This window comes from Escherichia sp. WS1118, assembly GCF_046487695.1.
Lineage (GTDB): Bacteria > Pseudomonadota > Gammaproteobacteria > Enterobacterales > Enterobacteriaceae > Escherichia > Escherichia coli.
This window is the reverse complement of the sequence record NZ_JBJQIZ010000010.1, coordinates 1-227,802: the sequence shown is the minus strand read 5'-3', so window position 1 is coordinate 227,802 and position 227,802 is coordinate 1. Positions and strand designations below refer to the sequence as shown.

At 51.1% G+C, this 227,802-nt stretch carries 226 protein-coding genes, 8 tRNA genes, 3 pseudogenes, 2 CRISPR repeat arrays and 1 riboswitch (1 of these 240 only partly in view); of the genes and pseudogenes, 147 read left to right on the top strand and 90 right to left on the bottom strand.

Translation table 11 applies throughout. The annotated features are described in order from the left end of the window. From ybgE to pnuC, 17 genes are all read left to right on the top strand, one after another. Nucleotides 1–213, top strand: the 3' portion of a protein-coding gene (ybgE, locus tag ACJHYO_RS18140; RefSeq protein WP_000034602.1) for a cyd operon protein YbgE. It extends 81 nt beyond the left edge of the window; 213 of the gene's 294 nt are visible here — the last part of the coding sequence; its start codon lies off the left edge, out of view; the stop codon is at nt 211–213. A gap of 149 nt (nt 214–362) precedes the next feature. Further along, nucleotides 363–767: a tol-pal system-associated acyl-CoA thioesterase gene (gene ybgC / locus ACJHYO_RS18135; RefSeq protein WP_001098384.1), complete on the top strand. Its 405-nt coding sequence runs from the start codon at nt 363–365 to the stop codon at nt 765–767. After that, nucleotides 764–1,456, top strand: a complete 693-nt coding sequence (tolQ, locus tag ACJHYO_RS18130; RefSeq protein WP_000131310.1) for a Tol-Pal system protein TolQ — start codon at nt 764–766, stop codon at nt 1,454–1,456. The genes ybgC and tolQ overlap by 4 nt, the downstream gene beginning before the upstream one ends. A 3-nt stretch (nt 1,457–1,459) precedes the next feature. Continuing rightward, a complete protein-coding gene (tolR, locus tag ACJHYO_RS18125; protein ID WP_000090097.1) occupies nt 1,460–1,888 on the top strand; it encodes a colicin uptake protein TolR in 429 nt (142 codons plus the stop codon). Nucleotides 1,889–1,952: 64 nt separating this feature from the next. Next, the gene (tolA, locus tag ACJHYO_RS18120; RefSeq protein WP_000030657.1) at nt 1,953–3,218 is read left to right on the top strand and encodes a cell envelope integrity protein TolA; all 1,266 of its coding nucleotides are present in this window, start codon (nt 1,953–1,955) and stop codon (nt 3,216–3,218) included. A 132-nt stretch (nt 3,219–3,350) separates the two neighbouring features. Further along, on the top strand, nt 3,351–4,643 hold the full coding sequence (gene tolB / locus ACJHYO_RS18115; protein ID WP_001295307.1) for a Tol-Pal system beta propeller repeat protein TolB: 1,293 nt from the start codon (nt 3,351–3,353) through the stop codon (nt 4,641–4,643). Between the two features lie 34 nt (nt 4,644–4,677). After that, nucleotides 4,678–5,199 (top strand): peptidoglycan-associated lipoprotein Pal, encoded by a 522-nt coding sequence (gene pal, locus ACJHYO_RS18110; protein ID WP_001295883.1) that lies wholly within the window; start codon nt 4,678–4,680, stop codon nt 5,197–5,199. A gap of 9 nt (nt 5,200–5,208) precedes the next feature. After that, nucleotides 5,209–6,000: a cell division protein CpoB gene (gene cpoB / locus ACJHYO_RS18105; RefSeq protein ID WP_000097574.1), complete on the top strand. Its 792-nt coding sequence runs from the start codon at nt 5,209–5,211 to the stop codon at nt 5,998–6,000. 164 nt (nt 6,001–6,164) lie between these two features. After that, nucleotides 6,165–6,240 (top strand) — tRNA-Lys (locus ACJHYO_RS18100). 35 nt (nt 6,241–6,275) lie between these two features. Then, nucleotides 6,276–6,351 (top strand) — tRNA-Val (locus ACJHYO_RS18095). Between the two features lie 2 nt (nt 6,352–6,353). Further along, a tRNA-Lys gene (locus ACJHYO_RS18090) sits at nt 6,354–6,429 on the top strand. Nucleotides 6,430–6,480: 51 nt separating this feature from the next. Beyond that, nucleotides 6,481–6,556, top strand: a tRNA-Val gene (locus ACJHYO_RS18085). A gap of 3 nt (nt 6,557–6,559) precedes the next feature. Then, a tRNA-Lys gene (locus tag ACJHYO_RS18080) sits at nt 6,560–6,635 on the top strand. A 48-nt stretch (nt 6,636–6,683) separates the two neighbouring features. Then, a tRNA-Lys gene (locus ACJHYO_RS18075) sits at nt 6,684–6,759 on the top strand. 33 nt (nt 6,760–6,792) lie between these two features. After that, nucleotides 6,793–6,868 (top strand) — tRNA-Lys (locus ACJHYO_RS18070). A gap of 277 nt (nt 6,869–7,145) precedes the next feature. After that, nucleotides 7,146–8,189 carry a quinolinate synthase NadA gene (gene nadA, locus ACJHYO_RS18065; RefSeq protein ID WP_000115284.1) on the top strand — a complete coding sequence of 348 codons (1,044 nt, stop codon included), beginning with the start codon at nt 7,146–7,148 and terminating at the stop codon, nt 8,187–8,189. Nucleotides 8,190–8,226: 37 nt separating this feature from the next. After that, nucleotides 8,227–8,946, top strand: coding sequence for a nicotinamide riboside transporter PnuC (pnuC, locus tag ACJHYO_RS18060; protein ID WP_000345406.1), 720 nt, complete (start codon nt 8,227–8,229; stop codon nt 8,944–8,946). Here the strand turns inward: pnuC and zitB are convergent. Together zitB and ACJHYO_RS18050 are read right to left on the bottom strand one after the other, a co-directional pair. After that, nucleotides 8,943–9,884, bottom strand: coding sequence for a CDF family zinc transporter ZitB (gene zitB / locus ACJHYO_RS18055; protein WP_085455239.1), 942 nt, complete (start codon nt 9,882–9,884; stop codon nt 8,943–8,945). The genes pnuC and zitB overlap by 4 nt on opposite strands. A 113-nt stretch (nt 9,885–9,997) precedes the next feature. Then, nucleotides 9,998–10,378: a YbgS-like family protein gene (locus tag ACJHYO_RS18050; RefSeq protein ID WP_000784341.1), complete on the bottom strand. Its 381-nt coding sequence runs from the start codon at nt 10,376–10,378 to the stop codon at nt 9,998–10,000. Nucleotides 10,379–10,693: 315 nt separating this feature from the next. On the opposite strand from ACJHYO_RS18050, the gene aroG reads away from it, so the two are divergent. Then, nucleotides 10,694–11,746 (top strand): 3-deoxy-7-phosphoheptulonate synthase AroG, encoded by a 1,053-nt coding sequence (gene aroG, locus ACJHYO_RS18045; protein WP_410232532.1) that lies wholly within the window; start codon nt 10,694–10,696, stop codon nt 11,744–11,746. 166 nt (nt 11,747–11,912) lie between these two features. Here aroG and gpmA read toward each other — a convergent pair whose 3' ends face one another. From gpmA to modE, 7 genes are all read right to left on the bottom strand, one after another. After that, a complete protein-coding gene (gene gpmA, locus ACJHYO_RS18040; RefSeq protein ID WP_001295305.1) occupies nt 11,913–12,665 on the bottom strand; it encodes a 2,3-diphosphoglycerate-dependent phosphoglycerate mutase in 753 nt (250 codons plus the stop codon). A 202-nt stretch (nt 12,666–12,867) separates the two neighbouring features. After that, nucleotides 12,868–13,908 (bottom strand): galactose-1-epimerase, encoded by a 1,041-nt coding sequence (gene galM, locus ACJHYO_RS18035; protein WP_085455240.1) that lies wholly within the window; start codon nt 13,906–13,908, stop codon nt 12,868–12,870. Continuing rightward, nucleotides 13,902–15,050: a galactokinase gene (gene galK, locus ACJHYO_RS18030; RefSeq protein ID WP_085455241.1), complete on the bottom strand. Its 1,149-nt coding sequence runs from the start codon at nt 15,048–15,050 to the stop codon at nt 13,902–13,904. The genes galM and galK overlap by 7 nt, the downstream gene beginning before the upstream one ends. A 3-nt stretch (nt 15,051–15,053) precedes the next feature. Next, on the bottom strand, nt 15,054–16,100 hold the full coding sequence (galT, locus tag ACJHYO_RS18025; protein WP_000191508.1) for a galactose-1-phosphate uridylyltransferase: 1,047 nt from the start codon (nt 16,098–16,100) through the stop codon (nt 15,054–15,056). Between the two features lie 9 nt (nt 16,101–16,109). After that, nucleotides 16,110–17,126, bottom strand: a complete 1,017-nt coding sequence (gene galE, locus ACJHYO_RS18020) for a UDP-glucose 4-epimerase GalE (protein ID WP_001265443.1) — start codon at nt 17,124–17,126, stop codon at nt 16,110–16,112. 261 nt (nt 17,127–17,387) lie between these two features. After that, entirely contained in the window at nt 17,388–18,860 is a 1,473-nt protein-coding gene (gene modF / locus ACJHYO_RS18015) for a molybdate ABC transporter ATP-binding protein ModF (RefSeq protein ID WP_085455242.1), read from the bottom strand. Nucleotides 18,861–18,927: 67 nt separating this feature from the next. After that, nucleotides 18,928–19,716: a molybdenum-dependent transcriptional regulator gene (modE, locus tag ACJHYO_RS18010; RefSeq protein ID WP_001147439.1), complete on the bottom strand. Its 789-nt coding sequence runs from the start codon at nt 19,714–19,716 to the stop codon at nt 18,928–18,930. Nucleotides 19,717–19,844: 128 nt separating this feature from the next. On the opposite strand from modE, the gene acrZ reads away from it, so the two are divergent. From acrZ to modC, 4 genes are all read left to right on the top strand, one after another. Continuing rightward, nucleotides 19,845–19,994, top strand: a complete 150-nt coding sequence (gene acrZ / locus ACJHYO_RS18005) for a multidrug efflux pump accessory protein AcrZ (protein WP_000891515.1) — start codon at nt 19,845–19,847, stop codon at nt 19,992–19,994. Between the two features lie 166 nt (nt 19,995–20,160). Further along, nucleotides 20,161–20,934 carry a molybdate ABC transporter substrate-binding protein gene (gene modA, locus ACJHYO_RS18000; RefSeq protein WP_000113014.1) on the top strand — a complete coding sequence of 258 codons (774 nt, stop codon included), beginning with the start codon at nt 20,161–20,163 and terminating at the stop codon, nt 20,932–20,934. Beyond that, nucleotides 20,934–21,623, top strand: a complete 690-nt coding sequence (gene modB / locus ACJHYO_RS17995; protein ID WP_000604037.1) for a molybdate ABC transporter permease subunit — start codon at nt 20,934–20,936, stop codon at nt 21,621–21,623. Before modA ends, modB begins: the two co-directional genes overlap by 1 nt. 2 nt (nt 21,624–21,625) lie before the next feature. Further along, nucleotides 21,626–22,684, top strand: coding sequence for a molybdenum ABC transporter ATP-binding protein ModC (gene modC, locus ACJHYO_RS17990; RefSeq protein WP_000891664.1), 1,059 nt, complete (start codon nt 21,626–21,628; stop codon nt 22,682–22,684). On the opposite strand, the gene ybhA is transcribed toward modC, so the two are convergent. Beyond that, nucleotides 22,685–23,503: a bifunctional pyridoxal phosphate/fructose-1,6-bisphosphate phosphatase gene (gene ybhA, locus ACJHYO_RS17985; protein WP_001467942.1), complete on the bottom strand. Its 819-nt coding sequence runs from the start codon at nt 23,501–23,503 to the stop codon at nt 22,685–22,687. It abuts the gene before it with no gap. A 154-nt stretch (nt 23,504–23,657) separates the two neighbouring features. Here ybhA and pgl point away from each other — a divergent pair, with 154 nt between their 5' ends. Further along, nucleotides 23,658–24,653: a 6-phosphogluconolactonase gene (pgl, locus tag ACJHYO_RS17980; protein ID WP_085455243.1), complete on the top strand. Its 996-nt coding sequence runs from the start codon at nt 23,658–23,660 to the stop codon at nt 24,651–24,653. A gap of 40 nt (nt 24,654–24,693) precedes the next feature. Here pgl and ACJHYO_RS17975 read toward each other — a convergent pair whose 3' ends face one another. Then, nucleotides 24,694–25,647, bottom strand: coding sequence for a LysR family transcriptional regulator (locus ACJHYO_RS17975; RefSeq protein ID WP_000679972.1), 954 nt, complete (start codon nt 25,645–25,647; stop codon nt 24,694–24,696). Between the two features lie 183 nt (nt 25,648–25,830). On the opposite strand from ACJHYO_RS17975, the gene ACJHYO_RS17970 reads away from it, so the two are divergent. The 3 genes from ACJHYO_RS17970 to ACJHYO_RS17960 all read left to right on the top strand — a co-directional run bounded on the left by ACJHYO_RS17970 (nt 25,831) and on the right by ACJHYO_RS17960 (nt 30,836). Continuing rightward, entirely contained in the window at nt 25,831–26,883 is a 1,053-nt protein-coding gene (locus ACJHYO_RS17970) for a 4-oxalomesaconate tautomerase (RefSeq protein ID WP_000723652.1), read from the top strand. A gap of 75 nt (nt 26,884–26,958) precedes the next feature. Continuing rightward, nucleotides 26,959–28,392, top strand: coding sequence for an anion permease (locus ACJHYO_RS17965; protein WP_001036491.1), 1,434 nt, complete (start codon nt 26,959–26,961; stop codon nt 28,390–28,392). Between the two features lie 182 nt (nt 28,393–28,574). Continuing rightward, the gene (locus ACJHYO_RS17960; RefSeq protein WP_085455246.1) at nt 28,575–30,836 is read left to right on the top strand and encodes a hydratase; all 2,262 of its coding nucleotides are present in this window, start codon (nt 28,575–28,577) and stop codon (nt 30,834–30,836) included. A gap of 139 nt (nt 30,837–30,975) precedes the next feature. Here ACJHYO_RS17960 and ACJHYO_RS17955 read toward each other — a convergent pair whose 3' ends face one another. From ACJHYO_RS17955 to bioA, 3 genes are all read right to left on the bottom strand, one after another. Further along, entirely contained in the window at nt 30,976–32,259 is a 1,284-nt protein-coding gene (locus ACJHYO_RS17955; protein WP_001091562.1) for a putative acyl-CoA thioester hydrolase, read from the bottom strand. A gap of 151 nt (nt 32,260–32,410) precedes the next feature. Further along, nucleotides 32,411–32,887, bottom strand: a complete 477-nt coding sequence (locus ACJHYO_RS17950; protein WP_000767411.1) for a kinase inhibitor — start codon at nt 32,885–32,887, stop codon at nt 32,411–32,413. A gap of 58 nt (nt 32,888–32,945) precedes the next feature. After that, complete coding sequence (gene bioA / locus ACJHYO_RS17945; protein ID WP_085455247.1) at nt 32,946–34,235, bottom strand: adenosylmethionine--8-amino-7-oxononanoate transaminase; 1,290 nt, start codon at nt 34,233–34,235, stop codon at nt 32,946–32,948. Between the two features lie 86 nt (nt 34,236–34,321). Between bioA and bioB the strand changes: the two genes are divergently transcribed. The 5 genes from bioB (at nt 34,322) to uvrB (ending at nt 40,525) form a co-directional block, all read left to right on the top strand. Continuing rightward, on the top strand, nt 34,322–35,362 hold the full coding sequence (bioB, locus tag ACJHYO_RS17940) for a biotin synthase BioB (RefSeq protein WP_000951218.1): 1,041 nt from the start codon (nt 34,322–34,324) through the stop codon (nt 35,360–35,362). Beyond that, entirely contained in the window at nt 35,359–36,513 is a 1,155-nt protein-coding gene (bioF, locus tag ACJHYO_RS17935; RefSeq protein WP_085455248.1) for an 8-amino-7-oxononanoate synthase, read from the top strand. Before bioB ends, bioF begins: the two co-directional genes overlap by 4 nt. Beyond that, nucleotides 36,500–37,255, top strand: a complete 756-nt coding sequence (bioC, locus tag ACJHYO_RS17930; protein ID WP_085455249.1) for a malonyl-ACP O-methyltransferase BioC — start codon at nt 36,500–36,502, stop codon at nt 37,253–37,255. The genes bioF and bioC overlap by 14 nt, the downstream gene beginning before the upstream one ends. Continuing rightward, entirely contained in the window at nt 37,248–37,925 is a 678-nt protein-coding gene (bioD, locus tag ACJHYO_RS17925; protein WP_000030925.1) for a dethiobiotin synthase, read from the top strand. Before bioC ends, bioD begins: the two co-directional genes overlap by 8 nt. 578 nt (nt 37,926–38,503) lie before the next feature. Further along, on the top strand, nt 38,504–40,525 hold the full coding sequence (uvrB, locus tag ACJHYO_RS17920; RefSeq protein ID WP_000042533.1) for an excinuclease ABC subunit UvrB: 2,022 nt from the start codon (nt 38,504–38,506) through the stop codon (nt 40,523–40,525). Between the two features lie 37 nt (nt 40,526–40,562). Here uvrB and yvcK read toward each other — a convergent pair whose 3' ends face one another. Then, a complete protein-coding gene (yvcK, locus tag ACJHYO_RS17915) occupies nt 40,563–41,471 on the bottom strand; it encodes a uridine diphosphate-N-acetylglucosamine-binding protein YvcK (RefSeq protein WP_001331964.1) in 909 nt (302 codons plus the stop codon). Between the two features lie 264 nt (nt 41,472–41,735). Continuing rightward, nucleotides 41,736–41,880, top strand: a riboswitch (molybdenum cofactor riboswitch). On the opposite strand from yvcK, the gene moaA reads away from it, so the two are divergent. From moaA to ACJHYO_RS17880, 7 genes are all read left to right on the top strand, one after another. Continuing rightward, nucleotides 41,868–42,857, top strand: a complete 990-nt coding sequence (moaA, locus tag ACJHYO_RS17910; protein WP_001295301.1) for a GTP 3',8-cyclase MoaA — start codon at nt 41,868–41,870, stop codon at nt 42,855–42,857. (Overlaps the previous riboswitch by 13 nt.) Before the next feature lie 21 nt (nt 42,858–42,878). After that, the gene (moaB, locus tag ACJHYO_RS17905) at nt 42,879–43,391 is read left to right on the top strand and encodes a molybdenum cofactor biosynthesis protein B (RefSeq protein WP_000084639.1); all 513 of its coding nucleotides are present in this window, start codon (nt 42,879–42,881) and stop codon (nt 43,389–43,391) included. Nucleotides 43,392–43,393: 2 nt separating this feature from the next. Further along, on the top strand, nt 43,394–43,879 hold the full coding sequence (gene moaC / locus ACJHYO_RS17900) for a cyclic pyranopterin monophosphate synthase MoaC (RefSeq protein WP_000080885.1): 486 nt from the start codon (nt 43,394–43,396) through the stop codon (nt 43,877–43,879). Continuing rightward, a complete protein-coding gene (moaD, locus tag ACJHYO_RS17895) occupies nt 43,872–44,117 on the top strand; it encodes a molybdopterin synthase sulfur carrier subunit (RefSeq protein ID WP_000611264.1) in 246 nt (81 codons plus the stop codon). Before moaC ends, moaD begins: the two co-directional genes overlap by 8 nt. A 1-nt stretch (nt 44,118) precedes the next feature. Further along, a complete protein-coding gene (moaE, locus tag ACJHYO_RS17890) occupies nt 44,119–44,571 on the top strand; it encodes a molybdopterin synthase catalytic subunit MoaE (protein WP_000852274.1) in 453 nt (150 codons plus the stop codon). A gap of 136 nt (nt 44,572–44,707) precedes the next feature. Continuing rightward, nucleotides 44,708–45,412 carry a Bax inhibitor-1/YccA family protein gene (locus ACJHYO_RS17885; RefSeq protein ID WP_410232530.1) on the top strand — a complete coding sequence of 235 codons (705 nt, stop codon included), beginning with the start codon at nt 44,708–44,710 and terminating at the stop codon, nt 45,410–45,412. A 204-nt stretch (nt 45,413–45,616) separates the two neighbouring features. After that, nucleotides 45,617–46,330 carry a Bax inhibitor-1/YccA family protein gene (locus ACJHYO_RS17880; RefSeq protein WP_001298686.1) on the top strand — a complete coding sequence of 238 codons (714 nt, stop codon included), beginning with the start codon at nt 45,617–45,619 and terminating at the stop codon, nt 46,328–46,330. A gap of 35 nt (nt 46,331–46,365) precedes the next feature. Here the strand turns inward: ACJHYO_RS17880 and ACJHYO_RS17875 are convergent, their stop codons facing one another. Genes ACJHYO_RS17875 through ACJHYO_RS17865 form a run of 3 tightly spaced genes read right to left on the bottom strand, consistent with a single transcriptional unit; the run spans nt 46,366 to nt 49,321 of the window. Beyond that, nucleotides 46,366–47,322, bottom strand: coding sequence for a YbhN family protein (locus ACJHYO_RS17875; protein ID WP_085455250.1), 957 nt, complete (start codon nt 47,320–47,322; stop codon nt 46,366–46,368). Then, a complete protein-coding gene (gene clsB, locus ACJHYO_RS17870) occupies nt 47,322–48,563 on the bottom strand; it encodes a cardiolipin synthase ClsB (RefSeq protein ID WP_000650339.1) in 1,242 nt (413 codons plus the stop codon). The genes ACJHYO_RS17875 and clsB overlap by 1 nt, the downstream gene beginning before the upstream one ends. Further along, nucleotides 48,560–49,321 carry an endonuclease/exonuclease/phosphatase family protein gene (locus ACJHYO_RS17865; protein WP_001113348.1) on the bottom strand — a complete coding sequence of 254 codons (762 nt, stop codon included), beginning with the start codon at nt 49,319–49,321 and terminating at the stop codon, nt 48,560–48,562. Before ACJHYO_RS17865 ends, clsB begins: the two co-directional genes overlap by 4 nt. Nucleotides 49,322–49,453: 132 nt before the next feature. Here ACJHYO_RS17865 and ACJHYO_RS17860 point away from each other — a divergent pair, with 132 nt between their 5' ends. Next, entirely contained in the window at nt 49,454–49,864 is a 411-nt protein-coding gene (locus tag ACJHYO_RS17860) for a YbhQ family protein (RefSeq protein ID WP_021515802.1), read from the top strand. On the opposite strand, the gene ACJHYO_RS17855 is transcribed toward ACJHYO_RS17860, so the two are convergent. Genes ACJHYO_RS17855 through cecR form a run of 5 tightly spaced genes read right to left on the bottom strand, consistent with a single transcriptional unit; the run spans nt 49,826 to nt 55,467 of the window. Continuing rightward, on the bottom strand, nt 49,826–50,932 hold the full coding sequence (locus ACJHYO_RS17855; protein WP_000469031.1) for an ABC transporter permease: 1,107 nt from the start codon (nt 50,930–50,932) through the stop codon (nt 49,826–49,828). The two genes, ACJHYO_RS17860 and ACJHYO_RS17855, sit on opposite strands and share 39 nt — an antisense overlap. A 10-nt stretch (nt 50,933–50,942) precedes the next feature. Beyond that, nucleotides 50,943–52,076: an ABC transporter permease gene (locus ACJHYO_RS17850; protein WP_000070127.1), complete on the bottom strand. Its 1,134-nt coding sequence runs from the start codon at nt 52,074–52,076 to the stop codon at nt 50,943–50,945. Then, complete coding sequence (locus ACJHYO_RS17845) at nt 52,069–53,805, bottom strand: ATP-binding cassette domain-containing protein (protein ID WP_085455252.1); 1,737 nt, start codon at nt 53,803–53,805, stop codon at nt 52,069–52,071. Before ACJHYO_RS17845 ends, ACJHYO_RS17850 begins: the two co-directional genes overlap by 8 nt. Next, a complete protein-coding gene (gene hlyD / locus ACJHYO_RS17840; protein WP_001298684.1) occupies nt 53,798–54,793 on the bottom strand; it encodes a secretion protein HlyD in 996 nt (331 codons plus the stop codon). Before hlyD ends, ACJHYO_RS17845 begins: the two co-directional genes overlap by 8 nt. A gap of 2 nt (nt 54,794–54,795) precedes the next feature. Continuing rightward, on the bottom strand, nt 54,796–55,467 hold the full coding sequence (gene cecR, locus ACJHYO_RS17835; RefSeq protein ID WP_001295890.1) for a DNA-binding transcriptional regulator CecR: 672 nt from the start codon (nt 55,465–55,467) through the stop codon (nt 54,796–54,798). Between the two features lie 228 nt (nt 55,468–55,695). On the opposite strand from cecR, the gene rhlE reads away from it, so the two are divergent. Continuing rightward, nucleotides 55,696–57,057, top strand: coding sequence for an ATP-dependent RNA helicase RhlE (rhlE, locus tag ACJHYO_RS17830; protein ID WP_000007116.1), 1,362 nt, complete (start codon nt 55,696–55,698; stop codon nt 57,055–57,057). Between the two features lie 232 nt (nt 57,058–57,289). On the opposite strand, the pseudogene ACJHYO_RS17825 reads toward rhlE, so the two are convergent. Then, nucleotides 57,290–57,487 (bottom strand): annotated as a pseudogene (locus tag ACJHYO_RS17825) (NADAR family protein); the annotation flags it as partial. 106 nt (nt 57,488–57,593) lie between these two features. On the opposite strand from ACJHYO_RS17825, the gene dinG reads away from it, so the two are divergent. The 4 genes from dinG to ybiE all read left to right on the top strand — a co-directional run bounded on the left by dinG (nt 57,594) and on the right by ybiE (nt 62,086). Continuing rightward, nucleotides 57,594–59,744, top strand: coding sequence for an ATP-dependent DNA helicase DinG (dinG, locus tag ACJHYO_RS17820; RefSeq protein WP_001218658.1), 2,151 nt, complete (start codon nt 57,594–57,596; stop codon nt 59,742–59,744). Between the two features lie 27 nt (nt 59,745–59,771). After that, nucleotides 59,772–60,734 (top strand): DNA-binding protein YbiB, encoded by a 963-nt coding sequence (gene ybiB / locus ACJHYO_RS17815; protein WP_000386565.1) that lies wholly within the window; start codon nt 59,772–59,774, stop codon nt 60,732–60,734. 140 nt (nt 60,735–60,874) lie between these two features. Continuing rightward, nucleotides 60,875–61,960, top strand: coding sequence for a hydroxycarboxylate dehydrogenase HcXB (gene hcxB / locus ACJHYO_RS17810; protein ID WP_000253506.1), 1,086 nt, complete (start codon nt 60,875–60,877; stop codon nt 61,958–61,960). Between the two features lie 66 nt (nt 61,961–62,026). Beyond that, nucleotides 62,027–62,086: a hypothetical protein gene (ybiE, locus tag ACJHYO_RS17805; RefSeq protein WP_212734104.1), complete on the top strand. Its 60-nt coding sequence runs from the start codon at nt 62,027–62,029 to the stop codon at nt 62,084–62,086. A gap of 102 nt (nt 62,087–62,188) precedes the next feature. On the opposite strand, the gene ybiJ is transcribed toward ybiE, so the two are convergent. The 5 genes from ybiJ to mcbA form a co-directional block, all read right to left on the bottom strand. Beyond that, on the bottom strand, nt 62,189–62,449 hold the full coding sequence (gene ybiJ, locus ACJHYO_RS17800) for a DUF1471 family protein YbiJ (protein ID WP_000849301.1): 261 nt from the start codon (nt 62,447–62,449) through the stop codon (nt 62,189–62,191). Between the two features lie 264 nt (nt 62,450–62,713). Next, on the bottom strand, nt 62,714–62,980 hold the full coding sequence (ybiI, locus tag ACJHYO_RS17795; protein WP_000146357.1) for a C4-type zinc finger protein YbiI: 267 nt from the start codon (nt 62,978–62,980) through the stop codon (nt 62,714–62,716). 73 nt (nt 62,981–63,053) lie between these two features. Further along, entirely contained in the window at nt 63,054–63,731 is a 678-nt protein-coding gene (gene ybiX, locus ACJHYO_RS17790) for a PKHD-type hydroxylase YbiX (RefSeq protein WP_000990158.1), read from the bottom strand. 215 nt (nt 63,732–63,946) lie between these two features. Then, complete coding sequence (locus ACJHYO_RS17785) at nt 63,947–66,229, bottom strand: catecholate siderophore receptor Fiu (RefSeq protein WP_085455253.1); 2,283 nt, start codon at nt 66,227–66,229, stop codon at nt 63,947–63,949. A 264-nt stretch (nt 66,230–66,493) separates the two neighbouring features. Further along, complete coding sequence (gene mcbA / locus ACJHYO_RS17780) at nt 66,494–66,754, bottom strand: DUF1471 family periplasmic protein McbA (RefSeq protein WP_000710618.1); 261 nt, start codon at nt 66,752–66,754, stop codon at nt 66,494–66,496. A 275-nt stretch (nt 66,755–67,029) separates the two neighbouring features. Between mcbA and rlmF the strand changes: the two genes are divergently transcribed. After that, entirely contained in the window at nt 67,030–67,956 is a 927-nt protein-coding gene (rlmF, locus tag ACJHYO_RS17775; protein WP_001275941.1) for a 23S rRNA (adenine(1618)-N(6))-methyltransferase RlmF, read from the top strand. Here the strand turns inward: rlmF and ybiO are convergent. The 6 genes from ybiO to rhtA form a co-directional block, all read right to left on the bottom strand. Continuing rightward, nucleotides 67,953–70,178: a mechanosensitive channel protein gene (gene ybiO / locus ACJHYO_RS17770; protein ID WP_085455254.1), complete on the bottom strand. Its 2,226-nt coding sequence runs from the start codon at nt 70,176–70,178 to the stop codon at nt 67,953–67,955. The genes rlmF and ybiO overlap by 4 nt on opposite strands. A gap of 116 nt (nt 70,179–70,294) precedes the next feature. Beyond that, a complete protein-coding gene (glnQ, locus tag ACJHYO_RS17765; protein WP_000569080.1) occupies nt 70,295–71,017 on the bottom strand; it encodes a glutamine ABC transporter ATP-binding protein GlnQ in 723 nt (240 codons plus the stop codon). Then, on the bottom strand, nt 71,014–71,673 hold the full coding sequence (gene glnP, locus ACJHYO_RS17760) for a glutamine ABC transporter permease GlnP (protein ID WP_001159065.1): 660 nt from the start codon (nt 71,671–71,673) through the stop codon (nt 71,014–71,016). The genes glnQ and glnP overlap by 4 nt, the downstream gene beginning before the upstream one ends. A 138-nt stretch (nt 71,674–71,811) precedes the next feature. Continuing rightward, nucleotides 71,812–72,558: a glutamine ABC transporter substrate-binding protein GlnH gene (glnH, locus tag ACJHYO_RS17755; RefSeq protein ID WP_000843864.1), complete on the bottom strand. Its 747-nt coding sequence runs from the start codon at nt 72,556–72,558 to the stop codon at nt 71,812–71,814. 403 nt (nt 72,559–72,961) lie between these two features. Then, on the bottom strand, nt 72,962–73,465 hold the full coding sequence (gene dps / locus ACJHYO_RS17750) for a DNA starvation/stationary phase protection protein Dps (protein WP_000100800.1): 504 nt from the start codon (nt 73,463–73,465) through the stop codon (nt 72,962–72,964). A gap of 299 nt (nt 73,466–73,764) precedes the next feature. Beyond that, a complete protein-coding gene (gene rhtA / locus ACJHYO_RS17745) occupies nt 73,765–74,652 on the bottom strand; it encodes a threonine/homoserine exporter RhtA (protein WP_001295297.1) in 888 nt (295 codons plus the stop codon). 234 nt (nt 74,653–74,886) lie between these two features. Between rhtA and ACJHYO_RS17740 the strand changes: the two genes are divergently transcribed. Both ACJHYO_RS17740 and ompX read left to right on the top strand, forming a co-directional pair. Continuing rightward, a complete protein-coding gene (locus ACJHYO_RS17740) occupies nt 74,887–74,952 on the top strand; it encodes a protein YliM (protein WP_120795379.1) in 66 nt (21 codons plus the stop codon). Between the two features lie 52 nt (nt 74,953–75,004). Then, nucleotides 75,005–75,520 carry an outer membrane protein OmpX gene (gene ompX / locus ACJHYO_RS17735; protein ID WP_001295296.1) on the top strand — a complete coding sequence of 172 codons (516 nt, stop codon included), beginning with the start codon at nt 75,005–75,007 and terminating at the stop codon, nt 75,518–75,520. 49 nt (nt 75,521–75,569) lie between these two features. Here the strand turns inward: ompX and opgE are convergent, their stop codons facing one another. Both opgE and mntS read right to left on the bottom strand, forming a co-directional pair. Further along, nucleotides 75,570–77,153: a phosphoethanolamine transferase gene (opgE, locus tag ACJHYO_RS17730; RefSeq protein WP_001054655.1), complete on the bottom strand. Its 1,584-nt coding sequence runs from the start codon at nt 77,151–77,153 to the stop codon at nt 75,570–75,572. Between the two features lie 271 nt (nt 77,154–77,424). After that, nucleotides 77,425–77,553 (bottom strand): manganase accumulation protein MntS, encoded by a 129-nt coding sequence (gene mntS, locus ACJHYO_RS17725; RefSeq protein ID WP_001001761.1) that lies wholly within the window; start codon nt 77,551–77,553, stop codon nt 77,425–77,427. Nucleotides 77,554–77,738: 185 nt separating this feature from the next. On the opposite strand from mntS, the gene mntR reads away from it, so the two are divergent. Together mntR and ACJHYO_RS17715 are read left to right on the top strand one after the other, a co-directional pair. After that, nucleotides 77,739–78,206, top strand: a complete 468-nt coding sequence (gene mntR, locus ACJHYO_RS17720; RefSeq protein ID WP_000091016.1) for a manganese-binding transcriptional regulator MntR — start codon at nt 77,739–77,741, stop codon at nt 78,204–78,206. After that, a complete protein-coding gene (locus ACJHYO_RS17715; protein WP_410232529.1) occupies nt 78,203–79,321 on the top strand; it encodes an anion transporter in 1,119 nt (372 codons plus the stop codon). Before mntR ends, ACJHYO_RS17715 begins: the two co-directional genes overlap by 4 nt. Before the next feature lie 57 nt (nt 79,322–79,378). Here ACJHYO_RS17715 and ldtB read toward each other — a convergent pair whose 3' ends face one another. Continuing rightward, a complete protein-coding gene (gene ldtB / locus ACJHYO_RS17710) occupies nt 79,379–80,299 on the bottom strand; it encodes a L,D-transpeptidase (protein ID WP_001056384.1) in 921 nt (306 codons plus the stop codon). 218 nt (nt 80,300–80,517) lie between these two features. Here ldtB and ACJHYO_RS17705 point away from each other — a divergent pair, with 218 nt between their 5' ends. Then, the gene (locus ACJHYO_RS17705) at nt 80,518–82,110 is read left to right on the top strand and encodes an ABC-F family ATPase (protein WP_000961458.1); all 1,593 of its coding nucleotides are present in this window, start codon (nt 80,518–80,520) and stop codon (nt 82,108–82,110) included. 199 nt (nt 82,111–82,309) lie between these two features. On the opposite strand, the gene ybiV is transcribed toward ACJHYO_RS17705, so the two are convergent. The 3 genes from ybiV to ACJHYO_RS17690 all read right to left on the bottom strand — a co-directional run bounded on the left by ybiV (nt 82,310) and on the right by ACJHYO_RS17690 (nt 86,608). After that, entirely contained in the window at nt 82,310–83,125 is an 816-nt protein-coding gene (gene ybiV / locus ACJHYO_RS17700; RefSeq protein ID WP_024704937.1) for a sugar-phosphatase YbiV, read from the bottom strand. A gap of 145 nt (nt 83,126–83,270) precedes the next feature. Then, on the bottom strand, nt 83,271–85,703 hold the full coding sequence (locus tag ACJHYO_RS17695) for a glycyl radical protein (RefSeq protein ID WP_000209353.1): 2,433 nt from the start codon (nt 85,701–85,703) through the stop codon (nt 83,271–83,273). A gap of 5 nt (nt 85,704–85,708) precedes the next feature. Next, nucleotides 85,709–86,608 carry a glycyl-radical enzyme activating protein gene (locus ACJHYO_RS17690; RefSeq protein WP_001313683.1) on the bottom strand — a complete coding sequence of 300 codons (900 nt, stop codon included), beginning with the start codon at nt 86,606–86,608 and terminating at the stop codon, nt 85,709–85,711. Between the two features lie 130 nt (nt 86,609–86,738). Here ACJHYO_RS17690 and fsa point away from each other — a divergent pair, with 130 nt between their 5' ends. Further along, a complete protein-coding gene (fsa, locus tag ACJHYO_RS17685; RefSeq protein ID WP_001313684.1) occupies nt 86,739–87,401 on the top strand; it encodes a fructose-6-phosphate aldolase in 663 nt (220 codons plus the stop codon). A 75-nt stretch (nt 87,402–87,476) separates the two neighbouring features. On the opposite strand, the gene moeB is transcribed toward fsa, so the two are convergent. Together moeB and moeA are read right to left on the bottom strand one after the other, a co-directional pair. After that, a complete protein-coding gene (gene moeB / locus ACJHYO_RS17680) occupies nt 87,477–88,226 on the bottom strand; it encodes a molybdopterin-synthase adenylyltransferase MoeB (RefSeq protein ID WP_000829255.1) in 750 nt (249 codons plus the stop codon). Beyond that, nucleotides 88,226–89,461, bottom strand: a complete 1,236-nt coding sequence (gene moeA, locus ACJHYO_RS17675; protein ID WP_000397353.1) for a molybdopterin molybdotransferase MoeA — start codon at nt 89,459–89,461, stop codon at nt 88,226–88,228. The genes moeB and moeA overlap by 1 nt, the downstream gene beginning before the upstream one ends. Before the next feature lie 203 nt (nt 89,462–89,664). Between moeA and iaaA the strand changes: the two genes are divergently transcribed. From iaaA to ACJHYO_RS17640, 7 genes are all read left to right on the top strand, one after another. Further along, entirely contained in the window at nt 89,665–90,630 is a 966-nt protein-coding gene (gene iaaA / locus ACJHYO_RS17670; RefSeq protein WP_000513804.1) for a beta-aspartyl-peptidase, read from the top strand. Beyond that, nucleotides 90,617–92,488 carry a glutathione ABC transporter ATP-binding protein GsiA gene (gene gsiA / locus ACJHYO_RS17665; protein WP_001313685.1) on the top strand — a complete coding sequence of 624 codons (1,872 nt, stop codon included), beginning with the start codon at nt 90,617–90,619 and terminating at the stop codon, nt 92,486–92,488. Before iaaA ends, gsiA begins: the two co-directional genes overlap by 14 nt. A gap of 19 nt (nt 92,489–92,507) precedes the next feature. Beyond that, the gene (gene gsiB, locus ACJHYO_RS17660) at nt 92,508–94,046 is read left to right on the top strand and encodes a glutathione ABC transporter substrate-binding protein GsiB (RefSeq protein ID WP_000090158.1); all 1,539 of its coding nucleotides are present in this window, start codon (nt 92,508–92,510) and stop codon (nt 94,044–94,046) included. Nucleotides 94,047–94,063: 17 nt separating this feature from the next. Beyond that, nucleotides 94,064–94,984, top strand: a complete 921-nt coding sequence (gene gsiC / locus ACJHYO_RS17655; RefSeq protein WP_000936043.1) for a glutathione ABC transporter permease GsiC — start codon at nt 94,064–94,066, stop codon at nt 94,982–94,984. A 2-nt stretch (nt 94,985–94,986) separates the two neighbouring features. Beyond that, complete coding sequence (gsiD, locus tag ACJHYO_RS17650; RefSeq protein WP_001236019.1) at nt 94,987–95,898, top strand: glutathione ABC transporter permease GsiD; 912 nt, start codon at nt 94,987–94,989, stop codon at nt 95,896–95,898. Between the two features lie 176 nt (nt 95,899–96,074). Continuing rightward, on the top strand, nt 96,075–98,417 hold the full coding sequence (locus tag ACJHYO_RS17645) for an EAL domain-containing protein (RefSeq protein ID WP_033811404.1): 2,343 nt from the start codon (nt 96,075–96,077) through the stop codon (nt 98,415–98,417). A gap of 7 nt (nt 98,418–98,424) precedes the next feature. Continuing rightward, on the top strand, nt 98,425–99,753 hold the full coding sequence (locus tag ACJHYO_RS17640; protein ID WP_000086884.1) for a GGDEF domain-containing protein: 1,329 nt from the start codon (nt 98,425–98,427) through the stop codon (nt 99,751–99,753). Between the two features lie 46 nt (nt 99,754–99,799). Here the strand turns inward: ACJHYO_RS17640 and rimO are convergent, their stop codons facing one another. Further along, nucleotides 99,800–101,125, bottom strand: a complete 1,326-nt coding sequence (gene rimO / locus ACJHYO_RS17635) for a 30S ribosomal protein S12 methylthiotransferase RimO (RefSeq protein WP_000049378.1) — start codon at nt 101,123–101,125, stop codon at nt 99,800–99,802. A gap of 212 nt (nt 101,126–101,337) precedes the next feature. Here rimO and bssR point away from each other — a divergent pair, with 212 nt between their 5' ends. Together bssR and yliI are read left to right on the top strand one after the other, a co-directional pair. Beyond that, complete coding sequence (bssR, locus tag ACJHYO_RS17630; RefSeq protein WP_000497137.1) at nt 101,338–101,721, top strand: biofilm formation regulator BssR; 384 nt, start codon at nt 101,338–101,340, stop codon at nt 101,719–101,721. Nucleotides 101,722–101,831: 110 nt separating this feature from the next. After that, complete coding sequence (yliI, locus tag ACJHYO_RS17625) at nt 101,832–102,947, top strand: aldose sugar dehydrogenase YliI (protein ID WP_021573719.1); 1,116 nt, start codon at nt 101,832–101,834, stop codon at nt 102,945–102,947. On the opposite strand, the gene gstB is transcribed toward yliI, so the two are convergent. Continuing rightward, nucleotides 102,944–103,570 carry a glutathione S-transferase GstB gene (gene gstB / locus ACJHYO_RS17620; RefSeq protein ID WP_001295292.1) on the bottom strand — a complete coding sequence of 209 codons (627 nt, stop codon included), beginning with the start codon at nt 103,568–103,570 and terminating at the stop codon, nt 102,944–102,946. The genes yliI and gstB overlap by 4 nt on opposite strands. A gap of 246 nt (nt 103,571–103,816) precedes the next feature. On the opposite strand from gstB, the gene dacC reads away from it, so the two are divergent. Beyond that, nucleotides 103,817–105,019, top strand: coding sequence for a serine-type D-Ala-D-Ala carboxypeptidase (gene dacC, locus ACJHYO_RS17615; RefSeq protein ID WP_000195961.1), 1,203 nt, complete (start codon nt 103,817–103,819; stop codon nt 105,017–105,019). A gap of 46 nt (nt 105,020–105,065) precedes the next feature. Here dacC and deoR read toward each other — a convergent pair whose 3' ends face one another. Together deoR and ybjG are read right to left on the bottom strand one after the other, a co-directional pair. After that, entirely contained in the window at nt 105,066–105,824 is a 759-nt protein-coding gene (gene deoR, locus ACJHYO_RS17610) for a DNA-binding transcriptional repressor DeoR (protein WP_000450121.1), read from the bottom strand. A 57-nt stretch (nt 105,825–105,881) separates the two neighbouring features. Continuing rightward, on the bottom strand, nt 105,882–106,478 hold the full coding sequence (gene ybjG / locus ACJHYO_RS17605) for an undecaprenyl-diphosphate phosphatase (RefSeq protein WP_000892317.1): 597 nt from the start codon (nt 106,476–106,478) through the stop codon (nt 105,882–105,884). Between the two features lie 284 nt (nt 106,479–106,762). Between ybjG and mdfA the strand changes: the two genes are divergently transcribed. Continuing rightward, nucleotides 106,763–107,995: a multidrug efflux MFS transporter MdfA gene (gene mdfA, locus ACJHYO_RS17600; RefSeq protein WP_001313690.1), complete on the top strand. Its 1,233-nt coding sequence runs from the start codon at nt 106,763–106,765 to the stop codon at nt 107,993–107,995. A gap of 40 nt (nt 107,996–108,035) precedes the next feature. On the opposite strand, the gene ybjH is transcribed toward mdfA, so the two are convergent. The 3 genes from ybjH to ACJHYO_RS17585 form a co-directional block, all read right to left on the bottom strand. Beyond that, on the bottom strand, nt 108,036–108,320 hold the full coding sequence (gene ybjH, locus ACJHYO_RS17595) for a protein YbjH (protein ID WP_000605488.1): 285 nt from the start codon (nt 108,318–108,320) through the stop codon (nt 108,036–108,038). Between the two features lie 85 nt (nt 108,321–108,405). Next, nucleotides 108,406–109,221, bottom strand: coding sequence for a 5-amino-6-(5-phospho-D-ribitylamino)uracil phosphatase (gene ybjI / locus ACJHYO_RS17590; protein ID WP_001298572.1), 816 nt, complete (start codon nt 109,219–109,221; stop codon nt 108,406–108,408). Next, nucleotides 109,221–110,429 (bottom strand): MFS transporter, encoded by a 1,209-nt coding sequence (locus ACJHYO_RS17585; protein WP_410232527.1) that lies wholly within the window; start codon nt 110,427–110,429, stop codon nt 109,221–109,223. Before ACJHYO_RS17585 ends, ybjI begins: the two co-directional genes overlap by 1 nt. A gap of 83 nt (nt 110,430–110,512) precedes the next feature. On the opposite strand from ACJHYO_RS17585, the gene rcdA reads away from it, so the two are divergent. Both rcdA and ACJHYO_RS17575 read left to right on the top strand, forming a co-directional pair. Then, nucleotides 110,513–111,049: a DNA-binding transcriptional regulator RcdA gene (gene rcdA, locus ACJHYO_RS17580; RefSeq protein WP_001304778.1), complete on the top strand. Its 537-nt coding sequence runs from the start codon at nt 110,513–110,515 to the stop codon at nt 111,047–111,049. A gap of 489 nt (nt 111,050–111,538) precedes the next feature. After that, nucleotides 111,539–112,291 (top strand): DUF2971 domain-containing protein, encoded by a 753-nt coding sequence (locus tag ACJHYO_RS17575; RefSeq protein ID WP_000852814.1) that lies wholly within the window; start codon nt 111,539–111,541, stop codon nt 112,289–112,291. Nucleotides 112,292–112,461: 170 nt separating this feature from the next. On the opposite strand, the gene ACJHYO_RS17570 is transcribed toward ACJHYO_RS17575, so the two are convergent. The 3 genes from ACJHYO_RS17570 to ACJHYO_RS17560 all read right to left on the bottom strand — a co-directional run bounded on the left by ACJHYO_RS17570 (nt 112,462) and on the right by ACJHYO_RS17560 (nt 114,476). Beyond that, a complete protein-coding gene (locus ACJHYO_RS17570; protein ID WP_000290924.1) occupies nt 112,462–113,511 on the bottom strand; it encodes a tyrosine-type recombinase/integrase in 1,050 nt (349 codons plus the stop codon). 188 nt (nt 113,512–113,699) lie between these two features. After that, nucleotides 113,700–113,891, bottom strand: a complete 192-nt coding sequence (locus tag ACJHYO_RS17565) for a hypothetical protein (protein ID WP_000900883.1) — start codon at nt 113,889–113,891, stop codon at nt 113,700–113,702. Between the two features lie 15 nt (nt 113,892–113,906). Beyond that, nucleotides 113,907–114,476 (bottom strand): phage repressor protein CI, encoded by a 570-nt coding sequence (locus ACJHYO_RS17560; RefSeq protein ID WP_001047320.1) that lies wholly within the window; start codon nt 114,474–114,476, stop codon nt 113,907–113,909. Nucleotides 114,477–114,601: 125 nt separating this feature from the next. Between ACJHYO_RS17560 and ACJHYO_RS17555 the strand changes: the two genes are divergently transcribed. The 13 genes from ACJHYO_RS17555 to ACJHYO_RS17495 all read left to right on the top strand — a co-directional run bounded on the left by ACJHYO_RS17555 (nt 114,602) and on the right by ACJHYO_RS17495 (nt 123,093). Continuing rightward, nucleotides 114,602–114,823 (top strand): hypothetical protein, encoded by a 222-nt coding sequence (locus ACJHYO_RS17555; RefSeq protein ID WP_001247707.1) that lies wholly within the window; start codon nt 114,602–114,604, stop codon nt 114,821–114,823. A gap of 32 nt (nt 114,824–114,855) precedes the next feature. Beyond that, nucleotides 114,856–115,365: a phage regulatory CII family protein gene (locus ACJHYO_RS17550; RefSeq protein ID WP_000460893.1), complete on the top strand. Its 510-nt coding sequence runs from the start codon at nt 114,856–114,858 to the stop codon at nt 115,363–115,365. A gap of 7 nt (nt 115,366–115,372) precedes the next feature. Further along, nucleotides 115,373–115,669: a phage filamentation protein Fil family protein gene (locus ACJHYO_RS17545; RefSeq protein ID WP_000956192.1), complete on the top strand. Its 297-nt coding sequence runs from the start codon at nt 115,373–115,375 to the stop codon at nt 115,667–115,669. A gap of 117 nt (nt 115,670–115,786) precedes the next feature. Next, on the top strand, nt 115,787–116,128 hold the full coding sequence (locus ACJHYO_RS17540; protein ID WP_000996717.1) for a DUF5347 domain-containing protein: 342 nt from the start codon (nt 115,787–115,789) through the stop codon (nt 116,126–116,128). Between the two features lie 67 nt (nt 116,129–116,195). Next, nucleotides 116,196–116,429 (top strand): DUF2732 family protein, encoded by a 234-nt coding sequence (locus ACJHYO_RS17535; protein WP_001244242.1) that lies wholly within the window; start codon nt 116,196–116,198, stop codon nt 116,427–116,429. Beyond that, complete coding sequence (locus ACJHYO_RS17530) at nt 116,429–116,656, top strand: TraR/DksA family transcriptional regulator (protein ID WP_000752613.1); 228 nt, start codon at nt 116,429–116,431, stop codon at nt 116,654–116,656. Before ACJHYO_RS17535 ends, ACJHYO_RS17530 begins: the two co-directional genes overlap by 1 nt. Beyond that, nucleotides 116,653–117,510 carry a DNA adenine methylase gene (locus ACJHYO_RS17525; protein ID WP_000104185.1) on the top strand — a complete coding sequence of 286 codons (858 nt, stop codon included), beginning with the start codon at nt 116,653–116,655 and terminating at the stop codon, nt 117,508–117,510. The genes ACJHYO_RS17530 and ACJHYO_RS17525 overlap by 4 nt, the downstream gene beginning before the upstream one ends. Further along, entirely contained in the window at nt 117,507–119,921 is a 2,415-nt protein-coding gene (locus ACJHYO_RS17520) for a replication endonuclease (RefSeq protein WP_410232526.1), read from the top strand. The genes ACJHYO_RS17525 and ACJHYO_RS17520 overlap by 4 nt, the downstream gene beginning before the upstream one ends. Before the next feature lie 153 nt (nt 119,922–120,074). Further along, the gene (locus ACJHYO_RS17515) at nt 120,075–120,263 is read left to right on the top strand and encodes a hypothetical protein (RefSeq protein WP_001154434.1); all 189 of its coding nucleotides are present in this window, start codon (nt 120,075–120,077) and stop codon (nt 120,261–120,263) included. A 10-nt stretch (nt 120,264–120,273) separates the two neighbouring features. Next, nucleotides 120,274–120,507, top strand: coding sequence for a DinI-like family protein (locus ACJHYO_RS17510; RefSeq protein ID WP_001555842.1), 234 nt, complete (start codon nt 120,274–120,276; stop codon nt 120,505–120,507). Nucleotides 120,508–120,777: 270 nt separating this feature from the next. After that, nucleotides 120,778–120,993, top strand: a complete 216-nt coding sequence (locus ACJHYO_RS17505; RefSeq protein WP_000094764.1) for a hypothetical protein — start codon at nt 120,778–120,780, stop codon at nt 120,991–120,993. Beyond that, complete coding sequence (locus ACJHYO_RS17500; protein WP_000212611.1) at nt 120,993–121,835, top strand: hypothetical protein; 843 nt, start codon at nt 120,993–120,995, stop codon at nt 121,833–121,835. Before ACJHYO_RS17505 ends, ACJHYO_RS17500 begins: the two co-directional genes overlap by 1 nt. 253 nt (nt 121,836–122,088) lie before the next feature. Beyond that, nucleotides 122,089–123,093 carry a GTP pyrophosphokinase family protein gene (locus tag ACJHYO_RS17495; RefSeq protein ID WP_000128947.1) on the top strand — a complete coding sequence of 335 codons (1,005 nt, stop codon included), beginning with the start codon at nt 122,089–122,091 and terminating at the stop codon, nt 123,091–123,093. A gap of 48 nt (nt 123,094–123,141) precedes the next feature. On the opposite strand, the gene ACJHYO_RS17490 is transcribed toward ACJHYO_RS17495, so the two are convergent. Then, entirely contained in the window at nt 123,142–124,164 is a 1,023-nt protein-coding gene (locus ACJHYO_RS17490) for a phage portal protein (protein WP_000658058.1), read from the bottom strand. Further along, nucleotides 124,164–125,930 (bottom strand): terminase ATPase subunit family protein, encoded by a 1,767-nt coding sequence (locus ACJHYO_RS17485; protein ID WP_410232525.1) that lies wholly within the window; start codon nt 125,928–125,930, stop codon nt 124,164–124,166. Before ACJHYO_RS17485 ends, ACJHYO_RS17490 begins: the two co-directional genes overlap by 1 nt. A 142-nt stretch (nt 125,931–126,072) precedes the next feature. Between ACJHYO_RS17485 and ACJHYO_RS17480 the strand changes: the two genes are divergently transcribed. The 12 genes from ACJHYO_RS17480 (at nt 126,073) to ACJHYO_RS17425 (ending at nt 131,868) form a co-directional block, all read left to right on the top strand. Then, the gene (locus ACJHYO_RS17480; protein WP_099119296.1) at nt 126,073–126,885 is read left to right on the top strand and encodes a GPO family capsid scaffolding protein; all 813 of its coding nucleotides are present in this window, start codon (nt 126,073–126,075) and stop codon (nt 126,883–126,885) included. Between the two features lie 16 nt (nt 126,886–126,901). Beyond that, nucleotides 126,902–127,960, top strand: a complete 1,059-nt coding sequence (locus ACJHYO_RS17475) for a phage major capsid protein, P2 family (RefSeq protein WP_000742526.1) — start codon at nt 126,902–126,904, stop codon at nt 127,958–127,960. Between the two features lie 3 nt (nt 127,961–127,963). After that, nucleotides 127,964–128,614, top strand: coding sequence for a terminase endonuclease subunit (locus tag ACJHYO_RS17470; protein WP_033548139.1), 651 nt, complete (start codon nt 127,964–127,966; stop codon nt 128,612–128,614). Nucleotides 128,615–128,709: 95 nt separating this feature from the next. After that, on the top strand, nt 128,710–129,174 hold the full coding sequence (locus ACJHYO_RS17465; RefSeq protein WP_000673520.1) for a head completion/stabilization protein: 465 nt from the start codon (nt 128,710–128,712) through the stop codon (nt 129,172–129,174). Next, nucleotides 129,174–129,380: a tail protein X gene (locus ACJHYO_RS17460; protein ID WP_044068280.1), complete on the top strand. Its 207-nt coding sequence runs from the start codon at nt 129,174–129,176 to the stop codon at nt 129,378–129,380. Before ACJHYO_RS17465 ends, ACJHYO_RS17460 begins: the two co-directional genes overlap by 1 nt. Nucleotides 129,381–129,383: 3 nt before the next feature. Further along, nucleotides 129,384–129,599, top strand: coding sequence for an HP1 family phage holin (locus ACJHYO_RS17455; RefSeq protein WP_000171568.1), 216 nt, complete (start codon nt 129,384–129,386; stop codon nt 129,597–129,599). Continuing rightward, nucleotides 129,580–130,092 (top strand): lysozyme, encoded by a 513-nt coding sequence (locus ACJHYO_RS17450; protein WP_033548140.1) that lies wholly within the window; start codon nt 129,580–129,582, stop codon nt 130,090–130,092. The genes ACJHYO_RS17455 and ACJHYO_RS17450 overlap by 20 nt, the downstream gene beginning before the upstream one ends. 1 nt (nt 130,093) lies before the next feature. Then, nucleotides 130,094–130,471: a DNZ54_00345 family protein gene (locus ACJHYO_RS17445; protein WP_042050675.1), complete on the top strand. Its 378-nt coding sequence runs from the start codon at nt 130,094–130,096 to the stop codon at nt 130,469–130,471. Further along, a complete protein-coding gene (gene lysB, locus ACJHYO_RS17440) occupies nt 130,468–130,896 on the top strand; it encodes an Rz-like lysis system protein LysB (RefSeq protein WP_042050676.1) in 429 nt (142 codons plus the stop codon). The genes ACJHYO_RS17445 and lysB overlap by 4 nt, the downstream gene beginning before the upstream one ends. Further along, entirely contained in the window at nt 130,781–131,029 is a 249-nt protein-coding gene (lysC, locus tag ACJHYO_RS17435) for an Rz1-like lysis system protein LysC (RefSeq protein ID WP_223229653.1), read from the top strand. The genes lysB and lysC overlap by 116 nt, the downstream gene beginning before the upstream one ends. Beyond that, nucleotides 130,992–131,423, top strand: a complete 432-nt coding sequence (locus ACJHYO_RS17430) for a phage tail protein (protein ID WP_410232524.1) — start codon at nt 130,992–130,994, stop codon at nt 131,421–131,423. The genes lysC and ACJHYO_RS17430 overlap by 38 nt, the downstream gene beginning before the upstream one ends. Then, complete coding sequence (locus ACJHYO_RS17425; protein WP_042050681.1) at nt 131,416–131,868, top strand: phage virion morphogenesis protein; 453 nt, start codon at nt 131,416–131,418, stop codon at nt 131,866–131,868. The genes ACJHYO_RS17430 and ACJHYO_RS17425 overlap by 8 nt, the downstream gene beginning before the upstream one ends. A 3-nt stretch (nt 131,869–131,871) precedes the next feature. On the opposite strand, the gene ACJHYO_RS17420 is transcribed toward ACJHYO_RS17425, so the two are convergent. Beyond that, complete coding sequence (locus ACJHYO_RS17420; RefSeq protein ID WP_135279916.1) at nt 131,872–133,392, bottom strand: SIR2 family protein; 1,521 nt, start codon at nt 133,390–133,392, stop codon at nt 131,872–131,874. Nucleotides 133,393–133,490: 98 nt separating this feature from the next. Here ACJHYO_RS17420 and ACJHYO_RS17415 point away from each other — a divergent pair, with 98 nt between their 5' ends. Genes ACJHYO_RS17415 through ACJHYO_RS17390 form a run of 6 tightly spaced genes read left to right on the top strand, consistent with a single transcriptional unit; the run spans nt 133,491 to nt 137,729 of the window. Further along, the gene (locus ACJHYO_RS17415; RefSeq protein ID WP_042050686.1) at nt 133,491–134,069 is read left to right on the top strand and encodes a phage baseplate assembly protein V; all 579 of its coding nucleotides are present in this window, start codon (nt 133,491–133,493) and stop codon (nt 134,067–134,069) included. After that, nucleotides 134,066–134,425: a GPW/gp25 family protein gene (locus ACJHYO_RS17410; RefSeq protein WP_001522712.1), complete on the top strand. Its 360-nt coding sequence runs from the start codon at nt 134,066–134,068 to the stop codon at nt 134,423–134,425. The genes ACJHYO_RS17415 and ACJHYO_RS17410 overlap by 4 nt, the downstream gene beginning before the upstream one ends. Then, the gene (locus tag ACJHYO_RS17405; protein WP_042050688.1) at nt 134,412–135,320 is read left to right on the top strand and encodes a baseplate assembly protein; all 909 of its coding nucleotides are present in this window, start codon (nt 134,412–134,414) and stop codon (nt 135,318–135,320) included. The genes ACJHYO_RS17410 and ACJHYO_RS17405 overlap by 14 nt, the downstream gene beginning before the upstream one ends. Further along, nucleotides 135,313–135,918, top strand: coding sequence for a phage tail protein I (locus tag ACJHYO_RS17400; RefSeq protein ID WP_042049999.1), 606 nt, complete (start codon nt 135,313–135,315; stop codon nt 135,916–135,918). Before ACJHYO_RS17405 ends, ACJHYO_RS17400 begins: the two co-directional genes overlap by 8 nt. Then, on the top strand, nt 135,915–137,309 hold the full coding sequence (locus tag ACJHYO_RS17395) for a phage tail protein (RefSeq protein ID WP_410232523.1): 1,395 nt from the start codon (nt 135,915–135,917) through the stop codon (nt 137,307–137,309). The genes ACJHYO_RS17400 and ACJHYO_RS17395 overlap by 4 nt, the downstream gene beginning before the upstream one ends. Then, complete coding sequence (locus tag ACJHYO_RS17390) at nt 137,310–137,729, top strand: tail fiber assembly protein (RefSeq protein WP_306345753.1); 420 nt, start codon at nt 137,310–137,312, stop codon at nt 137,727–137,729. It abuts the gene before it with no gap. Here ACJHYO_RS17390 and ACJHYO_RS17385 read toward each other — a convergent pair. Both ACJHYO_RS17385 and ACJHYO_RS17380 read right to left on the bottom strand, forming a co-directional pair. Continuing rightward, nucleotides 137,701–138,120 carry a tail fiber assembly protein gene (locus ACJHYO_RS17385; protein ID WP_097291757.1) on the bottom strand — a complete coding sequence of 140 codons (420 nt, stop codon included), beginning with the start codon at nt 138,118–138,120 and terminating at the stop codon, nt 137,701–137,703. The genes ACJHYO_RS17390 and ACJHYO_RS17385 overlap by 29 nt on opposite strands. After that, nucleotides 138,117–138,527, bottom strand: coding sequence for a hypothetical protein (locus ACJHYO_RS17380; protein ID WP_032282172.1), 411 nt, complete (start codon nt 138,525–138,527; stop codon nt 138,117–138,119). The genes ACJHYO_RS17385 and ACJHYO_RS17380 overlap by 4 nt, the downstream gene beginning before the upstream one ends. A 30-nt stretch (nt 138,528–138,557) precedes the next feature. Between ACJHYO_RS17380 and ACJHYO_RS17375 the strand changes: the two genes are divergently transcribed. The 9 genes from ACJHYO_RS17375 to ACJHYO_RS17335 all read left to right on the top strand — a co-directional run bounded on the left by ACJHYO_RS17375 (nt 138,558) and on the right by ACJHYO_RS17335 (nt 146,413). After that, the gene (locus tag ACJHYO_RS17375; protein WP_032181904.1) at nt 138,558–139,124 is read left to right on the top strand and encodes a recombinase family protein; all 567 of its coding nucleotides are present in this window, start codon (nt 138,558–138,560) and stop codon (nt 139,122–139,124) included. Nucleotides 139,125–139,266: 142 nt separating this feature from the next. Further along, entirely contained in the window at nt 139,267–140,439 is a 1,173-nt protein-coding gene (locus ACJHYO_RS17370) for a phage tail sheath protein (protein ID WP_032182339.1), read from the top strand. A gap of 9 nt (nt 140,440–140,448) precedes the next feature. After that, nucleotides 140,449–140,964: a phage major tail tube protein gene (locus tag ACJHYO_RS17365; RefSeq protein WP_001207660.1), complete on the top strand. Its 516-nt coding sequence runs from the start codon at nt 140,449–140,451 to the stop codon at nt 140,962–140,964. A gap of 54 nt (nt 140,965–141,018) precedes the next feature. Beyond that, entirely contained in the window at nt 141,019–141,321 is a 303-nt protein-coding gene (locus ACJHYO_RS17360; protein WP_001281009.1) for a phage tail assembly protein, read from the top strand. A 14-nt stretch (nt 141,322–141,335) separates the two neighbouring features. Beyond that, on the top strand, nt 141,336–141,455 hold the full coding sequence (locus ACJHYO_RS17355) for a GpE family phage tail protein (protein ID WP_000763311.1): 120 nt from the start codon (nt 141,336–141,338) through the stop codon (nt 141,453–141,455). After that, a complete protein-coding gene (locus tag ACJHYO_RS17350) occupies nt 141,448–144,525 on the top strand; it encodes a phage tail tape measure protein (protein ID WP_042051077.1) in 3,078 nt (1,025 codons plus the stop codon). Before ACJHYO_RS17355 ends, ACJHYO_RS17350 begins: the two co-directional genes overlap by 8 nt. Beyond that, entirely contained in the window at nt 144,522–145,007 is a 486-nt protein-coding gene (locus ACJHYO_RS17345; protein ID WP_042051079.1) for a phage tail protein, read from the top strand. The genes ACJHYO_RS17350 and ACJHYO_RS17345 overlap by 4 nt, the downstream gene beginning before the upstream one ends. Then, nucleotides 145,004–146,104 (top strand): phage late control D family protein, encoded by a 1,101-nt coding sequence (locus ACJHYO_RS17340; protein WP_042051081.1) that lies wholly within the window; start codon nt 145,004–145,006, stop codon nt 146,102–146,104. Before ACJHYO_RS17345 ends, ACJHYO_RS17340 begins: the two co-directional genes overlap by 4 nt. Before the next feature lie 90 nt (nt 146,105–146,194). Continuing rightward, nucleotides 146,195–146,413: an ogr/Delta-like zinc finger family protein gene (locus tag ACJHYO_RS17335; RefSeq protein ID WP_000972391.1), complete on the top strand. Its 219-nt coding sequence runs from the start codon at nt 146,195–146,197 to the stop codon at nt 146,411–146,413. 236 nt (nt 146,414–146,649) lie between these two features. Here ACJHYO_RS17335 and ACJHYO_RS17330 read toward each other — a convergent pair whose 3' ends face one another. Continuing rightward, nucleotides 146,650–148,335 (bottom strand): aspartate:alanine antiporter, encoded by a 1,686-nt coding sequence (locus ACJHYO_RS17330; protein ID WP_001024876.1) that lies wholly within the window; start codon nt 148,333–148,335, stop codon nt 146,650–146,652. A gap of 269 nt (nt 148,336–148,604) precedes the next feature. On the opposite strand from ACJHYO_RS17330, the gene ACJHYO_RS17325 reads away from it, so the two are divergent. Further along, nucleotides 148,605–148,982, top strand: a complete 378-nt coding sequence (locus ACJHYO_RS17325) for an inner membrane protein YbjM (protein WP_000681104.1) — start codon at nt 148,605–148,607, stop codon at nt 148,980–148,982. Between the two features lie 29 nt (nt 148,983–149,011). Here ACJHYO_RS17325 and grxA read toward each other — a convergent pair whose 3' ends face one another. Beyond that, the gene (grxA, locus tag ACJHYO_RS17320) at nt 149,012–149,269 is read right to left on the bottom strand and encodes a glutaredoxin 1 (RefSeq protein ID WP_001195230.1); all 258 of its coding nucleotides are present in this window, start codon (nt 149,267–149,269) and stop codon (nt 149,012–149,014) included. A 159-nt stretch (nt 149,270–149,428) separates the two neighbouring features. Between grxA and ACJHYO_RS17315 the strand changes: the two genes are divergently transcribed. The 10 genes from ACJHYO_RS17315 to rlmC all read left to right on the top strand — a co-directional run bounded on the left by ACJHYO_RS17315 (nt 149,429) and on the right by rlmC (nt 158,160). Then, a complete protein-coding gene (locus ACJHYO_RS17315; protein ID WP_001201570.1) occupies nt 149,429–149,716 on the top strand; it encodes a DUF1418 family protein in 288 nt (95 codons plus the stop codon). After that, nucleotides 149,700–150,422: a nitroreductase NfsA gene (gene nfsA, locus ACJHYO_RS17310; RefSeq protein ID WP_000189165.1), complete on the top strand. Its 723-nt coding sequence runs from the start codon at nt 149,700–149,702 to the stop codon at nt 150,420–150,422. The genes ACJHYO_RS17315 and nfsA overlap by 17 nt, the downstream gene beginning before the upstream one ends. Before the next feature lie 60 nt (nt 150,423–150,482). Beyond that, nucleotides 150,483–151,385, top strand: a complete 903-nt coding sequence (gene rimK, locus ACJHYO_RS17305; protein ID WP_000684325.1) for a 30S ribosomal protein S6--L-glutamate ligase — start codon at nt 150,483–150,485, stop codon at nt 151,383–151,385. 87 nt (nt 151,386–151,472) lie between these two features. Beyond that, entirely contained in the window at nt 151,473–151,949 is a 477-nt protein-coding gene (locus ACJHYO_RS17300) for a YbjN domain-containing protein (protein ID WP_000203025.1), read from the top strand. Nucleotides 151,950–152,298: 349 nt separating this feature from the next. Further along, on the top strand, nt 152,299–153,411 hold the full coding sequence (potF, locus tag ACJHYO_RS17295) for a spermidine/putrescine ABC transporter substrate-binding protein PotF (protein WP_000126098.1): 1,113 nt from the start codon (nt 152,299–152,301) through the stop codon (nt 153,409–153,411). A 94-nt stretch (nt 153,412–153,505) separates the two neighbouring features. Continuing rightward, nucleotides 153,506–154,639 carry a putrescine ABC transporter ATP-binding subunit PotG gene (potG, locus tag ACJHYO_RS17290; RefSeq protein ID WP_000996010.1) on the top strand — a complete coding sequence of 378 codons (1,134 nt, stop codon included), beginning with the start codon at nt 153,506–153,508 and terminating at the stop codon, nt 154,637–154,639. 9 nt (nt 154,640–154,648) lie between these two features. Then, on the top strand, nt 154,649–155,602 hold the full coding sequence (gene potH, locus ACJHYO_RS17285) for a putrescine ABC transporter permease PotH (protein WP_000105434.1): 954 nt from the start codon (nt 154,649–154,651) through the stop codon (nt 155,600–155,602). Then, nucleotides 155,599–156,444: a putrescine ABC transporter permease PotI gene (gene potI / locus ACJHYO_RS17280; RefSeq protein ID WP_001061658.1), complete on the top strand. Its 846-nt coding sequence runs from the start codon at nt 155,599–155,601 to the stop codon at nt 156,442–156,444. Before potH ends, potI begins: the two co-directional genes overlap by 4 nt. Nucleotides 156,445–156,503: 59 nt before the next feature. Beyond that, complete coding sequence (locus ACJHYO_RS17275; RefSeq protein ID WP_000389260.1) at nt 156,504–156,992, top strand: YbjO family protein; 489 nt, start codon at nt 156,504–156,506, stop codon at nt 156,990–156,992. Between the two features lie 40 nt (nt 156,993–157,032). Further along, nucleotides 157,033–158,160 carry a 23S rRNA (uracil(747)-C(5))-methyltransferase RlmC gene (gene rlmC, locus ACJHYO_RS17270; protein ID WP_001149713.1) on the top strand — a complete coding sequence of 376 codons (1,128 nt, stop codon included), beginning with the start codon at nt 157,033–157,035 and terminating at the stop codon, nt 158,158–158,160. A 28-nt stretch (nt 158,161–158,188) separates the two neighbouring features. Here the strand turns inward: rlmC and artJ are convergent, their stop codons facing one another. The 6 genes from artJ to ACJHYO_RS17240 all read right to left on the bottom strand — a co-directional run bounded on the left by artJ (nt 158,189) and on the right by ACJHYO_RS17240 (nt 162,747). Further along, nucleotides 158,189–158,920, bottom strand: a complete 732-nt coding sequence (artJ, locus tag ACJHYO_RS17265) for an arginine ABC transporter substrate-binding protein ArtJ (protein WP_001295905.1) — start codon at nt 158,918–158,920, stop codon at nt 158,189–158,191. Nucleotides 158,921–159,145: 225 nt separating this feature from the next. Next, nucleotides 159,146–159,814 carry an arginine ABC transporter permease ArtM gene (artM, locus tag ACJHYO_RS17260; protein ID WP_000464491.1) on the bottom strand — a complete coding sequence of 223 codons (669 nt, stop codon included), beginning with the start codon at nt 159,812–159,814 and terminating at the stop codon, nt 159,146–159,148. Then, a complete protein-coding gene (gene artQ, locus ACJHYO_RS17255) occupies nt 159,814–160,530 on the bottom strand; it encodes an arginine ABC transporter permease ArtQ (protein ID WP_001001692.1) in 717 nt (238 codons plus the stop codon). Before artQ ends, artM begins: the two co-directional genes overlap by 1 nt. Nucleotides 160,531–160,536: 6 nt before the next feature. Next, the gene (gene artI / locus ACJHYO_RS17250) at nt 160,537–161,268 is read right to left on the bottom strand and encodes an arginine ABC transporter substrate-binding protein ArtI (RefSeq protein ID WP_000756575.1); all 732 of its coding nucleotides are present in this window, start codon (nt 161,266–161,268) and stop codon (nt 160,537–160,539) included. A 17-nt stretch (nt 161,269–161,285) separates the two neighbouring features. Beyond that, a complete protein-coding gene (gene artP, locus ACJHYO_RS17245; RefSeq protein ID WP_000027205.1) occupies nt 161,286–162,014 on the bottom strand; it encodes an arginine ABC transporter ATP-binding protein ArtP in 729 nt (242 codons plus the stop codon). A 217-nt stretch (nt 162,015–162,231) separates the two neighbouring features. Next, on the bottom strand, nt 162,232–162,747 hold the full coding sequence (locus ACJHYO_RS17240) for a lipoprotein (protein WP_001295906.1): 516 nt from the start codon (nt 162,745–162,747) through the stop codon (nt 162,232–162,234). Nucleotides 162,748–162,872: 125 nt separating this feature from the next. On the opposite strand from ACJHYO_RS17240, the gene ACJHYO_RS17235 reads away from it, so the two are divergent. Next, entirely contained in the window at nt 162,873–163,196 is a 324-nt protein-coding gene (locus ACJHYO_RS17235; protein WP_001160737.1) for a heavy metal-binding domain-containing protein, read from the top strand. Continuing rightward, nucleotides 163,193–164,023 (top strand): N-acetylmuramoyl-L-alanine amidase AmiD, encoded by an 831-nt coding sequence (gene amiD / locus ACJHYO_RS17230; RefSeq protein ID WP_001255186.1) that lies wholly within the window; start codon nt 163,193–163,195, stop codon nt 164,021–164,023. The genes ACJHYO_RS17235 and amiD overlap by 4 nt, the downstream gene beginning before the upstream one ends. On the opposite strand, the gene ACJHYO_RS17225 is transcribed toward amiD, so the two are convergent. From ACJHYO_RS17225 to aqpZ, 8 genes are all read right to left on the bottom strand, one after another. Beyond that, a complete protein-coding gene (locus ACJHYO_RS17225) occupies nt 164,020–165,033 on the bottom strand; it encodes an NAD-dependent epimerase/dehydratase family protein (RefSeq protein WP_001305933.1) in 1,014 nt (337 codons plus the stop codon). The two genes, amiD and ACJHYO_RS17225, sit on opposite strands and share 4 nt — an antisense overlap. A 98-nt stretch (nt 165,034–165,131) precedes the next feature. Then, complete coding sequence (locus tag ACJHYO_RS17220; protein WP_410232522.1) at nt 165,132–166,562, bottom strand: DUF2867 domain-containing protein; 1,431 nt, start codon at nt 166,560–166,562, stop codon at nt 165,132–165,134. 10 nt (nt 166,563–166,572) lie between these two features. After that, nucleotides 166,573–167,574: a low-specificity L-threonine aldolase gene (gene ltaE, locus ACJHYO_RS17215; RefSeq protein ID WP_000566389.1), complete on the bottom strand. Its 1,002-nt coding sequence runs from the start codon at nt 167,572–167,574 to the stop codon at nt 166,573–166,575. A gap of 36 nt (nt 167,575–167,610) precedes the next feature. Beyond that, the gene (poxB, locus tag ACJHYO_RS17210; RefSeq protein WP_000815367.1) at nt 167,611–169,329 is read right to left on the bottom strand and encodes a ubiquinone-dependent pyruvate dehydrogenase; all 1,719 of its coding nucleotides are present in this window, start codon (nt 169,327–169,329) and stop codon (nt 167,611–167,613) included. A gap of 132 nt (nt 169,330–169,461) precedes the next feature. Then, a complete protein-coding gene (gene hcr, locus ACJHYO_RS17205) occupies nt 169,462–170,430 on the bottom strand; it encodes an NADH oxidoreductase (protein WP_000178690.1) in 969 nt (322 codons plus the stop codon). An 11-nt stretch (nt 170,431–170,441) separates the two neighbouring features. Beyond that, nucleotides 170,442–172,094 carry a hydroxylamine reductase gene (gene hcp / locus ACJHYO_RS17200; RefSeq protein WP_000458817.1) on the bottom strand — a complete coding sequence of 551 codons (1,653 nt, stop codon included), beginning with the start codon at nt 172,092–172,094 and terminating at the stop codon, nt 170,442–170,444. Nucleotides 172,095–172,237: 143 nt separating this feature from the next. Further along, on the bottom strand, nt 172,238–173,137 hold the full coding sequence (gene lysO, locus ACJHYO_RS17195; RefSeq protein WP_000491136.1) for an L-lysine exporter LysO: 900 nt from the start codon (nt 173,135–173,137) through the stop codon (nt 172,238–172,240). A gap of 494 nt (nt 173,138–173,631) precedes the next feature. Continuing rightward, entirely contained in the window at nt 173,632–174,327 is a 696-nt protein-coding gene (aqpZ, locus tag ACJHYO_RS17190; protein WP_000488716.1) for an aquaporin Z, read from the bottom strand. A gap of 425 nt (nt 174,328–174,752) precedes the next feature. On the opposite strand from aqpZ, the gene ACJHYO_RS17185 reads away from it, so the two are divergent. Next, nucleotides 174,753–176,411 (top strand): ATP-dependent endonuclease, encoded by a 1,659-nt coding sequence (locus tag ACJHYO_RS17185; RefSeq protein WP_000599804.1) that lies wholly within the window; start codon nt 174,753–174,755, stop codon nt 176,409–176,411. On the opposite strand, the gene ACJHYO_RS17180 is transcribed toward ACJHYO_RS17185, so the two are convergent. Further along, nucleotides 176,408–177,364, bottom strand: coding sequence for a VirK/YbjX family protein (locus tag ACJHYO_RS17180; protein WP_001351020.1), 957 nt, complete (start codon nt 177,362–177,364; stop codon nt 176,408–176,410). The genes ACJHYO_RS17185 and ACJHYO_RS17180 overlap by 4 nt on opposite strands. Nucleotides 177,365–177,514: 150 nt before the next feature. Between ACJHYO_RS17180 and macA the strand changes: the two genes are divergently transcribed. Together macA and macB are read left to right on the top strand one after the other, a co-directional pair. Beyond that, nucleotides 177,515–178,630, top strand: coding sequence for a macrolide transporter subunit MacA (gene macA, locus ACJHYO_RS17175; RefSeq protein ID WP_085446419.1), 1,116 nt, complete (start codon nt 177,515–177,517; stop codon nt 178,628–178,630). Beyond that, the gene (gene macB / locus ACJHYO_RS17170; protein WP_000188147.1) at nt 178,627–180,573 is read left to right on the top strand and encodes a macrolide ABC transporter ATP-binding protein/permease MacB; all 1,947 of its coding nucleotides are present in this window, start codon (nt 178,627–178,629) and stop codon (nt 180,571–180,573) included. Before macA ends, macB begins: the two co-directional genes overlap by 4 nt. Nucleotides 180,574–180,645: 72 nt before the next feature. Here the strand turns inward: macB and cspD are convergent, their stop codons facing one another. Further along, nucleotides 180,646–180,870, bottom strand: a complete 225-nt coding sequence (cspD, locus tag ACJHYO_RS17165; protein ID WP_000410785.1) for a cold shock-like protein CspD — start codon at nt 180,868–180,870, stop codon at nt 180,646–180,648. A 149-nt stretch (nt 180,871–181,019) separates the two neighbouring features. Here cspD and yljB point away from each other — a divergent pair, with 149 nt between their 5' ends. The 9 genes from yljB (at nt 181,020) to cas6f (ending at nt 194,024) form a co-directional block, all read left to right on the top strand. Continuing rightward, nucleotides 181,020–181,094 carry a protein YljB gene (gene yljB, locus ACJHYO_RS17160; protein WP_001406719.1) on the top strand — a complete coding sequence of 25 codons (75 nt, stop codon included), beginning with the start codon at nt 181,020–181,022 and terminating at the stop codon, nt 181,092–181,094. A 98-nt stretch (nt 181,095–181,192) separates the two neighbouring features. Then, nucleotides 181,193–181,513, top strand: a complete 321-nt coding sequence (gene clpS / locus ACJHYO_RS17155; protein WP_000520781.1) for an ATP-dependent Clp protease adapter ClpS — start codon at nt 181,193–181,195, stop codon at nt 181,511–181,513. A 30-nt stretch (nt 181,514–181,543) separates the two neighbouring features. Continuing rightward, nucleotides 181,544–183,820 (top strand): ATP-dependent Clp protease ATP-binding subunit ClpA, encoded by a 2,277-nt coding sequence (gene clpA, locus ACJHYO_RS17150; RefSeq protein WP_000934041.1) that lies wholly within the window; start codon nt 181,544–181,546, stop codon nt 183,818–183,820. Nucleotides 183,821–184,032: 212 nt separating this feature from the next. Then, a CRISPR array of direct repeats spans nt 184,033–185,504; the repeat unit is 28 nt; unit sequence GTTCACTGCCGTACAGGCAGCTTAGAAA. Nucleotides 185,505–185,676: 172 nt separating this feature from the next. Further along, entirely contained in the window at nt 185,677–186,660 is a 984-nt protein-coding gene (gene cas1f, locus ACJHYO_RS17145) for a type I-F CRISPR-associated endonuclease Cas1f (RefSeq protein WP_000097886.1), read from the top strand. Further along, entirely contained in the window at nt 186,657–189,890 is a 3,234-nt protein-coding gene (gene cas3f / locus ACJHYO_RS17140; RefSeq protein WP_061336328.1) for a type I-F CRISPR-associated helicase Cas3f, read from the top strand. The genes cas1f and cas3f overlap by 4 nt, the downstream gene beginning before the upstream one ends. Nucleotides 189,891–190,219: 329 nt before the next feature. Then, nucleotides 190,220–191,527 carry a type I-F CRISPR-associated protein Csy1 gene (gene csy1, locus ACJHYO_RS17135; RefSeq protein ID WP_042020509.1) on the top strand — a complete coding sequence of 436 codons (1,308 nt, stop codon included), beginning with the start codon at nt 190,220–190,222 and terminating at the stop codon, nt 191,525–191,527. Next, nucleotides 191,524–192,447 (top strand): type I-F CRISPR-associated protein Csy2, encoded by a 924-nt coding sequence (gene csy2 / locus ACJHYO_RS17130; RefSeq protein WP_033555144.1) that lies wholly within the window; start codon nt 191,524–191,526, stop codon nt 192,445–192,447. Before csy1 ends, csy2 begins: the two co-directional genes overlap by 4 nt. A 10-nt stretch (nt 192,448–192,457) precedes the next feature. Beyond that, on the top strand, nt 192,458–193,459 hold the full coding sequence (gene csy3, locus ACJHYO_RS17125; RefSeq protein WP_001029748.1) for a type I-F CRISPR-associated protein Csy3: 1,002 nt from the start codon (nt 192,458–192,460) through the stop codon (nt 193,457–193,459). Nucleotides 193,460–193,469: 10 nt separating this feature from the next. Then, nucleotides 193,470–194,024 (top strand): type I-F CRISPR-associated endoribonuclease Cas6/Csy4, encoded by a 555-nt coding sequence (gene cas6f / locus ACJHYO_RS17120; protein WP_000350182.1) that lies wholly within the window; start codon nt 193,470–193,472, stop codon nt 194,022–194,024. A gap of 110 nt (nt 194,025–194,134) precedes the next feature. Here cas6f and ACJHYO_RS17115 read toward each other — a convergent pair. The 8 genes and pseudogenes from ACJHYO_RS17115 to trxB all read right to left on the bottom strand — a co-directional run bounded on the left by ACJHYO_RS17115 (nt 194,135) and on the right by trxB (nt 201,291). Then, nucleotides 194,135–194,222, bottom strand: a tRNA-Ser gene (locus ACJHYO_RS17115). A 342-nt stretch (nt 194,223–194,564) separates the two neighbouring features. Further along, a CRISPR array of direct repeats spans nt 194,565–195,254; the repeat unit is 28 nt; unit sequence GTTCACTGCCGTACAGGCAGCTTAGAAA. A gap of 211 nt (nt 195,255–195,465) precedes the next feature. Further along, the gene (gene infA / locus ACJHYO_RS17110; protein WP_001040187.1) at nt 195,466–195,684 is read right to left on the bottom strand and encodes a translation initiation factor IF-1; all 219 of its coding nucleotides are present in this window, start codon (nt 195,682–195,684) and stop codon (nt 195,466–195,468) included. Then, nucleotides 195,612–195,764 (bottom strand): annotated as a pseudogene (locus ACJHYO_RS17105) (hypothetical protein); the annotation flags it as partial. The gene infA and the pseudogene ACJHYO_RS17105, both read right to left, overlap by 73 nt. A 59-nt stretch (nt 195,765–195,823) precedes the next feature. Continuing rightward, nucleotides 195,824–195,968: pseudogene (locus tag ACJHYO_RS17100) on the bottom strand (hypothetical protein); the annotation flags it as partial. Next, the gene (aat, locus tag ACJHYO_RS17095; protein WP_001357128.1) at nt 195,969–196,673 is read right to left on the bottom strand and encodes a leucyl/phenylalanyl-tRNA--protein transferase; all 705 of its coding nucleotides are present in this window, start codon (nt 196,671–196,673) and stop codon (nt 195,969–195,971) included. It lies immediately after the preceding pseudogene. 41 nt (nt 196,674–196,714) lie between these two features. Beyond that, complete coding sequence (cydC, locus tag ACJHYO_RS17090; protein WP_001202198.1) at nt 196,715–198,436, bottom strand: heme ABC transporter ATP-binding protein/permease CydC; 1,722 nt, start codon at nt 198,434–198,436, stop codon at nt 196,715–196,717. Beyond that, nucleotides 198,437–200,203: a heme ABC transporter permease/ATP-binding protein CydD gene (gene cydD / locus ACJHYO_RS17085; RefSeq protein WP_085455259.1), complete on the bottom strand. Its 1,767-nt coding sequence runs from the start codon at nt 200,201–200,203 to the stop codon at nt 198,437–198,439. Nucleotides 200,204–200,325: 122 nt separating this feature from the next. Next, nucleotides 200,326–201,291: a thioredoxin-disulfide reductase gene (gene trxB / locus ACJHYO_RS17080; RefSeq protein ID WP_000537432.1), complete on the bottom strand. Its 966-nt coding sequence runs from the start codon at nt 201,289–201,291 to the stop codon at nt 200,326–200,328. A gap of 543 nt (nt 201,292–201,834) precedes the next feature. Here trxB and lrp point away from each other — a divergent pair. From lrp to dmsC, 8 genes are all read left to right on the top strand, one after another. Further along, the gene (gene lrp, locus ACJHYO_RS17075; protein WP_000228473.1) at nt 201,835–202,329 is read left to right on the top strand and encodes a leucine-responsive transcriptional regulator Lrp; all 495 of its coding nucleotides are present in this window, start codon (nt 201,835–201,837) and stop codon (nt 202,327–202,329) included. Nucleotides 202,330–202,463: 134 nt separating this feature from the next. After that, the gene (gene ftsK, locus ACJHYO_RS17070; RefSeq protein WP_085455260.1) at nt 202,464–206,570 is read left to right on the top strand and encodes a DNA translocase FtsK; all 4,107 of its coding nucleotides are present in this window, start codon (nt 202,464–202,466) and stop codon (nt 206,568–206,570) included. Nucleotides 206,571–206,728: 158 nt separating this feature from the next. Beyond that, nucleotides 206,729–207,340 carry an outer membrane lipoprotein chaperone LolA gene (gene lolA / locus ACJHYO_RS17065; protein ID WP_001295343.1) on the top strand — a complete coding sequence of 204 codons (612 nt, stop codon included), beginning with the start codon at nt 206,729–206,731 and terminating at the stop codon, nt 207,338–207,340. Nucleotides 207,341–207,350: 10 nt separating this feature from the next. Then, nucleotides 207,351–208,694 (top strand): replication-associated recombination protein RarA, encoded by a 1,344-nt coding sequence (gene rarA, locus ACJHYO_RS17060; protein ID WP_000067755.1) that lies wholly within the window; start codon nt 207,351–207,353, stop codon nt 208,692–208,694. A gap of 90 nt (nt 208,695–208,784) precedes the next feature. Next, nucleotides 208,785–210,077 (top strand): serine--tRNA ligase, encoded by a 1,293-nt coding sequence (gene serS, locus ACJHYO_RS17055; protein WP_000886683.1) that lies wholly within the window; start codon nt 208,785–208,787, stop codon nt 210,075–210,077. Between the two features lie 238 nt (nt 210,078–210,315). Next, nucleotides 210,316–212,760 (top strand): dimethylsulfoxide reductase subunit A, encoded by a 2,445-nt coding sequence (dmsA, locus tag ACJHYO_RS17050; RefSeq protein ID WP_000850287.1) that lies wholly within the window; start codon nt 210,316–210,318, stop codon nt 212,758–212,760. Nucleotides 212,761–212,770: 10 nt separating this feature from the next. After that, nucleotides 212,771–213,388: a dimethylsulfoxide reductase iron-sulfur subunit DmsB gene (dmsB, locus tag ACJHYO_RS17045; protein WP_000213098.1), complete on the top strand. Its 618-nt coding sequence runs from the start codon at nt 212,771–212,773 to the stop codon at nt 213,386–213,388. A gap of 1 nt (nt 213,389) precedes the next feature. After that, nucleotides 213,390–214,253, top strand: a complete 864-nt coding sequence (gene dmsC / locus ACJHYO_RS17040) for a dimethyl sulfoxide reductase anchor subunit DmsC (protein WP_000534662.1) — start codon at nt 213,390–213,392, stop codon at nt 214,251–214,253. Between the two features lie 35 nt (nt 214,254–214,288). Here dmsC and ycaC read toward each other — a convergent pair whose 3' ends face one another. Continuing rightward, on the bottom strand, nt 214,289–214,915 hold the full coding sequence (ycaC, locus tag ACJHYO_RS17035; RefSeq protein WP_000165876.1) for an isochorismate family cysteine hydrolase YcaC: 627 nt from the start codon (nt 214,913–214,915) through the stop codon (nt 214,289–214,291). Between the two features lie 313 nt (nt 214,916–215,228). Between ycaC and ACJHYO_RS17030 the strand changes: the two genes are divergently transcribed. After that, nucleotides 215,229–216,377: an MFS transporter gene (locus ACJHYO_RS17030; RefSeq protein WP_085455261.1), complete on the top strand. Its 1,149-nt coding sequence runs from the start codon at nt 215,229–215,231 to the stop codon at nt 216,375–216,377. Between the two features lie 96 nt (nt 216,378–216,473). Here the strand turns inward: ACJHYO_RS17030 and pflA are convergent, their stop codons facing one another. The 3 genes from pflA to ACJHYO_RS17015 form a co-directional block, all read right to left on the bottom strand. Further along, on the bottom strand, nt 216,474–217,271 hold the full coding sequence (gene pflA / locus ACJHYO_RS17025; RefSeq protein WP_000067977.1) for a pyruvate formate lyase 1-activating protein: 798 nt from the start codon (nt 217,269–217,271) through the stop codon (nt 216,474–216,476). Nucleotides 217,272–217,302: 31 nt separating this feature from the next. Then, nucleotides 217,303–218,298 carry a tyrosine-type recombinase/integrase gene (locus ACJHYO_RS17020; protein ID WP_000023390.1) on the bottom strand — a complete coding sequence of 332 codons (996 nt, stop codon included), beginning with the start codon at nt 218,296–218,298 and terminating at the stop codon, nt 217,303–217,305. 93 nt (nt 218,299–218,391) lie between these two features. Beyond that, nucleotides 218,392–218,691, bottom strand: coding sequence for a helix-turn-helix transcriptional regulator (locus ACJHYO_RS17015; RefSeq protein ID WP_001389238.1), 300 nt, complete (start codon nt 218,689–218,691; stop codon nt 218,392–218,394). Between the two features lie 93 nt (nt 218,692–218,784). On the opposite strand from ACJHYO_RS17015, the gene ACJHYO_RS17010 reads away from it, so the two are divergent. The 9 genes from ACJHYO_RS17010 (at nt 218,785) to ACJHYO_RS16970 (ending at nt 224,583) form a co-directional block, all read left to right on the top strand. After that, a complete protein-coding gene (locus ACJHYO_RS17010) occupies nt 218,785–219,156 on the top strand; it encodes a Cox family DNA-binding protein (RefSeq protein ID WP_000390230.1) in 372 nt (123 codons plus the stop codon). A 10-nt stretch (nt 219,157–219,166) separates the two neighbouring features. Further along, nucleotides 219,167–219,337 (top strand): hypothetical protein, encoded by a 171-nt coding sequence (locus tag ACJHYO_RS17005; RefSeq protein ID WP_001005162.1) that lies wholly within the window; start codon nt 219,167–219,169, stop codon nt 219,335–219,337. Continuing rightward, a complete protein-coding gene (locus tag ACJHYO_RS17000) occupies nt 219,334–219,834 on the top strand; it encodes a hypothetical protein (protein WP_000217682.1) in 501 nt (166 codons plus the stop codon). The genes ACJHYO_RS17005 and ACJHYO_RS17000 overlap by 4 nt, the downstream gene beginning before the upstream one ends. 63 nt (nt 219,835–219,897) lie before the next feature. Then, nucleotides 219,898–220,122: a DUF2732 family protein gene (locus ACJHYO_RS16995; protein ID WP_000557703.1), complete on the top strand. Its 225-nt coding sequence runs from the start codon at nt 219,898–219,900 to the stop codon at nt 220,120–220,122. Continuing rightward, entirely contained in the window at nt 220,122–220,424 is a 303-nt protein-coding gene (locus ACJHYO_RS16990; protein ID WP_161526045.1) for a DUF5405 family protein, read from the top strand. Before ACJHYO_RS16995 ends, ACJHYO_RS16990 begins: the two co-directional genes overlap by 1 nt. Next, nucleotides 220,424–220,648, top strand: coding sequence for a TraR/DksA family transcriptional regulator (locus ACJHYO_RS16985; RefSeq protein WP_161526046.1), 225 nt, complete (start codon nt 220,424–220,426; stop codon nt 220,646–220,648). The genes ACJHYO_RS16990 and ACJHYO_RS16985 overlap by 1 nt, the downstream gene beginning before the upstream one ends. Then, complete coding sequence (locus ACJHYO_RS16980) at nt 220,645–220,920, top strand: DUF5405 family protein (RefSeq protein ID WP_000027667.1); 276 nt, start codon at nt 220,645–220,647, stop codon at nt 220,918–220,920. Before ACJHYO_RS16985 ends, ACJHYO_RS16980 begins: the two co-directional genes overlap by 4 nt. Continuing rightward, nucleotides 220,910–223,177 carry a replication endonuclease gene (locus ACJHYO_RS16975; protein ID WP_161526047.1) on the top strand — a complete coding sequence of 756 codons (2,268 nt, stop codon included), beginning with the start codon at nt 220,910–220,912 and terminating at the stop codon, nt 223,175–223,177. The genes ACJHYO_RS16980 and ACJHYO_RS16975 overlap by 11 nt, the downstream gene beginning before the upstream one ends. Before the next feature lie 83 nt (nt 223,178–223,260). Continuing rightward, nucleotides 223,261–224,583, top strand: a complete 1,323-nt coding sequence (locus tag ACJHYO_RS16970) for a HEPN domain-containing protein (protein ID WP_052908764.1) — start codon at nt 223,261–223,263, stop codon at nt 224,581–224,583. Between the two features lie 330 nt (nt 224,584–224,913). Here the strand turns inward: ACJHYO_RS16970 and ACJHYO_RS16965 are convergent, their stop codons facing one another. Both ACJHYO_RS16965 and ACJHYO_RS16960 read right to left on the bottom strand, forming a co-directional pair. Further along, nucleotides 224,914–225,948, bottom strand: coding sequence for a phage portal protein (locus tag ACJHYO_RS16965; RefSeq protein WP_047667081.1), 1,035 nt, complete (start codon nt 225,946–225,948; stop codon nt 224,914–224,916). Then, complete coding sequence (locus tag ACJHYO_RS16960; protein ID WP_000156872.1) at nt 225,948–227,720, bottom strand: terminase ATPase subunit family protein; 1,773 nt, start codon at nt 227,718–227,720, stop codon at nt 225,948–225,950. The genes ACJHYO_RS16965 and ACJHYO_RS16960 overlap by 1 nt, the downstream gene beginning before the upstream one ends. Nucleotides 227,721–227,802: the final 82 nt, after the last annotated feature.

Genomic DNA, 227,802 nt, shown 5'->3' with positions numbered 1-227,802 from the left:
TTAGCAGGATGTATGTTTTGGGACCCATCACGTTTCGCCGCGAAGACCAGTGAACTGGAAATCTGGCATGGTTTACTGCTGATGTGGGCCGTCTGTGCTGGTGTGATTCACGGCGTGGGCTTTCGTCCGCAGAAGGTTCTCTGGCAAGGGATTTTTTGCCCATTGCTTGCCGATATTGTTCTCATTGTCGGGCTGATTTTCTTCTTCTTTTAAATCAGAATTCTCTTTAAAAATTTATGGGCCGAGTCAGGCCCATAAATTTTTACGCTCCCTTAACTTGCCCTCATTCCCAAACCTCAATCGCGCGCGTATAGTAGCAGCGTTTAAAAGCTCTAACTTTTGTTGCATTACCGGGATGTAAAGTGAATACAACGCTGTTTCGATGGCCGGTTCGTGTCTACTATGAAGATACCGATGCCGGTGGTGTGGTGTACCACGCCAGTTACGTCGCTTTTTATGAAAGAGCACGCACAGAGATGCTGCGTCATCATCATTTCAGTCAACAGGCGCTGATGGCTGAACGCGTTGCCTTTGTGGTACGTAAAATGACGGTGGAATATTACGCACCTGCGCGGCTCGACGATATGCTCGAAATACAGACTGAAATAACATCAATGCGTGGCACCTCTTTGGTTTTCACGCAACGTATTGTCAACGCCGAGAATACTTTGTTGAATGAAGCAGAGGTTCTGGTTGTTTGCGTTGACCCACTCAAAATGAAGCCTCGTGCGCTTCCCAAGTCTATTGTCGCGGAGTTTAAGCAGTGACTGACATGAATATCCTTGATTTGTTCCTGAAGGCTAGCCTTCTGGTTAAACTTATCATGTTGATTTTGATTGGTTTTTCAATCGCATCCTGGGCCATTATTATCCAGCGGACCCGTATTCTTAACGCAGCGGCGCGCGAAGCCGAAGCGTTTGAAGATAAATTCTGGTCTGGAATCGAACTCTCTCGCCTCTATCAAGAGAGCCAGGGGAAACGGGATAATCTGAGCGGTTCGGAACAAATCTTTTACAGCGGCTTCAAAGAGTTTGTGCGCCTGCATCGTGCCAATAGCCATGCGCCGGAAGCCGTAGTGGAAGGGGCGTCGCGTGCGATGCGTATTTCCATGAATCGTGAACTTGAAAATCTGGAAACGCACATTCCGTTCCTCGGTACGGTTGGCTCCATCAGCCCGTATATTGGTCTGTTTGGTACGGTCTGGGGGATCATGCACGCCTTTATCGCCCTCGGGGCGGTAAAACAAGCAACACTGCAAATGGTTGCGCCCGGTATCGCAGAAGCGTTGATTGCGACGGCAATTGGTTTGTTCGCCGCAATTCCGGCGGTAATGGCTTATAACCGCCTAAACCAGCGCGTAAACAAACTGGAACTGAATTACGACAACTTTATGGAAGAGTTTACCGCGATTCTGCACCGCCAGGCGTTTACCGTTAGCGAGAGCAACAAGGGGTAAGCCATGGCCAGAGCGCGTGGACGAGGTCGTCGCGATCTCAAGTCCGAAATCAACATTGTACCGTTGCTGGACGTACTGCTGGTGCTGTTGCTGATCTTTATGGCGACAGCGCCCATCATCACCCAGAGCGTGGAGGTCGATCTGCCAGACGCTACTGAATCACAGGCGGTGAGCAGTAACGATAATCCGCCAGTGATTGTTGAAGTGTCTGGTATTGGTCAGTACACCGTGGTGGTTGAGAAAGATCGTCTGGAGCGTTTACCACCAGAGCAGGTGGTGGCGGAAGTGTCCAGCCGTTTCAAGGCCAACCCGAAAACGGTCTTTCTGATCGGTGGCGCAAAAGATGTGCCTTACGATGAAATAATTAAAGCACTGAACTTGTTACATAGTGCGGGTGTGAAATCGGTTGGTTTAATGACGCAGCCTATCTAAACATCTGCGTTTCCCTTGCTTGAAAGAGAGCGGGTAACAGGCGAACAGTTTTTGGAAACCGAGAGTGTCAAAGGCAACCGAACAAAACGACAAGCTCAAGCGGGCGATAATTATTTCAGCAGTGCTGCATGTCATCTTATTTGCGGCGCTGATCTGGAGTTCGTTCGATGAGAATATAGAAGCTTCAGCCGGAGGCGGCGGTGGTTCGTCCATCGACGCTGTCATGGTTGATTCAGGTGCGGTAGTTGAACAGTACAAACGTATGCAAAGCCAGGAATCAAGCGCGAAGCGTTCTGATGAGCAGCGCAAGATGAAGGAGCAGCAGGCTGCTGAAGAACTGCGTGAGAAACAAGCGGCTGAACAGGAACGCCTGAAGCAACTTGAGAAAGAGCGGTTAGCGGCTCAGGAGCAGAAAAAGCAGGCTGAAGAAGCCGCAAAACAGGCCGAGTTAAAGCAGAAGCAAGCGGAAGAGGCGGCAGCGAAAGCGGCGGCAGATGCTAAAGCGAAGGCCGAAGCGGATGCTAAAGCTGCGGAAGAAGCAGCGAAGAAAGCGGCGGCAGACGCGAAGAAAAAAGCAGAAGCAGAAGCCGCCAAAGCCGCAGTCGAAGCGCAGAAAAAAGCCGAGGCTGCTGCTGCGGCGCTGAAGAAGAAAGCTGAAGCGGCAGAAGCAGCTGCAGCTGAAGCAAGAAAGAAAGCGGCAACCGAAGCTGCTGAAAAAGCCAAGGCAGAAGCTGAGAAGAAAGCGGCTGCTGAAAAGGCTGCAGCTGATAAGAAAGCGGCAGCAGAGAAAGCGGCAGCCGACAAAAAAGCAGCAGAAAAAGCGGCTGCTGAAAAGGCAGCAGCTGATAAGAAAGCAGCGGCAGAAAAAGCCGCCGCAGACAAAAAAGCGGCAGCAGCAAAAGCAGCAGCTGAAAAAGCCGCTGCAGCAAAAGCTGCCGCAGAGGCAGATGATATTTTCGGTGAGCTAAGCTCTGGTAAGAATGCACCGAAAACGGGGGGAGGGGCGAAAGGGAACAATGCTTCGCCTGCCGGGAGTGGTAATACTAAAAACAATGGCGCATCAGGGGCCGATATCAATAACTATGCCGGGCAGATTAAATCTGCTATCGAAAGTAAGTTCTATGACGCATCGTCCTATGCAGGCAAAACCTGTACGCTGCGCATAAAACTGGCACCCGATGGTATGTTACTGGATATCAAACCTGAAGGTGGCGATCCCGCACTTTGTCAAGCTGCGTTGGCAGCAGCTAAACTTGCGAAGATCCCGAAACCACCAAGCCAGGCAGTATATGAAGTGTTCAAAAACGCGCCATTGGACTTCAAACCGTAATCGCGATGTTGACTGTTCCGACGGTCAACATCAGGCACCGGTTGCCACGGGGTTCTGGTAGTTTTGTGTATTTTAGTTTGTTAACATTCTGCTAAATTATCGTGGGCCATCGGTCCAGATAAGGGAGATATGATGAAGCAGGCATTACGAGTAGCATTTGGTTTTCTCATACTGTGGGCATCAGTTCTGCATGCTGAAGTCCGCATTGTGATCGACAGCGGTGTAGATTCCGGTCGTCCTATTGGTGTTGTTCCTTTCCAGTGGGCGGGGCCTGGTGCGGCACCTGAAGATATTGGCGGCATCGTTGCTGCTGACTTGCGTAACAGCGGTAAATTTAATCCGTTAGATCGTGCTCGTCTGCCACAGCAGCCGGGTAGTGCGCAGGAAGTACAACCAGCTGCATGGTCCGCGCTGGGCATTGACGCTGTGGTTGTCGGTCAGGTCACTCCGAATCCGGATGGTTCTTACAATGTTGCTTATCAACTTGTTGACACTGGCGGCGCACCGGGTACTGTACTTGCTCAGAACTCGTACAAAGTGAACAAGCAGTGGCTGCGTTATGCTGGTCATACCGCCAGTGACGAAGTATTTGAAAAACTGACCGGTATTAAAGGTGCGTTCCGTACCCGTATTGCCTACGTTGTTCAGACTAACGGCGGTCAGTTCCCGTATGAACTGCGCGTATCTGACTATGACGGTTACAACCAGTTTGTCGTTCACCGTTCACCGCAACCGCTGATGTCTCCGGCGTGGTCACCAGACGGTTCTAAACTGGCTTATGTGACCTTCGAAAGCGGTCGTTCCGCGCTGGTTATTCAGACGCTGGCAAATGGCGCTGTACGTCAGGTGGCTTCATTCCCGCGTCACAACGGTGCACCTGCATTCTCGCCAGACGGCAGCAAACTGGCATTCGCCTTGTCGAAAACCGGTAGCCTGAACCTGTACGTAATGGATTTGGCTTCTGGTCAGATCCGCCAGGTAACTGATGGTCGCAGTAACAATACCGAACCGACCTGGTTCCCGGACAGCCAGAACCTGGCATTTACTTCTGACCAGGCCGGTCGTCCGCAGGTTTATAAAGTGAATATCAACGGCGGTGCGCCACAACGTATTACCTGGGAAGGTTCGCAGAACCAGGATGCGGATGTCAGCAGCGACGGTAAATTTATGGTAATGGTCAGCTCCAACGGTGGGCAGCAGCACATTGCCAAACAAGATCTGGCAACGGGAGGCGTACAAGTTCTGTCGTCCACGTTCCTGGATGAAACGCCAAGTCTGGCACCTAACGGCACTATGGTAATCTACAGCTCTTCTCAGGGGATGGGATCCGTGCTGAATTTGGTTTCTACAGATGGGCGTTTCAAAGCGCGTCTTCCGGCAACTGATGGACAGGTCAAATTCCCTGCCTGGTCGCCGTATCTGTGATAATAATTAATTGAATAGTAAAGGAATCATTGAAATGCAACTGAACAAAGTGCTGAAAGGGCTGATGATTGCTCTGCCTGTTATGGCAATTGCGGCATGTTCTTCCAACAAGAACGCCAGCAATGACGGCAGCGAAGGCATGCTGGGTGCCGGCACTGGTATGGATGCGAACGGCGGCAACGGCAACATGTCTTCCGAAGAGCAGGCTCGTCTGCAAATGCAACAGCTGCAGCAGAACAACATCGTTTACTTCGATCTGGACAAGTACGATATCCGTTCTGACTTCGCTCAAATGCTGGATGCACACGCAAACTTCCTGCGTAGCAACCCGTCTTACAAAGTCACCGTAGAAGGTCACGCGGACGAACGTGGTACTCCGGAATACAACATCTCCCTGGGTGAACGTCGTGCGAACGCTGTTAAGATGTATCTGCAGGGTAAAGGCGTTTCTGCTGACCAGATCTCCATCGTTTCTTACGGTAAAGAAAAACCTGCAGTACTGGGTCATGACGAAGCGGCGTATGCCAAAAACCGTCGTGCGGTACTGGTTTACTAAGAGAATTGCATGAGCAGTAACTTCAGACATCAACTATTGAGTCTGTCGTTACTGGTTGGTATAGCGGCCCCTTGGGCCGCTTTTGCTCAGGCACCAATCAGTAGTGTCGGCTCAGGCTCGGTCGAAGACCGCGTCACTCAACTTGAGCGTATTTCTAATGCTCACAGCCAGCTTTTAACCCAACTCCAGCAACAACTCTCTGATAATCAATCCGATATTGATTCCCTGCGTGGTCAGATTCAGGAAAATCAGTATCAACTGAATCAGGTCGTGGAGCGGCAAAAGCAGATCCTGTTGCAGATCGACAGCCTCAGCAGCGGTGGTGCAGCGGCGCAATCAACCAGCGGCGATCAAAGCGGTGTGGCGGCATCAACGACGCCGACAGCTGATGCTGGTACTGCGAATGCTGGCGCGCCGGTGAAAAGCGGTGATGCAAACACGGATTACAATGCAGCTATTGCGCTGGTGCAGGATAAATCCCGCCAGGATGACGCAATGGTGGCATTTCAGAATTTCATCAAAAATTACCCTGATTCAACTTACCTGCCAAACGCCAATTATTGGCTGGGTCAGTTAAACTACAACAAGGGTAAAAAAGATGATGCGGCGTATTATTTTGCTTCGGTAGTGAAAAACTATCCGAAGTCACCGAAGGCTGCAGATGCGATGTTTAAAGTCGGCGTCATCATGCAGGACAAAGGTGACACCGCAAAAGCGAAAGCCGTATACCAGCAGGTTATCAGTAAATACCCTGGTACTGATGGCGCTAAACAGGCGCAAAAACGTCTGAACGCGATGTAATGCATAACACACGACCAGAAGTCGCATTATTTCTGGTCGTGTCGTGCGAATCATAAGCAGTTGAGTGATCTACATCGAAATTTTTGTTGCGCTCAAGTCTGAAATCAGTAATATATGCCGCCGTTGCCACGGGATATCAAACAAACCGAAAGCAACGAAAAAGTGGGTCGTTAGCTCAGTTGGTAGAGCAGTTGACTTTTAATCAATTGGTCGCAGGTTCGAATCCTGCACGACCCACCACTAACATAGTTAGTTGTAGTATCCAGCGTAGTATCGGGTGATTAGCTCAGCTGGGAGAGCACCTCCCTTACAAGGAGGGGGTCGGCGGTTCGATCCCGTCATCACCCACCACCGGGTCGTTAGCTCAGTTGGTAGAGCAGTTGACTTTTAATCAATTGGTCGCAGGTTCGAATCCTGCACGACCCACCACTGATTACGGTGGGTTCGGTGGAAGTAGTTTGTAGTATCCAGCGCAGTATCGGGTGATTAGCTCAGCTGGGAGAGCACCTCCCTTACAAGGAGGGGGTCGGCGGTTCGATCCCGTCATCACCCACCACTCGGGTCGTTAGCTCAGTTGGTAGAGCAGTTGACTTTTAATCAATTGGTCGCAGGTTCGAATCCTGCACGACCCACCAATTTTAAACATTGGTTCCGAGTAGAAATCTTTCAGGTAACACCCGTATGGGTCGTTAGCTCAGTTGGTAGAGCAGTTGACTTTTAATCAATTGGTCGCAGGTTCGAATCCTGCACGACCCACCATCCTGAATGATTAAAGCAGCATAATCCCGCAAGGGGTCGTTAGCTCAGTTGGTAGAGCAGTTGACTTTTAATCAATTGGTCGCAGGTTCGAATCCTGCACGACCCACCAATGCAAAAAAGCGCCCTAAAGGCGCTTTTTTGCTATTCAGGCATCTCTCAATTTCAATTCTTGACCCTGATGACATACTCCGCGTTTGCTGCGTAAACAACTCTACGTCGGAGGAATAAGACGCAAAGTGTGGCATTCGGCATCTCATACGTAATTCGAGTGACTTTTCTCCACCATTCGACTATCTTGTTTAGCATATAAAACAAATTACGCCGATAATAGCGAATATCACGCTTAAGTCGGTTTTAACGTTAAGCCTGTAAAACGAGATGGTAAGATGAGCGTGATGTTTGATCCAGACACGGCGATTTATCCTTTCCCCCCGAAGCCGACGCCGTTAAGCATTGATGAAAAAGCGTATTACCGCGAGAAGATAAAACGTCTACTAAAAGAACGTAATGCGGTGATGGTTGCCCACTACTATACCGATCCCGAAATTCAACAACTGGCAGAAGAAACCGGTGGCTGTATTTCTGATTCTCTGGAAATGGCGCGCTTCGGTGCAAAGCATCCCGCTTCTACGTTGTTAGTTGCTGGGGTGAGATTTATGGGAGAAACCGCCAAAATTCTCAGTCCGGAAAAAACAATTCTGATGCCGACACTTCAGGCTGAATGTTCACTGGATCTCGGCTGCCCTGTTGAAGAATTTAACGCATTTTGCGATGCCCATCCCGATCGTACTGTCGTCGTCTACGCCAACACTTCTGCTGCGGTAAAAGCGCGCGCAGATTGGGTGGTAACTTCAAGCATTGCCGTCGAACTTATTGATCATCTGGATAGTTTGGGTGAAAAAATCATCTGGGCACCTGACAAACATCTGGGGCGTTACGTGCAAAAACAGACGGGCGCAGACATTTTATGCTGGCAGGGTGCCTGCATTGTGCATGATGAATTTAAGACTCAAGCGTTAACCCGCTTGCAAGAAGAATACCCGGATGCTGCCATACTGGTGCATCCAGAATCACCGCAAGCTATTGTAGAGATGGCGGATGCGGTCGGTTCCACCAGTCAACTGATCGCTGCTGCGAAAACATTGCCACATCAGCGGCTTATCGTGGCAACCGATCGGGGCATTTTCTACAAAATGCAGCAGGCGGTGCCAGATAAAGAGTTACTGGAAGCACCAACCGCGGGTGAGGGCGCAACCTGTCGCAGCTGCGCGCATTGCCCGTGGATGGCCATGAATGGCCTTCAGGCCATCGCAGAGGCATTAGAACTGGAAGGAAGCAATCACGAGGTTTATGTTGATGAAAGGCTGCGAGAGAGGGCGCTGGTGCCGCTCAATCGTATGCTGGATTTTGCGGCTACACTACGTGGATAATTGATAATGAGGCGTCACATTACGCTTTGGGGGAACGATGGATTTTTTTAGTGTGCAGAATATCCTGGTACATATACCAATAGGGGCAGGCGGTTATGATCTCTCATGGATCGAAGCGGTAGGCACGATCGCCGGGTTGCTGTGTATTGGCCTTGCCAGTCTGGAGAAGATCAGTAACTACTTCTTTGGCCTGATCAACGTCACCTTGTTTGGCATTATTTTCTTTCAGATTCAGCTGTATGCCAGCCTGCTATTACAGGTGTTTTTCTTTGCCGCGAATATTTACGGCTGGTATGCGTGGTCGCGACAAACCAGTCAGAACGAGGCGGAGTTGAAAATTCGCTGGTTGCCATTGCCGAAGGCGCTAAGCTGGTTGGCGGTTTGCGTTGTTTCGATTGGTCTGATGACGGTATTTATCAATCCGGTGTTTGCATTTTTGACCCGCGTGGCAGTCATGATCATGCAAGCATTAGGATTACAGGTTGCGATGCCTGAACTACAGCCGGACGCTTTCCCGTTCTGGGATTCATGCATGATGGTGTTATCTATCGTGGCAATGATTCTGATGACGCGTAAGTATGTGGAAAACTGGCTGTTGTGGGTGATTATTAACGTGATTAGCGTCGTTATTTTTGCACTTCAGGGCGTTTACGCCATGTCTCTGGAGTACATCATCCTGACCTTTATTGCCCTCAACGGCAGCCGGATGTGGATCAACAGCGCACGCGAAAGAGGTTCACGCGCGCTGTCCCATTAATGGTGATGATGTGAATGGCCAGACACCCCTTCATTCAGGTGGCAGTCTGGCCCATGACAAGGTTGATATTCCATCTGAATAGTGGCGTGCTCAATCTGATAGTGATCCATCAGGTAGTGTTGGATCTGATCTAACAAGGCATCGTGATCGTGTGGCGGGATCACCTGCACATGCAGCGTTATCACCGGCTTCTCGCCTACCATCCATACATGTACATGGTGCACATTGCGGACTTCCGGGATTTCCCGGCACATACGACGCTTCAGTTCGGCGATATCCAGCGATACCGGTGCACCTTCAAGTAATTCATTCACGCTATCTTTCAACAGTCGCCACGCGCTACGCAGAACCAGAAGCGACACCAGTATTGAGAGAATGGGGTCAGCAGGTGTCCAGCCGGTCCAGATAATAATCAACGCGGCAATAATAGCCCCAACCGAACCCAGCAGGTCCCCGAGCACATGCAGTGCCGCTGCTCGCACGTTGAGGTTTTTCTCTTCGCTGCCGTGATGAAGTAACCAGAAAGAAAGTATATTTGCCAGCAGCCCAGCCACGGCAATTGCCATCATCATGCCGCCCTCGACCGGACGCGGTGTGCGGAAGCGTTCTATCGCCTCCCAGACAATCAAAATGGTAATCACCACCAGGGCGATAGCATTCACAAATGCTGCGAGCGTGGTCAATCTTAGCCAACCGAAAGTGTGGCGAATGGTGGGAGGTCGACGTGAAAATTGCACGGCGAGTAGGGCGAAAAGCAGGGCGGCAGTATCGGTCAACATATGACCCGCATCGGCCAGCAATGCCAGAGAACCGGAAAGAAAACCGCCAATGACTTCTACGAGCATAAACCCGGCAGTCACGCCGAAAGCATACAACAAGCGACGAGCATTATTATCTTCTGGCAGGTGTGAGGAAGCGTGTGAGTGTGAGTGCGCCATGACGAGTCATCCCTTAATTATTCTCACTTAACTTTATGACATCATACTGCTTGTAGAAGGGAAAAATTAAAAGGGAGAGACTCCGCTCTCCCATTATTGGCTATTTTGCAGGGTTACTGCGTGGTACCGTCGGTTTTGGTATCGACATCATTATTGATGCCATCACCAGTTTGTACCTTTTTATTGATATCCGGGCAGCGACCATCTTTACACATGGTGTTCTTGTGCTCTTCATCTTTGGTCATGCCGTCATTGTTCATTGAAGAACCATCCGGATGCAGCATTGTGCCGTCGGAACCGGTATTTACCCCGTTATTGTCGACGTTATTTGGCGCGACATTTTCACGGGCGTCAGGGGCTACCTGGCCCGCATCAGCTGCGGCGTTTGCCTGGCCGTTATTGCTTTGCGCTCCGCTATCGGCAGCCAGTGCGGCACCGCTGGCAAGGCTTAGAGTGGCAGTCAAAAATAGTGTGGCCAGTTTTGTCATTTTCATAGGATGCTCCTGTTATGGTCGTTATGTCGGATAACCTCTTCCAACAGTGCATTTGCAGGTGAATATCAGGCATTGGTTTAAGATTTCAGCCAGCTTATGAAACGCAGCAGAGAATCTTGAAATAATTAACAAACAAAGGAGTTACAGTTAGAAATTGTAGGAGAGATCTCGTTTTTCGCGACAATCTGGCGTTTTTCTTGCTAATTCCAGGATTAATCCGTTCATAGTGTAAAACCCCGTTTACACATTCTGACGGAAGATATAGATTGGAAGTATTGCATTCACTAAGATAAGTATGGCAACACTGGAACAGACATGAATTATCAGAACGACGATTTACGCATCAAAGAAATCAAAGAGTTACTTCCTCCTGTCGCATTGCTGGAAAAATTCCCCGCTACTGAAAATGCCGCGAATACGGTCGCCCATGCCCGAAAAGCGATCCATAAGATCCTGAAAGGTAATGATGATCGCCTGTTGGTGGTGATTGGCCCATGCTCAATTCATGATCCTGTCGCGGCTAAAGAGTATGCCACTCGCTTGCTGGCGCTGCGTGAAGAGCTGAAAGATGAGCTGGAAATCGTAATGCGCGTCTATTTTGAAAAGCCGCGTACCACGGTGGGCTGGAAAGGGCTGATTAACGATCCGCATATGGATAACAGCTTCCAGATCAACGACGGTCTGCGTATTGCCCGTAAATTGCTGCTTGATATTAACGACAGCGGTCTGCCAGCGGCGGGTGAGTTTCTCGATATGATCACCCCACAATATCTCGCTGACCTGATGAGCTGGGGCGCAATTGGTGCACGTACCACCGAATCGCAGGTGCACCGCGAACTGGCGTCTGGTCTTTCTTGTCCGGTAGGTTTCAAAAATGGCACTGATGGTACGATTAAAGTGGCTATCGATGCCATTAATGCCGCCGGTGCGCCGCACTGCTTCTTTTCAGTGACCAAATGGGGTCATTCGGCGATTGTGAATACCAGCGGTAACGGCGATTGCCATATCATTCTGCGCGGTGGTAAAGAGCCTAACTACAGCGCGAAGCACGTTGCTGAAGTGAAAGAAGGGCTGAACAAAGCAGGCCTGCCAGCACAGGTGATGATCGATTTCAGCCATGCTAACTCGTCGAAACAATTCAAAAAGCAGATGGATGTTTGTGCTGACGTTTGCCAGCAGATTGCCGGTGGCGAAAAGGCCATTATTGGCGTGATGGTGGAAAGCCATCTGGTGGAAGGCAATCAGAGCCTCGAGAGCGGGGAACCGCTGGCCTACGGTAAGAGCATCACCGATGCCTGCATTGGCTGGGATGATACCGATGCTCTGTTACGTCAACTGGCGAATGCAGTAAACGCGCGTCGCGGGTAAAGTTTAATTGTCGGATGCGCCGTCAGAGTGGCGTATCCGATTAATCACCGGAGGCCTGATAAAACGCGCAGCGTCGCATCAGGCAATGTGCTCCATTGGTAGCAACGAAAAATAAAAAAGCCGACTCATTTTGCAGTCGGCTTTCTCATTTTTAAGCGAATGACGTTTACTTCGCTTTACCCTGGTTAGCAACCGCCGCTGCTTTCGCCGCGATCTCGTCAGCATTACCCAGATAATAGCGTTTCAGCGGTTTGAAGTTCTCGTCAAACTCATAAACCAGCGGCACGCCGGTCGGGATATTCAGCTCAAGAATCTCTTCTTCGCTCATGTTATCGAGATATTTCACCAGCGCACGTAACGAGTTACCGTGTGCGGCGATGATGACGCGCTCACCGCTCTTCATACGCGGCAGAATGGTTTCATTCCAGTAAGGGATCACGCGGTCAATGGTCAGCGCCAGGCTTTCCGTCAGCGGCAGTTCTTTCTCGCTCAGTTTCGCGTAACGCGGATCGTGACCCGGATAACGCTCATCATCTTTAGTCAGTTCCGGCGGAGTCACCGCAAAACCACGACGCCACTGTTTCACCTGCTCGTCGCCATACTTTTCAGCGGTTTCCGCTTTGTTCAGACCCTGCAACGCACCGTAGTGACGTTCGTTCAGTTTCCAGGATTTCTCAACGGGCAGCCATGCCTGATCCAGTTCGTCCAGCACATTCCACAGGGTATGAATAGCGCGTTTCAGCACAGAGGTGTAAGCAAAGTCAAAGCTGTAACCTTCCTCTTTCAGCAGCTTACCTGCTGCTTTTGCTTCGCTTACGCCTTTCTCAGACAGATCCACGTCGTACCAACCGGTGAAACGGTTTTCTTTGTTCCACTGACTTTCGCCATGACGAACCAGAACCAGCTTAGTTACAGCCATATACTTACTCCTCAAATCATCTTTTAATGATAATAATTCTCATTATATTGCCGTGACGAAGCAACAGCAATGCTTACGCATAACCATAGCGAAAATAGTGTCGCAGTGTAAGGTTGTTGTGAATATTGAGTTGCAAATATGTCGGTGTTTGCTGGTGATTTGAACAATATGAAGATAAAGCCCTCATGACGAGGGCTTAACATTACTGAGCAATAAACTGATATTCCGTCAGGCTGGAATACTCTTCGCCAGGACGCAGGAAGCAGTCCGGTTGCGGCCATTCAGGGTGGTTCGGGCTGTCCGGCAGAAATTCGCTTTCCAGAGCCAGCCCTTGCCAGTCGGCGTAAGGTTCGGTTCCCCGCGACGGTGTGCCGCCGAGGAAGTTGCCGGAGTAGAATTGCAGAGCCGGAGCGGTGGTGTAGACCTTCAGCTGCAATTTTTCATCTGCTGACCAGACATGCGCCGCCACTTTCTTGCCATCGCCTTTGGCCTGTAACAAGAACGCGTGATCGTAACCTTTCACTTTGCGCTGATCGTCGTCGGCAAGAAACTCACTGGCGATGATTTTGGCGTTGCGGAAATCAAAAGAGGTTCCGGCGACAGATTTCAGGCCGTCGTGCGGAATGCCGCCTTCATCAACCGGCAGATATTCTTCCGCCAGAATCTGCAACTTGTGATTGCGCACGTCAGATTGCTCGCCGTCAAGATTGAAATAGACGTGATTAGTCATATTCACCGGGCAAGGTTTATCAACTGTGGCGCGATAAGTAATGGAGATACGGTTATCGTCGGTCAGACGATATTGCACCGTCGCGCCGAGATTACCCGGGAAACCCTGATCGCCATCATCTGAACTCAGGGCAAACAGCACCTGACGATCGTTCTGGTTCACAATCTGCCAGCGACGTTTGTCGAACCCTTCCGGGCCGCCATGCAATTGGTTGACGCCCTGACTTGGTGAAAGCGTCACGGTTTCACCGTCAAAGGTATAACGGCTATTGGCGATGCGGTTGGCATAACGACCAATAGAGGCCCCCAGAAATGCGGCCTGATCCTGATAGCATTCCGGGCTGGCGCAGCCAAGCAGCGCCTCGCGGACGCTGCCATCGGAAAGCGGAATACGGGCGGAAAGTAAAGTCGCACCCCAGTCCATCAGCGTGACTACCATCCCTGCGTGGTTACGCAAAGTTAACAGTCGGTACGGCTGACCATCGGGTGCCAGTGCGGGAGTTTCGTTCAGCACTGTCCTGCTCCTTGTGATGGTTTACAAACGTAAAAAGTCTCTTTAATACCTGTTTTTGCTTCATATTGTTCAGCGACAGCTTGCTGTACGGCAGGCACCAGCTCTTCCGGGAACAACGCGACGATACAGCCACCAAATCCGCCGCCGGTCATGCGTACGCCACCTTTGTCGCCAATCACAGCTTTGACGATTTCTACCAGAGTGTCAATTTGCGGTACGGTGATTTCGAAATCATCGCGCATAGAGGCATGAGACTCCGCCATCAACTCGCCCATACGTTTCAGGTCGCCTTGCTCCAGTGCGCTGACAGCTTCAACGGTGCGGGCGTTTTCAGTCAGGATATGACGCACGCGTTTCGCCACGATTGGGTCCAGTTCATGCGCAACAGCGTTGAACTCTTCAATGGTGACATCGCGCAGGGCTGGCTGCTGGAAGAAACGCGCACCGGTTTCGCACTGTTCACGACGGGTGTTGTATTCGCTGCCAACCAGGGTACGTTTGAAGTTACTGTTGATGATGACGACAGCCACACCTTTGGGCATGGAAACTGCTTTGGTCCCCAGTGAGCGGCAGTCAATCAGCAAGGCATGATCTTTCTTGCCGAGTGCGGAAATCAGTTGATCCATGATTCCACAGTTACAGCCTACAAACTGGTTTTCTGCTTCCTGACCATTAAGCGCGATTTGTGCGCCGTCCAGCGGCAGATGATAAAGCTGCTGCAATACGGTTCCGACCGCGACTTCCAGTGAAGCGGAAGAACTTAACCCTGCACCCTGCGGCACATTGCCGCTGATCACCATGTCCACACCGCCGAAGCTGTTGTTACGCAGTTGCAGATGTTTCACCACGCCACGAACGTAGTTAGCCCATTGATAGTTTTCATGCGCGACAATGGGCGCATCGAGGGAAAACTCGTCGAGCTGATTTTCATAATCGGCTGCCATTACGCGAACTTTACGGTCATCGCGTGGCGCACAGCTGATCACGGTTTGATAATCAATCGCGCAGGGCAGAACGAAACCGTCGTTGTAGTCGGTGTGTTCACCAATCAAATTCACGCGGCCAGGCGCCTGAATGGTGTGAGTGGCAGGGTAGCCAAATGCGTTGGCAAACAGAGATTGTGTTTTTTCTTTCAGACTCATTTCTTACACTCCGGATTCGCGAAAATGGATATCGCTGACTGCGCGCAAACGCTCTGCTGCCTGTTCTGCGGTCAGGTCTCGCTGGGTTTCTGCCAGCATTTCATAACCAACCATAAATTTACGTACGGTGGCGGAGCGCAACAGAGGCGGATAAAAGTGCGCGTGCAGCTGCCAGTGTTGATTCTCTTCGCCATTAAATGGCGCGCCGTGCCAGCCCATAGAGTAGGGGAAGGAGCACTGGAAGAGGTTGTCATAACGACTGGTCAGCTTTTTCAACGCCAGTGCCAAATCGCTGCGCTGGGCGTCGGTCAAATCGGTGATCCGCAAAACGTGGGCTTTGGGCAGCAGTAGCGTTTCGAACGGCCAGGCAGCCCAGTAAGGTACAACGGCTAACCAGTGTTCGGTTTCGACAACGGTACGGCTACCGTCTGCCAGCTCGCGCTGAACATAATCCACCAGCATTGGCGATTTCTGTTCGGCGAAATATTCTTTTTGCAGGCGGTCTTCGCGCTCAGCTTCGTTAGGCAGGAAGCTATTTGCCCAAATCTGTCCGTGCGGATGCGGGTTAGAGCAGCCCATCGCCGCGCCTTTGTTTTCAAAGACCTGTACCCACGGGTACGTTTTTCCCAGCTCTGCGGTTTGCTCCTGCCAGGTTTTGACGATTTCCGTCAATGCCGCAACGCTCAGTTCTGGCAACGTTTTACTGTGATCCGGTGAAAAGCAGATCACCCGGCTGGTACCGCGCGCGCTCTGGCAACGCATTAGCGGATCGTTGCTTTCTGGCGCATCTGGCGTGTCAGACATCAAGGCCGCAAAGTCATTAGTGAAAACGTAAGTGCCGGTGTAATCGGGGTTTTTATCGCCTGTCACCCGCACATTACCTGCGCAGAGGAAGCAATCTGGATCGTGCGCAGGTAACACCTGTTTGGCTGGCGTTTCCTGCGCCCCCTGCCAGGGGCGCTTAGCGCGGTGCGGTGAAACCAGAATCCATTGCCCGGTGAGCGGGTTGTAGCGGCGATGTGGATGATCAACGGGATTAAATTGCGTCATGGTCGTTCCTTAATCGGGATATCCCTGTGGATGGCGTGACTGCCAGTGCCAGGTGTCCTGCGCCATTTCATCGAGTGTGCGCGTTACGCGCCAGTTCAGTTCACGGTCGGCTTTGCTGGCGTCCGCCCAGTAGGCCGGAAGGTCGCCCTCGCGACGCGGTGCAAAATGATAGTTAACCGGTTTGCCGCAAGCTTTGCTGAAGGCATTAACCACATCCAGCACGCTGCTGCCCACGCCAGCGCCGAGGTTGTAGATGTGTACGCCTGGCTTGTTCGCCAGTTTTTCCATCGCCACGACGTGACCGTCCGCCAGATCCATTACGTGGATGTAATCGCGCACGCCAGTACCGTCTTCGGTCGGATAATCGTTACCAAAAATCGCCAGCGAGTCGCGACGGCCTACAGCAACCTGGGCGATGTATGGCATCAGGTTATTCGGAATGCCTTGCGGATCTTCGCCCATATCGCCCGACGGATGCGCGCCAACTGGGTTGAAGTAGCGCAGCAGGGCAATGCTCCAGTCCGGCTGGGCTTTTTGCAGATCGGTGAGGATCTGTTCCACCATCAGCTTGCTTTTGCCGTAAGGGCTTTGCGGTGTGCCGGTCGGGAAGCTTTCAACATATGGAATTTTGGGTTGATCGCCATAAACGGTGGCGGAGGAGCTAAAGATAAAGTTTTTGACGTTAGCGGCGCGCATGGCGCTAATCAGGCGCAGGGTGCCGTTGACATTGTTGTCGTAATATTCCAGCGGTTTTTGTACCGATTCGCCAACGGCTTTCAGCCCGGCGAAGTGGATCACGGTGTCGATAGCGTGATCGTGCAGGATCTCGGTCATCAACGCTTCGTTACGGATATCGCCTTCAACAAACGTTGGATGTTTGCCGCCTAAACGCTCGATAACAGGCAGTACGCTGCGCTTACTGTTACAGAGGTTATCAAGAATGATGACATCATGACCGTTTTGCAGTAATTGCACACAGGTATGACTTCCAATGTAACCGCTACCACCGGTAACCAGAACTCTCATAATTCGCTCCATTAGGCTTATGGTATGAAATAACCATAGCATAACAAAGATGCGAAAAGTGTGACATGGAATAAATTAGTGGAATCGTTTACACAAGAATTTAGCCGTTTTTTATGCGCGATTAAGTGATTATAAAACAGAGGGTTTATGAATGATTGCGCTTTTTATCTGAAAAAAAGACGCGGTTTCATGCCTGCATGCGTCAAACCGTTGGCCGGATAACACGTTTACGCCGCCTCCGGCACGGTCAGCACTACCGACTCAGTTTATTTTTGTCAGCGCATAGCGATAAAAGTCACCGTCCGGCACGAACTCCAGACGATGGGTAATACAGGCAGGCGCATCTTCAGTGTGGTGCGAAACAAACAACAATTGCGTTTCACCTTCGCTAATCAGCACATCAACAAAACGGCGGATAAGCTGGCGATTGAGCGGATCAAGCCCCTGTAGTGGTTCATCGAGAATAAGCAACGTCGGATGTTTCACTAGCGCACGGACGATCAGCGCCAGACGCTGCTGTCCCCAGGAAAGACTATGGAAAGGAGCGTCAGCCGTGCGTTTATCAATGCCGAGAATATCCAGCCACTGCTGCACCAGTTTTTGCTGGCGATCCGAAACGGCCTGATAAATGCCAATCGAATCAAAATAGCCAGAAAGAATCACATTACGCACAGTAGTGCTGACCCGGTAATCCAGATGCAAACTACTGCTGACGTAGCCGATATGCTTTTTGATATCCCAGATGGTTTCGCCGCTGCCGCGACGTCGTCCGAAAAGCGTCAAATCGTTGCTGTAACCTTGCGGATGATCGCCAGTAATCAGGCTTAATAACGTCGATTTTCCCGCGCCATTTGGCCCGACAATTTGCCAGTGTTCGCCTGGATTCACCTGCCAGCTAAGGTTATTAAGAATGGGGCGATCGTTATAAGAAACCACGCCATTGTTCAGCACAATGCGCGGTTCGTTGGCGGGTAAGGCGTGACGTGCTGAAGGTTCATCCGGCTCCGGCATTTGCACACCTTCAAGCAGTTCGCTATGCGCCAGTTGCGCAACGAGTGCTTGTTGGAGCAGTTCTTCTTTAGCGCCAGTTTCCGCTAACGTACAATCCGCCAGCACGCCAGCAAACTGGACAAATTCCGGGATCTCATCGAAGCGATTGAGCACCAGTACCAGAGTAATACCGGACTGATGTAACGAGGCGAGTAGCTCAGCCAGCTGCTGACGTGAGGCAACATCCAGGCCATCGAACGGCTCATCAAGAATCAACAAGTCAGGCTCCGACATCAGCGCCTGACACAGCAGGGTTTTTCGCGTCTCGCCAGTGGAAAGGTATTTAAAGCGTCGGTCGAGGAGGGCGGTAATACCGAACTGCTGCGCCAGTTGCATGCAACGCGGTGCATCCTTTACTTCATCCTGAATGATTTCAGCCGTGGTACGCCCGGTGTCATCTTCGCCAGGGCCGAGCATATCGGTGTTATTCCGCTGCCATTCGTCGCTGACGAGCTTTTGCAATTGCTCGAAGGAGAGACGAGTGATGTGGGAAAACTGGCTTTGCCGTTCACCTTTCAAAAGCGGAAGTTCCCCCGCCAGCGCGCGGGCCAGGGCCGATTTCCCGCTTCCATTCGAACCGACAAACGCCCAACTATCACCCGCGTTTAACGTTAGCTGAGGCAATTGCAGCGTTTTTGTGTCGCTAAGACGAAACGTGCCTTGCAAAATTTGCAACGATGACATTTTATATCCCATTTTGTGCAGCGATTACTGACAGGGATACGTGTTTCATAACAAATTGTCAACACGCTTAGCACAGCGTGGCGATAATCACGCTGTCGGCATTAAAGTAGGCCGTGACATTCTGTCCTTGCTGAAGAGAAGTCGCTTCATTTACCGGCACTGTGGCGCACAGTGTTTGCCCGTCGGGTAGCGCCATTAATACTTCGCACTGCTCTGCGCCGCGCTCAATATGACTAATAATACCCGGTAATTGGTTGTCGGCGTTTTGTGCGACAGCTTCGTCCTGAGTAATGCCTACCCACGGCGCTTTTAGCAATATCAACACTTCTTTGCCTTCATCCAGCCCCAGACGCGCGCCGCTTTGTGCGGTAATTGCGACTTTCAGGCGTGTTTTTCCATCAGCCAGTAAGACATCAACATGCTGTTGAACGTCATCATGATCGCGGGCGGTGATGGTGCCAAACCATTGGTTACGGGCGCTGGTTTGCAGTGAAAAACGTGAGATCGCGGCCAGCAGGCTGTTCAGCGGCAGGGCGTCATCGTCACTTAACACATCAAAGGCTTTTTGCTGGATTTGCGCCAGTAAGTCATAGAGCTGAATCAGTCGCTGACCATAGCGGGTCAGTACTGCGCCGCCTCCACCTTTACCGCCTGTTGCGCGCTCAACCAGAATATGCTCACTTAACTGATTCATCTCGTTAATGGCATCCCAGGCGCTTTTATAGCTGATACCGGCATCTTTCGCTCCCTGGCTAATGGAACCGGAAAGCGCAATGTGTTTTAGTAGCGAAATGCGGCGCGGGTCGGCGAATAATTTTTGTTGGAGCTTAAGGGTGAGAAGGATTTCGGCCTGCATAACAATATCCTGGCAAAAGTCTTATTGTGACGGAAAACGAACGCCACGCAAAGCTGACCGCACAAAAGGGGAGTGCTTTTCTGTGCTTAGCGGTTAGAATAGTCTCATGACTATATCTGGAGTTGACCATGTTAGAGTTATTAAAAAGTCTGGTATTCGCCGTAATCATGGTACCTGTCGTGATGGCCATCATCCTGGGTCTGATTTACGGTCTTGGTGAAGTTTTCAACATCTTTTCTGGTGTTGGTAAAAAAGACCAGCCCGGACAAAATCATTGATTCCCTGAATGCCCGCTTAGTCGGGCATTTTCTTTTTCTCAACTTCCTGCTTTTTCTGCCGATATTTTTTCTCATCTACCTCACAAAGGTTAGCAATAACTGCTGGGAAAATTCCGAACTTGCCGTTATATTGACGCCTACATAACGTTACATTAAGGGGTTACCAATGGCTCGTAAATGGTTGAACTTGTTTACCGGGGCGGCACTCTCTTTCGCTGTTGCTGGCAATGCACTGGCAGATGAAGGGAAAATCACGGTGTTCGCCGCCGCATCACTGACTAACGCAATGCAGGACATTGCTACGCAGTATAAAAAAGAGAAAGGCGTGGATGTAGTTTCTTCTTTCGCTTCGTCATCTACTTTGGCCCGTCAGATTGAAGCGGGTGCGCCTGCGGATCTGTTTATTTCTGCCGATCAGAAATGGATGGATTATGCGGTTGATAAAAAAGCGATCGATACGGCTTCGCGCCAGACACTGCTCGGCAATAGCCTGGTCGTTGTAGCACCGAAAGCCAGCGAGCAGAAAGATTTCACCATCGACAGCAAAACCAACTGGACTTCGCTGCTGAATGGCGGTCGCCTCGCGGTTGGTGATCCGGAACATGTCCCTGCTGGCATTTATGCGAAAGAAGCACTGCAAAAACTGGGCGCATGGGATACGCTCTCCCCGAAACTGGCTCCGGCGGAAGATGTTCGTGGCGCGCTGGCGTTGGTCGAACGCAATGAAGCGCCGCTGGGTATTGTTTACGGTTCTGACGCAGTTGCCAGCAAAGGGGTAAAAGTGGTTGCCACCTTCCCGGAAGATTCACATAAAAAAGTGGAATATCCGGTTGCTGTTGTGGAAGGGCATAACAATGCGACAGTGAAAGCATTTTACGATTATCTGAAGGGGCCGCAGGCTGCGGAAATCTTTAAACGTTACGGATTTACAACCAAGTAATGATACTGACCGATCCAGAATGGCAGGCAGTTTTATTAAGCCTGAAAGTTTCTTCCCTGGCTGTGCTGTTTAGCCTGCCGTTTGGGATCTTTTTTGCCTGGTTACTGGTACGTTGCACGTTTCCGGGCAAAGCTCTGCTCGACAGTGTACTGCATCTACCGCTGGTGTTACCGCCCGTGGTCGTCGGTTACCTATTATTAGTTTCGATGGGACGGCGCGGATTTATCGGTGAACGTCTGTATGACTGGTTTGGTCTTTCTTTCGCGTTTAGCTGGCGCGGTGCGGTTCTCGCTGCCGCTGTCATGTCTTTTCCGCTGATGGTGCGGGCGATTCGTCTGGCGCTGGAAGGTGTTGATATCAAACTGGAGCAGGCCGCAAGAACGTTGGGCGCCGGGCGCTGGCGTGTCTTCTTCACTATTACCTTACCGCTGACGTTGCCGGGAATTATTGTTGGTACGGTACTGGCATTCGCTCGTTCGCTCGGTGAATTTGGCGCAACCATCACCTTTGTGTCGAACATTCCTGGTGAAACGCGGACCATTCCTTCTGCCATGTATACCCTGATCCAGACCCCTGGCGGGGAAAGTGGCGCGGCGAGACTGTGTATTATTTCTATTGCGCTGGCGATGATCTCCCTGTTGATTTCAGAATGGCTGGCCAGAATCAGCCGTGAGCGGGCGGGGCGCTAATCATGCTGGAACTGAATTTTTCCCAGACGTTGGGCAACCATTGCCTGACGATTAATGAAACGCTGCCCGCCAATGGCATCACCGCTATTTTTGGTGTCTCTGGTGCCGGAAAAACCTCGCTGATTAACGCCATCAGTGGGCTGACACGTCCGCAAAAAGGGCGGATTGTCCTCAATGGTCGGGTACTAAATGACGCCGATAAAGGTATCTGCCTGACGCCAGAAAAGCGTCGCGTAGGCTATGTGTTTCAGGATGCGCGGCTGTTTCCGCATTATAAAGTGCGTGGCAATTTGCGCTACGGCATGGCGAAAAGCATGGTCAATCAGTTCGATAAGCTGGTGGCGCTTTTAGGCATTGAACCGTTGCTTGATCGTTTACCAGGCAGCCTGTCCGGAGGCGAAAAACAGCGCGTGGCGATTGGTCGGGCTTTGCTGACAGCACCGGAATTGCTGTTGCTGGATGAACCGCTGGCGTCACTGGATATTCCGCGTAAACGCGAACTGTTGCCTTATCTGCAACGTCTGACGCGGGAAATCAACATTCCGATGTTGTATGTCAGCCATTCGCTGGATGAAATCCTCCATCTGGCAGACAGAGTGATGGTACTGGAAAACGGTCAGGTGAAAGCCTTTGGCGCGCTGGAAGAAGTCTGGGGTAGTAGCGTGATGAATCCGTGGCTACCGAAAGAGCAACAAAGTAGCATTCTGAAAGTGACAGTACTTGAGCATCATCCGCATTACGCGATGACCGCGCTGGCGCTGGGCGATCAGCATTTGTGGGTCAATAAGCTGGACGAACCGCTGCAAGCTGCGCTACGCATCCGCATTCAGGCTTCCGATGTCTCGCTGGTTTTACAACCGCCGCAGCAAACCAGCATTCGTAACGTATTGCGGGCAAAAGTTGTTAATAGTTATGACGACAACGGCCAGGTGGAAGTGGAGCTGGAAGTCGGCGGTAAAACGCTGTGGGCGCGTATCAGCCCGTGGGCCAGGGATGAACTGGCGATCAAACCTGGCCTGTGGCTGTATGCGCAAATTAAAAGTGTGTCGATAACCGCCTGATTAAATCAGGTGGCTATAAATGAACTGGGCAATGCTGTCGGTGGTGTTATCACCAATCACAATGTTGGCGCGCGCTTTTACTGCGTCATCGGCGTTGCCCATCGCCACGCCTGTACCAGCGGCTTCCAGCATACTAATATCATTGAAGTTATCGCCGAAGGCCACGACGTTTTCCATCGACCAGCCTTGCGCCTCAACCCATTTCGTCAAACGTTTACCTTTGCTGTTGCCGCCGCGTGCAATATCAACCTGATCGTGCCAGGACCATTCACACTCCAGTCCCAGTTCATGTTCGACATGCTTACCAAAATTCTGCAATTGCGGCAGGTCATCGTGCGTCAGGGCGAACTTCCATACGGCGTTAACTTGTTGCGCCGTTTCAGCCAGAGAAGCGACTTGTGTGAAAGTCGGACGCTGTTCCGGCGGCAGGGTTTGCGCCCAGTTAGACGTGCGAATGACATGTCCGGTCGGGTGCTCATAAACCATCGCATCATCCACATACATCAGACCGTGAATGTGGTGTTCATTCAGCATCTCAATGAGTTGCAGGGCTTTGTTAACAGGCATTGGGTCCGCTTCTAGTACGGTTTTTGCATGATAATCATACAAATAGGTGCCGTTACAGCAAATAGCAGGTGTATCCAGCGCCAGCGCCTGATAAAAAGGATGAATAGCGACGTGATGGCGACCTGTGACGATGATTAATCGGTAGCCTGCTTCGCGAGCGCGGGCCAGGGCTTCTATCGATGAAGGAAGCAGGGTCTTTTTCGGGGTCAATAAGGTGCCGTCTAAGTCGAGAGCAATCACGCGTGTGGTCATGGCGTATTCCAGATTAAGGTTAAGAATTTTCGTCTGCGCGAATGGTACACCGATACCACTATCGGACAAAATTCTGCGTTTTAATTCAGCATTCACCGCCAAAAGCGACTAATTTTAGCTGTTACAGTCAGTTGCTAAATGCAAAGGAGCATTCATGAAGCAAACAGTTTATATCGCCAGCCCTGAGAGCCAGCAAATTCACGTCTGGAACCTGAATCATGAAGGCGCACTGACGCTGACACAGGTTGTCGATGTGCCGGGGCAGGTGCAGCCGATGGTGGTCAGCCCGGACAAACGCTATCTCTATGTTGGTGTTCGCCCTGAGTTTCGCGTCCTGGCCTATCGTATCGCCCCGGACGATGGCGCGCTGACCTTTGCTGCAGAGTCTGCGCTGCCGGGTAGCCCGACGCATATTTCCACCGATCACCAGGGGCAGTTTGTCTTTGTCGGTTCTTACAATGCGGGTAACGTGAGCGTAACGCGTCTGGAAGATGGCCTGCCAGTGGGCGTCGTCGATGTGGTCGAGGGGCTGGACGGTTGCCATTCCGCCAATATCTCACCGGACAACCGTACGTTGTGGGTTCCGGCATTAAAGCAGGATCGCATTTGCCTGTTTACGGTCAGCGATGATGGTCATCTGGTGGCGCAGGACCCTGCGGAAGTGACTACCGTTGAAGGGGCCGGCCCGCGTCATATGGTATTCCATCCAAACGAACAATATGCGTATTGCGTCAATGAGTTAAACAGCTCAGTGGATGTCTGGGAACTGAAAGATCCGCACGGCAATATCGAATGTGTCCAGACGCTGGATATGATGCCGGAAAACTTCTCCGACACCCGTTGGGCGGCTGATATTCATATCACCCCGGATGGTCGTCATTTATACGCCTGCGACCGTACCGCCAGTCTGATTACCGTTTTCAGCGTTTCGGAAGATGGCAGCGTGTTGAGTAAAGAAGGCTTCCAGCCAACGGAAACCCAGCCGCGCGGCTTCAATGTTGATCACAGCGGCAAGTATCTGATTGCCGCCGGGCAAAAATCTCACCACACCTCGGTATACGAAATTGTTGGCGAGCAGGGGCTACTGCATGAAAAAGGCCGCTATGCGGTTGGGCAGGGGCCAATGTGGGTAGTGGTCAACGCGCACTAACCGCTGATTTAACCGGCGCAGTCTCTCCTGCGCCGGTGTATTAACCTATCTCCTGTAACGCATGTCTCTGGCGTTCGACGATATTGGTCCACAAATTGTCTTTATCGTCAGTCCACAAATTAATCAGCAAGGCAAAAAAGCGTTCAGCTGCCGGAGAAAGCACGGCATCTTTGCGGCGAATAATCCCCAATGTCCGACGTATAACGGGTTCCACCAGTGGGATACCAATAATCGAAGAATAGGGCGCATGGGGCATTGCCAGACCAGGAAGCGCCGAAATCCCCAGTCCCGCCTCCACCAGCCCTAATGACGTCGAAAGATGACGCACTTCGTAAAACCAGTCCAGCTTCCAGGGCTTGTCGGCTAGCTGTTGTTCTATCAACAGTCGGTTGCCGCTGGAGGAGCGTACGCCAATCATTTTGTAACCCACTAACTCCTGCCATTCTACAAGCTGCTTTTTGGCCAATGGATGGTCACGCCGACAGGCCAGCACGAACGGCTCGTTGACCAGTGGGGTAAAATCAATGGATGAATTTGTGACGTTGTTCATGTTTATGCCAAAGTCTGATTCGTTACACAGCACCGATTCCATGCAATTATTCGTGCCTTGTTCCAGAATCCGCACTTTAATATTGGGATACAGCTCATTAAATTTACCGATTGCCAATGGTAAAAAATAAAATACTGCGGTCGGAATACACGCTAACGTCACCATACCACGATGATAAGCATTCATATCACGAATATTAAAAAGCGTTTCATCGAATTTTTTTATTAATTCCCGCGCCTCCGGGAGCAACCTTTTTCCTGCTTTTGTTAACGTAACCTTGCGAGTTGTACGCTCAAATAGTTGAATGTGTAAATCTTCCTCCATCTTTTTTATTCTTCGCGTTAATGCAGGTTGCGTAATATTGAGTAATTTAGCAGCATTGTTAAATGAACTGGACTCTGCCAGTATGACAAATGCCTTCATACTTGATAATTCATGCTTCATTATTACTCCGGAAAATGGAAGCGTCGATTTTGGGTGGCTGACCGTTAAAAATTTTAACTGCATTTAACCAACTTAAATTAATGAAAAAATGTTATTAATCGTTGAGCTAAAGTCATTAGAGATGCTTTGCCCTTAATGTAACCATATCGCAATAAGTTATGTTTTTAAATTGAGGGCATTATTATGAAAAAAATACCCTGCGTGATGATGCGAGGTGGAACCTCGAGGGGCGCGTTCCTGTTAGCGGAACATCTACCCGAAGATCAAACGCAGCGCGATAAAATATTGATGGCAATTATGGGTTCCGGTAACGATCTGGAAATTGACGGTATTGGCGGCGGTAATCCGCTGACCAGTAAAGTCGCCATTATTAGCCGCTCCAGCGATCCGCGTGCAGATGTCGATTATCTGTTTGCTCAAGTTATCGTCCATGAGCAACGTGTCGATACCACGCCTAACTGCGGCAATATGCTGTCTGGCGTTGGGGCATTCGCCATTGAAAATGGTTTGATTGCAGCGACTTCGCCAGTTACCCGCGTACGTATCCGCAACGTCAATACGGGTACGTTCATCGAAGCTGATGTGCAAACGCCAAATGGTGTTGTCGAGTACGAGGGTAGCGCCAGAATTGACGGCGTACCGGGTACTGCCGCACCGGTTGCGCTCACTTTCCTGAATGCCGCCGGAACGAAAACCGGAAAAGTCTTCCCGACGGATAATCAGATTGATTATTTTGACGATGTCCCGGTGACCTGTATCGATATGGCGATGCCAGTTGTCATTATTCCTGCTGAATATCTGGGAAAAACAGGCTATGAATTACCGGCAGAGCTGGATGCCGACAAAGCATTATTAGCCCGCATTGAATCTATCCGTCTACAAGCGGGTAAAGCAATGGGCTTAGGCGATGTCAGTAATATGGTTATCCCTAAACCTGTACTTATTTCTCCAGCGCAGAAAGGCGGGGCAATTAATGTGCGTTATTTTATGCCGCATTCTTGCCATCGCGCTTTGGCGATAACCGGTGCTATTGCTATTTCCAGTAGTTGTGCATTGGAAGGTACCGTCACCCGACAAATCGTCCCTTCTGTAGGATACGGCAATATCAATATTGAACACCCCAGTGGTGCGCTCGACGTTCATTTAAGTAATGAAGGTCAGGATGCCACGACGTTACGCGCATCTGTTATTCGGACGACCAGAAAAATATTTTCCGGTGAAGTTTATCTTCCCTGAAAAATTTTGTTGTCGTGATAATGACAATCAATAAAGGAATTCTGTATGAGTCATACAGAAAGAACAGGATATTAAATGAATAAGAAATCGTTATGGAAGCTAATTCTGATATTAGCAATCCCATGTATTATTGGCTTTATGCCAGCTCCGGCAGGATTAAGCGAACTGGCGTGGGTGCTTTTTGGTATTTACCTGGCGGCCATTGTGGGGCTGGTTATCAAGCCTTTCCCGGAACCTGTCGTACTGTTAATTGCCGTCGCCGCATCGATGGTCGTGGTGGGTAACTTATCAGGTGGGGAATTTAAAACCACCGCCGTATTAAGCGGTTACTCTTCCGGTACCACCTGGCTGGTGTTTTCTGCGTTTACTTTAAGCGCCGCGTTTGTAACCACAGGCTTAGGTAAACGTATTGCCTATCTGCTGATTGGTAAAATTGGTAGCACTACCCTGGGTCTGGGTTACGTTACGGTATTTCTCGATCTGGTACTGGCTCCGGCAACACCGTCTAACACCGCGCGTGCGGGCGGCATCGTGTTACCGATCATCAACAGCGTGGCAGTGGCTTTGGGATCAGAACCGGAAAAAAGTCCGCGTCGTGTTGGACATTACCTGATGATGTCCATTTACATGGTCACTAAAACCACCAGCTATATGTTCTTTACCGCAATGGCGGGGAACATTCTGGCGCTGAAAATGATCAACGACATTCTGCACCTGCAAATTAGCTGGGGTGGATGGGCGCTAGCCGCCGGATTGCCGGGCATCATTATGCTGCTGGTCACCCCGCTGGTGATTTACACCATGTATCCACCAGAAATTAAGAAGGTGGATAACAAAACCATCGCTAAAGCGGGCCTTGCCGAACTGGGACCGATGAAAATCCGCGAAAAAATGCTGCTCGGTGTCTTTGTGCTGGCGCTGCTGGGCTGGATTTTCAGTAAGTCTCTGGGGGTTGATGAATCCACCGTGGCAATCGTTGTTATGGCAACTATGCTGCTGCTGGGTATCGTTACCTGGGAAGACGTGGTTAAAAATAAAGGCGGCTGGAATACCTTAATCTGGTACGGCGGTATTATCGGCTTAAGCTCCTTATTATCGAAAGTTAAATTCTTCGAATGGTTAGCTGAAGTCTTTAAAAATAACCTGGCATTTGATGGTCACGGTAACGTTGCTTTCTTCGTTATTATTTTCCTCAGCATCATCGTGCGTTATTTCTTCGCTTCTGGTAGTGCCTATATCGTTGCCATGTTACCGGTATTTGCCATGCTGGCGAATGTCTCCGGCGCACCGTTAATGTTAACCGCGCTGGCACTGTTGTTCTCTAACTCCTATGGCGGCATGGTTACTCACTATGGCGGTGCGGCAGGTCCGGTCATCTTTGGCGTGGGTTACAACGATATTAAATCCTGGTGGTTGGTCGGTGCGGTACTGACGATATTAACCTTCCTGGTGCATATCACCCTTGGCGTGTGGTGGTGGAATATGCTGATCGGCTGGAACATGCTGTAAATATACTCGTCATACTTCAAGTTGCATGTGCTGCGTCTGCGTTCACTCACCCCAGTCACTTACTTATGTAAGCTCCTGGGGATTCACTCGCTTGTCGCCTTCCTGCAACTCGAATTATTTAGAGTATATCCATTTATTATCTTTCTGCGCACTTCACGGTGCGCAGATATCTGGAGCATTTGATGATCAAGTTATCTGAAAAAGGCGTGTTTCTCGCCAGCAATAACGAAATAATTGCCGAAGAACATTTCACCGACGAAATAAAAAAAGAAGAAGCAAAAAAAGGCACTATTGCCTGGTCTATTCTATCTTCTCATAATACGTCCGGAAATATGGATAAACTTAAAATTAAGTTTGATTCATTAGCCTCTCACGATATTACCTTTGTTGGTATTGTACAGACCGCTAAAGCGTCCGGTATGGAACGTTTCCCGCTGCCGTATGTGCTGACCAACTGCCATAACTCACTCTGCGCCGTCGGCGGCACCATTAACGGTGATGACCATGTTTTTGGTTTATCGGCGGCGCAGCGTTATGGCGGTATTTTTGTGCCACCGCATATTGCGGTCATCCATCAATATATGCGTGAAATGATGGCTGGCGGCGGCAAAATGATCCTCGGGTCAGACAGCCATACCCGTTACGGTGCGTTAGGGACAATGGCGGTTGGCGAGGGCGGCGGCGAGTTGGTAAAACAGCTGCTTAATGACACCTGGGATATCGACTATCCGGGCGTGGTTGCGGTGCATCTGACCGGAAAACCTGCGCCGTATGTGGGGCCGCAGGATGTGGCGCTGGCTATCATCGGTGCCGTGTTCAAAAACGGTTACGTCAAAAACAAAGTGATGGAGTTCGTAGGTCCCGGTGTTGCAGCGCTCTCTACCGATTTCCGCAACAGCGTTGACGTGATGACCACTGAAACGACCTGTTTAAGTTCTGTCTGGCAAACCGATGAAGAAGTCCATAACTGGCTGGCGCTGCACGGTCGCGGCCAGGATTACTGCCAACTTAACCCTCAACCAATGGCGTACTACGATGGCTGCATCAGTGTTGATTTAAGCGCCATCAAACCAATGATTGCGCTGCCATTCCACCCGAGCAACGTGTATGAAATCGACACGCTGAACCAGAACCTGACCGACATTCTGCGTGAGATTGAAATTGAGTCCGAACGCGTGGCGCACGGTAAAGCCAAACTCTCGCTGCTGGATAAAGTGGAAAATGGTCGCCTGAAAGTGCAGCAGGGGATTATCGCGGGCTGTTCTGGCGGTAACTATGAAAACGTCATCGCGGCGGCGAATGCGCTGCGCGGTCAATCCTGCGGCAACGATACCTTCTCGTTGGCGGTTTACCCGTCATCGCAGCCGGTGTTTATGGATCTCGCCAAAAAAGGTGTGGTCGCAGATTTGATTGGCGCAGGCGCAATCATCAGAACCGCGTTCTGCGGCCCATGCTTTGGTGCGGGCGATACGCCAATCAACAACGGTTTGAGTATTCGCCACACCACGCGTAACTTCCCGAACCGCGAAGGCTCTAAGCCAGCTAATGGGCAGATGTCAGCGGTGGCGTTGATGGACGCTCGTTCTATTGCGGCGACTGCGGCAAACGGTGGCTATTTAACTTCGGCCAGCGAGCTGGATTGCTGGGACAACGTGCCGGAGTACGCCTTCGATGTAACGCCGTATAAAAATCGCGTCTATCAAGGCTTTGTGAAAGGGGCGACCCAGCAACCGCTGATCTACGGACCGAACATCAAAGACTGGCCGGAATTGGGCGCGCTGACTGACAATATCGTCCTCAAAGTGTGCTCGAAGATTCTCGACGAAGTGACCACCACCGACGAACTGATTCCTTCCGGTGAAACCTCTTCATATCGTTCAAATCCGATTGGTCTGGCGGAGTTTACCCTGTCACGCCGCGATCCAGGTTATGTTGGCAGAAGTAAAGCGACTGCTGAGCTGGAAAATCAGCGTCTGGCGGGGAATGTCAGCGAGATGGCAGATGTGTTTGCGCGCATTAAGCAGATTGCTGGTCAGGAGCATATTGATCCGCTGCAAACTGAAATTGGCAGTATGGTCTATGCGGTGAAACCAGGCGATGGTTCTGCGCGTGAACAGGCGGCGAGTTGTCAGCGTGTGATTGGCGGTCTGGCGAATATTGCCGAGGAGTACGCGACTAAACGCTATCGTTCTAACGTCATCAACTGGGGGATGTTACCGCTGCAGATGGCGGAAGCGCCAACCTTTGAAGTGGGGGATTACATTTACATCCCTGGCATTAAAGCGGCGCTGGATAATCCTGGAACGACGTTTAAAGGTTATGTGATCCATGAAGATGCACCGGTAACGGAAATCACGCTGTATATGGAAAGTCTGACTGCCGAAGAACGCGAGATTATCAAGGCGGGTAGTTTGATTAACTTCAATAAAAACCGTCAGATGTAAAAAGCGCCATGTGAATGTAGGTCGCATCCGCAGTTATTGTCGGATGCGATGCCGACGCATCTTATCCGACCGACAAATCGTATCGAACTGTAGGCCGGATAAGGCGTTTACGCCGCATCCGGCACATAGTTAACAGCTCCTACTTCTTCGCCTCTGCAACCACTTTGCTACCCACGCCGCGGTTATTGTATTCCCACATGCGGTTGTAGTTAGTGTCATTCAGATTGCGCTGTACTTCGTCGTTATCATCAACGCTGCCGGTGTTACCCGCAAACGGACGATTAGAGATCACCGCATCAGCCCACGGTTTGGCTGTGTTAAAACCTTCGTTGATGGCGCTATCACGGATCACTACCTGACCGTTGGTATTGGCATCAACATCCAGCGAGCGGCCCAGTTGCGCCACGCCATCACCGGAAGCATTGAAACGGCTGTTTACGGCGAGGAAACCGTAGTAAATGTTGGACAGCGTAGCCGGTGCAAACACATACGCTTCTTGCTGGGTACGGGAGTTCACCACGCGGAATTCGGTGTTATCGAACACCACTGCGCCGCGACCAGAAACGATATCCACATCCCCTTCAATATAGCTGTTGGTCACCAGCGTACGCGGCTGACGATTCGTTTCCAGACGGTTCTGCACACCGCTGTTGGTGACAAAGAAGGTGTTCTGACGACCGAGAATGTTGACGTTATTGATCTGCACTTTGTCGCCATCAGTACGCAGTGCCACCGCCGGATGGTTACCCGCATCTACGCTATCGCCCAGCGTGTTTTCGATGGTCAGGTTTTGCAGTTGCAGGCCATTGTTTTGTGACCAGAAGACCGCAGAGCAGAGAACACCGATACTGTCGCTGCGTTTACTCTGGCAGCTATCGTACATATACCACGCCGGTTTACCTGGCATATATTTGCCGCGCGGGTTGACGTCGTGACGCCAGTCGGCAGGGCTCATGCCACCATCAAGGGAAAGCCCAATCTTCACATCAATCGGTTTTTCACCTGTACCGTATAGAGTAATTCCACCCGGAGCGGCAGGGACATACACCGTTCCCTGATACTCACCAGGCATCACGGCAATATACTGGCGCTTGTTGGTACGCTTGATAATTGCCGCATCTACCGCCGCCTGAATCGTGGTATGCGTTACACCTTGAGTACCCGCCGGGCCGACAACAAAGTCAGGTTGCGCAGGCAGGGTAATCGGGGAAGGATTCCACGCTGCCGCACCTGGTGTCAGGGATGCAAAATAGTGTTGAGCATCGAAATTCTGCGCTTCTTTTGCCGACAGAATCGGGCGAGAAGAGGTACCAGGCGCGGTTTGATCAGAAGGACGTTGATCGGGCGGTGTTGAGCTACAGGCGGTCAGCGTCACGCCAAAAGCCAATGCCAGCGCCAGACGGGAAACTGAAAATGTGTTCACAGGTTGCTCCGGGCTATGAAATAGAAAAATGAATCCGTTGAAGCCTGCTTTTTTATACTAACTTGAGCGAAACGGGAAGGTAAAAAGACAAAAAGTTGTTTTTAATACCTTTAAGTGATACCAGATGGCATTGCGCCATCTGGCAGAGTGATTAACTAAACATCGCAGTAATCGAGGCACTCGCCAGAGAGTGAAAATGAACGTTAAACCCGACCATCGCGCCGCTGGCACCTTCATCGACATCAATACGTTCTACATCCAGCGCGTGAACGGTAAAAATGTAGCGATGGGTTTCGCCTTTCGGCGGCGCTGCGCCATCGTACCCGGTTTTACCAAAGTCGGTACGCGTCTGCAAAACGCCGTCTGGCATAGCTACCAGACCAGAGCCAAACCCTTGCGGTAATACGCGGGTATCAGCGGGTAAATTAACAACTACCCAGTGCCACCAGCCGGAGCCGGTTGGCGCATCCGGGTCATAGCAGGTGACAACAAAACTTTTCGTTCCCACAGGAACATCATCCCACGCCAGATGCGGTGAAATATTATCGCCATCGTAACCCATGCCGTTAAAGACATGACGATGCGGCAGCTTATCGCCATCGCGCAGATCGTTACTGATGAGTTTCATGAACCCTCCTTTCTTGTTTGCAGAAAGTGTAGCCAGAAACCCTCACGCTGACTTCCCGTTATTGGCAAAAAAATGTTTCATCCTGCACCGCACGGTTAACCGCTGCGGTCAGACGCTGCAACTGTTGCGGGAGAATAATATAGGGCGGCATCAGGTAAATCAGTTTGCCAAAAGGCCGGATCCAGACACCCTGTTCGACAAAGAATTTTTGCAGCGCTGCCATATTCACCGGACGAGTGGTTTCGACCACGCCGATTGCCCCCAGTACGCGCACATCGGCAACCATTTCGGCGTCACAGGCGGGGGCAAGTTGCTCGCGTAGCTGCCCTTCAATAGCCGCCACCTGATGCTGCCAGTCGCCAGATTCAAGAATCGCCAGGCTGGCGTTTGCTGCTGCGCAGGCCAGCGGATTGCCCATAAAAGTTGGCCCATGCATAAAGCAGCCGGCTTCGCCGTTACTGATGGTTTCCGCAACCTCGCGCGTGGTGAGCGTGGCGGAAAGGGTCATTGTGCCGCCGGTTAAGGCTTTACCGAGACACAAAATATCCGGCGCGATTTCTGCATGTTCACAGGCAAACAGTTTGCCGGTACGACCAAATCCGGTGGCGATCTCGTCGGCAATCAGCAAGATACCTTCGCGATCGCACATTTTGCGGATTCGTTTTAACCATTCCGGATGGTAGATGCGCATCCCGCCTGCGCCCTGGACAATCGGTTCAATGATCACCGCCGCGATTTCATGACGATGCGCCGCCATCAGGCGGGCAAAGCCCACCATATCGCGCTCATCCCATTCGCCATCCATGCGGCTTTGCGGGGCGGGAGCAAACAGGTTTTCTGGCAGATAGCCTTTCCACAGGCTGTGCATTGAGTTGTCCGGATCGCACACCGACATCGCGCCAAAGGTATCGCCATGATAACCATTGCGGAAGGTTAGAAAACGCTGGCGCGCTTCGCCTTTGGCCTGCCAGTACTGCAACGCCATTTTCATCGCCACTTCTACCGCTACGGAGCCGGAGTCCGCGAGAAAAACGCATTCCAGCGGTTGCGGCGTCATCGCCACCAGTTTGCGGCACAGCTCAATGGCGGGCGCATGGGTGATACCGCCAAACATCACATGCGACATAGCATCAATTTGCGACTTCATCGCCGCATTAAGCTGCGGGTGATTGTAACCGTGGATCGCCGCCCACCAGGACGACATACCGTCAACCAGGCGTCTGCCGTCAGACAAAATTAGCTCGCAACCTTCGGCGCTTGCCACCGGATAAACCGGCAGCGGGGAGGTCATGGATGTGTATGGGTGCCAGATATGGCGTTGGTCAAAGGTAAGATCGTCCGTTGTCATAATCGACTTGTAAACCAAATTGAAAAGATTTAGGTTTACGAGTCTACACCGAATTAACAACAAAAAACACGTTTTGGAGAAGCCCCATGGCTCACCGCCCACGCTGGACATTGTCGCAAGTCACAGAATTATTTGAAAAACCGTTGCTGGATCTGCTGTTTGAAGCGCAGCAGGTGCATCGTCAGCATTTCGATCCTCGTCAGGTGCAGGTCAGCACTTTGCTGTCGATTAAGACCGGAGCTTGTCCGGAAGATTGCAAATATTGCCCGCAAAGCTCGCGCTACAAAACCGGGCTGGAAGCCGAGCGGTTGATGGAAGTTGAACAGGTGCTGGAGTCGGCGCGCAAAGCGAAAGCGGCGGGATCGACACGTTTCTGTATGGGCGCGGCGTGGAAGAATCCCCACGAACGTGATATGCCGTACCTGGAACAAATGGTGCAGGGGGTAAAAGCGATGGGGCTGGAGGCGTGTATGACGCTGGGCACGTTGAGTGAATCTCAGGCGCAGCGCCTGGCGAATGCCGGGCTGGATTACTATAACCACAACCTCGACACCTCGCCGGAGTTTTACGGCAATATCATCACCACCCGCACCTATCAGGAACGTCTCGATACGCTGGAAAAAGTGCGAGAAGCTGGGATTAAAGTCTGTTCAGGTGGCATTGTGGGCTTAGGCGAAACGGTGAAAGATCGCGCCGGATTATTGCTGCAACTGGCAAACTTGCCGACGCCGCCGGAAAGCGTGCCAATCAACATGCTGGTGAAGGTGAAAGGCACGCCGCTGGCGGATAACGACGATGTCGATGCCTTTGATTTTATCCGTACCATTGCCGTAGCGCGGATCATGATGCCGACCTCTTACGTACGCCTTTCTGCCGGACGCGAGCAGATGAACGAACAGACTCAGGCGATGTGCTTTATGGCTGGCGCAAACTCGATTTTCTACGGTTGCAAACTGCTGACCACGCCGAATCCGGAAGAAGATAAAGATCTGCAACTGTTCCGCAAACTGGGGCTGAATCCGCAACAAACCGCCGTTCTGGCGGGCGATAACGAACAACAGCAGCGTCTGGAGCAGGCACTAATGACCCCGGACACCGACGAATATTACAACGCGGCAGCACTATGATCTGGCAGGAGAAAATCGACGCGGCGCTTGATGCGCGGCGTGTTGCTGATGCCTTGCGTCGCCGTTATCCGGTGGCACAAGGAGCCGGACGCTGGCTGGTGGCAGATGATTGCCAGTATCTGAACTTTTCCAGTAACGATTATTTAGGTTTAAGCCATCATCCGCAAATTATCCGCGCCTGGCAGCAGGGAGCGGAGCAATTTGGCGTCGGTAGCGGCGGTTCCGGTCACGTCAGCGGTTATAGCGTGGCGCATCAGGCGCTGGAAGAAGAACTGGCCGAGTGGCTGGGCTATTCGCGGGCACTGCTGTTTATCTCTGGTTTTGCCGCTAATCAGGCAGTCATTGCCGCGATGATGGCGAAAGAGGACCGTATTGTTGCCGACCGGCTTAGCCATGCCTCATTGCTGGAGGCTGCCAGTTTAAGCCCGTCGCCGCTTCGACGTTTTACCCATAACGATGTCGCTCATCTGGCGCGACTGCTTGCTTCCCCCTGTCCGGGGCAGCAACTGGTGGTGACAGAAGGCGTGTTCAGCATGGACGGCGATAGTGCGCCACTGGCGGAAATCCAGCAAGTAACGCAACAGCACAATGGCTGGTTGATGGTCGATGATGCCCACGGCACGGGCGTTATCGGGGAGCAGGGGCGCGGCAGCTGCTGGCTGCAAAAGGTAAAACCAGAATTGCTGGTGGTGACTTTTGGCAAAGGATTTGGCGTCAGCGGGGCAGCGGTGCTTTGCTCCGATACGGTGGCGGATTATTTACTGCAATTTGCCCGCCATCTTATTTACAGCACCAGTATGCCGCCCGCTCAGGCGCAGGCATTACGTGCATCGCTGGCGGTCATTCGCAGTGATGAGGGTGATGCACGGCGCGAAAAACTGGCGGCACTCATTACGCGTTTTCGTGCCGGAGTACAGGATTTGCCGTTTACGCTTGCTGATTCATGCAGCGCCATCCAGCCATTGATCGTCGGTGATAACAGCCGTGCGTTACAACTGGCAGAAAAACTGCGCCAGCAAGGCTGTTGGGTCACGGCAATTCGCCCACCAACCGTACCCGCTGGTACTGCGCGACTGCGCTTAACGCTAACCGCAGCGCATGAAATGCAGGATATCGACCGTCTGCTGGAGGTGCTGCATGGCAACGGTTAATAAACAAGCCATTGCTGCGGCATTTGGACGGGCAGCCGCACACTATGAGCAACACGCCGATCTACAGCGCCAGAGTGCTGACGCCTTACTGGCAATGCTCCCACAGCGTAAATACACCCGCGTACTGGATGCGGGTTGTGGACCAGGCTGGATGAGCCGCCGCTGGCGAGAGCGTCACGCGCAGGTGACTGCGTTAGATCTCTCTCCGCCAATGCTTGTTCAGGCACGCCAGAAGGATGCCGCAGACCATTATCTGGCGGGAGATATCGAATCCCTGCCGTTAGCGACTGCGACGTTCGATCTTGCATGGAGCAATCTCGCGGTGCAGTGGTGCGGTAATTTATCCATGGCACTCCGCGAGCTGTATCGGGTGGTGCGCCCCGGAGGCGTGGTCGCGTTTACCACGCTGGTGCAGGGATCGTTACCCGAACTGCATCAGGCGTGGCAGGCGGTGGACGAGCGCCCGCATGCTAATCGCTTTTTACCGCCAGATAAAATCGAACAGTCGCTAAACGCCGTGCATTATCAACATTATATTCAGCCCATCACGCTGTGGTTTGATGATGCGCTCAGTGCCATGCGTTCGCTGAAAGGCATCGGTGCCACGCATCTTCATGAAGGGCGTGACCCGCGAATATTAACGCGTTCGCAGTTGCAGCGATTGCAACTGGCCTGGCCGCAACAACAGGGGCGATATCCTCTGACGTATCATCTTTTTTTGGGAGTGATTGCTCGTGAGTAAATGTTATTTTGTCACCGGAACGGATACCGAAGTGGGGAAAACTGTCGCCAGCTGCGCGCTTTTACAAGCCGCAAAGGCAGCAGGCTACCGGACGGCAGGTTATAAACCGGTGGCCTCTGGCAGCGAAAAGACCCCGAAAGGCTTACGTAATAGTGACGCGCTGGCGTTACAGCGCAACAGTAGCCTGCAGCTGGATTACGCAACGGTAAATCCTTACACCTTCGCAGAACCCACCTCGCCGCATATCATCAGCGCGCAAGAGGGCAGGCCGATAGAATCATTGGTAATGAGCGCCGGATTACGCGCGCTTGAACAACAGGCTGACTGGGTGTTAGTGGAAGGTGCTGGCGGCTGGTTTACGCCGCTTTCTGACACTTTCACTTTTGCGGATTGGGTAACACAGGAACAACTGCCGGTGATACTGGTAGTTGGTGTGAAACTCGGCTGTATTAATCACGCGATGTTGACTGCGCAGGCAATACTACACGCCGGACTGACTCTGGCGGGGTGGGTGGCGAACGATGTCACGCCTCCGGGAAAACGTCACGCTGAATATATGACCACGCTCACCCGCATGATTCCCGCGCCGCTGCTGGGCGAAATTCCCTGGCTTGCAGAAAATCCAGAAAATGCGGCAACCGGAAAGTACATCAATCTTGCCTTAATGTAGTCATCCTGTAATTGGTTAAATTGCGAGCGAGATCGTGTCTCCGATTGACTGCAATTTAACCAATTAAATTCTAAAAAAATCACGAAAAAAATTTTACCTCCGCATCATGCGGTGAATGTGGGAATTGCCCAGGCGGCGGGGGATAGGGGCTGCAGACAGTTATCCACTATTCCTGTGGATAACCATGTGTATTAGAGTTAGAAAACACGAGGCAAGCGAGAGAATACGCGGCTTGCACGCGAATTGGCGTTAAAGACGGCTCAAAGAAATATCTTTTATTTTTTAACAGGTTAGATAATTGCAATGGCAGTCACTGAACAGGCATCTCTTGCCATAAAACTGTCATCAATCATCTTGACAAATGTTAAAAAAGCCGTTGCTTTGGGGATAACCCGGTAAGGCCGGAGTTTTATCTCGCCGCAGAGTAAATTTTGCTCATGATTGACAGCGGAGTTTACGCTGTAACAGAAATATTATGGTGATAAACTGTTTTTTTATCCAGTATAATTTGTTGGCATAATTAAGTACGACGAGTAAAATTACATACCTGCCCGCCCAACTCCTTCAGGTAGCGACTCATGAGTAAACCGTTCAAACTGAATTCCGCTTTTAAACCTTCTGGCGATCAGCCGGAGGCGATTCGACGTCTCGAAGAGGGGCTGGAAGATGGCCTGGCGCACCAGACGTTACTTGGCGTGACTGGCTCCGGGAAAACCTTCACCATTGCCAATGTCATTGCTGACCTTCAGCGCCCAACCATGGTACTTGCGCCCAACAAAACGCTGGCGGCCCAGCTGTATGGCGAAATGAAAGAATTCTTCCCGGAAAACGCGGTGGAATATTTCGTCTCCTACTACGACTACTATCAGCCGGAGGCCTATGTACCGAGTTCCGACACCTTCATTGAGAAAGATGCCTCGGTAAACGAACATATCGAACAGATGCGTTTGTCCGCCACCAAAGCGATGCTGGAGCGGCGTGATGTGGTTGTGGTGGCGTCTGTTTCCGCGATTTATGGTCTGGGCGATCCTGATTTATATCTCAAGATGATGCTCCATCTCACGGTCGGTATGATTATCGATCAGCGCGCGATCCTGCGCCGACTGGCGGAGCTGCAATATGCTCGTAATGATCAAGCCTTCCAGCGTGGTACTTTCCGTGTTCGTGGCGAGGTGATTGATATCTTCCCGGCAGAATCGGATGACATTGCACTTCGCGTGGAGCTGTTTGACGAGGAAGTGGAACGATTGTCGTTATTTGACCCGCTGACCGGGCAGATTGTTTCCACTATTCCACGTTTTACCATCTACCCGAAAACGCACTACGTCACGCCACGCGAGCGCATCGTCCAGGCGATGGAGGAGATCAAAGAAGAGCTGGCCGCCAGACGTAAAGTGCTATTGGAAAACAACAAACTGCTGGAAGAGCAGCGGCTGACCCAGCGTACCCAGTTTGATCTGGAGATGATGAACGAGCTAGGCTACTGTTCGGGGATTGAGAACTACTCGCGCTTCCTCTCCGGTCGTGGACCGGGTGAGCCACCGCCGACGCTGTTTGATTACCTGCCTGCTGATGGGCTGCTGGTGGTCGATGAATCTCACGTTACCATTCCACAAATTGGCGGCATGTATCGCGGTGACCGGGCGCGTAAAGAGACACTGGTGGAGTACGGCTTCCGCCTGCCATCAGCGCTGGATAACCGTCCGCTGAAATTTGAAGAGTTCGAAGCATTAGCGCCGCAAACCATCTATGTTTCGGCGACGCCGGGTAATTACGAGCTGGAAAAATCCGGTGGCGATGTGGTGGATCAGGTGGTGCGTCCAACAGGCTTACTCGACCCGATTATCGAAGTGCGGCCAGTGGCAACACAGGTGGATGATCTTCTTTCGGAGATTCGTCAGCGAGCGGCAATTAACGAACGCGTACTGGTTACAACTCTGACCAAGCGGATGGCGGAAGATCTCACTGAATATCTCGAAGAACACGGTGAGCGCGTGCGTTATCTTCACTCAGATATCGACACCGTCGAACGTATGGAGATTATCCGCGACTTGCGTCTGGGTGAGTTCGACGTATTGGTAGGGATCAACTTACTGCGCGAAGGTCTGGATATGCCGGAAGTTTCGCTGGTGGCGATCCTCGACGCTGACAAAGAAGGCTTCCTGCGTTCCGAACGTTCGTTGATCCAGACCATTGGTCGTGCGGCACGTAACGTTAACGGTAAAGCGATTCTCTATGGCGATAAGATCACCCCATCAATGGCGAAAGCGATTGGCGAAACCGAACGTCGCCGCGAGAAACAGCAGAAGTACAACGAAGAACACGGCATTACGCCGCAAGGCTTGAACAAGAAAGTGGTCGATATCCTGGCGCTGGGGCAGAACATTGCCAAAACCAAAGCGAAGGGCAGAGGAAAATCGCGCCCGATTGTTGAACCGGATAATGTGCCGATGGATATGTCGCCTAAAGCGTTACAGCAGAAGATCCATGAACTGGAAGGGTTGATGATGCAACACGCGCAGAATCTGGAGTTCGAAGAAGCGGCGCAAATTCGTGACCAGTTGCATCAGTTGCGTGAGCTGTTTATTGCCGCGTCGTGACAAGATGACGAAGCCGGAATATTCTTCCGGCTTCGTGTTAACCTAAAGCCTGTAATGCCTTTTCCAGCGCGCTATGCAACAACTGGCGGTCATGACGATACGGAATATCGCTGGCCTCCAGCACTTCCTGAATCACAATCCGCTCTTTCACCGCCGAGACATCCTCTTTTGGCCCGACGATGACCGCATCAATTACCTTTTTACCAACATACTGCTCCATAATTGCCAGCTTGCTTTCCAGCTTCAGATTAGCCGCAGGTAAACTCAACTCACGCCCCAGATTGCCGATATAGACCATCGGCGCTGGCGTGCGGCGTAATGCCTGTGCGATTTCCTTCAGCAGCAGAATTGGCATCAGGCTGGTGTAAAAACTGCCAGGCCCAATAATGATGAGATCCGCTTCACTGATAGCGTGAACCGCCTCACGCGTTGCGGGTACATTCGGCGTTAACAATAACTCTTGAATCGGCGCAGTTAACTGGTCGATATTGACCTCGCCGTATACTTCATGCCCCTGATCGTCAATCGCCATCAGATCAACAGGATGCTCCGACATCGGAATCAAATGTGCGTCCACTTTCAGCAGATTTCGAATCAGATTGATCGCTTCAAGAGGTCGCACGCTAAGGTGATCCAGTGCCTTTAACATCAGGTTTCCAAGGTTGTGCCCGGAAAGTTCGCCATTACCGCCGAAACGATATTCAAACATTGCGGAAGCGACGCTGGGTTCAGTTATCAGCTGATTGAGGCAGTTGCGCATATCGCCCCAGGCAATGCCGCCTTCTGAGCGGCGAATACGCCCCGTCGAGCCACCGTTATCGGTGGTGGTGACGATACCCGTTAAACGAGAACCCAAAGACGAAAGTGATGAGAGAACGCGTCCCAGTCCATGCCCTCCGCCGAGAGCAACGACACGATCAAGGTCAGCCAGCGTACGATTGCGCATATAGTTTCCTGGAGTCAGATTATCCGCGCTACAGTAGCGCAAATTGCGAGGAAACAGCAATTAACCTGCCAATATTGAGGATACAAACTATTTTCTTCTACCTCTAAAGGACGATGCACGCTATGCCTCCCTGATGATGTATATCAAAGTAAAACCGCCATTTTCCCTTATTCTGTAGCGAAATAGCACGATCATGACGCTATATACATGATTACATAGCGAAAGTGTGGATGGTAAAAATCTCATTTACACGCTAGTATCGGCTTAACCACTAAACACTCTAGCCTCTGCACCTGGGTCAACTGATACGGTGCTTTGGCCGTGACAATGCTCGTAAAGATTGCCACCAGGGCGAAGGAAGAAATGACTTCGCCTCCCGTATCTGGAAAGGTGTACATGGCTTCACAACTGACTGATGCATTTGCGCGTAAGTTTTACTACTTGCGCCTGTCGATTACTGATGTGTGTAACTTTCGTTGCACCTACTGCCTGCCGGATGGTTACAAGCCGAGCGGCGTCACCAATAAAGGCTTTCTGACCGTCGATGAAATTCGCCGGGTTACGCGCGCCTTCGCCAGTCTGGGCACCGAAAAAGTCCGTCTGACAGGTGGTGAGCCATCTTTACGCCGCGACTTTACCGATATCATCGCTGCTGTGCGAGAAAACGACGCTATTCGCCAGATAGCGGTCACCACCAATGGTTACCGTCTGGAGCGCGATGTGGCGAACTGGCGCGATGCTGGACTTACTGGCATCAACGTCAGCGTCGACAGTCTGGACGCTCGCCAGTTTCATGCCATTACCGGGCAGGATAAATTCAACCAGGTCATGGCAGGAATCGATGCTGCATTTGAGGCCGGTTTTGAGAAGGTTAAAGTCAATACCGTGCTGATGCGTGATGTTAATCATCACCAGCTCGACACCTTTCTGAACTGGATCCAGCATCGTCCCATTCAGCTGCGTTTCATCGAACTGATGGAAACGGGCGAGGGCAGCGAGCTCTTCCGTAAGCATCACATCTCTGGTCAGGTTCTGCGTGACGAGCTACTGCGTCGCGGCTGGATCCACCAATTACGTCAACGCAGCGACGGTCCCGCGCAAGTCTTTTGTCATCCGGATTACGCCGGAGAGATTGGCCTTATCATGCCGTATGAAAAAGACTTCTGCGCCACTTGCAACCGCCTGCGCGTTTCCTCCATTGGTAAACTCCATCTCTGCCTGTTTGGTGAAGGCGGCGTTAACCTACGCGATCTGCTGGAAGACGATACCCAGCAACAGGCGCTGGAAGCGCGTATTTCAGCGGCGCTGCGGGAGAAAAAACAGACCCATTTCCTGCATCAAAATAACACCGGTATTACGCAAAACTTATCGTACATTGGTGGCTAAAACGTCAAAAGGAGAGATCAGATGAGTCAGGTAAGCACTGAATTTATCCCGACCCGTATTGCTATTCTTACGGTTTCTAATCGTCGCGGTGAAGAAGACGATACCTCCGGTCACTATCTGCGCGACTCGGCGCAAGAAGCGGGCCATCACGTTGTCGATAAAGCCATTGTGAAAGAAAACCGCTACGCTATTCGCGCTCAGGTATCTGCGTGGATCGCCAGCGACGATGTACAAGTGGTGTTGATTACGGGTGGTACTGGCCTGACGGAAGGCGATCAGGCTCCCGAAGCGCTGCTGCCGTTGTTCGACCGTGAAGTTGAAGGTTTTGGTGAAGTGTTCCGGATGTTGTCGTTCGAAGAGATTGGCACTTCCACGTTGCAATCTCGTGCGGTAGCGGGCGTCGCTAACAAAACGCTGATTTTCGCCATGCCGGGTTCGACCAAAGCGTGCCGTACCGCATGGGAAAATATCATTGCGCCGCAGCTGGATGCCCGTACGCGTCCGTGTAATTTTCATCCACATTTGAAGAAATAAGTATGTCGCAACTGACCCATATCAACGCCGCTGGCGAAGCTCACATGGTGGATGTCTCCGCCAAAGCGGAAACCGTGCGTGAAGCGCGCGCCGAAGCCTTTGTCACCATGCGCAGCGAGACGCTGGCGATGATTATTGATGGTCGCCACCACAAAGGCGACGTATTTGCCACTGCGCGTATCGCCGGTATTCAGGCGGCAAAACGCACCTGGGATCTGATCCCGCTGTGTCACCCGCTGATGCTCAGCAAAGTTGAAGTCAATTTACAGGCCGAGCCGGAGCACAATCGGGTACGTATAGAAACCTTATGCCGCCTGACCGGGAAAACCGGTGTCGAAATGGAAGCGTTAACCGCGGCCTCCGTGGCGGCGCTGACCATTTATGACATGTGCAAAGCGGTGCAAAAAGATATGGTGATTGGTCCGGTACGTTTGCTGGCAAAGAGCGGCGGCAAGTCGGGTGACTTTAAGGTGGAAGCGGATGATTAACGTTCTTTTTTTCGCCCAGGTGCGCGAGTTGGTGGGAACAGATGCAACCGAAGTGGCTGCGGATTTCCCAACCGTTGAAGCGTTACGCCAACATCTGGCTGCGCAGAGCGATCGTTGGTCGCTGGCGCTGGAAGATGGCAAATTGCTGGCTGCTGTCAACCAGACGCTGGTGAGTTTTGACCATTCGCTGACTGACGGCGACGAAGTGGCTTTCTTCCCGCCGGTAACCGGAGGTTAAGATGGCAGAAACCAAAATTGTTGTCGGCCCGCAGGCGTTCAGCGTAGGAGAAGAGTACCCGTGGCTGGCTGAGCGTGACGAAGACGGTGCGGTAGTCACCTTTACCGGTAAGGTGCGCAACCATAACCTGGGCGACAGCGTCAAAGCATTAACCCTCGAACACTATCCGGGAATGACAGAAAAAGCACTGGCAGAAATCGTTGATGAAGCGCGTAACCGCTGGCCGCTGGGGCGCGTCACGGTAATTCACCGCATTGGTGAATTATGGCCGGGCGATGAAATTGTTTTTGTCGGTGTTACCAGTGCGCATCGCAGCAGTGCGTTTGAAGCCGGGCAGTTTATTATGGATTATCTCAAAACCCGCGCACCGTTCTGGAAGCGCGAAGCCACGCCGGAAGGCGACCGTTGGGTCGAAGCTCGGGAGAGCGATCAGCAGGCGGCAAAACGCTGGTAGTTTATTGTTAGCCGGATAAGGCACCGCTGCGTCCGGCAATTTCACCGCTCAGTACATACGTTTACGCTGCGTCGATGCACAGCCTCATCATTTTGCAGTATCCTTAAGATATTCCTTATATCTTCAGGAGAAAGTCATGGACAGATTCCCACGTTCTGATTCAATCGTACAACCCCGGGCTGGCTTGCAAACTTATATGGCGCAAGTCTATGGCTGGATGACCGTTGGCTTGTTGCTGACAGCATTTGTTGCCTGGTATGCGGCTAATTCCGCGGCCGTGATGGAGCTGTTGTTTACTAACCGTGTCTTTTTAATCGGTCTGATCATCGCGCAATTAGCATTGGTTATTGTGTTATCAGCGATGATTCAAAAGCTGAGCGCAGGTGTGACGACGATGCTCTTTATGCTTTATTCGGCGCTGACGGGTCTTACGCTTTCCAGTATTTTCATTGTCTATACCGCTGCTTCTATCGCCAGTACTTTCGTCGTTACTGCCGGGATGTTTGGCGCAATGAGCCTGTACGGTTACACCACGAAGCGCGATCTAAGCGGCTTTGGCAATATGCTGTTTATGGCGTTAATCGGCATTGTGTTGGCATCGCTGGTCAACTTCTGGCTGAAAAGCGAAGCATTGATGTGGGCAGTTACCTACATCGGCGTGATTGTCTTTGTCGGATTGACGGCGTATGACACTCAGAAATTGAAAAATATGGGTGAGCAGATTGATACCCGCGACACGTCGGACCTGCGCAAATATTCCATTCTTGGCGCGTTAACCTTGTATCTGGACTTCATCAACCTGTTCCTGATGTTGCTGCGGATCTTCGGCAACCGCCGTTAATTCTTTTTCATCATCAATATCCCGGCCATGTGTCGGGATTTTTTTCTTATTAAAAACGACACTTAACAAGTACCAGGTATAAAATATGCCTTATGGACGAGCGGAAGCGTTTTCTGTATCCATAAATGCAAAAGTATTTTGTATGCGTGGTTTTAAATTTATTGATGGTGAATATTAATGTTTTTTCTAAGGACAACTAAAAGAATGGAATCATACTCGCAAAATAGCAATAAATTAGATTTTCAGCACGAAGCCAGGATATTAAACAGCATATGGCTCATTACCGCTTTGGGTTTGGTGGCAACCGCAGGGCTGGCCTGGGGCGCTAAGTATCTCGAAATTACGGCAACAAAATATGATTCACCGCAAATGTATGTTGCTATAGGATTATTATTACTTTCTATGTATGGCTTAAGTAAAGATATCAACAAGATAAATACCGCCATCGCGGGCGTAATATATTTGTTTTTAATCTCTTTGGTGGCGATTGTCGTTGCGAGTTTAGCGCCTGTATCTGCCATTATAGTCGTGTTCAGCACTGCGGGATCGATGTTTTTAATCAGTATGCTGGCAGGTCTATTGTTTAAATTTGATCCTGGTTCTCACCGTTTTATCATTATGATGACGTTGACAGGGTTGGCCCTGGTAATCATCGTGAATGCCACATTAATGAGTGAACGACCCATTTGGGTAATAAGTTGCTTAATGATTGTCTTATGGTCAGGCATTATCTCGCATGGACGAAATAAGCTCCTTGAACTGACAGGAAAAAGCCATAGTGAAGAATTATGGAGTTCGGTTCGTTGTGCTTTTATAGGTGCATTAACACTCTATTACTATTTTATCGGCTTCTTTGGGATTCTTGCCGCTATAGCTATAACGCTTGTCTGGCAAAGGCATACGCGGTTTTTTCATTAGCCGTAAATGCACATACTAAAGAACTTAACTATACTTCACATCGCCGCTTCATTTTTCGCCCGTAGCTTCTTCGCCTGGCTTTCCAGCAACAGGTAACAGATCAGCGCCAGCAGCAGTGGGATAAAGTAATACAGCACACGGTAAGCGAGCAGGGCGGCGATAATTGTGCCTTTGGAGGTATGCTCCCCAGACAGTAGCGCGATAAACACCGCTTCCAGCACACCAATTCCCGCCGGAATATGCACGATGACGCCAGCAATACTACTAACCAGCAACACGCCCAGTACAAAGAAATAGTTCACGCTTTGACCAAGTAACAGCCAGATAATCGCTCCCATTACCATCCAGTTAACGCTGGAAATCAGCATCTGGGCGAGGGCGAATTTCCACGAAGGCAGCACCAGCTTTTGCCCTTTGATGGTCATATGGCGGTGCTTCGCGAAAGCGCAAAACCACAAATAAACCGCGATAATCACCAGTAAGCCAATACCGAGAATACGCAGCGTAGTTTGATCGACATACCAGTGATCCGGCAACTCCACCACGCCTGCGGTAAAGATAACCCCCGCTAGCAAAATATAGCCTAGCCAGTTGGTGGTAATACTGAGCGAAAAAATCCGCGTAATAGTGCTGCCCGGTAACCCCAGTCGGGAGTACAAACGATAGCGCATACCAATGCCGCCGACCCAGGTACTGAGTGTCAGGTTGAAGGCGTAGCAGATAAACGACACCAGCATCACCTGGCGCTTCGCCAGTTTGTGACCGCAGTAGAAACGGGCGAGCAGGTCGTAGCAACCGTAAATCAGATAACTGACGACCACCAGCCCGACCGCACTAAGCAGCGCAACGCGATTGTAGTCGCGGATGACCTTCCAGACCTCTTCCCAGTCCACTTTTTTGGCGTAGACCACCAGCAACACAATCACCGCGATAAAAAACAGCCAGGTGAGGATCTTCTTTGCTAAGCGCCAGCGCGGGTGTGATTTACTCATCAGGGTTTTACCCCCGTGTTTTCAGTTTCTACCCGATCCTGCGTTTCCATTGTCGGTTGTGCGGGGGGATCAACCTGCGCCAGACGTGGCGTGTGCGCCGGAAGCCAGCCCACCAGCGCCGGGAAGTGGCGTAGAAAGTGGAACGCCAGCACGCTTTTAGTCAGGTTCCACCAGGTGCGTTTCGGCAGCATGGTCTCATCGACCTGCTGACAATCTGCGGCAATAATGCCGTTCAGATTATCGCGCAGCGTCTGGTTAAAATTACGATCGTGGATGATGACATTTGCTTCGAGATTCAGTGACAAACTGAGCGGATCGAGATTACTGGACCCTACTGTCGCCCAGTGATCGTCCATCAATGCCACTTTGCCGTGGAGCGGGCGGCGGCGGTACTCAAACACCTGAACGCCACCTTTAACCAGATAGTTATACAGCAAACGCGCGCCGACTCTGACAATCGGCATATCCGGTTCGCCCTGAATGATCAGTTTGATCCGCACCCCGCGCCGTGCCGCTTTACGCAAGGCGTGTAAAAAACGATAGCCGGGGAAGAAGTAGGCGTTGGCGATAATCACTTCCCGCCGCGCCTGAGTGAGCATTTTCAGATAGTGACGTTCGATATCATCGCGATGTTCTTCGTTATCGCGCCAGACCAGCAATACCTGCGCTTCTCCCGGCTGGCGGTTCTCTTCCGCTTTATGATGACGTCGCCACCAGCGTCGCGCCGCGCTTTGTCCTGGCAGGTTTTCCAGCTCAAACTGGAGAATATCTTCGACAATCGGCCCTTCGAGGCGTACCGCGTAATCCTGTTTGGCCTCCGGGCCGTAGCTGGACATATGCTCGGCGGAGTAATTCAGCCCACCAATAAAGGCGATACGCGCGTCGATCACCACAATTTTGCGATGCATCCGGCGAAACACATTGGTGCGCATACCAAAAAGGCGAGGGCGGGGATCGTAGTAGCGGAACACCACGCCAGCTGCCGTCAGTTCATTGACAAACTCATCGCTGAGATCCGGCGAACCGTAGCCATCCAGCAAGACTTCCGCTTTTACCCCGCGTTGCGCTGCTGCCAATAGCGCCGCATGCAGCTGTTTGCCGACGTCATCCTCAAACCAGATAAACGTTTCAAGAATGATGCGTTCTTGTGCCTCTCCAATCGCCTTAAACACCGCGGGATAATATTGCTCGCCGTTTTCCAGCAACTGGATCTTATTGCCTTCGCGCCAGCTACATTTCATAAATGAATCTCCGCACTTAAAGGGGCATGATCAGAAAGGTGTCGCCATGTCCGCAGCGGCAACGCGGTTGGCGCGCTGGCGCTGGCATTTTTGACGTAGATCCTGTCCAGTCGTAGTAGAGGAAATTGCACCGGAAACGTGCGCGCCGGGCGTCCGTGGGCGCGGGTAAAAATCTCATCCAGCCCGGCCTGCACTTTTAACGGATGATTAGCTTTTTGCCGCCAGTCGTTGAAATCACCCGCTACCAATACCGGTTCGCCGTCCGGTAGCTCATTCACCCATTCGGCGAGCATCGCAAGCTGCGCCTGACGGTGCGCCTCACGCAGGCCCAGATGTACGCACATCACATGAATCGCTTTCCCGGTCATCGGCGGCACAATGCGGCAGTAGAGCACGCCGCGCTTTTCCGCACCATCGACCGAAACATCACGATTCTCATAATGTTCAATGGGATAACGTGAAAGAACGGCGTTACCGTGATGTCCTTCCGGGTATACGGCATTGCGACCGTAGGCGAAATCGCTCCACATGGTGTCGGCGAGAAACTCGTAGTGCGAGGTATCGGGCCAGTTTTCCACATGCAGCGGATGAACTTCGTGCGCGCCCATCACTTCCTGCAGGCAAACAATATCGGCGCTGACGGTACGCACGGCGTCGCGAAGTTCCGGCAAAATGAAGCGTCGGTTAAACGCGGTAAAGCCTTTGTGAATATTGATGGTGAGCACCTTGAACGAAAATTGTTGTGTTTGATCGGGCATAATTTTCCTGTCTTTGCCTCTTATCTCATTGAAATAGTGTAGTCGGCGTCACAAAAAGGTGCGGTCTTACGGAATTTTCCGTAAAGTTCGGTACTCTGAATAAGTAGAGATAAATTCTTCAGGAGAGAAGCCATGAAGTGGCAACAACGTGTTCGTGTCGCAACTGGCCTAAGTTGCTGGCAGATTATGTTGCATTTACTGGTAGTGGCGCTGCTGGTGGTGGGCTGGATGAGTAAAACTCTGGTTCACGTCGGCGTAGGATTATGCGCACTGTATTGTGCCACGGTAGTGATGATGCTGGTGTTTCAGCGCCACCCCGAGCAACGCTGGCGTGAGGTGGCAGACGTGCTGGAAGAGCTGACCACGACCTGGTATTTTGGTGCAGCGCTGATTGTGCTGTGGCTGTTGTCCCGCGTACTGGAAAACAACTTTTTGCTGGCAATTGCAGGGCTGGCAATCCTTGCCGGCCCGGCGGTGGTGTCTTTGCTGGCGAAAGATAAGAAGTTACATCACCTTACGTCTAAACATCGCGTACGCCGCTGACCCTGTCGTGGCCGTTATCACCAGTAGCGGCCACAAACTATTCCACACAATATCCAGACTCGCATCCTTCAAATAAATCTGCTTGGTAATGTCCGTAAAGTGGCGAATAGGGTTAATCCACGTCAGATTTTGCAGCCACACTGGCATGTTTTCCACCGGCGAAACGTAACCGGAAAGGAGAATGGCGGGCATCATAAAGACAAATACGCCGATAAATGCCTGCTGTTGTGTTGAACAGAGTGATGAAATCAACAGACCGAATCCCACCAGCGATAAACCGTAAATCACCATCGTAAAGTAGAACAGCGCCAGCGATCCGGCGAAGGGAATTTGATACGCCCAGATACCAATCGCCAGCACAATGGTGGCCTGGAAGGTGGCGACAATTAATGCCGGTACGGCTTTGCCGATGAATATCTGCCAGGTGGTGAGGGGCGAAACCAGCAACTGATCGAGCGTACCTTGTTCACGTTCACGGGCGACGGAAAGTGAAGTGACTATCATTACGCCGATAGTGGTGATCATGGCGATCAGCGACGGCACCACAAACCATTTGTAGTCGAGATTCGGGTTATACCAGTTGCGTACCACCAGCTCGCTGTTGTTGGGTTTCGGTTTTCCTTCCAGCAGCTCCTGCTGATAATTTTTGACGATCTGTTGCAGGTAGTTGGCGGCAATTTGCGCACTGTTGGAGTTACGCCCGTCGAGGATCAACTGCAACGGCGCGGTCTGGAAGGTATCCAGTTTGCGCGAGAAGTCAGCCGGGAAACGCACCAGTAGTAACGCCTTTTGTGTGTCGATGGTCGGGCGGATCTCCTGCGGGCTTTTCAGCAGCAGCACATGGGTAAAGGCGCTGGCGCGGGCAAAACGTTGAGTAAGTTCCACCGAATGCTCGCCGTTATCTTCATCGTAGATGGCGATGGTGGCGTTGGTCACTTCCAGCGTGGCGGCGAACGGGAACAGGATCACCTGAATCAGCACGGGTAAAATCAGAATTGCGCGGGTTTGCGGTTCGCGCAGCAGCGACTGCAACTCTTTGCGGATTAACGTCCATAAGCGATGAAACATGCTCTTCTCCCTAATCCAGCCGACGTTTGGTTTTCAGCCACGTCAGGCCGATAAACATCACCGCCGAAGCGATCAAAAACAGCACGTTCACTATCAGCACCACTGGAATATTCCCGGCGAGGAACAGGCTTTGCAGAGTGCTGACGAAATAACGTGCGGGAATAATGTACGTCACCGCGCGGATCACCGCGGGCATACTGTCTATCTGAAATATAAAGCCGGAAAGCATAATCGACGGCAGAAAAGCCGCGTTCAGGGCCACCTGAGCGGCGTTGAACTGGTTGCGGGTAATCGTGGAAATCAGCAGCCCCATCCCCAGGGTACTGAGTAAAAACAGGCTGGAGATAAAAAACAGAATCAGCAGCGACCCGCGATACGGCACGCCGAGAATAAACACCGACACCAGCATACACAGCAACATCGCCAGCATCCCGAGAAAGTAATAAGGGATCAGCTTACACAGCAGCAGCTCCGTGCGGGTAATCTCCGTAGAGAGCAAAGCCTCCATGGTGCCGCGTTCCCATTCTCGCGCCACCACCAGCGAGGTGAGAATCGCGCCGATGACCGTCATGATAATGGTCACCGCACCGGGGATAATAAAGTGCTGGCTAATCGCCGCCGGGTTAAACCAGTAGCGGGTTTGTACATCAATAAGCGGTTCAAAAGTCTGCCCGTTATCCTCCGCTCGCTGCATTTGCCAGATCTGCCAGATCCCTTCGACATACCCCTGCACAAAGTTAGCGGTATTCGGCTCACTGCCGTCGGTGATCACCTGAATCGGTGCGGTGGCGTTGGCGCGCTCCATCTGTTCGGCGAAATCCACCGGAATAACCACCAGACCGCGAATTTTCCCCGCCTGCATTTTGGCGATCAGTTCCTGACGGTTATCGCTGATGGTGGCGTCGATGTAGGGCGAACCGGTCATGGTGTGGGTGAAATCCAGCGCCGCTTCGCTACGCTGTTCCAGTAAAATCCCGACGCGCAGCTTGCTGGAGTCGAGGTTAATGCCGTATCCAAAAATAAACAGCAGTAGCAGTGGGATCACTACCGCAATCAGCCAGCTACTCGGATCGCGAACAATCTGCCGCGTCTCTTTGACGCACAGCGCCCGCACGCGACGCCAGGACAGGATCGGATTACTCATTGCTATGCTCCTTATCCCAGTCGTGGATCAACTGAATAAAGGCTTGCTCCATCGTGGGATCGGGTTGCTCATCGTTGGCCGACTGCGCTTTCAAATCGTCCGGTGTGCCGCTGGCGATTAATTTCCCGCGGTACACCAGGCCGATGCGGTCGCAATATTCCGCTTCATCCATAAAGTGGGTGGTGACCATCACCGTGACGCCTTTCTCTACCATACTGTTGATATGTAGCCAAAATTCACGGCGGGTGAGGGGATCAACGCCGGACGTCGGTTCGTCGAGAAACAGAATGTCCGGTTCATGCATCAGCGAACAGGCCAGCGCCAGCCGCTGTTTAAAACCTAATGGCAGTTCATCGGTCGCGTGGGAGGCGATACTTTTCAGGCCGAACGCCTCGCTCATACGGGAGATTTTTTCGTTCTGCGCCCGACCGCGTAAGCCATACACACCAGAGAAAAAGCGTAAATTCTGTTCGACCGTCAGGTTGCCGTAGAGCGAAAATTTTTGCGCCATATAGCCGAGATGCTGGCGCGCTTTACCGGAACTCTCTTTCAGATCCATGCCCAGCACCAGCGCCTGACCAGAGGTCGGTACCAGCAAACCGCACATCATCTTAAAGGTGGTCGATTTACCCGCGCCGTTTGGTCCCAGTAAACCAAAAATCTCCCCGCGTTTAACGGCAAAGTTGACGTGATCGGTGGCGGCAAAATCACCAAATTTCTTGGTTAGTTCCTTCGCTTCGATCACCGTCTCGCCAGGTGTACCTCCTACCGTATGTAATATTGCGCCCAGCGGCGATTCCGAGGTTCCGGCACCGCCCAGCAAATCAATAAACGCATCTTCAAAACGCGGCGTAGTTTCGTTGATGTCGATTTCCGGCATCCCGTCGGCATGGCGAATATCGTCTGGCGTGGTCTCTTTTTTGAGGATCAGACGTACCGATTTCCCCTGAATCATGCCGTCGCTGACCTGCGGCAGTTTCAATGCCCGTTGCAACAGTTTGCGGTTGCCCTCGTGCGGGCTGGTCATCAGAAAGCTGCGTCCGGCCATGGTTTGAGTCAGGGCCGTCGGTTCTCCCTGATACAGCAGCTCGCCTTCGTTCATCAGTAACACGTCACGGCACTGCTCGGCTTCGTCGAGATACGAGGTACTCCAGAGGATTAACATCCCTTCGCCCGCCAGCTCATGCACCATCTGCCACAGTTCGCGCCGTGAGATAGGGTCAACGCCGACGCCGGGTTCATCGAGCAGCAACACTTTCGGTTCGCCTACCAGGGTACAGGCCAGGCCGAGTTTTTGTTTCATCCCACCGGAGAGCTTGCCCGCCAGGCGTCCGGTAAACGGGCCAAGAGATGTAAACTCCAGCAGGCGAGCAAAAGTCTGCTTCCGTGCCTCGCCGGTGACGCTGCGCAAATCCGCGTACAGATTGAGGTTCTCCATCACCGTCAGATCTTCATACAGGCCGAATTTCTGCGGCATATAGCCGAGCACGGCGTGCAGCGCGCCGTCGTTTTTGATCGGATCAAAGCCAATCACCGTGGCACTGCCGCTGTCGGGTTTCAGTAATCCCGCCAGCATCCGCATCAGCGTGGTTTTGCCCGCACCGTCCGGCCCAACCAGCCCCGTCACATAACCGGCGTGAATGGTGCAGTCGAGCGGTGCGACGGCGGGCTTGTCCATGCCCGGAAAGCGTTTTTCCAGGCCGTTCAGCGTGATAACGGCATCATTCATGTCCTGCCTCGTCACCGAATTGCACCGTTACCGGCATTCCCTGGCGTAACGCATCATCGGCGTCGGTCACCACAATACGCAGGCGATAGACGAGGTCGGTACGCAGATCCGGTGTTTCGACGGTTTTCGGGGTAAATTCAGCAGTCGGCGAAACGAAACCAATCTGCCCGTGATACGGTTTGTTCGGACGACCATCGGTATAAAGCAGCACTTTGCGCCCCGGCTGGGCCTGGTCAAGATTACGTTCATCAACATAGGCGCGTACCCACACCGGACGCGTCAGCGAGACGGTAAATACCGTGCCACCTTCATTAAGCACCGTGCCTGGCTCTACCGCGCGCGTTAACAGCGTGCCATCAGACGGAGCGACCAGCGTCGAATCCTGCAAATTCAGCTCCGCCTGCGCCAGTTGCGCCTGCGCTTGTTCGAGGCTGGCTTTCGCCTGGGCGATGTCCTGTTCGCGGTTACCGGAACGGTACTGACGCAATTTATCCTGCGCTGATTTCAGCGTGGCCTGCGCCTGGTCGCGCGAGGAGCGGGCATTTTCCAGGTCATTTGCCGAAATGGTGCGGCTTTTCCACAGTCCTTGCTGGCGGTTATAGAAGTTCTGCGCATAGTCATAGGCAGCTTGCGCCTGTTTCACCGCTGCGGCGGCCTGAGCGATTTCTTCGTCGCGATACCCGGCAAGCATCAGGTCATACTGCGCCTGAGCCACCGAAACGCCCGCTTTCGCCTGCATCAGGGCAATCTCATACGGCTTGTGATCCAGTTCGCCCAGCACCTGGCCCGCTTTGATCGCATCACCTTCGTCCACCGCCAGCGACTCAACGCGCCCCCCAACACGGAAACTAAGATTCACCGTACGAATATCCACGTTGCCATACAGAGTCAGGCCGTTATCCTGGCGGCTTTGATACCACCAGTAGCCTCCGGCAACCACGGCGGCAAGTACTACTACCGCCAGTCCGATCACGACAGGTTTTTTCATCACTACAAACTCCTTTGCGATAATCCTTGCAAAATCAGGTCAATATGACAGGTCACCGTCTGGTTGATCAGTTCGGTCTTTTCTTCATCGAACGCGGTCCAGCCGGTACGTAACAGAATAGTTTCTTTGCCAAGACGAAACGCCAGAATCTCACCAATCAACGCATGGGTATGAAGGATCATGCGGGTATCGCTAGCGTCGCAGCCGGTCCAGGCGGCAATCAGGCGTGTAAGGTGACTGTGTAGCGGACTAATCACCTGTTCGTGCACCAGGTGGTAGGCTGCCGTGGGAGAGAGCTGCTCACGGGAGATAAATTTGCTGAGGTTGACGGTGTCATCCTGGGTGAGCAGCTTAATCATGTTTCTGCAGGCGCGAAGGATCAGTTCACGGATGGCTGCCCGATCCGGCTGTGGTTGTGCGAACAAACGTTCGGCTTCTTCGGCGTGTGGACGGAACTGCTCGCCAATAAAATCAGCAATCCACTGGGCGCAGGCGAGGTACAAATCTTCTTTCGAACCGAAGTAGTAGGTGATGGCTGCGATATTCTGCCCGGCCTGGGCGGCTATCTCGCGGGTGGTGGCGTTCATTCCATATTCACCAAACTGTGCCAGTGCCGCAGCAATCAGCTGTTTTTTCGCCTGTTCACCCTTGATTGTCATGGCAGGATTATTCATCGCACAGTCCATTCTTAATCAAATGATTGATTAAGATTATGACTCCATAGGGGAGTTGTCCAGTATGGCTAAGAATTTTAGCTACGCCAGTCACAGGGATAATTTATGCGCTGCGTCACAAAAACTGCTACACTCCGCTCCCTCATGACATTGTGGTTTTTGTCATTTTCCTTTTCAGTATCTCCCTGAAAACTACACCGGTAACGGTCGGGGCGGTTCGGAGTAGTTATGTCTTTCGATTCTTTGGGTTTAAGCCCTGATATCCTGCGCGCCGTTGCCGAGCAGGGTTACCGTGAACCCACCCCTATTCAGCAGCAGGCGATCCCTGCGGTGCTGGAAGGCCGCGACCTGATGGCCAGCGCCCAGACCGGTACCGGCAAAACAGCGGGCTTTACGCTGCCGCTGTTGCAACACCTGATCACTCGCCAGCCGCACGCCAAAGGGCGTCGTCCGGTACGCGCGCTCATTCTTACCCCGACCCGTGAACTGGCGGCGCAGATTGGCGAAAACGTCCGTGATTACAGCAAATATCTGAACATTCGTTCGCTGGTGGTGTTTGGCGGTGTCAGCATTAACCCACAAATGATGAAGTTGCGCGGCGGCGTTGATGTGCTGGTGGCAACGCCGGGACGTCTGCTGGACCTGGAACATCAAAATGCAGTGAAGCTGGATCAGGTTGAAATCCTCGTCCTTGATGAAGCTGACCGCATGCTCGACATGGGCTTTATCCACGATATCCGTCGCGTGTTAACAAAACTGCCAGCGAAGCGCCAGAACCTGTTGTTCTCCGCGACCTTCTCTGACGATATTAAAGCCCTGGCGGAAAAACTGTTGCACAACCCGCTGGAAATCGAAGTGGCACGCCGCAATACCGCGTCTGATCAGGTGACCCAGCACGTTCACTTTGTCGATAAGAAACGCAAACGCGAATTGCTGTCGCATATGATTGGGAAAGGGAACTGGCAGCAGGTGCTGGTGTTTACCCGTACCAAACATGGCGCTAACCATCTGGCTGAACAGCTTAATAAAGACGGCATCCGTAGTGCGGCGATCCACGGTAATAAATCGCAAGGTGCGCGTACTCGTGCGCTGGCCGATTTTAAATCGGGCGATATTCGTGTACTGGTGGCAACTGACATCGCTGCGCGCGGTCTGGATATCGAAGAGTTGCCGCACGTCGTCAACTATGAGTTACCAAACGTACCGGAAGATTATGTTCACCGTATCGGGCGTACTGGCCGTGCGGCGGCAACTGGCGAAGCATTGTCGCTGGTGTGTGTTGATGAACACAAACTGCTGCGTGATATCGAAAAACTGCTGAAAAAAGAGATCCCGCGCATTGCGATTCCGGGGTATGAGCCGGACCCGTCAATCAAAGCCGAACCGATCCAGAACGGTCGCCAGCAACGTGGCGGCGGTCGTGGACAGGGCGGTGGTCGCGGTCAACAGCAACCACGCCGTGCGGAAAGTGGTGCGAAGTCTGGTAACGCGAAGCCCGCAGAAAAACCGTCTCGTCGTCTCGGCGATGCCAAACCGGCAGGCGAACAACAACGTCGCCGCCGTCCGCGTAAACCTGCCGCTGCGCAGTAATCTTTTATGCCGGGCTATGCCCGGCATGAGACTGATGACAAACACAAAACTGCCTGATGCGCTACGCTTATCAGGCCTACGTGAACTCTGCAATATATTGAATGTGCATGTTTTTGTAGGCCGGATAAGGCGCTCGCGCCGCATCCGGCATTTCACAACAAGCACTTGTCAGCCATTTGCGAGCGCGGCAAAAAGATTTCTCTGTTTTAACGCCCACAAGCCACCCGATGCGTTACTTCTCCGCAGCCAATTGTCCGCGCAACGCCATTAAAAGGTACCCCAGGCGATTCTTGCCCTGACCATTACCGCCATCTCCCCAGTAAGCATCATTTTGCGTATGCTCAACCAGTTTTGCGGACGCGGTTGCCAGCAAGAGTGTACGCAGTTCTGCATGTTGTTCGAATTTAGCGCGAAGCGCTTTACGCATCATCCTGCTGGTTATTGCGAGCCGCTTTCCAGAAACAGAAAAACCATTACCCCTGAAAACCGAAAAATGCCACAATATTGGCTGTTTATACAGTATTTCAGGTTTTCTCATGGCATTAACCGCCGCGCTTAAAGCGCAAATTGCCGCCTGGTATAAGGCGCTTCAGGAACAGATCCCCGACTTTATTCCCCGTGCGCCGCAGCGGCAGATGATTGCGGACGTCGCCAAAACGCTGGCCGGAGAAGAAGGGCGGCATCTGGCGATTGAAGCCCCTACCGGCGTTGGGAAAACGCTCTCCTATTTGATCCCCGGCATCGCCATTGCCCGCGAAGAGCAAAAAACGCTGGTGGTAAGTACCGCCAACGTGGCATTGCAGGATCAGATCTACAGCAAAGATTTACCGCTGCTGAAAAAGATCATTCCCGATCTTAAATTCACTGCCGCTTTTGGGCGTGGGCGCTACGTTTGCCCGCGTAATCTGACAGCGCTCGCCAGCACTGAGCCCACGCAACAGGATCTGCTGGCGTTTCTTGACGACGAACTGACGCCGAACAATCAGGAAGAGCAAAAACGTTGTGCGAAGCTGAAGGGCGATCTCGACACTTATAAATGGGATGGCCTGCGCGATCATACTGATATCGCTATAGATGATGATCTCTGGCGTCGTTTGAGTACCGACAAAGCCAGCTGCCTCAACCGCAACTGTTACTACTATCGCGAATGCCCGTTTTTTGTCGCTCGTCGGGAAATTCAGGAAGCGGAAGTGGTGGTGGCAAACCATGCGCTGGTGATGGCGGCGATGGAAAGCGAAGCGGTATTGCCTGACCCGAAAAATTTACTGCTGGTGCTGGACGAAGGTCATCACCTGCCGGATGTGGCGCGGGATGCGCTGGAGATGAGCGCCGAAATCACCGCGCCGTGGTATCGGCTACAGCTGGACTTGTTCACGAAACTGGTCGCTACCTGCATGGAGCAGTTTCGCCCGAAGACTATCCCACCGCTGGCGATCCCCGAGCGTTTAAATGCCCATTGTGAAGAGTTGTATGAGCTTATCGCCTCGTTAAACAACATTCTCAATCTCTACATGCCTGCCGGGCAGGAGGCAGAGCACCGTTTTGCGATGGGCGAACTGCCTGATGAAGTGCTGGAGATCTGCCAGCGGCTGGCAAAACTCACCGAGATGCTGCGTGGTCTGGCGGAGTTATTTCTTAACGATTTAAGTGAGAAAACCGGCAGCCATGACATTGTACGCCTGCATCGGTTGATTTTGCAGATGAACCGCGCGTTGGGGATGTTCGAGGCGCAAAGCAAACTCTGGCGGCTGGCGTCTCTGGCGCAATCTTCCGGTGCGCCGGTGACCAAATGGGCGACGCGGGAAGAGCGCGAAGGGCAGCTACACCTTTGGTTTCACTGCGTGGGAATACGTGTCAGCGATCAGCTGGAAAGGCTGCTGTGGCGCAGTATTCCGCACATTATTGTTACCTCCGCAACCTTGCGTTCGCTGAACAGTTTTTCGCGTTTGCAGGAGATGAGTGGGCTGAAAGAGAAAGCGGGCGACCGTTTTGTGGCACTGGATTCCCCTTTTAACCACTGTGAACAGGGCAAAATTGTTATTCCCCGGATGCGCGTTGAGCCTTCCATCGACAACGAAGAGCAGCACATTGCCGAAATGGCGGCCTTTTTCCGTGAACAGGTGGAGAGCAAAAAACATCTCGGTATGTTGGTGCTGTTTGCCAGCGGGCGTGCGATGCAGCGCTTTCTCGACTATGTGACGGATTTACGCCTGATGTTGCTGGTGCAGGGCGATCAGCCACGTTATCGCTTAGTTGAACTGCACCGCAAACGCGTTGCCAACGGTGAGCGTAGCGTGCTGGTGGGCTTACAGTCCTTTGCCGAAGGTCTTGATCTGAAAGGCGATCTGCTCAGCCAGGTGCATATCCACAAGATCGCTTTTCCGCCCATCGACAGCCCGGTGGTGATCACCGAAGGTGAATGGCTGAAAAGCCTCAACCGCTATCCGTTTGAGGTGCAAAGCCTGCCGAGCGCTTCGTTTAACCTGATTCAGCAGGTTGGGCGACTGATTCGAAGCCACGGTTGCTGGGGGGAAGTGGTTATCTACGACAAACGCTTGCTGACAAAAAATTATGGCAAGCGACTACTGGATGCATTACCGGTATTTCCGATAGAGCAACCGGAAGTCCCTGAAGGTATAGTTAAAAAGAAAGAAAAAACGAAATCCCCACGCCGTCGGCGGCGTTAATGATGTGAGTCAGGTAAGGAGTCGTAAATGGACTATCGCAAAATCATTAAAGAGATCGGGCGCGGGAAAAACCACGCGCGCGATTTAGACCGGGATACTGCGCGCGGTCTGTATGCCCATATGCTCAATAGTGAAGTCCCTGACCTTGAGTTGGGCGGCGTATTGATTGCGCTACGTATCAAAGGGGAAGGGGAAGCAGAGATGCTTGGCTTTTACGAAGCCATGCAAAATCACACCATCAAGCTGACGCCGCCTGCAGGCAAGCCGATGCCGATTGTCATCCCCAGTTACAACGGCGCGCGTAAACAGGCCAATCTGACGCCGTTGCTGGCGATTCTGCTGCACAAACTTGGTTTTCCCGTGGTGGTTCACGGGGTTAGCGAAGATCCAACCCGCGTGCTGACTGAAACCATTTTCGAACTGATGGGTATTACACCAACGTTGCACGGCGGGCAGGCGCAGGCGAAGCTCGACGAACATCAACCTGTCTTTATGCCTGTCGGCGCGTTTTGCCCGCCGCTGGAAAAACAACTGGCGATGCGCTGGCGGATGGGCGTGCGTAACAGTGCACATACCCTGGCGAAACTGGCGACGCCATTTGCCGAAGGTGAGGCACTGCGTCTTTCCAGCGTTTCGCATCCGGAATACATTGGACGCGTCGCGAAGTTCTTTAGCGATATCGGCGGGCGGGCGCTACTTATGCATGGTACTGAAGGTGAAGTGTATGCTAATCCGCAGCGCTGCCCGCAGATCAATCTCATTGACCGTGAAGGGATGCGGGTACTGTATGAAAAACAGGACACTGCTGGTAGCGAGTTACTGCCACAAGCAAAAGATCCGGAAACCACGGCGCAGTGGATTGAGCGTTGCCTTGCTGGCAGCGAACCGATTCCCGAATCGCTGAAAATCCAGATGGCTTGCTGCCTGATGGCTACGGGTGAAGCGGCAACTATCAGCGACGGCCTGGCGCGCGTTAATCAGGCATTTTAATTTTTATCTCAGCCGGATGAGCCATGTCATCCGGCTTTTACCCCACCGCAATATGAAATTCCTGCATCTTTATTGACCTTCCCGCGCCCGGCGTGCAGCATAAAAAAACAACAAACACATAACATAAACAGGAGTTAACCATGGTAAGTGGTCATCGCTTTGATGCTCAGACGCTGCACAGTTTTATTCAGGCTGTATTTCGTCAGATGGGTAGTGAGGAACAAGAAGCGAAATTAGTCGCCGATCATTTAATCGCGGCAAACCTGGCAGGGCATGATTCACATGGTATTGGCATGATCCCAAGCTATGTGCGCTCCTGGAGTCAGGGGCATCTGCAAATTAACCATCATGCCAAAGTCGTTAAAGAAGCGGGGGCGGCGGTCACGCTCGATGGCGATCGCGCATTTGGTCAGGTCGCGGCACACGAAGCGATGGCGCTGGGGATTGAGAAAGCGCGTCAGCACGGCATTGCCGCCGTGGCGCTACATAACTCGCATCATATCGGCCGTATCGGTTACTGGGCAGAACAGTGTGCAGCGGCGGGGTTTGTCTCTATCCACTTTGTTAGCGTGGTCGGTATTCCAATGGTCGCGCCGTTCCACGGTCGCGACAGCCGCTTTGGCACCAATCCGTTCTGTGTGGTTTTCCCTCGTAAAGATAATTTCCCGCTGTTGCTCGATTACGCCACCAGCGCCATTGCATTTGGCAAAACCCGCGTCGCCTGGCATAAAGGCGTCCCCGTGCCGCCAGGTTGCCTGATTGACGTTAACGGCGTGCCGACGACAAATCCGGCGGTAATGCAGGAGTCGCCGTTGGGTTCGCTGTTGACCTTTGCCGAACATAAAGGCTACGCCCTTGCAGCGATGTGTGAAATTCTTGGCGGGGCGCTTTCTGGCGGTAAAACGACGCATCAGGAAACGTTACAAACCAGTCCCGATGCCATTCTTAACTGCATGACCACTATCATTATCAACCCGGAACTGTTCGGCGCGCCGGATTGTAGTGCACAGACCGAAGCCTTTGCCGAGTGGGTGAAAGCCTCGCCGCATGATGAAGATAAACCGATTTTGCTACCGGGCGAGTGGGAAGTGAACACGCGTCGCGAACGGCAGGAGCAGGGGATTCCACTGGATGCGGGAAGCTGGCAGGCCATTTGTGATGCGGCGCGGCAGATTGGTATGCCGGAAGAGACGTTGCAGGCTTTCTGTCAGCAGTTAGCCAGCTAAAAAAAAGCCCGTCCAGTGGCGGACGGGCGAACAAGGGTAACATAGGATCAATGAGGGTTAGAGCATATGCGTCTGTCGGCAAACAGACAGGGAAATACTTGTGCTGAACGTAGCGTAAACGCCTGATCCAGCCAACGGTTCGGATTTTGTAGGTCTGATAAGACGCGGTAGCGTCGCATCAGGCATCTGTTGCCGGATGCGGCGTAAACGCCTTATCTGTCCTACGAATTACTTATAAATTACCGCAGTACCGCTTAATTTATTGTTGTTGGTGGCGGAAGTAATGCTGTATCCACTGGCACCGGCCGCCGCGGCTTTCTCAGCCAGTTTCGCTTCCAGGGCATCGAGGGTGGATGCGCCATCGGCAGAAACCACGCCGATTTTATTCATGTTCTGTGCCTGGGATGCCGTTACCGGTTCCGCCGCGAACACGCCAAATGACAGAGTTGAAAGAGCCATAGCAGCAACAACAGTATTGATAGTTTTCATAATTAATCTCTCGCAGGTGATTTTTGTATAAGTGACGTTGTTTCGTCGATGTGATGAGTATCACGTTTTTTTACGAGAGATAAAATCGAAGAGAATTGACCACCTTGTTCAAATAAATTGATTGATATCTAACATAATGATAATCCATTTATTTGTTGAACTTATGGACTTGTTTTATGCAGCGTGGCAGTCACGACAGCGTTAAAGGCACGGAATGCCACGCAAAATACAAATTATACTCGCTATACATCCCGCCAGTTGTAGTTAACGTAACTGGCTGTCTTTCGAACCTCTGCGATTATATCCTGTATAAGCTGGTTTTTGTAAATCTTTCTCCTGTTGGCAATGAATGCATAAGCGCACGCCAGGAATGGCTTCCCGACGGGCCTGCGGGATAGGGGCACCGCACTCTTCACATTCATACAGGCTTTCGCCACGCGGAATTTCACCCCGAGCGCGGGCAATCGCATCTTCAATTGTACTGTTGATCTGTTCGTTGACGGCGTCATCATTAGCCCAACCGGATGCCATATCGTCCTCCCCATATCAATGCTTGTACAGTTAAGTGTAGCTAATATAGGGACGAACTCGGGCAGTTCAAGCGTCAGATCTCCGACCATTCCCGCAGCAGATTATGATAAAGATTGAGCAGCGACAGGATCTCTTCACTTTCGCCGTAGTGGCTTTTCAGCGACTGAATATTGTTGTCCAGTTCAAACAGCATGGCGCGCTTTTTATCATCGCGGATCATCGACTGGATCCACATAAATGATGCCACTCGCACGCCGCGGGTTACGGGTGTCACGCAATGCAGGCTGCTGGAGGGATACAACACCAGATCGCCTGCCGGGAGTTTTACCCGATGTTGCCCGAAGGTGTCATTAACGACCAGTTCGCCGCCGTCGTAGCTTTCTGGATCGCTTAAAAACAGCGTGGCAGAAAGGTCAGTGCGCATCCAGCCGTTTTGTGGATGGCTGCGTACTGCGCCATCCACATGAAAACCATAGGTTTCATTGTTCTGATAGCGATTAAACAGCGGCGTGGAAAGGGTACGCGGCAAGGCCGCGGCAAAGAACAAAGCATGTTGGTTAACCGCGTTCAGCACCTCATTTTGCAGGGCGGCGTACAGGGCGCTGCGGGTGTCTACTTGTTGATTGTTCTTAACTTGCGCACCTTGTGCGCCGGTGGTGACGCGCCCATCCACCCATTCGGCTTGTTCCAGGTGTTCGCGAAAACGGGCGACGTCCTGTGGCGATAACACGCCGGGAATGTGGTACATCATACAAGTTCTCCAAAAAGTGGGGCCTGCGCCCCACACCGATTTTTAACAGCAGGCAATGGTGCTCAGGTGCCGGATGCGGCGTGAACGCCTTATCCGGCCTACCAAATGATGTGAATTCAGTGTATTGCACAACCTTGTAGGCCTGATAAGCGCAGCGCATCAGGCAGTCCTGCTCTCGCCATCAACATTAGTGAGCCTTGCGCCCCACATCTGAATCAGAAATGCATATTAGCTGTGAGCAAGAAGGTTCTTGGCTCGCCCGGGTGATAACGGTAGCCGCTCTTATTGATTGAGGCGACGTAATCGGTATCAAACAGGTTGTAGACGTTTAGCTGGAAGTCGAGATTGCGATTAACCCGATACCCCAGTTTGGCGTCGGCGACCCAATAACCTTCGGTAAATGCTGGCGTTCCCACCGCGCCGTCTGAACCTTTATGCATACTGCCGATATACCGTGCGCCCGCACCAACAGAAATATCATCGGTTGCCTGATACTGGCTCCATAAGGTGAAGGCGTGTTCCGGGGTATACGGCAGCGATGAGGAACCATCCTGGGCAAAATCTTTGCCGTTTTTGATAGTTGCTTTTTGCTGGGTATAGCCGCCAATCATCTGCCACGCGGGAGTGATATTCCCGGCCACGGATATCTCGTAGCCTTCGACACGTTTCTTACCATATTGCGAATAAGTCCCGTCATCATTTTGCTCAACTTCATTTTCAATATCAGTACGGAACAGCGCGGCGGTAAGTAGCAGGCGTTTATCCAGAACCTGCCATTTGGTGCCAATCTCGCTGGTGTTGGCTTTTTGTGGTTTAAAATCGGTGCGGTTGGCACTGTTACCGCTGCCAGACTGCGCAAGGGCGAAGTTGTTGCCGCCCGGCGGCTGCTGGGAAACGGCATAGTTAATATAGACATTGCCGTTTTCCGTCAGGTGATACAGCGCCCCGGCTTTCCAGTTCACCAGATTGCCCGACTTGGCGGTGTCGACGGTGGTGACCGGAGAACCTTTTGCCACACCAGCTGGGCAGGTGATGGCACCGCGTCCGCTGCCGCCGCAGGCGGTGGCACTGTCATATTCAGTATGATAATTATCCAGACGGATCCCGCCGTTCAGCTCAAAATCACGGGTGATTTGCAGCGTATCGAAGGCGTAAATTGCGAAGGTATCCGTCTGACCATTGGCGTTTGCGCCGTTGCGCGTCAGGCCGCCGGGATGAATGCTGCTGTCAGGATGATAAATATTTACCGCGGGTAACGTCACCGGATTAACGCCGTAGTTAGTCTGCGTTTCACGGGTAAATTCCACGCCGGTACTGACATCATGACCGATAGAACCGGTATAGAACGTCGAGGTCAGGTTGGTCTGGTTGGTGAGAATTTTATTACTCACATCTTTGGTATTCGCCGTGCGTGACCAGGTCCAGCTATTCACATCGCTGGTGGGCTGAGTAATATTCGACGCCCCGCCCATAATCGCCGTCATCAGGTAATCCTGCTTTACGCGCGACCAACGGGTAGTATTGCGAATGGTGGTGTTATCGTTGATGTCGTGCTCAAAACGCATGGTGGCGGTGTCGGTGGTCGAATCGTCGTAATCGGAATCCGTGCCGTAAAAGTTATGAGTATCAACTTTTCCGGAATGATTCAGGGCCGCTGTTCCCGCAGATGGGGCAGAATAACCCGGTAAACCGATGGTCGGAATGCCGCCGTCTGGCGTGTTGTGTTGGGTGACATGCAGATAATTAAGATACAAACGATTCGCGGTACCAAGGCCAAAAGCGACAGAAGGGGCGACGCCGTAACGCTCATTTTTGACTTTGTCGCGTCCGGCATCGTGCGTTTTTTCGCCCATTACATTCAGGCGCACCGCAGTGGTATCACCAATGACCTGATTGACGTCCAGCGTGCCGCGGCGGAACCAGGCGCTGCCAATACTGGCGGAGGCGTCAATGCCGGAATCATTGCGCGGCTGTTTGCTGATCATATTGATCGAGCCTGTCGGCGCGCTGCGCCCGTAGTCGGTGCCGGACGGCCCTTTAATTACTTCGACCTGCTCGGTATTGAAGGTGTCGCGCGAGACGCTGCCGATATCGCGAATGCCATCGATATAAATACTGTTAGAGGTATCGGCACCGCGCATATAAATGGCGTCGCCAGTGGTGGAGTTACCGTTCTCACCCGCAAAAAACGCACCCACGCCGGGGACGTTTTTGAGCGCGTCGGTAAGGTTGGTTGCACCCTGATCTTTAATCACTTGTTCAGAAATCACCGTCATCGTGCGGGTAGTATCCGCTACCGGACGCGAGAATTTCGGATCGGCAGATTGTTGTGGCGCATAAAGCGAAGGCGTTGATGCTTCGACAACCAGCGTGTCATCCGCGTTAGCTTGCCCTTCGGCAGCGAGTGCCTGCGCCACAGGCGTAATACCAATACAAAGACCGGCAAAGAACGTGAGCGAATGAAATTGTCTGGCAGGGAAATTGCGATTGTTTTCCATTTTGCAGGTGACTTTTTCTTATATGGTGAAATTTTCACTGTCACGAGAAAGCATCTCTGCGGATGCGATGCCACTGTTAATCCCGTGATAGCGTACGTGCAAGTGATAATAATTTTGATAAGCATTATCACTTGGCGCGATTTTCTATCACCCATTGCGCGAAAAAGAAATACATTTATTTACATTGCGTTCATATTTGATGTTTTTTGCTTACAAATCGGACGAAAACTGCATCCAGAGACGAATGCAGTTACGTTGGTGGGGTTATTTGTAGATGATTGCAGTACCGAACATCTGGTCATTTCCGCCTGCGGAATTAATGACATAACCTTTCGCGCCTTGTTCGCGCGCTTTTTCTGCCAGTTTATCCTCCAGATCGCTTAGGTTTGATGCGCCAGTTGCCGAAACGGTACCGGCGGGCCGTAGTTGACCACTGTCCAGGTTACTCATCGGTTGCGCGGCATAAGCCGTGAGAGAGATTCCGCTCAGGACGGTGGCAATCAGTAGTGTGAGGCACTTTTTCATAATGACATCCTCATAAATACAACGGGTAGTGCCAGATAAGTGTAGGTCGCCTGCGCGATGAAAATGACGCAAAAAATTGACAGAGATGTGCTTATTTTTTGAACGATATGTTTTTACAAAATAAGACAAATCAATGACATGCATGATGATGATTTTTATGGTGAATTGCCATAAACCATAGCCATGTGAAGGTTTTTAGAAATGATAAACGCAGCCAGATATTTACCCTGTCGCGTTATGCGGGTATCTTACGCCGCTGCTTAAAGGAGAATGCTATGTCCGCCCAGAAACCGGGGTTGCATCCGCGCAACCGTCATCACAGCCGCTACGATCTCGCCACGCTTTGTCAGGTCAATCCTGAACTCAGGCAATTCCTCACGCTTACACCCGCCGGGGAGCAAAGCGTAGACTTTGCCAATCCGCTGGCGGTGAAGGCGCTCAATAAGGCGTTGCTGGCCCATTTTTACGCCGTAGCGAACTGGGATATCCCGGACGGTTTTCTCTGCCCGCCAGTACCGGGCCGGGCGGATTATATTCATCACCTTGCCGATTTACTGGCTGAAGCAAGCGGAACAATTCCAGCTAATGCCAGCATTCTGGATATCGGCGTTGGTGCGAACTGTATTTATCCGCTGATTGGCGTACATGAATATGGCTGGCGTTTTACCGGTAGTGAAACCAGCAGCCAGGCGTTAAGCAGTGCGCAGGCGATCATCAGTGCTAATCCGGGGCTTAACCGCGCTATTCGTCTGCGTCGGCAAAAAGAGAGTGGGGCGATTTTTAACGGCATCATCCATAAAAACGAGCAATACGATGCGACCTTGTGTAACCCGCCATTCCACGATTCCGCCGCTGCGGCACGGGCAGGTAGTGAACGTAAACGCCGTAACCTGGGGCTGAACAAAGACGATGCACTGAACTTTGGTGGTCAGCAACAGGAGTTGTGGTGTGAAGGCGGTGAGGTCGCTTTTATCAAAAAGATGATTGAAGAGAGCAAAGGCTTCGCGAAGCAGGTGATGTGGTTTACCTCGCTGGTATCTCGTGGTGAAAACTTACCGCCGTTGTATCGTGCTCTGACGGACGTAGGTGCGGTGAAGGTGGTAAAAAAAGAGATGGCCCAGGGGCAAAAGCAGAGCCGCTTTATAGCCTGGACCTTTATGAACGACGAGCAGCGCCGCCGTTTTGTCAATCGCCAGCGTTAAAGCGTTGGCTCCCCCGGCGGCAACGGTTCAGCCGGGGCCGCGCCCGGAGCTGGCAGCACCTGATAAGTCTGCACCGGCGCGCGAACACCCGCCAGGTCGAAATGTTTTTTCACCTGGCTGTCGAGGGCAAAGCGGACCGTCCACTGTTTGAGTGGCAGCGTGGTGAACGAAACACGCAGTGTAAACGCGGTATTGCTTAAGCCGACAATCCCGGCAAAGTTCGGTTCACCAATAACCAGCCCGCGAATTTCTTCGTTTTCCATCAATTCTGCTACCGCATCTTTCAGTGCCTGATTGGCTTTATCAGCATCTTCATGGCGATCAACATCGTAGTTTGCCACTACCGAACCAATACCGCGGACGAAGTTAGCAAAGGTGGTTATCGAAGACCACGGAATGATGTGATACGCCCCGGTATCCTGGCGCACGCCCACGGAGCGAATCGACATCCGTTCCACAGTGCCGGTCAACGGCCCGATAGTCACCAAATCTCCAGTGTTCATGCCGTTTTCAAACTGAATAAATACTCCGGTAATAATATCTTTCACCAGCGTTTGCGAACCAAACGAGATAGCCAGACCTAATGCCCCGGCACCTGCCAGCAATGGCGCGATATTGACGCCGATTTCCGACAACACAATCATGATGGTGATGGTACTGATAATCACCGCCAGCGCGTTACGGAACAGCGTCAGCAGGGTTCGCGTACGGGCGCTGGGTAGCGGGCGGCCATGAATATCCGAAGCCAGCCGGTTTTCTATCAAACTGGCGAGCACCGTCCAGCCAACCGCCGAGAAGAAAAGAATGAGTGCGATACGGATCAGGATATCTACGGTTTTCTGCCCCGCTCCGTTTTGCAGCCAGTTCCAGAAATCGAACAATCCCCATGCGCTCAACAGCAGCATTACCGCCACGCAGACTGTCAGAATACGCGCTGTTTTCAGTGCCGCCGAAAGCCATCCATTCAGCCGTTTTTGCAGCTCGGGATAGTTACGCTGAGTATGTGGCGAGAGGGTGATGGTTTTCGCCAACCAGCGGGAAAACATACCGGAAACAAATGCTGCGATACCAATAATCGCCAGGCTGCGCACCGTTGCACCCATCATAAATTTCAGGCTGTTGCCCGGATCGAACAACGAAAAGAAAAACAGCACGATAAAATAGGCGCTTGCCAGCCAGTGCCACACCAGCGCAAAGGCGCGGATAAACAGGCTGAAAAAGGCCAGCGAATGCTCCGCAAAGTTGAGCAAATGCTGGGTGATCTCTTTTTTATTACGAAAAATCAGGTACAACGCCCAGACGGTCATGCACAGCATAATGATGACGTTCGCCAGCGCACCTATCTGTACATTCACCTGATTAGAGATAATCGGCACAGCCACAATCAGACCATAGCCAATCAGGCTGCTTAACCAGCTCAGGCGACGACTCCAGTAACGGGCGGTCTCGTCATGAATCGTGAACGGGCGCAGTTCAGCCACGTTTGGGCAAAAAATCAGGCGTAGTACGGCTTTGAAAAATTCAATCAGGGCAAAGGCGTTGAGAAACAAACTTTGTTGGAAAGCGATGGTGCGACTGCCCGCATTCAGGTTGTCGCTTAAAACCTGACCGACAAATAATGTCAGTGCCAGTAACAGCAGGTCGATAATAAACGCCCCGATAATCATCGCCGGAAGCTGCAACCAGTTACTGCGCTCACGATTTTTTTGCCGCGCCCACTGGCCCATTTTGCGATACAGCGGAAGTGCGCACAGGCGAATCAGCCAGTAAAAACCAAACACGAATACCGCTAACATTGAAAAATGGGTCAACGCATTGCTGAAGGTTTGTGGATTAAACGGCTTATGCGGGGAGCCGGTGATATTGCGATAAAGTTGTCCGAAGCGGGCGGAAAGGGCTTCACCATAATGGCGGCTGACTTCGGTGACTTTTTGCAGCACGGTTTGCTCTTCAACCAGCGTCGGCGGCACGATCTTCGGTACGGGTTCCGCAGGGGGCGTCGCGGCGACGGTGCGCAACTGGTCGATCAACTCTTTACGCGAGGTGTCATTATCCAGCACATCCGCCAGTGCGCCATAGGCCGCTTTTTTTTGTTCGATATCCGGTTCCGGGGCCGGTTCAGTCGTTGAGTCCGTTGTCGTTGTGGTTGTAACGCCGGGTATGGATACCGCGTGGGCAGGTGCGCCCAACAGGCAGAAGAGGATGAACAGGATCCACCGCATGACTCCTCCAGTGAGAAAACAGAGCAAAAAGATAAGTATAGATGCTGGAGGCTGGGCGATTTTAAATGAGAGGAATCTGGTGTGCCTCCCTTTCGGGGGAAAGGGAGGCAGAGAAGTTAAGAGACGTGCTGCAAAAATTCCTGCAAGCGCTGGCTCGGCGGGTTCTTGATCAACACCTGCGGATCGCCATCTTCTGCAATCCGGCCTTTGTCGATAAAGATCAGGCGCGAAGCTACTTTCTCGGCAAAACCGATTTCGTGGGTCACGATCACCATCGTCATCCCTTCTTCAGCCAGATCCTGCATAACCTTCAGCACTTCATGGCGCAGTTCCGGGTCAAGAGCGGAAGTCGGTTCATCAAACAGCATCATTTTCGGCTTCACCGCCAGCGCGCGGGCAATCGCCACACGCTGCTGTTGACCACCAGAAAGTTCGGAAGGGTAGTGATGTGCACGCTCTGCCAGACCGACTTTCGCCAGCAGCTCACGCGCCAGTTTTTCCGCCTCTTCTTTATTCGCGCCACGCACGCGTAGCGGGCCAAACATGACGTTTTCCAGCGCCGTCAGATGCGGGAAGAGGTAAAACTGCTGGAACACCATACCCGCTTCCTGGCGAATCAGGCGCTCATCAACTTTCGGATCGTTAACCTTCAGGCCATCGACAATCAGATCGCCGGAGGTGATTTCTTCCAGTTTGTTGATGCAGCGCAGCAGGGTCGATTTACCGGAACCGGACGGCCCGATAATCACCACGACTTCGCCCTGAGCAATGTTCAAATCGATATTGTGCAGCACCTGGGTTGGACCAAAATGCTTGGAGACGTTTTTAAATTCAATCACAGGATTTTCATCCTTCTTTCCAGACGACGCAGAATAAAGCTCAGCACCAGGGTAATAATCAGATAGAACACCGCCACGGCGCTCCAGATCTCCAGGGCGCGGAAGTTACCGGCAATAATTTCTTGCCCCTGACGGGTCAGCTCAGCCACGCCGATAACAATAAACAGCGAAGTGTCTTTAATGCTGATGATCCACTGGTTACCCAGCGGCGGCAGCATACGACGCAGTGCCAGCGGTAAAATGACGTAGCGAATGGTTTCCCAACGTGAAAGACCGAGCGCCAGTCCTGCTTCACGAAAACCTTTGTGAATAGACAGCACCGCACCACGCGTGATTTCCGCAATGTACGCGCCGGAGTTGATCATGATGGTGACCACCGCCGCAGTAAACGGGTCGATGCGTAAATCGTTAAACGCCATCGGCAGGGCGAAATAGATAAACATCACCTGGACGACGATAGGTGTGCCGCGGATCACTTCAATAAAGACCAGCGCGACGTGGTTGGCTATCCAACCACCGAAGGTGCGTGCAAAACCTGCCAACAATCCGATCACCAGACCGCCAGCCAGACCGAGGACCGAAATCCACAGGGTCATTTTGGCACCTTCAATCAGAAGCGGAATGGCAGGCCAGATGGCACTCCAGTCAAACTGCATATGTTGTTCCTGTTACCGTGGTGTAAATAATCAAATTCAGGGTAATTAATGGCCCCGGAGCGGGTTTGCGCCCTTCACCCTAATCCTCTCCCCGGCGGGGAGAGGGAACTGCCAGTGCGCTTTACAGGCGCAGCGTTATTATTTCGGTTCAGTACCGAACCATTTTTTGTAGATTTCGTTGTAAGTTCCGTTCTCGCGCAGGGTTTTCAACGCGCCGTTGATTTTGTCACGCAGCTCGTCGCTACCTTTCGGGAACGCAATACCGTATTGCTGTGCTTCCAGAGAGTCACCTACCGCTTTGAACTGACCGTTACCGGCGGTTTTGATGAAGTACAGAATGTTTGGCGTATCGTGCAGAACGGCGTCTGCGCGGTTGGTGCCCAGTTCCATATAGGCGTTATCGATGTTCGGGAACTGACGCAGATCTTTAGTTTTGATGTTTGCTTTCGCGTAATCAACGGAGCCAGTGCCGCTCTTCACAGCAACCACTTTCCCGTCGAGATCTTTCACGCTTTTCACATCGTTATTGTTAGCTTTCACCATCACTAACAGGCCGCTTTTGTAGTAGCCGTCAGAGAAATCGATCGCTTTTTTACGCTCGTCGGTGATGGTAATGCCCGCCAGCGCCAGATCGACGTTTTTGGTTTGCAGTGCTGGAATGATCCCACTGAAATCCATCGGCTTCAGTTCGTAATCCAGCTTCAGTTCTTTAGCGATGGCAGCCCACAGATCAACGTCAAAGCCCACGTATTTATCGCCCTGTTTAAATTCAAACGGAACGAAGGCAGTATCCGTCGCGACAACTAATTTTTTATCCGCGGCATGAGAAGAAACCGCAAAAGCCAGGGTCAGTGCAGCCAGTGAAACTTTTAATACAGACTTCATAGCATTTCCTTTTTTCTATCCACGGGACGATCCCCTGCGTGACATTCACATATATGAAAAAATCGTGCCAGTTTTGCAACTCATTGATTTTTCGAGATGCGGCAAAAACGTGATGCACGATTTATAGGGCAATACCCTGAAGATGCACCATTCTGGGGCACCAAACTGGTGCGCTAAAATTGTGCACTCAACACAGTGATTATTTAGCGTAAAACATGATGAAAAAACAATCTTTATGTAACGATTGCGTGATGATGTGGATACAAAAAATTTACTTAACCAGCAGGGGATAGCAGATGGATGCACTAAATAAGTGCGTTGAGGCGGGCTACAAAACAAAACGGCCTCCTGTCAGGAAGCCGCTTTTATCGTGTACTAAAGTTCTGCACCATCAGCGATGGATTTATTCGATGTTAGACTCGATAAACCACAGGAATTTATCCAGGTCGCGAGACGCGGCGGTCAGGATATCTGCGGTGTCGTCATCTTTCGCTTCGCCAATCGCTTTGCGTACGTCATTAGCGACGATTGCGTAACGGTCAGCCAGCTCTTTCAGGTGATCCTGAACGTTGTGGATGTCCAGCGGGTAACTTTTCAGCGGAGTTTTGCTGTTGATAACTTGAGTGGTCCCCAGAGCTACACCGCCCAGCTGCACTGCACGTTCTGCCATGGTATCCAGATGATCGATCAGTGCAGTGCGGAAGCCATCCAGCATTTCATGTACGGCAATGAAGTTAGCGCCGCGCATGTTCCAGTGCGCTTGTTTGGTAATCAAAGAAAGATCAATAAACTGGATAACCTGGCGATTCAGCAACTCTACTGTTGCTTTTTTCTCGCTGTCAGAGACATCGTTGCGGGTATAAAGCAGATTGGTCGCTTTTGATTTAACTAATTTAGCGGTACTCATAATTTCATATCCTCTTGATGTTATGTCCCAGTAATTAACGAGACTAAGTATAGCACCAGCTATGTGTTCCGCTATTCTGGCTGTTCCTATCACACTAATAGTGGTAACAAGCGTGAAAAAACAAAACCAATAAAAACTCAATGAGTTAGATATATTAATAAGAACAATTCTTATTTATTTGCTCGCCAGGAATTTTCGGAATAAATATGCTTTTGCATAATTCGATATATAAAGACGGTGTAGAGGAAAAGTAGCGAGAAAATCTGCATGGTTATGCATAACCATGCAGAAATGTAAATTTAATTTATGTCTAATTCTTTTATTTTGCTCTCTTTGCGTACTGTCAGCGTAGAACCCATTGAAGCGGCGATGATAGCGCCGAGCGCCAGCAGCTGTATGGGTGTCAGTGTTTCTCCGAGGAAAATCATCCCGGAAACGGCAGCCAGCGCAGGTTCCATGCTCATTAGCGTACCAAATGTGCGTGTTGGCAAACGGGTGAGGGCAATCATTTCCAGCGAATAAGGCAGAGCGGTCGAGAGAATAGCGACAGCCAGACCCAATGGAATAACCGACCAGTGCCAGAGTGCTTCACCAGCCTGAAGCGCTCCAATTGGCACGAAAATTAACGCTGCAATCAACGAACCAATTGCCACCGTCGCAGGGCCATGTTCCGCTCCTGCGCGTTGCCCACTTAAAATGTAAATAGCCCAACAAGCCCCGGCCCCCAGTGCCAGCGCACAGCCGGTTAAATCGACATGGGAAACGTCTTGCCCCAGCGGTAGCAGGAACCACAGACCAAGAACCGCCAGCACAACCCAGACGAAATCTACCGGGCGACGAGAAGAGAACAGTGCCACCGCCAGTGGTCCGGTGAACTCCAGCGCCACCGCAATACCCAGCGGTACCGTCTGAATAGAAAGATAAAAAAGATAATTCATTCCACCCAGCGAAACGCCGTAAAACAACAGCGGTAATCGTTGCTCTTTGGCAAAGCGCAGTCGCCATGGCTTAAAGAACGCGATGAGGATCAGCGTGCCTAATGCCAGACGCAGCGCAGTGACCCCCGGTGCGCCCACCAGAGGAAAAAGTGACTTAGCTAACGAGGCTCCACCCTGAATAGACGCCATGGCAACGAGCAATATGACTATTGGTAACCAGACCGGCATTTTACGTAATGAACCAGGCATCCTTTCTCCCACAAATATCTAAACCTAAGTAAAGCGTGGAGTGTACTGGATATACCCAATGCTGGTTGAGCATTTGTTGAAAAAATTTTCCCCCGTTTTGACTAAAATGCGCCAGGATTGATGGAATCATTAGTCTGGTGATTAGGAATAATCTGGATGAATGACAGGGAAAACATGCGTAATACTTACGCAGTTCTCTGAAAAAGTGATTTAAATTTAGATGGATAGCGGTGTATGGAAACGTTCTGTTACATGAAATGGCCCGTTAGACATCATAAATCGCGAAGAGTTTCCCATTAATTTTTGATATATTTAAAACTTAGGACTTATTTGAATCACATTTGAGGTGGTTATGAAAAAAATTGCATGTCTTTCAGCACTGGCCGCAGTTCTGGCTTTCACCGCAGGTACTTCCGTAGCTGCGACTTCTACCGTAACTGGCGGTTACGCACAAAGCGACGCTCAGGGCCAAATGAACAAAATGGGCGGTTTCAACCTGAAATACCGCTATGAAGAAGACAACAGCCCGCTGGGTGTGATCGGTTCTTTCACTTACACCGAGAAAAGCCGTACTGCAAGCTCTGGTGACTACAACAAAAACCAGTACTACGGCATCACTGCTGGTCCGGCTTACCGCATTAACGACTGGGCAAGCATCTACGGTGTAGTGGGTGTGGGTTATGGTAAATTCCAGACCACTGAATACCCGACCTACAAACACGACACCAGCGACTACGGTTTCTCCTACGGTGCTGGTTTGCAGTTCAACCCGATGGAAAACGTTGCTCTGGACTTCTCTTACGAGCAGAGCCGTATTCGTAGCGTTGACGTAGGCACCTGGATTGCCGGTGTTGGTTACCGCTTCTAATCACTTCGGTGATATAAAAAATCCGCCTCTCGGGGCGGATTTTTTTGTTTTAAGGTTTCGGGTCGAAAATATCGGTTCCGAGATGGTTGTAATCCACCTTCTGTAACTGGAAGTTGGTGATGTATATCGGCCCGGCTTTCTTCTCAGATATAAACGGGTATTTGATATTTATTTCCTTCGCTTTAATTCCCGTCCACTGCGAGAAAAAGCCTAAGAAGTCATTGGCCGAGCGGCGGGCTTTAATCACCCGATGCGCTTTATCGTCGCTGGAAATGACCATAAAAGGCACCTGGAAATTTTGCTGATACTTATCATCATGGGCAAGGTATTGCACGTCTTTGCCGCGCTCTTTAAAGGCCAGACCGTGGTCGGAAAAGTAAACCAGCGAGAAGCTGCTGCCGCTGTTGCGTAACTGATCGTACAGCTTGCGCAGTAAATCGTCTGTTTGCGTCATGGTATAGAGATAGCACGACGTTTCTTTCGATTGCACAAAGGTTTCGTATTTGCCTTGTGTCCGGTCGCAGGCCTGCGGATGCGAGCCCATCAGATGTAGAACAATCAGCTGCGGTTGCGAGTGCTCTTGCGCCAGCACTTGAGCGGTCATATCCAGTAACGCTTCGTCTTTCGTGTTTTTATCTGCTTCAAAATTACCTTCTTTCAGGAAGTACACTTCATCTGCTCGTTTGGCGATGCTGGCGATGGCGGTATCGTATTCGCCGATTTGACCCTGGTTGGAAAACCACCAGGTCTGGAAGCCCGCGCGATTTGCCAGGGTGACAAAGTTATCCTGAAACTGTGGTTTGCCATCGACAACGCGATTGAGCGTTAAGCCAAGCGATTTCTGCGTGGAGCCACTGGCGGCAATGTAGTCAGCAAATATCAAACCGTTAACGCTGCTGGCAAACGGGGTATTGTCCCAGTGACCGCCAAAGGCACCGAGGGCATCGCGACGCGCGCTTTCTCCGATCACCACCACATAGGTCTGATACTTCGGCTTAACGGCAGTGACCGTCCAGGTATCTTTCATTCCGGAAAGTTTTGCCATCCGTTCTTGCTCTTCAATCACCTCGTTATTATTGACGATGACATCCTTAGCAAAACGAAATACCGGATAGCCAGTATCTTTCAGTTTAAATACGCCGCCCCAGGCCAGGTTTTGCACGGGAGCAACAAAAAATGTCGCCACACTGAATACCAGGCACAGGCTGTCGAAGGTATTCCAGCGCGCTTTTTCACTCTCTTTTTTTCGCCTGATTGCTATTACGCCGAGCGCAAAAATAAATATGCCGACCAGGTAGCTGTACCACGGAAAAATCGTCAGGATTTCGGTCGACTCTTCCATATTGGTGGAGTGCAATGCCAGCAATGTATTGAAGTTAGGCGCGCCGTAGGCCTGAGCAAAAGGGAAATAACAAGCCGCCACCAGCGAACTGATACCGACCAGAACTTTTTGTACGCGAGGCAATGTTCGCCATAGCAAAAGCAAAATAGCCGTAAACGCAGCGGTGTAGAGCAAACTGAAGGGGTAACCTAAGCCGAGGTTAATTAATAGCGACTGTAAAAAGTAGAACGCAGTCCACGGGCTAAATACCCGGCTACGGGTAACAAGCGATTCTTTGAGGGTTAAATTCATATGCCACTATCGTAACAAACGCCATGTGCTTACCCTGGCGTCAAGGGTCAATACCTGCAAGAGTGCGTGAAGAGGGGAAAGGGGTCCGCATCCGCGAGCCGCAATATACGCAGGGCTGCAAGAAGATAGAGCGAGCTGCTGTTCAGGTCAACTACCGACGAACAAATCTTTTGCGAAGGGGATTGCAAATCCGACAAAAAGTGGGGTTTTTCAGACCAAAACGCGTTGTGCCTGCATAAAAGCAGGAGTGAAGCGGCGTACCGCGACGCCGCTATTTATCGGAAGGTTTATCCTGCTGCGGTTTGTTGTTGACCATATCGCACAACATAGAGAGCAGCATTAACCGTACTTTAAAGGGAGAATGACTAAACACGCGCATACACCTCTTGAACTCATTCATAAGACCTCCTGACTTGCTAATCCCATCGATCCTTGAGGAATGATTGCATTACATACAGATATAGCACAGGCTATATTATATAGCTATTGCTAAAACGTTAATTTTTTGTACCTTCGCAACTCTGGTTTACAATGTGCGCACGAAATGAGAACGCTATGTATGCGTCACCATAATGAGGAAGCACAATGAGTCGTCGCGCAGGTACGCCAACAGCAAAAAAAGTGACGCAGTTAGTGAACGTGGAAGAGCACGTTGAAGGGTTCCGCCAGGTCAGAGAGGCGCATCGGCGCGAGCTGATTGATGATTACGTTGAGCTGATTTCTGACTTGATCAGGGAAGTGGGGGAAGCTCGTCAGGTGGACATGGCTGCTCGTCTGGGGGTTTCGCAACCGACGGTGGCTAAAATGCTTAAGCGACTGGCAACCATGGGGCTGATTGAAATGATCCCCTGGCGTGGCGTGTTTTTAACGGCAGAAGGAGAGAAGCTGGCGCAGGAAAGCCGCGAGCGACATCAGATAGTCGAAAATTTCTTGTTGGTGTTGGGCGTCAGTCCGGAAATCGCCCGTCGCGACGCGGAAGGTATGGAGCACCATGTTAGTGAAGAGACGCTGGATGCCTTTCGTTTGTTTACCCAGAAACACGGTGCCAAATGAGCCTGCCTTTTTTACGCACGCTGCAAGGCGATCGTTTTTTTCAGTTATTAATTCTTGTTGGCATCGGATTAAGTTTTTTCGTTCCCTTTGCAGCGAAATCCTGGCCTGCTGCTATCGACTGGCACACCATCATCACCTTAAGCGGCCTGATGCTGCTGACCAAAGGTGTCGAGTTAAGCGGTTATTTTGATGTGCTGGGGCGCAAAATGGTGCGCCGTTTTGCTACGGAGCGTCGGCTGGCGATGTTTATGGTACTGGCGGCAGCGCTGCTTTCTACCTTTCTGACCAACGATGTCGCACTGTTTATAGTTGTTCCGCTGACTATCACGCTAAAAAGACTGTGTGAGATTCCGGTTAATCGGCTGATTATTTTTGAGGCGCTGGCAGTCAACGCTGGTTCGCTACTGACGCCAATTGGCAACCCGCAAAATATTCTTATCTGGGGACGTTCTGGTCTTTCGTTTGCCGGATTTATTGCCCAAATGGCACCGCTGGCTGGCGCAATGATGCTGACACTCCTGCTGTTGTGCTGGTGTTGTTTCCCTGGAAAGGCGCTGCAATACCATACGGGGGTGCAAACGCCGGAGTGGAAACCGCGGCTGGTGTGGAGTTGTCTGGGGCTGTATATCGTCTTTCTGACGGCGCTGGAGTTAAAACAAGAGCTGTGGGGACTGGTGATTGTGGCGGCGGGCTTTGCGCTGCTGGCGCGTCGTGTGGTGCTCAGTGTGGACTGGACGCTGCTGCTGGTGTTTATGGCGATGTTTATCGACGTCCATTTACTAACCCAACTGCCAGTTTTGCAGGGGGTGTTAAGTAACGTGAGTCATTTATCCGAACCCGGATTATGGTTAACGGCGATCGGTTTATCGCAGGTGATCAGTAACGTGCCGAGTACCATTTTGCTGCTCAATTATGTGCCACCGTCTTTATTACTGGCATGGGCGGTAAACGTGGGGGGCTTTGGTTTATTACCCGGATCGCTGGCAAATTTGATTGCGTTACGGATGGCGAACGATCGCCGTATCTGGTGGCGTTTTCATCTTTATTCGATACCGATGCTGTTGTGGGCGGCGCTGGTGGGATATGTTTTGTTGGTTATGATCCCGGCGGGATAAGGTCTGTCAAATTAAAAAGGCGGATTATGAGTCCGCCTTTGCTTTACGTTTTGAAGATTAATTCAGACGAACCGGCATCCCGGAACGATTTTTGATCGCTTCATCCAGAACAACCTGGTCAACATCTGGCTGACCGGTCACTGTCTGCACGCTCTTCGTCAGGGTAATTGGCACAATTTCCTGACCTTCAAACTGGGCTTCAGTGGTAGACAGCGGGTTATGGACTTCAATATAACGGCTGCCGTCTGGCTCGGTGGTCGCTTTTACCGGCTCATCAATAAACTGTACGCGGGTACCGACCGGTACTTTCTCGAACAGGAATTTGATGTCTTCGTTACGCAGACGCACACAACCATGACTTACACGCAGGCCGATACCGAAGTTGGCGTTGGTGCCATGGATAGCGTACAGGCGACCGATGTAGAGTGCATACAGCCCCATCGGGTTATCCGGACCAGCCGGAACGACCGCCGGAAGCGGTTCGCCCGCAGCGCGGTACTCTGCGTGCATTTTAGCGGTCGGCGTCCAGGTCGGGCCTGCTTTTTTACGCTCAACTTTGGTGGTCCAGTTGATAGGCGTGTCTTTGCCTAACTGACCAATGCCGATCGGCAGCACGATAACGGTGTTGGTCCCTTTCGGATAGTAATACAGACGCATCTCTGCACTGTTAATGACGATGCCTTCATGAACGGTATCCGGCAGGATCAGCTGCTGCGGAATATTCAGTACAGTACCGCCTTTCGGCAGGAAGGTATCCACACCCGGGTTCGCTTCCATCATATTGGAAAGTCCCATCTGGTACTCGGCGGCAAAATACTCCAGCGGCTGAGTGTTACCTTCAGGAATGGTGATCACCTGATTCTGACCAACCAGGCGACTCCCGTCGGTTGGCAGAGGATAAGTTACCGCAGAGGCGGTACTGCAAAAGCCGACAACAGCGAAGGCCGCTGCGAATAATGTTTTCAATTTCATATTCATGTTAAGCGAGATTTTGTGCCTGGCAGGCCATTGGGTTGAGAATATTAGAGTATTGGAAGTGCATTATAAGTTCATTCCAGCTCACAGTGAAATCAGATGTGTACGAAATCACATTTTTTGCCTTTGGCTTGAGTGTAGACCTTAAGCGAGGAGCAGGATCTTCTTTCAGACTTATGGCATAATGCGCGGTTTGTCATATCTCTTTTCAGGATACGCCTGTGTTAGTTTCCAGTAACGTCACCATGCAGTTCGGCAGTAAGCCGTTGTTTGAAAACATTTCCGTCAAATTTGGCGGCGGCAACCGTTACGGCCTGATTGGCGCGAACGGTAGTGGTAAATCCACCTTTATGAAGATCCTCGGCGGCGACTTAGAGCCGACGTTGGGTAACGTTTCCCTCGATCCCAACGAGCGCATTGGTAAGCTGCGTCAGGATCAGTTTGCCTTTGAAGAGTTCACTGTGCTGGATACGGTGATCATGGGGCATAAAGAGTTGTGGGAAGTGAAGCAGGAGCGTGACCGCATCTATGCTTTGCCGGAAATGAGTGAAGAAGACGGCTATAAAGTGGCCGATCTGGAAGTGAAATACGGCGAAATGGACGGTTACTCTGCGGAAGCTCGCGCTGGTGAACTGTTGCTTGGCGTGGGAATTCCAGTGGAACAGCACTACGGCCCGATGAGTGAAGTTGCTCCTGGCTGGAAGCTGCGTGTGCTGCTGGCGCAGGCGCTGTTTGCTGATCCGGACATTCTCCTGCTCGACGAACCGACCAACAACCTCGACATCGACACCATTCGCTGGCTGGAACAGGTGCTGAACGAGCGTGACAGCACCATGATCATCATCTCGCACGACCGTCACTTCCTTAACATGGTTTGTACCCACATGGCGGATCTGGATTACGGCGAGCTGCGCGTTTATCCGGGCAACTACGATGAGTACATGACGGCGGCGACTCAGGCGCGTGAACGTCTGCTGGCTGATAACGCCAAGAAGAAAGCGCAGATTGCTGAGTTGCAATCTTTCGTTAGCCGCTTTAGCGCCAACGCCTCGAAATCTCGCCAGGCAACTTCGCGCGCGCGCCAGATTGATAAAATCAAACTGGAAGAGGTGAAAGCCTCCAGCCGTCAGAACCCGTTCATCCGTTTTGAACAGGATAAGAAACTGTTCCGTAACGCGCTGGAAGTGGAAGGTCTGACTAAAGGGTTTGATAACGGTCCACTGTTTAAAAATCTCAACCTGCTGCTGGAAGTGGGTGAAAAACTGGCTGTACTGGGTACCAACGGCGTCGGTAAATCAACGCTGCTGAAAACGCTGGTGGGCGATCTGCAACCGGACAGTGGCACCGTAAAATGGTCTGAGAACGCGCGCATTGGTTACTACGCCCAGGACCATGAATATGAGTTCGAAAATGATCTGACCGTGTTCGAATGGATGAGCCAGTGGAAGCAGGAAGGCGATGACGAGCAGGCGGTACGCAGCATTCTCGGTCGTTTACTGTTCAGCCAGGACGACATCAAAAAGCCAGCGAAAGTGCTTTCCGGTGGGGAAAAAGGGCGGATGCTGTTTGGTAAGTTAATGATGCAGAAGCCGAACATTCTGATCATGGACGAACCGACCAACCACCTGGATATGGAATCCATTGAGTCGCTGAACATGGCGCTGGAGCTGTATCAGGGCACGCTGATCTTTGTTTCTCACGACCGTGAGTTTGTAAGCTCCCTGGCGACCCGTATTCTGGAAATCACCCCGGAACGCGTGATCGACTTTAGCGGTAATTACGAAGATTACCTGCGTAGTAAAGGGATCGAGTAAGTTATTATCAGTAGCCCTGATATGGTCAGGGCTACTGAAACTGATGACAAACGCAAGATTGCCTGGTGCGCTACGCTTATCAGGCCTGGTAGTGTATCGCAATATATTGAATTTTCATGATTTTGTATGCCGAATAAGGCGGTTACGCCGTATCCGACATAATGACATGCACTTTCTCAATAAACTGAATTGGCGATAATCAAAGATTAAACGGCGGTTTATTTTCCAGCACCGTCTGAATCACATTCAGCGCGCCTTCATGATTATTATCATCGGTAGCGTAACGGGCGATTTGTTTAATGTTTTCCGCAGCATTGCTCATCGCAAAGGAATAACGCGCCATTTTCAGCATCTCCGCATCGTTACCGCTGTCGCCAATCGCTACCACATTTTGCGGCGACAGATCCCAGCGTTTCAGTAACCGCGAAATACCGTTTGCTTTATGTAGACCGGGAATAATCAGGTCGATAAAGCCAAAACCACTGGTAACGGGTTTCATAATGCCATCCAGCGCTATGTGCAGTTTGTCGATCACTAACGGGATTTGTTCATCCGGCAGGTTGAGCGAAAACTTGAACAGTACGTCGTCAATCTCCTGATAATCTTTTACAGGTTTCAGGCGATGGTAGTGTTTTGCCATCAGTGCGACGAATGCTTCGGGGGCATTTTCGCTGACATATGCACTTTGCAGACCGCAGGCGACAAAATTGAGTTGCTTATCTTTTAGCAACTCGCCAATAACAATCCGCGATTTATGTCGGGTCAGTTCGCCGTGGAACAACTGCTTGCCATGTTCGTAAACCAGTGCGCCGTTTTCCGCGACAAAAGAGATCTCATCCTTTAGCTCAGGAAAGAACGAAATAAGCTGGTAATACTGATTACCGCTGGCGACAACGAACTCAATGCCGCGCTTTTTAATTTCCTGATACTGCGCCATAAAACGTGGTTGGTTGTACGTTTTGGCGTCGTTAAGAAAAGTACCGTCCATGTCTGTGACGATAACTTTTACGCTCATAGGTGTGCTCCTGGCTCGAAAATGAAACCGTAACAGTGTAATAACAATGTGACGCAGAGCACAAATTATATTTCGAATGAAAGTGAGAGCGGAATTGATGATGTGAATGATTTGACCCGGCGACGACGCCGCCGGGCTGAGGAGATTACAGCATATGTTCAGTACGGGCGATGATATCGTCCTGAGCGTCTGGAGAGAGCGCGGTGAAGAAGGCGGAATAGCCCGCGACACGCACTACCAGATCGCGGTACTGATCCGGATGTTTTTTCGCTTCCAGCAGCGTTTCGCGGGAAACGATGTTGTACTGAATATGCCAGCCTTTATGCACCTCGAAGAAGGTGCGCAGCAGGATCATCAGTTTCTGCTTGTCAGATTCGTTCTCCAGCGTTGCTGGATTCAGTTTCTGGTTGAGCAGCACGCCGCCGAGAATCGCGGCCGTAGGCAGTTTACCCACCGAGCCAATGACCGCAGTAGGGCCGAGATGGTCAGTACCGGAGGCCGGACTAGCGCCTTCTGCCAGCGGGGTATGTGCTTTACGTCCGTCCGGCGTTGCCATAGTCTGCGCGCCAAACGGTACGTTAGCGGAGATAGACGATGTGCCCGCATAATAGTTGCCGCCAATCGGACCACGACCGTAGCGCGGGTTATGGTACTGCTTCAGTTCGTCGATATAGGTCTGATAAGCGCGAGCCAGCAGCGTATCGACAGTATCATCGTCGTTGCCGTACTTCGGCGCACCGTTAATCAGCCGCTGACGCAGCTGCTCGTGAGTCAGGCCGTCGAAGTCATCCGCCAGTGCGGCAGCCAGCTGTTGCTGACCAATCGCGCCCTGTTCAAATACCAGTTTCTTCACTGCCGCCAGGCTGTTGCCGAGGTTAGCAATGCCGACCTGCAGGCCAGAAACCCAGTCATATTTCGCGCCGCCTTGCTTGATACTTTTCGCTCGCTCAATACAGTCATCGACCAGCGCCGAGCAGAGAATATCGTGTACGTTCTCTTCCAGCATGGTATCGACGACATATTCGATTTCGATTGATTTACGCGTGTAGTAACGGATTTGCGTATCCCATGCGTCCATTACTTCATCGAAGTTGTTGAAGTTACCCGCTGACAACGCTTTTTCTTGTGGCAGGAACACTTTGCCGCTGGTGGCATCACGACCGCCTTCCAGCGCCGCCAGCATCACGCGGGCGAAGTTGATAAAGCTCATGCCGGTACAGCGATAGCCCCATTTGCCACCGACGGCGGTTTCGATACAACCAATCGCTGCATAGTCGTAAGCGTCCTGCGGTTCAATACCGAGTTTAATAAATTCCGGGATGACGATTTCGTCGTTGTTGAACGCCGGCATCCCGAAGCCGCAGCGGATCACCTGAACACAGGCGTCGAGGAAATCGTTACTCATACCCGCATGGTAACGCACGCTGAGGTTAGGCTGAGTGGAACGCAGGCGACCGCAAGATTCGAGGATCGCATAAGAGAGTGGATTTACCGCGTCCATCGGTTGACCATCAACCAGATTTTGCCCGCCAATGGTGACGTTCTGATACAGTGGACTTCCCGCAGAGGCTTTTGAGTGTGAGCCGGAGCGGATTTTGTTCACTTCCAGCAATTTCAACCAGCAGCTATGCAGCATCTCGATGGCGTGTTCGCGATCCAGTGTCTGGTTCAGTTCAACGTCGCGGCGATAGTATGGGTAGAGATACTGGTCCATACGACCAAACGATACCGAGTGACCGTTAGATTCGATCTGCAAAATCAACTGGATGAAGTAACACAGTTGCAGCGCCTGCCAGAAAGTCTGCGGCGGCTGGTGGGCGATAAGATCGCAGTTTTCTGCTATCGTCAGCAGTTCATCGCGACGGCTTTCGCGGGTTTCGGTCGCGGCCATTTCACGCGCCAGGGCAGCGAAACGTTCAATGTGTTCACTGACTGCCACCAGCACGATATCAATCGCTTTCAGGAATTGCTCGCCATGTAAATCTTCCAGTACCGTCAGATTGATGCGCGAGCGACGTTCCGCCACTTTCTCACGCAGACCATCAAGCCCTTTTTCCAGCAGTAGCGGGAAATTGACCGCCAGGTGCGCATCGCCGGAAGTCATATTGCCCTCCGCTTTAATGATTCCGGTCGCCAGCAGACCTTTTTGCTCATCGGTAAACATGCCGTAGCAGCGATCCTGTACGGTCTGACCGCGCCACCACGGGCACACTTCATGCAGAACGCGTTTGTTCTCTTCGCTCACCGCAAAACCAGCACCGGGACGATCTGCCAGATCATCAATCTCTTTTTCGATCCACGAGACGGTATATTCCGGGAAGATCGGCGCGGCGCGAACTTCGCTTGCCTGGTTGCCAATGATCAATTCATCATGTTTGATCCAGATGGTGCGATTCGCCAGGTGATGCGCCAGTGCCAGCGCGCGACGTACCGGAATGGGCTTGTCGAGATGTTGTTGATACATCTCGGTATAGTGCTGCGCGCGCTCGGTACAGACTGGTGGTTTCACAATATGCACCAGCGCATTTTTGTGCGCTTTAATGCGGTCGCTGAGCGTGTCCAGTTTCAGTGTGGTCATGGTTGTTATCCTCGTAAGGTCGCGGTTAACCCTTTCTGGCAGGCATACTGCTGGGCAAAGTCGAGCAGTTCTGGCGCATCAAGCGGTTTTTCCGGGGCGTCATAGGGCAGATTAAGTAAGTGATATTTGTTGATGCCTAGCGTGTGGTAGGGCAGGAAATGGATTTCGCCAACGTGCAGCTCGTCGGCGGCAAAATCGGTAATGGCTTTCACAGAGGTTTCGTCGGCATTAAAGCCCTGAATCAGTGGCACGCGGATAATGATTTTTTTGCCCGCTGCGGCGAGTTTTTTCAGGTTATCCAGCACCCTGGCGGCGTTACCGTCGGTCCACTGTTTAAACGGCGCGTCGGCAACGTGTTTTAAATCGGCAAGAAACAGATCGATATAGGGCAGAGAAGGGGCGATATATTTCCACGGCACATGCAGACAGGTTTCTACCGCAGTATGAATGCCGGCCTCGTGGCTGGCTTGCAGCAGCGCCGTCGCCATTTCCGGCTGCATAAACGGTTCACCGCCAGAAAGCGTTAAGCCGCCGCCGCTGCGATCGTAAAACGGTTTATCGCGCAAAACGGTTGCCATGATCTCCTCAACGCTTTTCACTTCACCACACACGGTTAACGCCTGTGTTGGGCAGCAGTCGGTTAGCGCCGTAAAATGCTCCGGGGTTAACTTTTCCCGATGAATAAGCAAACCATTCAACGCGCGTTCAATCACTTCCGGTGCGGTCTTAGCGCACAGCTCACAGCCTTCCAGACAGAGTCGTGGGTCATACAGCAGATCCTGCGTGCGGGCGCGGCTTTCCGGGTTCTGACACCAGCGGCAGCCCAGCGAACAGCCTTTAAGAAATACGACCGTGCGGATACCGGGGCCATCATGGGTCGAGTAGCGTTGAATATTGAAAATCATAGTTGCCTCTCTGTTTCGTTCAAACATTAAAATACTTTCGAATGAAAGTTAAATTGATGTGCGTCAACTGTTCAGAGAGTTTTCCCGTGATAGTCTACATTCAGACAAAAAGTACATTTTGAGGATGGTTATGGAACTGTATCTGGATACTTCAGACGTTGTTGCGGTGAAGACGCTGTCACGTATTTTTCCGCTGGCTGGTGTGACCACTAACCCAAGCATTATCGCAGCGGGTAAAAAACCGCTGGAGGTTGTGCTTCCGCAACTTCACGAGGCGATGGGCGGTCAGGGGCGTCTATTTGCCCAGGTAATGGCTACCACTGCTGAAGGGATGGTGAATGACGCACGTAAATTGCGTTCTATTATTGCGGATATCGTGGTGAAAGTTCCGGTGACCGCTGAGGGGCTGGCAGCTATTAAGATGTTAAAATCGGAAGGGATTCCGACGCTGGGAACCGCGGTATATGGCGCAGCACAAGGGCTACTGTCGGCGCTGGCAGGTGCGGAATATGTTGCGCCTTACGTTAATCGTATTGATGCTCAGGGCGGTAGCGGTATTCAGACTGTGACCGACTTACACCAGTTATTGAAAATGCATGCGCCGCAGGCGAAAGTGTTAGCCGCGAGTTTCAAAACCCCGCGTCAGGCGCTGGACTGCTTACTGGCAGGGTGTGAATCAATTACTCTGCCACTGGATGTGGCACAACAGATGATTAGCTATCCGGCAGTTGATGCCGCTGTGGCGAAGTTTGAACAGGACTGGCTGGGCGCGTTTGGCAGAACGTCGATTTAACCGGACGTTCTGCATCCTCATAAATTGCTGATGACGTGGCGGAGTGCCGCGTCTTATCTGGCCTGGAGGTGGCAGTTACTGCCCGCACACCTCACACCCCGGATTACGCATCAGTTTCATTTCGCGAAACTGACAGGTCATCGCATCGTACATCACGATTTTTCCGCTGGCCGGTTTGCCATAACCTGCCAGCAGTTTGATCGCTTCCATTGCCTGCAACGAACCAATCACCCCGATCAACGGTGCCATCACGCCTGCTTCTACGCAGGTTAACGCGTTCTCGCCAAACAAACGGCTAAGGCAGCGATAGCACGGTTCGCCGTCCTGATAAGTGAAGACCGTGATTTGCCCTTCCATACGAATTGCCGCGCCGGAAACCAGCGGCACCTTCGCGGCAAAACAGCCTGCGTTCAGTTGATTACGTACCGCAACGTTATCCGTACAGTCGAGCACCAGATCGTGTTTTGCAATCATCGCAGCAAGTTCAGCGTCATCAAGCAGCGCATTGACTGGCGTAATCGCGATATGTGGGTTGATCCGCGTCAGGGCGTCACGGGCGGATTCCACCTTTGGTTGCCCGACCGTGGCATCACTGTGCAGCGTCTGGCGTTGCAGATTGGAGAGCGAAACCGTGTCGAAGTCGAGCAGCGTCAGGTTGCCGACACCGGCGCTTGCCAGATATTGCGATGCCGCACAGCCGAGGCCACCAAGCCCCACCACCAACACGCGAGAATCCTTCAGCGCTTCCTGACCGTCAAAATCAAAACCACGCAGGATGATTTGCCGGTTGTAGCGCAGCATCTCCTGATCGCTGAGTTCTGCCATTACAGGCCTCCGAACAACGCGTTAAACGGTTCGACTTCCACCCATTCGCCCACGTCAACATTGCCGCGCTCGCGTTCCAGCACGATAAAGCAGTTGCCGAGGCTAAAGGAGCTAAATATATGTGAACCCTGATGTCCGGTGGTCGTCACTTCCAGTTCGCCATCGGTGTTGCGTTGCAGCACGCCGCGCTGGAAATCAAGGCGTCCTGGCGTTTTTTTCAGGCGGGACGCTGTGCGTACACGCTGGCGCGCGGGCAGGCCACTGGCGGTATTGCCGCTTAGTTTTGCCAGCAAAGGCTGTACCAGTTGATAGAAGGTCAGCGTCGCTGAAACCGGGTTGCCCGGCAGGCCGCAGAACCAACTATTAGAAAGTTTACCGAATGCGAACGGTTTACCCGGTTTAATCGCCAGTTTCCAGAAGGCGATCTCCCCCAGCTCTTCAAGAATCGTTTTGGTGTAATCCGCTTCACCCACTGAAACACCGCCGGAACTGATCACCACATCCGCCTGGCTGTCGGCTTCAATAAATGCGGCGCGCAGGGCATGGGGATCGTCGCGGATAATCCCTAAGTTGATTACCTCGCATCCCAACTGTTCTAACATCAGGTGTACGGCGAGACGGTTGGTATCGTAGATTTGGCCGTCGCCCAGCGGCTGACCGGGCAACTGGAGTTCATCACCGGTAGAAAAAAGCGCTACACGCACTTTACGAATCACCGGAACTTCGGCAATCCCTAGCGAAGCAATCACTGGCAGTTCAGCGGTAGTCAGGCGAGTCCCCGCCGGGAAAACAACCGCACCTGCAGAGATATCTTCACCGCGACGGCGAATATTTTGCCCGCTACGCGCTTCAGCAGTAAAACGCACGCCATTGTCCGTTTGTTCAGTCTGCTCCTGCATCACCACCGCTTCGCAGCCTTCCGGCACCGGCGCACCGGTCATAATACGAATGCAGGTACCCGCAGGCCATTCACCATGGTACGGCTGACCGGCAAAGGATTTACCGGCAACGGGCAGCGGTTGCCCGGAGGCAATATCGGCTAAACGCACCGCGTAGCCGTCCATAGCGGAGTTATCAAACCCCGGGACATCCAGTGGCGAAACGACATCGCTCGCCAGAATACGGCCAAAACACTGAACCAGTGGCAGCGTTTCCTGGGCGGTCAGTGGGGTAACGCGAGAAAGCATCTCATTAAGCGCGGTGTCGAGCGACATCAATCCGGTGGTAAATTCCATGAAAACACTCCTGCGGAGGCAAAATCGAATTTGCCTATTATGTCAGAAAAACGCCACAGACTGTATGCCACCTCGGGCGTAGCGCTGGCTCCTGCCTTTACATGCCATATCCATCTTTCTATATTCAAAAATTGAATGAGTCATTCATAAAAATTCTGATATTTATAGCAAAAGTGGCGAGCCACCCTTAATGGACGAATACTATGGGCAAAGCAGTCATTGCAATTCATGGTGGCGCAGGTGCAATTAGCCGCGCGCAGATGAGTCTGCAACAGGAATTACGCTACATCGAGGCGTTGTCTGCCATTGTTGAAACCGGGCAGAAAATGCTGGTAGCGGGCGAAAGTGCGCTGGATGTGGTGACGGAAGCGGTGCGTCTGCTGGAAGAGTGTCCACTGTTTAACGCCGGAATTGGCGCTGTCTTTACGCGTGATGAAACCCATGAACTGGACGCCTGTGTGATGGATGGTAACACCCTGAAAGCCGGTGCGGTGGCGGGCGTTAGTCATCTGCGTAATCCGGTTCTTGCCGCCCGACTGGTGATGGAGCAAAGCCCACATGTGATGATGATTGGCGAAGGGGCAGAAAATTTTGCGTTTGCTCATGGCATGGAGCGCGTCTCGCCGGAGATTTTCTCCACACCTTTGCGTTATGAACAACTAATGGCAGCGCGCGAGGAAGGGGCAACAGTCCTCGACCATAGCGGTGCGCCACTGGATGAAAAACAGAAAATGGGCACCGTAGGGGCCGTGGCGTTGGATTTAGACGGCAATCTGGCGGCAGCCACGTCCACGGGCGGAATGACCAATAAATTACCCGGACGAGTTGGCGATAGTCCCTTAGTGGGGGCCGGATGCTATGCCAATAACGCCAGTGTGGCGGTTTCCTGTACCGGCACGGGCGAAGTCTTCATCCGCGCGCTGGCGGCATATGATATCGCCGCGTTAATGGATTACGGCGGATTAAGTCTCGCGGAAGCCTGCGAGCGGGTAGTAATGGAAAAACTCCCTGCACTTGGCGGTAGCGGTGGCTTAATCGCTATCGACCATGAAGGGAATGTCGCGCTACCGTTTAACACCGAAGGAATGTATCGCGCCTGGGGCTACGCAGGCGATACGCCAACCACCGGTATCTACCGTGAAAAAGGGGACACCGTTGCCACACAGTGATGAACTTGATGCCGGTGATGTGCTGGCGGTTGAAAATCTGAATATTGCCTTTATGCAGGAGCAGCAGAAAATAGCTGCGGTCCGCAATCTCTCTTTTAGCCTGCAACGTGGTGAGACGCTGGCAATTGTTGGCGAATCCGGCTCCGGTAAGTCAGTGACTGCGCTGGCATTGATGCGCCTGTTGGAACAGGCGGGCGGTTTAGTGCAGTGCGATAAAATGCTGTTGCAGCGGCGCAGTCGCGAAGTAATTGAACTTAGCGAGCAGAGTGCTGCACAAATGCGCCATGTGCGCGGGGCGGATATGGCGATGATATTTCAGGAGCCGATGACATCGCTGAACCCGGTATTTACTGTGGGTGAACAGATTGCCGAATCAATTCGTCTGCATCAAAACGCCAGTCGTGAAGAGGCGATGGTCGAGGCGAAGCGGATGCTGGATCAGGTACGCATTCCGGAGGCACAAACCATTCTTTCACGTTATCCGCATCAACTCTCTGGTGGGATGCGCCAGCGAGTGATGATTGCGATGGCACTGTCATGCCGCCCGGCGGTGCTGATTGCCGATGAGCCAACCACCGCGCTGGATGTCACTATTCAGGCGCAGATCCTGCAATTAATCAAAGTATTGCAAAAAGAGATGTCGATGGGCGTTATCTTTATCACTCACGATATGGGCGTGGTGGCAGAGATTGCCGATCGGGTACTGGTGATGTATCAGGGCGAGGCGGTGGAAACGGGTAGCGTCGAACAGATTTTTCATGCACCGCAACATCCTTACACCCGTGCGCTGTTAGCTGCTGTTCCGCAACTTGGTGCGATGAAAGGGGTAGATTATCCCCGACGTTTCCCATTGATATCGCTTGAACATCCAGCGAAACAGGAACCACCCATCGAGCAGAAAACGGTGGTGGATGGCGAACCTGTTTTACGGGTGCGTAATCTGGTCACCCGTTTCCCTTTGCGCAGCGGTTTGTTGAATCGCGTAACGCGGGAAGTGCATGCCGTTGAGAAAGTCAGTTTTGATCTCTGGCCTGGCGAAACGCTATCGCTGGTGGGCGAGTCTGGCAGCGGTAAATCCACTACCGGGCGGGCGTTGCTGCGCCTGGTCGAATCGCAGGGCGGCGAAATTATCTTTAACGGTCAGCGAATCGATACCTTGTCATCCGGTAAACTTCAGGCATTGCGCCGCGATATTCAGTTTATTTTTCAGGACCCTTACGCTTCGCTGGACCCACGTCAGACCATCGGTGATTCGATTATCGAACCGCTGCGCGTACACGGTTTATTGCCAGGTAAAGAAGCGGCTGCACGCGTTGCGTGGTTGCTGGAGCGCGTGGGCCTGTTACCTGAACATGCCTGGCGTTACCCGCATGAGTTTTCCGGCGGTCAGCGCCAGCGCATCTGCATTGCTCGCGCGTTGGCATTGAATCCAAAAGTGATCATTGCCGACGAAGCCGTCTCGGCGCTGGATGTTTCTATTCGCGGGCAGATTATCAACTTGTTGCTCGATCTCCAGCGTGATTTCGGCATTGCGTATCTGTTTATCTCCCACGATATGGCCGTGGTAGAGCGGATTAGTCATCGTGTGGCGGTGATGTATCGCGGACAAATTGTTGAAATTGGTCCACGGCGCGCGGTCTTCGAAAACCCGCAGCATCCTTATACGCGTAAATTACTGGCGGCAGTTCCGGTCGCTGAACCGTCCCGACAACGACCGCAGCGTGTACTGCTGTCGGACGATCTTCCCAGCAATATTCATCTGCGTGGTGAAGAGGTTGTAGCCGTCTCGTTGCAATGCGTCGGGCCGGGGCATTACGTCGCACAACCACAATCAGAATACGCATTCATGCGTAGATAACATTCAGGCGGAGAATAAAATGGCAAGAGCTGTACACCGTAGTGGGTTAGTGGCGCTGGGCATTGCGACAGCGTTGATGGCATCTTGTGCATTCGCTGCCAAAGATGTGGTGGTGGCGGTAGGATCGAACTTCACCACGCTCGATCCATATGACGCGAATGACACGTTATCTCAGGCCGTAGCGAAATCGTTTTACCAGGGGCTGTTCGGTCTCGATAAAGAGATGAAACTGAAAAACGTGCTGGCGGAGAGTTACACCGTTTCCGATGACGGCCTTACTTACACCGTGAAATTGCGGGAAGGCATTAAATTCCAGGATGGCACCGATTTCAACGCAGCGGCGGTGAAAGCGAATCTGGACCGGGCCAGCGATCCGGCGAATCATCTTAAACGCTATAACCTGTATAAGAATATTGCCAAAACGGAAGCGATCGATCCGACAACGGTAAAGATTACCCTCAAACAGCCATTCTCAGCGTTTATTAATATTCTTGCCCATCCGGCGACCGCGATGATTTCACCGGCAGCGCTGGAAAAATATGGCAAGGAGATTGGTTTTCATCCGGTGGGAACCGGGCCGTATGAACTGGATACCTGGAATCAGACCGATTTTGTGAAGGTGAAAAAATTCGCGGGTTACTGGCAGCCAGGATTGCCCAAACTGGACAGCATAACCTGGCGTCCGGTGGCGGATAACAACACCCGCGCGGCAATGCTGCAAACCGGTGAAGCGCAGTTTGCTTTCCCCATTCCCTACGAGCAGGCCGCACTGCTGGAGAAAAACAAAAATATCGAGTTGATGGCCAGTCCGTCAATTATGCAGCGTTATATCAGTATGAACGTGACGCAAAAGCCGTTCGATAACCCGAAGGTCCGTGAGGCGCTGAATTACGCCATTAACCGCCCGGCGCTGGTGAAAGTGGCCTTCGCGGGCTATGCAACGCCAGCTACTGGTGTGGTACCGCCGAGTATCGCCTACGCGCAAAGTTATAAACCGTGGCCTTACGATCCAGTGAAAGCGCGCGAATTACTGAAAGAGGCGGGATATCCCAACGGTTTCAGTACCACGCTGTGGTCGTCACATAACCACAGCACTGCGCAGAAAGTGCTGCAATTTACCCAGCAGCAGTTAGCGCAGGTTGGGATTAAAGCCCAGGTGACTGCGATGGATGCCGGACAGCGGGCGGCAGAAGTTGAAGGTAAAGGGCAAAAAGAGAGCGGCGTGCGGATGTTCTACACTGGCTGGTCGGCTTCAACCGGCGAAGCCGACTGGGCTCTATCGCCGCTGTTTGCCTCGCAGAACTGGCCACCAACGCTGTTTAATACCGCGTTTTACAGCAATAAACAGGTGGATGACTTCCTGGCTCAGGCACTGAAAACTAATGATCCGGCGGAAAAGACCCGCTTGTATAAGGCGGCGCAGGATATCATCTGGCAAGAGTCGCCGTGGATCCCGCTGGTGGTAGAAAAACTGGTGTCGGCACACAGTAAAAACCTGACCGGTTTTTGGATCATGCCAGACACAGGCTTCAGCTTTGAAGATGCGGATTTGCAATAAGCAACGCAGGGAGTGGAATGCTTAATTACGTTATCAAACGCTTACTGGGGTTGATTCCGACGCTGTTTATCGTCTCGGTGCTGGTGTTTTTATTTGTCCATATGCTGCCCGGCGATCCGGCGCGATTGATTGCCGGGCCCGAAGCTGATGCGCAGGTTATAGAACTGGTGCGTCAGCAGCTGGGGTTGGATCAGCCGCTGTATCACCAGTTCTGGCACTATATCAGCAATGCTGTGCAGGGGGATTTTGGCCTGTCGATGGTGTCGCGTCGTCCGGTTGCCGATGAGATTGCCAGCCGCTTTATGCCAACGCTGTGGCTGACCATAACCAGTATGGTCTGGGCGGTGATATTTGGTATGGCGGCGGGAATTATCGCCGCCGTCTGGCGTAACCGTTGGCCGGATCGATTGAGTATGACTATTGCGGTGTCGGGGATCTCGTTTCCGGCATTTGCTCTGGGGATGCTTTTAATTCAGGTATTCTCCGTTGAACTGGGCTGGCTGCCTACCGTGGGAGCAGACAGTTGGCAGCACTACATTTTACCCTCCCTGACGCTCGGCGCGGCAGTGGCCGCCGTGATGGCGCGCTTTACCCGCGCGTCGTTTGTCGACGTTTTAAGCGAAGATTATATGCGTACCGCGAGGGCGAAAGGGGTGAGCGAAACCTGGGTTGTCCTCAAACACGGGCTACGCAACGCGATGATCCCGGTAGTGACCATGATGGGCTTACAGTTTGGCTTCTTGCTCGGTGGTTCCATCGTGGTGGAGAAAGTTTTCAACTGGCCCGGACTTGGACGCTTACTCGTTGACTCCGTAGAAATGCGCGATTACCCAGTGATTCAGGCGGAAATTCTGCTTTTCTCGCTGGAATTTATTCTTATCAACTTAGTGGTGGATGTGCTTTACGCCGCCATTAACCCGGCTATCAGGTACAAGTAAGGATGCGACTATTTAACTGGCGACGTCAGGCGGCGTTAAACGCCATGCCACTGGTCAAACCTGACCAGGTACGTACACCGTGGCATGAATTCTGGCGACGATTTCGCCGTCAGCATATGGCGATGACCGCCGCATTGTTCGTTATTTTATTGATTGTGGTGGCCATTTTTGCACGCTGGATCGCTCCCTATGACGCCGAAAATTATTTTGATTATGACAATCTGAATAACGGACCTTCTTTGCAGCACTGGTTTGGTGTCGATTCACTGGGGCGCGACATTTTCAGCCGTGTCCTGGTTGGTGCGCAAATATCGCTGGCGGCGGGCGTGTTTGCCGTGTTTATCGGTGCGGCGATCGGGACGTTGCTGGGCTTGCTGGCTGGATATTATGAAGGCTGGTGGGATCGGCTGATCATGCGCATTTGCGATGTGTTGTTTGCCTTCCCGGGTATTTTACTGGCGATCGCTGTTGTTGCGGTGTTGGGAAGCGGCATTGCTAACGTGATTATCGCAGTCGCCATTTTTTCCATCCCCGCGTTTGCCCGGCTGGTGCGCGGCAACACGCTGGTGTTGAAACAGCAAACCTTTATCGAGTCAGCACGCAGTATTGGTGCCAGCGATATGACCATTTTGTTGCGTCATATCTTGCCTGGGACCGTCTCTTCTATCGTGGTGTTTTTCACCATGCGCATTGGCACCTCGATTATCTCTGCCGCCAGCCTGTCATTTCTCGGCCTCGGTGCGCAGCCGCCGACACCAGAGTGGGGAGCAATGCTCAATGAGGCACGAGCGGATATGGTTATCGCGCCGCATGTCGCTGTTTTTCCGGCCCTGGCTATTTTTCTGACCGTACTGGCGTTCAATTTGTTGGGCGATGGTTTACGCGATGCGCTGGATCCGAAAATTAAAGGATAGTTACGTTTGAATATTGCTTGAAAGGGTAATCACCTCACAGGAAATTATTGCCCTAAGCAAGTGTTGTAACTTTCTGCTGATTTTGTAGAATCGGGTAATTTGGTTAAAAAGCCGCAGCAAGGGACTATTTTGCAGCGGCACAGCGTTCAGACAGTTATTTTGTTAAATGTATTAACATGCTGAGTTTATACGAAAAGATAAGGCTGATAATTTTATTTTTATTGGCAGCACTGTCATTTATTGGTCTTTTTTTCATCATTAACTATCAACTGGTATCGGAACGCGCGGTAAAACGTGCCGATAGCCGCTTTGAACTTATTCAGAAAAACGTTGGCTATTTCTTTAAAGATATTGAACGTTCGGCCCTGACATTAAAGGACTCACTGTATTTATTAAAAAATACAGAGGAGATTCAACGTGCCGTGATTCTGAAAATGGAAATGATGCCATTTTTAGACTCGGTGGGACTGGTACTTGATGATAATAAATATTATCTCTTTTCGCGGAGGGCGAATGATAAAATCGTTGTTTATCATCAGGAACAAGTAAATGGACCGCTTGTCGACGAGTCAGGGCGGGTTATTTTTGCCGATTTTAACCCATCGAAACGACCGTGGTCGATGGCTTCAGATGACTCTAACAACAGCTGGAATCCGGCATACAATTGCTTTGATCGTCCGGGTAAAAAATGTATCTCTTTTACGCTACACATCAACGGCAAAGATCATGATTTGTTAGCGGTAGATAAAATTCATGTCGATTTAAACTGGCGATATCTGAACGAGTATCTTGATCACATCAGCGCTAATGATGAAGTTCTATTTTTAAAGCAAGGTCATGAGATCATTGCTAAGAATCAACTCGCTCGTGAAAAATTGATTATTTATAATAGCGAAGGTAATTATAATATTATTGATTCTGTCGATACGGAATATATTGAAAAAACATCAGCGGTGCCAAACAACGCATTATTCGAAATCTATTTTTATTATCCTGGTGGTAATTTATTGAACGCATCAGATAAACTTTTTTATCTGCCGTTTGCTTTCATTATTATCGTATTGCTGGTGGTTTATTTAATGACCACTCGAGTGTTCCGTCGGCAATTTTCTGAAATGACAGATTTGGTCAATACGCTGGCGTTTTTGCCCGACTCTACGGATCAAATCGAGGCTCTGAAGATTCGTGAAGGCGATGCGAAAGAGATTATCAGCATCAAAAATTCGATCGCGGAAATGAAAGATGCTGAAATTGAACGGGCAAATAAATTGCTCTCGCTGATCTCTTACGATCAGGAAAGCGGTTTTATTAAAAATATGGCGATTATTGAGTCCAACAATAATCAGTATCTGGCTGTGGGGATCATCAAACTGTGTGGTCTGGAAGCTGTGGAAGCGGTGTTTGGTGTTGATGAACGCAATAAAATCGTCAGGAAATTGTGTCAGCGAATTGCCGAGAAATATGCGCAATGCTGCGATATCGTGACATTTAATGCCGATCTCTATTTACTCCTGTGCCGGGAAAATGTACAGACGTTTACCCGTAAGATAGCGACGGTAAACGATTTTGACAGCAGTTTTGGCTACCGCAATCTGCGCATCCATAAGTCTGCTATTTGTGAACCTTTGCAGGGGGAAAACGCCTGGAGTTACGCAGAAAAGCTGAAACTGGCGATTTCCAGTATCCGCAACCATATGTTCTCAGAGTTTATTTTCTGTGATGATGCGAAACTCAACGAAATAGAAGAGAATATCTGGATTGCGCGTAATATTCGCCATGCAATGGAAATTGGCGAACTATTCCTGGTCTATCAACCGATTGTTGATATTAACACCCGCACCATTTTGGGCGCGGAGGCGTTGTGCCGTTGGGTGTCTGCGGAGCGGGGGATTATTTCACCGCTGAAGTTCATTACCATTGCTGAAGATATCGGGTTTATCAATGAGCTGGGCTATCAAATTATTAAAACCGCGATGGGTGAATTCAGACATTTTAGTCAGCGTGCGTCGCTGAAGGATGATTTCTTACTGCATATTAATGTTTCGCCCTGGCAGTTAAACGAACCACACTTTCATGAGCGTTTTACTACCATCATGAAAGAAAATGGCCTGAAGGCGAACAGCCTTTGTGTTGAGATCACCGAAACCGTGATCGAGCGAATTAATGAACATTTCTATCTCAATATTGAACAACTGCGTAAACAAGGGGTACGGGTATCGATTGATGACTTTGGCACCGGTTTGTCAAACCTGAAACGTTTTTATGAAATTAATCCAGACAGTATAAAGGTGGATTCGCAATTTACCGGCGATATTTTCGGTACTGCAGGAAAAATTGTGCGCATTATTTTCGATCTGGCACGCTATAACCGGATCCCGGTGATTGCGGAAGGCGTAGAGAGCGAAGACGTTGCGCGTGAATTAATCAAATTAGGATGTGTTCAGGCTCAGGGGTATCTGTACCAGAAACCCATGCCATTCTCCGCCTGGGATAAAAGTGGAAAATTAGTAAAAGAGTAGTTTACGTATGTCCAGAATCAATAAATTCGTACTTACAGTCAGTCTGCTGATTTTTATCATGATTTCAGCAGTTGCCTGCGGGATCTACACTCAAATGGTAAAGGAACGGGTGTATGGCCTGAAACAGTCCGTTATTGATACTGCTTTTGCGGTGGCAAATATTGCTGAATATCGGCGTAGTGTGGCAATTGATCTCATCAACACGCTAAATCCTACGGAGGAACAGCTGTTGGTTGGCTTACGCACAGCTTACGCCGACTCGGTTTCACCCTCTTATTTGTACGATGTCGGTCCTTATCTGATTTCCAGTGACGAATGTATTCAGGTAAAGGAGTTCGAGAAAAATTATTGTGCAGATATTATGCAGGTTGTTAAGTATCGACATGTCAAAAATACAGGGTTTATCTCTTTTGATGGTAAAACCTTCGTCTATTACCTCTATCCGGTAACTCACAATCGTAGTCTGATATTTTTGCTTGGTCTGGAACGTTTTTCTTTACTGTCAAAATCGCTGGCGATGGATAGCGAGAACCTGATGTTCTCCCTGTTCAAGAACGGTAAATCGGTGACCGGTGATGAATATAACGCTAAAAACGCCATCTTCACCGTTTCGGAAGCAATGGAGCACTTCTCCTATTTGCCGACCGGGTTGTACGTATTTGCTTATAAAAAAGACGTTTATTTTCAGGTATGTACATTGATTATTTTCTTTGCCGCATTGGTGGCAGTGATATCGGGTGCCAGTTGCCTCTATCTGGTACGCAGAGTGATTAATCGTGGTATTGTGGAGAAAGAAGCCATTATTAATAACCATTTTGAACGCGTACTGGATGGCGGGCTTTTCTTTTCGGCTGCCGATGTCAAAAAACTCTACAGTATGTATAACTCGGCATTCCTGGACGATCTGACCAAAGCGATGGGCAGAAAATCCTTTGACGAAGATTTAAAAGCGCTGCCGGAAAAAGGCGGTTATTTGTGCCTGTTTGACGTCGATAAATTCAAAAACATTAACGACACCTTCGGTCATTTGCTGGGCGATGAAGTGTTGATGAAAGTGGTGAAAATCCTTAAATCACAGATCCCGGTAGATAAAGGTAAAGTTTACCGCTTCGGAGGTGACGAATTTGCGGTGATTTATACTGGCGGCACGCTGGAAGAGTTGCTATCGATTCTAAAAGAAATCGTTCATTTCCAGGTGGGAAGCATTAATTTAAGCACCAGTATCGGTGTAGCGCATTCAAATGAATGTACTACCGTTGAACGTTTGAAAATGCTGGCGGATGAGCGGCTGTATAAGAGTAAGAAAAACGGCAGGGCGCAGATTAGCTGGCAGTAATCATTATTCGCAGGCCGGACAAATGATTTTGCCCGGCCTGAATTAATTAAACCCGGCTACCCCACAAATCGTACTCATCGGCGTGCTCGACTTTCACTCGCAGGATATCACCCGGCTTAACGTTGGTTTCACCATTGAGATAAACCGCGCCGTCGATTTCCGGTGCATCTGCCATGCTGCGACCAATCGCGCCTTCTTCGTCCACTTCGTCGATAATCACCAGAATTTCACGGCCCACTTTCTCTTGCAGGCGCTCGGCGGAAATTTGCTGCTGCAACTGCATGAAACGGTTCCAGCGTTCTTCTTTCACTTCTTCCGGAACCTGGTCAGGCAGGGCATTGGCGTCTGCACCTTCAACCGGGCTGTATTTAAAGCAGCCAACGCGATCCAGACGTGCTTCTTTCAGGAAGTCGAGTAGCATCTGGAAATCTTCTTCCGTCTCGCCAGGGAAGCCAACAATAAAGGTTGAGCGTAGGGTCAGTTCCGGGCAGATTTTGCGCCACTGTTTGATGCGCGCCAGTTGGCGATCTACAGAACCCGGACGTTTCATCAGTTTGAGAATGCGCGGGCTGGCGTGCTGCAACGGAATGTCCAGATACGGCAGGATTTTGCCCTCTGCCATCAGTGGGATGACGTCGTCCACATGCGGATAAGGGTAAACGTAGTGCAGACGTGTCCAGATCCCCAGTTTCGATAACTGTTCGCACAGGCTGACCATGCTGGTTTTTACCGGCTCGCCGTTGTGGAAGCCAGTACGATGTTTAACATCGACGCCATACGCGGAAGTATCCTGCGAGATCACCAGAATTTCTTTAACGCCCGCATCAACCAGACGTTTCGCTTCACTTAACACTTCGCCAATCGGACGGCTCACCAGATCGCCGCGCATAGACGGAATAATGCAGAAGGTGCAGCGGTGATTACAGCCTTCAGAAATTTTCAGATAGGCATAATGACGCGGCGTCAGTTTCACACCTTGTTCTGGCACCAGGCTCAGGAATGGGTTGTGTTTCGGTTTTGGCACGTAGTGATGAACGTGCTCCAGAACCTGCTCATAGCTATGAGGCCCGGTGATTTCCAGCACTTTCGGGTGGACTTCGCGGATCTGATCTTCTTTTGCCCCCAGACAACCGGTCACAATTACCTTGCCGTTTTCATTCAACGCTTCACCAATGGCTTCCAGTGATTCTTGTACCGCGCTGTCAATAAAGCCGCAGGTGTTGACGATCACCATGTCCGCATCATCATAGCTCGGTACCACGTCATAACCTTCAGTGCGTAGTTCGGTGAGAATACGCTCTGAATCGACAAGGTTTTTCGGACAGCCAAGGGAAACAAAGCCGATTTTCGGCTGGGGAGTTACTTTGCTCATAGCTTAAAAAATATTCAGTTACAGGAAAGGTCAGGGCAGGGATTCTACAGAGTTCTGGATAAAATTTGTATCGCAATCTCATTCGCTGGCGGAGTTGAAGGAAATGTAAATTTTGTTAATTCGGCGTGAAGAATTGATCCTGGACAGCATTTTGCTCAAAAAACAGCCATACTATTTAGTTGCAACAAGGCTGGAAAGAGGAGGATCGAAGTATGTTCGTTGACAGACAGCGAATCGATCTGCTGAACAGGTTGATCGACGCACGCGTTGACCTCGCCGCATACGTGCAACTGAGGAAGGCAAAAGGATACATGTCCGTCAGCGAAAGCAATCATCTACGAGATAACTTTTTTAAACTGAATCGCGAACTGCACGACAAATCGCTGCGGTTGAATCTTCATCTGGATCAGGAAGAGTGGAGTGCTCTTCATCATGCTGAAGAAGCATTAGCGACAGCCGCAGTATGTTTGATGAGTGGGCACCATGATTGCCCGACTGTTATTACCGTCAACGCCGATAAGCTTGAAAATTGTCTGATGAGCTTAACGCTGAGTATCCAGAGCCTGCAGAAGCACGCCATGCTTGAGAAGGCCTGAAAACTAAGGGGGAGAAAGCGTCTCCCCCTTCATGTTTAAGTTTTTGTAAAAATGAATTTGTTATCTCCTCCACTGACTACGCTTTAAGCCAGAGTCAATCCGGAGGCGTTATGCATCGACAATCCTTTTTCCTTGTGCCCCTTATTTGTCTTTCTTCCGCTCTCTGGGCAGCTCCTGCAACGGTAAATGTCGAAGTACTGCAAGACAAACTCGACCATCCCTGGGCGCTGGCCTTTTTACCCGATAATCACGGTATGTTAATCACTCTGCGCGGCGGCGAGTTGCGTCACTGGCAAGCAGGAAAAGGATTATCTGCGCCGCTTTCCGGAGTGCCGGACGTTTGGGCGCACGGGCAGGGCGGCCTGCTGGACGTGGTTTTAGCGCCCGATTTTGCTCAGTCGCGCCGCATCTGGTTAAGTTATTCCGAAGTTGGCGATGATGGCAAAGCCGGAACTGCTGTGGGTTATGGCCGCTTAAGTGATGATCTCTCAAAAGTGACCGACTTCCGCACCGTCTTTCGTCAGATGCCAAAACTGTCTACCGGTAACCATTTTGGCGGGCGGATGGTATTCGACGGTAAAGGTTATCTTTTTATTGCTCTGGGCGAAAACAATCAGCGCCCGACGGCGCAGGATCTGGATAAATTACAGGGCAAACTGGTGCGTCTGACCGACCTGGGAGAAATCCCGGATGATAATCCTTTTATAAAGGAATCCGGTGTGCGCGCCGAGATCTGGTCTTATGGCATTCGTAATCCGCAAGGAATGGCGATGAATCCGTGGAGTAATGCACTATGGCTGAATGAACATGGCCCGCGCGGTGGTGATGAAATTAATATTCCGCAAAAAGGCAAAAACTACGGCTGGCCGCTGGCAACCTGGGGAATCAACTATTCGGGCTTTAAGATACCGGAAGCGAAAGGGGAGATCGTCGCCGGGACCGAGCAACCTGTTTTTTACTGGAAAGATTCGCCCGCCGTGAGCGGCATGGCCTTCTATAACAGCGACAAATTCCCCCAGTGGCAGCAAAAATTATTTATTGGCGCGCTGAAAGATAAAGATGTCATTGTGATGAGCGTCAACGGCGACAAAGTGACAGAAGATGACCGTATTTTAACGGACAGAGGGCAGCGAATTCGTGATGTTCGCACTGGACCCGACGGTTATTTATACGTTCTCACCGACGAGTCCAGTGGGGAATTACTTAAAGTTAGCCCACGCAATTAGCTAACGGGAATCATCACCACTTTGCGCACTGCGGGGCGTTCAGTGAGTTGCTGATACCAGCGTTGCAGATTTGGACGCGGTGTCCAGGTCAGGCCAACGTTAAACAAATTGTAGATGAACGGTGCGATAGCGATATCGCCCACACCAAACTCGTCGCCTGAGAACCATTTTACTTTTGCCAGTTCCGCATCGAGCAGGGCAAACAGGGCGTCGCACTCTTTGCAACTGGCATCAATGGCGGCCTGATCGCGCTCTTCCGGTGGTGTTCTGACTAATCCCATCAGGATCCCGCGATGAGCATTACTGAGCGTCTGGTTTGCCCAGTCCATCCATTTTTCTGCTTCCGCACGACGTGCCGGTGAGTCGATCCACAGGCGTTTTTGCCCGTACTGTGCCGCCAGATAGCGGACAATGGCGTTTGATTCCCAAAGAATGAGATCACTTTCGTCGTCACGCAACAATGGCACCAGCCCGTTAGGGTTCATCGCCAGAAAATCAGCATCGTGATTTATCCCAAACTCACGGCCCGCGAGAATTTGCTCATAAGGTAGTTCCAGTTCTTCGAGCGTCAGCAATACTTTTTTTACGTTGGTTGAATTATTCCGACCCCACAGCGTAATCATACTCACCCCTTTTCCGACAGGCAGCCACAGGCTGAACAGGACTCCGATGGTGAAGTAAAGTTAACTTTTAAGCAACAGCTGGCAAAAAAATGACACCAGAAGCAGCGAAGCAGCAGGATATTGCATAAACTTTAAAAACTTTACCAACTTACGGTTTCTTTAAGTTTGTGTGTGCGTTATTAATCACCGAACTTATCATACGGCGATATAACGTATTTTTTTTGAATGGATACTCGGGTGGCATTTATGACGCAATACTCCTCTCTCCTTCGTGGTCTTGCAGCGGGTTCTGCATTTTTATTCCTTTTTGCCCCAACGGCATTCGCGGCGGAACAAACCGTTGAAGCGCCGAGCGTGGATGCGCGTGCATGGATTTTAATGGATTACGCCAGCGGTAAAGTGCTGGCAGAAGGCAATGCGGATGAGAAACTGGATCCCGCGAGCCTGACTAAAATCATGACCAGCTATGTGGTTGGGCAGGCGCTTAAGGCCGATAAGATTAAACTCACCGATATGGTGACGGTCGGTAAAGATGCCTGGGCGACGGGAAATCCGGCACTGCGTGGTTCATCGGTAATGTTCCTCAAACCGGGCGATCAGGTTTCGGTGGCAGACTTGAACAAAGGTGTGATTATCCAGTCCGGTAATGACGCCTGTATTGCGCTGGCTGATTACGTTGCCGGGAGCCAGGAGTCATTTATTGGTTTGATGAATGGTTATGCCAAAAAACTGGGTCTGACCAACACTACCTTCCAGACGGTGCACGGCCTGGATGCGCCGGGGCAGTTCAGTACCGCGCGCGATATGGCATTGCTGGGTAAAGCATTGATCCACGATGTGCCGGAAGAGTACGCCATTCATAAAGAGAAAGAGTTCACCTTCAACAAAATTCGTCAGCCTAACCGTAATCGTCTGCTGTGGAGCAGCAATCTGAATGTTGATGGCATGAAGACAGGAACCACGGCAGGCGCGGGATATAATCTGGTTGCTTCGGCTACCCAGGGCGATATGCGTTTAATCTCCGTAGTGCTGGGGGCGAAAACTGACCGTATCCGTTTTAATGAGTCTGAGAAATTATTGACCTGGGGCTTCCGTTTCTTTGAAACCGTGACGCCAATTAAACCTGATGCCACATTTGTGACTCAGCGCGTCTGGTTTGGTGATAAGAGCGAAGTGAATCTCGGGGCAGGCGAAGCGGGCTCAGTGACCATACCGCGTGGGCAGCTGAAAAACCTGAAGGCGAGTTATACGTTAACGGAACCGCAGCTTACCGCACCGCTGAAAAAAGGTCAGGTTGTCGGCACCATTGATTTCCAGCTTAACGGTAAATCCATTGAGCAGCGTCCGCTGATCGTGATGGAAAATGTGGAAGAGGGCGGATTCTTTGGTCGGATGTGGGATTTCGTGATGATGAAATTCCATCAGTGGTTCGGCAGCTGGTTCTCTTAATCTTCTGATAACCGGATGGCGCGAAACGTCATCCGGTTATACGTCATTAATACATCAACTTAATACGCTGCGTCTGCGCGTACTTCACATACTCATCTTCCGGGCAACAATCGCTCACAACAATATCAAAGCGTTTCAGGTCACCCATGCGCGCCGGACGCACCTTGCCAAATTTACTGTGGTCGACAACCAGCACATGCTTTTGCGCCATCGACATGGCCCAGTGTTTTACCGGCAACTCTTCAAGATTAAAGCAGGTAGCGCCTTTACTGACATGCACGCCCGCAGCGGAATAAAAAGCGATATCCGGGCAAAAATTATTCAGCGTTTGCTGAAAATCGATGGGTTTGAAAATGGCGTTGCTGGCGTGAAATTCACCACCGCAAAGAAACGCGCGGCAATGGGGTTTCTCTTTCAGCGCCAGAAAAGTATTTAGCGAATAACAAACGGCGGTAAAAGGGATTTCATTATCAATTGCTTCAATAATCCACGGCGTGGTGGTGCCACAGTCAAAAAAGAGGGTCTGATCGGGTTCTACCAGCGTCGCAGCCAGTTTTGCCGCCCGGCGTTTTTCTTCCACCAGGCGGGATTTTTGATCGCTTAACAGGTAATGGCTGGCGCTGCGTGGTTCCAGAACAATATAGCCGCCGAGCAAAACGACGGGCGCACTGTGGTTGTTCAGATCGCGACGAATCGTCATCTCCGAAACCCCAAGCAGGGCGGCGGCGTCTTTAAGATGTAACTTATCACTGCGTTTTAATTCTTGCAGCAGCTGCCCGATACGCTCTTCGCGACGTGTTTCCATAATCCCTCTGAATAGTTATTGAAGCGAGCCGCTCAATACTACACTTTTTAGCAGAGATCAGTCACGCACCCAGCCTTTGCGGATCGGTAATGCAAAACAGAAGCGATACCACGATTGCAGACGTTGATAGAGTTTATGCCCCATCGCTTGCCAGATAATCTGGGCGCTAAGGCAGCCAATCATACCTGCCAGCAATCCACCGAGCATATCCAGCGGCCAGTGGACGCCAAGATAAACGCGCGACCAGGCAATGACGACGGCCAGCACCATTAAAAGTGAGCCGGACCACAGGCGATGCCAGCATAAAAATGCCAGTGCAAAGGTGAAAATCACCGTACCGTGATCGCTCGGGAATGAGTCATCCGCCGCATGATGCAGGAAGTTATAGCCGATATTTTCGACAAAGGGTCGGTCGTGCGGAAAAAGATGTCCCATCGTCCAGGACACAAACAGGCTGACCGCCAGCGCGATAGCGATTTTTATCACCAGTTGCCGTTGTGCTGTAAGCCCCCACAACCAAAGTACTGCGGCTAGCAACGGCACCACGGTAATCAAATCTTTAGCAATAAAAATCGCCAACGAGATCATCCACGGCGCAGAGTCTGGCGTTGCGTTAATAAGAGAGAATAGAGAGAGATTCAAATTTTCCAGCATAACTTCCCGACGCAAAGTGATTAAAAGGGAGCCAATACAGGCAAGTCGTTGAGAATAAAGTGCAGGTTAAACTGGGTAAAGCGGCATCGTCTTATTTCCCTCAAGCGGCCTGTTTACGGTACGTGATTGTAACGGGCAAAGGTTAAATAAAACTTAAAGAAAGCGTAGCTATACTCGCAATAATGTAAGAATGTGCTTAACCGTGGTTTCAGCTACAAAATTCGCTTTCTCGTTAGCTGCGCTTTTATTAAACTTTGCGCGATTATTATTGGCGAAGAAATTGCATGCAAAATAAATTAGCTTCCGGTGCCAGGCTTGGACGTCAGGCGTTACTTTTCCCTCTCTGTCTGGTGCTTTACGAATTTTCAACCTATATCGGCAACGATATGATTCAACCCGGTATGTTGGCCGTGGTGGAACAATATCAGGCGGGCATTGATTGGGTTCCTACTTCGATGACTGCGTATCTGGCGGGCGGGATGTTTTTACAATGGCTCCTGGGGCCGTTGTCGGATCGTATTGGCCGCTGTCCGGTGATGTTGGCGGGAGTGGTGTGGTTTATCGTCACCTGTCTGGCAATATTACTGGCGCAAAACATTGAACAATTCACCCTGTTGCGCTTCTTGCAGGGCATAAGCCTCTGTTTCATTGGCGCTGTGGGATACGCCGCAATTCAGGAATCCTTCGAAGAGGCCGTTTGTATCAAGATCACCGCGCTAATGGCGAACGTGGCGCTGATTGCTCCACTACTTGGTCCGCTGGTGGGCGCGGCGTGGATCCATGTGCTGCCCTGGGAGGGGATGTTTGTCTTGTTTGCCGCATTGGCAGCGATCTCCTTTTTCGGTCTGCAACGAGCTATGCCTGAAACCGCCACGCGTATAGGCGAGAAACTGTCGCTGAAAGAACTCGGTCGTGACTATAAGCTGGTGCTGAAGAACGGCCGCTTTGTGGCGGGGGCGCTGGCGCTGGGATTTGTTAGCCTGCCGTTGCTGGCGTGGATCGCCCAGTCGCCGATTATCATCATTACCGGTGAGCAGTTGAGCAGCTATGAATATGGCTTGCTGCAAGTGCCTATTTTCGGGGCGTTAATTGCGGGTAACTTGCTGTTAGCGCGTCTGACCTCGCGCCGCACCGTACGTTCGCTGATTATTATGGGCGGCTGGCCGATTATGATTGGTCTGTTGGTCGCTGCTGCGGCAACGGTTATCTCATCGCACGCGTATTTATGGATGACCGCCGGGTTAAGTATTTATGCTTTCGGTATTGGTCTGGCGAATGCGGGACTGGTGCGATTAACCCTGTTTGCCAGCGATATGAGTAAAGGTACGGTTTCTGCGGCGATGGGGATGCTGCAAATGCTGATCTTTACCGTCGGTATTGAAATCAGCAAACATGCCTGGCTGAACGGGGGCAACGGACTGTTTAATCTCTTCAACCTTGTCAACGGCATTTTGTGGCTGTCGCTGATGGTTATCTTTTTAAAAGATAAACAGATGGGAAATTCGCACGAAGGGTAAAAAAATGCCTGATTGCTTTGTGCGATCAGGCATTCTCGAATTAATGGTGATGGTCGTCAATCTGGTGTTCGATAACCATCCCTTCACCTACGCTGGCAAGATGGCGAACATAAGGATGCGGGCGGTAAGCCGGAGCTGGCGCAGGAGCCGCATAGACGGTTTGCGGCACAGTCGCGACGCTGACCGCTTGTGGAACGCTGACTGAATCAGGAACCACAACCACTTTGTATCCACTCGGCACATAGACGGTGACACTTTGTGCCATCGCCACACCAGTAAAGCCCATTAAAAGCGCGCCCAACAGTAGACAATTTTTCATAATCATTTCGCCTGAAATAATGCAGCGGGTTAATTTCCGCGAATTATGCAGCCTTCATTCAGGTATTGTGTTGCCGGGCGTGCTGCCTTTTTTATTGCTTAAATGGCGCTTCGTGTTTAAGCACTTTATCGATCACATCCAGTACGCCTTCACGGTTATTGGAGCCTGCCCGGTATTTTGCCGCTGCGACGACCGCGCTGCCGGCATTTTCCATTGCAAAACTAAAGCCTGCCTGACGCAGCATCTCAATATCGTTACCACCATCGCCAAAGACCACCACTTCGCTGTCGTCTATTCCCCATAATTTCTGCAGTTGGCGAAGGCCATTGGCTTTATGTACACCGGGGATAATCAGATCGATGCTGCCGTTGCCGGTATGGACCGGTACCATGATATCGCCGATGGCCTCATGTAATGCTTTTTGCACTTGTGGGATCAGTTCGTCAGAGAGATTAAGGCCAAATTTAAAGAAGATATCTTCTAAGTTGTCAAAGTTATCGACGTATTCCAGACGGTGATAATACATTTCCGCCACCGTTTTCATGGCATCGTCATATTTTTTGAGGGTATAGGCGCTATTTTTTCCGCAGGCAATAATTTCCACTTCCGGGCGCGTCAGCAAATGTTCCACGACAGTAGCAAACGCATCCTTCGACAGCTCGCCATTAAAAACATCTTTGCCTTCGCTCACTACCCAGCCGCCGTTTTCAGCCACAAAGGCTATTTCATTAGCAATTTCAGGGAAGAAAGAGATCAACTGATAATATTGATTCCCGCTGGCGACCACAAAGCGAATGCCTTGTGCTTTCATTTGCTGATACTGAGCCATAAACCGCTCACGGTTATAGGTTTTTTGATCGCTTAAGAAAGTACCATCCATGTCTACCGCAATTAATTTAATGCTCATCAACTATTCTCCATCGCCGTCTGCGTTTTGGTATCGGGTTTGGCGACGGCTTTCGCGACAATAGCCGCGAGAATAACCAGCGCCAGTACAACCAGCATTGCACTACGTAATCCATAATGTTCGCCGAGATAGCCCAGCAGCGGCGGCCCGACGAGGAAAGCCAGATAACCGGTCGTAGCTACCACGCTGACGCGGGTTGGTGCATCGGGGCCGGTATCGCTGGCGGCAGAAATGGTCAGCGGGAAGCCCAACGAGGCACCCAGTCCCCAAAGTACAACAGACACCCCAGCGACCCAGGCGCTATCGACAAAAATAATCAGCCCAATACCCAACGCCCCCATTAGTGCACTGGCCCGAACCACGGCAACGCGACTGTAATGGTCAATGAACCAACCGCCGATAAAGCGTCCAACGGTCATCCCCAGGGTAAAACCGGCATAAATCAGCGAGCCGGAAGTAGGGCTAAAACCGTGACCATCAACCATTAATAAGGGTAACCAGTCGTTGGCAGAACCTTCGGCAAAGGCCATCGCCAGCACCACAACACCAATCAGCAGCAACTGGATATCGCGATAAAAAGGTACGCCTTTTTCACCATGCTGGGTGCCATCGGCAGCATTTTTGCCCGTACCGTCAGGGATTGCCTGAATGGCGATATAAATAGGCGCGATGCCTACCAGCGCCGCCAATAAAATGTGCACCGTTGCCGGAACGCCAAAGGCCGTCAGTGCCATCCCGACACCAGCGCCTGCCAGCGTGCCCAGGCTATAAAAACCGTGCATCATCGGTAAAACCGTCTTATTCATTTCTCTCTCAACGGCGGCACCTTCAACGTTTATCGCCACTTCCGCAGAACCAAAACTAGCCCCAAAGACGCCGAGACCAACGGCAAAGAGCAAGGGCGATGTCAGCCAGAGTGCCAGACTTAGTATCATCATCCCAATCAATGCGAAGGACATCGTGACAAGGATGACATTACGCGTCCCAAAGCGTTTCACTAACCACGCTGAGCAGAGAATACCGCTCATCGAACCGATCGACAGACCAAAGAGAACACCGCCCATTTCAGCGATCGAGACAGAGAGAATATCGCGGATAGCAGGCGTACGGGTTGCCCAGGACGCCATTAACAGGCCTGGCAAAAAGAAGAACATAAACAGCGCCCAGGTTCGGCGTTTCAATGCATTACGTGAAGAATTTACGGTCATAGACCACGTCAAAATAAGAAGAGGGAAGACAACATTAGCAAGACTGTGTACATTTGTACACAATTGCAGAGAGAGGAAATGACATGCGTCGCGCTAACGATCCGCAACGGCGAGAAAAAATTATCCAGGCCACGCTGGAGGCGGTGAAACTTTACGGAATACATGCTGTTACACACCGCAAAATTGCTGCCCTTGCCGGGGTGCCGTTGGGATCGATGACCTACTATTTTTCAGGAATTGATGAGTTGTTGCTGGAGGCGTTCAGCCGTTTTACTGAGATCATGTCCCGGCAATATCAGGCATTTTTTAGCGATGTTAGTGATGCTCCAGGCGCATGCCAGGCTATCACCGATATGATCTACAGCTCACAGGTCGCAACGCCGGATAATATGGAGCTGATGTACCAGCTCTACGCGCTGGCTAGCCGAAAACCGCTCTTAAAAACGGTAATGCAAAACTGGATGCAGCGCAGTCAACAAACGCTCGAACAATGGTTTGAACCCGGAACCGCCCGCGCGCTTGATGCGTTTATTGAGGGGATGACGCTGCATTTTGTCACCGACCGTAAGCCGCTATCACGCGAGGAGATTTTGAGGATGGTTGAGAGGATTGCTGGGTAGTAGATAAATTTCAGGCAACAAAAAACCCATTTATGTAAACGGGTTAATGAAAACAATAAGTTAGATTAGAAACAATAAGTTAGATTGGTGGTCAGTGGTGGTTATTACGGGGTAATGCCAACCGCTGTCGCCACTTTGTCGCCACTGTGTTATCGTTCTGGCCTTACTTTGAAGGTAATGGGCCTTTCTCCTCTAACTTACTCTGTGTTCCGTATATCTTTAACTCCTTCAAAAGGACTATGCCATATTACTGTTGCTGGGTGCGGGGAGCTTTTTTAACCTACCTCCAAGAATCGGGGCACATGAACGCACATGTAGAACAACCGCTAAGTACCGCGAGTGGTCATCTTGCTATTTTTTTTGTAGCTCAAAAGGTCTAAAATGGCTCCTTAACTATTATGAGATTGCGCGTGATATATAATAGTAAATCAGAGAATTTTAAAGTCTTAGGTTACATTATATTAACTTTTTTTGAATGGAATGATATAAATGGCTGAATACGATAATCACCCATGTTTTCCTCAACCTAGTTCAGATGATATTTCCCTGTGGAAATATATGGATTTTACTAAATTCATGGCATTAGTCACGTATCAAAAAATTTTTCTATGTCGATCTGATCTCTTTGATGATCCTTATGAAGGAACATTCCCAAGAAAAATTATAGAATATGTACATAATATGAATGAAAGCGACATTGATGAAACTATCTCTGAGTACATCAAGCAGGTGTATAATTTCAACAAGTATGTAAGAAAACATACTTATATAAGTTGTTGGCATGCAAATGAGTTTGAGTCAGCAGCGATGTGGGATCTCTATAGTAAGAATGATGCTTCCGTTGCAATCGAAACCACTTATGCAGAAATAAAAAATCTATTACCGCCGGAAGCTATGATTGGCTTGGTTAAGTACATTGATTATGATAAGGATGTATTCCCGCTTGATAATACATTTTATCCTTTTACTCATAAAAGAAAATCATTCGAGCATGAGAGAGAAGTAAGGTTTTTAATTCAAAACTTACCTATCACTGCTGAGGGTACTAGCTTGGATTTTAATAATGCTGTAGCGCCAAATGTTATTCCGATTGATGTTGATGTTAGTTCATTTGTTAAAAAAGTCCATCTGTCTCCCCGCGCACCTGAATGGATGCTGAATTTGTTAAAAGACATTGTGACTAAGTATTCAATAAATGTTGAGGTTAGGCGTTCTAATTTATACATTTCCCCAATTTACTAAACGGTAACCATAATTAAGTGATTATAGTGCTGGAGGATATTCTCTTTTAAAGGGAATGTCATCCGGTCTGTAATATTTGCAAATTAACACAATATGGTTGGAAAAGGCCAAATAATTCTCGGGTAGTTGCATAGTGAAGTATTGAATCCCATAAACGGCCCACAATTTACTTAATCGGGGAGCATATCATTAGCTTCGGTATGCTGTGTGGGCATTGTAGATAATGGATTGTAGTGTAGCGCTGTATTAAGGTGATCCGGTGCAAGATGAGCGTAACGCATTGTCATTTTTATATCGTGATGTCCGAGGATTTTTTGCAAAGCAAGGATATTTCCACCCGACATCATGAAGTGCGCCGCAAACGTATGGCGCAGAACGTGTGTCAGTTGACCGCGAGGGAGCACGATAGACGTTTTTTCCATCACGGATAAAAATTGAAAATAGCAGTCTGTGAAGAAATTGAACCCATCAAGCGCCATGATCTCTTCGTAAAGCTCTTTACTGATAGGGATGCTTCTGTTTTTCTTCCCCTTCGTTCTTACAAAGGTAATTCGGTATTTGGTCACCTGTGATCGGGTAAGGTTTATTGCTTCTCGCCAGCGTGCGCCTGTGCTTAAGCATATCTTGACTACCAGTGCCAGAATTGGGTCCTGACGTTTGCAATCAGCCAGCAATTCAACAATCTGCTCATGGGTAAGCCATGCCATCTCTTTTTCTGCGATGGTGAATTTTCGCATGTTCTCCAGTGGGTTCGGATACGACCATTCGCCCAGGCGGGATAGTTCGCTAAAAACACTACTTAGATAGCTTTGCTCCAGGTTAATAGTGACCGGGCTTGCTCCTTTCTTCCATTTCTCGCTGAAGTAGATCTCTCCTGTCAGGCGTTTATCTCGATAGTGGGCAAACATTTTAGAGGTGAGATCGGTTGCAAGGGGATTGCCAAGAGCGTCAACCATCAACAGCAATTTGTCATAAACATGCTGCCCAGCAGTCAGAGATTTACCATGTAGTTTGAACCATAGCTCAACCACGTCTTTCAATGTCCGACGATCCACTGATTCGCCCAGCCAGGGCTTTGCTTCTATTTCCCCCATGGTGTATCGCTCGAAGGCCAGTGCTTCGCCTTTGGTGGCGAATTGTTTACGCACACGACGCCCATTACGTCCGGCGGGGTAACATTCGCAAAGCCATTTCCCTGTGGTGAGTTTTCGTACTGCCATAAAAAATGCCCTCCAGTAGAGAGCATTTTCACTGTATGTATAACCAGTGTCAATGTATGAAATCCTACGACCATACATCTCACTGAAGCCATAATTAAGTTGGCTATTCTTTTTGCTATGTGAGCATGTAACTTTTGCGGTTAACCTGCGGCTCATTTTTATTTTAGGCGCAGATATAAAAGCAAAAGTTATCGTGAGTTTTTAGTACAGATTTTTTTGGATTTACTAATAGTTCCATCATTGCAAACGAATTTGCCATCTGAGGTACAGTGAGAAACACCTCCCTTTTTCCCTGAACAGGGATAATTTCTAGCATAGGTAGTTAGTGGGTTTAATAACAAAGAACATGACAAAACCACAAAAAATACCTTACCAAGCATAGTTTCCTCCCGGTACTATTTAACATACTTGACTGTTAAACTTATAATTTTACCAATTATTTCAATGTCTTCTATCTTGCATTCGAAGGCTCTGTTTCCACCCTCGACGAAGATTCTTCCACCGGGTAAACGAGTAATGTCACGGATCGTTATTTCGCCATCAATACTTATTACCCATTTACCATCACGTATATCATCAAATTCCTTATCACAAATAAATTCAGAATTATTATCTGTGATTACAAAAAGATTCTTGAATGCCGACGGTAGAAATTCTCTATCGAAAATATAAAAACCGTCTTCACACAAAGCCCCATCAGATAATACATATTTAGCAACTTCCATAGTATTTGTATTACCTGAAGTTTGCTTTGAACCATGCCCGGTTGTGAGCCAATTAAGCGAAGTGCCTGTTTCAAGGGCGCACTGGATTACCCATTCTGCTGGGAATGAGTCACGCATGTAGCGTGTGGCGAGTGTACTTTTAGAGATTCCTAAATGATCGCACAACGCCTGTCGAGTCTTGAATCCATAAGCTTCTACCATGCGCTCTATAGCGCCTCGTCCGCCTTTCTCCAAATTCATGGTCACTCCAAGTGAACTTTTGTCTTGATGATTTCACTGTGCGATCGTATGTTTGTGGTGTTCACAAAATACAAACGATCCGTATTCGTCCTGATTAATCATCATTAAACGAGGAATGTTGCATCATGAGACCTAACATTTCAATCACTCTTACCACGCCTCATGTGACTATTGAACGCTATAGCGAGCTGACAGGGCTGTCCATCGATACTATCAATGACATGTTGGCTGATGGACGCCTTATCCGTCACCGTTTGCGCAAAGATAAAAAACGCGAAAAAGTGATGATCAACATAGCAGCCATGACCGTTGATGCGCTTTCAGAATGCAATCTAAACCTTAATTAGTTCGATTCTGAAATACATCAGAGGCATTGACTATGTTTGATTACCAAGTTTCCAAACATCCACATTTTGATGAAGCCTGTCGTGCATTCGCACTGCGCCACAACCTGGTGCAACTGGCAGAACGTGCAGGCATGAATGTGCAGATTCTGCGGAACAAGCTGAACCCAGCTCAACCTCATTTATTAACCGCACCAGAAATCTGGTTGCTTACCGATCTGACTGAAGATTCAACGCTAGTAGATGGTTTTCTGGCTCAGATTCACTGCCTGCCATGTGTACCGATTAATGAGGTGGCAAAAGAGAAACTGCCACATTACGTCATGAGTGCAACCGCAGAGATCGGGCGTGTTGCTGCAGGTGCGGTATCTGGCGATGTAAAAACCAGTGCAGGCCGTCGTGATGCTATCAGCAGCATTAACTCTGTAACACGACTGATGGCGTTGGCTGCTGTTTCATTGCAGGCCCGTTTACAGGCTAACCCTGCGATGGCGAGTGCAGTTGATACCGTGACTGGCCTCGGTGCTTCATTTGGTTTGCTGTGAGGTGCTTATGCTGACGAAAGAACCATCATTTGCATCTCTGCTGGTAAAACAAAGCCCGGCAATGCACTACGGTCACGGCTGGATCACGGGTGAGGATGGAAAACGCTGGCATCCATGTCATTCACAAGATGAATTGCTGTCTGAATTGACCACGAGGAAACGGAGAAAGTCCAAATGTATGCGGCAGAAAGTGAAGTGGTTTATCAGTTTCGTTACAGAGGGGAGAGTTATTCAGTACCTGAAGATGATTTGCTCTGTTGCTATCCGTCATTGTCGGGCGATGGCAGTTACTTTTTCACGTTAAAGGATGGGACGTTTTTACGGGGAGAGCAGGTTAAAGAGACGATACGAAAAAATGTATCTCCTCTTGAGCGTTACCGTAAGAACAAAGAACGATAGCTGCGTTTGGGGGATATGAAGTATGGCAATTAATGGCGCTGCAGCAACTGTTCCATTAAGCCCCGGTGAACGCCTGAATGGACTTAATCATATCGCGGAGTTAAGGGCGAAAGTTTTTGGCCTTAATATTGAGTCAGAGCTTGAGCGGTTTATTAAAGATATGCGTGATCCTCGGGATATCAATAATGAACAAAATAAACGGGCACTGGCTGCCATATTCTTTATGGCAAAAATTCCAGCTGAACGTCATAGCATCAGCATTAATGAGCTGACCACTGACGAAAAGCGGGAGTTGATTAAAGCAATGAATCATTTTCGTGCAGTGGTGAGCTTATTTCCCAGACGGCTAACCATGCCGAATTAACCAAATAATGAAATTAATGGCGTAAACCCGCCGGGCATCCCTTTATCTAAATTCAGGAGAATTGATTATGCGTAATATTGAAACCCGCACCACTCAAACCGGACCGGATGACGCAGGGCTTAATATTTTACTGACAGAGGCTCGTCTGGAAGAACGCCGGGCAAGGGCTGAAGCAATGGCCGCTCGCCTTGATAGCCTGGCGTGTCATATCTCATCCCGCCAGCTAAACCACGTCGAAGCGGCAGAACTGCTGCGTGTGACTGCTGAAGCAATCCAGAACGAAGCGCAGGAGATCCACTAATGGCTGATGCAATGGATCTCGTACAGCAGCGCGTTGAAGAAGAACGCCAGCGCCATATCCGTGCTGCCCGTGCCAAAACGCCGGGCGTGTCCCGCGTGCTTTGTATTGAGTGTGAAGCACCAATTCCGCCAGCACGACGCCGCGCCATTCCGGGAGTGCAGCTTTGCATTACCTGTCAGGAAATCGCAGAGCTGAAAGGCAAACATTACAACGGAGGTGCTGTATGAGCACCATCCTGAAATGGGCGGGAAATAAAACCACCATAATGTCCGAACTGAAAAAACATCTTCCTGCTGGCCCGCGACTGGTTGAACCTTTCGCGGGTTCCTGTGCTGTGATGATGGAGACGGATTATCCCAGCTATCTGGTTGCGGATATTAATCCTGATTTAATCAACCTCTATAAAAAGGTTGCCGCTGATTGTGAATCGTTTATATCTCGCGCCAGAGTTTTATTTGAGATCGCAAACAGGGAGGTGGCTTATTACAACATAAGGCAGGAGTTTAATTACTCAACTGAAATTACTGATTTCATGAAAGCGGTATATTTCCTGTATCTCAATCGTCACGGTTACCGTGGTTTATGTCGCTATAACAAGAGCGGGCATTTCAACATTCCCTACGGTAATTATAAAAATCCGTATTTCCCTGAAAAAGAAATTCGCGCATTTGCAGAAAAGGCCCAGCGAGCAACGTTTATCTGCGCCAGCTTTGATGAAACGCTGGCGATGTTGAAGGCGGGGGATGTGGTGTATTGCGATCCGCCGTATGACGGTACGTTTTCCGGCTATCACACTGACGGCTTCACTGAAGATGACCAGTATCACCTGGCATCTGTTCTTGAACATCGGTCATCAGAAGGACATCCGGTCATTGTTTCTAACAGTGACACATCCCTGATCCGTTCGCTGTATCGCAATTTTACTCACCACTACATCAAGGCAAAACGCAGCATCGGTGTGGCAGCTGGCGAGGGTAAATCAGCAACAGAAATCATTGCTGTTTCCGGGCCGCGCTGCTGGGTGGGATTTGATTATTCGCGTGGCGTGGATAGTTCTGCCGTGTACGGAGTACGTGCATGAGTCATGCCGATATGAACAACTGCTGCGGCTTTAACGAAGCTGCCGCATCGTTCTCATGGAACAGCCCGAAAAAGGCCATTAACCCTTATCTGGACCCGGTGGAAGTTGCGCCGGTTTCTACGCTTTCAAACCTGATCACTCTGTACGCTGCCGATAACGAGCAGGAACAGCTGCGCCGTGAGGCGCTGAGTGATCAGGTCTGGGAGCGTTATTTCTTTAATGAATCCCGTGATCCTGTCCAGCGCGAAATGGAACAGGATAAGCTCATTAGTCGGGCAAAGCTGGCGCATGAGCAGCAGCGTTTTAATCCGGATATGGTCATTCTGGCGGACGTCAACGCCCAGCCTTCCCATATCAGCAAGCCGCTAATGCAACGTATTGAATACTTCAGCAGCCTGGGCAGGCCAAAGGCTTATTCCCGCTATTTACGTGAGACGATTAAGCCATGTCTGGAACGACTGGAGCATGTACGCGACAGTCAGCTATCTGCATCTTTTCGCTTTATGGCAAGCCATGAAGGGCTGGACGGCCTGCTGATCCTGCCTGAAATGAGTCAGGATCAGGTGAAACGCCTGTCCACCCTGGTAGCTGCGCATATGAGTATGTGCCTTGATGCCGCTTGTGGCGATTTGTATGCCACCGATGACGTTAAGCCAGAAGAAATCCGCAATACATGGGAAAGGGTGGCAGCGGAAACCCTGCGTCTGGATGTCATCCCGCCTGCGTTTGAGCAACTCCGTCGGAAAAGAAACCGCCGTAAACCCGTGCCCTATCAACTCATTCCGGGTTCGCTGGCGCGTATGTTGTGCGCCGACTGGTGGTATCGGAAATTATGGAAGATGCGTTGCGAATGGCGGGAAGAGCAGTTGCGTGCTGTCTGCCTTGTCAGCAAAAAAGTATCTCCCTATGTCAGCTATGAAGCCGTGTTGCATAAACGTGAGCAGCGCCGTAAGTCGCTGGAGTTTTTCCGTTCTCATGAACTGGTGAACGAAGACGGCGACACGCTGGACATGGAGGATGTGGTAAACGCCAGCAGCAGCAACCCTGCGCATCGCCGCAATGAGATGATGGCCTGTGTTAAAGGTCTGGAGCTTATCGCGGAAATGCGCGGTGACTGCGCCGTTTTCTACACCATCACCTGTCCGTCACGTTTCCATTCCACGCTAAATAACGGCAGACCAAACCCGACCTGGACAAACGCGACGGTAAGACAAAGCAGTGATTATCTGGTCGGCATGTTTGCTGCATTTCGTAAAGCGATGCACAAAGCCGGATTGCGCTGGTATGGCGTGCGGGTGGCTGAGCCGCATCATGACGGTACAGTTCACTGGCACCTGTTGTGTTTTATGCGCAAAAAAGAGCGCCGAGCCATTACTGCTTTGTTGCGTAAGTTTGCCATTCGTGAAGACCGCGAGGAGCTGGGTAATAACACGGGACCACGCTTTAAGTCTGAGCTGATAAACCCGCGCAAAGGTACGCCAACAAGCTACATCGCGAAATACATCAGTAAGAACATTGACGGGCGTGGTCTGGCTGGTGAGATCAGCAAGGAAACGGGTAAATCCCTGCGTGATAACGCTGAATACGTTAATGCCTGGGCGTCTCTACATCGTGTTCAGCAATTCCGCTTCTTTGGCATTCCGGGGCGTCAGGCTTACCGTGAACTGCGATTGCTGGCTGGTCAGGCGGCAAGGCAACAGGGGGACAAAAAAGCAGGTGCGCCGGTACTGGATAACCCGCGCCTTGATGCCATCCTGGCTGCTGCTGATGCTGGTTGTTTTGCCTCCTACATCATGAAGCAGGGCGGCGTACTGGTTCCCCGTAAATATCACCTCATCAGAACCGCTTATGAAATCAACGAAGAGCCGACCGCCTATGGCGATCACGGCATTCGTATTTATGGCATCTGGTCACCCATTGCAGAGGGCAAGATCTGCACTCATGCAGTGAAGTGGAAAATGGTTCGTAAAGCCGTTGACGTTCAGGAGGCGGCAGCCGACCAGGGCGCTTGCGCCCCTTGGACTCGTGGCAATAACTGTCCCCTTGCTGAAAATTTGTACCAACAAGGGAAAGACAAATCAGCTGATGGAGATACCAGAACGGATATCACCCGTATGGATGACAAGGAGTTGCACGATTACCTGCACAGTATGAGCAAAAAAGAGCGCCGGGAACTGGCAGCAAGGTTACGCCTGGTGAAACCGAAACGGCGTAAAGACTACAAACAGCGAATTACAGACCATCAACGACAGCAGCTCGTCTATGAACTGAAGTCCAGAGGATTTGATGGCAGCGAGAAAGAGGTCGATTTACTCCTTCGCGGCGGCAGCATTCCGTCAGGAGCAGGCCTGCGTATCTTCTATCGGAACCAGCGTTTGCAGGAAGATGATAAGTGGCGGAACCTGTATTAATTACGCGGATTAACAATTCGTGCTCTTAATAATACCAGGCATATCAGGCTGATGAACGTAAAAAAACGTTTTACATCAGTAAGATTATTATATACTGTAAATATAAACAGTGGTTATGCATACAGCATTGCTTGTGGTGTTATAGGAGGAAAGATGCAGGACTATTTTTTGGAGTCTTTGAAGCTCCAGCGCATTGATTTTTTTCTTAAGCTTGTAGCGGCTAGTGAGTGTAGTGATGAAGAGAAGGGGCTGGCTCTGCAGTGGGTTTCTGAATTGACTGATGAACTCATGGCAAAAATCAGAACCCACGAATACAACCGCTCAATGGATGTCATCAGCTGAGGTGACTTTTATGCGCATTGAAATAATGATCGATAAAGAGCAGAAGATTAGCCAGTCTACACTGGACGCCCTTGAATCCGAGCTTTACCGCAATCTGCGCCCCCTGTATCCCAAAACGGTAATTCGTATCCGCAAAGGTAGCTCTAACGGTGTGGAACTGACCGGACTGCAACAGGACGAAGAAAGAAAACAAGTGATGAAAATTATGCAGAAGGTGTGGGAAGACGACAGCTGGCTGCATTAAGAAACGTTGCTGGCGTCTGAACTTGCTTCTGGCGTCAGCAAGGTTGAACAACGAGCTATGCGAGGCGTTAGTGTCAATTTGTTACCTTAACCACTATATATGCCAGGAAATTAACAGTTCTTAAGAAACCGCTTGCATGATCGAGCGCATTGAACTTAAGTTTAAGTAACGAAATCAACAGATGATATTGTTGTCTAAATTTTAAAGATAATCTGTTGAGGTTGTAGGCGTCGGAGTGTAGACTTCCGCGCCATGTGAAAAGGGGGAGTTATGTCAAGCATCGCCGCATTTAGCCTGGGTAACCCAGTTGAACGTCTGGCAAGGGTTCTTAAAGAGAACCAGGACAAACTCAATCTTAGTAAAGATGGTTTTGTGTCCGTAGACTTGTCTAACAAAAGAGCAATGGATGCCATCAAGGCACAGATGGATAAGCTTGAAGGCATCAAAACGAGCACTGTAAAAGAGAAAACTAATAGAACCAGATAATGGCAACATTACTTTTAGCAGTGATTTTGGTTAGTGGTTTTATTTATGTAAACCTATCACTTTCAACAAGATACCGATATAAGCGTTCCAACGGCTGGGACGCTTATTTTTTTGTGGCTGCCTGGGGTATCGTTTTTTTTCTCCTTGGCGGTTTTTTCACCTTTATTTTGAACGTCAGCGGAGGGTTTCGTTGGCTGGCTAATGCCTTGAATCTAACACCTGACAGTTTTAATGGCATGTTGTCTTCATCGAAAGACAAACTTCAAAGAATAAATGAAATCAAACAGATAGCATGGGTTATGATTTCAATTGTCCTCGCTGCGATTTCAGGTTTTGGAAATAAGTTACGCACATCACGTGGAGATCGTCGCTGGGATGCCTTAGCTAAAGCTGTGGGTAATAACGCTTTCGAATCATTACTTATGGAAGCGTCCGCAAGACAGTTTCCGATCATAGCAACTCTGTCGTCTCGCAAAATCTATGTTGGCCTTGTTACTTGTCCGGCGTTAGAAAACGGGCTTTCAGAGCACCTTGAACTTCTCCCGATGTTAAGCGGATATCGGGATAAAGATGATCTAACGATTAGTATCACGACTAACTATCACCAACATTATCTTGATAGTGGTGTGATAAGTGGAATGTCTCGGCTTAATATCGAAGATTTCCGTGTGCTCATACCAAAAGATGAGGTTGAAACAATTTCGTTTTTTGATACTGAGACATATAACAAATTTAAAGAAAATGAAGCCAGGGATAGAAAGAACTGTCGAAAGATTGGTAGTAAAAGTGCATCTTCGCGCAGCAAGCGTGCAGCAGATGCTGAGTCAAATGATCGTGCATGACTATGCTGCATGAGATCGCATGATCGTTTGAGGATCATTTTTGCTGAGGCCCGCCAGAACTGGCGGGCTTTTGCGTAGATCATGCAACTGCATGAAAACCACTACATAAAGCGGGCAGGCGTGGCGGGGATACGAGCGCGCGCAAAACCTGTTGTTTAAGTGGTTTAGATCGGATAATTTATATGTTGTCCACTTGAATTAAAATTATGCAATGTTTTATATCTGATTCATTTATATAAGTTAGGTAAGATAGATGACAGACGAAGAATTAAAAGAACAGCATTCAATTTACGGCTCAGTTGCGGAATTGTTCAGACGAGTTATGGTTGAGCAAATTGATGTTATTTTGTCGGAGAATAAATTGTCTTTAGGGGTTCCAATTGAAAGCCGTGTCAAAACATTAAGTTCTATTATTAATAAGGATAACCGAAAACCTCTAAAGATTGAGTCAATAGTTGACTTGGATGATTATGTTGGAATCCGATTAATAATGCTATTTAAGCGAGATGTTGAAAAGGTTATATCTTGTCTGAAAGAACATTTCATTATTTTGAAGCAAGAGAATAAACTTGATGAACTGGATGAGGATAGATTTGGGTACCAATCTCATCATTATGTAATACAACCTCCAGAAGAATGGCTAAGAGTTCCATCCTTTAGTGATTTTAAAAATATGAAAGTGGAGGTGCAAATACGAACGCTTTCTCAGCATATTTGGGCTGCAGCATCTCATAAACTGCAATACAAAAAAGAGCAAAGTGTTCCACTTCCTCTTAGGCGAGCAATTAATAGAGTATCTGCTTTGCTTGAAGTCGTTGATTTCGAATTTGAAAGAGTGTTATCAGAGCGTGAGGGGTATGTTGAGACAAGCAGACTAGATAGAGGAACTATGCTTGACGTAGAATTGCTGAAAATGATAGCTGCAAGTGAATTACCACCTGATAATAAATCTGATGATGAAAATTATGATGATTTGCTTTCTGAATTAATTAAAAATAAAATTATAACTGTAGGTGAGTGTATTGACGCTTTAAAGAGTGGGCTACCTTCGGCTATTGACGAAGATAAGGCAATGGTTAGAAGAATTATAAGTAATGAAGATGACTATGATGATGAGTCTGAGTTAAAGCGTGCTAGGTTAGGGGTGTTTTTCACTCATGTAGGGTTAATTCGGACTGCGATTGCTAATTCTATGGGGGCTTCTTATATTAGAAATCAGACCGAAGGAATGGATGTTTATGATGATTCAGAAGAATAATTTCATTTTTTGATTACAGACACTTTCACGAAAGTGTCTGTAATAGTATTAATCTAAGTTGTATGGCTGGAAAGTAATGACATTTTCTCCTAGCCATACATTTATCTCGAATAATCTCTTCTGCAGCGGGATCAGTTCATTTCTCACAAAAACTTTACTCGCTTTCTCCACATCCCCAAATCCACCAACATTATTCGGCATAATCCCCATCATTTGCGGCGGCACTCGGTGTGCTGCCATCATGTCGTCCCGGCTCACGTTCTTGATATTCAGAAACTCATCCTTCGCTGCGACTTCTGATAACGGGATAATCTGAAGCCCGTCTTTTTTGCCGTTAGGCGAGTACATAAACAGATTACGGAAGTTGCCTGGACCTTTGGCGCTTTTCATCGCGTTACGGAGGTTGTTTACATCCTCCTGGTTCTGCGCGGCGTCGGTCATGTACATGATGAAGCCTGCATGACTGCCGTTGATGTAATACTTGCGGCGGAACAGCGTGGCGGATTCGTTGAGCAGAGCTGACGGAATGGCAGAAAGGTAACCCGGCAGACCATAAATCTCCTGGTTGATATCCGGCTCCATCAGGTGGAAGACATTACCTTTTGTGAACTGATACGGCTGTGTCGTCAGGCTGTATTGCACAAACCAGTATGTTTCAAGGTCAAGTCCGCGCCGGGTGTATTTTGCCAGTGCAGGTTCCAGCGAAATAACTTCACCAAAGCGGTTCGTGCGTTTCTCCAGGTAGGCGTTACCAAAAACCAGATAGTCCTGCACAAAACGGGTAAATGCCTGCTGGCTGAGAAGGCGATGTGGAATATAGGTACTGCTGATAATGTCACGCTTAACACTGATCGGGGAGCTGTGGTGCACGGCGGCGCGGAAGGTGCGCGCCAGTCCGTCAAAGCTGACGGGCGGCTCATACCAGCGATCCATCTGTACGCATTCCACATAGTCCAGCAGTTCGCGGCGGTCCAGTACAGGAATGGGATCACCAAAGCTGAAAGCCTCCGCAACGGATTTTTTAGTTTCTTCTGCAGTTACGGTTTCGTCTGGCGCGATATGTTCTTTCATCAAAAAATCTCCACAATATTGCTGGTATTGGCGGATTCGCCCTGCAGCGGTTCGTTAAACAGAGCGTGCATCGTTGCCCAGGCCAGATCGGCGTGGCTGGCTTCTTCGCTGCGGCTGGCTTCATAGGTCGGGCGGTTGCCGCTGGCGGTGGTGGCGCGACGGATTGCCATAAATGACTGCGCTATGTCGGTGTGTCCGGCGTCAAACTCCAGACGGCGGTGGCTGATAATGTCGTAGGCCTTGAGTACCAGGGCGTTTTTAACGTTGGGGTTGTAGACAAACTCCCGGACGGCTGGAAAAAACGCTTTCACGTTCTCGTAAACCCCGTGACCGACACCTGTCGAGTCGATGCCGATATAGGTCACGTTGTACTGTTCGGTCAGTTTTTTGATGGCGTCCGCCTGGGCGCGGAAGTCCATCCCGCGCCACTGGTGACGCTCAAGAATGCGAAACTTACCGCCTGGCACGGCTGGCGGTGCCACCACCACGCATCCGGCGCTGTCGCCGTTCTGCGTACCTTTTGCCGGGTCATAACCGATCCACACCTCGCGGCAGCCAAACGGGCGCAGGGCCAGTGCATGAAAGTCGGTCCAGACTTCCCAACTGTCCACCATGCACGCCTGCAGTTCGCTGAGCGGGAACACGGACGCGAGATCGTCCACGAACTCGCACATCAGCAGGTTCTGGTATTCGTCCGGGCTGTACTCCATGCGTAGCTGGTCGAGGTCGAACAGGTTACAGCCGCCGCGCACCGCATCTTCCACGGTGACTATCTGGCGGTATTGCCCGTCTGCGCACAGCAGGCCGGGGGCCAGATTGCTGTGGGACAGGTCGATGTCCACCTTGTCAGCTTTGTTGCGTCCACGGTTGAACAGCGCACCGGACCAGAACGGATAAGCACTGTGGGTCAGGCTGGATGGCGTGGAAAAATAGGTTTGTCGCCATTTTTTGTGAATAGCCATACCGGAAGCCACTTTGCGCAGCTCCTGGAATTTCGGTATCCAGAAATATTCATCCAGATACAGGTTGCCGTGGTAACTCTGGGCCGTGCGGGCATTGGTTCCGAGGAAATACAGTGTGGCCCCGTTGGGAAGCACCATCGGATCGCCTTTCAGCTCCACCTCCACTTCTTTGGCAAAGTCGATGATGTACTGTTTGAAGACGTGGGCCTGTGCCTTACTGGCAGAAAGGAAAATCTGGTTACGTCCGGTAAGCAGAGCGTCAATCAGGGCTTCACGGGCAAAGTAAAAGGTCGCGCCGATCTGGCGTGACTTCAGCAGGTTGCGGATGCGGTTGGTTTTTCCGGCTTCCCACCAGTGGCGCTGGTAGTTGAACATGGAGGAATGGAAGATTTCTTCCAGCTTCTCAATCTGCTCATCGGTGAAAACATTCTTTTCCGGCTGACGGCGTGGGCCTTTGTTGCGGTTGGCGACGTTAGGGTTTAAGTCGGCTTCGTTGCCGCCATTGTTAAACTTGCCGATCCGCGCGTGGCGCTCCGACTGGCGCGCCAGCAGGTCAATCTCTTTGAAATCTTTCCCTTCTTTGTGCTCCTTCATAATGAGCTGGCAGTAGCGTGCGGCGGTGGTGAGCTGCATCTGATCCAGCGGCCCATAGTCACCCCACTTGTCGCGTTTTTTCCAGCTGTGAACGGTTGCAACTTTCTCGCCCAGCATTTCAGCAATGCGGGCGACGCGGTATCCCTGAAAGTACAGCAGCATGGCCTGCCGACGGGGATCGAGATCTGCGGGTGTCAGTGTGGTGTTCATGGCACAAACCTACAGCCTTGAATGAAGGCTTTCCCCGCCTGTGGTTTGTGTGGTTGTCGGTACAAATACCGCGCATTGTTTCACTGCCCCCATCACCGCAACCATAAGGCTCCAGTAAGTTTTTTCTAACGGAGCACGGCTCATGACAGTGAAAGCAAAGCGTTTTCGCATCGGGGTGGAAGGTGCCACCACCGACGGACGCGAAATCCAGCGTGAATGGCTGGAACAGATGGCAGCCAGCTACAACCCGGCGGTGTATACCGCGCTGATTAACCTTGAGCACATCAAGTCTTATCTGCCGGACAGCACCTTTAACCGCTACGGCAAGGTGACGGCGCTGTTTGCTGAAGAAATCACGGAAGGTCCGCTGGCAGGCAAGATGGCGCTGTATGCCGACGTTGAGCCAACGGAGTCCCTGGTGGAACTGGTGAAAAAAGGCCAGAAATTATTCACCTCTATGGAAGTCAGCCCGAAGTTTGCTGATACGGGCAAAGCCTACCTGGTCGGCCTGGCTGCCACTGATGACCCTGCCAGTCTGGGTACGGAAATGCTGACATTCAGCGCCAGTGCAGCCCATAACCCGCTGGCAAACCGCAAGCAGAATCCCGCCAATCTTTTTACCGCTGCAGAGGAAACGGTGATCGAACTGGAAGAAATCCAGGAGGACAAACCGTCCCTGTTTGCCCGTGTCACGGCGCTGTTTACCAAAAAAGAGCAGTCCGATGACGCCCGGTTCTCTGATGTGCATAAGGCCGTGGAGCTGGTCGCCACTGAGCAGCAAAACCTGAGTGTGCGTACCGAAAAATCCCTGTCTGAGCTGGAGACTGCCCTGCAGGCACAGCAGACCGCCTTTAACGAACTGGTGAATAAGCTGAGTCATGAAGACAGCCGCCAGGACTACCGCCAGCGTGCAACAGGCGGTAACGCCCCCGCTGACACTCTGACCAATTGCTGATGGAGCACAAAACCTGATGAAGAAGAATACCCGCTTTGCTTTTAACGCTTACCTGCAGCAGCTGGCGCGTCTGAACGGTGTGGCAGTTGAAGAACTGTCCAGCAAATTCACCGTAGAGCCGTCTGTACAGCAGACGCTGGAAGACCAGATCCAGCAGTCCGCCGCATTCCTGACGCTGATTAACGTTACGCCAGTGACTGAGCAGTCCGGTCAGCTGCTTGGATTGGGTGTTGGCAGCACCATTGCCGGAACCACTGATACCACCGCGAAAGAGCGTGAGCCTGTCGATCCGACGCTGATGGTCGATGTGGAATATAAATGCGAGCAGACTAACTTTGACACGGTGCTGACCTACGCGAAGCTGGACCTGTGGGCGAAGTTTCAGGATTTCCAGGTGCGTATCCGTAACGCCATCGTGAAACGTCAGGCACTGGACCGCATCATGATCGGCTTTAACGGCGTGAAGCGTGCGAAAACCTCCAACCGTAGCGAAAACCCGCTGCTGCAGGATGTGAATAAAGGCTGGCTGCAGAAAATCCGTGAGGATGCACCGGATCACGTCATGGGCAGCACCACCACGGGCGGTGAAACCACACCGGGCGCGGTGAAAGTCGGTAAAGGTGGCGAATATGCCAACCTGGACGCCGTGGTGATGGATGCCGTTAATGAGCTTATCGACGTGGTCTACCAGGACGATGACGATCTGGTGGTGATTTGCGGTCGTGAACTGCTGTCTGACAAGTATTTCCCGCTGGTCAACAAAGAGCAGGAAAACAGTGAAAAACTCGCTGCCGATATGATCATCAGTCAGAAACGCATGGGTGGCCTGCAGGCCGTGCGTGCGCCGTTCTTCCCGCCGAATGCGTTGCTAATCACCCGTCTGGATAACCTGTCCATCTACTGGCAGGAAGACACCCGCCGCCGTTCAGTTATCGACAACCCGAAACGTGACCGGATTGAAAATTTTGAATCCGTTAACGAAGCCTATGTGGTTGAGGACTACCGCTGCGCCGCACTGGTGGAAAACATCCAGATTGGCGACTTCAGCGCCGCCGCAGCAGAAACCGGAGCGTAATCCATGAGCCTGAGTCCCGCACGGCAGCATCGCCTGCGCGTTCAGGCTGAACAGGCCGCCCGTGAGGGCGGCAGTGTTCGCCACGCGTCGGGCTATGACCTGATGCTGCTGCAACTGGCGGAAGACCGCCGCCGTCTCAAGGGCGTTCAGTCCACGGTGAAAAAAGCGGAAATAAAGGTGGAGCTGCTGCCGAAATATGCCGCCTGGGCGGAGGGCGTTCTGGCTGCCGGAGGCGCTCAACAGGATGACGTGCTGATGTACGTGATGCTGTGGCGCATTGATGCCGGAGATTATGCCGGGGCGCTGGAGATCGGGCGTCATGCCCTGCGTCATGGCTGGGTGATGCCGCTGGGTAACCGCAACGTGCAGACCGTGCTGGCAGAGGAAATGGCAGACGCGGCGCAGAGCGCAATGCTTGCTGCCACCGGCTTTGATGCCGATCTGTTGCTGCAGACGCTGGAGCTGACAGACGGTCTGGATATGCCGGATCAGTCACGGGCGCGTCTGCATAAAGCGATTGGCGCGGTCCTGAGTGAAGGCAATCCGGCGTCTGCCCTTAATCATCTCAACCATGCGTTACAGCTCGATCCCCGCTGTGGCGTGAAAAAAGACAAACAGCAGCTGGAGCGCAGACTGCGCAATGACAGCCGCTGACAGAACGTGCCCCCGCGCACGGGCGGCACGGGGTGGCGAAAGGCACTGCCACATCAAAACCCCGTCCACCGCCCTCTATTTCAGGAGAAAGCAGCATGAAGTTTGTTGCGCCAGAACAGGCACCGGAACAGGCGGAAATCATCAGAAATACGCCGTTCTGGCCTGATGTGGACCTGTCGGAGTTTCGCAGTGTCATGCGCACTGACGGCACGGTGACGCAGCCGCGTTTAAAGCAGGTTGCGCTGTCGGCAATTTCGGAGGTCAACGCAGAGCTGTATGAGTTTCGCAGACGCCAGCAGATGCTGGGGTATGCCTCGCTGGCAGAAGTCCCGGCGGAACAACTGGACGGCAAAAGCGAGCGCATTCAGCACTATTTCAACGCGGTTTACTGCTGGGCACGCGCCATGCTCAACGAACGTTACCAGGACTATGACGCCACGGCATCCGGTGCGAAGCGAGGCGAGGAACTGGCGGAAGCAAGCGGTGATTTATGGCGTGACGCCCGCTGGGCCATCAGCCGGGTGCAGGATGCGCCGCACTGCACAGTGGAGCTTATCTGATGAAAGTGCGTGCGCATCAGTATGACACGGTGGACGCACTTTGCTGGCGTCATTACGGGCGCACGCAGGGTGTCACGGAGCAGGTACTGAAGGCAAATCCGGGGCTTGCCGAATACGGCCCCTTTTTACCTCACGGGCTGCAGGTGGAGCTGCCGGACATTCCGACCACCACCACCACCGTGCAGACCGTCCAGCTATGGGACTGAATTATGACGCTTGAGCGAATCAGCGCCTTTATCACGTATTGCATCGCCGTCGTGCTGGCCTGGCTGGGCGATTTGTCCATCAAGGATGCCTCAACGCTGGGCGGCCTGATGATTGGTGTGCTGATGCTGGCTATCAACTGGTACTACAAACATAAAGCCTACCAGCTTCTGCGCGACGGGCAGATCTCGCGGGAGGACTATGAATCCATCAATCGTTAAACGCTGCCTTGTCGGGGCCGTGCTGGCTATTGCAGCTACGTTGCCGGGTTTTCAGCAGCTTCACACCTCCGTGGAGGGGCTGAAACTAATTGCCGATTACGAAGGCTGCCGTCTGCAGCCGTATCAGTGCAGTGCAGGTGTCTGGACCGACGGCATTGGTAATACATCGGGCGTCATTCCCGGCAAAACAATCACGGAACGACAGGCAGCAGAAGGGCTGATTTCCAACGTGCTGCGTGTGGAGCGGGCACTGGAAAGGTGTGTGAAACAACAGCCGCCGCAAAAGGTGTATGACGCGGTGGTGTCGTTTGCCTTCAACGTGGGAACGGGCAATGCCTGCAGTTCCACACTGGTGAAATTACTCAATCAGCGGCTCTGGGCGGATGCGTGCCGACAGTTGCCGCGCTGGGTTTATGTTAAAGGTGTGTTTAATCAGGGGCTGGATAACCGCCGTGCGCGGGAGATGGCCTGGTGCTTACAGGGAGCAAACTGAAATGAAAAAGAAAGTAATCAGCGGGCTGTTTCTGATGTTATGGATAGCTCTGTTAATCGCCGCAATGGTGTATCCGCAGGGGATTTTTCCGGTACTGGCAGCATCTGGTGTCTGGGTAGCCTGTCTGCTGACATGGGCAGTAATTCCGGTAGCACTGGCTGCGTTAATTAAGAACGGCCCGCTCTGGCAGGAGTTGAGGGCATCTTTGCTGAAGAAAATTACCCGAAAAGAAAACGTATTTATCAGCTGGATGATGCGATTGCTGATTGTCGTCAGTCTCGCCTGGACGGGGTGGGCTATTACCCTGGTCTTTTATCTGCTGACCGTTATTGCCTTCTGGATCACCCGTAATCAGATGGCGCAACAGGTAGCAGCATGAACCGGTTGCTGCTGGTTGTGCTGGCGTTATTACTGGCGGCGCTGGGCTGGCAGACGTGGCGGCTGGCTGATGCCAGCCAGACCATCAGCACGCAGGCAGACGAGCTTCGGAGCAAAAGCCAGGCACTGGCAAAGAGTAACAGCCAGCTGATCAGCCTGTCCATTCTGACTGAAACCAATAACCGGGAGCAGGCGCGGCTCTATGCCGAAGCAGAACAGACCAGCGCACAGCTGAGACAACGACAACGCCGGATCGAGGAACTGAAACGTGAGAACGAGGATTTACGCCACTGGGCTGATACTCCTTTGCCTGCTGACATTATCCGGCTGCGGGAACGTCCGGCACTCACCGGAGGTGCAGCTTACCGTCAGTGGTTGTCCGCGAGTGACGCCGTGTCGGCTGGAGCAGGCAGCACCGCGCACTAACGGTGATCTGAATGCGTTGCTGGATGAAACGGAGGCCGCCTGGGCGGTCTGTGCAGACAAAGTGGACATGATTATTGCGTGTCAGGAGCGAAACAGTGAACAAACCACAATTCCTGCGCCACGCCCTCAATAAAGCGGTGCCTTATGTCCGCAATAACCCGGACAAACTGCATCTGTTTGTGGATAACGGTTCGCTGGTTGCCACGGGGGCCAGCTCCATGTCATGGGAGTACCGCTACACCCTGAACGTGGTGATTGAGGATTTCAGCGGCGACCAGAATCTGCTGATGGCCCCGGTTTTGCTGTGGCTGCGTGATAACCAGCCCGATGCCATCAATAACCCGGCGTTACGGGAAAAGCTATTCACCTTTGAGGTGGATATTCTGCGCAACGATGTCTGTGATATCAGCCTCAACCTGCAACTGACGGAGCGTGTGCTGGTCAGCACTGACGGCAGTGTGTCGAGCGTTGAAGCTATAGCGGAACCTGATGAACCTGAAGAAATGTGGACGGTGAAACGTGGCTGAACTGCAGAAAGTGGACGACTGGCTGAGTGCCTTGCTGGCGAATCTGGAGCCAGCCGCAAGAAGCCGCATGATGCGCCAGCTGGCGCAGGAACTACGCCGGACACAGCAGCAAAATATCAGAATGCAGCGCAATCCAGATGGCAGCAGTTATGAACCGCGACGGGTAACAGCACGCAGTAAAAAAGGCCGTATCAAACGTCAGATGTTTGCAAAGCTGCGCACCACAAAATACCTGAAAACTTCCGCCAGCGCCGACTCTGCCAGCGTGCAGTTTGAAGGCAAGGTACAGCGCATTGCCCGTGTTCACCACTACGGATTGAGAGAGCGGATAGGTAAAAGAAGCAAAAGTATTAAATACCCAGCTCGCAGATTGCTGGGACAAACCCAAGAGAGTAACCAGATAATTCTAAACACTCTCTTGAGGTGGATGACAAAAGATAACTAAATTCTAAGCTGGGGTTATCAGAGTATCAATTCTCTTGATATCTGCAGCCGTTGCGTGAGGGCATTTTTTCAGGATGTTTAGCCATTTTTTATCTCTGGGTTGGTATTCTAAGTCACCATCGGTTTCAAGTTTCGAAAGAATGCCAACAATATCACTGTGGCTAATCCAATCTTGTTTTTCTTTAAATACATTCCATGTTGCCCAGCACTTCCCTATTTCAGATGGGGACGACCATCGCATAATTTCTATTATATGGGATATTTTTTTGTCGAAACTTTCAGTGCCGGGGCTAGGGCTTATTCTTAAAATGTTAGAGAAAGGTACTTCAGCATAGTTGAAGTCCCAAACCCCTTCTGTTTCGATGCACATTTTGACAACAGAAGCATGAAAATCTTGACGTATAAGCTCGTCAGGGTAACCGTGATTGTTGCTAAGTGTTATGACTACATTAACTAAAGCATCGAACTCTCTGTAGGGGATAATATTGTCTGGAGAAAGAAGTTTTCCGCCGAATTGAATGTACAATATTGGTTTCTTTAGAATGTCAATTATGGCTTTTGTCACGGCCCAGCTTGCAGCTCTTTGAGGACATAAGGCTTCTAGTTCCGCTTTTTTATTTTTTTTTCCTTTCGTAACGGTATCCATTATAGTTTTTATTTTGGGAAGAACATGTTCGTGCTCAAGGTTGAAACGATGAGGTGATTCTTTAAAGGATTTATATTCCTGAGATAAATCTGCAAGGAAGTCTTCTATGGTTGCTTTAATCAGGTGTATATTTTTTGATTTAAATAAATACTTTGTCTCCTCGAAAGTTAAAGGGTTTGCATCTGGGTGAATTACCATGAATGCTGGCGGGTTTTTTCCATGCAGATGTGCTAATGCTTCTTCATAAAGGAAACCTATATTTGGGTCGGTTAAGCTGTAACCGATGAATATAGGGGACATTTCTGAAAACAATGTGTAAATTTTTCGGCTAAGATAAGTGTCTTCGCGCTGAAAAGAAAAGTATTGACTTTGTGTTATAACAATCGAATCAGGTTTTCCGACGTCACCATGAATTTTGAAGATATTTTTCCCTTTTGTTGATACTTTAGGGAATGGATCCTTTCTGATGATTTTATTTGCCATATGCTCAAATGTTTCTTCAAGCACCTCATCCCAGTTAGTTGTTACAATTGTATTGGGAGCGAAGAGTTTGAATCTTTTAAGCCATCTTGGTTCTTTAGTTTCTGTTTTTAAATCTATAATCGTCCTGGCAACGAGCGAATTGAAATCATATTCTTTTATTGATGATTCACTCATCGCATAACTTAAAAGTAATTCTGCAGCACGCAGAGGCTGTGATGAATCTAATTTTAACGGGTACTCTATTCGCTTTGCTATTTCTTCAAGTACGGCCCCCCAACTTGGATATCCGAAATTGTACGAAAATCCAGAGCCAATCCAGAGGAAATAACTCTTTGAAAATACTGATGATAATAGGGATTTTTTATTTTCTGAAGATAATTGATCTAAGCAACTCATAAGAATCCTTCCAAAACAGATTTGATGATCATCTTGTGTGGGTGACTGCACAAACCTCTTTAATATCACTGTCGTTTACGATAGGCAATGATTTCCATATGAACGCACAACTAACCGAAATCATGCGCCTTATCACCAACCTGATCCGCACCGGCACCGTGACCGAAGTGGATCGGGAAAACTGGCTTTGCCGGGTGAAAACAGGCGACCTCGAAACCAACTGGATTAACTGGCTGACGCTGCGTGCCGGTGGTGCCCGTACATGGTGGTGTCCGTCGCCGGATGAGCAGGTGGTGGTGCTGAGCATGGGGGGCAATCTGGAAACCGCTTTTGTGCTGCCAGCCATCTACTCCAGTCAGTTTGCGCCTCCGTCGGATTCCGTGGACGGCTGCGTGACGGAGTACCCGGACGGCGGCAGGTTTGAGTACGAACCCGCCACCGGGCGATGGTACGTCCGGGGTATCAAATCCATGGTGATCGAGGCGGCAGACAATATCACCCTCAAAACCGGTCAGTTTGTGGTGGAGGCTGACACCACGCGCATCAACAGCGAGGTGGTGATCAATGGTGGCGTCACCCAAGGCGGCGGCGCGATGAGTTCCAACGGAGTCGTGGTTGACGACCATGAGCATACTGGCGTCCTGAAAGGCGGCGATACAACCGGAGGCCCGGTATGACGCTTTATATCGGGATGAACAATACCAGCGGTAAAGCCATTACTGATATTGACCATCTGCGCCAGTCGGTGCGGGACATTCTGCTGACACCGCAGGGTAGCCGTATTGCCCGTCGGGAATATGGTTCTCTGCTGTCGGCACTGATAGACCAGCCACAAAATCCGGCATTACGCCTGCAGGTCATGTCGGCAGTGTATGTGGCGCTGAGTCGCTGGGAGCCACGGCTGACGCTGGATTCCATCACCATTAACAGCAATTTTGACGGTTCAATGGTGGTGGAGCTGACCGGGCGGCGTAATAACGGTGTGCCTGTTTCCCTTTCCGTATCAACAGGAGCAGAGAATGGCAGTGATTGACCTTTCGCAGTTGCCTGCGCCGCAGATTGTGGATGTGCCGGACTTTGAGACGCTGCTTGCCGCACGCAAGGCAGAATTTGTGGCGCTTCATCCGAAAGATGAACAGGAGGCTGTGATGCGTACGCTGGAACTGGAATCTGAACCCGTCACCAAATTGTTGCAGGAGAACGCTTACCGTGAGTTGCTTCTGCGCCAGCGCATTAACGAAGCCGCGCAGGCGGTAATGGTGGCTTACGCGATGGGCGGCGATCTTGACCAGCTCGCCGCCAATTACAACGTGAAACGCCTGACGGTGACACCTGCTGATGATGACGCTGTGCCGCCCGTTGCAGCAGTGATGGAAAGCGATGAAGCGTTACGCCTGCGTGTGCCTGCAGCCTTTGAGGGGCTTTCAGTTGCGGGACCAACTGCCGCTTATGAATTTCATGCCCGAAGCGCCGACGGTCGGGTGGCGGATGCCAGTGCAACCAGTCCGGCACCTGCAGAGGTGGTGCTGACTGTCCTTAGCCGCGAAGGCGACGGAACAGCAGAAAAAGACTTGCTGGATGTGGTGGAGAAAGCCCTGAACAGTGAGAACGTCCGCCCGGTGGCTGACCGTCTGACGGTTCGCAGCGCAGAAATCATCCCGTACCGTGTGGAAGCCACCATTTTTCTTTATCCGGGACCGGAAGCAGAGCCGGTAATGGCAGCGGCAAAAGTCAGCCTGCAGAGGTACATCGCCAGTCAGACGCGGCTCGGTCGGGATATTCGCCGTAGTGCTATTTGTGCCGCGCTGCATGTTGAGGGTGTTCAGCGTGTGGAACTGGCTTCACCGCTGGCTGATGTGGTCCTGAACAAAACACAGGCCGCATCATGTACGCAGTGGAGCGTAACCAACGGAGGAACGGATGAATAGTCTGCTGCCACCGGGTTCAACTTCACTGGAGCGCCGACTGGCGCAGACCTGTAGCGGGATTTCTGATCTGCAGGTGCCGCTGCGTGACTTGTGGAATCCGGCTACCTGTCCGGTCAGCTTCCTGCCTTATCTCGCCTGGGCGTTCTCTGTGGATCGCTGGGACGAGGGCTGGACAGAAAGCGTCAAGCGCCAGGTGGTGAAGGATGCTTTTTATATTCATCAGCATAAAGGGACCACCAGTGCCGTGCGTCGGGTGGTGGAGCCGTTCGGCTTTCTGATCCGCATTATTGAGTGGTGGCAGACCGGAGAGACACCGGGCACGTTTCGTCTGGATATCGGCGTGCAGGACCAGGGCATCACTGAAGATACCTATCTGGAACTTGAGCGACTGATAAGCGATGCCAAACCATGTAGCCGTCACATGATCGGCATGTCCATCAATCTGCAGACCAGCGGTCCGCATTGGGTGGGTGCCGCCAGCTATCTTGGCGAAGAAATCACGATCTATCCGTATATCAACGAAACAATTATTTCTGGCGGCACCGCGCATGAAGGCGGGGTGGTCCATGTTATTGACACAATGAGAGTGAATCCATGAGCACAAAATTTTATACCCTGCTGACGGATATTGGCGCGGCGAAACTTGCCAGCGCCGCCGCGCTCGGTGTGCCTTTAAAAATTACCCATATGGCGGTCGGCGATGGCGGAGGGACATTGCCAACGCCGGACGCAAAGCAGACTGCACTGGTAAATGAGAAACGCCGGGCTGCGCTGAATATGCTCTATATCGACCCGCAGAACAGCAGCCAGATTATTGCTGAACAGGTGATCCCTGAAAACGAGGGCGGTTGGTGGATACGTGAAGTGGGCCTGTTTGATGAGTCCGGAGCATTGATTGCCGTGGGCAACTGCCCGGAAAGCTATAAGCCGCAACTGGCTGAAGGCAGCGGGCGCACCCAGACCGTGCGCATGGTGCTGATTACCAGCAGCACGGACAATATCACCCTGAAAATCGACCCTGCCGTAGTGCTGGCAACCCGCAAGTATGTGGATGACAAGGTACTGGAGCTGAAAGTGTACGTGGATGACCTGATGGCAAAACATCTTGCCGCACAGGACCCACATTCACAGTATGCGCCAAAAGCCAGCCCGACATTTACCGGAACCCCCAAAGCGCCAACGCCAGCGGCAGGGAATAACACCACGCAGGTTGCGACCACCGCGTTTGTTCAGGCGGCACTGACGGCCCTTATTAATGGTGCGCCAGCCACGCTGGACACGCTAAAAGAAATAGCCGCAGCCATTAACAATGATCCGAATTTCAGTACCACCATTAACAATGCGCTGGCACTGAAAGCGCCGTTGTCGAGTCCGGCACTCACCGGAACGCCAACAGCACCTACTGCGGCACAGTCGGTCAACAATACACAGATTGCCACCACGGCTTTTGTGAAATCGGCGATTGCGGCAATGGTGGGTTCTGCACCTGCTGCACTGGATACACTGAACGAACTGGCGGCGGCACTGGGGAATGATCCGAACTTTGCCACGACAATGCTTAATGCGCTGGCAGGTAAACAACCGCTGGACAATACGCTGACTAATTTGAGTGGAAAGGATGTAGCTGGTCTTCTCGCATACCTTGGTTTGGGAGAGGCGGCAAAAATGTCTGCCGCTGCACTTGTCATTAACGGTAATACGTTGACAGCAAAAATCCCGGTAGTTATTAACGGCGTTAACAGGGAGTTTATTATTCAGGCATCTCAGATATTCAGCTCAGCAAGCAATGGTGTTATTACCTTCCCATCCGCATTTCCAAATGCGTGTATTGCGATTTTTGCGCATGACTTTGCGACAGCGTCTACGGATTTATCGAATGTTCGGTTCTATATGCCAGGAAGAACATCAGCATCATGGACAGGGCAAAATATGAGTACAGGCAGTGAATCATCACCTGCAACATGGTGTTGGCTGGCAATTGGCTGGTAAATGGAGAAAACAATGAAATATTTTACATCTGCTCCGATTGCTCTTTATAACTCCGATATATCCTCTTATATACCCGGTGACGCAGTAGAAATCAGTGATGAAGTATATGACGCACTTATTGCTGGTCAGGAGGCAGGAAAGAATATTACGGCAGACAGTAACGGACTGCCTGTACTGGCAGAACCCGCACAACCAACTCATGATGAATTGGTTGCAGCATCTGAATTAATGAAACAGCATCTGATTGATGCTGCTATGGCTTCCATCAGTCTGATTCAGCTGAAATTGCAGGCCGGACGTAAATTGACGCAGGCAGAAACAACCCGGCTTAACGCTGTGCTGGATTACATTGACGCAGTGACGGCAACAGATACCAGCACCGCGCCGGATGTCATCTGGCCTGAACTGCCGGAGGCGTAGGCCATTCAATATCTGGCGCACCGGAAGTATCGACCAGTTCCAGTGCGTCCAGATAATCCAGCCATAAATTATATTGTTCCAGCTCGTCACCTTTCAGACGACCAATAGCGGCTTTACCAGGCCATTGCTTACTGTTCATGTATTCGTTGGCCTGTTCAATAAGTATACTTTTCATTCCCTCCGCTTCAGCTATTTCCTGTTCCTGTGTCTTCGCTGGATATTCAGTAAGTACAGGGTAGTTATCCGGGTTATTGATAATAATTTTCCCCGTACTCTGACCATTCATAAGTTCATAATAAAGAGCATCTTCAATATCGAAAGCATCATCGGGAATATCGCTGTTATTTTCAGAGAAAAATCCCTGAACAGATGGGGACCATTTCATTTTCATAATTTCCCAATTCCTAAAATGTGGACATCATCAGCCTTACGGGCATTCCAGGTGACAATTACATCGGTAGAGTGACGATTAACTGAGATTGCATATGCTTCGTTAGTCGAGCCAGAAACTTTTGTAGCAAACACAGCAAACAGGACACCAAATGACTGGGGCCATTTATAGCCTGACAGCTGATAATTACCATTATTCAGTGTTACAGCTTTGGCTGCTGCACTTGATGGAATCGTCAGCCACTGAAGTATCAACCCTCCTGGCAAAAGTTGTTTTCCGTAATAATCCCTCACCCCACTAAATGAAGCCATGTCCGGTATCTGATTTTCCCCTGTTCCCACCCCCCGTTTTGCCGCTTCTCCCAAACCAACGTTTAAGAAAATGCAGAGATTACGGCTAACTGGCATCATCTCCGGTTTTTATTCAGGGGGATGATCATGCTTATTGGCTATGTACGCGTGTCAACAAATGACCAGAACACCGATTTGCAACGTAATGCACTGAACTGCGCGGGATGTGAGCGGATTTTTGAGGATAAAATCAGTGGCACTAAGTCCGACAGACCGGGGCTGAAAAAACTGCTCAGGACACTATCGGCAGGAGACACGCTGGTTGTCTGGAAGCTGGACAGGTTGGGGCGCAGTATGCGGCATCTTGTTACGCTGATAGAAGAGTTGCGCCAGCGTGGTGTGAATTTCAGAAGCCTGACTGACAGTATTGATACCAGTACCCCAATGGGCCGTTTCTTTTTTCATGTCATGGGTGCCCTGGCTGAAATGGAACGCGAACTGATAGTTGAACGTACCAGGGCAGGGCTGGCTGCAGCTCGTGCTAAAGGCAGAGTAGGTGGACGCCGTCCTAAGTTGACCACCGAACAGTGGGCACAGATTGGACGTTTACTCGAGGCCGGAGAATCAAGACTGCGTATTGCACTGATTTTTGATGTAGGCGTTTCTACCATTTATAGAAAATTTCCGGCAAATAAGAGCAATGAATCTCCCTGAATCAGCATTATTTTGATTATCCCTGCAAGCAGACAAATACCGTCATTTTGTGTGAATAACGGTACAACTGCGCTTAGCTGTTTGTCAGGCACAATCACTTCAACATAGGGCGAAGCCTAATCCAATCAGGAGGTTCGCCACTATGGCTCAGGATTACCACCACGGGGTGCGCGTTGTTGAAGTCAACGAAGGCACCCGATCCATTACCACGGTGAGCACCGCCATCGTGGGTATGGTCTGCACGGGCGATGATGCCGATGCAAAAATGTTTCCTCTTAATAAACCCGTGCTGATCACTGATGTGCTGACTGCCAGCGGTAAAGCGGGTGAGTCCGGCACGCTGGCCCGTTCGCTGGATGCCATCGCTGACCAGGCAAAACCCGTGACCGTTGTTGTGCGTGTGCCGCAGGGTGAAACGGAAGAAGAAACCACGACCAATATCATCGGCGCAGTGACTGCTGAAGGTAAAAAAACAGGTATGAAAGCCCTGTTATCTGCCCAGTCACAGCTCGGCGTTAAACCGCGCATTCTCGGCGTGCCAGGCCACGACACCAAGGCGGTAGCTACTGAGTTGCTGGGCGTGGCGCAAAGCCTGCGTGGGTTTGCTTACCTGTCAGCGTATGGCTGCAAGACTGTGCAGGAGGCGATCACTTACCGCGAAAACTTCAGCCAGCGCGAAGGGATGCTGATCTGGCCTGACTTTACTGGCTGGGACACGGTGCTGAATGCCGAAGCAACGGCTTATGCCACCGCCCGTGCGCTTGGTCTGCGTGCCAAAATTGATGATCAGACCGGATGGCACAAAAGCCTGTCCAATGTGGGCGTTAACGGTGTCACTGGAATTTCTGCTGATGTGTTCTGGGATCTGCAGGACACGGCAACCGATGCTGGACTGCTGAACCAGAACGACGTCACCACCCTTATCCGCAAAGACGGTTTCCGCTTCTGGGGTTCCCGCTGCCTGAGTGATGACCCGCTCTTTGCCTTCGAAAACTACACCCGCACGGCGCAGGTGCTGATGGACACGATGGCAGAAGCACACATGTGGGCAGTGGACAAACCGCTGAACCCGTCGCTGGCGCGCGACATTATCGAGGGCATCCGCGCCAAAATGCGCAGCCTGGTCAGTCAGGGGTATCTCATTGGTGGTGATTGCTGGCTGGACGAGTCGGTGAACGACAAAGACACTCTGAAAGCCGGAAAACTCACCATCGACTACGACTACACGCCAGTGCCGCCACTTGAAAACCTGATGTTGCGTCAGCGCATCACCGATCAGTACCTGGTGAATTTCGCCAGCCAGGTCAGCGCGTAAGGGGACAACATGGCTTTACCACGCAAATTAAAACACCTGAACCTGTTTAACGACGGGAACAACTGGCAGGGGATCGTTGAGTCGCTGACGCTGCCGAAATTCACCCGCAAATATGAGAAGTATCGCGGCGGCGGAATGCCGGGGGCAGTGGATGTGGATCTGGGGCTTGATGACAGTGCGCTGGACACAGAATTTTCCATTGGTGGTACTGAACTGCTGCTGTTTAAGCAGATGGGCAAAGCCACGGTGGATGGCATCCAGCTGCGCTTTACCGGCTCTATCCAGCGTGACGATACCGGGGAAGTGCAGGCCGTGGAGCTTGTGGTGCGTGGACGTCACAAAGAAGTGGATTCCGGTGAGTGGAAGACGGGCGAAAGCAACACCACCAAAGTGACCAGTACCAACAGCTACGCGAAGCTGACCATCAATGGTGAGGTGCTCTATGAAGTGGACCTTATCAACATGGTGGAAATTGTGGACGGTGTGGACCTGATGGAAGCGCACCGCAACGCCCTCGGCCTCTGATGTATCTGAACGGCGCGGGATACCGCGCCAGAACCCAATTTACAGGACAGCAAAATGAGCGATAAGCAGACTGAAAAGACCATTCAACTGGATACCCCTATCAAGCGCGGTAAAACAGAAATCACCGAAATTGTGCTGCGTAAACCGCAGTCCGGTGCGCTGCGCGGTACACGCCTGCAGGCCATTATGGATATGGATGTGAACGCGATGATGACCGTGATCCCCCGCATCTCCAGCCCGGCACTGACCGCACAGGAAATTGCAGAGATGGACCCGGCAGATCTCACTGCCATGTCGGTTGAGGTTGTCACTTTTTTGTTGAAGAAGTCGGTGCTTGCCGGTTTACCGACAGCCTGACGGTTGACGATCTGGTGGCAGATATTGCCACCATCTTTCACTGGCCGCCATCCGTTACTGACGTTATGCCGCTGACCGAAGTGCTGGAATGGCGGTATAAAGCGATTCAGAGAAGCGGGGCCAACGATGAGTGATAATAACCTGCGCCTGCAGGTCATTCTTAATGCGGTTGACAAACTCACCCGCCCATTCCGTGCTGCACAGGCCAGTTCGAAAGAGCTGGCTGGCGCAATCAGAAACTCCCGTGACGCATTAAAGCAACTCAATCAGGCGGGTAACAGCCTGGAAAAATTTCGCAAGCTGCAGGTCGATAACAAGAAGTTAGGCGACAGGCTGAACTATGCCAGACAGAAGGCTAATTTGCTTAGCTCTGAGCTGGAGTCGATGGAACAACCATCACAACGGCACCTTGTGGCTTTAGGTCGGCAAACGCTGGCAGTCCAACGCCTGGAAGAACAACAAAAATATTTGCAGAAGCAAACGGCGCTTGTGCGTGCAGAACTGTACCGGGCGGGAATTTCTGCGAAAGATGATGCGGGAGCAACTGCCCGTTTAGCCCGTGAAACATCACGTTATAACCAGGAACTGTCGAAACAGGAGGCGCGGCTGAAGCGACTGGGGGAAGCTCAGCGCAGGATGAATGCAGCGCGTGCCAGTTATGCTCGTTCTCTGGAGGTGCGCGATCGCATCGCAGGAGCCGGAGCCACCACCACGGCTGCAGGGCTGGCAATGGGGACGCCAGTGATGGCGGCAGTAAAAAGCTATACCAGCATGGAAGATGCCATGAAAGGTGTGGCAAAGCAGGTCAATGGTCTGCGTGACGATAATGGCAACCGCACTGCACGTTTTTATGAAATGCAGGATGCCATCAAAGCTGCCAGCGAACAGTTGCCGATGGAAAACGGTGCGGTGGACTTCGCCGCACTGGTTGAAGGTGGTGCGCGTATGAACATCGCAAACCCTGACGACAGCTGGGAAGACCAGAAACGTGATCTGCTGGCCTTCGCCAGCACGGCAGCAAAGGCGGCAACAGCCTTTGAGTTGCCTGCGGATGAACTGTCAGAAAGTCTGGGGAAAATCGCCCAGCTCTACAAAATCCCTACCCGCAATATTGAACAGCTCGGTGATGCGCTGAACTATCTGGATGATAACGCCATGTCGAAAGGGGCAGACATCATTGATGTCATGCAACGTCTGGGCGGTGTGGCTGATCGTCTGGATTATCGTAAAGCGGCGGCGCTGGGTTCCACCTTCCTTACACTGGGCGCTGCGCCAGAGGTTGCAGCCAGTGCAGCAAACGCGATGGTGCGTGAATTGTCCATTGCCACCATGCAAAGCAAGAGTTTCTTTGAAGGGATGAATCTGCTGAAACTCAATCCTGAAGTGATTGAAAAGCAGATGACGAAGGATGCGATGGGAACCATCCAGCGCGTGCTGGAGAAGGTGAACGCACTGCCGCAGGATAAGCGTCTGTCTGCCATGACCATGTTGTTTGGTAAAGAGTTTGGCGATGACGCGGCGAAACTGGCAAACAACCTGCCGGAACTGCAGCGTCAGTTAAAACTGACAGCGGGCAATGATGCGCTCGGCTCCATGCAGAAAGAATCCGACATCAACAAGGATTCACTTTCTGCGCAGTGGTTGCTGGTCAAAACCGGAGCACAGAACACCTTCAGCAGCCTGGGCGAAACGCTGCGCCAGCCGCTGATGGATATTCTGTACACGGTGAAAAGCGTCACAGGGGCGTTGCGTCGCTGGGTGGAAGCTAACCCGGAACTGACAGGCACACTGATGAAAGTAGCCGCTGTGGTGGCTGCCGTTACCGTGGGCCTCGGCACCTTAGCGGTGGCGCTGGCTGCAGTGCTGGGGCCGCTGGCAGTGATCCGTCTGGGATTCTCTGTGCTGGGTATCAAAACGTTACCTTCCGTTACGGCAGCAGTAACTCGAACCAGCAGCGCGTTGTCCTGGCTGGCTGGCGCACCACTGGCACTGCTGCGACGCGGGCTTGCTTCATCGGGCAACGCCGCAGGTTTACTTACTGCGCCGTTGTCGTCTTTGCGCCGCACGGCATCACTGACGGGAAATGTCCTGAAAACGGTAGCAGGTGCGCCGGTTGCACTTTTGCGGTCTGGATTATCCGGTTTACGTGCGGTTGCTGTGATGTTTATGAATCCACTGGCAGCACTGCGCGGTGGACTGGCTGCCGCAGGCGCGGTGCTGCGTGTGCTGGCATCCGGTCCGCTGGCGATGCTGCGCGTTGCCCTGTATGCCGTATCTGGTCTGTTAGGTGCTCTGCTCAGTCCGATAGGTCTTGTGGTTACTGCACTGGCGGGCGTGGCGCTGGTTGTCTGGAAATACTGGCAACCCATCACCGCATTTCTCGGTGGCGTGGTGGAAGGATTCAAAGCGGCGGCAGGTCCCATCAGTGCTGCATTCGAACCGCTTAAGCCCGTGTTCCAGTGGATTGGCGACAAAGTACAGGCGTTGTGGGGCTGGTTTACTGATCTGCTGACGCCCGTTAAGTCGACCTCTGCCGAACTGCAGAGCGCAGCGGCAATGGGGCGACGATTCGGGGAGGCGCTGGCGGAAGGGCTGAATATGGTCATGCATCCGCTGGACTCGCTGAAATCCGGCGTTTCCTGGTTGCTGGAGAAACTTGGCATTGTCAGTAAAGAGGCCGCAAAGGCAAAACTGCCGGAAAGCGTGACGCGTCAGCAACCTGCGACGGTGAATACAGACGGTAAAGTGATGATGCCATCAGGTGGTTTTCCATCATGGGGATATGGTTTTGCGGGGATGTATGACAGCGGTGGGTATATCCCGCGCGGGCAGTTTGGCATTGTCGGTGAGAACGGGCCGGAAATTGTTAACGGCCCGGCAAATGTGACCAGCCGGAGAAATACAGCTGCACTGGCTGCCGTTGTTGCCGGAATGATGGGCGTTGCTGCCGCGCCTGCAGAGCTTCCGCCGTTACATCCTTTGGCACTTCCCGCGAAAGGCGGCGAAGCGATGGTGAGTCGTGCAGCCACTGTGCCGCCCGCTCAACGGATTGAGGCACCGACGCAGATCATCATCCAGACGCAGCCAGGACAAAGTGCGCAGGATATTGCGCGGGAGGTGGCCCGACAGCTTGATGAACGTGAACGCAGGCTGAAGGCAAAAGCCAGGAGTAACTACAGCGATCAGGGGGGATACGACGCATGATGATGGTGCTGGGATTGTACGTGTTTATGCTGCGTACCGCGCCGTATCAGGAACTGCAGTATCAACGCAGCTGGCGACATGCGGCAAACAGCCGGGTAAATCGACGTCCGTCCACGCAGTTTCTGGGACCGGACAACGACATGCTGACGCTTTCCGGTGTTCTTATGCCGGAGATAACAGGTGGCAGGCTGTCATTGCTGGCACTTGAGCAGATGGCAGAACAGGGGAAAGCATGGCCCCTGATTGAAGGCAGCGGCACGATTTACGGCATGTATGTGATTGAGGGACTGAATCAGACTAAAACGGAGTTTTTCCGCGACGGTATGCCGCGCCGGATTGAGTTCACTCTGTCGCTCAAACGGGTGGATGAATCCCTGTCCGATATGTTCGGTGATCTCAGTGCGCAGCTGAATAATCTGCAGGACACGGCAACGTCTGCCTTAAGCGATATCAGTAAAACGGTGGGAGGGCTGCTGTCGTGAATTTCAGCTCTGAACTGCTTAACAAAGGCAACAAAACTCCGGCATTCAGCATCAGTATTGAAGGCAGGGATATCACCACTGTGCTGGACAACCGCCTGATGGGGCTGACGCTGACGGATAACCGGGGCTTTGAAGCAGACCAGCTTGATCTGGAGCTGGACGACGCCGACGGAAAAATCGTGCTGCCGCGCCGTGGTGCGGTCATTACGCTGGCGCTGGGCTGGAAGGGGCAGCCGCTTTTCCCGAAAGGAGCATTCACGGTGGACGAGATTGAACACACTGGCGCACCGGACCGCCTGACTATCCGGGCGCGAAGTGCTGATTTTCGTGAAACCCTGAATACCCGCCGTGAAAAATCGTGGCACAAGACCACCGTTGGGGAAGTGGTGAAGGAAATAGCTGCGCGGCACAAACTGAAGATGGCATTGGGTGAAGACCTGTCGGATAAACCCGTGGAGCATATAGACCAGACCAATGAGAGTGACGGCAGTTTTCTGATGCGGCTGGCGCGCCAGTACGGTGCTATTGCGTCGGTGAAAAATGGCAATCTGTTATTCATCCGGCAGGGACAGGGTAAAAGCGCCAGCGGTAAACCACTGCCGGTGATCACTATCACACGGAAGGACGGCGACAGTCACCGCTTTACCCTGGCAGATCGCGGAGCCTACACGGGCGTAATTGCCAGCTGGTTGCATACCCGCGAACCCGCGAAGAAAGAAAGCACCACGGTGAAGCGTAAGCGCAGGACTAAGAAGCAGAAGAAAGAGCCGGAAGCGAAGCAGGGCGATTACCTGGTGGGGACGGATGAAAACGTGCTGGTACTTAATCGCACTTATGCCAACCGGAGCAACGCCGAACGAGCGGCGAAAATGCAGTGGGAACGCCTGCAACGCGGTGTTGCGTCATTCTCGCTACAACTGGCGGAAGGTCGGGCAGATCTCTACACGGAAATGCCTGTGAAGGTCAGTGGCTTTAAACAGCCGATAGATGATGCGGAATGGACCATTACCACCCTGACACATACTGTCAGCCCGGATAATGGTTTTACGACCAGTCTGGAGCTTGAAGTGAGGATTGATGATTTCGAAATGGAATGATTCTTCGCAATGGAGAACTTTTAAGTTTGCAAAATGGAATAATGCGGTATCATTATTGTGAATTTAGCAAAAATGGGGAGAACTCGAAAAATGATGATTTGCCCACTGTGTGGAAGTGCCGCCCATACTCGCAGCAGTTTTCAGGTATCTTCATTGACCAAAGAGCGTTACAACCAGTGCCAGAACATTAACTGCAGCCATACTTTTGTTACCCATGAAACTTTTGTTCGTTCGATTGCAACGCCAAAAGAGTCAAATCCGGTTCAGCCGCATCCAATGAAATCAGGACAGGTGGCGCTCTCTCTTTGACGCTGCCGCCATTTTGTCGCCATCGTTAAAAAACAGTGTTTCTAACATCATGATTTTAAACAGCTTAAATTTCAGGCAACAAAAAACCCATCAACCTTGAACCGAAATGGCGGGGTTGATGGGCTCCACAAAATGGGGACATCAAAGAAAAGCAGTGGCACTAATTAAGACTGATGCCCTGCGGAAAAGTTCTGCGGTTGTGCAAAAAAAATTTCATTTTCAGGGCAACTTCAGTTTTATCCTAATCCTGGCCATACCATGACGATGATTGTCCCTGCCAGCGTCAGCAGGACGTTGGCGATTGCATAGGTGCCCGCATAGCCCAGCGCCGGGATGTTACTGCGAGCTGTATCACTGATGATCTCCATTGCCGGCGCGCAGGTGCGTGCGCCCATCATTGCGCCGAACAACAGTGCGCGGTTCATTCGCAATACATAAGCACCGAACAAGAAACAGATAACCACTGGCACAAGACTGACAATCAATCCGGCAATCAACATCTGACCGCCAATCGCGCCCAGGCCGTTATTAATACCGCTACCGGCGCTCAGACCAACGCCTGCCATAAACACCATTAAGCCGAACTCTTTCACCATGCTTAATGCACCCTGCGGAATGTAACCGAAGGTCGGGTGGTTAGCGCGCATAAATCCCAGCATAATTCCGGCGAATAACAACCCGGCAGCGTTCCCCATGCCGAAACTGAATGTGCTGAACTGGAAGGTGATCATCCCGATCATCAGCCCAATAACAAAGAAGGCGCAGAATGCCAGCAAGTCAGTGACCTGGCTGTGAATCGAGATAAAGCCGATGCGATCGGCGATGGTTTTTACGCGACGGGCATCGCCGCTGACTTGTAAAACGTCACCTTTGTTAAGCACGACGTTGTCATCTATCGGCATCTCAATCTGGCTACGAATGACGCGGTTAAGGAAGCAACCGTGATCGGTCAACTTCAGTTGTGCGAGACGTTTGCCCACGGCGTTATGGTTTTTAACGACCACTTCTTCAGTGACGATACGCATGTCGAGAAGGTCACGATCGAAAACTTCTTTGCCGTTACGGAAGCTGGGATCGAGTCGTGCGTGGGCGTCGGGATAGCCTACCAACGCTATTTCATCGCCCATTTGTAGCACAGCATCACCGTCTGGATTCGCCAGAATCCCGTTACGTCGAATACGTTCAATGTAGCAGCCAGTTTGTCGATAAATACCCAGTTCACGCAGATTTTTGCCGTCGGTCCAGGCCACCAGCTCCGGGCCGACGCGGTAGGCGCGGATCACCGGTAAATAAACCTTACGGTTGGCATCAGTGTCCAGGCCACGTTCGCGGGCGATTTGCTGGGCGCTGGTCTGTAAGTCCTGATGCTGCAATTTCGGCAAGTAACGCGCACCAACAATCAAACTCACCAGACCGATTAAATAGGTTAAGGCATACCCGAGGCTCAGATTATCCAGTGCCAGTGAGAGCTGCCTGCTTTCCATGCCGGAATGACGCAGTGTATCGCCAGCACCGACCAGAACCGGTGTCGACGTCATAGAGCCAGCTAACATACCGGCCGTCAGGCCAATATCCCAGCCAAACAGCTTACCTAACCCTAAGGCGATCACCAGCGCACTGCCAACCATCACCAGTGCTAACATTAGGTAATTTTTCCCATCGCGAAAAAAAATGGAAAAAAAGTTCGGTCCGGCTTCGACCCCGACGCAGAAAATAAACAGCATAAAGCCAAGATTAAGCGCGTCGGTGTTAATGCTGAAATGTTGTTGGCCTAATAACAGCGATACGACTAAAACGCCAATGGAATTACCCAGTTGGATCGAACCAAGTCGTAATTTCCCGAGACATAGCCCAAGCGCGAGGACCACAAATAATAACAGAATGTAATTCCCATTTAACAATTCGGCGACGTTTATATTCACGGAGGCTAACTTCTTGTTTACTAGTAAGCTGTTGAAAGAAATGGTAATTTACGATAATGTTTTTTACCAGAATTCAGGGCGCAGATTCATTCAGCGCACCTAAACGATAGTAAAGTAACAATATATTTTACTAGTGTAATCACATTAGGTATCAACGGCTATATGAATTGCGTTGGCCTATATTAGCATGGAATGCGAAGCGGCTTTATCTTACTGAACGCCACACTGGCGAAAAATGTGTTCGATAGACGCAGTGTCAGGAGGAACGAGTGAAACATAAACAACGTTGGGCGGGGGCAATCTGCTGTTTTGTCCTCTTCATTGTGGTGTGTCTTTTTCTGGCGACGCACATGAAAGGCGCTTTTCGGGCTGCCGGGCATCCTGAAATCGGTTTGCTATTTTTCATTCTTCCTGGTGCAGTTGCCAGCTTCTTTTCACATCGTAGAGAAGTCCTGAAACCTCTGTTTGGCGCAATGCTGGCGGCACCCTGTTCGATGCTCATTATGCGGCTGTTTTTTTCACCGACGCGCTCATTCTGGCAAGAGCTGGCATGGTTATTAAGTGCGGTGTTCTGGTGTGCGCTGGGGGCATTGTGTTTCTTATTTATCAGTAGTTTGTTTAAACCACAGCACAGAAAAAATCAATAAAGCCCTCAACGCGAGGGCTTGTCAGACGATCAGGCGTCCAGATTCTCTTTCGCCCATGCAGCAAAATCGGTATAGCCGCCGATATGTTGCTGATCGACAAAAATCTGCGGCACGGTTTCTACGGGTTTACCTGCCTTTTGTTGTAGATCTTCTTTAGTGATCCCTTCCGCACGAATATCTACATACTGATACTGGAAATCATCGCGTTCATTGCTCAATTTCTCAGCCAGATCTTTTGCACGCACACAGTAAGGGCAACCCGGACGACCAAAAATAACGGTTTGCATTATTTCTCTCCTCATAGATTTATGCCTGTAATGATCACGCTAAAATGTATTCGCTGAAAGTAGGTTTAACCTGTTGCATTAATTGCTAAAAGCTATAACTGTTAAACACAATGCAGTGAAAAGTTTTAGACTGAAGGCTCACTTTGCAGAGGGAAGCGTATGCGCGCGATCGGTAAATTGCCTAAAAGCGTGTTGATACTGGAATTTATCGGAATGATGTTGCTGGCGGTGGCGCTGCTGTCGGTAAGCGACTCCCTGTCGCTACCTGAGCCATTTTCTCGGCCAGAAGTGCAGATTCTGATGATTTTTCTCGGTGTTTTGCTCATGATTCCCGCTGCGGTGGTGGTTATTCTTCAGGTGGCAAAACGTCTTGCCCCACAGCTGATGAACCATCCACCGCAATATTCACGTTCAGAAAGAGAAAAAGATAATGACGCCAACCATTGAACTTATTTGTGGCCATCGCTCCATTCGCCATTTCACTGATGAACCCATTTCCGAAGCGCAGCGTGAGGCGATTATTAACAGCGCCCGTGCGACGTCCAGTTCCAGTTTTTTGCAGTGCAGTAGCATTATTCGCATTACCGACAAAGCGTTACGTGAAGAACTGGTAACGCTGACCGGCGGGCAAAAACACGTAGCGCAAGCGGCGGAGTTTTGGGTGTTCTGTGCCGACTTTAACCGCCATTTACAGATCTGTCCGGATGCTCAGCTCGGCCTGGCGGAACAACTGTTGCTCGGTGTCGTTGATACGGCAATGATGGCGCAGAATGCATTAACCGCAGCGGAATCGCTGGGATTGGGCGGGGTATATATCGGCGGCCTGCGCAATAATATTGAAGCGGTGACGGAACTGCTGAAATTACCGCAGCATGTTCTGCCGCTGTTTGGGCTGTGCCTTGGCTGGCCTGCGGATAATCCGGATCTTAAGCCGCGTTTACCGGCCTCCATTTTGGTGCATGAAAACAGCTATCAACCGCTGGATAAAGACGCACTGGCGCAGTATGACGAGCAACTGGCGGAATATTACCTCACCCGTGGCAGCAATAATCGCCGGGATACCTGGAGCGATCATATCCGCCGAACAATCATTAAAGAAAGCCGCCCATTTATTCTGGATTATTTGCACAAACAGGGTTGGGCGACGCGCTAAAACTGCCACGTCGATGTATGATACGCGGGCTTTTGACCAGGTCTGACAGAGAGGTGCAGGGTGAAAATTGCCATATTGTCCCGGGATGGAACGCTCTATTCGTGTAAGCGGCTGCGTGAAGCCGCTATACAGCGTGGTCACCTGGTTGAAATTCTTGATCCGCTTTCTTGCTACATGAACATAAATCCTGCGGCGTCTTCTATTCACTACAAAGGCCGCAAGTTACCCCATTTTGACGCAGTGATCCCGCGTATTGGCACCGCCATTACCTTTTATGGGACGGCGGCACTGCGCCAGTTCGAGATGCTGGGGAGCTATCCGCTCAATGAGTCGGTCGCCATTGCCCGGGCGCGTGACAAATTGCGTTCCATGCAACTGCTGGCGCGTCAGGGCATCGACCTGCCTGTCACGGGCATTGCGCATTCGCCGGATGATACCAGCGATTTGATCGACATGGTCGGTGGTGCGCCGCTGGTGGTCAAGCTGGTTGAAGGCACGCAGGGAATTGGCGTCGTGCTGGCGGAGACGCGTCAGGCGGCGGAAAGCGTGATTGACGCTTTCCGCGGTCTGAACGCGCATATTCTGGTGCAGGAATATATCAAAGAGGCGCAAGGGTGCGATATCCGCTGTCTGGTTGTTGGCGATGAAGTAGTCGCTGCGATTGAACGGCGGGCGAAAGAGGGCGATTTTCGTTCCAATTTGCATCGTGGCGGCGCAGCAAGCGTCGCCAGTATCACACCACAGGAGCGTGAAATCGCGATAAAAGCCGCGCGAACGATGGCGCTGGACGTTGCTGGTGTGGATATTCTGCGTGCTAATCGCGGGCCGTTGGTGATGGAAGTGAATGCGTCGCCAGGGCTGGAAGGAATAGAAAAAACCACCGGTATCGACATCGCGAGTAAAATGATCCGCTGGATCGAACGCCACGCTACGACAGAATATTGCCTGAAAACGGGTGGTTAGTCGCAATCACATTACTGATCATGGTTTTGCCTGCGCTTTTTGCGTAAGCTGTGCCGGTCTTTTTATCGGAAGAGGTTGTACAAAATTATGACATCGCTGGTCGTTCCTGGTCTGGATACGTTGCGTCAATGGCTCGATGACCTGGGGATGAGTTTTTTTGAATGTGATAACTGTCAGGCTCTGCATCTGCCCCATATGCAGAATTTCGACGGTGTCTTTGATGCTAAAATCGATCTGATCGATAACACGATCCTGTTTTCTGCCATGGCGGAAGTCCGACCTTCAGCCGTATTGCCGCTGGCGGCGGATTTATCAGCCATCAATGCCAGTTCGCTGACCGTGAAAGCATTTCTTGATATGCAGGATGATAATCTGCCAAAGCTGGTGGTTTGCCAGTCTTTATCCGTTATGCAGGGCGTAACCTATGAGCAGTTTGCATGGTTCGTGCGTCAGAGCGAAGAGCAGATTTCGATGGTCATTCTTGAAGCTAATGCCCATCAACTGCTGTTACCGACTGACGATGAAGGGCAAAATAACGTTACCGAAAACTATTTCCTCCACTGATAACTCCTTTCGAGCACGCAGTCGCTGCCGCAGTGACTGCGTGCCGCAAAATTATCCGCTGTTTTTAACCTTTTATTAAAGATTAATTCACTTCTCTTGTGCCGATTTGGCTTTATCACATAGAGCAAATACGCATAAAAATTTGTTAAATACCGTTTTTTAATCCGAGCTATAGTCTCAAACCCTGGCTAAAGTTATTCTTGCGATGCTTTTATATAGTGAGCAGTGCAGGCCGGGAGAGAGTTCTCTTTTCTTACACCGCGCCGATAAAAATATGCACGTTTATTGCATATCTTTCAGTGTGACAACTTTTGTTCGTTTGTTAACGAATTTTCAGAAGGAAAGAGATATGACCGCCTTAAATAAAAAATGGCTATCGGGTCTGGTTGCGGGGGCTCTGATGGCCGTCTCTGTCAGCACGCTCGCGGCTGAACAAAAAACACTCCACATTTATAACTGGTCTGATTATATCGCCCCGGACACGGTGGCCAACTTTGAAAAAGAAACCGGTATTAAAGTCGTCTACGATGTTTTCGATTCTAACGAAGTACTGGAAGGCAAATTAATGGCGGGGAGCACCGGCTTTGATCTGGTGGTGCCGTCAGCAAGCTTTCTTGAGCGCCAGCTGACAGCGGGAGTTTTCCAGCCGCTGGATAAAAGCAAATTGCCGGAGTGGAAGAATCTCGATCCGGAACTGCTGAAGTTGGTCGCCAAACACGATCCCGACAATAAATTTGCTATGCCCTATATGTGGGCGACGACCGGGATTGGCTATAACGTCGATAAAGTTAAAGCGGTGCTGGGCGAAAACGCGCCCGTCGATAGCTGGGACTTGATCCTCAAACCTGAAAATCTGGAAAAACTGAAAAGCTGCGGTGTCTCTTTCCTCGATGCGCCAGAAGAAGTGTTTGCTACCGTGCTGAATTATCTCGGCAAAGATCCTAACAGCACTAAAGCGGATGATTACACCGGACCGGCTACCGATCTGCTGTTAAAGCTGCGCCCGAACATTCGTTATTTCCATTCATCTCAATACATTAACGACCTGGCAAACGGCGATATTTGCGTCGCTATAGGCTGGGCGGGCGATGTCTGGCAGGCGTCAAACCGCGCGAAAGAAGCGAAGAATGGCGTGAATGTCTCGTTCTCGATTCCGAAAGAAGGGGCGATGGCATTCTTTGATGTCTTCGCCATGCCTGCGGATGCCAAAAATAAAGACGAAGCCTATCAGTTCCTGAATTATCTGCTGCGCCCGGATGTGGTAGCACATATCTCTGACCATGTGTTCTATGCTAATGCTAATAAAGAAGCCACGCCGCTGGTGAGTGCGGAAGTCCGTGATAACCCGGGTATTTATCCGCCTGCGGATGTTCGTGCGAAGCTGTTCACTCTGAAAGTGCAGGACCCGAAAATCGACCGTGTGCGCACCCGCGCGTGGACCAAAGTGAAGAGCGGAAAATAATCCGCAGCCGTAGATGCCGGACGGGCGCACCACACCCGCCGGCAATTCGCACCATCATGGTGCGCTTGCACACATTCAATGCCGGAGAGCAGCCGTGAATGACGCTATCCCTCGCCCGCAGGCGAAAACCCGTAAGGCGCTGACGCCGCTATTAGAAATCCGTAACCTGACCAAATCCTACGATGGTCAACATGCGGTGGATGATGTCAGCCTGACCATCTACAAAGGTGAAATCTTCGCGCTGCTGGGCGCATCCGGCTGTGGCAAGTCCACGCTGCTGCGTATGCTGGCAGGTTTTGAACAACCTTCTGCCGGGCAGATTATGCTCGATGGCGTCGATTTGTCACAGGTGCCGCCTTACCTGCGCCCCATCAATATGATGTTTCAGTCTTACGCGCTGTTTCCGCATATGACCGTGGAACAGAACATCGCTTTTGGCCTGAAACAGGACAAACTACCGAAAGCGGAAATTGCCAGCCGGGTCAATGAGATGCTTGGGCTGGTGCATATGCAGGAGTTCGCCAAACGCAAACCGCATCAGCTTTCTGGTGGTCAGCGTCAGCGTGTGGCCCTGGCCCGAAGCCTTGCCAAGCGCCCGAAACTATTACTGCTCGATGAGCCGATGGGCGCGCTGGATAAAAAGCTGCGTGACCGGATGCAGCTTGAAGTGGTGGATATTCTGGAGCGTGTCGGTGTGACTTGTGTGATGGTCACCCACGATCAGGAAGAGGCGATGACCATGGCGGGGCGTATCGCCATTATGAATCGTGGGAAATTTGTCCAGATTGGCGAACCTGAAGAGATCTACGAGCATCCGACCACTCGCTACAGCGCCGAATTTATTGGCTCGGTTAATGTCTTTGAAGGTGTACTCAAAGAGCGTCAGGAAGATGGTCTGGTGCTTTATTCGCCGGGGCTGGTGCATCCACTGAAAGTCGATGTGGATGCTTCGGTTGTTGATAACGTGCCGGTGCATGTGGCGCTTCGCCCGGAAAAAATCATGCTTTGCGAGGAACCGCCCGCCAATGGTTGTAACTTCGCGGTGGGGGAGGTGATACACATTGCCTATCTCGGCGATCTTTCGGTGTATCACGTTCGCCTGAAAAGTGGGCAGATGATTAGCGCCCAGCTACAAAACGCCCATCGCCATCGTAAAGGGTTACCGACCTGGGGCGACGAAGTACGTTTGTGCTGGGAAGTGGACAGCTGTGTGGTGCTGACGGTTTAAGGAGCAAAGATGAGTACACTTGAACCTGCTGCCCAGTCGAAACCGCCGGGCGGATTTAAGCTGTGGTTGTCGCAGCTGCAAATGAAGCATGGGCGCAAACTGGTCATTGCGTTGCCATATATCTGGTTGATCTTGCTGTTTCTGCTGCCATTTCTGATCGTCTTTAAAATAAGCCTGGCGGAGATGGCGCGCGCTATTCCACCTTATACCGAATTGATGGAGTGGGCTGACGGGCAACTTTCTATCACTCTTAATCTCGGTAATTTTCTGCAACTGACCGACGATCCGCTCTATTTTGATGCTTATCTCCAGTCGTTACAGGTGGCGGCGATTTCGACTATTTGCTGTTTACTGATCGGCTATCCGCTGGCGTGGGCGGTGGCGCACAGTAAGCCTTCGACCCGTAATATCTTATTACTACTGGTGATCCTGCCGTCGTGGACCTCGTTTCTGATTCGTGTCTACGCCTGGATGGGAATATTAAAAAACAACGGTGTGCTGAATAATTTTCTGCTGTGGCTGGGGGTTATCGATCAACCGCTGACCATTCTGCATACCAACTTTGCGGTTTATATTGGCATTGTTTACGCCTACGTGCCGTTTATGGTGCTGCCGATTTACACCGCGTTGATTCGTATTGATTATTCGCTGGTAGAAGCGGCACTGGATCTCGGTGCACGACCGCTGAAAACGTTCTTTACTGTGATCGTGCCGCTGACTAAAGGTGGGATTATTGCCGGATCGATGCTGGTGTTTATCCCGGCTGTGGGCGAGTTTGTGATCCCGGAACTGCTCGGTGGCCCGGACAGCATCATGATCGGGCGCGTGCTGTGGCAGGAGTTCTTTAACAACCGCGACTGGCCGGTGGCCTCAGCGGTAGCGATCATCATGTTGCTGCTGCTAATTATGCCGATAATGTGGTTCCACAAACATCAGCAAAAAAGCGTGGGAGAACACGGATGAATAATTTACCGGTGGTTCGTTCGCCCTGGCGGATTGTGATTTTGCTGTTGGGCTTCACCTTTCTCTACGCGCCAATGCTGATGCTTGTTATCTATTCGTTTAACAGCTCGAAGCTAGTGACGGTGTGGGCCGGCTGGTCAACGCGCTGGTATGGCGAATTATTGCGCGATGACGCGATGATGAGTGCGGTTGGTTTAAGTCTGACAATTGCGGCCTGTGCGGCGACGGCGGCGGCGATCCTCGGGACTATTGCGGCGGTCGTGCTGGTGCGCTTTGGCAGGTTTCGCGGATCAAATGGTTTTGCCTTCATGATCACCGCACCGCTGGTAATGCCAGATGTCATCACGGGTTTGTCGCTGTTGTTGTTATTCGTCGCGCTTGCTCATGCTATTGGCTGGCCTGCGGACCGCGGTATGCTCACCATCTGGCTGGCGCATGTCACTTTCTGTACGGCTTATGTGGCAGTCGTTATTTCGTCGCGTCTGCGGGAACTGGATCGCTCGATAGAAGAAGCCGCGATGGATCTCGGTGCGACGCCGCTGAAAGTGTTTTTTGTCATTACGCTACCGATGATCATGCCCGCGATCATTTCTGGCTGGTTACTGGCTTTTACTTTGTCGCTTGATGATCTGGTGATCGCCAGCTTTGTTTCCGGGCCGGGAGCCACCACTTTACCGATGCTGGTCTTTTCCAGCGTGCGGATGGGGGTGAATCCGGAAATCAACGCCCTGGCAACATTGATCCTCGGCGCGGTCGGAATTGTCGGATTTATCGCCTGGTATCTGATGGCGCGCGCAGAAAAACAGCGGATACGCGACATCCAGCGTGCAAGACGTGGCTGAAGACACTAAAATTTGCCAACCTGGCTACATAATGCCGCGCATGTCGCGGCATTGTTTTCATGGAAGACGAAACGTTGGGATTTTTTAAGAAAACATCTTCATCTCATGCTCGCCTGAATGTGCCTGCGCTGGTGCAGGTGGCGGCGCTCGCCATTATTATGATCCGTGGCCTCGACGTGCTGATGATTTTCAATACGCTGGGCGTGCGCGGTATTGGCGAGTTCATTCATCGCAGCGTACAAACCTGGAGTTTAACGCTGGTCTTTTTGAGCAGTCTGGTGCTGGTTTTCATTGAGATCTGGTGTGCGTTTTCACTGGTGAAAGGGCGTCGCTGGGCGCGCTGGCTGTATCTGTTGACACAAATCACAGCCGCAAGTTACTTGTGGGCGGCTTCGCTGGGGTATGGTTATCCGGAACTGTTCAGCATTCCCGGTGAATCAAAACGTGAAATCTTCCATAGCCTGATGCTGCAGAAGCTGCCGGATATGCTCATCCTGATGCTGCTGTTCGTTCCCTCGACAAGTCGGCGGTTCTTCCAGTTGCAATAATGTGTATAATCGTCGCCCCTGATGATGTGAAGGTCAATGTATGCAGTGCGCACTTTACGACGCGGGTCGCTGTCGTTCCTGTCAGTGGATAACGCAGCCGATTCCAGAGCAACTCTCCGCTAAAACCGCCGATCTTAAAAATCTGCTCGCTGATTTTCCGGTTGAGGAATGGTGTGCGCCGGTGTCAGGCCCGGAACAAGGGTTTCGTAATAAAGCCAAAATGGTGGTGAGTGGTAGCGTTGAAAAACCACTGCTCGGTATGCTGCATCGAGATGGTACACCGGAAGACCTTTGTGACTGCCCGCTTTATCCAGCCTCATTTGCGCCCGTTTTTGCGGCGCTAAAACCGTTTATCGCCCGTGCGGGGTTAACGCCCTACAACGTGGCGCGTAAACGTGGTGAACTGAAATACATTCTGCTGACTGAAAGCCAGAGCGATGGCGGCATGATGCTGCGTTTTGTACTGCGTTCTGATACCAAACTGGCGCAACTGCGTAAGGCGCTGCCGTGGTTACAGGAACAATTACCGCAGCTGAAAGTTATTACCGTCAATATTCAGCCGGTACATATGGCGATTATGGAAGGGGAGACGGAGATCTACCTGACCGAACAACAGGCACTGGCAGAGCGTTTTAATGACGTACCGCTGTGGATCCGTCCGCAAAGTTTCTTCCAGACTAATCCGGCGGTCGCCAGCCAGCTGTACGCCACCGCGCGCGACTGGGTACGACAGCTGCCGGTTAAACATATGTGGGATCTGTTCTGCGGTGTGGGTGGCTTTGGTTTACACTGCGCGACGCCTGACATGCAGTTAACCGGGATCGAAATTGCACCAGAGGCCATTGCCTGTGCGAAGCAGTCAGCCGCTGAACTGGGCTTAACGCGTTTGCAATTTCAGGCGCTGGACTCTACGCAGTTTGCCACCGCTCAGGGGGAAGTGCCGGAGCTGGTGCTGGTTAACCCGCCGCGCCGCGGCATCGGTAAACCGCTGTGTGATTATCTCTCAACGATGGCACCGCGTTTTATTATCTACTCCAGCTGTAACGCCCAAACTATGGCGAAAGATATCCGCGAACTGCCTGGTTATCGCATCGAACGGGTACAGCTTTTTGATATGTTCCCGCACACCGCGCACTATGAAGTGCTGACGCTGCTGGTGAAGCAATAAAAAAGCCGCAGGTGCGGCTTTCTGAATCTTACTGTGGGAACCACTGGTCATTGATTTTCTGATATGTACCGTCAGCTTTAATTGCTGCCAGCGCGTTATTCAGTTTTTCCAGCAGAGCTTTGTTATCCGGACGTACAGCGATACCCAGGCCGGTGCCGAAGTATTGCGGATCGGTCACTTTTTCAGTAGCAACGCCCAGTTGCGGATTGGTTTTCAGCCATTCGTTTACCACTGCGGTGTCACCAAATACGCCATCAATACGGCCATTTTTCAGATCGATAAAGGCATTCTGATAACTGTCATAGGAGACAGTTTTTACTTCCGGGTGCTGATCCTGAATATATTTCTGGTGCGTGGTGCCGTTTTCCATCCCAATACGTTTGCCTTTCAGATCGGCAAACGTTTTGTAGGTATCTTTTTTGGCAATCACGACGGCTGAGTTTTCGTAGTAGGGCGTGGTAAACGATACCTGTTTGCTACGCTCCGGCGTGATATCCATTCCGGAGATTACGGCGTCATATTTTCTGAATTTCAGTGACGGGATCAGGCTGTCGAACGCGTGATTAGTAAAAGTACATTCTGCCTGCATTTGTTTGCACAAGGCTTTTGCCAGGTCGATATCAAAGCCGACAATCTCATTATTAGCACCTATAGATTCAAAGGGTGGATAGGTGGCTGAAACGCCAAAATTGATTTTCTCTGCGGCAGAAGCACCGAAAGTAAAAGAAGCAAGTAAAGCGGCAAGAACTAACTTTTTCATGATGGAACTCCCGTCTGTCAATCTTATGATTTTTGGCCGTGTCTGCGGCATGGGATAACAATGCCATCAAGTGAATTTATATGCAATAAATATGAGTAAATAATTTATATGAAATAAAAAAAGACGGACAGCTTAGTGGGTTGTCCGTCTTCATAATAAGAATTTATGCACTATGTAGGCCGGATAAGGCGTCCACGCCGCATCCGGCATCAGCATGCAGCTACATTAATTCCGCCGTTCGAATGCCAGTGCTTTACGCTCGATCAGACGCATCATCAGCGTCAGCAGGCCGTTGACGACCAGGTAAATAATCCCCGCCGCGCCAAATACCATTACATCGTAGGTGCGTCCGTACAACAACTGGCTGTATCCCATCACTTCCATCAGCGTAATGGTGTAAGCCAGAGAGGTACTTTTGAACACCAGCACCACTTCGTTGGAATAAGAAGAGAGCGAGCGTTTAAACGCGTACGGCAGCAGGATCGCCAGCGTATCTTTTTTGCTCATTCCCAGGGCGCTACAGGACTGCCATTGACCTTCCGGGATCGCGCGAATCGCACCGTAAAACAGCTGCGTGGTGTACGCCGCACTGTTCAGCGACAACGCAATCAGCGCACATAACCACGGTTCTGACAACAAATGCCACAGTGCCGGATACTCCTGCAACGTTGGGAACTGGCCCGGTCCGTAATAAATCAGGAAGATCTGCACCAGCAGCGGCGTACCGGTAAACAGCGTGATATAGCCCCGCACCAGCCACACCAGCACCGGCGTTTTCAGCGTCAGGATGATGGTAAAAATCAATGCCAGAATCAGTGCCACAATCAGCGAGGCAACGGTTAGCGTCAGGCTGGTGTGCAGCCCTTTCATCAGTTCGGGTAAATACTCAAACATTAGCTGGGCCTCCGCTCAAAACGTGTCGCGCGCAGGTCAATGCGTTTGAGAATGTACTGACTGAGCAGGGTGATCACCAGGTAAATCACCGCCGCCACAATGTACCAGGTAAACGGTTCCTGTGTACGGGTAGCGATGCTTTTGGTTTGTAGCATTAAATCATTCACACTAATCAAACTGACCAGCGCGGTATCTTTCAGCAGCACCAGCCACTGGTTACCGAGACCTGGCAGCGCATGACGCCACATCTGCGGCATCACCAGACGGAAAAAGATAGCCGATTTCGACAGCCCCAGCGCCTGACCGGATTCCCACTGACCCACCGGCACCGCTTTTAATGCACCACGCAGCGTTTGCGAGGCATAGGCGGCATACAGCAGTGACAGTGCGATGACACCACAAAGGAACGGGCTAACGTCGAAGTTCTCAATGTCCATCTGCACCGGGATCTGCACGAACCCAAGATTGATAGTGAAGCCATCCGAAAGCGTCAGCAGCAGCTGCGAGGAGCCAAAATAGATAAACAGCACCACCAGAATTTCTGGCAGGCCACGCAGAATGGTTACCAGCGCTGAACCTGCCCACGCGACAGGACGCCATTTCGCAGACTCCCATACCGCAAAGAACATCGCCAGCGCCAGCCCGACAATCAATGCACAAACGGCAAGGCCGACGGTCATCCCGGCGGCGCTTGCTAAAGGAAAAAATTCATTCATCAGGAATTACTTCTGGAACCATTTGTTGTAGATGGTTTCGTAAGTGCCATCTTTCTTCACTTTTTCCAGCGCAGTGTTGAGTTTCTGCTGCAGTTCAGTGTTGCCCTGGCGTACTGCGATGCCGAGGCCAGTACCGAAGTAATCTTTATCGGTCACTTTATCGCCCACTGCCGCCAGTTTCGGGTTATCTTTCAGCCATTCGGTTACCACTGCGGTGTCACCAAATACGCTGTCGATACGACCGTTTTGCAGATCCAGTTTTGCGTTCTGGTAACTGTCATATGGCACGGTAGTGATTTCCGGATGCTTATCCATAATGAACTTCTGGTGTGTCGTCCCGTTCTGAACGCCGACTTTTTTGCCTTTCAGCTGATCAACACTGGTGTATTTGCCTTGCTGACCCACAAACAGGGCAGAGTTGTCATAGTACGGGGTGGTAAACAGCACCTGCTTTTCACGCTCCGGAGTGATATCCATGCCCGCCATCACTGCTTCTACGCGACGGAATTTCAGGCTTGGGATCAGGCTGTCAAACGCCTGGTTAGAGAAAGTGCAGGTTGCATCAATCTCTTTACACAATGCCTGCGCCAGGTCGACATCAAAACCAACGATCTGGTTGTTTGCATCAATCGATTCAAACGGAGGATAGGAGGCTTCGGTGGCAAAACGAATGGTTTCGGCTGCTGTGGCGGAAAGACTAAAACCTGCAATTAACGCGGCAATCAGAACTTTTTTCATTGTTGTTATCCCGAATCTTAGTGAGAGAGATAGTTTTTAAATGCTTCGGTTTGCGGCTCGGTAAAGCAGCTCGCGTCGCCTTGTTCTACGATATGACCGTTTTCCATATACACCACTCGGCTGGCGGTTTTACGCGCCACTTCAACTTCGTGGGTGACGATCACCTGGGTAATATTCGTTTCTGCCAGCTCACGAATGATGCTGACGATTTGTGCCGTAATTTCGGGGTCCAGTGCGGCGGTCGGTTCATCGAACAGCAGTACCTGCGGTTCCATCATCAACGCACGGGCAATAGCAACACGCTGCTGCTGACCTCCAGAAAGATGCAGCGGGTAACGATCGCTATAAGGTTTGAGACGCAGACGTTCCAGCAGTTTTTCTGCACGGGCCAGCGCCTGATCTTTACTCAACCCCAGTACACGACAGGGCGCTTCAATCAGGTTTTGCTGCACGGTCAGATGCGGCCACAGGTTGTATTGCTGAAACACCATGCCAACGTTACGACGCAAATCGCGAATCGCTTTGTCAGAGGGGGTTTTGGTGAAATCGAAATGGTTGCCTGCAATGTTGAGCGTACCGGAGCGCGGCATCTCAAGCAGATTGAGTACACGCAGCAGCGAGCTTTTACCCGCGCCGCTGGGGCCAAGTAACACCAGCGTTTCGCCCTGTGGGCAATCCAGCGTGATATCGAACAGCGCCTGATGCGCGCCGTAGAAGCAATTAATGCCGTTTAATTGAATACTCATTGACACTCGTATACTGGCAGTCTGATAGCTATTGAGGTCGAAGATAGTACCTTTGGCAGAATAATTATGCAATATTTCTGCTTTAAAAGTTAAAAGCAAAGCGCATTATTCAATAAACATAGCACAAAATAACGGGGGCGGTGGTCGGCGAGCATAAATGTCGGCATTCCTCACGAAATGCCGGACAATTTAAGGGGTTTATTGGTTGATCAAGACGTTAGCGATTCTCGATGGACTGACGGAGCGTACCCGCTGTGGCATGAACGCTACCGCCTAAGTAGCGCACATCGTCGATGACCCAACACTGGCCTTCCTGAATCATTAACACTTCATCCTGCCAGCCCTGGTCACCCTGCTTGAGATCCACGCGCAATGGAATGTTACGGGCATCACGATTAGGGATAGTAGATGCACTGGCAACGTGGGCGCTGTCTGGCAAGGTGGTTCGACTGGAGAACGGATCGCTGCTTAACAATTCACGATGACTATTATCGCGGCTGGCATCGCTAAGTAGGGTTGCCAGTTTGTCACTCAAATAGGGGCGCAGAGCGGTAATGTCATTGCTGCGATGTTGAATGCGGTAGTCATAGAACTGTTGAGCCACACTATCAGGCCCCCCCTGGACACAGGAACCGGTGCGGGGGCCGTTATCTTTATAAGCTGGCGTGACGGTGGTACAGGCACTGAGTAGCAGTGCGCAAGGGATAAGCATGGTCAATTTGCTATAGCGCATGATGATTTCCTTATAAGCGAACACCTTGAAAGCGTTCTACGATAATAATGATATCCTTTCAATAATAGCGTATCAGTCCGATAATGCTTTGAAGATCGAAGGCTTAGCAAACAAGGAGATCGATCATGCAATTTTCTACAACCCCAACTCTGGAAGGCCAGACCATCGTTGAATATTGCGGTGTGGTGACTGGCGAAGCGATTTTAGGCGCGAATATTTTCCGTGATTTCTTTGCCGGTATCCGCGATATCGTTGGCGGACGCTCCGGTGCCTACGAAAAAGAACTGCGTAAAGCGCGGGAGATTGCCTTTGAGGAGCTCGGCTCCCAGGCGCGAGCGCTGGGGGCTGATGCCGTCGTCGGTATTGATATCGACTACGAAACGGTCGGGCAAAACGGCAGTATGCTGATGGTTAGCGTCAGCGGTACGGCGGTGAAAACGCGTCGATGAGAAGAGTCTTCTGGCTGGTCGCTGCCGCTCTGTTACTGGCAGGGTGTACAGGCGAAAAAGGCATTGTCGAGAAAGAGGGATATCAGCTTGATACCCGACGCCAGGCGCAGGCGGCGTATCCGCGCATTAAAGTGCTGGTGATCCACTACACCGCAGATGATTTTGATAGCTCGCTGGCGACACTGACCGATAAGCAGGTCAGCTCGCATTATCTGGTCCCTGCGGTGCCACCGCGATACAACGGTAAACCGCGCATCTGGCAACTGGTGCCGGAACAAGAACTGGCCTGGCATGCGGGGATTAGCGCCTGGCGCGGGGCAACGCGCCTTAACGACACCTCTATTGGCATTGAGCTGGAAAACCGTGGCTGGCAAAAATCGGCGGGAGTGAAATATTTTGCCCCGTTTGAACCGGCACAGATTCAGGCGCTTATTCCGCTGGCGAAAGATATTATTGCCCGTTATCACATCAAGCCGGAAAACGTAGTAGCACATGCGGATATTGCGCCGCAGCGCAAAGACGATCCGGGGCCATTATTCCCCTGGCAGCAACTGGCACAGCAGGGGATTGGTGCATGGCCGGATGCGCAGCGGGTGAACTTTTACCTTGCCGGGCGCGCGCCACACACACCGGTAGAGACCGCGTCATTGCTGGAGCTTTTGGCGCGTTATGGTTATGACGTAAAGCCTGATATGACTCCGCGCGAGCAGCGGCGCGTGATTATGGCGTTCCAGATGCATTTCCGCCCGACGTTATATAACGGCGAAGCGGATGCAGAAACTCAGGCGATTGCCGAAGCGTTGCTGGAGAAATACGGGCAGGATTAGCGCGGCAGTTTTCCGTGGTCGCGCAGCCAGGCGGCAGTTTTCTCGATACCTTCATCCAGGGTAAGGACTGGCTGATAACCTAGCTCTTCCTGCGCGCGCGTAATATCCAGCGTAAAGTCAAAATTCAACTTGGAGACGCCGTAGTGGGTTAGCGGCGGCTCTTTAGCTGACTTGCGACCTAAACGCTCCATGCTGCGGGCGATCATATCCAGCATTGGGTAGGGGACGGAACGAATACGACAGTCAATATTCAACTCGTCGATCAGCTTCTGCACGATGCTGCGCAGTGTGCGATGTTCGCCGTTGGTGATGTTGTACACACGCCCGGAAGGTAGCTTATCGCACGCTTCCTGGCTTGCCAGCCACATGGCGTGCACGGCATTTTCATAGTAGGTCATATCGACCAGCGCACTGCCGCCATGCGGTAACAGAATACTGCCGTAGTGATGCATCATATGCGCCAGACGGGGGATAAAGACTTTATCGTGCGGTCCGAACAGACTTTGTGGGCGCAGAATAGTAAAGCGCGTTTGTGGATTCGCCTGCGAAAGCATATTGATCACTTCTTCACTGGCTGCTTTGCTGCGGGCAAACTCGTTGGCGAAGCGGTGAGGGCGAAAATCTTCTTTAATATCGCGATGGTGGTGATAATCGAAGTACAGGGAGGGAGAAGAGATATGAATAAAGTTACGCACACCCCAGGCGACAGCCCATTCACCCAGGCGGCGAGTGGCGCGAACGTTAGCCAGATCGAAAGCCTGTTGTGTCCCCCAGGGCGAGGTAAAGCTGGAGCAGTGCCACAGCGTATCAATGCCCGCGAGCATCACTTTAGCTTGTGATGAGACCAGCTCGGTCAGATCCGCCGGAACAAACTCTGCGCCCATTTTTTCCAGCAATTTACCCATTGCCTCGTTGCGACCGGTCGCTCGCACGCTGATGCCTTTCTGGCATAAAAACTCTACCGCGTTTCGACCTAAGCCGCTGGTGGCGCCGGTAACCAGTACCTTCATATCAATCCACTGTTGTTGAGAAAATGACGTGCGCATTCTTCCGTGATTTCCCCCTTGATGCAATGGGAAACATGAAAGAATAACGCAGGTTTTGTCGATTAATCTGTGCTTTGTTCTGCCAGTCTGGCGATTCGTTTTGCCATTCCGCGAAAAATAAACAGATGCGCGGGGATCATCAATAACCAGTAAAACAGCCCCGGCATACCGTGCGGATGCCAGAAAGCACGGACATCAATAGTACGATAGTCGCCTTTATCTTCCAGGGTAAAACACAGTCGTCCCAGCCCCGGCGCTTTCATGCCAAATAACAACGTAAGTTGTTTTTCCGGTTCAACGACAATGACTTTCCAGCTATCCACCGCATCGCCGGTCTGTAAATATTCGCGCTCCGGGCGGCCTTTCGCCAGCTTATGACCGATCGCAAGGTCCATCAACGCCCGTGTCTGCCACAAAATATTGCCAAAGAAATAACGCTCTTTACCGCCGATTTGGTTCACTACCCGCCATAAAGCTGTAAGGCTGGCGGACGTTTTAACGGTAAACCCCGCCTGTTTGGCGAAATAACCGTACTCCGGTCGCCAGCGGGAAAAGGCCTGAGCGTCGTAGCCCCAGTCGCTGGAGTTGACCAGCTTTTCTTCTTCTTTCAGGGTGCGACGTACCGCGTCATCGAAAGCGATCAGCCGTTGTGGGATGAGCGCACGTAGCGCGGTGTCATCCGCCAGCAGATCGTGTTTCAGCCCCTGAATCAACGCCCTGGCGGTGGTGGGCGGTACTGAAGTAATCACATTAAGAAACCACACCGAAATCCAGCGGGTGGGGAGGGGGATGGGGAGCAACCAGCGGCGCTTACCGCTCACCGCCATAAAATGTTCAAACTGTTGCTGATAACTGAGCACTTCTGGCCCAGCGGCTTCGAAGATGCGATGTTCGCTGGCTGGATGGTCTAACAGCGCCACCAGATAGTGCAGCAAGTTTTCCAGCGCGATGGGCGTGGTGCGTGAACGAACCCAGCGTGGCGGCGTTAACACTGGCAGGTTGTAGACCATATCGCGCATGACTTCGAACGCCGCTGAACCTGCACCAACGATTATTCCGGCACGCAATTCGGTCACCGGGACACCCGCTTCACGAAGAATATCCGCCGTAGCCTGACGGGCGCGCAGATGGTCCGACTGCTCATGTGGCGGGGCCTGCAACGAACTGAGAAAGATTAATTGCTTTACCGGTACTTCGCGCAGCGCATCGCGGACGTTGAGAGCCACCTGGCGCTCCTGAGCGATAAAATCACCGCCTTCTCCCATGCTGTGCACCAGAAAATAGACCGTATCGATATCCTGCAACAGGGCCGGAAGGTTATCCGGCCAGCTGAGATCGACTTTATGGCAACTGACATTTGCCAGTTGCAGCTTTGCAAGCCTGTCGACATGACGTGCCGCCGCCAGGATCTGATGCCCCTGCTGGCTGAGTGTTCGCACCAGATGCTGACCAATGTAGCCACTGGCACCGAGAACTAAAATGCGTTGCGGCACGTCTCCCTCCTTAACGCGCCAGGAATGCGCGCCAGTGGGCGGCGACTTCCGCCAGCTGAGCGCGCGAGACGTCAAGATGCGTCACCAGGCGGACAATCGGCGAGGCGTTAATCAGTACGTTTCTCGCTTTCATGTATTCGCCTAACGCGGCAGCATTTTCTTCCCCGACGCGAACAAACAGCATATTGGTGTCCTGACGCATCACATCCGCGCCTGCTTCACGCAGTTGCTTCGCCATCCAGGCGGCGTTGTCGTGGTCTTCCTGCAAACGTGCGACGTTATTTTTCAGCGCATACAGCCCGGCGGCAGCCAGAATGCCGGACTGGCGCATCCCGCCACCTGTCATTTTCCGCCAGCGAATGGCACGTTTAATGTAATCACGATTACCGACGAGTAATGAACCGACTGGCGTCCCAAGACCTTTCGACAGGCAAATGGTGAACGAGTCACAATATTGTGTGATCTCTTTCAGTTCGCAGCCGTAAGCCACCACGGCATTAAAGATGCGCGCACCGTCAACATGCAGCGCCAGATTGCGCTTGCGGGTAAATTCCCATGCCTCTTTTAAGTATTCACGCGGCAGCACTTTGCCGTTGTGGGTGTTTTCCAGACTGAGTAATTTGGTGCGGGCGAAATGGATATCGTCGGGTTTGATTTTCATCGCCACTTTATCCAGCGGTAGCGTGCCGTCGGCAGCTGCGTCGATGGGTTGCGGCTGAATACTGCCCAGCACTGCTGCGCCACCGGCTTCAAACAGATAGTTATGCGCGGCCTGACCGACAATATACTCTTCGCCGCGTTCGCAGTGACTGAGCAGAGCGACCAGGTTAGCCTGGGTGCCGGTCGGCAGAAAAATGGCGGCTTCTTTACCGGAAAGCTCTGCCGCATAGTCCTGCAGAGCATTAACGGTAGGGTCGTCTCCGTAAACGTCGTCCCCAACCGGGGCGGCCATCATTGCTTCGAGCATGGCGCGGCTCGGTCGGGTAACGGTATCACTGCGTAAATCAATCATGGCATGTCCTTATTATGACGGGAAATGCCACCCTTTTTACCTTAGCCAGTTCGTTTTCGCCAGTTCGATCACTTCATCACCGCGCCCGCTGATGATTGCGCGCAGCATATACAGGCTGAAACCTTTGGCCTGTTCGAGTTTGATCTGCGGTGGAATGGCTAATTCTTCTTTGGCGACAACCACATCCACCAACACCGGACCGTCGATGGAGAAGGCGCGTTGCAGAGCTTCATCGATTTCAGACGCTTTTTCTACACGAATACCCGTAATGCCGCAGGCTTCGGCAATTCGGGCAAAGTTGGTGTCGTGTAATTCGGTGCCGTCAGTCAAATAGCCACCAGCTTTCATCTCCATCGCCACAAAGCCCAGCACGCTGTTATTAAAGACGATAATTTTCACTGGCAGCTTCATCTGCACTACCGAGAGGAAATCGCCCATCAACATGCTAAAACCGCCATCGCCGCACATGGCGACCACCTGGCGTTCTGGCTCGGTTGCCTGCGCGCCCAGCGCCTGCGGCATGGCGTTAGCCATCGAACCATGGTTAAACGAACCTAACAGGCGACGCTTGCCGTTCATTTTTAGATAACGTGCCGCCCACACCGTTGGCGTACCAACGTCACAGGTAAAGATGGCGTCATCGGCGGCAAAATGACTAATTTGCTGCGCCAGATATTGCGGGTGAATGGCTTTCTCGCTCGGTTTAGCTAAATCATCCAGCCCTTTGCGGGCGTCGCGGTAATCTTCCAGCGCTTTATCCAGAAACTTGCGATCGGTTTTTTCTTCCACCAGTGGCAGCAATGCCCGCAGGGTTGATTTGATATCGCCGACCAGCGCCATATCTACCTTGCTATGCGCGCCGATGCTGGCTGGGTTGATATCAATCTGAATAATTTTGGCATCGGTCGGGTAGAACGCGCGGTAGGGAAACTGAGTACCGAGCAGCACTAACGTATCGGCGTTCATCATGGTATGGAAACCTGACGAAAAGCCGATTAATCCCGTCATTCCAACATCATATGGATTATCGTATTCGACATGTTCTTTACCGCGCAGGGCATGAACTATAGGCGCTTTAATTTTCCCGGCAAACTCAACTAACTCTTTATGCGCCCCCGCACAGCCGCTGCCACACATCAGGGCGATATTGCTGGAATAACGCAGCAGTTGCGCCAGTTTGCGTAACTCTTCTTCTTCCGGTGTTACTACCGGCTGTGGCGCATGATACCAGTGGGTAGTTGCCCCTTCTGGCGCAGGTTTTAACGCCACGTCGCCCGGTAACACAACAACGGAAACGCCACGGTTAAGCACCGCTTTGCGCATAGCAATTGCCAGCACTTGTGGGATCTGCTCTGGGCTGGAAACAAGCTCGCAATAGTGACTACATTCGCGGAATAGCTCTTGTGGGTGGGTTTCCTGGAAATAGCCGCTGCCAATTTCGCTGGAGGGAATATGAGCGGCAATCGCCAGTACCGGAACGTGATTGCGGTGGCAATCGAACAGGCCGTTGATTAAGTGCAGGTTGCCGGGACCGCACGATCCGGCACAGACCGCCAGTTCTCCGCTAAGTTGTGCTTCAGCGCCAGCGGCAAACGCCGCCACTTCTTCATGCCGGGTGGACATCCACTCGATGGTGCCCATGCGATTAAGACTGTCACTAAGACCGTTCAGAGAGTCGCCCGTGACTCCCCAGATGCGTTTCACGCCTGCCGATTCGAGTGTTTTGGCGATATAAGCTGCAACCGTTTGTTTCATGGTTCTCCATCTCCTGAATGTGATAACGGTAACAAGTTTAGTTCATCTGACGGAGGGGGAAGGGATGGGAGAAAAAGGAGGCACTAACGGTTAAATAGCCCGATGAAAGGAATATCATCGGGCATCAGGCGATTATGCGAGAACCAAATCCCCCTGCGGATGGCAGGAGCAGGCCAGTACGTAACCTTCAGCGATTTCGGCGTCGGTCAGCGTCATTGTGCTGCTCACCGTATATTCACCGGAAATCACTTTCGTCTTACAGCAGCCGCAAACACCCGCACGGCAGGCGGCGACAACCGGAACGTTATTGCTTTCCAGCGCCTCCAGTAGCGTGGTGCCAACCGGAGCGTAAAATTCTCGTGCCGGTTGCAGTTTGGTGAATTTCAGACCGCTGGTCGCCGCTTCCGCTACTGGGGTGAAGAATTTTTCTTTAAAGAAACGCGTCACGCCGAGCGCTTTCACTTCCTGCTCTACCCAATCCATATACGGAGCAGGGCCACAGGTCATCACGGTACGTGAGGCTAAATCAGGGACACCTGCCAGCAGTTCGCGAGTGAGACGACCAGCGATAAAGCCTTCGGTAACGTTATTTTCCGCCACCAGCGTTACCGGATAGTTACGCCACTCATCGGCGAAAATCACATCCTGCGGTGTACGCACGTTGTAGATCACCTGCACATCGGCCTGTGGACGGTTCTTCGCCAGCCAGCGACGCATCGACATAATCGGCGTGACGCCGCAGCCTGCCGCCAGCAACAGGAATTTATCTTCTGCTTTATCGTCGCAGGTAAATTCCCCCATCGCGTCCGAAAGCCAGAGATAATCACCGCGTTTTACATCGCGCGTCAGCCACCGGGAGCCGACACCGTCATCAATCCGCCGCACGGTCAGGGTGATGTATTCACTCACGCCTGGCGTGGAGGAAATGGTGTAAGCACGCAGCGTTTCCGCTGAGTTTCGCACGCTGACCAGCGCATATTGCCCGGCGCGATATGGGTAGTAATCGTGGCAAATCAGGGAAATCGTCCACACATCCGGCGTTTCTTGCGTAATGTGATGAACCTGCATCCGCCACGGGCATTGATTCGTTGGCATCGTCATCGACAAACTCCTTACGCGCTCAACAGTTGCTTCATGTCTTCTTCAACAGTGGTGATAGAACGCAGGCCGAATTTCTCGTTCAGCACCGCCAGCAGGTCTGGTGTCAGGAAACCAGGTGCAGTCGGGCCGGTGACGATATTTTTCACACCCAGAGAAAGCAGCGTCAGCAGAATGACAATCGCTTTCTGTTCAAACCAGGAGAGCACCAGCGACAGCGGCAGATCGTTGACTCCGCAGCCCAGTTTCTCTGCCAGCGTTACCGCCAGAATAATTGCTGAGTAAGCATCGTTACATTGACCAGCATCTACCAGACGCGGCAGACCTTCGATATCGCCAAACTCAAGTTTATTAAAGCGATATTTACCGCAAGCGAGGGTCAGGATCAGGCAGTCATCCGGCACGCTGGTGGCGAAATCGGTGAAATAGTGACGCTCGCCGCGTGCGCCGTCACAGCCGCCAAGCAGGAAGATATGACGCAGTTTTTCACGGCTCACCAGATCAATCAGCGTATCGGCTGCGCCAAGCAGTGTCTGGCGACCAAAGCCCACGGTGATCAGGTGCGGAATTTCGCTGTACGGGAAGCCCGCCATCTGTTGCGCCTGGGCAATGACTGCAGAGAAATCTTCGCCATCCAGATGACGCACACCCGGCCAGCCAACGATGCTGCGGGTCCAGATACGATCGTCATAAGCGCCTACGGTTGGGTCGATGATGCAGTTCGAGGTCATCACGATGGGGCCTGGGAAACGAGCGAACTCCACTTGCTGATTCTGCCAGCCGCTGCCGTAGTTACCGACCAGATGCTTGAATTTACGCAGCTCCGGGTAACCATGCGCAGGCAGCATTTCGCCGTGGGTGTAGACATTAACGCCCGTGCCTTCGGTCTGTTCCAGCAGGTTGTAGAGATCTTTGAGATCGTGACCGGAAATCAGAATGCATTTACCCGCCGTCGCTTTGACGTTGACCTGAGTTGGCGTCGGGTGACCGTATTTACCGGTTTCGCCTGCGTCCAGAATGCTCATCACTTTGAAGTTCATCTGGCCGATTTCCATTGAACACTCAAGAAGCGCGTTCATATCGGCAGGCCAGGTCCCCAGCCACGCCATGATTTTATGGTACTGGGCATAAATATCGTTGTCGTATTGACCGAGAACATGCGCGTGTTCCATATAGGCCGCCGCACCTTTCAGGCCATACAGGCACAGCAGACGCAGGCCGAGAATGTTTTCGCCAATCGCCGCTTTATCTTTGTTAGGGGTAAATTCTGCTGCCTGACGTTGCAGCTCGCCGAGATCGTCGCTCACCAGTTGCAGGTCAGCCATCGGGTTATCGACGCGGGCGTTGGCATCTACAGCCAGGCATTGTGCTTTCAGCGCCTCGCGCAGGGCAATCGCTTCACGAGCGTAGCCGACAATACGCGGAGAATCGAAGTTAACGTTGGTCAGGGTTGAGAAAAAGGCACGTGGCGCAAAGCTGTCTACATCGTGGTTGATGATGCCGTATTCACGTGCTTTCACTGCCCAGGCCGAAAGCCCTTGCAGCGCCGCGATGAGTAAATCCTGAAGGTCAGAGGTTTCCGCCGTTTTACCACACATCCCCTGCGCGTATGAGCAGCCGTTTCCTGCCGGAGTACGGATAGTTTGTTCACATTGCACACAAAACATGATCACACCTTTTAAAGTTATATTTAATATACATGTTTAAGATTAAGACGCTTAACGCGGGGATAAAAGAGATTTTTAATGCAACTTTAAGGGAGATTGATTTAGCGCAATTTTGGCGGCAGAGATCTACCGCCAGAGAGGTATTATGCAGAGAAAAAGGCGATGAGAATCGGCACTAACAGACTAAGAATAAAACCGTGAACAATCGCCGCCGGGACCATATCCAGCCCGCCTGTACGTTGAAGAACGGGCAGGGTGAAATCCATCGACGTCGCACCGCATAAGCCCAGTGCAGTAGAGCGGCTACGGCGAATCAGCCCAGGGATTAACATAATAGCAATCAGCTCACGGGCCAGATCATTAAAAAACGCCGCGCTCCCGATTACCGGACCAAAAGATTCGGTCAATAAAATACCGGAAAGAGAATACCAGCCGAAACCGGAGGCCATTGCCAGCGCGGTATTGATGGGAAGATCAAGAATAAAGGCGTTAATTAAACCACCAATTAATGAACTGGCAACCACCACCACGGCGACAATCATTCCCCGGCGATTAAGGACAATCTGCTTTAAGGTCATGCCATTATTGCGCAACTGAATACCGACGAGGAAAAGTAGCAGAATTAAGGTGTATTCACTGGCTTCGGTCGCGTGTTGTAAGAAAGCCAGTCCACTCAGACCAATGGCAAAACCAATCACTACTACGCCGCACAGTTTTAGCGACTCCAGCGCCATCGCAATACGCGACGGGAGTTTTTCTTGCTGATGGTGATTGCGCCATGGCAGGCCGCGCTCCAGCCACATCAGGGCGGCAATATTACACAGTAAAATAACGGTAATACTGACGGCAGAATAATGCAGAATCGCCAACAGGTTACTGGCGAGGTTATCGAGAAACGCCAGACTGATACCCATAAAAAAGAGAATAAGGTAAACCATCCAGCTTAATAGCTGATTAATAACTCTTAATGCAGCTTTTTGGCGAAGCGGAATGAGGTAACCCACAATCAGGGGAACCAGAATGATTAACAGCCCAGAAAACATGAAAACCCAGTCCTTGCAAAGATGAAGTCGAAATGCGCGATGACACACTACTGAAAGCGGAAGGACGAGTAAAGTTGCAATTAAAAGGAAATGTTATGCATAAGGAGCAGTAGAGTATTCGTTTTCATTTAAAGATGTTCTTGCGCTTTAATTACAAACCGCACCAGTGTTGGTGGCGTCAAAATCGCCGAGGCGTTCCCTGAAGGCCGGGGCAGCCCACATGGATGTGGGCTGAGGGCGCGTTTTACAGGGATGTTACCTCGCGCCCGACCCGGTAGCCGTAAGGGATAAGCCGAGGGCACCGCGCAGCGGCGATTTTGTTCGCCAGAGCCCGGGGGTGCAGGGGGCGGCGGCGATTGGCCGCCCCCTGCACGCTCCTTGCGCCAGTGGCAATATGTGGCTTAGCTCATGAAAGGAGCGCAACAAGATGATGAATCAACATATAACAACATCTTAAAAAAAGGCCTGACATTGCGCCAGGCCTTCTGCGTTAATTAATTACGCTTTTCCAGTAGAGTCCGGTAAATCAGACCACCGATAATACCGCCGACAATTGGCACCACCCAGAAGAACCACAGTTGTTCTAATGCCCAGCCGCCCTGGAAGATAGCAACCGCAGTACTGCGCGCCGGGTTAACGGAAGTGTTAGTCACCGGAATACTGATTAAGTGAATCAGGGTTAAGGCCAGACCAATGGCAATTGGCGCAAAACCAGCAGGAGCGAATTTGTCAGTTGCGCCGTGGATCACCAGCAGGAAACCTGCACTCAATACCAGTTCAACTACCAGCGCGGAAAGCATGGAATAACCGCCTGGTGAATGCTCGCCATAACCGTTAGAAGCAAAACCGCTGGCTGCCGCGTCAAAACCCGTTTTACCACTGGCAATTAAATACAGCAGCGCCGCCGCAACAATACCGCCGACAACCTGGGCAATTACGTAGCCAACGACTTCTTTTGCCGGGAAACGTCCGCCAGCCCATAAACCAATAGTGACCGCCGGGTTAAAATGACCACCAGAAATATGACCAACAGCAAAGGCCATTGTCAGAACGGTCAGACCGAACGCCAACGCCACGCCGGCAAAACCAATGCCTAATTCCGGGAAGCCTGCGGCCAGTACGGCACTACCACAGCCGCCAAAAACAAGCCAGAAAGTACCAAAACATTCAGCTGCTAATTTTCTGAACATATCCACCTCAATTAAAAATTGACCCTGTGAAAAATATGGTCGTTTTATAGGGTCGTCGTAAAAAAGTGACGACGGAAATGATGCGCGGCTATTTTAAAAACGAAGGCAAGTCATTCACCAGATAAATAAATCCAGTAAATTTGATTTAAGGCAACAGCGGGTTGCCCCATATAGTCATTTGTCTGATTGACAGTGTAGTGCAAGCGAAAGATTTAATCCTTTAGGCGTAATAAAAAATAATTTATCATGCTAATTATTTGATTTTGTTGTTTTTGCAGGCTTATCAGCAAGAGGGAGTATAACGCGATTATTCGCTCATTTTTCAGACATTTGCCATGCTTAAATGTGATGTCATCACGTATTAGCATGGCCTTTCCCGTTATACTGCCAGCGTAAAGGATAAGTCACATATTTCTGGAGGGGATATGATTCTTGAGCGCGTTGAAATTGTGGGTTTTCGCGGTATCAACCGTTTGTCGTTGATGCTGGAACAAAACAACGTCCTGATTGGGGAGAACGCGTGGGGTAAATCCAGCTTGCTGGACGCCTTAACCCTGCTGCTATCGCCAGAATCAGATCTCTACCATTTTGAGCGCGATGATTTCTGGTTCCCGCCGGGAGATATCAACGGGCGAGAACATCATCTGCATATTATTTTGACCTTCCGCGAATCGCTGCCAGGCCGACATCGGGTTCGCCGCTATCGGCCGCTGGAAGCGTGCTGGACGCCATGCACCGATGGTTATCACCGTATTTTTTATCGTCTGGAAGGGGAGAGTGCGGAAGACGGCAGCGTGATGACACTCCGCAGTTTTCTCGATAAAGACGGACATCCGATTGATGTTGAGGATATTAACGATCAGGCTCGTCATCTGGTGCGTTTAATGCCGGTGCTGCGCTTGCGTGATGCCCGTTTTATGCGCCGTATTCGTAACGGCACGGTGCCAAATGTCCCCAATGTGGAAGTCACCGCGCGCCAGCTCGATTTCCTCGCCCGTGAATTATCCTCACATCCGCAAAATCTCTCTGATGGGCAGATTCGTCAGGGACTTTCCGCAATGGTACAGCTGCTTGAGCATTATTTCTCTGAGCAGGGGGCCGGACAGGCGCGATATCGTTTAATGCGGCGGCGAGCCAGCAATGAGCAACGAAGCTGGCGCTATCTGGATATCATCAACCGGATGATTGACCGACCTGGAGGGCGCTCGTATCGGGTTATTTTGCTCGGCCTGTTTGCTACTTTGTTGCAGGCAAAAGGCACATTGCGACTGGATAAAGACGCCCGTCCATTGTTGCTGATCGAAGATCCAGAAACCCGTTTACACCCCATTATGCTTTCAGTTGCCTGGCATCTGTTGAATCTTCTGCCATTGCAGCGCATCGCTACTACCAACTCGGGAGAGTTGCTTTCGTTAACGCCGGTAGAGCATGTTTGCCGACTGGTACGTGAGTCCTCTCGCGTTGCCGCCTGGCGTCTGGGACCGAGTGGCTTGAGTACCGAAGATAGCCGACGCATATCCTTTCACATTCGTTTTAACCGTCCGTCATCGCTGTTTGCTCGCTGCTGGCTGTTGGTGGAAGGGGAAACGGAAACCTGGGTTATCAACGAACTGGCGCGCCAGTGTGGACACCATTTCGATGCCGAAGGGATCAAGGTCATTGAGTTTGCCCAGTCCGGGCTAAAGCCGCTGGTTAAATTTGCCCGGCGAATGGGGATTGAATGGCATGTACTGGTCGATGGCGATGAAGCAGGGAAGAAATATGCCGCTACGGTACGCAGCCTGTTGAATAACGATCGGGAAGCCGAACGAGAACATTTAACGGCGTTACCGGCGCTGGATATGGAACATTTTATGTATCGCCAGGGATTTTCCGATGTGTTCCACCGCGTGGCGCAAATCCCGGAAAATATACCGATGAATCTGCGCAAAGTTATCTCGAAAGCGATCCATCGCTCTTCCAAACCCGATCTTGCCATTGAAGTGGCAATGGAGGCCGGACGTCGTGGTGTGGACTCCGTACCGACGCTGCTGAAAAAAATGTTCTCACGCGTGCTGTGGCTGGCGCGCGGTCGGGCCGACTAACTACAAAACATCGTGGCCATTTGTGGCTGAATAGCGTCGAGCATCTCATAGCGCCGACGGTATTCAGCCCGTTTTTTACTGGCGATTTCGGCAATCTCTTTTCGTGCTATCTGTGCTGGAAGGCGGTAATGGCGTTCAGCATCACATACGCCGCCAACCGATTCCCAGAAAGCGTTGTAATCGGCATGGATCTTGCCTTCTTTATCGCGATAACGCAGGCTGCGGTAAATATGCGTTTCATTGCTGACGGCAATAATCTGCTCTACCTGCAAACGTTGGGCAAACAGACAGGCCGCTTCCATCACGAGGCGTTTGGGAAATAGCCCGTGGCAGGCTTTCGTCGCATTCTGGATTTCCTGGTGTGGAATTTCCCATTTTGCGCCTTGCAGTCCGCCAATAAACATCGTCCTTTTCCCCTGATATTCACACAGGGTAAAAGTGAGCTCTGCCAGAGGAATACCTTCGCTGTTGCGGAACAGGATGGTGCTGTCACCTTCTTTATCCATTGAGATCATCATGGTCAGCTCAAGCGTGAACTGCTCGCCGTTTTTGCCTTCCAGCTTCGCCAGTTGCAGCCCGGGGGTATTCAAATATAAGCTGAACTCTTCCGCCGACATACACCCGCGGAGTAACGCATAATGGTAACGTAACGCCTCCAGCAATTGCTTACGGCTAAGATTCGCCGCAAGGTAAGGGCGATGTAGACGTACAGGCAGTCGCGGCTGGCGCGTTAACAACACATTGAGATTAGGCCAGTGGGAAAGTTCGTTCATCCACTCAACGCTTAAACGCGGCATAATCAACGAGCGCAGCAAAAATTTCTGGCGAAAACTACGGCGATGCCAGAATTTACCCGGCCGACACTGTCCTCGTGCCAGACTAAGAAAAAGTGACAGGCTGCTGAGAGATTCAGATGGCGTAAAGGTCCGTTCAGTTAGCTGCGACATATTCATGAAATCAATGGTTATACATGACGTCGATTTAACCATTGCGTATCTTAACCAAACATCAATAGTGTGATTATTAACGTAAATTTTAGGGTTTTGTTGATATTTCGTTGAAGTTAATGACCCGGATTGGCATATGGAGTATTCAGAATATTTATGAAAAAGCGGAAAACCGTGAAGAAGCGTTACGTTATTGCGATGGTGTTAGTCATCGCCGGGCTGATTACGTTATGGAGAATTCTTAACGCACCCGTGCCGACTTATCAGACGCTGATTGTGCGCCCCGGTGATTTACAGCAAAGCGTGCTGGCGACCGGAAAGCTGGACGCGCTGCGTAAGGTTGACGTGGGCGCGCAGGTCAGCGGTCAGTTGAAAACGCTGTCGGTGGCGATTGGCGATAAAGTAAAAAAAGACCAGCTTTTAGGGGTTATTGATCCTGAACAGGCTGAAAACCAGATCAAGGAGGTGGAAGCAACGCTGATGGAGCTACGCGCGCAGCGGCAGCAGGCGGAAGCGGAGCTGAAACTGGCGCGGGTGACGTATTCCCGTCAGCAACGTCTTGCACAAACGCAAGCGGTTTCACAGCAGGATCTCGATAACGCCGCGACGGAGATGGCTGTGAAACAGGCGCAAATTGGCACCATTGACGCGCAAATCAAGCGCAATCAGGCCTCTCTCGATACGGCTAAAACCAATCTCGATTACACCCGCATCGTTGCCCCGATGGCCGGGGAAGTCACGCAAATCACCACTCTGCAAGGCCAGACGGTGATTGCCGCACAACAAGCACCGAACATTCTGACGCTGGCAGATATGAGCACCATGCTGGTAAAAGCGCAGGTTTCTGAAGCGGATGTAATCCACCTGAAGCCGGGGCAAAAAGCCTGGTTTACGGTGCTTGGCGATCCACTGACGCGCTACGAGGGGCAAATCAAGGATGTGCTACCGACGCCGGAAAAGATTAACGACGCTATTTTCTATTACGCCCGTTTTGAAGTACCCAACCCCAATGGTTTACTGCGGCTGGATATGACCGCGCAAGTGCATATTCAGCTCACCGATGTGAAAAATGTGCTGACGATCCCTCTGTCGGCGTTAGGCGATCCGGTTGGCGATAATCGTTATAAAGTCAAATTGTTGCGTAATGGTGAAACACGCGAGCGTGAAGTGACGATTGGCGCACGTAACGATACCGATGTTGAGATTGTCAAAGGGCTGGAAGCGGGCGATGAAGTGGTGATTGGTGAGGCCAAACCAGGAGCTGCGCAATGACGCCCTTGCTCGAATTAAAGGATATTCGTCGCAGCTATCCTGCCGGTGATGAGCAGGTTGAGGTGCTGAAGGGCATCAGCCTCGATATTTATGCCGGTGAGATGGTGGCGATTGTCGGCGCTTCGGGTTCCGGTAAATCGACCCTGATGAATATTCTCGGCTGCCTGGATAAGGCCACCAGCGGCACCTATCGCGTCGCCGGTCAGGATGTTGCCACGCTGGACGCCGATGCGCTGGCGCAACTGCGCCGCGAGCATTTCGGCTTTATTTTCCAGCGTTACCATTTGCTTTCGCATTTAACCGCCGAGCAGAACGTTGAAGTACCCGCCGTCTATGCCGGTCTTGAGCGGAAACAGCGGCTGCTTCGCGCCCAGGAGTTACTGCAACGACTGGGGCTGGAAGACCGTACAGAGTATTACCCGGCACAGCTTTCGGGTGGCCAGCAACAGCGCGTCAGTATCGCGCGGGCATTGATGAACGGCGGTCAGGTAATTCTTGCCGATGAACCGACCGGCGCACTGGACAGCCATTCTGGCGAAGAGGTGATGGCGATCCTGCATCAGCTGCGCGATCGCGGGCATACGGTGATTATCGTCACCCACGATCCGCAGGTTGCTGCTCAGGCCGAGCGGGTGATCGAAATTCGCGACGGCGAAATTGTGCGCAATCCTCCCGCCGTTGAAAAAGTGAATGCTACTGGCGGAACGGAACCTGTTGTCAACACGGCGTCTGGCTGGCGGCAGTTTGTCAGCGGTTTTAACGAGGCGCTGACGATGGCATGGCGGGCGCTGGCAGCGAATAAAATGCGTACTTTACTGACCATGCTGGGGATTATTATCGGTATTGCGTCGGTGGTTTCCATTGTCGTGGTGGGCGACGCCGCTAAACAAATGGTGCTGGCGGATATTCGTTCTATTGGTACGAATACTATTGATGTCTATCCCGGGAAAGATTTTGGCGATGACGATCCGCAATATCAGCAGGCGCTGAAGTACGACGACTTAATCGCCATCCAAAAACAACCGTGGGTTGCCTCTGCCACGCCCGCCGTCTCGCAAAACCTGCGCCTGCGTTATAACAATGTTGATGTGGCTGCCAGTGCCAATGGCGTGAGCGGCGATTATTTTAATGTCTATGGCATGACCTTCAGTGAAGGGAACACCTTTAATCAGGAGCAGCTGAACGGTCGTGCGCAGGTCGTGGTTCTCGACAGTAATACTCGCCGCCAGCTTTTCCCCCATAAAGCAGATGTGGTTGGCGAGGTGATTCTGGTCGGCAATATGCCCGCCAGAGTCATTGGTGTGGCGGAAGAAAAACAGTCGATGTTTGGTAGCAGTAAAGTGCTGCGTGTCTGGCTACCTTACAGCACGATGTCCGGGCGAGTTATGGGCCAGTCGTGGCTGAACTCCATTACTGTCAGGGTGAAAGAAGGCTTTGACAGCGCTGAGGCGGAACAGCAACTCACGCGTTTACTTTCACTGCGCCACGGTAAGAAGGATTTCTTTACCTGGAACATGGATGGCGTCTTGAAAACCGTTGAAAAGACCACACGTACTTTACAACTGTTTCTGACGCTGGTTGCGGTGATTTCGCTGGTGGTGGGCGGTATTGGTGTAATGAATATTATGCTGGTGTCAGTGACCGAGCGGACACGGGAAATTGGCATTCGCATGGCTGTAGGTGCGCGAGCAAGCGATGTTTTGCAACAGTTTTTGATCGAAGCCGTACTGGTTTGCCTGGTTGGTGGCGCGTTGGGAATAACACTGTCACTGTTAATTGCTTTCACCTTGCAGCTTTTCTTACCCGGCTGGGAGATTGGTTTTTCACCGTTGGCACTGCTGCTGGCGTTTCTCTGCTCGACGGTCACCGGGATTTTATTTGGCTGGTTACCCGCACGAAATGCGGCACGACTGGATCCAGTAGATGCTCTGGCACGAGAGTAATTTTTGAGATAAAAATGCCAGCCGATCGGGCTGGCATTTTGCCTTTAGGATGTACACAATGAGACAGAAGAGCTATGCGACTGCCGCTTCTACTTCGACGGGCACAATAACACTGGCGTGATTGCCTTTTGGCCCCTGGTGGACATCAAACTGAACGGATTGTCCAGCTTTTAGCGTTCTGTAACCATCCATCTGAATGGTGGAATAATGAGCGAAAATATCTTCGCCGCCGCCTTCAGGGCAGATGAAACCAAACCCTTTGGCATTGTTGAACCACTTAACAGTACCCTTTTCCATGCTTCGACATCCTTCGCAAATCTTATACAAGTAAGATGGAATAAACCGGGGTCAGAGAGGGGGCTGTTCAAAACCTCGCCAACTCTAGAAATACAATTTAGAGAATTAGGGCGAGCCGTCAAGCATTTGACAGGGGCCAGGGGGCAGGTATGAATCAAAAATTTGAAGCAGTTAACGCTATTGACAGGAATGTGACAGATGTCGCTGATGCCAACGATAGATGATAGTTATCTATCATGTGGAGTAGATTGGTCAGGCAAATAAGCTCTTGTCAGCGGCAGGGCGTTCTGCCGATAACCGTAACCGAAGATGATAACTGACAATGGGTAAAACGAACGACTGGCTGGACTTTGATCAACTGGCGGAAGAAAAAGTTCGCGACGCGCTAAAACCGCCATCTATGTATAAAGTGATATTAGTCAATGATGATTATACTCCGATGGAGTTTGTTATTGACGTGTTACAAAAATTCTTTTCTTATGATGTAGAACGTGCAACGCAATTGATGCTCGCTGTTCACTACCAGGGGAAGGCCATTTGCGGAGTCTTTACCGCTGAGGTTGCAGAAACCAAAGTGGCAATGGTGAACAAGTACGCGAGGGAGAATGAGCATCCATTGCTGTGTACGCTAGAAAAAGCCTGAATGCAGGCATAAAAATTGGGGGAGGTGCCTATGCTCAATCAAGAACTGGAACTCAGTTTAAATATGGCTTTCGCCAGAGCGCGCGAGCACCGTCATGAGTTTATGACCGTCGAGCACTTGTTACTGGCGCTGCTCAGTAACCCATCTGCCCGGGAGGCGCTGGAAGCGTGTTCTGTGGATTTGGTTGCGCTCCGTCAGGAACTGGAAGCCTTTATTGAACAAACCACACCCGTTCTGCCTGCCAGTGAAGAGGAGCGCGACACACAGCCGACGCTGAGTTTTCAGCGTGTACTGCAACGTGCGGTCTTCCATGTCCAGTCCTCCGGTCGCAATGAGGTTACCGGTGCAAACGTTCTGGTCGCTATCTTTAGCGAACAGGAGTCGCAGGCGGCATATCTGTTGCGCAAACATGAAGTCAGCCGTCTTGATGTGGTGAACTTTATCTCTCATGGCACGCGTAAAGACGAGCCGACACAGTCTTCTGATCCTGGCAGCCAGCCAAACAGCGAAGAACAAGCTGGTGGGGAGGAACGTATGGAGAATTTCACGACGAACCTGAATCAGCTTGCGCGAGTGGGCGGAATCGACCCACTGATTGGTCGTGAGAAGGAGCTGGAGCGTGCTATTCAGGTTCTCTGCCGTCGCCGTAAAAACAACCCGCTGCTGGTGGGGGAGTCTGGTGTCGGTAAAACCGCGATTGCGGAGGGGCTTGCATGGCGAATTGTTCAGGGCGATGTGCCGGAAGTGATGGCTGACTGTACGATTTACTCTCTCGATATCGGTTCTCTGTTAGCGGGCACAAAATATCGCGGCGACTTTGAAAAACGTTTTAAAGCGTTGCTCAAGCAGCTGGAGCAGGATACTAACAGCATCCTGTTTATTGATGAGATCCACACCATTATCGGTGCGGGTGCAGCGTCTGGTGGCCAGGTCGATGCGGCTAACCTGATTAAACCGTTGCTCTCCAGCGGTAAAATTCGCGTAATTGGTTCGACAACCTATCAGGAGTTCAGCAACATTTTTGAGAAAGACCGTGCTCTGGCGCGTCGCTTCCAGAAAATTGATATTACTGAACCGTCAATCGAAGAAACTGTTCAAATCATCAATGGCCTGAAACCGAAGTATGAAGCGCACCACGACGTGCGTTATACCGCAAAAGCGGTGCGTGCGGCGGTAGAGCTGGCGGTGAAATACATTAACGATCGTCATCTGCCGGATAAAGCGATTGATGTTATCGACGAAGCGGGCGCTCGCGCACGTCTGATGCCGGTAAGCAAACGCAAGAAAACCGTTAATGTGGCGGATATTGAATCCGTGGTGGCCCGTATTGCACGCATTCCAGAGAAGAGTGTTTCTCAGAGTGACCGCGATACCCTGAAAAACCTCGGCGATCGCCTGAAAATGCTGGTCTTCGGTCAGGATAAAGCCATTGAGGCGCTGACTGAAGCCATTAAGATGGCGCGTGCAGGTTTAGGTCACGAACATAAACCGGTCGGTTCGTTCCTGTTTGCCGGCCCTACTGGGGTCGGGAAAACAGAGGTGACGGTACAGCTTTCGAAAGCGTTGGGCATTGAGCTTCTGCGCTTTGATATGTCCGAGTATATGGAACGCCATACCGTCAGCCGTCTGATTGGTGCGCCTCCGGGATACGTTGGTTTTGATCAGGGCGGTTTGCTGACTGATGCGGTCATCAAGCATCCACATGCGGTGCTGCTGCTGGACGAAATCGAGAAAGCGCACCCGGACGTGTTCAACATCCTCTTGCAGGTGATGGATAACGGTACGCTGACCGATAACAACGGACGCAAAGCGGACTTCCGTAACGTGGTGCTGGTGATGACCACTAACGCGGGGGTACGTGAAACCGAGCGCAAATCCATTGGTCTTATCCACCAGGATAACAGCACCGATGCGATGGAAGAGATCAAGAAGATCTTTACACCGGAATTCCGTAACCGTCTCGACAACATTATCTGGTTCGATCATCTGTCAACCGACGTGATCCATCAGGTGGTGGATAAATTCATCGTCGAGTTGCAGGTTCAGTTGGATCAGAAAGGTGTTTCTCTGGAAGTGAGCCAGGAAGCGCGTAACTGGCTGGCCGAGAAAGGTTACGACCGGGCAATGGGCGCACGTCCGATGGCGCGTGTCATCCAGGACAACCTGAAAAAACCGCTCGCCAACGAACTGCTGTTTGGTTCGCTGGTGGACGGCGGTCAGGTCACCGTCGCGCTGGATAAAGAGAAAAATGAGCTGACTTACGGATTCCAGAGTGCACAAAAGCACAAGGCGGAAGCAGCGCATTAATCTGACTGTCTGGTAGGTTAGTGAAGTCCGTAATCTCGTCAGGGGTTACGGACTTTTTATTTATGGGGGGAGGAGGTTCAGACCCTTTTTTTAATGATGATGCTAAGTTATTGATAATTAGTGCTGCGGGTAGGTAAGGATAAAAAAGGGTGGCAGCAGGAGATTGAGATGGTTTTGCTTTATTAACAACGGGCTAAACGTGTAGTATTTGAGTTCACTGCCGTACAGGCAGCTTAGAAAGTATACGGCACATTTATAGACCCCGAGCAACAGGTTCACTGCCGTACAGGCAGCTTAGAAACCAAAAACTGGTGAACGCGGATTACCCGGTCAAGTTCACTGCCGTACAGGCAGCTTAGAAAACATCATGAACGCACAGCAAAATGCCGCGATTGTTCACTGCCGTACAGGCAGCTTAGAAAAAATACGGCATTTGATGGTTTTGTTGTCGCCATGTTCACTGCCGTACAGGCAGCTTAGAAAATTTGAAATGAGCCTTTGAGGAATCAGCTTGTGTTCACTGCCGTACAGGCAGCTTAGAAAGCTACAAAGCGGCCTTTTTTATGCGGTGTTCAGTTCACTGCCGTACAGGCAGCTTAGAAAGAACGCGGTCATGCGGTATGCGCCGACAATACGTTCACTGCCGTACAGGCAGCTTAGAAACTGGAGGTGCTCACACTCACGCGGAGTGAGACGTTCACTGCCGTACAGGCAGCTTAGAAACTGGAGGTGCTCACACTCACGCGGAGTGAGACGTTCACTGCCGTACAGGCAGCTTAGAAAACAATCAGGCGATAAACCTCACCGTTAATACGGTTCACTGCCGTACAGGCAGCTTAGAAAAACAGCGAATGCCATTTCATAGTGATTAAATAGTTCACTGCCGTACAGGCAGCTTAGAAAAGCAATGGAATTAGCGAAAAACAGGCACAAAAGTTCACTGCCGTACAGGCAGCTTAGAAAAGTAATTTTGGGCTGTCACCGCAGCAAGCGAAGTTCACTGCCGTACAGGCAGCTTAGAAATGCACGATGCCCGCGCGTGACGCGGTGCGTAAGTTCACTGCCGTACAGGCAGCTTAGAAAATCAACATGACACCCGATTGTATTCAGGAATTGTTCACTGCCGTACAGGCAGCTTAGAAAGGTCGGTGAATCGCTGCATCGCGGTTCATATAGTTCACTGCCGTACAGGCAGCTTAGAAACACTCCGAAAAATTGAGCGTCGAGCACTCGCCAGTTCACTGCCGTACAGGCAGCTTAGAAATGAATTTCTCCGCGCTGCAGCGCGATGTCATCGTTCACTGCCGTACAGGCAGCTTAGAAAGCAAAAGCCGCCCCCATGAACGCTGCAAAAGGGTTCACTGCCGTACAGGCAGCTTAGAAATCAAGCCCTGTATCAGCGTCAACCCCGAAATAGTTCACTGCCGTACAGGCAGCTTAGAAATGAATACCTTTGCCTGCATAAATCGCCATATGGTTCACTGCCGTACAGGCAGCTTAGAAATGGTCGGCATACACGTTGACGCGGTTGCGGTTGTTCACTGCCGTACAGGCAGCTTAGAAACCGGTAACTGCGTATCACGCAACCGAGGCCAAGTTCACTGCCGTACAGGCAGCTTAGAAACTGAACGTTGAAGAGTGCGACCGTCTCTCCTTGTTCACTGCCGTACAGGCAGTATTCACACTACGATAGTGTTAGACGTTTGGTCGTGCAATGACACTCTCAACTTCAAACCATTAGCGTTAGCACGCAATAACAATCGTAATAATTGCGATGGAAATCAATTTTCAGCACATAAATCAATGCTGTACTAAGCCCAATACCTTCAAATATAAAATAATCACAGGATGTGTTTATGTCTTCGAATTACCTTACGCCTTCCGATCTCAAAACCATTCTCCACTCCAAACGCGCCAATATTTATTATCTGGAAAAATGCCGGGTACAGGTGAATGGTGGGCGGGTGGAGTATGTTACCAGCGAAGGTAAAGAGTCGTACTACTGGAATATCCCCATTGCGAATACCACGGCGTTGATGCTGGGAATGGGAACTTCCGTTACCCAGGCGGCGATGCGTGAATTTGCTCATGCCGGGGTGATGGTAGGCTTTTGTGGTACGGATGGCACGCCGCTGTATTCAGCAAATGAAGTGGATGTTGATGTCTCCTGGCTCAGCCCACAAAGTGAATATCGCCCTACAGAGTATCTCCAGCAGTGGGTTTCTTTCTGGTTTGTTGAAGACAAACGACTTGCTGCCGCGAAACGTTTTCAGTTAATCCGCCTGACACATATCGATAAGCACTGGTCCAGCTCGAAAATGCTGCGTGAACACGCATTTCAACCTGATGTTAATGCGCTGCATACCCTCCTGAATCGTACTTGTGAAGAAATAGACGCGGCAGAAAACCATACGCAGCTTATGCTCGTTGAGGCCAAATTGACTAAAGCGTTATACAAAATGGTCAGTCAAACCGTGGGGTATGGCGATTTCACTCGCGCAAAACGGGGCGGTGGTATCGATATGGCCAACCGCTTCCTCGATCAAGGGAATTATCTGGCTTATGGACTGGCAGCAGTGGCGGCGTGGGTAACAGGTATCCCGCACGGTTTAGCTGTAATGCATGGTAAGACACGTCGCGGCGGGCTTGTTTTTGACCTTGCCGATCTGATTAAAGATGCTCTTGTTATGCCGCAAGCATTTATTGCCGCAATGGCGGGAGAAGATGCTCAGGAGTTTCGTCAACGCTGTGTTAATATCTTTCAACAAGCGGATGCGCTGGATGTCATGATCACCTCTCTGCAGGAAACGGCCCAGGCACTGGCTAAGGCTGACCAATGAATGTCCTAATTATCTCACGCTGTACGAAAAATGCTCGCGTGGAAAGCTGCCGTATTATTGATCAGTTTGCCGAACGCACTGGTGACGCAGCATGGCAAACGGTGATTACTCTGGAAGGCGTTAATACACTCCGCCGTTTACTGCGCAAAACCGCCAGGCGAAATACCGCAGTGGCTTGTCACTGGCTGAAGAAGAATGGGCAAACGGAGCTGATGTGGATTGTCGGCAATATTCGTCGCTTTAATGCTCAAGGCCGCGTTCCCACAAATCGAACAACGCAAATCAGCCTGGTGAACAAAGAAGAAAATCGCTGGCAGTGCGCGGAAAGTATTGCACTGCTGGCGGCTATCGCTGGGCTATTTCATGATTTTGGTAAATCAGGACGCAGCTTTCAGCAAAGCCTGACTCAAAAGAATACCCGCAGTTATCAACCTTACCGACATGAATGGATCTCACTGCGGCTCTTTCAGACGTTTGTCGGTGATCGGCCCGACGATGTGTGGCTGGCGAAGCTTGGCGAACTCACGGCAGATGATGAATCTGCGATTCTTGAGCGCCTGCAAAAAGACACTCCTCAATTTTCAAATAGCCCGTTCAGTTCGCTGCAACCATTAGCCAAAACGGTAGGCTGGCTGATCCTTTCCCATCATCGAATGCCGGAGAATCTTTCTCCACAGTCGGAACAATCATGTAAAGGGTGTGAAAGTTGGCTGGAGAAGCAACTTAATGCTGACTGGAATGCCGTTAACCACCGCAGAGATGACTGGTCACAACAGGATTTTGCGCACGTCTGGCAGTTTCCATCAGGAACGCCGCTTCAAAGCGCGAGCTGGCGGGAAAAAGCGCGTCAGATAGCCCGCCGGGCAAGCAACGCGCTCGGTTTAAAGACATATGGGCAGATGGAACAGTTGTTCCCCTTACATATGGCGCGTTTTTGTCTGATGCTTGCCGATCATTACTATTCCTCAAGCGATGCGCAGCAAAAATGGCAGGACCCGGATTATATCGTCTGGGCAAATAGCGATCGCCAAAGCGGCACGCTCAAACAACGGGTAGACGAACACCTTGTGGGCGTCGCGCATCATGCGTATCTGCTTGGGCGGCAACTGATGCACACACGGGCATCGCTTCCGGCAATTGCCCGACATAAAGGTTTTAGCCAGCGGGCTACAGATGTGAATTATCGCTGGCAAGATAAAGCCTGGGATGTGGCGCGAGCGTTACGTGAACGAAGTCGTGAAGAGGGATTTTTCGGCGTCAATATGGCCTCGACGGGGTGTGGTAAAACCTTTGCGAACGCCCGCATTATGTATGCACTTGCCGACGAGCGAGAAGGGTGCCGCTTTACCGTTGCGCTGGGATTGCGCACGCTGACTTTACAAACCGGCGATGCTCTGCGCAGTCGGCTTGGGCTGGGTGAGGATGAGCTGGCGGTACTGATTGGTTCGGCGGCAGTTAATCAACTGTGGCAACAGGAAAAAATAGACAATGATTGCGGAAGTGCTTCGCAAGAGTCGCCGGCAGAGGAGCAACAGTTCGTTAAGTACGAAGGCAGCCTGCATACCGGGGCGCTGGAAAAATGGTTGAAGGATGACAGCAAACTTAAGGAGTTAGTAAGCGCGCCGATTCTGGTCTCGACGATTGATCATCTTATTTCCGCGACCGAGGGCGTGCGAGGCGGGAAACAGCTTCCGGCGATGTTGCGCCTGTTAACCAGCGATTTAGTGCTCGACGAACCTGATGACTTTGATATTGCCGATCTTCATGCGGTATGTCGATTGATGAACTGGGCCGGGATGCTGGGAACGCGGGTATTACTTTCTTCCGCGACGTTACCGCCAGGTTTGATTCAGGCGCTGTTCGCGGCTTATCTTGCTGGGCGAAAAATGTGGCAGGCGTCTTGTGGTATCAACGGCAGGCCTGTCAATATATGCTGCGCCTGGTTTGATGAAAAAGATGCTGATGCCACGCAAATTTACGACGGACCTGGGTTTCGTGATGCTCATGCCAAATTTGTTGCACGACGAGCGGTAATGCTGGCTGAAAAAGAACGACTGCATTTCGGGCGTGTAGCTTCGGTTTCATCAGCATCAGGCGCGATACAAGATGTTACCGAAAGTGTGGCCCAGACGGTGCATACGCAAATGCTGAAGTTGCATCAGGCGCATCGCCAGCGACACGAAAGCGGTAAAACCGTTTCGCTGGGCCTGGTGCGCTTCGCGAATATCAATCCACTGGTTGCGGTGACCAAAGCCCTGATTGCCATTCCTTCACCAGAAGATGTCTGCATTCATTACTGTGTTTACCACTCCCGACATCCGCTGGCGGTGCGTTCAGATATTGAGAAGCGACTGGACCGCGCTTTTACTCGTCATAACGAACTCGATTTCTGGAACAACGAAGATATCGCAGATGCCTTACATAACCGTCCGGAATCGCACCATCTGTTTGTGGTGTTGGGGACATCGGTTATAGAAGTGGGGCGTGACTGGGATGCGGACTGGGGAATTATCGAACCAAGCTCCATGCGTTCGATAATTCAATTTGCCGGACGTATTCAGCGCCACCGTAGAAATGTGCCGACCAGTGAGAATCTGGTTATTTTGCGTAGCAATATCAAATCATTGCAGAAAAAAGCCCCCGCATTTTGTAAGCCTGGTTTCGAAACAAAAGAACACTTGCTGAATAGCCACGATATTTGCGAACTGATTCCGATCGCGGACTACCGGACGATTAACGCCTTGCCGCGGATCCTGTCTGCCAATAATGCCAACAAACTGGCGGAGCTAGAACATAGTCGTTTATCCGCCGAATTGATGAGCAGTAAAAGCAAACATGTGGTGGCGGCGCAATGGTGGCGTGCACCGCTAAGCTGGAACGGCTGGATGCAGCGCCAGACGCCATTTCGTTATTCCCCTTTGCCGGAGGCGGTGTTTTTTCTGCATATGGATGATGAAGAAAGCGAAGCGCGTTTCTATTCCCGCACGGGCGACAACGAGCGTAAAGCGCAAGGGAATTTCAGGCGAGAAGAGGTGAGATGCGCCAGCGGCGTCGCTTGCTGGGGCGTGATGGATTACCAACACGTTTTGTTGAATTTAGCTGATAAGCAAAGTTGTGAGATAGCAAACGTTGGGGAAAAGTTTGCGGAGGTGAGAGTACCCGTCAGTGAAGAAGATGCGGTCGATGACTGGCGTTATCACCCCTGGTTAGGTGTGTTTCGCAACATGTGATGGGGCGCGAGCTGCCTGTACGGCAGTTTACAAGTCCGTATCCGGAGATACCTCTATTTCTAAGCTGCTCAAGGCAGTTTGGGTATGTTAGTGCTTCAACTATTGCGTGGCAAATATTAAGTTGCTTTAATATCACCTATGGTGATTACATGAGATTTAATAATATCTTTTAGAAGATATCTCTAGGAGAGTTTGTTTGTGTGATCACCACTGGTGTTGTCCCTTTTGCTGTGTATGTCAGTTGTACTGAAGCCATGTTGGGCTACGGAGATTTTTCAGTGAAATCAGGGAGCAACTTCGACTTGATGGATTAACGAAAAGGAGCCGATATGGAAAAAACGGCGCTAATACAATTTATTACTGAATACATCGCTTCGCGAAGGCAACCCAAAATCGATGCCTTTGAAAAAGAAGCCGCAAAGCGAGTGGAACAGGGCGAGGACGCCAGCGTTATCGCTCAGGAGCGGCAGGAACTCGAAGCACGCTACTTGCCACGTAACTGGTTAACGGATGCGGCAAAGCGTGCCGGGCAAATCAAATTAGTCACTCATGGCGCTAAATTCAGTCATGGTGATTCTAAAGCCAGTAGCTTTTATCTGGAAACCTCCGCTAACGAAAGCTATTTAAACACAGCATCGTTGGCGAATGTCGCTACTGACGCGATTGGTAACGCCGCTGCACTTGACGTAGCAAAGTTGCTACAAACCGATGTGAACGGAGATTCACTGCTTGCCAGCCTGAAGCGTGGTGATTATCAGGCATTAAGTACGTTTGCAGAGGATAAAGTGCAACTGGAGCTGTGGGTAGCTGGGTTTAGCCAGGCATGGACTACTGGACAGCCTTCCAGCCATAAACTGGCGAAACAAATCTATTTCCCTGTTGCGGATGGTTATCACCTGTTATGCCCACTGTTTTCCAGTTCACTGGCCCAGGCGATGTATGAAAAGCTAACCGCCGGGCGCTTTAGTGAGGAATCGAAAGCCATTCGCGATGCCCGCAAAGCAGGAAAATGGCACTCCCAGCCAGATATCCGGTTTCCTAATCTTGCCGAAATGCATTTCGGCGGCACAAAACCGCAGAATATTTCTTTGCTAAACAGTGTGCGTGGTGGGCGCGTCTGGCTGTTGCCGTCAATGCCGCCTGCCTGGGGGCCGCTGGATCGCGCACCACAAAAAATGCACAGTATTTTTGCCTTACGCGGCGATTTCAATAGGGCGGCTTCAGGCATCATAGCCCGGATGACTTACCTGCTGAAGGTTGACACAAATAATGTTCATATCCGAACTGTGCGGGCGAAATATATTGATGAGTTGATCGATTTGCTGTTCATGCAGGCATCCGCTTTTCAGCAAGAAAAATGGCAGGGATGGTCCGCACAATCACCAGACTTACCTCGCCACCAACAACTTTGGCTGGACCCGTGGCGAAGCCTCTCAGATGAGACTTTCAAACAGGAGCGTGAGAAAAACGACTGGCAAGTAACTGTCGCCGATGATTTCGCACGCTGGCTGAACTATCGCCTGAAAAAATCCAGTTTTGACGTAGGCGCTGTCGAACAAAAAGAGTGGCGCAGCCAGTCTCTGTTCGCTCAACGGATGCGTGAAATGGAAGCTGTTTTGCAGGAGGCGCTGAAATGAGTTATCTGCTCTTGTTACCCCATATACGCATCGAAAACGCTAACGCTGTCTCCGGGTTGACCTGGGGATTCCCGTCGATGACCCATTTTCTCGGTTATGTCCATGCGCTTTCTCGCAAAGTCGTGGATGAATTTGGCGTAAGTTTTGATGGTTGTGCGGTAGTAAGCCATGAACAGCATATTCAGGCGTACAGCTCTGGGCGCGATTTTCAGTTCGCTCTCACCCGTAACCCATTAACCAGAGAAGGTAAAACCGCCTCGTTCAATGAAGAGGGCCGCATGCACTTGACGGTTTCTCTACTGATTGAATGTAATGGCGAAATCACCAATGGTGAATATGGCAGAAAAGTTCTTTGTGACTATCTGAAAATGCTTTGCCAGAGCCACAAACTGGCGGGCGGCAGCATTGTCAGTATGCGCGATCCGCAGCTTTTTCATGCGCCTGAAGATGAAAAGCAACTGCGTAAAATCGTCTGGCGGTTAATGCCGGGTTATGCGCTTTACGATCGCAGTGAATGGCTGGCTGAACATCACCAACAACATCCCGACATCTCGTTGCTGGATGCCTGGCTTGATTTCGCCGCGATTAAATATCAGGCCGAATCTCCGGCTGAAGACAACAGCGCAAAATGGGTATACCAGCCGAAGCCAATACCTGGTTTCCTGGTACCGTTAATGTGTGGCTACCAACGCATTTCTCCTGTTTACGCACCCGGTGAAGTTGAAAATGCGCGCGACACCGTGACGCCATTTGCCTTTGCCGAAGCGGTATATGGCATTGGCGAATGGCGCGGATTACATCGCACTACAGACTTGCAAGCGCTGATGTGGCGTTACCGCACAACGGACACTGGCTACTATTGTTCGGCAACGCCAGTTGTTGATGATTTTACCTTTAATGAATATGACGATTTAGAATAAGGACATAATTATGGCAAAGGCTCCTGTAGCAATAAAAACGGCGTCGGTACTGGCATTTGAGCGCAAACTGGCAACCTCTGACGCGGTAATGTACGCAGGTAACTGGCAAGGAAATGAATGGCAACCCATTGAGATTCAGGAGAAAGCGGTCCGCGGAACCATCTCTAATCGCCTGAAAAATGCCATTGTCAGCGATCCCACAAAACTGGATGCTGAAATCCAAAAAGCCAACCTGCAACGGGTGGATGTGGCTTCGCTTCCGGTAGATACGGATACGTTAAAGGTGGTGTTTACGCTGCGTGTGCTGGGTAATTTATCCACACCGTCAGTATGTAATGATATGGCTTACCAGGAGGCGCTTTCCGGGGTCATTGAAGGTTACATCAGCGAACATGGCTTTAAAGAGCTGGCGCTTCGCTATGCGCTGAATCTGGCAAATGGTCGTTTTCTGTGGCGCAACCGCATTGGTGCCGAACAGATCCAGGTGAAAGTGACTGCTAACGAGACGTCATGGACTTTTAACAGCCATGACTTCTCTTTACGTCAATTTGACCAGGGACAGGCAGCGGTCACGCAGCTGGCGGCCATTATAGAGCAAGGATTAAGCGCAAAAGAGTGGGTGATGCTTACCGTTGAAGCGCAGGTTCGTCTTGGTGCCGGGCAAGAAGTTTTTCCGTCGCAGGAGCTGGTACTCGACAGCAACAGTAGTAAAAGTCGCGTGTTATACCAGGTGGCTGGCATTGCCGGTATTCACTCTCAGAAGATTGGCAATGCTTTACGTACCATTGATACCTGGCATCCAAAGGTTGATGAATTGGGGGCTATAGCCGTGGAACCTTACGGTTCTGTAACCAGTCGCGGTGTGGCCTGCCGTCAACCGAAAGAAAAACTCGACTTTTATACCTTACTGGACAATTGGGTGACTAAAGGGATGAAACCAGACGTTGAGCAGCAGCACTACGTGATGGCTGTGCTGATCCGTGGCGGTGTCTTTGGTGAGAAATCGGAATAAGGAGCTGCCAATGGATCACTACCTTGAGATCCGCGTTCTGCCAGATCCTGAATTTTCGAGCGAAATGTTGATGGCGGCGTTATTTGCAAAACTGCATCGGGTATTAGGTGCAAGAGGGCAAGGCGATATCGGCGTGAGTTTCCCTGACGTAAATGTTATGCCTGGAGCGCGTTTACGCTTGCATGGTAGCGCCCAGGCATTGCAGGCGCTTGAAGCCTCAACGTGGCGTAAAGGACTAACGGACTATTGCCAATGTTCACCTGTCACTCCCGTTCCAGAAATAAAAGGCTGGCGAGTAGTAAGCCGTGTGCAGGTTAAAAGTAACCCTCAGCGTCTGTTAAGGCGTTCAGTGAAAAAAGGCTGGCTAACTGAAGAACAGGCAATTGAACGACTGGCGACGCAGGCTGAACAGCGGACTGATTTACCTTTTCTCAATATGAAGAGTTTGTCGAGTCAGCAACTGTTCAAGTTGTTTATCCGTCATGGTGATTTGCTCAAAGAACCGGTTAAAGGGGAATTTAGTAGTTATGGATTAAGCGCAACCGCCACTATTCCCTGGTTTTGATGCTTTGCAATTTTTAACAGGCCTGGCCATGTGGTTGGGCCTTTTTATGCGCGCCATGCCCACCGCATACAAAAAAAGCCCGTACTTTCGTACGAGCTCTTCTTTAAAGATGGCGGTGAGGCGGGGATTCGAACCCCGGATACGTTGCCGTATACACACTTTCCAGGCGTGCTCCTTCAGCCACTCGGACACCTCACCAAATTGTTTTGCTGCCAGACCTCATAGGTGGCAACGGGGCGCTACTATAGGGAGTTGGAGTGAAACGGTCAAGAAGAATTTATATAGATTGATTTGTTTGGTTACGCAATGAACACGCTGTTCGCGGGACGGAGATTATGACCGTATGTGTTCTGGTCAATTGTTTATCAAAAGCTATGCAGAAAATATGAGATTGAAGAAATACCAAACCGACCCTTTTTCTAGGTTGTAATGTAACTCATTGATTTTCTTATTGCTATTTTGAAGTCTGGAAAAAGGGGGTGAATCTGCGATTTTGTAAGTTTTAACAGTAAATCAATCGGATAGTCTGCTATTATTCCAGTTCACTGCCGTACAGGCAGCTTAGAAATTCTCTTACAGAAGGCACCGGGAGGGCACCCCGTTCACTGCCGTACAGGCAGCTTAGAAATTTACGCCGTCCATCTCCCATATTCCAACATCGTTCACTGCCGTACAGGCAGCTTAGAAAGCCATGACGTTTACTCCAGCTCTCGTCAGTAAGTTCACTGCCGTACAGGCAGCTTAGAAATGAGGAAGAAAAACCAGCAGCGCCACCGGAAGGTTCACTGCCGTACAGGCAGCTTAGAAAAGGCGGCGTTTGAGGAACGCATGGCGCTGTGGAGTTCACTGCCGTACAGGCAGCTTAGAAAGCATATGAGATGAGCGAGCGATAACGCCTTTAGTTCACTGCCGTACAGGCAGCTTAGAAACGATGAGCTGTCGATGAGTCGCCCTGCGCCCAGTTCACTGCCGTACAGGCAGCTTAGAAAATCGAGATGGAAGACGAGCACGGCACCAGTTAGTTCACTGCCGTACAGGCAGCTTAGAAAGTACACATTCGCAATCAAAATATATCTGCTAAAGTTCACTGCCGTACAGGCAGCTTAGAAAGCGCTGAAAGGTTGGCATGGACAGGAAGCAGTGTTCACTGCCGTACAGGCAGCTTAGAAAGATAATAAAATCATCAATCTGTTCGACGCCAGGTTCACTGCCGTACAGGCAGCTTAGAAATCAATTTCAAACTCTGGTTTAATCCAGGCAGCTTAGAAAGTTAATTCGTATTCCTGCTCAGCGGTGAGACGGTTGACTACCGTACAGGCAGTCTTCAAACTCAACACTCCATCCTCTAATATTTATTCCCCATAACTCACAGACGCAAAAAAGGCCGGCTAAACCGACCTTTTACTCATTCTTTCTCTTCGCCCATCAGGCGGTAAAACAATCAGCGACTACGGAAGACAATGCGGCCTTTGCTCAGGTCGTACGGGGTCAGTTCAACAGTCACTTTGTCGCCCGTCAGGATGCGGATGTAGTTTTTGCGCATTTTACCGGAGATGTGTGCAGTAACCACGTGACCGTTTTCTAACTCTACGCGGAACATGGTATTAGGCAACGTTTCAAGAACGGTACCTTGCATTTCAATATTGTCTTCTTTGGCCATCTAATCCTCTGGGGTATCACTACCGTAATTTGAACCGGCAAGATAATGCCGAAGTTCTGTAAATAAGTAAAGATTTGCGCGCTAAATCGCAACAAACAGGTTCGGCACATTACTCCGAAAACACACGGCTAAGCCGCACCAAAAGCGCAACGTATAAGGGAGCGGTGAGATAAACGATGGGCGTTACCTGACGCGAAAAATTCCTTATCGGCAGCGGGGTAATGAGCGTAACCAACTCTGCGACCGCAATTATAACACTCTGGGGAGAAATGTGCCGAAAACATTCATTCTTGTGGTGAAAACAAGCATCGAGGTACCCAGAAATTATTCGGCAATCGTCCGAGGCGCATTTGATTGAGATAATTAAGGTAATCCCAGCGGGGAATTTCGCAGGCACCAAGCGAGGCTGTGTGATCGTTAAGGACCTGGCAGTCGATAAGTTTACCGCCATGACGGATAAATTCATCACAGAAGACCAGAAGCGCCGTTTTGGACGCATTTTCCATCCGGCTGAACATGGACTCGCCACAAAATAGTGTTCCCTGGGCCACGCCGTACATACCGCCGACAAGCTCATCTTCACGCCAGACTTCAATGGAGTGGGCATGACCGAGTTCGTGAAGGCGATGGTAGGCTTCGACCACGCCACGCGTGATCCAGGTTCCTTCTTCGCGATCGCTGGCACAGCCTTCGATGACCTGACCAAAAGCGTAATTCATCGTGACACGATAGGGTGAGCGTTTATGAAATCGCTTCATACTACGGCTGATATGCAGTGATTCTGGCCATAACACCGCGCGGGGATCGGGCGACCACCAGAGGATGGGGTCGCCAGGAGAAAACCACGGGAAAATACCACGCTGATAAGCCATTAATAGGCGCGCAGGGCTAAGATCGCCCCCCAGTGCCAGCAGGCCGTTAGGCTCACGTAATGCGCCTTCCGGGGAAGGGAAGGCTATTGAATGGCGAGAAAGCTGAACCAGGCGCATGACCGCAAAACTCCACGCAAGTCGGATCGTTCAATAATAGCTTACAAACCCTGCTTAAACTGGTAATAACGCCCCTGTCTGGCAAGCAGTTCTGCGTGAGTACCTTGCTCAATAATTTGCCCGTTGTCCATCACTATTATTTGTTGGAAACGAGAGAGTCCGCGAAGTCGATGGGTGACCATTAACACCGTTTTCTCGCACATCATTTCTGCAAGCAATTCAAGGATCTGACTTTCGGTTGTGGCATCTAAGCCTTCTGTAGGTTCATCCAGCAATACCAGCGGCGCATCATGTAACAGCGCACGGGCGATAGCCAGACGGCGCAGTTCACCACCGGAGAGCTGGCGTCCGCCTTCACCTAACCAACTGTTGAGACCTGCATCCTCGAGCAGCTTCTCCAGACCAACGCGACGCAAGATCTCCGCCAGAGCCTCATCACTACTACCAGGCGAGGCGAGTAACAGATTATCACGCAGCGTGGCGCTAAACAGATGCACTCGCTGGGGAACAACGCTGATGGTCTGTCGTAGAGCCGCTTCATTCAGGCTGGCTATGGGACTATCGTTAAGCAAAATCTCGCCCTGTTGCGGGTCCCATGCGCGGGTCAGCAGTTGTAACAGTGTTGATTTGCCGCATCCGGTTCGCCCGAGAATCGCAATATGTTCCCCGGCGTTTACCTGAAGATAAATCCCTTTAAGTGCCTGTTGGGATTGCTCCGGATAAGTGAACTGAACATCCCGTAATGTCAGCGAAACGCGATCGGCAACACGAGTTTGGGTATCAGGGAAGGTGACTTCCGGTTTTTGATCCGTTAAATCAGTGATCCGTACGGCAGAGGCAATGACTTGCCCCAGATGCTGAAATGCACCCGTTACTGGTGCCAGCGCTTCAAACGCGGCTAACGCGCAGAAGACAAACAGGGCAATTAACGCGCCGGGTTGAGCATTGCCGCCAACGCCACCGGACGCCATCCACAGCATCAGGATCACCGCTAACGCGCCAATGAGCAGCATTATCGCTTGCGACAATGCGGTCAGTTCAGATTGACGGCGTTGCGCTTCCAGCCACTGAATTTCTGTATTCTCTAATTGCGTGCGATAACGATCGCTGGCACCAAAAATGGTCAGCTCAGCTTGCCCTTGCAGCCAGGCCGTCAGTTGTTGGCGATACTGCCCGCGAAGATGAGTCAGATTTTGCCCGGTGCTTTTTCCCGCACGATAAAACAGTGGTGGCATCAGGAAAAGCGTCAGTAACATAATGCCGCCCAGCGTAAAGGCGAGGGTGAAATCAAGGAAACTTAACCCGATTGTCACCACCATAATCACCACAAAAGCACCTACCAGCGGCGAGATAACGCGCAGGTAAAGATGATCGAGCGTATCAACATCCGCCACCACGCGGTTGAGTAATTCACCCTGACGATAGCGCGCCAGTCCGGCAGGGGAGAGGGGCAGCAATTTGCTGAAGGTATAAATGCGCAGATGCTGCAACACGCGGAAAGTCGCGTCGTGACTTACCAGACGTTCAAAATAGCGCCCGGCAGTACGGGTGATTGCTGCGCCACGCACGCCCGCAGCGGGTAGCATATAGTTGAAGCTGTACAGTCCGGCAACCCCCGCTACCGCTGAGGCGGAGAGGAACCAGCCGGAAAGTGTCAACAGACCGATACTGGCGAGCAGCGTGACAATTGCCAGCACAATACCAAGACTTAACATCCATTTATGACGTTTATACAGTGCCAGATAGGGTAGCAAAGCGCGCATTTAAATCTCCTCCTGACGATGGGCCAGCAATGTGGCGAAAGGACCACCAGCCACGCTTAATTCCGCGTAACGTCCTTGCTCAATAATCTGACCATCCTGCATTACCCAAATGACATCCCAGTCAGCAAGATCTTCTAACTGGTGGGTGACCATTAACGTTGTCTGGCGCAGAGAGGCGGCATTAAGCGCCTCCATTACGCGCTGTTCACTGTGAGCATCAAGGCTGGCAGCGGGTTCATCCAACAGTAATAGCGAACAGGGATTTAGTAATGCTCGGGCCACCGCCACGCGCTGCGCCTGCCCCACGGAAAGGCGGGCAGCCTGGTCGCCAACAGGCGTATCAACGCCTTGTGGCAGGAGCGGTAGAAACTCGCTGACCCAGGCGTTATCCAGCGCTGCTTGTAATTCTTGTTCGCTGGCATCAGGTCGCGCCAGTAGTACGTTATCCCGCAATGTTGCTGCCGGTAATTGTGGGTTTTGCCCAACCCAGGAGAGATGTTTACGCCATGATTCTGGTGATAAATCACGTAATTCTATCCCGTTGATTCGTAGCGATCCCTGATATGAGAGAAAACCAGAAAGCGCGTTCAGCAGTGAGCTTTTACCTGAACCGCTGCGACCAACCAACACTGCACGTTGGCCTGCTGGCAAAGTAAAGTTCAGCGGTCCAGCCAGCGTTTTACCTTCTGGTGATGTAATAAACAGATCCTCGGCTTCAATGGTCACCGGATCGGTTGGTGCTAATTCCGCCTCACCACGTTGCGGATGGGCGAGCGGGGTTTCCATAAACGTTTTCAGACTGTCAGCTGCGCCAACAGCCTGGGCTTTAGCATGATAAAACGTACCGAGATCGCGTAATGGCTGGAAAAACTCCGGCGCAAGGATCAGGGCCAGAAAACCCGCAGCCAGCGTCACGCCAGTATCATAGTGACCAAAATCCAGCTCGCCGAGATAGGAAAAACCAAAGTAGACCGCCACCAGAGCAATTGACAGCGAGGTAAAAAATTCGAGAATGCCGGAGGATAAAAACGCCAGCCGTAGCACTTCCATTGTCCGTTGGCGGAAATCTTCCGAAGCAGAACGAATACTTTCAATTTCAGCTTCACCACGACCAAAAATACGCAATGTTTCCATGCCGCGCAGGCGATCGAGAAAATGCCCACTTAAGCGAGCAAGAGCGAGAAAGTTACGTCGGTTAGCATCGGCAGCCCCCATTCCAACCAGCGCCATAAACAACGGAATTAACGGAGCAGTGCCCAGCAGAATGAGCGCCGCAGCCCAGTTAGAGGGGAAGATAGCCACCACAATCAGCAGCGGCACCGACACTGCCAGCGCCATTTGCGGCAGGTAGCGTGCATAGTAATCATGCATATCGTCAATTTGCTCGAGCACCAGCGTCGCCCAGCTCCCCGCAGGTTTACCCTGAATCCACGCTGGCCCTGCTTGTTGCAGACGGTCGAGAACCTGACGGCGGATGGCAAAGCGGATATGCTGCCCGGCGTGATAACCCACCCGTTCGCGTAACCAGACCACCCATGCGCGCAGTACAAAGGTCAGAAACAGTAACGTAAAGGGAAGCAGCAGGGCTTCACGGGGAATATTCTCCATAATCATATGTTGCAGAATTCGCGCCATGAACCAGGCCTGGGCAATGATCAATATGCCGCTCACAAAGCCCAGCAGACGAGAAATATTCAGCCAACGTTGGGAGATGACGCTTTGCTGTTTTAACCAGCGGGTTAATTCTTTTTGACGGGATTTATTCATTGCACGCTTAGCAGGTGAGTTATCAGAATTATTTGCAGAGCAATGTTACAACGGGGAAAAAATAAAGGCGACCCATAGTCGCATGGTGTCGCCTTCTTTACTTTTGTTACTGACTTGTAAAATTATTTTGCGTCAGCTAAACCGTCGAGGTAGCGTTCCGCATCAAGAGCTGCCATGCAGCCTGTACCAGCAGATGTAATGGCCTGGCGATAAATGTGATCCATCACGTCGCCTGCGGCAAAGACGCCAGGGATGCTGGTCTGGGTGGCATTACCATGAATACCCGACTGTACTTTGATGTAGCCGTTTTCCAGTTCCAGCTGCCCTTCGAAAATGGCAGTATTCGGGCTGTGACCGATAGCAACAAACAGACCGGCAACGTCGAGTGACTCGATGTTATCGCTGTTTTGCGTATCGCGCAGACGAACGCCAGTGACACCCATCTGATCGCCGGTCACTTCTTCCAGCGTACGGTTGGTGTGCAGAATAATGTTGCCGTTCTCCACTTTATCCATCAGACGCTTAATGAGGATTTTTTCCGCACGGAAACCATCACGGCGGTGAATCAGATGAACTTCCGAAGCGATGTTAGACAGATACAGCGCCTCTTCAACCGCGGTATTGCCGCCGCCGATGACCGCAACTTTCTGGTTGCGATAGAAGAAACCGTCGCAGGTTGCACAAGCAGAAACTCCACGGCCTTTAAAGGCTTCTTCAGAGGGCAGGCCGAGATAGCGTGCAGAAGCTCCGGTGGCAATAATCAGCGCGTCGCAAGTGTATTCGCCGCTATCGCCAGTCAGACGGAACGGACGATTCTGCAAATCAACTTTGTTGATGTGATCAAAGATGATTTCAGTTTCAAATTTGGTGGCATGTTCGTGCATGCGCTCCATTAATAACGGACCGGTCAGATCGTTTGGATCGCCAGGCCAGTTTTCCACTTCCGTGGTGGTGGTCAGTTGGCCGCCTTTTTCCATGCCGGTAATCAGCACAGGTTGCAGGTTGGCGCGCGCCGCGTAGACAGCAGCGGTGTATCCCGCCGGGCCTGAACCCAGGATAAGCAGTTTACTGTGTTTGGTCGTGCCCATGAGATCCCCATAGTTGTTGGCAGACAATGGCAGGATTGTAGGGAATTTACAGACGTAAAAAAAGAGTATGACGATTTTGTTAACAATTTGTGCAATCGGCAGCATCGATAAGCAGGTCAAATTCTCCCGTCATTATCACCTCTGCTACTTAAATTTCCCGCTTTATAAGCCGATTAAATGATGAATAAACGCCCCTGTTAATGAATATCTGGCATGTTGTACTAAAAATCGATGTTTTGCTTTGACAATCCCCTGGTGTTTTGCGAAAACATTCGAGGAAGAAAAAAAACAGTATTCTTATATGCGCATAACCATGCATGTAAATACCATGTTTACCGTGCTAGTGAAATCTACGTATGGCGTGGACAGACGCCATTCGTGATGTCGATAGCTGCCACAAGGCAACGGTCTTCTCACCGTAGACCCAGGCATTGCGCGCCGTGAATCTTCATGATTTCGGTCTATCGTGACGGGTAGCGACTCTGAACAGTGATGTTTCAGGGTCAGACAGGAGTAGGGAAGGAATACAGAGAGACAATAATAATGGTAGATAGCAAGAAGCGCCCTGGCAAAGATCTCGACCGTATCGATCGTAACATTCTTAATGAGTTGCAAAAGGATGGGCGTATTTCTAACGTCGAGCTTTCTAAACGTGTGGGACTTTCCCCAACGCCGTGCCTTGAGCGTGTGCGTCGGCTGGAAAGACAAGGGTTTATTCAGGGCTATACGGCGCTGCTGAACCCCCATTATCTGGATGCATCACTTCTGGTATTCGTTGAGATTACTCTGAATCGTGGCGCACCGGATGTGTTTGAACAATTCAATACCGCTGTACAAAAACTTGAAGAAATTCAGGAGTGTCATTTAGTATCCGGTGATTTCGACTACCTGTTGAAAACACGCGTGCCGGATATGTCTGCTTACCGTAAGTTACTGGGGGAAACCCTGCTGCGTCTGCCTGGCGTCAATGACACACGGACATACGTTGTTATGGAAGAAGTCAAGCAGAGTAATCGTCTGGTTATTAAGACGCGCTAACACGGAACAGGTGCAAAATCGGCGTATTTTGATTACACTCCTGTTAATCCATACAGCAACAGTACTGGGGTAACCTGGTACTGTTGTCCGTTTTAGCATCGGGCAGGAAAAGCCTGTAACCTGGAGAGCCTTTCTTGAGCCAGGAATACACTGAAGACAAAGAAGTCACATTGACAAAGTTAAGTAGCGGCCGCCGTCTTCTGGAGGCGTTGCTGATCCTTATTGTCCTGTTTGCCGTCTGGTTGATGGCTGCCTTACTAAGCTTTAACCCTTCGGACCCCAGCTGGTCGCAAACGGCCTGGCATGAACCTATCCATAATTTAGGTGGGATGCCCGGTGCGTGGTTGGCAGATACGCTGTTCTTTATTTTTGGCGTGATGGCTTACACCATTCCCGTCATTATTGTCGGCGGTTGTTGGTTTGCCTGGCGTCATCAGTCCAGCGACGAATACATTGATTATTTTGCCGTTTCGCTACGCATCATTGGCGTTTTGGCGCTCATCCTTACCTCCTGTGGTCTGGCGGCAATCAACGCTGACGATATCTGGTATTTTGCCTCCGGTGGCGTCATTGGCAGCTTACTAAGCACTACGCTACAACCACTGCTACACAGTAGCGGGGGAACTATTGCGCTGCTCTGCGTTTGGGCAGCGGGCCTGACGCTGTTCACCGGTTGGTCATGGGTGACCATTGCTGAAAAACTCGGCGGCTGGATTTTAAATATTCTTACCTTCGCCAGTAATCGTACCCGTCGCGATGATACCTGGGTCGATGAAGATGAGTATGAAGACGACGAAGAGTATGAAGATGAAAATCACGGCAAACAGCATGAATCACGCCGTGCCCGTATTCTTCGCGGCGCGCTAGCGCGTCGTAAACGGTTGGCGGAAAAATTCATTAATCCGATGGGGCGGCAAACAGATGCTGCGCTGTTCTCCGGTAAGCGGATGGATGATGAAGAAGAGATTACCTACACTGCACGCGGTGTGGCTGCCGACCCTGACGACGTCCTGTTTTCGGGCAATCGTGCAACGCAGCCAGAATATGACGAATACGATCCATTATTAAACGGTGCGCCAATTACCGAACCTGTTGCTGTAGCAGCTGCTGCTACCACGGCGACACAAAGCTGGGCTGCACCGGTTGAACCTGTGACTCAGACGCCGCCAGTTGCCTCTGTTGATGTTCCACCTACGCAACCTACAGTAGCCTGGCAGCCTGTACCGGGGCCGCAAACGGGAGAACCGGTTATTGCACCTGCACCGGAAGGTTACCCACAGCAGTCACAATATGCGCAGCCTGCAGTGCAATATAATGAGCCGCTGCAACAACCTGTACAGCCACAGCAGCCGTATTATGCGCCTGCGGCTGAACAACCTGTGCAACAACCTTACTACGCTCCTGCGGCGGAACAACCTGTTCAGCAACCGTATTACGCCCCTGCGCCAGAACAACCGGTGGCAGGTAACGCCTGGCAAGCCGAAGAGCAGCAATCCACTTTTGCTCCACAGTCTACATACCAGACGGAGCAAACTTATCAGCAGCCAGCTGCTCAGGAGCCGTTGTACCAACAGCCGCAACCCGTTGAACAGCAGCCTGTTGTGGAGCCTGAACCCGTTGTAGAAGAGACAAAACCCACGCGTCCGCCGCTTTACTATTTTGAAGAAGTGGAAGAGAAGCGAGCCCGTGAACGTGAACAACTTGCGGCCTGGTATCAACCGATTCCAGAACCGGTTAAAGAACCGGAACCGATCAAATCTTCGCTGAAAGCACCTTCTGTTGCAGCAGTACCTCCAGTAGAAGCCGCTGCCGCTGTTTCTCCGCTGGCATCTGGTGTGAAAAAAGCGACACTGGCGACGGGGGCTGCCGCAACCGTTGCCGCGCCAGTCTTCAGTCTGGCAAATAGCGGTGGACCGCGTCCGCAGGTCAAAGAGGGGATTGGCCCGCAGTTGCCACGACCGAAACGCATCCGCGTGCCAACTCGTCGTGAACTGGCGTCTTACGGTATTAAGCTGCCCTCACAGCGTGCGGCAGAAGAAAAAGCCCGCGAAGCCCAGCGTAATCAGTACGATTCTGGCGATCAGTACAACGATGATGAAATCGATGCGATGCAGCAGGATGAACTGGCACGTCAGTTCGCCCAGACGCAGCAGCAACGCTATGGCGAACAGTATCAACATGATGTGCCCGTGAACACAGAAGATGCAGATGCTGCGGCAGAGGCAGAACTGGCTCGTCAGTTTGCTCAAACTCAACAACAACGTTATTCCGGCGAACAACCGGCTGGGGCGAATCCGTTCTCGCTGGATGATTTTGAATTTTCGCCAATGAAAGCGTTGCTGGATGATGGTCCACACGAACCGCTGTTTACGCCAATTGTTGAACCTGTACAGCAGCCGCAACAACCGGTAGCACCGCAGCAGCAATATCAGCAGCCGCAACAACCGGTAGCACCGCAGCAGCAATATCAGCAGCCGCAACAACCGGTAGCACCGCAGCCGCAGTATCAGCAGCCGCAACAACCGGTTGCACCGCAGCCGCAGTATCAGCAGCCGCAACAACCAGTTGCGCCACAGCCGCAATATCAACAGCCGCAACAACCGGTTGCACCGCAGCAGCAATATCAGCAGCCACAACAGCCGGTTACACAGCAGCCGCAGTATCAGCAGCCGCAACAGCCGGTTGTACCACAGCCGCAGGATACCCTGCTTCATCCGCTGTTGATGCGTAATGGCGACAGCCGTCCGTTGCATAAACCGACGACGCCACTGCCTTCTCTGGATTTGCTGACACCGCCGCCGAGCGAAGTGGAGCCGGTAGATACCTTTGCGCTTGAACAAATGGCGCGCCTGGTAGAAGCGCGTCTGGCTGATTTCCGTATTAAAGCCGATGTTGTCAATTACTCTCCGGGGCCAGTTATCACTCGCTTTGAATTGAACCTGGCACCGGGCGTAAAAGCAGCGCGCATTTCTAACTTGTCACGTGACCTTGCCCGTTCACTTTCGACGGTGGCGGTGCGTGTCGTTGAAGTTATTCCTGGCAAACCCTATGTAGGTCTGGAGTTACCGAATAAAAAACGACAAACCGTTTATCTGCGCGAAGTTTTGGATAACGCCAAATTCCGCGATAATCCGTCGCCATTAACCGTGGTGCTGGGTAAAGATATCGCCGGTGAGCCGGTGGTTGCCGATCTGGCGAAAATGCCGCACTTGTTGGTTGCGGGGACTACCGGTTCCGGTAAGTCTGTCGGGGTGAATGCGATGATCCTGAGCATGCTTTATAAAGCACAGCCAGAAGATGTACGTTTCATCATGATCGACCCGAAAATGCTGGAGCTTTCGGTTTATGAAGGCATTCCGCACCTGTTAACGGAAGTTGTTACTGATATGAAAGATGCCGCCAACGCGCTGCGCTGGTGTGTTAACGAGATGGAGCGTCGTTATAAACTGATGTCTGCGCTGGGTGTGCGTAATCTGGCGGGTTATAACGAAAAAATTGCTGAAGCCGATCGCATGATGCGTCCGATTCCAGACCCGTACTGGAAGCCGGGTGATAGTATGGATGCGCAGCATCCGGTGCTGAAAAAAGAACCATACATTGTGGTGTTGGTGGACGAATTTGCCGACCTGATGATGACGGTAGGTAAAAAAGTGGAAGAGCTGATAGCACGTCTGGCGCAAAAAGCCCGTGCCGCGGGTATCCACCTCGTACTGGCAACGCAGCGTCCATCGGTTGATGTTATTACTGGTCTGATTAAAGCGAATATTCCGACCCGTATCGCCTTTACCGTATCCAGTAAGATTGACTCACGTACCATTCTTGATCAGGCTGGTGCGGAATCACTGCTGGGTATGGGGGATATGCTCTACTCTGGGCCGAACTCCACGTTGCCGGTACGTGTCCATGGTGCTTTTGTTCGCGATCAGGAAGTTCATGCCGTGGTGCAGGACTGGAAAGCGCGTGGTCGCCCACAGTATGTTGATGGCATCACCTCCGACAGTGAAAGCGAAGGTGGCGTGGGCGGTTTCGATGGCGCTGAAGAACTGGATCCGTTGTTCGATCAGGCGGTGCAGTTTGTCACTGAAAAACGCAAAGCGTCAATTTCTGGCGTACAGCGTCAGTTCCGCATTGGTTATAACCGTGCAGCGCGTATTATCGAACAGATGGAAGCGCAGGGGATTGTCAGCGAACAGGGGCACAACGGTAATCGTGAAGTGCTGGCCCCACCGCCATTTGACTAATTAATGCAACGTAGACCGGATAAGACGCGATAGCGTCGCATCCGGTATTCTATCAACTGAAAATTCAGTATTTTCTTCTTTCCTCAAGCTGATTATTAGCCTGGAATAGAGAGTAGAGGGAACTCCCGATTGGGAGTGACGTAATTTGAGGAATAATGATGAAAAAAATTGCCATCACCTGTGCATTACTCTCAAGCTTAGTAGCAAGCAGCGTTTGGGCTGATGCCGCAAGCGATCTTAAAAGCCGCCTGGATAAAGTCAGCAGCTTCCACGCCAGCTTCACACAGAAAGTGACTGACGGTAGCGGCGCGGCGGTGCAGGAAGGTCAGGGCGATCTGTGGGTGAAACGTCCAAACTTATTCAACTGGCATATGACTCAACCTGATGAAAGCATTCTGGTTTCTGACGGTAAAACACTGTGGTTCTATAACCCGTTCGTTGAGCAAGCTACGGCAACCTGGCTGAAAGATGCCACCGGTAATACGCCGTTTATGCTGATTGCCCGCAACCAGTCCAGCGACTGGCAGCAGTACAATATCAAACAGAATGGCGATGACTTTGTTCTGACGCCGAAAGCCAGCAATGGCAATCTGAAGCAGTTCACCATTAACGTGGGACGTGATGGCACAATCCATCAGTTTAGCGCGGTGGAGCAGGACGATCAGCGCAGCAGTTATCAGCTGAAATCCCAGCAAAATGGGGCTGTGGATGCAGCGAAATTTACCTTCACCCCGCCGCAAGGCGTCACGGTAGATGATCAACGTAAGTAGAGGCACCTGAGTGAGCAATCTGTCGCTCGATTTTTCGGATAATACTTTTCAACCTCTGGCCGCGCGTATGCGGCCAGAAAATTTAGCACAGTATATCGGCCAGCAACATTTGCTGGCTGCGGGGAAGCCGTTGCCGCGCGCTATCGAAGCCGGGCATCTGCATTCTATGATCCTCTGGGGGCCGCCGGGTACCGGCAAAACAACCCTCGCTGAAGTGATTGCCCGCTATGCGAACGCTGATGTGGAACGTATTTCTGCCGTCACCTCTGGTGTGAAAGAGATTCGCGAGGCGATCGAGCGCGCTCGGCAAAACCGCAATGCAGGTCGCCGCACTATTCTTTTTGTTGACGAAGTTCACCGTTTCAACAAAAGCCAGCAGGATGCATTTCTGCCACATATTGAAGACGGCACCATCACTTTTATTGGCGCAACCACTGAAAACCCGTCGTTTGAGCTTAATTCGGCACTGCTTTCCCGTGCCCGTGTCTATCTGTTGAAATCCCTGAGTACAGAGGATATTGAGCAAGTACTAACTCAGGCGATGGAAGACAAAACCCGTGGCTATGGTGGTCAGGATATTGTTCTGCCAGATGAAACACGACGCGCCATTGCTGAACTGGTGAATGGCGACGCGCGCCGGGCGTTAAATACGCTGGAAATGATGGCGGATATGGCCGAAGTCGATGATAGCGGTAAGCGGGTCCTGAAGCCTGAATTACTGACCGAAATCGCTGGTGAACGTAGCGCCCGCTTTGATAACAAAGGCGATCGCTTTTACGATCTGATTTCCGCACTGCATAAGTCGGTACGTGGTAGCGCACCCGATGCGGCGCTCTACTGGTATGCGCGAATTATTACCGCCGGTGGCGATCCGTTATATGTCGCGCGTCGTTGCCTGGCAATTGCTTCCGAAGATGTCGGCAATGCCGACCCACGGGCGATGCAGGTGGCAATTGCGGCCTGGGATTGCTTTACTCGCGTTGGCCCGGCGGAAGGTGAACGCGCCATTGCTCAGGCGATTGTTTACCTGGCCTGTGCGCCAAAAAGCAACGCTGTCTACACTGCGTTTAAAGCCGCGCTGGCCGATGCTCGCGAACGTCCGGATTATGACGTGCCGGTTCATTTGCGTAATGCGCCGACGAAATTAATGAAGGAAATGGGCTACGGGCAGGAATATCGTTACGCTCATGATGAAGCAAACGCTTATGCTGCCGGTGAGGTTTACTTCCCGCCGGAAATAGCACAAACACGCTATTATTTCCCGACAAACAGGGGCCTTGAAGGCAAGATTGGCGAAAAGCTCGCCTGGCTGGCTGAACAGGATCAAAATAGCCCCATAAAACGCTACCGTTAATGTTATCGTTGCGGTAATGTTGTTAATGTATCCCTGTGGTCGCAGGCTGTGGCCACATCTCCCATTTAATTCGATAAGCACAGGATAAGCATGCTCGATCCCAATCTGCTGCGTAATGAGCCAGACGCAGTCGCTGAAAAACTGGCACGCCGGGGCTTTAAGCTGGATGTAGATAAGCTGGGCGCTCTTGAGGAGCGTCGTAAAGTATTGCAGGTCAAAACGGAAAACCTGCAAGCGGAGCGTAACTCCCGATCGAAATCCATTGGCCAGGCGAAAGCGCGCGGGGAAGATATCGAGCCTTTACGTCTGGAAGTGAACAAACTGGGCGAAGAGCTGGATGCAGCAAAAGCCGAGCTGGATGCTTTACAGGCTGAAATTCGCGATATCGCGCTAACCATCCCTAACCTGCCTGCAGATGAAGTGCCGGTAGGTAAAGACGAAAATGACAACGTTGAAGTCAGTCGCTGGGGCACCCCGCGTGAGTTTGACTTTGAAGTTCGTGACCATGTGACGCTGGGTGAAATGCACTCTGGCCTCGACTTTGCAGCCGCAGTTAAGTTGACTGGTTCCCGCTTTGTGGTAATGAAAGGGCAGATTGCTCGCATGCACCGCGCACTGTCGCAGTTTATGCTGGATCTGCATACCGAACAGCATGGCTACAGTGAGAACTATGTTCCGTACCTGGTTAACCAGGACACGCTGTACGGTACGGGTCAGCTGCCGAAATTTGCTGGCGATCTGTTCCATACTCGTCCGCTGGAAGAAGAAGCAGACACCAGTAACTATGCGCTGATCCCAACGGCAGAAGTTCCGCTGACCAACCTGGTACGCGGTGAAATCATCGATGAAGATGATCTGCCAATTAAGATGACCGCCCACACCCCATGTTTCCGTTCTGAAGCTGGTTCATATGGTCGTGACACTCGTGGTCTGATCCGTATGCACCAGTTCGACAAAGTTGAAATGGTGCAGATCGTGCGCCCGGAAGACTCAATGGCGGCGCTGGAAGAGATGACCGGTCATGCGGAAAAAGTCCTGCAGCTGCTGGGCCTGCCGTACCGTAAAATCATCCTTTGTACCGGCGACATGGGCTTTGGCGCTTGCAAAACTTACGACCTGGAAGTATGGATCCCGGCACAGAACACCTACCGCGAGATCTCTTCCTGCTCCAACGTTTGGGATTTCCAGGCACGTCGTATGCAGGCACGTTGCCGTAGCAAGTCGGACAAGAAAACCCGTCTGGTTCATACCCTGAACGGTTCTGGTCTTGCTGTTGGTCGTACGCTGGTTGCAGTAATGGAAAACTATCAGCAGGCTGATGGTCGTATTGAAGTACCAGAAGTTCTGCGTCCGTATATGAACGGACTGGAATATATTGGCTAATACCCAATTTTTCTGAATCTAAAAAGCGCCTGCGGGCGCTTTTTTTGTCTCCCTTTGATACCGAACAATAATTACTCCTCACTTACAAGTAATACTACTTTCGAGTGAAAATCTACCTATCTCTTTGATTTTCAAATTATTCGATGTATACAAGCCTATATAGCGATCTGCTATAGAAATAATTACACAATACGGTTTGTTACTGGAATCAATCGTGAGCAAGCTTGAGTGAGCCATTATGAAAACGAAAATCCCTGATGCGGTATTGGCTGCTGAGGTGAGTCGCCGTGGTTTGGTAAAAACGACAGCGATCGGCGGCCTGGCAATGGCCAGCAGCGCATTAACATTACCTTTTAGTCGGATTGCGCATGCTGTCGATAGCGCTATTCCAACAAAATCAGACGAAAAGGTTATCTGGAGCGCCTGTACAGTTAACTGTGGTAGTCGCTGCCCGCTACGTATGCACGTAGTGGACGGTGAAATCAAATATGTCGAAACGGACAATACCGGCGATGACAATTACGACGGCCTGCACCAGGTTCGCGCCTGTCTGCGTGGGCGTTCCATGCGTCGCCGTGTCTACAATCCGGACCGCCTGAAATATCCGATGAAACGAGTCGGGGCGCGCGGTGAAGGCAAATTCGAGCGCATTAGCTGGGAAGAAGCCTACGACATCATCGCGACCAAAATGCAGCGCCTGATCAAAGAGTACGGCAACGAGTCTATCTATCTGAACTATGGCACCGGTACGCTGGGCGGCACCATGACCCGCTCGTGGCCGCCGGGAAATACCCTGGTCGCGCGGCTAATGAACTGCTGCGGCGGTTATCTGAACCATTATGGCGACTACTCCTCCGCGCAAATTGCGGAAGGTCTGAACTATACCTACGGCGGCTGGGCAGATGGTAACAGCCCGTCGGATATCGAAAACAGTAAACTGGTAGTGCTGTTTGGTAATAACCCTGGCGAAACGCGAATGAGTGGCGGTGGGGTGACTTACTATCTTGAACAGGCGCGCCAGAAATCTAATGCTCGCATGATCATCATCGATCCGCGCTATACCGACACCGGTGCCGGGCGTGAAGATGAGTGGATCCCTATTCGTCCGGGAACAGATGCCGCACTGGTTAACGGTCTGGCGTATGTCATGATCACCGAAAACCTGGTAGATCAGGAATTCCTCGATAAATATTGCGTTGGCTACGACGAGAAAACCCTGCCAGCCAGTGCGCCGAAAAATGGTCACTATAAAGCTTATATTCTGGGTGAAGGACCCGATGGCGTGGCTAAAACACCGGAATGGGCCTCGCAAATCACCGGTGTTCCGGCAGACAAAATCATCAAACTGGCTCGTGAAATCGGCAGTACCAAACCGGCGTTTATCAGCCAGGGATGGGGCCCGCAGCGTCATGCTAACGGTGAAATCGCAACCCGTGCTATCTCGATGCTGGCGATTCTGACCGGTAACGTTGGTATTAACGGGGGGAACAGCGGCGCGCGCGAAGGTTCATACAGCTTACCGTTTGTCCGTATGCCGACTCTCGAAAACCCGATCCAGACCAGCATTTCTATGTTTATGTGGACCGATGCCATTGAACGTGGCCCGGAAATGACGGCGCTGCGTGATGGTGTGCGCGGGAAAGATAAGCTGGATGTGCCGATCAAAATGATCTGGAACTATGCCGGTAACTGCCTGATTAATCAGCATTCTGAAATCAACCGTACCCATGAAATCCTTCAGGATGATAAGAAGTGCGAGCTGATTGTGGTTATCGACTGCCACATGACCTCATCGGCGAAATATGCTGACATCCTGCTGCCTGACTGCACCGCTTCCGAACAGATGGACTTTGCACTGGATGCATCCTGCGGGAATATGTCTTACGTTATTTTCAATGATCAGGTCATTAAACCGCGCTTTGAATGTAAGACTATCTATGAGATGACCAGCGAACTGGCAAAACGTCTTGGCGTCGAACAACAGTTTACTGAAGGTCGTACTCAGGAAGAGTGGATGCGGCATCTGTATGCCCAGTCGCGGGAAGCGATTCCTGAACTGCCAACGTTTGAAGAGTTCCGTAAGCAGGGGATCTTTAAAAAGCGCGATCCGCAAGGGCATCACGTTGCTTACAAAGCCTTCCGTGAAGATCCGCAGGCTAATCCATTGACCACGCCATCGGGCAAAATTGAGATCTATTCACAGGCGCTGGCTGACATTGCCGCTACCTGGGAATTGCCAGAAGGTGATGTGATCGATCCACTGCCGATCTATACGCCGGGCTTTGAAAGTTATCAGGATCCGCTGAACAAACAGTATCCGCTGCAGCTTACGGGTTTCCACTATAAATCTCGCGTTCACTCAACTTACGGCAACGTTGATGTGCTGAAAGCAGCTTGCCGTCAGGAAATGTGGATCAACCCGCTTGATGCGCAAAAACGCGGTATCAGCAACGGCGATAAAGTCAGGATCTTTAATGATCGTGGTGAGGTTCATATTGAGGCGAAAGTGACGCCACGAATGATGCCGGGTGTGGTCGCACTGGGTGAAGGTGCCTGGTATGACCCGGATACAAAACGTGTCGATAAGGGCGGTTGTATTAACGTACTGACCACTCAACGTCCGTCTCCTCTTGCCAAGGGGAATCCATCACATACGAACCTTGTTCAGGTTGAAAAGGTGTAAGGAGTAACCGATGACAACCCAGTATGGATTTTTTATTGATTCCAGCCGTTGCACCGGTTGCAAAACCTGCGAGCTGGCTTGTAAAGACTACAAAGATTTGACGCCAGAAGTCAGCTTCCGCCGCATTTATGAATATGCTGGTGGCGACTGGCAGGAAGATAACGGTGTCTGGCACCAGAACGTGTTTGCCTACTATCTGTCGATTTCATGTAACCACTGCGAAGATCCGGCTTGTACTAAAGTCTGCCCGAGCGGTGCGATGCATAAACGTGAAGATGGTTTTGTTGTGGTCGATGAAGATGTATGCATTGGCTGCCGTTACTGTCATATGGCTTGCCCGTATGGCGCACCGCAATATAACGAAACGAAAGGCCATATGACCAAATGCGATGGTTGTTATGACCGTGTTGCGGAGGGAAAAAAACCGATCTGCGTAGAGTCCTGCCCCCTGCGGGCGCTGGATTTCGGCCCTATCGACGAGCTGCGTAAAAAACATGGCGATCTGGCGGCCGTTGCGCCGTTGCCGCGAGCTCACTTTACCAAACCGAATATTGTGATCAAACCCAATGCCAACAGCCGCCCAACCGGGGATACCACTGGCTATCTGGCAAACCCGAAGGAGGTGTGAGATGGGAAGTGGATGGCATGAATGGCCGCTGATGATCTTCACGGTCTTCGGGCAATGTGTAGCGGGTGGTTTTATCGTTCTGGCTTTGGCGCTGCTCAAAGGCGACCTGCGAGCAGAAGCCCAGCAGCGTGTTATCGCCTGCATGTTGGGTTTATGGGTGCTGATGGGCATTGGCTTTATCGCCTCTATGCTTCATCTTGGTTCACCGATGCGCGCTTTTAACTCGCTCAATCGGGTAGGGGCTTCAGCACTCAGTAACGAAATTGCCAGCGGTTCGATCTTTTTTGCTGTAGGCGGCATCGGCTGGTTGCTGGCAATGCTGAAAAAGCTTTCACCGGCATTGCGTACGCTTTGGCTGGTGGTGACGATGGTTCTTGGCGTAGTCTTTGTCTGGATGATGGTGCGTGTGTATAACAGCATCGATACAGTACCCACCTGGTACAGCATCTGGACACCGATGGGCTTCTTCCTGACGATGTTTATGGGCGGCCCGTTACTGGGTTACCTGTTGCTGAGTCTGGCTGGTGTCGATGGCTGGGCGATGCGTCTGCTGCCAGCCATTTCTGTTCTGGCACTGGTAGTGAGTGGCGTGATGTCAGTGATGCAGGGCGCAGAGCTGGCGAATATTCATAGCTCTGTGCAGCAGGCCGCAGCGCTGGTGCCGGACTATGGTGCGCTGATGTCCTGGCGGATCGTGCTTTTGGCCGTTGCCCTGTGCTTGTGGATTGCACCACAGCTAAAAGGTTATCAGCCTGCGGTTCCGCTACTTTCTGTATCATTCATTCTGCTTCTGGCAGGGGAATTAATCGGTCGTGGCGTATTCTATGGTTTGCATATGACCGTGGGGATGGCTGTCGCAAGTTAATCAGTAACAACCGGGGTTTCGGCCCCGGTTCGCTTTTATTTCTGCTTCGTTAACGTGTCATAACTGGTCATCAAGTTACGATAATCAGGAATGTGGTTAGAGAACAACGTCGCCAGTCCTTCAATATCATTACGCCAGTCGCGATGCAGCTCGCACGCCACGCCGAACCATGTCATCAATTGCGCACCAGCTTGCGACATGCGATCCCATGCCGAATGCCGGGTAATTTCATTAAAGGTCCCTGACGCGTCAGTCACGACAAAGACGTCAAACCCTTCTTCAATGGCTGAAAGCGCCGGGAATGCCACGCAAACTTCGGTTACCACACCGGCAATAATTAACTGTTTTTTACCTGTCGCTTTGACAGCTTTTACAAAATCTTCGTTATCCCAGGCGTTAATATTTCCCGGGCGAGCAATGTAAGGTGCATCGGGGAATTGTGCTTTCAGTTCTGGAACTAATGGGCCGTTAGGACCGGTTTCAAAACTGGTGGTAAGAATAGTTGGTAAGTTGAAATACTTAGCCAGGTCACCCAGCGCCAGCACGTTATTTTTAAACTTATCGGGTTCGATATCTCGTACAAGGGAAAGTAAACCAGCCTGGTGATCAACAAGCAAAACGGCAGCATCATTTTTATCAAGACGAACATACGGTTTGGTCATCCTCTTCTCCTTTCGAGAGTCAGTGGTACGTCTAAATCGGTCAGACGTGATGCATTGCTCTGAAAGCATAGACGGGAAATATGAGTTTGCTGTGACCATGAAATTTTTCGACTGAACGAAGCGTATGAAATTTGTGTTAGATCAATAAAAACAATCAGATGAGATTAATCGTCTCTTCAGCATTAGCGTTATGAATGAGTAATATAAATCGATAATACCGCCGCTGCGATATGCGCGTATTTTCACCCATTGACAATGTTTTTGGCGGTGGCATGATGCGCATGAAATTTGAACTTCCTCACGGTTTTAATTCATGTCCACGTATACCCGGCCTGTCATGCTTTTGCTGTCTGGCCTGCTTTTGTTGACTCTGGCGATTGCGGTGTTAAATACACTCGTGCCGCTTTGGCTCGCCCAGGAACACATGTCTACATGGCAGGTAGGCGTTGTCAGCTCATCCTATTTTACCGGCAACCTTGTCGGTACATTGCTGACAGGGTATGTCATTAAACGCATTGGCTTTAACCGTAGCTATTATCTGGCCTCCTTCATTTTTGCCGCTGGCTGTGCCGGCCTTGGCCTGATGATTGGATTCTGGAGTTGGTTGGCGTGGCGTTTTGTCGCGGGCATCGGCTGTGCCATGATTTGGGTGGTTGTTGAGAGTGCGCTGATGTGCAGTGGGACGTCGCGTAACCGCGGGCGGTTGCTTGCTGCGTATATGATGGTTTATTACGTCGGAACGTTTTTAGGCCAGTTACTGGTCAGCAAAGTCTCAACCGAGTTGATGAGTGTATTGCCGTGGGTTACAGGTTTGACGTTGGCAGGAATCTTACCGCTGTTGTTTACGCATGTCCTGAATCAGCAGGCTGAAAACCATGATTCGACGTCAATTACGTCAATGCTAAAACTCCGTCAGGCGCGGCTTGGCGTGAATGGCTGCATTATCTCAGGAATCGTGCTGGGATCTCTATATGGCCTGATGCCGCTGTACCTCAATCACAAAGGGATGAGCAATGCCAGCATTGGTTTCTGGATGGCGGTACTGGTCAGTGCGGGTATCCTCGGGCAATGGCCGATTGGACGTCTGGCGGATAAGTTTGGTCGACTGCTGGTGTTGCGTGTTCAGGTCTTTGTCGTCATTCTCGGCAGTATTGCGATGCTTAGCCAGGCGGCGATGGCCCCAGCGTTATTCATCCTCGGTGCCGCTGGCTTTACGCTATATCCGGTGGCGATGGCCTGGGCTTGTGAGAAAGTTGAACATCATCAACTGGTAGCGATGAACCAGGCCTTACTGTTGAGCTATACCGTGGGAAGCCTGCTTGGCCCGTCATTTACCGCTATGCTAATGCAGAATTTCTCCGATAATTTATTATTTATCATGATCGCCAGCGTATCGTTTATCTATTTGCTGATGCTGCTTCGTAACGCCGGTCATACGCCGAAACCCGTGGCTCACGTGTAAATGAATTCAAGCAGAGTGTGAACTTACTGTTTCACACTCTGCTTTTCTGTGCACAAAAAAGCGGCAACTTAATAAAGTTGCCGCTTTACGGGGAAATTAGAACATGACCTTATGACCGTACTGCTCAAGAATGCCTTTCACGCGTTCCATGGTCTCTTTCTTCGGTGGTTTAACACCATCGAGTTTGTATTCTTCACCCATTGCCACCCATTTGTGTTTGCCCAGTTCGTGGTAGGGGAGGAGCTCGATTTTCTCAACGTTGCCCATATCACGGGTAAATTCACCAAGGCGATGCGCTGAATCGTCATCGTCAGACCAGCCTGGGACAACAACATAGCGGATCCACACCTTCACATTTTTGTTCGCCAGATATTTAGCGAACTCCAGCGTGCGGTGGTTGGAAACTCCAACCAGATTTTGGTGGATCTCGTCGTTCATCTGTTTGAGATCGAGCATTACCAGGTCGGTTACTTCCAGCAGTTCATCAATCACCGGATCGTAACGACGAACAAAACCGTTGGTGTCCAGACAGGTATGAATGCCTTCTTTTTTGCAGGCGCGGAACCAGTCACGAACAAACTCAGCTTGTAGGATTGCCTCACCGCCGGATGCGGTAACGCCGCCGCCGGAAGCGTTCATAAAGTGGCGATAGGTCACCACTTCCTTCATCAAATCTTCAACGGTAACTTCTTTACCGCCATGCGTATCCCAGGTGTCGCGGTTATGACAATACAGGCAGCGCATCAGGCAGCCCTGGAAAAAGGTGATAAAGCGAATACCCGGGCCGTCTACGGTTCCACAGGATTCAAAGGAGTGAATGCGACCAATAACTGACTTGGTAGCCCCCGCCGCAGCGGTATTTTCTGTTGTATTACAATTAGTTAAATTACTCATATCGCTTCAATTGGCTCTAGTTAACTCTGGTTTATGGACGCATTATGGACATTCCTGACACCGGGTTAAGAGTCACAGCATCTTGTAAGAAATCCGGTGCAAAGTGTGCGTAGGTCATAGTTTGCTGAATGTTAGAATGACCCAGGATGCGCTGCAATGTGATTATGTTACCTCCATTCATTATAAAATGTGTGGCAAATGTATGCCTCAAAACATGTACTGCTTGTCCGTCAGGTAAATCGGGTTTTACTTCCCTGAGAGCGTTACGCACTTTGTAGTAACTGGCATTAAAAAGCCTGCCTGAATTTTTGGTCTTGATCCGTTTAATCAGGTCCTGCGAAACGGGAATTGTCCTGCGTTTTCCGTTTTTAGTTTTCATAAACGTAACCATCTGGTTAATGATGTGTTCAGCTTTTAAATTAGACACTTCACTCCAGCGTCCACCAGTAGAAAGGCAGACCAGAGTTGCATTTAATTCATCACCATCAAGCATGGATAACAGCCGCGTAATCTCTTCACTGGACAAAAAAGCCATTTCCGTAACAGCTTCACGTAACCGTTTAATCTCACGGAACGGGTTGTGGGAGTGGTATTCACCGGCGTCAATTAACTTGGTGAACATCCCGCTCATTATTGCCAGATGTCGATTTACGCTGGCTGGTTTTAGACCATCGTTCATCATTACAACGCGATAATCAGTTATCGTTTTCTTTGTTAGCTGGTCAGCTCTGGACACTCCCATTTCTGCAAATTTGGCGATTATTGTCGTTAAACGCCCCCGTTCAATATCTCCACGCTCATGTGATTTTCCGTGATATATCCACCATCTACCTAACAACTCTGTAAGAGTTCGGCGGTCGGCTGGTTTCTCCAACCACTCTTTGTTGTGGTAGTTAACCAGTACATGACGTTCGAATGCCTGAGCTTCACCTTTAGTTTTAAATTTCCGCCTGATACGTTTTCCATCTGCACCCTGCGGTCTGACGTCCACTTCATAACGACCATCATCGAGCTTTTTAATAGACATAAAGCCCTCCGATGACGCTGTTTACTTCTACTACTTGAAAATTAATGCAATTTTCTTTCGTACATTTACTACACACATATGCTGAATAAATCGTCAGCCAGTCTTCTGGTCTGAGTGGTGCAAGGTTGTTGAGTCTTGCCCAATGTGTGCGAGAGCCGGGGCTATTTGTCCAGCTGCTGGATCTGTTTCATCAAACATGAACCAGTCACGATACTTGCGAAAGCGTGGATGCTTAAACAGCTTCATACCTGCTTCCATAGGCATTTTTGATTTTCCTGATTCATATCCATGATATGTGTAGTAATTAATTCCAATTAATTCAGCAAGTTCCTTAGTTTTAAGGCGTTCGGATTCACGGATGAGCTTTAGTTTCTCACTTTGTTCACTTGACATAATTTTGCTAATCTCCAATTATATTGCTACTTGGCAATTTGTGATTCACTCAAAAAGGCTCTAGATGGCTCCAGTTGGTGAATCGCAAATCTTATGGAGGATAGCAAAGTGACGACAAATGTAGAAATTTCTTGTCCAACTAGCGATGAGGCAAGTTTCGAAAATGAAGCCAAACGTAAAAGCATTCAGATTTCAGAGCGCCCATCTGATTTGCTGTCGAAAGAAGGTTTTGCTCTTTACATTGGTAAGACACCACGCGCGGTGGCTGAAATGGCTAAAGCAGGAAAGCTGCCAGCCTTCTACATGACAGACCCATTAAAACCAAGAGGGAAAGCTGAATTATGGATTAATCGCCGTGAGTGGGACAAGTACGCAGCCCAACTGGTTGATGAAGCTCCGACAGAATGGCATGACTGGAAAAATCGCATTAGTTACAGCAAATCAAGACATGGCCGTGCGGCTTAAGGTGGAAAGGATGAACGAGCCTCGTTGTATTGCTCAGTTATTGCGTAACGAAAGCCCCAGGGCGATTGACTTCACCATCACCCACGGGAAGGGACGCAAGGGAATCATTATCCGCACCAAAAAACAGAGTCCGTTAAAAAAGGCTCTGACCTTTCTGAAAAGCCGGAGGGTCTGGAAATGACAGTGATGACGCTCAATCTCGTTGAAAAACAGCCAGCAACTATGCGCCGGATAATTGGTAAGCATCTGGCCGTCCCTCGCTGGCAGGAGACATGCGATTATTATAATCAGATGATGGAACGTGAACGGCTAACGGTTTGCTTCCATGCGCAGTTAAAACAGCGTCACGCAACGATGCGTTTTGAAGAAATGAACGACGTCGAACGTGAACGACTGGTATGTGCAATTGATGAACTGCGTGGGGCATTCTCAAAACGCCGTCAGGTCGGTGCAAGTGAGTATGCATATATTAGCTTTTTAACTGTCAGTCAGCGCCGTACATTATTTATGCATGCCGGATTGACTGAAAAAGAATTTAACCAGCCATACTGGCGAATTAATGAAGAGTCATGTTACTGGCGTGATGCTTTATTCCGTGCATTACGTGAATTATTCAGCCTGTTTGAGTATGCACCGACAATTCTGACGTCGGTAAAACCAGAGCAATATCTGCATTAAGTAATTAACCAGAGTTTTTAACGCACTTAATCGTGCGGGGCTTCTTTTTGCCTGGAGAAAGTTATGCATACAGTTTCTGAAAATCAGTGCGGTAAATACGCATTACTGCTGCAACAGGCCAGAACCGAAGCACAGGCCGACGCTGCGACGCGCTTTTCTTCTCATCTTGATGCCATGATTCGCCACATCACAAAGGCGGAGTTATCCCGCGTGGAGATAGTCGAGCTGCTCAGTCAGGAGTCGGAAAAATTTCACAATATCGGATTGTCTCGCGGGGAGGTGCTTTGATGTCCTGTTCTCGTTCGGTTGTATTACTGAATAACGCCTTAAAAATCGCCGTTATGAAAAATGGTGATTTGTCTCTTATTCAACTTGGTATTGATAAAGAGAAGCGCGAAATAACTGAATCTGTTATCGCGATTTATCAGAGTGAATTAAACCTCCTGTCTGATGTGGTCAATTTACTTGTGAAACGCGCTGTATTCCACAAGCAAGTTTCCTCAGTGAATGAACTGACAAAATTAATGACAGAACTCGCCAGTTATTGCGCTGATGAATTTAAGAAGCTGAACGACAAAAGGAGCTGGTAATGCCGGACAACGTAGATTTTATTCAGGAACAACAGGCTGAATTACTGGAGCGCCAGATTAACGCGGCAAGGGTAAAACATTGCTGTGCTTCTGCGCTGGTTTGCGAAGAGTGTGACGCGCCAATACCTGCTGCCAGTCGTGCGGCTTATCCGTCAGCCACGCGTTGTGTTTCCTGTCAGTCAGTCTTTGAAGCAAAAAACAAACATTACCGGAGAACGGCATGAGTATTCGTATTGAAATTGGCGAACGTTATGTCGTTACCAGTGACAGCTTTCAGTTTATTCTCCACGAGAAAAAGAGAGCGGAAAGCGGTAAAAACGCCGGTCAGGAATGGCTGGCGGTGGTTGGTTATTACCCGAAATTAAGCCAGCTCGTTTCCGGCCTGATGCATCACGATATTCTGACCGGAAGCGCAAAGTCTTTTGCTGATTTAAACGCGCAGGTTGAGCAACTCAGCAGGCGTTGTTCAGAGGCTTTTGGCTCATATGGCCGTTAAAGCCTCCGGGCGTTTTGTCCCTCCGTCAGCATTTGCTGCAGGCACCGGTAAGGCGTTTACCGGTGCTTATGCATGGAACGCGCCACGCGAGGCCGTCGGGCGCGAAAGACTCCTTACACGTGACGAGATGCGTCAGGTGCAAGGTGTTTTATCCACGATTAACCGCCTGCCTTACTTTTTGCGCTCGCTGTTTACTTCACGCTATGACTACATCCGGCGCAATAAAAGCCCGGTGCACGGGTTTTATTTTCTCACATCCACTTTTCAGCGTCGTTTATGGCCGCGCATTGAGCGTGTGAATCAGCGCCATGAAATGAACACCGACGCGTCGTTGCTGTTTCTGGCAGAGCGTGACCACTATGCGCGCCTGCCAGGAATGAATGACAAGGAGCTGAAAAAGTTTGCCGCCCGTATTTCATCGCAGCTTTTCATGATGTATGAGGAACTCTGCGATGCCTGGGTGGATGCGCATGGCGAAAAAGAATCGCTGTTTACGGATGAGGCGCAGGCTCACCTCTATGGTCATGTTGCTGGCGCTGCACGTGCTTTCAATATTTCCCCTCTCTACTGGAAAAAATACCGTAAAGGGCAGATGACCACGAGGCAGGCATATTCTGCCATTGCCCGTCTGTTTAACGATGAGTGGTGGACTCATCAGCTTAAAGGCCAGCGTATGCGCTGGCATGAAGCGTTACTGATAGCTGTCGGGGAGGTCAATAAAGACCGTTCTCCTTATGCCAGTAAACACGCCATTCGTGATGTGCGTGCGCGCCGCCAGGCAAATCTGGAATTTCTTAAATCGTGTGACCTTGAAAACAGGGAAACCGGCGAGCGCATCGACCTTATCAGTAAGGTGATGGGCAGTATTTCTAATCCTGAAATTCGCCGGATGGAGCTGATGAACACCATTGCCGGTATTGAGCGTTACGCCGCCGCAGAGGGTGATGTGGGGATGTTTATCACGCTGACCGCGCCGTCAAAGTATCACCCGACTCGTCAGGTCAGAAAAGGCGAAAGTAAAACCGTTCAGCTTAATCACGGCTGGAACGATGAGGCATTTAATCCAAAGGATGCGCAGCGTTATCTCTGCCGCATCTGGAGCCTGATGCGCACGGCATTCAAGGATAATGATTTACAGGTCTACGGTTTGCGTGTCGTCGAGCCACACCACGACGGAACGCCGCACTGGCATATGATGCTTTTTTGTAATCCACGCCAGCGTAACCAGATTATCGAAATCATGCGTCGCTATGCGCTCAAAGAGGATGGTGACGAAAGAGGAGCCGCGCGAAACCGTTTTCAGGCAAAGCACCTTAACCGGGGCGGTGCTGCGGGATATATCGCGAAATACATTTCAAAAAATATCGACGGCTATGCACTGGATGGTCAGCTCGATAACGATACCGGTAAGCCGCTTAAAGATACTGCCGCGGCTGTTACCGCATGGGCGTCAACGTGGCGCATCCCGCAATTTAAAACGGTTGGACTGCCGACAATGGGGGCTTACCGTGAACTACGCAAATTGCCTCGCGGCGTCAGTATTGCTGATGAGTTTGACGAACGCGTCGAGGCTGCTCGCGCTGCCGCAGACAGTGGTGATTTTGCGTTGTATATCAGCGCGCAGGGTGGGGCAAATGTCCCGCGCGATTGTCAGACTGTCAGGGTTGCCCGTAGCCCGTCGGATGACGTTAACGAGTACGAGGAAGAAGTCGAGAGAGTGGTCGGCATTTACGCACCGCATCTCGGCGCGCGTCATATTCATATCACCAGAACCACGGACTGGCGCATTGTGCCGAAAGTTCCGGTCGTTGAGCCTTTGACTTTAAAAAGCGGCATCGCCGCGCCTCGGAGTCCTGTCAATAACTGTGGAAAGCTCACCTGTGGCGATACTTCGTTACCGGCTCCCACACCTTATGAACATGCCGCAGCCGTGCTTAATCTGGTTGATGACGGTGTTATCGAATGGAATGAGCCAGAGGTCGTGAGGGCGCTCAGAGGTGCATTAAAACACGAACTGAGAACACCAAATCGTCAGCAGAGAAACGGAAGCCCGTTAAAACCACATGAAATAGCGCCATCGGCCAGACTGACCCGGTCGGAACGAACGCAAATTACCCGTATCCGCGTTGACCTTGCTCAGAACGGTATCAGGCCGCAGCGATGGGAGCTTGAGGCGTTGGCGCGCGGGGCAACAGTAATTTATGAAGGTGAGCGGTTTAGTTATGCTGTAAAAGACGATTGGGTGATGTTTTCTTAAACTGATGGCATCATGATACATTAACAAATCTGAAGCAATACTTTAGTAGTCGTGCATTAATAACTTATAAGGAATTATTATCGATGAGTGCGTTAAGGGATGAAGTATCTATGAAGGTTGCGTTCTCTAATGGCATGATAAACAAATTATGCAAAAGTTTTTTTTATAGTCATGGTAAGGAGCAGCCTTGTATTCAAGTCGGTAAAGCATTAGAAGATTTTGTTTTTTGGCTTGCATATAATGATGAGGAGATTGCAAAATGTGCTAGTAGGTTATTAAAAGCATATGGCCCCCAATTAGGTATAAGTGACCTTCACAATGCGAAAAGATTATTGTTAGGTTTTTGTTCTGAAGCCTTCAATCGCATTGATGCTGATTTTCTGTCGCTTAATCCTGATAAGATTTGTGTTGATGATATTATAACGCAAGTTCATAGAAAAAATCTTAGTGAGATGTTTAAGTATTATATACTTTCACGAATAAAATTATGTCCATATATTTATAATCTTGGGTGTGCTGGCTTTGATGGGAAGCTTGAGCTTAGAGAAAATTTATTTTTATATGGCCCGGGGCTAGGGGTGGAATTACTTTCTGATATTAAAGACAAAACTGACATCAAGGTTCCTGTTGATTTTTATGATGATGAATATATGCGGCATAAACCAATTGGGAAGTATTTTCGACAGTCAAAATCCTGCTTGGTGGTGGCATATGCTTCATCAGAGGATAAAGCGGTGAAAATGTTTGATAGTTTGTTTGGAGCTTTATGTCTTGCAGTTGATAATCCTTTTGCGATTAATCGAGTTGCTGTTAATAATCTAGTTGAGTCTTTTGGTGTCGGGAAATATCATGAAAGTGAGTTTCGGGTGAATATTCCGTCTGTATATAATTTAAATATAACGGATTCAGCCTTGGCGATACTTACAAAAATACTTTCATCACCTGATAAAAGGATGTTGTCTGCTCTTTCCTTTATAGCGCACGGGTGGAGGGATGACAAACGTGAAAGGTTTTTGAATCAATTTATAGCATTGGATGCTATGTATGGAACCAATAATGGTAATAAAAATTCAATTATTGGCGGTGTTTGCAGAGATGCGGCGAAAATTATTGATATTGATTCAAAAATAGGAATAATCTATGAGCTTAGGTGTAAGTTTGTTCATGGAGATATTTCATCGTTATCTGATAATGATGGCTATCGAAAGTTTATTGATAGCTATGGCGTAGACCCTATTGTTTCTCTTTTTGAAATTCTTAAAGAATGCGTCCTTAATTATAATGGTACTTACAAAACGCCAAAAGATGTTGGAAAGGCAGATAGGTCTATTTGCGTTCCTGCTGAGTTGCTTCCAGCGGTTGAGAGGATGATAGCGGAATACAGTGGAGTTAAAAAAACAAACTAAAGATGTTCTTTTTAGCCTCGCCTGCATTAGGTGCATAAATTTGCATTCATTTTCAAATATATCTTTTGACAGTGAGCACCAGAACAGGCGCTTGCCGGGGGGGATGATGCACCTGCATTAAAACCGACCCATGAAGCGGGCGGGCGAGGCGGGGAAAGCACTGCGCGCTGGCGGTGGTGCTGATTTTATTTTTTCAGCGTCTGAGCGCGTCGTGATGGCGTTTAGATTGTTAGCCGGGGCGTTGGTGTGTCTGCGGGCTGTTTTGTGCGGTGGTGAGCGTGTGAGGGCGTGATGGCGGGTTGTAAAAAAGCCGCCCGCAGGCGGCGATGTTCAGCCGTTGTCAGTGTCCAGTGAGTAGTTTTTAAATCGGATGACCTCCTGACCGAGCCAGCCGTTTATCTCGCGGATCCTGTCCTGTAACGGGATAAGCTCATTGCGGACAAAGACCTTTGCCACTTTCTCAATATCACCCAGCGACCCGACGTTCTCCGGCTTGCCCCCCATCAACTGAAAGGGGATGCGGTGCGCGTCCAGCAGGTCAGCGGCGCTGGCTTTTTTGATATTAAAAAAATCGTCCTTCGTTGCCACTTCACTGAGCGGGATAATTTTAATGCCGTCGGCTTTCCCCTGCGGGGCATAGAGAAACAGATTTTTAAAGTTATTGCGGCCTTTTGACTTAACCATGTTTTCGCGAAGCATTTCGATATCGTTGCGGTCCTGCACGGCATCGGTGACGTACATGATGTATCCGGCATGAGCGCCGTTTTCGTAATACTTGCGGCGGAACAGCGTGGCCGACTCATTCAGCCAGGCAGAGTTAAGGGCGCTGAGATATTCCGGCAGGCCGTACAGCTCCTGATTAATATCAGGCTCCAGCAGGTGAAACACGGAGCCGGGCGCGAAGGCTGTCGGCTCGTTGAAGGACGGCACCCACCAGTAAACATCCTCCTCCACGCCACGACGGGTATATTTGGCCGGTGAGGTTTCCAGTCTGATGACCTTACCGGTGGTGCTGTAACGCTTTTCCAGAAACGAATTACCGAACACCAGAAAATCCAGCACAAAACGGCTGAAATCCTGCTGGGAAAGCCACGGGTGCGGGATAAACGTTGAAGCCAGAATATTACGTTTGACGTAAATCGGTGAGCTGTGATGCACGGCAGCACGCAGGCTTTTTGCCAGACCGGTAAAGCTGACCGGCGGCTCATACCATCTGCCGTTACTGATGCACTCGACGTAATCCAGAATGTCACGGCGGTCGAGTACCGGCACCGGCTCACCAAAGGTGAATGCTTCCATTTTCGGGGCGCTGGCGGTGATTGTTTTTGCCGCAGGTCGCGGTGTTTTCCCTTTTTTCTTGCTCATCAGTAAAACTCCAGAATGGTGGATGTCAGCGGAGTGCTGATACCGGCGGTGAGTGGCTCATTTAACAGGGCGTGCATGGTTGCCCAGGCGAGGTCGGCGTGGCTGGCTTCCTCGCTGCGGCTGGCCTCATAGGTGGCGCTGCGTCCGCTGCTGGTCATGGTCTTGCGGATAGCCATAAACGAGCTGGTGATGTCGGTGGCGCTGACGTCATATTCCAGACAGCCACGGCGGATAACGTCTTTTGCCTTGAGCACCATTGCGGTTTTCATTTCCGGTGTGTAGCGGATATCGCGCGCGGCGGGATAGAACGAGCGCACGAGCTGGAACACGCCGACACCGAGGCCGGTGGCATCAATACCGATGTATTCGACGTTGTATTTTTCGGTGAGTTTGCGGATGGATTCCGCCTGGGTGGCAAAGTCCATGCCTTTCCACTGGTGACGCTCAAGTATTCTGAATTTGCCACCGGCCACCACCGGCGGTGCCAGTACCACGCATCCGGCGCTGTCGCCACGGTGTGACGGGTCGTAACCAATCCATACCGGGCGTGAGCCGAACGGATTGGCGGCAAAGGGTGCATAGTCTTCCCATTCTTCCAGCGTGTCGACCATGCAGCGTTGCAGCTCCTCGAACGGGAACACCGACGCCTTGTCGTCAACAAATTCACACATGAACAGGTTTTTAAAATCGTCGGCGCTGTTTTCGCGTTTAAGCTGCTCAATGTCGAACAGCGTGCAGCCACCTTTCAGGGCGTCCTCAATGGTGACAATCTGCCGCCACTGGCCGTCCGCACAGAGAAGCCCACCGGCAAGGGCGTTATGACTGACGTCGATTTCCACGCGTTCGGCGGCGCTGGCGCGTCCCCGGTTGAACAGTTCACCCGACCAGAACGGGTAGGCGTCGTGCGCCAGCGTGGACGGGGTGGAGAAATAGGTCGAGCGCAGGTGACTCTGTGAGGCCATACCTGATGCCACCTTACGCAGTACCTGAAAATTCGGGATCCAGAAAATCTCATCGACGTACAGGTCGCCGTTATGGCTCTGTGCGGTGTTGGAGTTGGTGCCCAGAAAAATCAGTTTTGCACCGTTATTGCCCAGGACAATCGGGTCACCGGTCAGGTCAACGTCAACCAGCCGGGCAAAGGCAATGATGTATTCGCGGAACACATACGCCTGCGTTTTACTGGCCGACAGAAAAATCTGGTTATGGCCGGTTTTCAGGGCGCGCAGCAGCGCCTCGCGGGAAAAATAAAACGTTGCGCCAATCTGGCGGGATTTCAGGATATCGCGGATGCGGTGCTCAAGCCCGGCGCGATACCAGTGCAACTGATATTCGAAAGACTGCTCAAAGAAAATCTGCTCCAGCTTTTCGATGGCCTCGTCACTGAAAAAATTCTTTTTCGGTTTGCGCCGTCCGCCTTTGTTGCGGTTAGCGACGTTCGGATTAAGGTCTGCCTCGTTGCCGGTCTGACTGTAACGGTTTACCCGTGCCAGTCGTTCAATCTGGCGTCCCAGCAGGTCAATTTCCTTGAAGTCACCGCCGGTTTTCTGCGGTTTGATGATGAGCTGGGTCAGCCGCGCTTCCAGACTCATTTCGACACGGCTGATGGGGGCAACGCTGTCCCAGCCGTCGCGCTGTTTCCAGCTCTGCACCGTCGGGCGTTTCATCTGCAACATGGCGGCAATCTGCGGCACGGAAAACCCCTGCCAGTACAGCAGCGCCGCCTGACGACGCGGGTCGTGCAAAAGAGTGGTGTCTGTGGTGATGGTCATGAATACCTCGCCGTGATGAATACACGGCAAGGCTACTGAGTCGCGCCCCGCGATTCGCTAAGGTGCTGTTGTGTCAGTGATA

What these genes read in the sequence shown, in the direction of transcription:
- artQ (WP_001001692.1), bottom strand. Translation starts at nt 160,530, where the DNA reads ATGAATGAATTTTTTCCTTTAGCAAGCGCCGCCGGGATGACCGTCGGC.
- ACJHYO_RS17300 (WP_000203025.1), top strand. Translation starts at nt 151,473, where the DNA reads ATGACATCGCTGGTCGTTCCTGGTCTGGATACGTTGCGTCAATGGCTC.
- ACJHYO_RS17860 (WP_021515802.1), top strand. Translation starts at nt 49,454, where the DNA reads ATGAAGTGGCAACAACGTGTTCGTGTCGCAACTGGCCTAAGTTGCTGG.
- acrZ (WP_000891515.1), top strand. Translation starts at nt 19,845, where the DNA reads ATGTTAGAGTTATTAAAAAGTCTGGTATTCGCCGTAATCATGGTACCT.
- gsiB (WP_000090158.1), top strand. Translation starts at nt 92,508, where the DNA reads ATGGCAAGAGCTGTACACCGTAGTGGGTTAGTGGCGCTGGGCATTGCG.
- opgE (WP_001054655.1), bottom strand. Translation starts at nt 77,153, where the DNA reads ATGAATTTAACCCTCAAAGAATCGCTTGTTACCCGTAGCCGGGTATTT.
- ACJHYO_RS17970 (WP_000723652.1), top strand. Translation starts at nt 25,831, where the DNA reads ATGAAAAAAATACCCTGCGTGATGATGCGAGGTGGAACCTCGAGGGGC.
- ACJHYO_RS17345 (WP_042051079.1), top strand. Translation starts at nt 144,522, where the DNA reads ATGATGATGGTGCTGGGATTGTACGTGTTTATGCTGCGTACCGCGCCG.
- cas3f (WP_061336328.1), top strand. Translation starts at nt 186,657, where the DNA reads ATGAATGTCCTAATTATCTCACGCTGTACGAAAAATGCTCGCGTGGAA.
- hlyD (WP_001298684.1), bottom strand. Translation starts at nt 54,793, where the DNA reads ATGAAAAAACCTGTCGTGATCGGACTGGCGGTAGTAGTACTTGCCGCC.
- moaA (WP_001295301.1), top strand. Translation starts at nt 41,868, where the DNA reads ATGGCTTCACAACTGACTGATGCATTTGCGCGTAAGTTTTACTACTTG.
- ACJHYO_RS17520 (WP_410232526.1), top strand. Translation starts at nt 117,507, where the DNA reads ATGAGTCATGCCGATATGAACAACTGCTGCGGCTTTAACGAAGCTGCC.
- ACJHYO_RS17015 (WP_001389238.1), bottom strand. Translation starts at nt 218,691, where the DNA reads ATGTCAAGTGAACAAAGTGAGAAACTAAAGCTCATCCGTGAATCCGAA.
- dmsB (WP_000213098.1), top strand. Translation starts at nt 212,771, where the DNA reads ATGACAACCCAGTATGGATTTTTTATTGATTCCAGCCGTTGCACCGGT.
- ACJHYO_RS17225 (WP_001305933.1), bottom strand. Translation starts at nt 165,033, where the DNA reads ATGAAGGTACTGGTTACCGGCGCCACCAGCGGCTTAGGTCGAAACGCG.
- ACJHYO_RS17850 (WP_000070127.1), bottom strand. Translation starts at nt 52,076, where the DNA reads ATGAGTAATCCGATCCTGTCCTGGCGTCGCGTGCGGGCGCTGTGCGTC.
- ACJHYO_RS17500 (WP_000212611.1), top strand. Translation starts at nt 120,993, where the DNA reads ATGGCAACATTACTTTTAGCAGTGATTTTGGTTAGTGGTTTTATTTAT.
- ACJHYO_RS17645 (WP_033811404.1), top strand. Translation starts at nt 96,075, where the DNA reads ATGCTGAGTTTATACGAAAAGATAAGGCTGATAATTTTATTTTTATTG.
- ACJHYO_RS17315 (WP_001201570.1), top strand. Translation starts at nt 149,429, where the DNA reads ATGCGCGCGATCGGTAAATTGCCTAAAAGCGTGTTGATACTGGAATTT.
- moeB (WP_000829255.1), bottom strand. Translation starts at nt 88,226, where the DNA reads ATGGCAGAACTCAGCGATCAGGAGATGCTGCGCTACAACCGGCAAATC.
- pnuC (WP_000345406.1), top strand. Translation starts at nt 8,227, where the DNA reads ATGGATTTTTTTAGTGTGCAGAATATCCTGGTACATATACCAATAGGG.
- ACJHYO_RS17640 (WP_000086884.1), top strand. Translation starts at nt 98,425, where the DNA reads ATGTCCAGAATCAATAAATTCGTACTTACAGTCAGTCTGCTGATTTTT.
- ACJHYO_RS17960 (WP_085455246.1), top strand. Translation starts at nt 28,575, where the DNA reads ATGATCAAGTTATCTGAAAAAGGCGTGTTTCTCGCCAGCAATAACGAA.
- ACJHYO_RS17410 (WP_001522712.1), top strand. Translation starts at nt 134,066, where the DNA reads ATGACGCTTTATATCGGGATGAACAATACCAGCGGTAAAGCCATTACT.
- ACJHYO_RS17875 (WP_085455250.1), bottom strand. Translation starts at nt 47,322, where the DNA reads ATGAGTAAATCACACCCGCGCTGGCGCTTAGCAAAGAAGATCCTCACC.
- bssR (WP_000497137.1), top strand. Translation starts at nt 101,338, where the DNA reads ATGTTCGTTGACAGACAGCGAATCGATCTGCTGAACAGGTTGATCGAC.
- infA (WP_001040187.1), bottom strand. Translation starts at nt 195,684, where the DNA reads ATGGCCAAAGAAGACAATATTGAAATGCAAGGTACCGTTCTTGAAACG.
- ACJHYO_RS17565 (WP_000900883.1), bottom strand. Translation starts at nt 113,891, where the DNA reads ATGCTTGGTAAGGTATTTTTTGTGGTTTTGTCATGTTCTTTGTTATTA.
- ACJHYO_RS17420 (WP_135279916.1), bottom strand. Translation starts at nt 133,392, where the DNA reads ATGAGTTGCTTAGATCAATTATCTTCAGAAAATAAAAAATCCCTATTA.
- ACJHYO_RS17395 (WP_410232523.1), top strand. Translation starts at nt 135,915, where the DNA reads ATGAGCACAAAATTTTATACCCTGCTGACGGATATTGGCGCGGCGAAA.
- ACJHYO_RS17495 (WP_000128947.1), top strand. Translation starts at nt 122,089, where the DNA reads ATGACAGACGAAGAATTAAAAGAACAGCATTCAATTTACGGCTCAGTT.
- cydC (WP_001202198.1), bottom strand. Translation starts at nt 198,436, where the DNA reads ATGCGCGCTTTGCTACCCTATCTGGCACTGTATAAACGTCATAAATGG.
- aroG (WP_410232532.1), top strand. Translation starts at nt 10,694, where the DNA reads ATGAATTATCAGAACGACGATTTACGCATCAAAGAAATCAAAGAGTTA.
- dmsA (WP_000850287.1), top strand. Translation starts at nt 210,316, where the DNA reads ATGAAAACGAAAATCCCTGATGCGGTATTGGCTGCTGAGGTGAGTCGC.
- ACJHYO_RS17445 (WP_042050675.1), top strand. Translation starts at nt 130,094, where the DNA reads ATGAAAAAGAAAGTAATCAGCGGGCTGTTTCTGATGTTATGGATAGCT.
- macA (WP_085446419.1), top strand. Translation starts at nt 177,515, where the DNA reads ATGAAAAAGCGGAAAACCGTGAAGAAGCGTTACGTTATTGCGATGGTG.
- galT (WP_000191508.1), bottom strand. Translation starts at nt 16,100, where the DNA reads ATGACGCAATTTAATCCCGTTGATCATCCACATCGCCGCTACAACCCG.
- ACJHYO_RS17880 (WP_001298686.1), top strand. Translation starts at nt 45,617, where the DNA reads ATGGAATCATACTCGCAAAATAGCAATAAATTAGATTTTCAGCACGAA.
- ACJHYO_RS17455 (WP_000171568.1), top strand. Translation starts at nt 129,384, where the DNA reads ATGACGCTTGAGCGAATCAGCGCCTTTATCACGTATTGCATCGCCGTC.
- uvrB (WP_000042533.1), top strand. Translation starts at nt 38,504, where the DNA reads ATGAGTAAACCGTTCAAACTGAATTCCGCTTTTAAACCTTCTGGCGAT.
- glnH (WP_000843864.1), bottom strand. Translation starts at nt 72,558, where the DNA reads ATGAAGTCTGTATTAAAAGTTTCACTGGCTGCACTGACCCTGGCTTTT.
- ybiI (WP_000146357.1), bottom strand. Translation starts at nt 62,980, where the DNA reads ATGGCATCCGGTTGGGCTAATGATGACGCCGTCAACGAACAGATCAAC.
- zitB (WP_085455239.1), bottom strand. Translation starts at nt 9,884, where the DNA reads ATGGCGCACTCACACTCACACGCTTCCTCACACCTGCCAGAAGATAAT.
- lolA (WP_001295343.1), top strand. Translation starts at nt 206,729, where the DNA reads ATGAAAAAAATTGCCATCACCTGTGCATTACTCTCAAGCTTAGTAGCA.
- ACJHYO_RS17885 (WP_410232530.1), top strand. Translation starts at nt 44,708, where the DNA reads ATGGACAGATTCCCACGTTCTGATTCAATCGTACAACCCCGGGCTGGC.
- cydD (WP_085455259.1), bottom strand. Translation starts at nt 200,203, where the DNA reads ATGAATAAATCCCGTCAAAAAGAATTAACCCGCTGGTTAAAACAGCAA.
- ACJHYO_RS17560 (WP_001047320.1), bottom strand. Translation starts at nt 114,476, where the DNA reads ATGAATTTGGAGAAAGGCGGACGAGGCGCTATAGAGCGCATGGTAGAA.
- ACJHYO_RS17525 (WP_000104185.1), top strand. Translation starts at nt 116,653, where the DNA reads ATGAGCACCATCCTGAAATGGGCGGGAAATAAAACCACCATAATGTCC.
- ybiX (WP_000990158.1), bottom strand. Translation starts at nt 63,731, where the DNA reads ATGATGTACCACATTCCCGGCGTGTTATCGCCACAGGACGTCGCCCGT.
- rcdA (WP_001304778.1), top strand. Translation starts at nt 110,513, where the DNA reads ATGCGTCGCGCTAACGATCCGCAACGGCGAGAAAAAATTATCCAGGCC.
- dacC (WP_000195961.1), top strand. Translation starts at nt 103,817, where the DNA reads ATGACGCAATACTCCTCTCTCCTTCGTGGTCTTGCAGCGGGTTCTGCA.
- trxB (WP_000537432.1), bottom strand. Translation starts at nt 201,291, where the DNA reads ATGGGCACGACCAAACACAGTAAACTGCTTATCCTGGGTTCAGGCCCG.
- lysO (WP_000491136.1), bottom strand. Translation starts at nt 173,137, where the DNA reads ATGTTTTCTGGGCTGTTAATCATTCTGGTTCCCCTGATTGTGGGTTAC.
- gsiD (WP_001236019.1), top strand. Translation starts at nt 94,987, where the DNA reads ATGCGACTATTTAACTGGCGACGTCAGGCGGCGTTAAACGCCATGCCA.
- moaE (WP_000852274.1), top strand. Translation starts at nt 44,119, where the DNA reads ATGGCAGAAACCAAAATTGTTGTCGGCCCGCAGGCGTTCAGCGTAGGA.
- modE (WP_001147439.1), bottom strand. Translation starts at nt 19,716, where the DNA reads ATGCAGGCCGAAATCCTTCTCACCCTTAAGCTCCAACAAAAATTATTC.
- ACJHYO_RS17350 (WP_042051077.1), top strand. Translation starts at nt 141,448, where the DNA reads ATGAGTGATAATAACCTGCGCCTGCAGGTCATTCTTAATGCGGTTGAC.
- pgl (WP_085455243.1), top strand. Translation starts at nt 23,658, where the DNA reads ATGAAGCAAACAGTTTATATCGCCAGCCCTGAGAGCCAGCAAATTCAC.
- mcbA (WP_000710618.1), bottom strand. Translation starts at nt 66,754, where the DNA reads ATGAAAAAGTGCCTCACACTACTGATTGCCACCGTCCTGAGCGGAATC.
- lysB (WP_042050676.1), top strand. Translation starts at nt 130,468, where the DNA reads ATGAACCGGTTGCTGCTGGTTGTGCTGGCGTTATTACTGGCGGCGCTG.
- modA (WP_000113014.1), top strand. Translation starts at nt 20,161, where the DNA reads ATGGCTCGTAAATGGTTGAACTTGTTTACCGGGGCGGCACTCTCTTTC.
- ACJHYO_RS17335 (WP_000972391.1), top strand. Translation starts at nt 146,195, where the DNA reads ATGATGATTTGCCCACTGTGTGGAAGTGCCGCCCATACTCGCAGCAGT.
- bioC (WP_085455249.1), top strand. Translation starts at nt 36,500, where the DNA reads ATGGCAACGGTTAATAAACAAGCCATTGCTGCGGCATTTGGACGGGCA.
- ACJHYO_RS17785 (WP_085455253.1), bottom strand. Translation starts at nt 66,229, where the DNA reads ATGGAAAACAATCGCAATTTCCCTGCCAGACAATTTCATTCGCTCACG.
- ACJHYO_RS17275 (WP_000389260.1), top strand. Translation starts at nt 156,504, where the DNA reads ATGGAAGACGAAACGTTGGGATTTTTTAAGAAAACATCTTCATCTCAT.
- ybjI (WP_001298572.1), bottom strand. Translation starts at nt 109,221, where the DNA reads ATGAGCATTAAATTAATTGCGGTAGACATGGATGGTACTTTCTTAAGC.
- moaD (WP_000611264.1), top strand. Translation starts at nt 43,872, where the DNA reads ATGATTAACGTTCTTTTTTTCGCCCAGGTGCGCGAGTTGGTGGGAACA.
- clsB (WP_000650339.1), bottom strand. Translation starts at nt 48,563, where the DNA reads ATGAAATGTAGCTGGCGCGAAGGCAATAAGATCCAGTTGCTGGAAAAC.
- ACJHYO_RS17515 (WP_001154434.1), top strand. Translation starts at nt 120,075, where the DNA reads ATGCAGGACTATTTTTTGGAGTCTTTGAAGCTCCAGCGCATTGATTTT.
- grxA (WP_001195230.1), bottom strand. Translation starts at nt 149,269, where the DNA reads ATGCAAACCGTTATTTTTGGTCGTCCGGGTTGCCCTTACTGTGTGCGT.
- aat (WP_001357128.1), bottom strand. Translation starts at nt 196,673, where the DNA reads ATGCGCCTGGTTCAGCTTTCTCGCCATTCAATAGCCTTCCCTTCCCCG.
- mntR (WP_000091016.1), top strand. Translation starts at nt 77,739, where the DNA reads ATGAGTCGTCGCGCAGGTACGCCAACAGCAAAAAAAGTGACGCAGTTA.
- ACJHYO_RS17555 (WP_001247707.1), top strand. Translation starts at nt 114,602, where the DNA reads ATGAGACCTAACATTTCAATCACTCTTACCACGCCTCATGTGACTATT.
- ACJHYO_RS17030 (WP_085455261.1), top strand. Translation starts at nt 215,229, where the DNA reads ATGTCCACGTATACCCGGCCTGTCATGCTTTTGCTGTCTGGCCTGCTT.
- yvcK (WP_001331964.1), bottom strand. Translation starts at nt 41,471, where the DNA reads ATGCGCAATCGTACGCTGGCTGACCTTGATCGTGTCGTTGCTCTCGGC.
- ACJHYO_RS17690 (WP_001313683.1), bottom strand. Translation starts at nt 86,608, where the DNA reads ATGATTTTCAATATTCAACGCTACTCGACCCATGATGGCCCCGGTATC.
- ybjG (WP_000892317.1), bottom strand. Translation starts at nt 106,478, where the DNA reads ATGCTGGAAAATTTGAATCTCTCTCTATTCTCTCTTATTAACGCAACG.
- mntS (WP_001001761.1), bottom strand. Translation starts at nt 77,553, where the DNA reads ATGAATGAGTTCAAGAGGTGTATGCGCGTGTTTAGTCATTCTCCCTTT.
- hcr (WP_000178690.1), bottom strand. Translation starts at nt 170,430, where the DNA reads ATGACGATGCCAACGAATCAATGCCCGTGGCGGATGCAGGTTCATCAC.
- csy2 (WP_033555144.1), top strand. Translation starts at nt 191,524, where the DNA reads ATGAGTTATCTGCTCTTGTTACCCCATATACGCATCGAAAACGCTAAC.
- ACJHYO_RS17180 (WP_001351020.1), bottom strand. Translation starts at nt 177,364, where the DNA reads ATGAATATGTCGCAGCTAACTGAACGGACCTTTACGCCATCTGAATCT.
- aqpZ (WP_000488716.1), bottom strand. Translation starts at nt 174,327, where the DNA reads ATGTTCAGAAAATTAGCAGCTGAATGTTTTGGTACTTTCTGGCTTGTT.
- ACJHYO_RS17570 (WP_000290924.1), bottom strand. Translation starts at nt 113,511, where the DNA reads ATGGCAGTACGAAAACTCACCACAGGGAAATGGCTTTGCGAATGTTAC.
- ACJHYO_RS17400 (WP_042049999.1), top strand. Translation starts at nt 135,313, where the DNA reads ATGAATAGTCTGCTGCCACCGGGTTCAACTTCACTGGAGCGCCGACTG.
- cspD (WP_000410785.1), bottom strand. Translation starts at nt 180,870, where the DNA reads ATGGAAAAGGGTACTGTTAAGTGGTTCAACAATGCCAAAGGGTTTGGT.
- lrp (WP_000228473.1), top strand. Translation starts at nt 201,835, where the DNA reads ATGGTAGATAGCAAGAAGCGCCCTGGCAAAGATCTCGACCGTATCGAT.
- ACJHYO_RS17470 (WP_033548139.1), top strand. Translation starts at nt 127,964, where the DNA reads ATGAGCCTGAGTCCCGCACGGCAGCATCGCCTGCGCGTTCAGGCTGAA.
- galE (WP_001265443.1), bottom strand. Translation starts at nt 17,126, where the DNA reads ATGAGAGTTCTGGTTACCGGTGGTAGCGGTTACATTGGAAGTCATACC.
- ybiO (WP_085455254.1), bottom strand. Translation starts at nt 70,178, where the DNA reads ATGCGGTGGATCCTGTTCATCCTCTTCTGCCTGTTGGGCGCACCTGCC.
- ACJHYO_RS17415 (WP_042050686.1), top strand. Translation starts at nt 133,491, where the DNA reads ATGAACGCACAACTAACCGAAATCATGCGCCTTATCACCAACCTGATC.
- ACJHYO_RS17360 (WP_001281009.1), top strand. Translation starts at nt 141,019, where the DNA reads ATGAGCGATAAGCAGACTGAAAAGACCATTCAACTGGATACCCCTATC.
- ACJHYO_RS17845 (WP_085455252.1), bottom strand. Translation starts at nt 53,805, where the DNA reads ATGAATGATGCCGTTATCACGCTGAACGGCCTGGAAAAACGCTTTCCG.
- ACJHYO_RS17005 (WP_001005162.1), top strand. Translation starts at nt 219,167, where the DNA reads ATGAACGAGCCTCGTTGTATTGCTCAGTTATTGCGTAACGAAAGCCCC.
- rlmC (WP_001149713.1), top strand. Translation starts at nt 157,033, where the DNA reads ATGCAGTGCGCACTTTACGACGCGGGTCGCTGTCGTTCCTGTCAGTGG.
- ACJHYO_RS17550 (WP_000460893.1), top strand. Translation starts at nt 114,856, where the DNA reads ATGTTTGATTACCAAGTTTCCAAACATCCACATTTTGATGAAGCCTGT.
- ACJHYO_RS16960 (WP_000156872.1), bottom strand. Translation starts at nt 227,720, where the DNA reads ATGACCATCACCACAGACACCACTCTTTTGCACGACCCGCGTCGTCAG.
- tolB (WP_001295307.1), top strand. Translation starts at nt 3,351, where the DNA reads ATGAAGCAGGCATTACGAGTAGCATTTGGTTTTCTCATACTGTGGGCA.
- ACJHYO_RS17240 (WP_001295906.1), bottom strand. Translation starts at nt 162,747, where the DNA reads ATGCGCTATAGCAAATTGACCATGCTTATCCCTTGCGCACTGCTACTC.
- bioB (WP_000951218.1), top strand. Translation starts at nt 34,322, where the DNA reads ATGGCTCACCGCCCACGCTGGACATTGTCGCAAGTCACAGAATTATTT.
- moeA (WP_000397353.1), bottom strand. Translation starts at nt 89,461, where the DNA reads ATGGAATTTACCACCGGATTGATGTCGCTCGACACCGCGCTTAATGAG.
- ybhA (WP_001467942.1), bottom strand. Translation starts at nt 23,503, where the DNA reads ATGACCACACGCGTGATTGCTCTCGACTTAGACGGCACCTTATTGACC.
- ACJHYO_RS16965 (WP_047667081.1), bottom strand. Translation starts at nt 225,948, where the DNA reads ATGAGCAAGAAAAAAGGGAAAACACCGCGACCTGCGGCAAAAACAATC.
- ACJHYO_RS17540 (WP_000996717.1), top strand. Translation starts at nt 115,787, where the DNA reads ATGGCAATTAATGGCGCTGCAGCAACTGTTCCATTAAGCCCCGGTGAA.
- ACJHYO_RS17450 (WP_033548140.1), top strand. Translation starts at nt 129,580, where the DNA reads ATGAATCCATCAATCGTTAAACGCTGCCTTGTCGGGGCCGTGCTGGCT.
- nfsA (WP_000189165.1), top strand. Translation starts at nt 149,700, where the DNA reads ATGACGCCAACCATTGAACTTATTTGTGGCCATCGCTCCATTCGCCAT.
- modC (WP_000891664.1), top strand. Translation starts at nt 21,626, where the DNA reads ATGCTGGAACTGAATTTTTCCCAGACGTTGGGCAACCATTGCCTGACG.
- ACJHYO_RS16975 (WP_161526047.1), top strand. Translation starts at nt 220,910, where the DNA reads ATGGCCGTTAAAGCCTCCGGGCGTTTTGTCCCTCCGTCAGCATTTGCT.
- ACJHYO_RS17965 (WP_001036491.1), top strand. Translation starts at nt 26,959, where the DNA reads ATGAATAAGAAATCGTTATGGAAGCTAATTCTGATATTAGCAATCCCA.
- ACJHYO_RS17000 (WP_000217682.1), top strand. Translation starts at nt 219,334, where the DNA reads ATGACAGTGATGACGCTCAATCTCGTTGAAAAACAGCCAGCAACTATG.
- moaC (WP_000080885.1), top strand. Translation starts at nt 43,394, where the DNA reads ATGTCGCAACTGACCCATATCAACGCCGCTGGCGAAGCTCACATGGTG.
- rimO (WP_000049378.1), bottom strand. Translation starts at nt 101,125, where the DNA reads ATGAGCAAAGTAACTCCCCAGCCGAAAATCGGCTTTGTTTCCCTTGGC.
- ACJHYO_RS17545 (WP_000956192.1), top strand. Translation starts at nt 115,373, where the DNA reads ATGCTGACGAAAGAACCATCATTTGCATCTCTGCTGGTAAAACAAAGC.
- artI (WP_000756575.1), bottom strand. Translation starts at nt 161,268, where the DNA reads ATGAAAAAAGTTCTGATTGCCGCGTTAATTGCAGGTTTTAGTCTTTCC.
- deoR (WP_000450121.1), bottom strand. Translation starts at nt 105,824, where the DNA reads ATGGAAACACGTCGCGAAGAGCGTATCGGGCAGCTGCTGCAAGAATTA.
- ACJHYO_RS17575 (WP_000852814.1), top strand. Translation starts at nt 111,539, where the DNA reads ATGGCTGAATACGATAATCACCCATGTTTTCCTCAACCTAGTTCAGAT.
- csy1 (WP_042020509.1), top strand. Translation starts at nt 190,220, where the DNA reads ATGGAAAAAACGGCGCTAATACAATTTATTACTGAATACATCGCTTCG.
- serS (WP_000886683.1), top strand. Translation starts at nt 208,785, where the DNA reads ATGCTCGATCCCAATCTGCTGCGTAATGAGCCAGACGCAGTCGCTGAA.
- cecR (WP_001295890.1), bottom strand. Translation starts at nt 55,467, where the DNA reads ATGAATAATCCTGCCATGACAATCAAGGGTGAACAGGCGAAAAAACAG.
- tolR (WP_000090097.1), top strand. Translation starts at nt 1,460, where the DNA reads ATGGCCAGAGCGCGTGGACGAGGTCGTCGCGATCTCAAGTCCGAAATC.
- glnP (WP_001159065.1), bottom strand. Translation starts at nt 71,673, where the DNA reads ATGCAGTTTGACTGGAGTGCCATCTGGCCTGCCATTCCGCTTCTGATT.
- potH (WP_000105434.1), top strand. Translation starts at nt 154,649, where the DNA reads ATGAGTACACTTGAACCTGCTGCCCAGTCGAAACCGCCGGGCGGATTT.
- rlmF (WP_001275941.1), top strand. Translation starts at nt 67,030, where the DNA reads ATGTCCGCCCAGAAACCGGGGTTGCATCCGCGCAACCGTCATCACAGC.
- ACJHYO_RS17490 (WP_000658058.1), bottom strand. Translation starts at nt 124,164, where the DNA reads ATGAAAGAACATATCGCGCCAGACGAAACCGTAACTGCAGAAGAAACT.
- ACJHYO_RS16970 (WP_052908764.1), top strand. Translation starts at nt 223,261, where the DNA reads ATGAGTGCGTTAAGGGATGAAGTATCTATGAAGGTTGCGTTCTCTAAT.
- iaaA (WP_000513804.1), top strand. Translation starts at nt 89,665, where the DNA reads ATGGGCAAAGCAGTCATTGCAATTCATGGTGGCGCAGGTGCAATTAGC.
- pflA (WP_000067977.1), bottom strand. Translation starts at nt 217,271, where the DNA reads ATGAGTAATTTAACTAATTGTAATACAACAGAAAATACCGCTGCGGCG.
- ACJHYO_RS18050 (WP_000784341.1), bottom strand. Translation starts at nt 10,378, where the DNA reads ATGAAAATGACAAAACTGGCCACACTATTTTTGACTGCCACTCTAAGC.
- ACJHYO_RS17375 (WP_032181904.1), top strand. Translation starts at nt 138,558, where the DNA reads ATGCTTATTGGCTATGTACGCGTGTCAACAAATGACCAGAACACCGAT.
- pal (WP_001295883.1), top strand. Translation starts at nt 4,678, where the DNA reads ATGCAACTGAACAAAGTGCTGAAAGGGCTGATGATTGCTCTGCCTGTT.
- ACJHYO_RS16990 (WP_161526045.1), top strand. Translation starts at nt 220,122, where the DNA reads ATGTCCTGTTCTCGTTCGGTTGTATTACTGAATAACGCCTTAAAAATC.
- ybiJ (WP_000849301.1), bottom strand. Translation starts at nt 62,449, where the DNA reads ATGAAAACTATCAATACTGTTGTTGCTGCTATGGCTCTTTCAACTCTG.
- moaB (WP_000084639.1), top strand. Translation starts at nt 42,879, where the DNA reads ATGAGTCAGGTAAGCACTGAATTTATCCCGACCCGTATTGCTATTCTT.
- ACJHYO_RS17950 (WP_000767411.1), bottom strand. Translation starts at nt 32,887, where the DNA reads ATGAAACTCATCAGTAACGATCTGCGCGATGGCGATAAGCTGCCGCAT.
- ACJHYO_RS17535 (WP_001244242.1), top strand. Translation starts at nt 116,196, where the DNA reads ATGCGTAATATTGAAACCCGCACCACTCAAACCGGACCGGATGACGCA.
- ACJHYO_RS17865 (WP_001113348.1), bottom strand. Translation starts at nt 49,321, where the DNA reads ATGCCCGATCAAACACAACAATTTTCGTTCAAGGTGCTCACCATCAAT.
- ACJHYO_RS17510 (WP_001555842.1), top strand. Translation starts at nt 120,274, where the DNA reads ATGCGCATTGAAATAATGATCGATAAAGAGCAGAAGATTAGCCAGTCT.
- yliI (WP_021573719.1), top strand. Translation starts at nt 101,832, where the DNA reads ATGCATCGACAATCCTTTTTCCTTGTGCCCCTTATTTGTCTTTCTTCC.
- mdfA (WP_001313690.1), top strand. Translation starts at nt 106,763, where the DNA reads ATGCAAAATAAATTAGCTTCCGGTGCCAGGCTTGGACGTCAGGCGTTA.
- ACJHYO_RS17365 (WP_001207660.1), top strand. Translation starts at nt 140,449, where the DNA reads ATGGCTTTACCACGCAAATTAAAACACCTGAACCTGTTTAACGACGGG.
- dps (WP_000100800.1), bottom strand. Translation starts at nt 73,465, where the DNA reads ATGAGTACCGCTAAATTAGTTAAATCAAAAGCGACCAATCTGCTTTAT.
- ACJHYO_RS17585 (WP_410232527.1), bottom strand. Translation starts at nt 110,429, where the DNA reads ATGACCGTAAATTCTTCACGTAATGCATTGAAACGCCGAACCTGGGCG.
- ybjH (WP_000605488.1), bottom strand. Translation starts at nt 108,320, where the DNA reads ATGATTATGAAAAATTGTCTACTGTTGGGCGCGCTTTTAATGGGCTTT.
- gstB (WP_001295292.1), bottom strand. Translation starts at nt 103,570, where the DNA reads ATGATTACGCTGTGGGGTCGGAATAATTCAACCAACGTAAAAAAAGTA.
- ACJHYO_RS17695 (WP_000209353.1), bottom strand. Translation starts at nt 85,703, where the DNA reads ATGACCACACTGAAACTGGACACGCTCAGCGACCGCATTAAAGCGCAC.
- clpA (WP_000934041.1), top strand. Translation starts at nt 181,544, where the DNA reads ATGCTCAATCAAGAACTGGAACTCAGTTTAAATATGGCTTTCGCCAGA.
- gpmA (WP_001295305.1), bottom strand. Translation starts at nt 12,665, where the DNA reads ATGGCTGTAACTAAGCTGGTTCTGGTTCGTCATGGCGAAAGTCAGTGG.
- cpoB (WP_000097574.1), top strand. Translation starts at nt 5,209, where the DNA reads ATGAGCAGTAACTTCAGACATCAACTATTGAGTCTGTCGTTACTGGTT.
- ACJHYO_RS17855 (WP_000469031.1), bottom strand. Translation starts at nt 50,932, where the DNA reads ATGTTTCATCGCTTATGGACGTTAATCCGCAAAGAGTTGCAGTCGCTG.
- artM (WP_000464491.1), bottom strand. Translation starts at nt 159,814, where the DNA reads ATGTTTGAGTATTTACCCGAACTGATGAAAGGGCTGCACACCAGCCTG.
- gsiC (WP_000936043.1), top strand. Translation starts at nt 94,064, where the DNA reads ATGCTTAATTACGTTATCAAACGCTTACTGGGGTTGATTCCGACGCTG.
- ycaC (WP_000165876.1), bottom strand. Translation starts at nt 214,915, where the DNA reads ATGACCAAACCGTATGTTCGTCTTGATAAAAATGATGCTGCCGTTTTG.
- hcp (WP_000458817.1), bottom strand. Translation starts at nt 172,094, where the DNA reads ATGTTTTGTGTGCAATGTGAACAAACTATCCGTACTCCGGCAGGAAAC.
- amiD (WP_001255186.1), top strand. Translation starts at nt 163,193, where the DNA reads ATGAGAAGAGTCTTCTGGCTGGTCGCTGCCGCTCTGTTACTGGCAGGG.
- ACJHYO_RS17480 (WP_099119296.1), top strand. Translation starts at nt 126,073, where the DNA reads ATGACAGTGAAAGCAAAGCGTTTTCGCATCGGGGTGGAAGGTGCCACC.
- poxB (WP_000815367.1), bottom strand. Translation starts at nt 169,329, where the DNA reads ATGAAACAAACGGTTGCAGCTTATATCGCCAAAACACTCGAATCGGCA.
- ACJHYO_RS17020 (WP_000023390.1), bottom strand. Translation starts at nt 218,298, where the DNA reads ATGTCTATTAAAAAGCTCGATGATGGTCGTTATGAAGTGGACGTCAGA.
- dmsC (WP_000534662.1), top strand. Translation starts at nt 213,390, where the DNA reads ATGGGAAGTGGATGGCATGAATGGCCGCTGATGATCTTCACGGTCTTC.
- csy3 (WP_001029748.1), top strand. Translation starts at nt 192,458, where the DNA reads ATGGCAAAGGCTCCTGTAGCAATAAAAACGGCGTCGGTACTGGCATTT.
- hcxB (WP_000253506.1), top strand. Translation starts at nt 60,875, where the DNA reads ATGGTAAGTGGTCATCGCTTTGATGCTCAGACGCTGCACAGTTTTATT.
- nadA (WP_000115284.1), top strand. Translation starts at nt 7,146, where the DNA reads ATGAGCGTGATGTTTGATCCAGACACGGCGATTTATCCTTTCCCCCCG.
- ACJHYO_RS17010 (WP_000390230.1), top strand. Translation starts at nt 218,785, where the DNA reads ATGGAGGATAGCAAAGTGACGACAAATGTAGAAATTTCTTGTCCAACT.
- ACJHYO_RS17460 (WP_044068280.1), top strand. Translation starts at nt 129,174, where the DNA reads ATGAAAGTGCGTGCGCATCAGTATGACACGGTGGACGCACTTTGCTGG.
- ybiV (WP_024704937.1), bottom strand. Translation starts at nt 83,125, where the DNA reads ATGAGCGTAAAAGTTATCGTCACAGACATGGACGGTACTTTTCTTAAC.
- bioA (WP_085455247.1), bottom strand. Translation starts at nt 34,235, where the DNA reads ATGACAACGGACGATCTTACCTTTGACCAACGCCATATCTGGCACCCA.
- ACJHYO_RS16995 (WP_000557703.1), top strand. Translation starts at nt 219,898, where the DNA reads ATGCATACAGTTTCTGAAAATCAGTGCGGTAAATACGCATTACTGCTG.
- dinG (WP_001218658.1), top strand. Translation starts at nt 57,594, where the DNA reads ATGGCATTAACCGCCGCGCTTAAAGCGCAAATTGCCGCCTGGTATAAG.
- fsa (WP_001313684.1), top strand. Translation starts at nt 86,739, where the DNA reads ATGGAACTGTATCTGGATACTTCAGACGTTGTTGCGGTGAAGACGCTG.
- ACJHYO_RS17715 (WP_410232529.1), top strand. Translation starts at nt 78,203, where the DNA reads ATGAGCCTGCCTTTTTTACGCACGCTGCAAGGCGATCGTTTTTTTCAG.
- ACJHYO_RS17370 (WP_032182339.1), top strand. Translation starts at nt 139,267, where the DNA reads ATGGCTCAGGATTACCACCACGGGGTGCGCGTTGTTGAAGTCAACGAA.
- ACJHYO_RS17390 (WP_306345753.1), top strand. Translation starts at nt 137,310, where the DNA reads ATGGAGAAAACAATGAAATATTTTACATCTGCTCCGATTGCTCTTTAT.
- ACJHYO_RS17465 (WP_000673520.1), top strand. Translation starts at nt 128,710, where the DNA reads ATGAAGTTTGTTGCGCCAGAACAGGCACCGGAACAGGCGGAAATCATC.
- ACJHYO_RS17530 (WP_000752613.1), top strand. Translation starts at nt 116,429, where the DNA reads ATGGCTGATGCAATGGATCTCGTACAGCAGCGCGTTGAAGAAGAACGC.
- galK (WP_085455241.1), bottom strand. Translation starts at nt 15,050, where the DNA reads ATGAGTCTGAAAGAAAAAACACAATCTCTGTTTGCCAACGCATTTGGC.
- ACJHYO_RS17185 (WP_000599804.1), top strand. Translation starts at nt 174,753, where the DNA reads ATGATTCTTGAGCGCGTTGAAATTGTGGGTTTTCGCGGTATCAACCGT.
- potI (WP_001061658.1), top strand. Translation starts at nt 155,599, where the DNA reads ATGAATAATTTACCGGTGGTTCGTTCGCCCTGGCGGATTGTGATTTTG.
- ltaE (WP_000566389.1), bottom strand. Translation starts at nt 167,574, where the DNA reads ATGATTGATTTACGCAGTGATACCGTTACCCGACCGAGCCGCGCCATG.
- artP (WP_000027205.1), bottom strand. Translation starts at nt 162,014, where the DNA reads ATGAGTATTCAATTAAACGGCATTAATTGCTTCTACGGCGCGCATCAG.
- rhtA (WP_001295297.1), bottom strand. Translation starts at nt 74,652, where the DNA reads ATGCCTGGTTCATTACGTAAAATGCCGGTCTGGTTACCAATAGTCATA.
- ACJHYO_RS17975 (WP_000679972.1), bottom strand. Translation starts at nt 25,647, where the DNA reads ATGAAGCATGAATTATCAAGTATGAAGGCATTTGTCATACTGGCAGAG.
- cas1f (WP_000097886.1), top strand. Translation starts at nt 185,677, where the DNA reads ATGTCTTCGAATTACCTTACGCCTTCCGATCTCAAAACCATTCTCCAC.
- ACJHYO_RS17505 (WP_000094764.1), top strand. Translation starts at nt 120,778, where the DNA reads ATGTCAAGCATCGCCGCATTTAGCCTGGGTAACCCAGTTGAACGTCTG.
- ACJHYO_RS17385 (WP_097291757.1), bottom strand. Translation starts at nt 138,120, where the DNA reads ATGAAAATGAAATGGTCCCCATCTGTTCAGGGATTTTTCTCTGAAAAT.
- ompX (WP_001295296.1), top strand. Translation starts at nt 75,005, where the DNA reads ATGAAAAAAATTGCATGTCTTTCAGCACTGGCCGCAGTTCTGGCTTTC.
- ACJHYO_RS16980 (WP_000027667.1), top strand. Translation starts at nt 220,645, where the DNA reads ATGAGTATTCGTATTGAAATTGGCGAACGTTATGTCGTTACCAGTGAC.
- ldtB (WP_001056384.1), bottom strand. Translation starts at nt 80,299, where the DNA reads ATGAATATGAAATTGAAAACATTATTCGCAGCGGCCTTCGCTGTTGTC.
- rhlE (WP_000007116.1), top strand. Translation starts at nt 55,696, where the DNA reads ATGTCTTTCGATTCTTTGGGTTTAAGCCCTGATATCCTGCGCGCCGTT.
- bioF (WP_085455248.1), top strand. Translation starts at nt 35,359, where the DNA reads ATGATCTGGCAGGAGAAAATCGACGCGGCGCTTGATGCGCGGCGTGTT.
- clpS (WP_000520781.1), top strand. Translation starts at nt 181,193, where the DNA reads ATGGGTAAAACGAACGACTGGCTGGACTTTGATCAACTGGCGGAAGAA.
- cas6f (WP_000350182.1), top strand. Translation starts at nt 193,470, where the DNA reads ATGGATCACTACCTTGAGATCCGCGTTCTGCCAGATCCTGAATTTTCG.
- modF (WP_085455242.1), bottom strand. Translation starts at nt 18,860, where the DNA reads ATGTCATCGTTGCAAATTTTGCAAGGCACGTTTCGTCTTAGCGACACA.
- ACJHYO_RS17475 (WP_000742526.1), top strand. Translation starts at nt 126,902, where the DNA reads ATGAAGAAGAATACCCGCTTTGCTTTTAACGCTTACCTGCAGCAGCTG.
- macB (WP_000188147.1), top strand. Translation starts at nt 178,627, where the DNA reads ATGACGCCCTTGCTCGAATTAAAGGATATTCGTCGCAGCTATCCTGCC.
- ybiB (WP_000386565.1), top strand. Translation starts at nt 59,772, where the DNA reads ATGGACTATCGCAAAATCATTAAAGAGATCGGGCGCGGGAAAAACCAC.
- ACJHYO_RS16985 (WP_161526046.1), top strand. Translation starts at nt 220,424, where the DNA reads ATGCCGGACAACGTAGATTTTATTCAGGAACAACAGGCTGAATTACTG.
- ACJHYO_RS17380 (WP_032282172.1), bottom strand. Translation starts at nt 138,527, where the DNA reads ATGCCAGTTAGCCGTAATCTCTGCATTTTCTTAAACGTTGGTTTGGGA.
- ACJHYO_RS17405 (WP_042050688.1), top strand. Translation starts at nt 134,412, where the DNA reads ATGGCAGTGATTGACCTTTCGCAGTTGCCTGCGCCGCAGATTGTGGAT.
- potF (WP_000126098.1), top strand. Translation starts at nt 152,299, where the DNA reads ATGACCGCCTTAAATAAAAAATGGCTATCGGGTCTGGTTGCGGGGGCT.
- modB (WP_000604037.1), top strand. Translation starts at nt 20,934, where the DNA reads ATGATACTGACCGATCCAGAATGGCAGGCAGTTTTATTAAGCCTGAAA.
- artJ (WP_001295905.1), bottom strand. Translation starts at nt 158,920, where the DNA reads ATGAAAAAGTTAGTTCTTGCCGCTTTACTTGCTTCTTTTACTTTCGGT.
- ACJHYO_RS17485 (WP_410232525.1), bottom strand. Translation starts at nt 125,930, where the DNA reads ATGAACACCACACTGACACCCGCAGATCTCGATCCCCGTCGGCAGGCC.
- ACJHYO_RS17235 (WP_001160737.1), top strand. Translation starts at nt 162,873, where the DNA reads ATGCAATTTTCTACAACCCCAACTCTGGAAGGCCAGACCATCGTTGAA.